This is a genomic window from Streptomyces sp. NBC_00989, from assembly GCF_045162655.1.
Taxonomy (GTDB): domain Bacteria; phylum Actinomycetota; class Actinomycetes; order Streptomycetales; family Streptomycetaceae; genus Streptomyces.
On record NZ_CP108728.1, the window covers coordinates 3,276,006 to 3,506,691 of the forward strand.

164 protein-coding genes and 1 riboswitch (2 of these 165 only partly in view) are annotated in these 230,686 nt (G+C 71.0%); of the genes, 59 read left to right on the top strand and 105 right to left on the bottom strand.

All coding sequences use genetic code 11. The features are described from left to right. Positions 1–2,252: the 5' portion of a GH92 family glycosyl hydrolase gene (locus OG714_RS14185; RefSeq protein ID WP_406121060.1), read on the bottom strand. The gene continues 1,009 nt to the left of window position 1, outside the view; only the first 2,252 of its 3,261 coding nucleotides appear in the window; its start codon is at positions 2,250–2,252; the stop codon falls past the left edge of the window. 501 nt (positions 2,253–2,753) lie between these two features. After that, positions 2,754–3,848 (bottom strand): lytic polysaccharide monooxygenase, encoded by a 1,095-nt coding sequence (locus OG714_RS14190; RefSeq protein ID WP_406121062.1) that lies wholly within the window; start codon positions 3,846–3,848, stop codon positions 2,754–2,756. A gap of 260 nt (positions 3,849–4,108) precedes the next feature. Between OG714_RS14190 and OG714_RS14195 the strand changes: the two genes are divergently transcribed. Together OG714_RS14195 and OG714_RS14200 are read left to right on the top strand one after the other, a co-directional pair. Further along, positions 4,109–4,681, top strand: a complete 573-nt coding sequence (locus OG714_RS14195; RefSeq protein ID WP_406121064.1) for a hypothetical protein — start codon at positions 4,109–4,111, stop codon at positions 4,679–4,681. Between the two features lie 41 nt (positions 4,682–4,722). Next, positions 4,723–5,391, top strand: a complete 669-nt coding sequence (locus tag OG714_RS14200) for a hypothetical protein (protein ID WP_406121065.1) — start codon at positions 4,723–4,725, stop codon at positions 5,389–5,391. Between the two features lie 55 nt (positions 5,392–5,446). Here the strand turns inward: OG714_RS14200 and OG714_RS14205 are convergent, their stop codons facing one another. After that, positions 5,447–6,982: a sensor histidine kinase gene (locus OG714_RS14205; RefSeq protein WP_406121066.1), complete on the bottom strand. Its 1,536-nt coding sequence runs from the start codon at positions 6,980–6,982 to the stop codon at positions 5,447–5,449. Then, positions 6,979–7,704, bottom strand: coding sequence for a response regulator transcription factor (locus tag OG714_RS14210; protein WP_406121068.1), 726 nt, complete (start codon positions 7,702–7,704; stop codon positions 6,979–6,981). The genes OG714_RS14205 and OG714_RS14210 overlap by 4 nt, the downstream gene beginning before the upstream one ends. A gap of 278 nt (positions 7,705–7,982) precedes the next feature. On the opposite strand from OG714_RS14210, the gene OG714_RS14215 reads away from it, so the two are divergent. Both OG714_RS14215 and OG714_RS14220 read left to right on the top strand, forming a co-directional pair. Next, positions 7,983–11,651, top strand: a complete 3,669-nt coding sequence (locus tag OG714_RS14215) for a S8 family serine peptidase (protein ID WP_406121070.1) — start codon at positions 7,983–7,985, stop codon at positions 11,649–11,651. Between the two features lie 79 nt (positions 11,652–11,730). Beyond that, on the top strand, positions 11,731–12,732 hold the full coding sequence (locus OG714_RS14220; protein WP_406121072.1) for a response regulator transcription factor: 1,002 nt from the start codon (positions 11,731–11,733) through the stop codon (positions 12,730–12,732). Between the two features lie 65 nt (positions 12,733–12,797). Here the strand turns inward: OG714_RS14220 and acnA are convergent, their stop codons facing one another. After that, positions 12,798–15,527: an aconitate hydratase AcnA gene (gene acnA, locus OG714_RS14225; RefSeq protein WP_406121074.1), complete on the bottom strand. Its 2,730-nt coding sequence runs from the start codon at positions 15,525–15,527 to the stop codon at positions 12,798–12,800. 269 nt (positions 15,528–15,796) lie between these two features. Between acnA and OG714_RS14230 the strand changes: the two genes are divergently transcribed. The 3 genes from OG714_RS14230 to OG714_RS14240 all read left to right on the top strand — a co-directional run bounded on the left by OG714_RS14230 (position 15,797) and on the right by OG714_RS14240 (position 18,583). Continuing rightward, a complete protein-coding gene (locus OG714_RS14230; RefSeq protein ID WP_406121076.1) occupies positions 15,797–16,705 on the top strand; it encodes a class I SAM-dependent methyltransferase in 909 nt (302 codons plus the stop codon). A 65-nt stretch (positions 16,706–16,770) separates the two neighbouring features. After that, a complete protein-coding gene (locus OG714_RS14235; RefSeq protein WP_266773474.1) occupies positions 16,771–16,968 on the top strand; it encodes a DUF4236 domain-containing protein in 198 nt (65 codons plus the stop codon). Positions 16,969–17,053: 85 nt separating this feature from the next. After that, positions 17,054–18,583: a helix-turn-helix domain-containing protein gene (locus OG714_RS14240; RefSeq protein ID WP_406121079.1), complete on the top strand. Its 1,530-nt coding sequence runs from the start codon at positions 17,054–17,056 to the stop codon at positions 18,581–18,583. Between the two features lie 94 nt (positions 18,584–18,677). Here the strand turns inward: OG714_RS14240 and OG714_RS14245 are convergent, their stop codons facing one another. The 10 genes from OG714_RS14245 to eccD all read right to left on the bottom strand — a co-directional run bounded on the left by OG714_RS14245 (position 18,678) and on the right by eccD (position 56,855). Then, a complete protein-coding gene (locus OG714_RS14245) occupies positions 18,678–19,934 on the bottom strand; it encodes a ricin-type beta-trefoil lectin domain protein (protein WP_406121081.1) in 1,257 nt (418 codons plus the stop codon). Between the two features lie 37 nt (positions 19,935–19,971). Further along, positions 19,972–48,141, bottom strand: a complete 28,170-nt coding sequence (locus OG714_RS14250) for a hypothetical protein (protein WP_406121083.1) — start codon at positions 48,139–48,141, stop codon at positions 19,972–19,974. Positions 48,142–48,159: 18 nt separating this feature from the next. Then, positions 48,160–48,522, bottom strand: coding sequence for a hypothetical protein (locus OG714_RS14255; RefSeq protein WP_406121084.1), 363 nt, complete (start codon positions 48,520–48,522; stop codon positions 48,160–48,162). 7 nt (positions 48,523–48,529) lie between these two features. Beyond that, positions 48,530–48,979: a YbaB/EbfC family nucleoid-associated protein gene (locus tag OG714_RS14260; protein WP_406121086.1), complete on the bottom strand. Its 450-nt coding sequence runs from the start codon at positions 48,977–48,979 to the stop codon at positions 48,530–48,532. Continuing rightward, positions 48,976–52,065, bottom strand: a complete 3,090-nt coding sequence (locus OG714_RS14265; RefSeq protein ID WP_406121088.1) for an AAWKG family protein — start codon at positions 52,063–52,065, stop codon at positions 48,976–48,978. The genes OG714_RS14260 and OG714_RS14265 overlap by 4 nt, the downstream gene beginning before the upstream one ends. A 97-nt stretch (positions 52,066–52,162) precedes the next feature. Continuing rightward, positions 52,163–52,609: a type VII secretion system-associated protein gene (locus tag OG714_RS14270; protein WP_406121089.1), complete on the bottom strand. Its 447-nt coding sequence runs from the start codon at positions 52,607–52,609 to the stop codon at positions 52,163–52,165. A 120-nt stretch (positions 52,610–52,729) separates the two neighbouring features. Continuing rightward, positions 52,730–53,053, bottom strand: coding sequence for a WXG100 family type VII secretion target (locus OG714_RS14275; RefSeq protein ID WP_043678268.1), 324 nt, complete (start codon positions 53,051–53,053; stop codon positions 52,730–52,732). Between the two features lie 67 nt (positions 53,054–53,120). Further along, positions 53,121–53,459: a hypothetical protein gene (locus OG714_RS14280; RefSeq protein WP_019065061.1), complete on the bottom strand. Its 339-nt coding sequence runs from the start codon at positions 53,457–53,459 to the stop codon at positions 53,121–53,123. Between the two features lie 221 nt (positions 53,460–53,680). Further along, positions 53,681–55,243, bottom strand: a complete 1,563-nt coding sequence (eccB, locus tag OG714_RS14285) for a type VII secretion protein EccB (RefSeq protein ID WP_406121092.1) — start codon at positions 55,241–55,243, stop codon at positions 53,681–53,683. A 211-nt stretch (positions 55,244–55,454) separates the two neighbouring features. Further along, positions 55,455–56,855, bottom strand: a complete 1,401-nt coding sequence (gene eccD / locus OG714_RS14290; RefSeq protein WP_406121094.1) for a type VII secretion integral membrane protein EccD — start codon at positions 56,853–56,855, stop codon at positions 55,455–55,457. Positions 56,856–57,173: 318 nt separating this feature from the next. On the opposite strand from eccD, the gene eccCa reads away from it, so the two are divergent. Beyond that, a complete protein-coding gene (gene eccCa / locus OG714_RS14295; protein ID WP_406131820.1) occupies positions 57,174–61,115 on the top strand; it encodes a type VII secretion protein EccCa in 3,942 nt (1,313 codons plus the stop codon). A 98-nt stretch (positions 61,116–61,213) separates the two neighbouring features. On the opposite strand, the gene OG714_RS14300 is transcribed toward eccCa, so the two are convergent. Next, a complete protein-coding gene (locus tag OG714_RS14300; protein WP_406121096.1) occupies positions 61,214–62,494 on the bottom strand; it encodes a S8 family serine peptidase in 1,281 nt (426 codons plus the stop codon). After that, on the bottom strand, positions 62,491–65,835 hold the full coding sequence (locus OG714_RS14305) for a right-handed parallel beta-helix repeat-containing protein (RefSeq protein WP_406121098.1): 3,345 nt from the start codon (positions 65,833–65,835) through the stop codon (positions 62,491–62,493). Before OG714_RS14305 ends, OG714_RS14300 begins: the two co-directional genes overlap by 4 nt. Positions 65,836–66,145: 310 nt before the next feature. Between OG714_RS14305 and OG714_RS14310 the strand changes: the two genes are divergently transcribed. After that, positions 66,146–67,399: a hypothetical protein gene (locus tag OG714_RS14310; RefSeq protein WP_406121100.1), complete on the top strand. Its 1,254-nt coding sequence runs from the start codon at positions 66,146–66,148 to the stop codon at positions 67,397–67,399. A gap of 85 nt (positions 67,400–67,484) precedes the next feature. On the opposite strand, the gene OG714_RS14315 is transcribed toward OG714_RS14310, so the two are convergent. After that, positions 67,485–67,916, bottom strand: a complete 432-nt coding sequence (locus OG714_RS14315) for a DUF6299 family protein (protein WP_406121101.1) — start codon at positions 67,914–67,916, stop codon at positions 67,485–67,487. 285 nt (positions 67,917–68,201) lie between these two features. On the opposite strand from OG714_RS14315, the gene OG714_RS14320 reads away from it, so the two are divergent. The 6 genes from OG714_RS14320 (at position 68,202) to OG714_RS14345 (ending at position 72,901) form a co-directional block, all read left to right on the top strand. Further along, positions 68,202–68,396, top strand: a complete 195-nt coding sequence (locus OG714_RS14320) for a DUF5999 family protein (RefSeq protein ID WP_406121103.1) — start codon at positions 68,202–68,204, stop codon at positions 68,394–68,396. Between the two features lie 110 nt (positions 68,397–68,506). After that, positions 68,507–69,334 carry a PaaX family transcriptional regulator C-terminal domain-containing protein gene (locus OG714_RS14325; protein WP_406121105.1) on the top strand — a complete coding sequence of 276 codons (828 nt, stop codon included), beginning with the start codon at positions 68,507–68,509 and terminating at the stop codon, positions 69,332–69,334. A 154-nt stretch (positions 69,335–69,488) separates the two neighbouring features. Further along, positions 69,489–70,040, top strand: coding sequence for an adenylyl-sulfate kinase (gene cysC / locus OG714_RS14330; RefSeq protein ID WP_406121107.1), 552 nt, complete (start codon positions 69,489–69,491; stop codon positions 70,038–70,040). After that, positions 70,037–70,957 carry a sulfate adenylyltransferase subunit CysD gene (gene cysD, locus OG714_RS14335; protein ID WP_406121109.1) on the top strand — a complete coding sequence of 307 codons (921 nt, stop codon included), beginning with the start codon at positions 70,037–70,039 and terminating at the stop codon, positions 70,955–70,957. Before cysC ends, cysD begins: the two co-directional genes overlap by 4 nt. Before the next feature lie 2 nt (positions 70,958–70,959). After that, entirely contained in the window at positions 70,960–72,171 is a 1,212-nt protein-coding gene (locus OG714_RS14340; protein ID WP_406121111.1) for a sulfate adenylyltransferase subunit 1, read from the top strand. Between the two features lie 274 nt (positions 72,172–72,445). After that, entirely contained in the window at positions 72,446–72,901 is a 456-nt protein-coding gene (locus tag OG714_RS14345) for an ATP-binding protein (protein WP_406121113.1), read from the top strand. 23 nt (positions 72,902–72,924) lie between these two features. Here the strand turns inward: OG714_RS14345 and argF are convergent, their stop codons facing one another. Next, on the bottom strand, positions 72,925–73,932 hold the full coding sequence (gene argF, locus OG714_RS14350; RefSeq protein WP_406121114.1) for an ornithine carbamoyltransferase: 1,008 nt from the start codon (positions 73,930–73,932) through the stop codon (positions 72,925–72,927). A gap of 114 nt (positions 73,933–74,046) precedes the next feature. Then, the gene (locus OG714_RS14355) at positions 74,047–75,270 is read right to left on the bottom strand and encodes an arginine deiminase (protein ID WP_365608607.1); all 1,224 of its coding nucleotides are present in this window, start codon (positions 75,268–75,270) and stop codon (positions 74,047–74,049) included. A gap of 186 nt (positions 75,271–75,456) precedes the next feature. Here OG714_RS14355 and OG714_RS14360 point away from each other — a divergent pair, with 186 nt between their 5' ends. Both OG714_RS14360 and OG714_RS14365 read left to right on the top strand, forming a co-directional pair. Further along, a complete protein-coding gene (locus OG714_RS14360) occupies positions 75,457–76,497 on the top strand; it encodes an SPFH domain-containing protein (protein ID WP_406121116.1) in 1,041 nt (346 codons plus the stop codon). After that, on the top strand, positions 76,494–77,393 hold the full coding sequence (locus OG714_RS14365; protein ID WP_406121118.1) for a hypothetical protein: 900 nt from the start codon (positions 76,494–76,496) through the stop codon (positions 77,391–77,393). The genes OG714_RS14360 and OG714_RS14365 overlap by 4 nt, the downstream gene beginning before the upstream one ends. A gap of 84 nt (positions 77,394–77,477) precedes the next feature. Here OG714_RS14365 and OG714_RS14370 read toward each other — a convergent pair whose 3' ends face one another. Together OG714_RS14370 and OG714_RS14375 are read right to left on the bottom strand one after the other, a co-directional pair. Further along, a complete protein-coding gene (locus tag OG714_RS14370; RefSeq protein WP_406121120.1) occupies positions 77,478–80,060 on the bottom strand; it encodes a polynucleotide kinase-phosphatase in 2,583 nt (860 codons plus the stop codon). Continuing rightward, positions 80,057–81,538 carry a 3' terminal RNA ribose 2'-O-methyltransferase Hen1 gene (locus tag OG714_RS14375; protein WP_406121122.1) on the bottom strand — a complete coding sequence of 494 codons (1,482 nt, stop codon included), beginning with the start codon at positions 81,536–81,538 and terminating at the stop codon, positions 80,057–80,059. The genes OG714_RS14370 and OG714_RS14375 overlap by 4 nt, the downstream gene beginning before the upstream one ends. Before the next feature lie 210 nt (positions 81,539–81,748). Between OG714_RS14375 and OG714_RS14380 the strand changes: the two genes are divergently transcribed. Both OG714_RS14380 and OG714_RS14385 read left to right on the top strand, forming a co-directional pair. Next, a complete protein-coding gene (locus OG714_RS14380; RefSeq protein ID WP_406121124.1) occupies positions 81,749–85,129 on the top strand; it encodes an FtsX-like permease family protein in 3,381 nt (1,126 codons plus the stop codon). A gap of 288 nt (positions 85,130–85,417) precedes the next feature. Continuing rightward, positions 85,418–88,363 carry a hypothetical protein gene (locus OG714_RS14385; protein ID WP_406121126.1) on the top strand — a complete coding sequence of 982 codons (2,946 nt, stop codon included), beginning with the start codon at positions 85,418–85,420 and terminating at the stop codon, positions 88,361–88,363. A 38-nt stretch (positions 88,364–88,401) separates the two neighbouring features. Here the strand turns inward: OG714_RS14385 and OG714_RS14390 are convergent, their stop codons facing one another. The 3 genes from OG714_RS14390 to OG714_RS14400 form a co-directional block, all read right to left on the bottom strand. Next, complete coding sequence (locus OG714_RS14390) at positions 88,402–89,406, bottom strand: ABC transporter ATP-binding protein (protein WP_406121128.1); 1,005 nt, start codon at positions 89,404–89,406, stop codon at positions 88,402–88,404. 110 nt (positions 89,407–89,516) lie between these two features. After that, positions 89,517–90,185 carry an ABC transporter ATP-binding protein gene (locus OG714_RS14395; RefSeq protein WP_406131821.1) on the bottom strand — a complete coding sequence of 223 codons (669 nt, stop codon included), beginning with the start codon at positions 90,183–90,185 and terminating at the stop codon, positions 89,517–89,519. Positions 90,186–90,351: 166 nt separating this feature from the next. Then, positions 90,352–91,014: a TetR/AcrR family transcriptional regulator gene (locus tag OG714_RS14400; protein ID WP_406121130.1), complete on the bottom strand. Its 663-nt coding sequence runs from the start codon at positions 91,012–91,014 to the stop codon at positions 90,352–90,354. 174 nt (positions 91,015–91,188) lie between these two features. On the opposite strand from OG714_RS14400, the gene OG714_RS14405 reads away from it, so the two are divergent. Further along, positions 91,189–92,667 carry an MFS transporter gene (locus OG714_RS14405; protein ID WP_406121132.1) on the top strand — a complete coding sequence of 493 codons (1,479 nt, stop codon included), beginning with the start codon at positions 91,189–91,191 and terminating at the stop codon, positions 92,665–92,667. A 54-nt stretch (positions 92,668–92,721) separates the two neighbouring features. On the opposite strand, the gene OG714_RS14410 is transcribed toward OG714_RS14405, so the two are convergent. After that, positions 92,722–93,645 carry an LLM class F420-dependent oxidoreductase gene (locus OG714_RS14410; RefSeq protein WP_406121134.1) on the bottom strand — a complete coding sequence of 308 codons (924 nt, stop codon included), beginning with the start codon at positions 93,643–93,645 and terminating at the stop codon, positions 92,722–92,724. Positions 93,646–93,856: 211 nt separating this feature from the next. Between OG714_RS14410 and OG714_RS14415 the strand changes: the two genes are divergently transcribed. After that, entirely contained in the window at positions 93,857–94,024 is a 168-nt protein-coding gene (locus OG714_RS14415; protein WP_019061113.1) for a hypothetical protein, read from the top strand. A gap of 120 nt (positions 94,025–94,144) precedes the next feature. Here OG714_RS14415 and OG714_RS14420 read toward each other — a convergent pair whose 3' ends face one another. The 4 genes from OG714_RS14420 to OG714_RS14435 all read right to left on the bottom strand — a co-directional run bounded on the left by OG714_RS14420 (position 94,145) and on the right by OG714_RS14435 (position 96,957). Beyond that, positions 94,145–94,615, bottom strand: coding sequence for a DUF6099 family protein (locus OG714_RS14420; RefSeq protein ID WP_406121136.1), 471 nt, complete (start codon positions 94,613–94,615; stop codon positions 94,145–94,147). Positions 94,616–94,817: 202 nt separating this feature from the next. Then, on the bottom strand, positions 94,818–95,144 hold the full coding sequence (locus OG714_RS14425; RefSeq protein ID WP_406121138.1) for a nucleotide pyrophosphohydrolase: 327 nt from the start codon (positions 95,142–95,144) through the stop codon (positions 94,818–94,820). Beyond that, positions 95,141–96,469 (bottom strand): ATP-binding protein, encoded by a 1,329-nt coding sequence (locus OG714_RS14430; RefSeq protein ID WP_406121139.1) that lies wholly within the window; start codon positions 96,467–96,469, stop codon positions 95,141–95,143. The genes OG714_RS14425 and OG714_RS14430 overlap by 4 nt, the downstream gene beginning before the upstream one ends. A gap of 98 nt (positions 96,470–96,567) precedes the next feature. Next, positions 96,568–96,957, bottom strand: a complete 390-nt coding sequence (locus tag OG714_RS14435; protein WP_406121140.1) for a cell division protein SepF — start codon at positions 96,955–96,957, stop codon at positions 96,568–96,570. A gap of 198 nt (positions 96,958–97,155) precedes the next feature. Between OG714_RS14435 and OG714_RS14440 the strand changes: the two genes are divergently transcribed. Next, entirely contained in the window at positions 97,156–101,226 is a 4,071-nt protein-coding gene (locus tag OG714_RS14440; protein ID WP_406121142.1) for a molybdopterin-dependent oxidoreductase, read from the top strand. A 198-nt stretch (positions 101,227–101,424) separates the two neighbouring features. Then, entirely contained in the window at positions 101,425–103,101 is a 1,677-nt protein-coding gene (locus OG714_RS14445) for a hypothetical protein (protein WP_406121144.1), read from the top strand. A 19-nt stretch (positions 103,102–103,120) separates the two neighbouring features. On the opposite strand, the gene OG714_RS14450 is transcribed toward OG714_RS14445, so the two are convergent. Continuing rightward, positions 103,121–103,636: a YceI family protein gene (locus tag OG714_RS14450; protein WP_406121146.1), complete on the bottom strand. Its 516-nt coding sequence runs from the start codon at positions 103,634–103,636 to the stop codon at positions 103,121–103,123. Positions 103,637–103,749: 113 nt separating this feature from the next. On the opposite strand from OG714_RS14450, the gene OG714_RS14455 reads away from it, so the two are divergent. Then, positions 103,750–104,241: a MarR family winged helix-turn-helix transcriptional regulator gene (locus OG714_RS14455; RefSeq protein ID WP_406121148.1), complete on the top strand. Its 492-nt coding sequence runs from the start codon at positions 103,750–103,752 to the stop codon at positions 104,239–104,241. Positions 104,242–104,330: 89 nt separating this feature from the next. Further along, on the top strand, positions 104,331–105,287 hold the full coding sequence (locus OG714_RS14460) for a DUF4232 domain-containing protein (RefSeq protein WP_406121150.1): 957 nt from the start codon (positions 104,331–104,333) through the stop codon (positions 105,285–105,287). Positions 105,288–105,342: 55 nt separating this feature from the next. Here the strand turns inward: OG714_RS14460 and OG714_RS14465 are convergent, their stop codons facing one another. The 9 genes from OG714_RS14465 to OG714_RS14505 all read right to left on the bottom strand — a co-directional run bounded on the left by OG714_RS14465 (position 105,343) and on the right by OG714_RS14505 (position 113,839). Then, on the bottom strand, positions 105,343–105,975 hold the full coding sequence (locus tag OG714_RS14465) for a sigma-70 family RNA polymerase sigma factor (RefSeq protein WP_406121152.1): 633 nt from the start codon (positions 105,973–105,975) through the stop codon (positions 105,343–105,345). Positions 105,976–106,104: 129 nt separating this feature from the next. After that, positions 106,105–106,752 carry a hypothetical protein gene (locus OG714_RS14470; protein ID WP_406121153.1) on the bottom strand — a complete coding sequence of 216 codons (648 nt, stop codon included), beginning with the start codon at positions 106,750–106,752 and terminating at the stop codon, positions 106,105–106,107. Between the two features lie 114 nt (positions 106,753–106,866). Beyond that, on the bottom strand, positions 106,867–107,541 hold the full coding sequence (locus OG714_RS14475; protein ID WP_406121155.1) for a 4-carboxy-4-hydroxy-2-oxoadipate aldolase/oxaloacetate decarboxylase: 675 nt from the start codon (positions 107,539–107,541) through the stop codon (positions 106,867–106,869). Between the two features lie 18 nt (positions 107,542–107,559). Then, on the bottom strand, positions 107,560–108,783 hold the full coding sequence (locus tag OG714_RS14480; RefSeq protein ID WP_406121156.1) for an aspartate transaminase: 1,224 nt from the start codon (positions 108,781–108,783) through the stop codon (positions 107,560–107,562). Between the two features lie 5 nt (positions 108,784–108,788). After that, positions 108,789–109,532, bottom strand: a complete 744-nt coding sequence (locus tag OG714_RS14485; RefSeq protein WP_033283926.1) for an SDR family oxidoreductase — start codon at positions 109,530–109,532, stop codon at positions 108,789–108,791. An 82-nt stretch (positions 109,533–109,614) separates the two neighbouring features. Continuing rightward, positions 109,615–110,925, bottom strand: coding sequence for an MFS transporter (locus OG714_RS14490; RefSeq protein ID WP_406121158.1), 1,311 nt, complete (start codon positions 110,923–110,925; stop codon positions 109,615–109,617). A 334-nt stretch (positions 110,926–111,259) separates the two neighbouring features. Next, entirely contained in the window at positions 111,260–112,246 is a 987-nt protein-coding gene (locus OG714_RS14495; protein ID WP_406121160.1) for a biotin-dependent carboxyltransferase family protein, read from the bottom strand. Next, positions 112,239–113,054 carry an allophanate hydrolase subunit 1 gene (locus OG714_RS14500; RefSeq protein WP_406121162.1) on the bottom strand — a complete coding sequence of 272 codons (816 nt, stop codon included), beginning with the start codon at positions 113,052–113,054 and terminating at the stop codon, positions 112,239–112,241. Before OG714_RS14500 ends, OG714_RS14495 begins: the two co-directional genes overlap by 8 nt. A 5-nt stretch (positions 113,055–113,059) precedes the next feature. After that, positions 113,060–113,839 carry a LamB/YcsF family protein gene (locus tag OG714_RS14505; RefSeq protein ID WP_406121164.1) on the bottom strand — a complete coding sequence of 260 codons (780 nt, stop codon included), beginning with the start codon at positions 113,837–113,839 and terminating at the stop codon, positions 113,060–113,062. A gap of 293 nt (positions 113,840–114,132) precedes the next feature. On the opposite strand from OG714_RS14505, the gene nac reads away from it, so the two are divergent. After that, positions 114,133–115,047, top strand: a complete 915-nt coding sequence (gene nac / locus OG714_RS14510; RefSeq protein ID WP_406121166.1) for a nitrogen assimilation transcriptional regulator NAC — start codon at positions 114,133–114,135, stop codon at positions 115,045–115,047. Between the two features lie 111 nt (positions 115,048–115,158). After that, positions 115,159–116,151, top strand: coding sequence for a 2-hydroxyacid dehydrogenase (locus OG714_RS14515; protein WP_406121168.1), 993 nt, complete (start codon positions 115,159–115,161; stop codon positions 116,149–116,151). A 4-nt stretch (positions 116,152–116,155) separates the two neighbouring features. Here the strand turns inward: OG714_RS14515 and OG714_RS14520 are convergent, their stop codons facing one another. Further along, complete coding sequence (locus OG714_RS14520) at positions 116,156–117,049, bottom strand: helix-turn-helix domain-containing protein (protein ID WP_406121170.1); 894 nt, start codon at positions 117,047–117,049, stop codon at positions 116,156–116,158. A gap of 151 nt (positions 117,050–117,200) precedes the next feature. Between OG714_RS14520 and OG714_RS14525 the strand changes: the two genes are divergently transcribed. The 4 genes from OG714_RS14525 to OG714_RS14540 all read left to right on the top strand — a co-directional run bounded on the left by OG714_RS14525 (position 117,201) and on the right by OG714_RS14540 (position 120,761). Next, positions 117,201–118,118, top strand: coding sequence for an alpha/beta hydrolase (locus OG714_RS14525; RefSeq protein WP_406121172.1), 918 nt, complete (start codon positions 117,201–117,203; stop codon positions 118,116–118,118). Between the two features lie 67 nt (positions 118,119–118,185). Then, a complete protein-coding gene (locus OG714_RS14530; protein ID WP_406121174.1) occupies positions 118,186–118,656 on the top strand; it encodes a MarR family winged helix-turn-helix transcriptional regulator in 471 nt (156 codons plus the stop codon). Positions 118,657–118,708: 52 nt separating this feature from the next. Further along, positions 118,709–120,130 carry an MFS transporter gene (locus tag OG714_RS14535; protein ID WP_406121176.1) on the top strand — a complete coding sequence of 474 codons (1,422 nt, stop codon included), beginning with the start codon at positions 118,709–118,711 and terminating at the stop codon, positions 120,128–120,130. Between the two features lie 34 nt (positions 120,131–120,164). Beyond that, on the top strand, positions 120,165–120,761 hold the full coding sequence (locus OG714_RS14540; RefSeq protein ID WP_406121177.1) for a cysteine hydrolase family protein: 597 nt from the start codon (positions 120,165–120,167) through the stop codon (positions 120,759–120,761). A gap of 8 nt (positions 120,762–120,769) precedes the next feature. Here the strand turns inward: OG714_RS14540 and OG714_RS14545 are convergent, their stop codons facing one another. The 4 genes from OG714_RS14545 to OG714_RS14560 all read right to left on the bottom strand — a co-directional run bounded on the left by OG714_RS14545 (position 120,770) and on the right by OG714_RS14560 (position 124,951). Continuing rightward, on the bottom strand, positions 120,770–121,708 hold the full coding sequence (locus OG714_RS14545) for an RNA polymerase sigma factor (protein ID WP_406121179.1): 939 nt from the start codon (positions 121,706–121,708) through the stop codon (positions 120,770–120,772). Between the two features lie 220 nt (positions 121,709–121,928). Next, positions 121,929–123,317, bottom strand: coding sequence for a carotenoid oxygenase family protein (locus OG714_RS14550; RefSeq protein WP_406121181.1), 1,389 nt, complete (start codon positions 123,315–123,317; stop codon positions 121,929–121,931). 242 nt (positions 123,318–123,559) lie between these two features. Then, on the bottom strand, positions 123,560–124,252 hold the full coding sequence (locus OG714_RS14555; protein ID WP_406121182.1) for an alpha/beta fold hydrolase: 693 nt from the start codon (positions 124,250–124,252) through the stop codon (positions 123,560–123,562). 99 nt (positions 124,253–124,351) lie between these two features. Continuing rightward, a complete protein-coding gene (locus tag OG714_RS14560; RefSeq protein ID WP_406121184.1) occupies positions 124,352–124,951 on the bottom strand; it encodes a hypothetical protein in 600 nt (199 codons plus the stop codon). Between the two features lie 176 nt (positions 124,952–125,127). On the opposite strand from OG714_RS14560, the gene OG714_RS14565 reads away from it, so the two are divergent. Then, positions 125,128–125,811: a DUF998 domain-containing protein gene (locus tag OG714_RS14565; RefSeq protein ID WP_406121185.1), complete on the top strand. Its 684-nt coding sequence runs from the start codon at positions 125,128–125,130 to the stop codon at positions 125,809–125,811. Beyond that, complete coding sequence (locus OG714_RS14570; RefSeq protein ID WP_406121186.1) at positions 125,808–126,461, top strand: TetR/AcrR family transcriptional regulator; 654 nt, start codon at positions 125,808–125,810, stop codon at positions 126,459–126,461. The genes OG714_RS14565 and OG714_RS14570 overlap by 4 nt, the downstream gene beginning before the upstream one ends. A gap of 74 nt (positions 126,462–126,535) precedes the next feature. On the opposite strand, the gene OG714_RS14575 is transcribed toward OG714_RS14570, so the two are convergent. After that, the gene (locus OG714_RS14575) at positions 126,536–130,318 is read right to left on the bottom strand and encodes a hypothetical protein (protein ID WP_406121188.1); all 3,783 of its coding nucleotides are present in this window, start codon (positions 130,316–130,318) and stop codon (positions 126,536–126,538) included. A 148-nt stretch (positions 130,319–130,466) separates the two neighbouring features. Here OG714_RS14575 and OG714_RS14580 point away from each other — a divergent pair, with 148 nt between their 5' ends. Beyond that, the gene (locus OG714_RS14580; protein ID WP_406121190.1) at positions 130,467–130,934 is read left to right on the top strand and encodes an RICIN domain-containing protein; all 468 of its coding nucleotides are present in this window, start codon (positions 130,467–130,469) and stop codon (positions 130,932–130,934) included. Positions 130,935–131,141: 207 nt separating this feature from the next. Here OG714_RS14580 and OG714_RS14585 read toward each other — a convergent pair whose 3' ends face one another. The 3 genes from OG714_RS14585 to OG714_RS14595 form a co-directional block, all read right to left on the bottom strand. After that, complete coding sequence (locus OG714_RS14585; protein WP_406121192.1) at positions 131,142–132,608, bottom strand: WGR domain-containing protein; 1,467 nt, start codon at positions 132,606–132,608, stop codon at positions 131,142–131,144. Positions 132,609–132,736: 128 nt separating this feature from the next. Continuing rightward, a complete protein-coding gene (locus OG714_RS14590) occupies positions 132,737–134,065 on the bottom strand; it encodes a class I SAM-dependent RNA methyltransferase (RefSeq protein ID WP_406121194.1) in 1,329 nt (442 codons plus the stop codon). Positions 134,066–134,164: 99 nt separating this feature from the next. Beyond that, positions 134,165–136,213: an APC family permease gene (locus OG714_RS14595; protein ID WP_406121196.1), complete on the bottom strand. Its 2,049-nt coding sequence runs from the start codon at positions 136,211–136,213 to the stop codon at positions 134,165–134,167. 370 nt (positions 136,214–136,583) lie between these two features. On the opposite strand from OG714_RS14595, the gene OG714_RS14600 reads away from it, so the two are divergent. Continuing rightward, positions 136,584–137,255 (top strand): potassium channel family protein, encoded by a 672-nt coding sequence (locus OG714_RS14600; protein ID WP_406121198.1) that lies wholly within the window; start codon positions 136,584–136,586, stop codon positions 137,253–137,255. After that, positions 137,255–137,932, top strand: a complete 678-nt coding sequence (locus OG714_RS14605; protein ID WP_019061074.1) for a TrkA family potassium uptake protein — start codon at positions 137,255–137,257, stop codon at positions 137,930–137,932. Before OG714_RS14600 ends, OG714_RS14605 begins: the two co-directional genes overlap by 1 nt. 71 nt (positions 137,933–138,003) lie before the next feature. Here the strand turns inward: OG714_RS14605 and OG714_RS14610 are convergent, their stop codons facing one another. From OG714_RS14610 to OG714_RS14645, 8 genes are all read right to left on the bottom strand, one after another. Then, positions 138,004–138,783, bottom strand: a complete 780-nt coding sequence (locus OG714_RS14610; RefSeq protein ID WP_406121200.1) for a DUF3159 domain-containing protein — start codon at positions 138,781–138,783, stop codon at positions 138,004–138,006. A gap of 3 nt (positions 138,784–138,786) precedes the next feature. Continuing rightward, a complete protein-coding gene (locus OG714_RS14615; protein WP_200678990.1) occupies positions 138,787–139,185 on the bottom strand; it encodes an OB-fold nucleic acid binding domain-containing protein in 399 nt (132 codons plus the stop codon). A 45-nt stretch (positions 139,186–139,230) separates the two neighbouring features. Then, positions 139,231–139,914, bottom strand: a complete 684-nt coding sequence (locus tag OG714_RS14620; RefSeq protein ID WP_019061071.1) for a response regulator — start codon at positions 139,912–139,914, stop codon at positions 139,231–139,233. Next, positions 139,911–142,463: an ATP-binding protein gene (locus OG714_RS14625; protein ID WP_406121203.1), complete on the bottom strand. Its 2,553-nt coding sequence runs from the start codon at positions 142,461–142,463 to the stop codon at positions 139,911–139,913. The genes OG714_RS14620 and OG714_RS14625 overlap by 4 nt, the downstream gene beginning before the upstream one ends. Positions 142,464–142,624: 161 nt before the next feature. After that, a complete protein-coding gene (locus tag OG714_RS14630; RefSeq protein WP_327400781.1) occupies positions 142,625–143,800 on the bottom strand; it encodes an alginate lyase family protein in 1,176 nt (391 codons plus the stop codon). Between the two features lie 168 nt (positions 143,801–143,968). Next, on the bottom strand, positions 143,969–144,724 hold the full coding sequence (locus OG714_RS14635) for a DUF3710 domain-containing protein (RefSeq protein WP_406121205.1): 756 nt from the start codon (positions 144,722–144,724) through the stop codon (positions 143,969–143,971). 1 nt (position 144,725) lies between these two features. Beyond that, positions 144,726–145,241, bottom strand: a complete 516-nt coding sequence (dut, locus tag OG714_RS14640) for a dUTP diphosphatase (protein WP_406121207.1) — start codon at positions 145,239–145,241, stop codon at positions 144,726–144,728. Continuing rightward, complete coding sequence (locus OG714_RS14645) at positions 145,238–145,822, bottom strand: PaaI family thioesterase (protein ID WP_406121208.1); 585 nt, start codon at positions 145,820–145,822, stop codon at positions 145,238–145,240. The genes dut and OG714_RS14645 overlap by 4 nt, the downstream gene beginning before the upstream one ends. 58 nt (positions 145,823–145,880) lie before the next feature. On the opposite strand from OG714_RS14645, the gene OG714_RS14650 reads away from it, so the two are divergent. Further along, the gene (locus OG714_RS14650; protein ID WP_406121210.1) at positions 145,881–146,342 is read left to right on the top strand and encodes a DUF3093 domain-containing protein; all 462 of its coding nucleotides are present in this window, start codon (positions 145,881–145,883) and stop codon (positions 146,340–146,342) included. Positions 146,343–146,353: 11 nt separating this feature from the next. Here the strand turns inward: OG714_RS14650 and OG714_RS14655 are convergent, their stop codons facing one another. The 4 genes from OG714_RS14655 to OG714_RS14670 all read right to left on the bottom strand — a co-directional run bounded on the left by OG714_RS14655 (position 146,354) and on the right by OG714_RS14670 (position 149,887). Further along, positions 146,354–147,271, bottom strand: coding sequence for a hypothetical protein (locus OG714_RS14655; RefSeq protein WP_406121213.1), 918 nt, complete (start codon positions 147,269–147,271; stop codon positions 146,354–146,356). A 13-nt stretch (positions 147,272–147,284) separates the two neighbouring features. Then, positions 147,285–147,581: a DUF4193 domain-containing protein gene (locus tag OG714_RS14660; RefSeq protein WP_005481602.1), complete on the bottom strand. Its 297-nt coding sequence runs from the start codon at positions 147,579–147,581 to the stop codon at positions 147,285–147,287. 395 nt (positions 147,582–147,976) lie between these two features. Next, positions 147,977–149,227 (bottom strand): sensor histidine kinase, encoded by a 1,251-nt coding sequence (locus OG714_RS14665; protein ID WP_406121214.1) that lies wholly within the window; start codon positions 149,225–149,227, stop codon positions 147,977–147,979. Between the two features lie 6 nt (positions 149,228–149,233). Next, on the bottom strand, positions 149,234–149,887 hold the full coding sequence (locus tag OG714_RS14670) for a response regulator transcription factor (RefSeq protein ID WP_019061062.1): 654 nt from the start codon (positions 149,885–149,887) through the stop codon (positions 149,234–149,236). A 415-nt stretch (positions 149,888–150,302) separates the two neighbouring features. Between OG714_RS14670 and OG714_RS14675 the strand changes: the two genes are divergently transcribed. Then, on the top strand, positions 150,303–150,476 hold the full coding sequence (locus OG714_RS14675) for a hypothetical protein (protein ID WP_019061061.1): 174 nt from the start codon (positions 150,303–150,305) through the stop codon (positions 150,474–150,476). A 376-nt stretch (positions 150,477–150,852) separates the two neighbouring features. On the opposite strand, the gene OG714_RS14680 is transcribed toward OG714_RS14675, so the two are convergent. Together OG714_RS14680 and OG714_RS14685 are read right to left on the bottom strand one after the other, a co-directional pair. After that, positions 150,853–151,668: an inositol monophosphatase family protein gene (locus OG714_RS14680; protein ID WP_406121216.1), complete on the bottom strand. Its 816-nt coding sequence runs from the start codon at positions 151,666–151,668 to the stop codon at positions 150,853–150,855. An 8-nt stretch (positions 151,669–151,676) separates the two neighbouring features. Next, positions 151,677–152,804, bottom strand: coding sequence for a ferrochelatase (locus OG714_RS14685; RefSeq protein ID WP_406121218.1), 1,128 nt, complete (start codon positions 152,802–152,804; stop codon positions 151,677–151,679). A 239-nt stretch (positions 152,805–153,043) separates the two neighbouring features. On the opposite strand from OG714_RS14685, the gene OG714_RS14690 reads away from it, so the two are divergent. Beyond that, complete coding sequence (locus tag OG714_RS14690) at positions 153,044–154,288, top strand: MFS transporter (RefSeq protein WP_406121220.1); 1,245 nt, start codon at positions 153,044–153,046, stop codon at positions 154,286–154,288. Then, positions 154,248–155,567 carry a D-arabinono-1,4-lactone oxidase gene (locus OG714_RS14695; protein ID WP_406121222.1) on the top strand — a complete coding sequence of 440 codons (1,320 nt, stop codon included), beginning with the start codon at positions 154,248–154,250 and terminating at the stop codon, positions 155,565–155,567. The genes OG714_RS14690 and OG714_RS14695 overlap by 41 nt, the downstream gene beginning before the upstream one ends. Here OG714_RS14695 and OG714_RS14700 read toward each other — a convergent pair. Further along, a complete protein-coding gene (locus tag OG714_RS14700; RefSeq protein WP_406121224.1) occupies positions 155,491–156,225 on the bottom strand; it encodes a hypothetical protein in 735 nt (244 codons plus the stop codon). The genes OG714_RS14695 and OG714_RS14700 overlap by 77 nt on opposite strands. A 481-nt stretch (positions 156,226–156,706) precedes the next feature. Between OG714_RS14700 and sepH the strand changes: the two genes are divergently transcribed. Next, a complete protein-coding gene (sepH, locus tag OG714_RS14705) occupies positions 156,707–157,732 on the top strand; it encodes a septation protein SepH (protein WP_406121225.1) in 1,026 nt (341 codons plus the stop codon). Positions 157,733–157,809: 77 nt separating this feature from the next. Here sepH and OG714_RS14710 read toward each other — a convergent pair whose 3' ends face one another. Then, on the bottom strand, positions 157,810–158,661 hold the full coding sequence (locus tag OG714_RS14710) for a sulfurtransferase (RefSeq protein ID WP_406121227.1): 852 nt from the start codon (positions 158,659–158,661) through the stop codon (positions 157,810–157,812). A 321-nt stretch (positions 158,662–158,982) separates the two neighbouring features. On the opposite strand from OG714_RS14710, the gene OG714_RS14715 reads away from it, so the two are divergent. Further along, positions 158,983–159,786 (top strand): VOC family protein, encoded by an 804-nt coding sequence (locus OG714_RS14715; protein ID WP_406121229.1) that lies wholly within the window; start codon positions 158,983–158,985, stop codon positions 159,784–159,786. Between the two features lie 74 nt (positions 159,787–159,860). After that, a complete protein-coding gene (locus tag OG714_RS14720; RefSeq protein ID WP_406121230.1) occupies positions 159,861–160,346 on the top strand; it encodes a DUF4352 domain-containing protein in 486 nt (161 codons plus the stop codon). Positions 160,347–160,356: 10 nt separating this feature from the next. Here the strand turns inward: OG714_RS14720 and OG714_RS14725 are convergent, their stop codons facing one another. From OG714_RS14725 to OG714_RS14740, 4 genes are all read right to left on the bottom strand, one after another. Continuing rightward, entirely contained in the window at positions 160,357–161,004 is a 648-nt protein-coding gene (locus tag OG714_RS14725) for a thymidine kinase (RefSeq protein ID WP_384166136.1), read from the bottom strand. 64 nt (positions 161,005–161,068) lie between these two features. Further along, entirely contained in the window at positions 161,069–162,259 is a 1,191-nt protein-coding gene (locus OG714_RS14730; RefSeq protein ID WP_406121232.1) for an alkaline phosphatase family protein, read from the bottom strand. Continuing rightward, a complete protein-coding gene (locus OG714_RS14735) occupies positions 162,259–162,855 on the bottom strand; it encodes a DUF5998 family protein (RefSeq protein ID WP_406131822.1) in 597 nt (198 codons plus the stop codon). Before OG714_RS14735 ends, OG714_RS14730 begins: the two co-directional genes overlap by 1 nt. A gap of 111 nt (positions 162,856–162,966) precedes the next feature. After that, a complete protein-coding gene (locus OG714_RS14740; protein ID WP_406121234.1) occupies positions 162,967–165,822 on the bottom strand; it encodes a GNAT family N-acetyltransferase in 2,856 nt (951 codons plus the stop codon). A 188-nt stretch (positions 165,823–166,010) separates the two neighbouring features. Between OG714_RS14740 and OG714_RS14745 the strand changes: the two genes are divergently transcribed. Next, positions 166,011–166,292 carry an HPr family phosphocarrier protein gene (locus tag OG714_RS14745; protein ID WP_019072943.1) on the top strand — a complete coding sequence of 94 codons (282 nt, stop codon included), beginning with the start codon at positions 166,011–166,013 and terminating at the stop codon, positions 166,290–166,292. Between the two features lie 162 nt (positions 166,293–166,454). Here the strand turns inward: OG714_RS14745 and OG714_RS14750 are convergent, their stop codons facing one another. From OG714_RS14750 to OG714_RS14765, 4 genes are all read right to left on the bottom strand, one after another. Continuing rightward, positions 166,455–167,159 (bottom strand): GntR family transcriptional regulator, encoded by a 705-nt coding sequence (locus OG714_RS14750; RefSeq protein ID WP_406121236.1) that lies wholly within the window; start codon positions 167,157–167,159, stop codon positions 166,455–166,457. Positions 167,160–167,347: 188 nt separating this feature from the next. After that, a complete protein-coding gene (locus tag OG714_RS14755; protein WP_406121238.1) occupies positions 167,348–168,103 on the bottom strand; it encodes a M23 family metallopeptidase in 756 nt (251 codons plus the stop codon). Between the two features lie 13 nt (positions 168,104–168,116). Further along, positions 168,117–168,276, bottom strand: a riboswitch (cyclic di-AMP (ydaO/yuaA leader). Positions 168,277–168,491: 215 nt separating this feature from the next. Then, on the bottom strand, positions 168,492–169,880 hold the full coding sequence (locus OG714_RS14760) for a M16 family metallopeptidase (protein ID WP_406121240.1): 1,389 nt from the start codon (positions 169,878–169,880) through the stop codon (positions 168,492–168,494). After that, entirely contained in the window at positions 169,877–171,232 is a 1,356-nt protein-coding gene (locus OG714_RS14765) for a M16 family metallopeptidase (protein WP_406121242.1), read from the bottom strand. The genes OG714_RS14760 and OG714_RS14765 overlap by 4 nt, the downstream gene beginning before the upstream one ends. A 327-nt stretch (positions 171,233–171,559) precedes the next feature. On the opposite strand from OG714_RS14765, the gene OG714_RS14770 reads away from it, so the two are divergent. Continuing rightward, positions 171,560–174,016 (top strand): DNA topoisomerase (ATP-hydrolyzing) subunit A, encoded by a 2,457-nt coding sequence (locus tag OG714_RS14770; RefSeq protein WP_406121244.1) that lies wholly within the window; start codon positions 171,560–171,562, stop codon positions 174,014–174,016. A 9-nt stretch (positions 174,017–174,025) separates the two neighbouring features. Here the strand turns inward: OG714_RS14770 and OG714_RS14775 are convergent, their stop codons facing one another. Continuing rightward, the gene (locus OG714_RS14775) at positions 174,026–175,150 is read right to left on the bottom strand and encodes a GTP-binding protein (RefSeq protein ID WP_406131823.1); all 1,125 of its coding nucleotides are present in this window, start codon (positions 175,148–175,150) and stop codon (positions 174,026–174,028) included. 668 nt (positions 175,151–175,818) lie between these two features. Here OG714_RS14775 and OG714_RS14780 point away from each other — a divergent pair. From OG714_RS14780 to OG714_RS14795, 4 genes are all read left to right on the top strand, one after another. Beyond that, positions 175,819–176,379 (top strand): DUF6082 family protein, encoded by a 561-nt coding sequence (locus tag OG714_RS14780; protein ID WP_406121245.1) that lies wholly within the window; start codon positions 175,819–175,821, stop codon positions 176,377–176,379. A gap of 239 nt (positions 176,380–176,618) precedes the next feature. Next, positions 176,619–176,858, top strand: a complete 240-nt coding sequence (locus tag OG714_RS14785) for a hypothetical protein (protein WP_406121247.1) — start codon at positions 176,619–176,621, stop codon at positions 176,856–176,858. A 61-nt stretch (positions 176,859–176,919) separates the two neighbouring features. Next, positions 176,920–177,207, top strand: coding sequence for a hypothetical protein (locus OG714_RS14790; protein WP_406121248.1), 288 nt, complete (start codon positions 176,920–176,922; stop codon positions 177,205–177,207). A 115-nt stretch (positions 177,208–177,322) separates the two neighbouring features. Further along, entirely contained in the window at positions 177,323–178,030 is a 708-nt protein-coding gene (locus OG714_RS14795; RefSeq protein WP_406121250.1) for a DUF6082 family protein, read from the top strand. 7 nt (positions 178,031–178,037) lie between these two features. On the opposite strand, the gene OG714_RS14800 is transcribed toward OG714_RS14795, so the two are convergent. Then, positions 178,038–179,204, bottom strand: coding sequence for a citrate synthase/methylcitrate synthase (locus tag OG714_RS14800; protein WP_406121251.1), 1,167 nt, complete (start codon positions 179,202–179,204; stop codon positions 178,038–178,040). A gap of 98 nt (positions 179,205–179,302) precedes the next feature. On the opposite strand from OG714_RS14800, the gene OG714_RS14805 reads away from it, so the two are divergent. The 4 genes from OG714_RS14805 (at position 179,303) to OG714_RS14820 (ending at position 184,038) form a co-directional block, all read left to right on the top strand. After that, complete coding sequence (locus OG714_RS14805) at positions 179,303–180,559, top strand: citrate synthase family protein (protein WP_406121253.1); 1,257 nt, start codon at positions 179,303–179,305, stop codon at positions 180,557–180,559. Between the two features lie 54 nt (positions 180,560–180,613). After that, positions 180,614–181,552, top strand: a complete 939-nt coding sequence (locus OG714_RS14810; protein WP_406121255.1) for a sucrase ferredoxin — start codon at positions 180,614–180,616, stop codon at positions 181,550–181,552. 138 nt (positions 181,553–181,690) lie between these two features. Then, positions 181,691–183,361, top strand: a complete 1,671-nt coding sequence (locus OG714_RS14815) for an ATP-binding protein (RefSeq protein ID WP_406121257.1) — start codon at positions 181,691–181,693, stop codon at positions 183,359–183,361. Further along, entirely contained in the window at positions 183,358–184,038 is a 681-nt protein-coding gene (locus tag OG714_RS14820; protein WP_406121259.1) for a response regulator, read from the top strand. Before OG714_RS14815 ends, OG714_RS14820 begins: the two co-directional genes overlap by 4 nt. A gap of 71 nt (positions 184,039–184,109) precedes the next feature. On the opposite strand, the gene OG714_RS14825 is transcribed toward OG714_RS14820, so the two are convergent. The 3 genes from OG714_RS14825 to OG714_RS14835 form a co-directional block, all read right to left on the bottom strand. Continuing rightward, a complete protein-coding gene (locus tag OG714_RS14825; protein WP_406121261.1) occupies positions 184,110–185,162 on the bottom strand; it encodes an ABC transporter substrate-binding protein in 1,053 nt (350 codons plus the stop codon). Positions 185,163–185,237: 75 nt separating this feature from the next. After that, entirely contained in the window at positions 185,238–186,116 is an 879-nt protein-coding gene (locus OG714_RS14830) for an ABC transporter permease (RefSeq protein WP_406121263.1), read from the bottom strand. Next, entirely contained in the window at positions 186,106–186,921 is an 816-nt protein-coding gene (locus tag OG714_RS14835) for an ABC transporter ATP-binding protein (protein ID WP_406121265.1), read from the bottom strand. The genes OG714_RS14830 and OG714_RS14835 overlap by 11 nt, the downstream gene beginning before the upstream one ends. A gap of 159 nt (positions 186,922–187,080) precedes the next feature. Here OG714_RS14835 and OG714_RS14840 point away from each other — a divergent pair, with 159 nt between their 5' ends. Continuing rightward, positions 187,081–187,773, top strand: coding sequence for a response regulator (locus OG714_RS14840; protein WP_406121267.1), 693 nt, complete (start codon positions 187,081–187,083; stop codon positions 187,771–187,773). 73 nt (positions 187,774–187,846) lie between these two features. On the opposite strand, the gene OG714_RS14845 is transcribed toward OG714_RS14840, so the two are convergent. The 6 genes from OG714_RS14845 to OG714_RS14870 all read right to left on the bottom strand — a co-directional run bounded on the left by OG714_RS14845 (position 187,847) and on the right by OG714_RS14870 (position 194,846). Further along, positions 187,847–189,439 carry a cation acetate symporter gene (locus tag OG714_RS14845; protein ID WP_406121269.1) on the bottom strand — a complete coding sequence of 531 codons (1,593 nt, stop codon included), beginning with the start codon at positions 189,437–189,439 and terminating at the stop codon, positions 187,847–187,849. Continuing rightward, positions 189,436–189,996 carry a DUF485 domain-containing protein gene (locus tag OG714_RS14850; RefSeq protein ID WP_406121271.1) on the bottom strand — a complete coding sequence of 187 codons (561 nt, stop codon included), beginning with the start codon at positions 189,994–189,996 and terminating at the stop codon, positions 189,436–189,438. Before OG714_RS14850 ends, OG714_RS14845 begins: the two co-directional genes overlap by 4 nt. Positions 189,997–190,065: 69 nt before the next feature. Further along, positions 190,066–190,752 (bottom strand): response regulator, encoded by a 687-nt coding sequence (locus tag OG714_RS14855; protein ID WP_406121272.1) that lies wholly within the window; start codon positions 190,750–190,752, stop codon positions 190,066–190,068. Next, positions 190,749–191,900, bottom strand: coding sequence for a sensor histidine kinase (locus OG714_RS14860; protein ID WP_406121274.1), 1,152 nt, complete (start codon positions 191,898–191,900; stop codon positions 190,749–190,751). The genes OG714_RS14855 and OG714_RS14860 overlap by 4 nt, the downstream gene beginning before the upstream one ends. Beyond that, a complete protein-coding gene (locus OG714_RS14865) occupies positions 191,897–192,421 on the bottom strand; it encodes a DUF1453 domain-containing protein (protein ID WP_406121276.1) in 525 nt (174 codons plus the stop codon). The genes OG714_RS14860 and OG714_RS14865 overlap by 4 nt, the downstream gene beginning before the upstream one ends. Positions 192,422–192,725: 304 nt before the next feature. Continuing rightward, on the bottom strand, positions 192,726–194,846 hold the full coding sequence (locus tag OG714_RS14870) for a type IIA DNA topoisomerase subunit B (RefSeq protein WP_406121278.1): 2,121 nt from the start codon (positions 194,844–194,846) through the stop codon (positions 192,726–192,728). A 441-nt stretch (positions 194,847–195,287) separates the two neighbouring features. Between OG714_RS14870 and OG714_RS14875 the strand changes: the two genes are divergently transcribed. Then, positions 195,288–195,521, top strand: coding sequence for a hypothetical protein (locus OG714_RS14875; protein ID WP_019061015.1), 234 nt, complete (start codon positions 195,288–195,290; stop codon positions 195,519–195,521). A 116-nt stretch (positions 195,522–195,637) separates the two neighbouring features. Here the strand turns inward: OG714_RS14875 and OG714_RS14880 are convergent, their stop codons facing one another. The 8 genes from OG714_RS14880 to OG714_RS14915 form a co-directional block, all read right to left on the bottom strand. After that, on the bottom strand, positions 195,638–196,495 hold the full coding sequence (locus OG714_RS14880) for a S1 family peptidase (RefSeq protein ID WP_406121280.1): 858 nt from the start codon (positions 196,493–196,495) through the stop codon (positions 195,638–195,640). A gap of 132 nt (positions 196,496–196,627) precedes the next feature. Continuing rightward, positions 196,628–198,172, bottom strand: a complete 1,545-nt coding sequence (locus tag OG714_RS14885) for an RNA polymerase sigma factor (protein WP_406121282.1) — start codon at positions 198,170–198,172, stop codon at positions 196,628–196,630. Between the two features lie 435 nt (positions 198,173–198,607). Next, positions 198,608–199,495, bottom strand: a complete 888-nt coding sequence (locus OG714_RS14890; protein ID WP_406121284.1) for a FadR/GntR family transcriptional regulator — start codon at positions 199,493–199,495, stop codon at positions 198,608–198,610. Between the two features lie 162 nt (positions 199,496–199,657). Then, a complete protein-coding gene (locus OG714_RS14895; protein ID WP_406121285.1) occupies positions 199,658–201,787 on the bottom strand; it encodes an ATP-binding cassette domain-containing protein in 2,130 nt (709 codons plus the stop codon). 91 nt (positions 201,788–201,878) lie between these two features. Then, complete coding sequence (locus OG714_RS14900) at positions 201,879–202,637, bottom strand: NUDIX domain-containing protein (RefSeq protein WP_406121287.1); 759 nt, start codon at positions 202,635–202,637, stop codon at positions 201,879–201,881. 130 nt (positions 202,638–202,767) lie between these two features. Next, on the bottom strand, positions 202,768–204,708 hold the full coding sequence (locus tag OG714_RS14905; protein WP_406131824.1) for a glycogen debranching N-terminal domain-containing protein: 1,941 nt from the start codon (positions 204,706–204,708) through the stop codon (positions 202,768–202,770). A gap of 818 nt (positions 204,709–205,526) precedes the next feature. Beyond that, entirely contained in the window at positions 205,527–207,341 is a 1,815-nt protein-coding gene (locus tag OG714_RS14910) for a DUF4192 domain-containing protein (RefSeq protein WP_406121289.1), read from the bottom strand. Positions 207,342–207,647: 306 nt separating this feature from the next. Then, positions 207,648–209,807: a RecQ family ATP-dependent DNA helicase gene (locus OG714_RS14915; protein ID WP_406121290.1), complete on the bottom strand. Its 2,160-nt coding sequence runs from the start codon at positions 209,805–209,807 to the stop codon at positions 207,648–207,650. A 368-nt stretch (positions 209,808–210,175) separates the two neighbouring features. Here OG714_RS14915 and OG714_RS14920 point away from each other — a divergent pair, with 368 nt between their 5' ends. Continuing rightward, on the top strand, positions 210,176–210,811 hold the full coding sequence (locus OG714_RS14920) for a hypothetical protein (protein WP_329349201.1): 636 nt from the start codon (positions 210,176–210,178) through the stop codon (positions 210,809–210,811). Positions 210,812–211,053: 242 nt separating this feature from the next. On the opposite strand, the gene OG714_RS14925 is transcribed toward OG714_RS14920, so the two are convergent. From OG714_RS14925 to OG714_RS14935, 3 genes are all read right to left on the bottom strand, one after another. Next, complete coding sequence (locus OG714_RS14925; protein WP_406121292.1) at positions 211,054–211,695, bottom strand: hypothetical protein; 642 nt, start codon at positions 211,693–211,695, stop codon at positions 211,054–211,056. A 68-nt stretch (positions 211,696–211,763) separates the two neighbouring features. Continuing rightward, positions 211,764–212,465: a ribonuclease HII gene (locus tag OG714_RS14930; protein WP_406121293.1), complete on the bottom strand. Its 702-nt coding sequence runs from the start codon at positions 212,463–212,465 to the stop codon at positions 211,764–211,766. 82 nt (positions 212,466–212,547) lie between these two features. Continuing rightward, positions 212,548–213,171: a TetR/AcrR family transcriptional regulator gene (locus OG714_RS14935; protein WP_406121295.1), complete on the bottom strand. Its 624-nt coding sequence runs from the start codon at positions 213,169–213,171 to the stop codon at positions 212,548–212,550. Between the two features lie 185 nt (positions 213,172–213,356). On the opposite strand from OG714_RS14935, the gene OG714_RS14940 reads away from it, so the two are divergent. Then, entirely contained in the window at positions 213,357–214,895 is a 1,539-nt protein-coding gene (locus OG714_RS14940; protein ID WP_406121296.1) for an MFS transporter, read from the top strand. Between the two features lie 202 nt (positions 214,896–215,097). Here OG714_RS14940 and OG714_RS14945 read toward each other — a convergent pair whose 3' ends face one another. From OG714_RS14945 to OG714_RS14955, 3 genes are all read right to left on the bottom strand, one after another. Then, positions 215,098–216,048, bottom strand: a complete 951-nt coding sequence (locus OG714_RS14945; RefSeq protein WP_406121298.1) for an ADP-ribosylglycohydrolase family protein — start codon at positions 216,046–216,048, stop codon at positions 215,098–215,100. A 12-nt stretch (positions 216,049–216,060) separates the two neighbouring features. Next, complete coding sequence (locus tag OG714_RS14950; protein WP_043677931.1) at positions 216,061–216,720, bottom strand: histidine phosphatase family protein; 660 nt, start codon at positions 216,718–216,720, stop codon at positions 216,061–216,063. 140 nt (positions 216,721–216,860) lie between these two features. After that, positions 216,861–217,466 carry a YdbC family protein gene (locus OG714_RS14955; RefSeq protein WP_366436424.1) on the bottom strand — a complete coding sequence of 202 codons (606 nt, stop codon included), beginning with the start codon at positions 217,464–217,466 and terminating at the stop codon, positions 216,861–216,863. 155 nt (positions 217,467–217,621) lie between these two features. Here OG714_RS14955 and OG714_RS14960 point away from each other — a divergent pair, with 155 nt between their 5' ends. Continuing rightward, entirely contained in the window at positions 217,622–218,155 is a 534-nt protein-coding gene (locus OG714_RS14960; protein WP_406121300.1) for a TerD family protein, read from the top strand. 19 nt (positions 218,156–218,174) lie between these two features. Here OG714_RS14960 and OG714_RS14965 read toward each other — a convergent pair whose 3' ends face one another. The 3 genes from OG714_RS14965 to nrdR form a co-directional block, all read right to left on the bottom strand. Then, on the bottom strand, positions 218,175–218,870 hold the full coding sequence (locus tag OG714_RS14965) for a DUF6215 domain-containing protein (protein WP_406121302.1): 696 nt from the start codon (positions 218,868–218,870) through the stop codon (positions 218,175–218,177). A 170-nt stretch (positions 218,871–219,040) separates the two neighbouring features. Next, positions 219,041–221,935 (bottom strand): vitamin B12-dependent ribonucleotide reductase, encoded by a 2,895-nt coding sequence (locus tag OG714_RS14970; protein WP_406121303.1) that lies wholly within the window; start codon positions 221,933–221,935, stop codon positions 219,041–219,043. A 164-nt stretch (positions 221,936–222,099) separates the two neighbouring features. Beyond that, positions 222,100–222,651 carry a transcriptional regulator NrdR gene (gene nrdR, locus OG714_RS14975; RefSeq protein ID WP_399396853.1) on the bottom strand — a complete coding sequence of 184 codons (552 nt, stop codon included), beginning with the start codon at positions 222,649–222,651 and terminating at the stop codon, positions 222,100–222,102. A 565-nt stretch (positions 222,652–223,216) separates the two neighbouring features. On the opposite strand from nrdR, the gene lexA reads away from it, so the two are divergent. Further along, a complete protein-coding gene (gene lexA, locus OG714_RS14980) occupies positions 223,217–223,996 on the top strand; it encodes a transcriptional repressor LexA (protein ID WP_026151025.1) in 780 nt (259 codons plus the stop codon). A gap of 174 nt (positions 223,997–224,170) precedes the next feature. Here lexA and OG714_RS14985 read toward each other — a convergent pair whose 3' ends face one another. From OG714_RS14985 to OG714_RS15000, 4 genes are all read right to left on the bottom strand, one after another. Continuing rightward, positions 224,171–226,153, bottom strand: a complete 1,983-nt coding sequence (locus tag OG714_RS14985) for an ATP-dependent DNA helicase (RefSeq protein ID WP_019060993.1) — start codon at positions 226,151–226,153, stop codon at positions 224,171–224,173. Positions 226,154–226,733: 580 nt separating this feature from the next. Then, positions 226,734–227,672: a GNAT family N-acetyltransferase gene (locus tag OG714_RS14990; protein WP_406121306.1), complete on the bottom strand. Its 939-nt coding sequence runs from the start codon at positions 227,670–227,672 to the stop codon at positions 226,734–226,736. 282 nt (positions 227,673–227,954) lie between these two features. Further along, positions 227,955–230,171, bottom strand: a complete 2,217-nt coding sequence (locus tag OG714_RS14995) for an IucA/IucC family protein (protein ID WP_406121308.1) — start codon at positions 230,169–230,171, stop codon at positions 227,955–227,957. Continuing rightward, positions 230,168–230,686: the final stretch of an aminotransferase class III-fold pyridoxal phosphate-dependent enzyme gene (locus tag OG714_RS15000; RefSeq protein ID WP_406121310.1), read on the bottom strand. 1,182 nt of this gene lie beyond the right edge of the window; only the last 519 of its 1,701 coding nucleotides appear in the window; its start codon lies off the right edge, out of view; its stop codon occupies positions 230,168–230,170. Before OG714_RS15000 ends, OG714_RS14995 begins: the two co-directional genes overlap by 4 nt.

The window sequence follows — 230,686 nt, forward strand, 5'->3', positions numbered from 1 at the left end:
TTCAGGGACTGGATGTACGGGGCGTCGGCCGCGGCGCCCTTCGCGCGGATGGAGATGTCGTTGCCGTGCGGGCGCTTGATCTCGATACGCTCGAACAGGGGTGAGGCGAGGGTGAGTTCGGCGCGGGAGGGGACCTGGGGGTACATGCCGAGGGCGGAGAAGACGTACCAGGACGACATCTCGCCGAGGTCGTCGTTGCCGGGGATGCCGGCCGGGTCGGTCGACCAGAGCTGCTTCATGGCCGCCCTGACCGTCTCCTGGGTCTTGTAGGGCGCGCCCGCGTAGTCGTAGAGGTAGGGGACGTTGACGGACGGCTCGTTGTCCAGCTCGGACTTGTCGCCGCCGCTGCCCGTGAAGGCCCAACTGCCGTCCGCCTCATGGAAGAAGGAGTCGAGGCGGGCGAGGGCCTTGTCGGTGCCGCCCATCGCCGCGAAGAGGCCGGCCGGGTTGTGCTGGACCATCCAGGTGTACTGGGCGGCGGTGCCCTCGACGAAGCCGTTGCCGGTGCCCGGGGTGAAGCCGGTGACCCAACTGCCGTCCGCCTTGCGGTTGGCGATGTAGCCGCCGGTGGGGTCGGCGGCGATGTTGAAGTTGTTCTGCCACCACTGGGCGCGCTTGGCGAAGTCGGCCGCCGTGCTCTTCTTCCCTGCCGCCGTGGCGAGTTGGGAGAGCGCGAAGTCCGCCGTGGACATCTCCAGCGTCTCGGCGGCGCCGCCCCAGGCGTTGGAGACGGACGGCATGTAGTGCAGGTTCAAGTACTTGTCGAGGGAAGGGCGTTGGCCGACCGAGAGCACCGGCTTGCCCGAGGAGGACAGGTCCTGGGCGGTGGGTACGGTCGCCGCCTTGACGAGGGAGGCGAGGGCCCCCTTCAGGTCGAAGTCCGTGCCGCCGAAGGCGCGGATGCCGGCCAGGGCGGTGGGTGAGGGGTCGCCGTTCATGACGTGGGTGCCGCTCGCGCCGTGCAGCCAGCGGTCCCAGATCCCGCCGTTCTGCTGGGCGAGTTCGTAGAGGGACTGCGCGATGTCCGAGCCGGTGCGCGGGCTGAGCAGGGTGAGCAGCTGGACCTGCGACCGGTAGATGTCCCAGCCGGAGAAGGTGCCGTACTGCGCTTGGTGCCCCCGGCTCACTTTGTGCACCTTGCCGTCGCTGCCGGTGTATCTGCGGTCGGCGTCGCTGATGACGTTGGGGTGCAGGAGGGAGTGGTAGAGCGCGGTGTAGAAGGTGGTGCGCTCGGGGTCGGTGCCGCCGCCGACCTTGATCGCGCCGAGCTGGTCGCGCCAGGCGCGGTGTGCCGCGTCCTCGACGGCGTCGAAGGAGCGCTTCGGCGGGTTCTCCGCCTTGAGGTTGGCCTGGGCGCCGGCCTGACTGACGTACGAGACACCGACCTTGACGCCGACCGGGCCGCTGCCGGGCTCGAACTCGACGTAGCCGCCCGCGCCCTTGCCCGCGACGGGACGGCCGCCGGTGGCGAAGCCGCCGGTGCCGCCGGTCGCACTCGTCGAACCCGGGGTCAGCTTGTCGTCCTGCCAGGTGCCGGTGGTCTTGAAGGCGCGGTCGAAGGTCGCGGTGAAGTACAGGGTGTAGTAGGCGCGTTGGCCCTCGGGGTCGAGGTAGCCGCAGAAGTTGCCGGAGGTGACCGAGCCGGAGACCGTGTTGGTCTTCGGGTCGATGGTGACCGACGAATCGGCGGACCCCACCTCGGAGTTGGCGGTGCGGATCAGGAGTGAGGCGGGCTTGTCGGCCGGGTAGGTGAAGCGGCCGGAGCCGGTGCGGGCCGTCGCGGTGAGGTCGGCGGTGACACCGGAGGCGAGGCCGACCTTGTAGTGGCCGGGTTCGGCGGTCTCGTCGGTGTGGCTGAAGTCGGAGGCGTAGACGGCGTCCTTGGTGTCGCTCGCCGGGGACGAGGTGACCTCACCGGCGTACGGGTAGAACGGGATGTCGCCGCTGCCGCCCGCGCAGCCCGTGCCCGACATGTGGGTCAGGCTGAAGCCGCGGATGCGGGTGGCGTCGTACTGGTAGCCGCCCGGCGCGGCCGTGCTCGTCGCGCTGCCTCTGGTGTTCTCCGGGCTCCAGGAGAGCATGCCGAAGGGCACGACGGCGCCCGGGAAGACGTTGCCGCCGTTCTTGGTGCCGATCAGCGGATCGACGTAGGCGCTCGGATCCTTGACGAGTTGCGGTGGGGCGGCGGTCGCCGCCAGGGCGGGGGTGGCGCCGCCGAGCGCGAGGGCGGCGGCCAGCGCCGCGGCAGGCAATGTTCGCCCACCAAGGAGCGGCGTCCGGTGCGTGCTCTCGGCGTGCCGGCCGGAAGCCCTCGTACTGGACGTACTTGGGCTTTCGGCCGGTGCGGCGAGAGGGCGTGCCGGGCGTCGCGACGGGGCGGACATTGCCTGTCGCGGTACTGGCAACAGGGACATGGGACGGAAACGCATGACGCGGCCCCTCCTCCTTCGGACGGGTCGCGCACCACAGGTCGCACAAGCCGCAGGGACAGTAACGTGCGCCACCCATACCACGGAAGAGCGCGTGCGCCGGCGAGGGCACGCGGGCCGGCCACTCGGACGGCGTCCGCAGGCCAACTCGCTTGACATCGTTGTCCGTTGGGGCGGTAGAGTCATATGCAGACCATTCGACAACGTTGTCGCACCACAGTGTCGCCCCAAGCCACGCACCACCCGGGCAGGTTCAACCCCCATTGCCTGTCCGGCTCGCGGATCCGGTGGCCCCCGACCACCGGATCCGCCCCGAGCTCAGCCTCAACCGACCTGGCAGGGCAAGGTAGTTGCCGTGTCCCCGCCGTTGCCGTTCACGACGTATCCGAAGGTGGCGCTCTGCCCCGGACTCAGTGAGCCGTTCCAGTCGGCGTTGTGCACCATCACGTCCTGGCCGCTGTAGGTCGCATTGCCGTTCCAGAGGCTGGCGACCGACTGACCGGTGGGGAGTGCCCAGTTGACCATCCAGCCGAGCATCGGGACGTCACCGGAGTTGGTGACGGTCACCTCGGACTGGTAGCCGCCGGGCCAGCTGCCGGTCGTGTGCCGGGTGGCCGAACAGACGCCGGGTACCGGGTCGGTGGGGTTGCCCGGGTCGTGAATGCCCGTCACTTCGCCGTTGCCGCCGTCGAAGACGACGTCCGAGCAGGAGTAGAAGGTCTCCGCGCTGTCCGAGCGCTGCCACACCATGTAGATGATGTTCCGCCCCGACTTGTTCGCCGGAAGCTGCCCGGTCCAGGAGTAGTTGGCCTCGACCGTGCCCGGCGTGCCGTTGAGCGGCGGGTGGTCGACCGTGAGGAACGGGGTGTCCTCCATGGCGTCCCACGTGAGCGTCTTCGTCGGGTCGAAGCCGTCCTTGGTGACGTAGACGTAGAACCAACCCGGGTGCGCCGCCCAGGCGTTGTACGAGAAGTCGACCGTCGCGCCGGAGGTGAGGTGCGTCAACGGCCAGTCGTCGCGCGGGAGGTTGAAGCCCGTGAAGTTCGGGTTCCCGCCGCTGCACAACTCGCCGTCCGGCACGAAGCCGCGGGTTCGGCCGGCGCCGTCGGAGCGCAGCACGGAGAACCAGTTGTAGAACGGCGTGGTGCCGCTGACCTGTTGGGCGGCCTTGCAGGCCGGGTTGATCGGTTTGATCTCGCCGGTGGTGGTGAGCGCGTCCTGCCAGCAGAGGAAGGTGCGGCTGGCGGGCTTCATGGGGGTGCCGTGGGCCTCCGCCCTGCCGCCGGTGGCGAGGATCAGGGCCAGGGCCGGGACGGTGGTGAGCAGGGCGAGGAGGACGAGGAAGAGGGCTCGGTGGGGGGTGGGGCGTGGTAATCGCGGTGTGGTGTGTGGAGTTGAGGTCGATGTTGTCACGGGCATGACAGTTCTACGTCCCTTCGGTCGGCGGGTGCGAGGAACGTGCGGTGGTGGGTGCGTGCGTGCGTGCGTGCGGTGTTGGATACGTGGGGTGGGGCGACCCGGCCACCCGGCGGGTTCCGGACCGCCGGACGGGTGGGAGCGCTCCCACCCCACTTGTCCGTGAAGTTAGCGCGGACTGGGGAGGCTGTAAACGGCGGGGGCACGTGAAGTGGCGTTCGGGGCGCGCTTGTTCCGGGACCGGGGCCTCGTACGATCCCGTCATGATCGCAGTCGTCGTCACGGTCGCACTGGCCTTCGCCGGGTATGTCGCCACGTACCTCAACAGCCTGCGGCTGGCGCAGCGACAGGAGCGGCTCGCCCGGGTCAATCGCCAACTCAGCGACTTCTACGGCCCGTTGTTCGCACTGACGGAGGCGAACGCGCGCACCTTCGCGGCCTTCGTGGAGCGGCACGGCCGGGCCGCGGGCACCTCCCCCTTCAGTGACGCGACTCCGCCGACCGACGAGGAACTCGCCGAGTGGCGGCTGTGGGTCACGACCGTTTTCCTGCCGGTCCTGCGAGAGATGCGCGAACTCGTCGTCGGGCGGGCGGATCTGTTGCGCGAGCCGGAGATGCCGCCGCTGCTGCTGGAGCTGTGCGCGCACGCGGCGGGATACGAGATCACCGTGGCGCGCTGGGCGCGGGGCGACCTCTCGGAGCATCTGTCGCTGGTCGCGTTCCCGAGCGCGGAGCTGGCCGCGTACGCGCGGCGGGGTTTCGGTCAACTGAAGCTGGAGCAGGCGCGGTTGCTGGGCGGACGTGCGGGCGGCGGTCGATCACCGATGCCGACCTGACCCTCACCGGGCCGGCCGGCACGAAGATCACCACGCGTGACGTGACCCGGGCCCGGACGATCCGCGGCGGACACGCGCTGAAGGCCACCTACTCCGTGTCCATCCCGCCCTCGGCGAAGCTCTTCACCTCCGACGGCTTCCGGGGGACGGCGAGTTACCGCTTCCGCTCAGCCGGGAAGACCCGGCTCACGGCCGGTGACACGATCACCGTCAACCACCAAGTCACCGCCCCGTACCGGACATTCGCGTCGACCACGGCGAGCTTCAGCGAGTCCGGCACCCAACTCGGCATCCGGGCGCAGGGTGCGGACCTGTACAACGGCACCAACGAGTACGGCTCGGTCTATCTGCCGGGTGCCGAGCACGACGGTTCGGTGACGACCGTGAAGCTCAACTCGCAGTCGGACACGGATGTCTGGGCCAAGGCCGGGATCATGGTCCGCAACGACATCACCCAGTCCAACACGTCACCCGGCTACGTGGCCCTGGTCGCCACTCCGGGCAACGGCTATCTCCTCGACTGGGACAGTGACGGCGACGGGCTGCTCGACTCGCAGGACTCCACCGGTACCGCCACCTACCCCTCGTGGCTGAAGCTCGTCCGCGACGGCACCTCGTACAGCGGCTACTACTCGACCGACAACGCCAGTTGGAACCTGGTCGGCACCACCGGCGAGGCCGACTTCGACGGGTTCACGAGCACTCCGTAGGTCTACGGCTACGACGGCGAGGGCGTCCGTCCGGCGCTCGGTGCTCGGTGCTCTTCTAGACCGGCGCCGCGCGGGCGCGCAACGCCGGTTCTGCGGGCGGGAGTTCGGCGGCCGCCGGGAGTTCGATGGTGAACTCCGTGCGGCCCGGGACGCTGGTGACGTCGATGCGGCCGCCGTGGGCTCCCGTGATCGCCGTCGCGATGGCCAGGCCGAGGCCGGAGCCGCCCTCCTTGCCGCCGGCGCGGGCGCGGGAGGCGTCGGCGCGGGTGAAGCGTTCGAAGACGGTGGGGAGGAGGGCCGGGGGGATGCCGGGGCCGTCGTCGCGTACCCGGATGACGACGGTGTGACCGGCGGTGGCCTCGACGCTCGCCGTGACCGTCGTGCCAACGGGTGTGTGCATACGGGCGTTGGCCAACAGGTTGGCCAGCACCTGGTGCAGGCGGGCCTCGTCGCCGACGACCAGGGCCGGGGCGTCCAGGGACAGTTGGAGCTGCCACTCGTGGCCGGTGCCCGCGGCGCGCGCGTCCCACACCGCCTCGGCGAGGAGCGCCGCGAGGTCCACCTCGGCGGACTGCAACGGCCGGCCCTCGTCGAGCCGGGCGAGGAGCAGGAGGTCCTCCACCAGGCCCGTCATGCGCGCCGACTCCGCGGTGACCCGGCGCCAGGCGAGGCCCGGTTCGATGCGGTCGGTGCCGCGGTTCATCAGCTCGGCGTAGCCCGCGATCGAGGCCAGCGGGGTACGGAGTTCATGGCTGGCGTCGGCGAGGAAGCGGCGCATGCGTTCCTCGCTGCGGCGCATCTGCTCCTCACTGCGCTGGCGTTCGGCGAGCGAGGACTCGACGTGGTCGATCATGCGGTTGAGCGCGGCGCCGACCTGGCCGGCCTCGCTGCCGGGGTCGGTGTCCCGCTCGGGCACCCGGGTGAGCGCGGTGACCTCGCCGTGGCCGAGCTGCGAGCGGGAGACCTCGACCGCGGTGGCGGCGACCCGGTCCAGCGGCCGTAGCTGCCGTCGTATGACGACCGCGCAGAGGAAGCCCGCGACGGTCAGTCCGGCGAGGGCGACGGCCGCCTCGACCGCCACCAGACCGCTGATCATGTCCTGTACGTCGTCCATCGGAAGGCCGGTGAGGACCCGGACCCCTTTGTGGTCGACGGCCGTGAGCCGGTAGGTGCCGAGGCCCGGCACGGTGCGGGTGTGCATCGCGCCGTCGACCGTGATGCCCGCGAGGGCGCCGCGCTGGGCCGAGGTGAGGTTCTGGGGCGGGGCGTCCTGGCTGACGACGGCCGCGGCGATGATCGCGCCCTTGTCGTCGAAGCGCGCGGCGAGCGTCCCGACGGCGTGGCCGTTCTCCATGAGGAATCCGAGGTCCCCGTCGAAGTCCGGGTGGTGTTCGGCCCCGCCCAGGCTGCGCTGGGCGGCGTTGTCGACCCGGTCGTCCAAGTTGCCCAGCAGGTAGGAGCGTTGGACGAACACGGTGATGAGGGCCATCGCGGCGCACACGACGACGAGGGTGGCGCTGATGAAGAGCAGGAGTCGGGTGCGCAGCGAACGGCCGCGCAGGCGGCCTCGGTTGCGGGTCAGGAGGTTCATCTGCCGTCCTCCACGGGCCGTAGGGCGTATCCCATCCCGCGTACGGTGTGGATCATAGGAGCGCGGCCCCGGTCTATCTTCCGGCGGAGACTGGAGATGTAGACCTCGACGAGGTTGCCGCCGCCGTCGAAGCAGCTGCTCCACACCTGGTCGAGGATCTGTGCCTTGCTCAGCACCTGGCGGGGATGGTCGAGGAACAGGGTGAGCAGGTCGAACTCCTTGGCGGTGAGCCGGACCGGCTCACCGGCGCGCCGTACCTCGCGGGTCCCGCCGGTCAGGACGAGGTCGCCGAGTACCCGTACGGAGTCGTCGGCCGGGGTCCGTTCGCCGCCCGCCCGGCGCAGCAGTCCGCGCAGCCGCAGCACGACCTCCTCCAGGGAGAAGGGCTTGGTGACGTAGTCGTCGGCGCCCGCTTCGAGGCCGTCGAGTCGGTGCTCGATGGCGTCGCGGGCGGTGAGCATGAGGACGGGCAGCCTGGGGTTCTCGTACCGGAGTCTGCGCAGCACCTGTACGCCGTCCAGGTCGGGCAGCATGCCGTCCAGGACGACGGCGTGCGGGGCGCAGCCGCGGGCGATGCGCAGCGCGCTGTGCCCGTCCGGCGCGGGGTAGGGCCGCCAGCCGGCCTCGGTGACCGCGACGGAGAGCAGCTCGGTGAGCGCGGGCTCGTCGTCGACGATGAGCACGCGTACTCGGCTGCCGCGGGATCCCGATGTGCCAGTCATGTCCCGATTCTGTCCCCGCCCGCTGAGGGAACCCTGTGTTCCACCTGAGCCGCAGCCGTGCGTACGGGCGGGAGTCCGGGGCGAGGGCACGGGCCGGTGACCGGCCAGGACTCCGCCCGGCGACCGATGTCTTCACCAACTACCTTGGCCGAAGCGGGCGTTGGCACTCTCCGGCCACCTGATTCCCTTGAGTCGCCGTCGACCCGGCACTCACTCTGATGGCTGGCTTCCGCTCACCGGGCGGAAGCGTTTCCGCGTTCAGGGGAGGACGTCCACCCATGCGAAGACTCCACGCCCTGTGGGCTGTGGCCTCAGTGGCCGGACTGCTCGCGGGGGCCATCGCGCCCGCGACAGCCGCTGCCGGTTCCACGGTCTCCACCCACCTCACGGGCCCGAGCACCGCCCCACCGCAGACCGTCACCCTCATCACCGGCGACACCGTGACCCTCACCGCCGGACCGGACGGCAGGAACGCCGTCGGCGTCCGGCGCGGCAAGGGCCGCGAGGCCGCCACTTTCCTGTCCAGCGAGAAGAACGGCGAGATCAGCGTCCTGCCGGCGGACGCCATCCCGCTCGTGAAGGCGGGCCGCCTCGACCCGGCCCTGTTCAACGTCACCCGACTGGTCAAGCAGGGGTACACGGACGCGAGGACCGGCTCCACCCCGGTCATCGCGACGTACAGCAGGGGCACCGAGACCCCCGAGGGCACGCGCCGGACGCTGGCGCTGCCCGGGATCGACGGCGCCGCGCTCAGCGCGCGGAAGTCCACGGCCTTCTGGTCGGACATCGCCCCGGCACTCGGCACCGAGCCCACCGCGAAGGCCGCGAGGCGGCTCGGTGACGGCATCGACAAGATCTGGCTGGACGCCAAGGTGAAGGCGTCCCTGGACGTGAGTGTGCCGCAGATCGGCGCGCCCGACGTGTGGAAGGCGGGCTACGACGGCACGGGCGTCGAGGTCGCGGTCCTGGACACGGGCGTGGACACCGGGCACCCGGACCTGGCCGGGAAGATCGCCGGCTCGGAGAGTTTCGTACCGGACGAGACGGTGCAGGACGGCTTCGGCCACGGCACCCATGTGGCGTCCACGATCGTCGGCTCGGGCGCGGCCTCGGGCGGCCGGTACAAGGGAGTGGCGCCGGGCGCGCGGCTGCTGGTCGGCAAGGTGCTGGACGACACGGGCAGCGGCCAGGCCTCCTGGATCATCGCGGGGATGGAGTGGGCGGCGCGGTCCGGCGCGAAGATCGTGTCGATGTCGTTGGGCGGTACGGCGTACGGTCCCTCGGACGTGCTCAGTGAGACCGTCGACCAACTGTCGGCGTCCACCGGCACGTTGTTCGTGATCGCGGCCGGCAACGCGGGCCCGGGCGAGCAGACCGTGGGCACCCCGGGCATCGCCGACTCGGCGCTGACGGTGGGCGCGGTCGACAAGTCGGACAAGCTGGCCTCGTTCTCCAGCCGGGGTCCGCGCCCCGGCGACTACGCGGTCAAGCCGGAGATCACCGCGCCGGGCGTGAACATCACCGCGGCCCGCGCCGCCGGCACCACCATGGGCACGCCGGTGGACGACAACTACACGACGGCGAGTGGCACTTCGATGGCCACCCCGCATGTCGCGGGCGCGGCGGCGCTGGTCGCGCAGGCGCATCCGGACTGGACCGGCGAGCAGATCAAAGAGGCGCTGGCCAGTACGGCGAAGACGAACGCCGACGACTCCGTGTTCGAGCAGGGCGACGGCCGGGTCGACGCCGTACGGGCGGTCGAGCAGGACGTCTTCGCGACCTCGACGCTGAGCTTCGGCAGGTTCGAGGACGGCGACAGCGGTGTCGTCGGCAAGGACATCACGTACACCAACACCACTGACAGTCCGGTGGAGTTGAGGATCTCGTCGTCGCTCCCGAGCCTCGCTCCGAGCGCGGACGCCCTGACGGTGCCCGCGCGGAGCACCGCCGGCGTCTCCGTCGGCGTCGACCCGGCGCAGGTGACCGAGGGCCGGTACACGGGCCATGTCACGGCGACCGCCGACGGTGGCGTCCGGGTCACCACGGGCGTCGGCTTCGAGAAGGCGCCGAAGACGTACGACCTCAAGGTCTCGATCGTGGACCGCGAGGGCAACCCGTCGACCGGGGCGTCGCTCTACACGCTCCAGGAGCTGAACGGCGCCTATCCCGACGGCTACGGCTTCCTCGGCACCGGCTGGACCTGGCAGGTGCCGGCCGGCACCTACTCCATCGCGACCTGGATCCCGGACCGGGACGCGGGCGGCCTGGCCGTGGGTACGTCGGTCGTCGGCAACCCCGAGATCAAGGTCGACGGCGACACCGCGGTCGTCCTCGACGCCCGCAAGGCGGTGGAGATCAGACCGAGGACGAAGGAGGACTCCGAGTTCCGCGGCTTCAGCACCAGTTGGCACCGGGCGGGGCCGGGCAGCGCCTGGGGGCTCACCTACAGCCAGGGCTTCTGGACCGATCACGTCTACGTGGCGCCGACCCGGCGGGTCACCGTGGGCACCCTGGACTTCTACGCCAAGTTCCGGCTGTACGCGAAGGAGTTGACGGCGGACGTCACCGGCCCGGAGAAGACCTCACTGTCGTCGCTCTACTACTCCCAGACGTACAACGACTTCCCGTTGAAGATCAGCGGTGACCACACGGTCCAGGCGGTGGACGCGGGCGGCGGTACCGCGGCCGACTTCGCGGGGCTCGACGTCAGGGGCAAGGTGGCGGTGGTCGGGCTCGGCGCCACCGAGCGGGCGCAGACCGCTCTGGACAACGCGACCGAGGCCGGGGCGGGTTACCTCATCACCTACCGCAAGACACCCGGTTTCTGGATCGAGGCCGTGGACCGGGCGACCACCGTCCCGCTGATGATCGCCACCGGCGAGCAGGGCGCCGGGCTGGCCGCCCTGCTGAGGACCGGCAGGAAGGTCACGCTGAAGCTGAGCGGCACACCGGTCAGTCCGTACGTCTACAACCTGCTCGCCGCACAGAGCGGCGCGATCACCGCGAACCAGACCTACCGCCTCGACAGGTCCAACACGGTGAAGCGAAAGGCCCGTTACTACGGTGCCACGGCCGGCGAGATGGGTGCGGACACCCTGTACACCTTCCGGCCCTGGCAGCTCTTCGGCGTCGAGAACAGCGTGTACACGCGACTGGGCACGGAACGCGACGAGTACTACTACGTCGACCCGGACACCCGTACCTGGCATGTCGTCTATCCCGACTGGAAGGCGTACAAGGGCGAGTGGAGCCCGTTGCACACCTTCACCAAGGCGGCCACCGAGCCCACCGAGAACTGGCTGCGCCAGGTCGTCCGGCCGGGCAGCAGCGAGGAGTACGGCCTCTCCGTGCGCGACGGCGACAGACTCACCTTCTCCGTACCGGAGTTGAGCGACTCCACACCGGGCCACTACGGATACGTGGACGGCGTCGACGCCACCGCGCAGGGCAGGCTCTACGCGGACGGGCAGTTCGTCGGCGACTCGACGCGCGGCGGGTACGGCGTCTTCGACGTCCCGGCGGCCAGGTCCTCGTACCGCTTCGATCTGGACGTGCGGCGCAAGGCGGCCTGGGCGAAGTACTCCACGAGCACGCACACCGAGTGGACCTTCGCCTCGGCGCACACCGACACCGCGACGGCCCTGCCGCTGCTCACCGTCGGCATCGCCCCGAAGGGCCTCGACCTCCTCAACCGGGCCGACGGCAAGCGGGAGTTGACGGTCGGACTGCCGGTCGCGAACCAGTCGGGGAGTGTCCGGGCGAGCAGTCTGAAGGCCTGGGTCTCCTACGACGACGGCACGTCCTGGAAAGAGGTGAGTGTCAAGAAGGGCGAGGCACGGTTCAGGCCCGCGAAGGGCGCCGGGTCGGTGTCGCTGCGCGTGCGGGCCGCCGACCGCGACGGCAACGGGATCGACCAGACCGTACTGCGGGCGTTCGGCCTGAAGTGAGCCTGGAATGACCTGAAGTGAGCGGATGGGCCGAGCCACTGTAAGGATTCTTAACAAAGAACGCCTACCGTGGCGAGGCATGGTGAACACCGCACAGGATTCTGCAGGACAGACCCCTGCCGCGAGCCCTTGGGCCGCGGTGGGGGTCGCCGACTTCGAGGAGCTGGTGTACCGGTCGATTCTCCATCAGCCCGACGCCGGCGCGGTCGGCTGGGCGCTGCTGAGCGGGGCGACCCCGGCCGAGCTGCGCGAGGCCTGCAACCGGCTGCTCACGCTGGGACTGCTCCAACCGCCGGACTCCATGGGCGGGTTACGGGCGGTCGACCCGCGGGTGGCGATCCGTGCGCTGATCCGGCGGCGCGAGACGGAGTCCGAACTGGTCGCCGCCACCGCCGAGGAGATGGCCACCGCGTACGAGGCGGGGCTGCTGCGCGAGGAGCCGTCCCGGCTGATCGAGGTCGCCTCCGGCGAGGGCGCCATCGCGGCCCGCCTGGAGGAGATGTACGCCCGCGCGGAGCACGAGGTGTGCCTTTTCGACACCCCGCCGTACCTCGCCCCGCCCGCCCCGCAGGTCGACCTCCAGGCCGATCTGCTCCAGCGCGGGGTCGTATCGCGCGGCATCTACGCGGCGACCGCCCTGGAGGATCCGAACGCCCTGTCACGCGCCTGGAGCATGGTCGAACTCGGCGAGCAGGCCCGGGTGTTGCCGTCGGTGCCGCTCAAACTGCTGGTGGTCGACGGACGTCGGGCCCTGCTCCCGCTGACCTCGTCAGCGGCGGGCGGCTACTGCGCCGTCGTCGTATGGCACTCGGCGGTGACCGAGGCCCTGCAGAAGCTCTTCGAGCTGGCGTGGCAGCAGGCGACTCCGCTCGGCCGGCCCGCGGGGAACGGCGAACTCTCCGAGGACGAGGAGACGTTGACGCGGCTGCTGGCGGCCGGGCTGAAGGACGAAGCGGTCGCCCGCCATCTGGGGGTCAGTCTGCGCACGCTGCGGCGGCGGGTGAGCGACCTCCAGGAACGGCTGGGAGCGGCGAGCCGTTTCCAGCTCGGGCTGCGGGCGGCGCAGCGGGGCTGGCTGTAGCACGACGACGGAGGGCCGCACCCCCGTCACCGGGGATGCGGCCCTCAACTGCCGTACCGGAGCCGCTAGTTGCGGATCAGGTTGCGCAGGACGTACTGGAGGATGCCGCCGTTGCGGTAGTAGTCGGCCTCGCCGGGGGTGTCGATGCGGACGACCGCGTCGAACTCCACGCCGGTGTCGGTGGTGACCTTGACCGTGCTCGGGGTGGTGCCGTCGTTCAGCTCGGTGATGCCGGCGACGGAGAAGGACTCCTCGCCGGTCAGGCCGAGGGACTCGGCGGTCTGGCCCGCCGGGTACTGGAGCGGGATGACGCCCATGCCGATGAGGTTCGAGCGGTGGATGCGCTCGTAGGACTCGGCGATGACGGCCTTGACGCCGAGGAGCGCGGTGCCCTTGGCGGCCCAGTCGCGGGACGAGCCGGAGCCGTACTCCTTGCCGGCCAGGATGACCAGCGGGATGCCCTGCTCGATGTAGTTGCGCGAGGCGTCGTAGATGAACGAGACGGGGGCCCCTCCTTCACCTTCGGCGGACCGCGTGAAGTCACGCGTGAAGCCGCCCTCGGTGCCCGGCGCGACCTGGTTGCGCAGGCGGATGTTGGCGAAGGTGCCGCGGATCATGACCTCGTGGTTGCCACGGCGCGAGCCGTAGGAGTTGAAGTCACGCCGCTCGATGCCGTGCTCGGTGAGGTACTTGCCGGCCGGGGTGTCGGCCTTGATGGCGCCGGCCGGGGAGATGTGGTCGGTGGTGACCGAGTCGCCGAGCTTGGCGAGGACGCGGGCGCCGTCGATGTCCGAGACCGGGGTGGTCTCCATCGTCATGCCCTCGAAGTACGGGGGCTTGCGGACGTAGGTCGACTGCGCGTCCCACTCGAAGGTGTTGCCCTCCGGGATGGGCAGCGCCTGCCACTGGGCGTCGCCCGCGAAGACGTCGGCGTAGGACTTGTTGAACATGTCCTCGCCGATGGAGTTCGCCACGACGTCGTTGACCTCGGCCTCGGTCGGCCAGATGTCTTCGAGGTAGACGGGCTTGCCGTCCTGGTCGACGCCGAGCGCGTCCTTGGTGATGTCCACCTTCATGGAGCCCGCGAGGGCGTACGCGACGACCAGCGGCGGGGACGCCAGGTAGTTCATCTTGACGTCGGGGTTGATCCGGCCCTCGAAGTTGCGGTTGCCGGAGAGCACCGAAGTCACGGCCAGGTCATGGTCGTTGACGGCCTTGGAGACCTCCTCCGGCAGCGGGCCGGAGTTGCCGATGCAGGTGGTGCAGCCGTAGCCGACGAGGTTGAAGCCGACCTTGTCGAGGTAGGGGGTGAGCCCCGCCTTGTCGAAGTAGTCGGTGACGACCTTGGAGCCCGGGGCGAGGGTGGTCTTGACCCACGGCTTGCGGGTCAGGCCCTTCTCCACGGCCTTCTTCGCGACGAGCGCGGCGGCGACCATGACGTACGGGTTCGAGGTGTTGGTGCACGAGGTGATGGCCGCGACCGTCACCGCGCCGTGGTCCAGCTCGTAGGTCGAGCCGTCGGGGGCGGTGACCGTGACCGGGTTCGACGGGACGCCGTTGCTGGCGGCCGGGGAGTCGGAGGCCGGGAAGGACTCCTTGCCCGCCTCGTCGTCGTCGGCGACGTAGTTGCGTACGTCGCTCTTGAACTGCTCGGAGGCGTTCGCGAGGACGATGCGGTCCTGCGGGCGCTTCGGGCCGGCGATCGAGGGGACGACCGTGGCGAGGTCGAGCTCCAGCTTCTCGGAGAAGTCGGGCTCGGCGGCCGGGTCGAGCCAGAGGCCCTGCTCCTTGGCGTACGCCTCGACGAGCGCGACCTGCTGCTCGTCGCGGCCGGTCAGGCGCAGGTACTTCAGGGTCTCGTCGTCGATCGGGAAGATCGCGGCGGTGGAACCGAACTCCGGCGACATGTTGCCGATGGTGGCGCGGTTCGCGAGGGAGGTGGCGGCGACGCCCTCGCCGTAGAACTCGACGAACTTGCCGACCACGCCGTGCTTGCGGAGCATCTCGGTGATCGTGAGCACGAGGTCCGTGGCGGTGGTGCCCGGGGTGAGCTCGCCGGTGAGCTTGAAGCCGACGACGCGCGGGATGAGCATCGAGACCGGCTGGCCGAGCATCGCGGCCTCGGCCTCGATGCCGCCGACGCCCCAGCCCAGCACACCGAGGCCGTTGACCATCGTGGTGTGCGAGTCGGTGCCGACCAGGGTGTCCGGGTACGCCTGGCCGCCTCGGACCATGACCGTGCGGGCCAGGTGCTCGATGTTGACCTGGTGGACGATGCCGGTGCCCGGCGGGACGACCTTGAACTCGTCGAACGCGGTCTGGCCCCAGCGCAGGAACTGGTAGCGCTCGCGGTTGCGGCCGTACTCCAGCTCGACGTTCTGCGCGAACGCCTCGTGGGTGCCGAACTTGTCCGCGATGACGGAGTGGTCGATGACCAGCTCGGCCGGCGCCAGGGGGTTGATCTTCGCCGGGTCGCCGCCCAGCTCCTTCACGGCCTCACGCATGGTCGCGAGGTCCACGACGCAGGGCACGCCGGTGAAGTCCTGCATGATCACACGGGCCGGCGTGAACTGGATCTCCTGCGACGGCTGGGCCTGCGAGTCCCAGGTGCCGAGGGCGCGGATGTGGTCGGCGGTGATGTTCGCGCCGTCCTCGGTGCGGAGCAGATTCTCCAGCAGGACCTTAAGGCTGTAGGGGAGCCGGGCCGAGCCCTCCACCTTGTCCAGGCGGAAGATCTCGTACGACTCGTCGCCCACCTGCAGCGTGCTGCGGGCGTCGAAGCTGTTCGCCGACACGACAGTCTCCTTCATTGATGTGCGCGTTCCCACCGCATCCTGCCGCTACGACGTCTTGGCCGATCTGCTAAGGTAAGGCTAAGTTAGGTAAGCCTTACTGCTGGGATCGGCGGAGTGTGCGGCTGCGGTGCACCTCGGCAGATATCTCGATGTCGAGATAACTCTAGTACATGGGGGCGGGCTGGTCATGCCCGGACCCGTCGGCGGGGTCCGCCGGCGCCGCGAAAACCGCTGGAACCGAGGCGCCGCGGGCCCGTACCGTCCCCGGAGTGACCTATCTGAGCCCCCTCGGCTACCTGCTGGGACTTGAGGGTGCCGCCCTGCTGCGCGGCTTCAGGGAAGGAAGCGCCGACCGGGCTTTCGTCGAGGACCGGATCGCCGAGATCCGCAGGCTGCTGGACACCCCGGACCTCGCCGACACCGAAGGCGTCACCGCGGAGCCCGGCACGATCAGCACGGCCGACGTCTATCAGGGCTGGGCACCGCACTACGACTCCCCCGGCAACACGATGATCGACGTCGAGCAGCCCGCCGTCCGGCGCATCCTGGACGGACTGCCGGTCGGCGCCGCGCTGGACGCGGCCTGCGGCACCGGCCGGCACACGGCCTATCTGCACCGGCTCGGTCATCGGGTGACCGGCTGCGACGCCTCACCGGAGATGCTCGCGCGGGCACGCGAGCGGCTGCCGGACGTCGATCTCCGCGAAGCGGATCTGCACCAACTGCCGCTTCCCGACGGTGCGGTCGACATCGTCGTCTGCGCGCTCGCGCTGACCCACGTCCCCGATCTGGCGGCCGTGCTGGCCGAGTTCGCGCGCGTGCTGCGCCCCGGCGGGCACCTCGTGATCTCGGACGCGCACTTCCTCGTGCCCTACCTCAGCCCCACCCTCCCCCGCCGCGCCGGCCCGGACGGCCGCCCGACCCTGCTCACCGAACACCACCGCCCGCTCAGCGCGTACCTCTCGGCCGCCCTCCCCCTCGGATTCCAGGTCCGGCACTGCGAGGAACCCCGCCGCCCGCGCCGCTCCCCCGATCCCGGCGCCGCGCCGGACCCGCTGCCCACCCATATGTCCTGGGATCTCCTGCACCGGTGTCCCGAAGCGTCCGCCGCCGCCCTGGACGAATCACCGGTCGCCGTGGTCTGGCACTTCCAACTCCAGGACAGCGGGGCGGAGTGAGCCACGACCCGCCGCCATATCCGCGCGACTTCGGGGTACCCGGTGCGGGACGAAAGGGGGCGGGTATGCCGCTCACGTTCCGCAAGAGCTTCCGGATCCTTCCTTGGCTTCGGCTGAACATCAACAAGGGGTCCCTGTCGTTCACGACAGGGGGCAAGCGCGGCCCGCGCTACACGCGCAGCACCTCGGGGCGCCGTACGACATCGATGAACCTGCCCGGGCCCTTCGGGTGGCGCAAGACGCGCACCAAGAAGGACGACTGACGGCGACCGACAGACCGCTGACCGGTCGTCACCCGAATGGACCCCTCAAGAGGCGCCATCTCATATCTGAGATAACCTCGGCCTCATGGCAGACGACTACCTCGTACGTATCGGCAAGCTCATCCGTGACGCCAGGCAACATAGGGGCTGGACACAGACGCAGCTCGCCGAGGCGCTCGGCACCAGCCAGAGCGCCGTCAACCGCATCGAGCGCGGCAACCAAAACATCAGCCTTGAGATGATCGCTCGAATCGGTGAAGCGCTGGACAGCGAGATCGTCTCTCTGGGCTACGCCGGTCCGATGCATCTGCGGGTGGTCGGCGGCCGTCGGCTGTCCGGTGCGATCGATGTGAAGACCAGCAAGAACGCGTGCGTGGCACTGCTGTGCGCCTCGCTCCTCAACAAGGGGCGCACAGTGCTGCGCCGGGTCGCGCGGATCGAGGAGGTGTACCGCCTTCTGGAGGTACTCGGCTCGATCGGCGTCCGCACCCGCTGGATCAACGACGGCGTCGACCTGGAGATCGTGCCGCCGGCCGAGCTGGAGATGGCGTCGATCGACGCGGAGGCGGCCCGCCGCACGCGCTCGATCATCATGTTCCTCGGCCCCCTGCTGCACCGCATGGACAGCTTCAAGCTGCCGTACGCGGGCGGTTGCGACCTCGGTACGCGCACGATCGAGCCGCACATGATCGCGCTGCGCCGCTTCGGCCTCGACATCGCCGCGACCGAGGGCCTCTACCACGCGCGGGTCGACCGGTCCGTCTCCCCCGACCGCCCGATCGTGCTGACCGAGCGCGGCGACACCGTCACCGAGAACGCGCTGCTGGCCGCCGCCCGCCACGACGGCGCCACGGTCATCCGCAACGCGTCCTCCAACTACATGGTCCAGGACCTCTGTTTCTTCCTGGAGGCGCTCGGCGTACGGGTCGAGGGCATCGGCACCACCACGCTCACCGTGCACGGCGTGCCGACCATCGACGTCGACGTGGACTACTCCCCCTCCGAGGACCCGGTCGAGGCGATGAGCCTGCTGGCCGCCGCCGTCGTCACCGAGTCGGAGCTGACGGTCCGCCGGGTGCCCATCGAGTTCCTGGAGATCGAGCTCGCGGTCCTGGAGGAGATGGGCCTCGACCACGACCGCACCCCCGAGTACGTCGCGGACAACGGCCGTACGCGCCTGGTGGACCTGACGGTCCGGCCCTCCAAGCTGGAGGCGCCGATCGACAAGATCCACCCGATGCCGTTCCCCGGCCTGAACATCGACAACGTGCCGTTCTTCGCCGCGATCGCGGCGGTCGCGCAGGGGCAGACCCTCATCCACGACTGGGTCTACGACAACCGCGCGATCTATCTGACCGACCTCAACCGCCTCGGCGGGCGCCTCCAACTCCTCGACCCGCACCGGGTGCTGGTCGAGGGTCCGACCCGCTGGCGGGCCGCCGAGATGATGTGCCCGCCGGCGCTGCGGCCCGCGGTCGTCGTCCTGCTCGCGATGATGGCGGCCGAGGGCACGTCCGTGCTGCGGAACGTGTATGTCATCAACCGCGGTTACGAGGATCTGGCGGAGCGGCTCAACTCGATCGGGGCGCAGATCGAGATCTTCCGGGACATCTAGCTCCGCTCCGGTACGGGGCATCCGGGCGGGACTTGGATGTCCAGGGTGTCCGGGGTGCCGCCGTGCCGTCACGGGTGCGGCGGCACCGCCGTGTTCAGCGGGTGCTCCACTTCTGGTTGTCCTGGCCGTTGCAGTCCCAGAGTTGGAGCCGGGTGCCGCCGGCGGTCTTCTGGTCCTTGACGTCCACGCACTTGTTGGACTGCGGATTGACCAGGTCGTTGCTGGAGTTGAGGCGGAACTGCTGGGCCGGGTTGCCGCTGCACACCGCGATCTGGATCACCGCGCCGTTCGCCGACGAGCCCCAGGCGACGTCCATGCACAGGCCCATCGAGCGGATCGTGCCGTCCGAACGGAAGTCCCACTTCTGCCAGTTCTTGCCGGTGCAGCTGTTGATCTGCAGCGGCGAACCGTCGGCGCCCTTGTGACCCACCATCTCGATGCACTTGTTGGAGGCGTGGCCGTAGATGGTGGTGCCGGGGGCGACGGTCACCGTCTTGGTGGCCGTGGCCTTGGTCGTGGTGGACTTCTTCTTCGAACTCCCGCCGGAGGACGCCTTCTTGGGAGCCTGGGCGGAACTGCCCGCGATCACTCCGGCACCGGAACCGGCACCGGCGGCCGCCGCTCCCGCGCCGTTCTTCACCGTGTTGTTCTTGCCGCCGGCCGTGTGCGAGGGGGTCGGCTTCGGCGAGGTCGGGTCCGGGCTGGCCGAACCGTAGGCACCGGCACCGCTGTCCGTCGTCGCCCCGTTCAACACCGTGCCGGCGTCGGCCACTTGGTCCGAAGGCTTCGAGTCCGAACTCGACTTCCCGAGCATTCCCGACACCAGGAACGGCACGCCGACCAGCAGCGCGCCGGCTATCGCGGCTCCGGCGAGGAGGCCACGGGAGGGGCGGCCGAAGGCGGGGGCCGCGGCGGCGGTGCCCTCGCCGGATTCGGAGCCGGACCCCGATCCGGACTCGGCCGTCGCCGCGCCGGCCAGGGCGTCGGCGCCCGGGTCGGGGTCGGCGTGGGTGTCAGGGGCTGCTTCGGGAGCCGCTTCCGAGGTGGCGCCTTCGTCAGCGCCTTCATCGGTACCTGCGTCAGTGCCTACGTCGGTGCCTACGACGGCTTCAGGGGTGGAGAGTTGGGCCGCCGCGGTGGGCTGCGAGGGGGGCGCGAGGGCCGCTTCCGCCTCCGCCGCGGTCTCCGGGGCGGTCTCCGGGGCGCCGGTGCGGGCCGCCGCCGTCTCCCCGCTGGTCGGCGGGAGTGCCGCTTCGGTCTCGGGGGCGCCGCCCGCGGTGGTGTCCGGGGCCGCGGCGGGCTCCGTCCCGCCCGTCGCTGCCTGGTGGTGCGGGCTGTTCTTGCCGGACATGCTGTTCCTTCCAGAAAGGTGATCGGGTGACGACCGGTCAGTCGTCGTCCGGGGCGGGCGGGTTGACCGAGAACCGGTTGCCGTCGAAGTACAAGGTCAGCGGGGTGCCGTCGGCCGGGCCGAACCGGTGGACGCGGTCCTCGGGACCGAGCACCCGGACCGGCCGCCCGGTGTTCCGGGCGACCAGCGCGGCCAGGGTGGACACGTAGGCGGGGGTGTCGGGGCGGGCCAGCACCAGGGCGAGGCGCGTGGAGTCGTCGAGCCCGGCCTCCGCGACGGTCACCGTGCCGTTCTGGAGGATCGACTGGGCCCGCAACTCCTCGGTGAGGGCGCCGATTTCCGCCAGCACGTCGGTCCTGACCGAGGCGTCCGGGGCGGGGAGCGCCGCGTCGTCGGGGGCTCCGTTGGCCGCTACGTCGGCCTGCGCCCAGGTGAGGAGGGCGGTGTGGGGGTCGCGGGTGCGGGTCCAAGCGGGGGCGCTGCCAGGCGAGTTGGTGCCGGAGGCGGCGAGCAGCCCGGCCAGTGAACGGGCGAACGTCTCGGGGCGCGGCGCCCGCGACACGGCGGGACGGTAACGGCCGCCGCCGGAGCCTTCACCGCGCCGGCCGTTCGCACCGCCGCCGTCCCCGTCGTCCCCGTCGTCGTCGCTCTCGTCGTCGCTCTCGTCGTCGCTTTCGTCACCCTCGTCACCCTCGTCGTCCTGGTCGTCCTCGGATTCACCGTCGGTCTCATTCCCCGCTCCGTCCGGCCGGAACTCCGGTTGCTGGGGCGCCACTTGGGGGTCGTCCTCGGGTTCTTCCCGGGGGTCCTCCTGCGGGTCCTCCACCGGTTCGGCCGCCGCTCCGGCGCCGATGCGGGCCGGTGTCGGGCGGTGGGTGCGGCGCGGCCAGGTGGCGGGGGTCGCGGCCAGGGAACCGGTCGGCAGCGGTGCCGTGCCGTCGCCCGCCGCCGCTCGCCGTGTCTCCAGGACGGTGACGACATCGGCGAGGTCCCGCTCCGCGTGGCGCTGCCGGGTCGCCTGCCTGGCCTGCTCGGCGAGGGTGTCGGCGATCTCGTGCCGGAGGGCGTCGAACGCCTCCTGGGCCTCGTCCCGCGCGGCGACCAACTGGTCGTGGTGCGCCGTGGCCGCGGTGAGCGCCGCCTGGGCCGTGCCGTGCGCCTCGGTCGCCGTCGCGACCCTGTTCCGGGCGCCGGTCAGGGCGTCGGCGGCGTGGCGTGCCACGTCCTCGGCCAGACCGAGCCGGCGCCTGGTGTCGTTGGCGGTGTGCTGGGCGGTTTCGACGGCGCGGTCGGCTGCCGCGGCCTCGATCTGCGCCTGGTCCAGCGTGGTACGTGCCCGGTTCCGGCGCGACTCACGCCGGGCGAGCGAACCGGTGGCGCCCGAAGCGGAGTTGCCCTCACCCCGACGCGAACTCCCGCCCTGTGTCGAAGAGTTGCCGGGCTGCTGCCGCGCGGCCTCCTCCGCCTCGCGTACGGCCCTCTGCGCCGCCGCCAGTTCGTCCTGTGCCGTGCGGACCGCGTCGTGGAACTCCCCCGCCGCACGGGTCGTGTCCGCCACCCGTCCGGTCTGGCCCTGGAGGTCCCTGGTCAACTCCGTGACACGGGCGCGCCGTTCCTGATCGGTGCGCTCGGCGACCGGGACGGCCCGCTCGGCGGCGGTGAGTTCGGCGGCCGCGGTGTGCGCGGCGGCGCGGGCGTCGTCCCGGTCCCCCTCCGCCTCCCGCACCGGCGGCTCGGCCTCGTCCACCACGCGCTGGGCATCCGGCACCCGCTCCTGGAGCTGGACCTCCCGCGTGCGCGCGTCGTCCTCCGCCTGCCCGGCCTCGTCCAGCGTGCGCATCTGATCCCGTACGGCCGTCCAGCCGGCGTCGTGGGCCGCGTCGTCCCGCTCCTCGTCCTGCGGCCCCGCGTCCGGCTCCGCCGCCCCCTGCGTCACCTCCGGGTCCCCGTCCGCGGCGAACCGCCGGAACAGCACGCCCTCACCGTTACGCAGCGCGAGTTCGACAGGCCGTCGTAGCAGCGCGGCCGTGCCCGAAGCGGCGTACAGGGCGCGGGCCGTCTGCTCGGCGCTGCCGTCCGTGGCCAGCCAGAGCTGGAGCATGGCGTCGGCGCCGTGTGCGTCGGGGTCCGCCTGGACGCCTTGGAACAGCAGGGTCGGGAGGTCGCGGAGCGGGACCGTGCGCCAGTCGCGCAGGACCTCGTCCGCGCGGCCGTCCGGTGCCTGCGCGTCGGCGGCCTCGCGGGTCAGGGAGGCGCCGTCGTACACGCCCGGGTCGGTGCGGGCGGTGGTGACGCCGTGGCCGAGGAGGTCGCGCTCCAGGGGGCGCAGCCGGACCGTGCCGGAGACGTACCGGGTGCCGTTCGGGCCGTGGACGGTGAGGAGGGCGTCGGCGAGGATCTCGTGGCTGCGGGTGCCGCGCGCGCCGTCCGGGGTGGTGGTGTTGCCGTGCTTGAGCCACTCGCGGCGGGTGCCGGTGACGGCGGCGCCCGAGCCGGGGTCCTGTGCCTGGCGGGCCAGTACCGGCACGGTGAAGCCGAGGAGTTGGCGGTTGGAGTCGTCGGCGCTGAAGTTGCCCTGCGCCGCGAGGCTGCCGGTGAGGCCCGCGTGCGAGGCGGAGCCCGCGCTGACCGTGCTGAGCCGTACCCGGTCGATCGTCACGTCCCCGGTGTCGGTCTCCCGGCGCGGCCGGAACAGTTCCACGGTGAGCCGGGGCGGGGTGCCGGGAGCGCTCTGGAAGGGGTAGGCGCCCGGCATCGTGGTGGTGATGCCGGCGGGGCCGCGCGGATGGTCCAGCGAGATGGTGCCGGCCTGGAGGAGTTCGCCGATCCGTACGGCGGTGGCGTCCGCGGAGTCGGAGGCGGCCAGCGCGCGCCAGGAGCGGGTGAGGGCCGGGGCCACCTCGCCGAGCGCGGTGGCGAGTTCGGTGCCCGCGTCGAAGGAGAAGACCGGTGCGGGGCCGCCCGGTGTGAAGCGTCGCCCGGTCGCCGTCGGCCGTCGTACCGACCGGCCCGCCGTCAACTGCGGCTCGGGCGTCGCGGGTTCGGCGGTCTCGCTGCCGGTGAAGCGCAGCGCGGCGGCGGTGTGCACCGTGACGCTCCGCGCCGGGCGGCCGAAGAAGAGGTGGGCGATGCGGTTGGCGAGCGGGATGTCCGCGTCGGTGAGGCTGAGCACGCCGTGCTGGAGCACGCTGCCCGGCAGGTCAACCAGCCAGTCGGCGGTCGGCGTGGACCGTACGGTGGCGACGATCCGGTACGGGACGCCGTCGAAGTCGGCGACGTTGTCGGTGCGCAGCCAGTGCCGGTCCTCGGCGGCCCGGGTCACCCGTGCCGAGTTGCCGCGCACGGTGTCCGCGCCGAGCAGCGCGCCCGCCCGGTCGGTGCGGGGGCCGCCGGTGGGCCTCGGGATCCGGGTCTGGAGCTGGACGAACCCGGAGTGCCGGGTGCTGTCGGCGGTCCGGTCGGTCACCGAGGACGGGGTGTGGCCGTGGTACTGCTCGATGCCGGAGCCCGCTGCCGCCGGGTGGCCGCGCAGCAGTCGTAGCGCGTGGTCGTCGGCGTCCGGCTGGGCGGCGAGGGTGACCTCGACGAGGCGGGCGCCGCCGTAGCCGACGTGGCGGAACCGGAAGCGTTGGACGTGGCCGGGGCCGCGCCCGGCCAGGGTGCGCAGGCCCGCCGTGGAGGCGAGGTCGGCGATGCGGGTGGCGACGCCGGAGAGGTACGAGGCGTGGCCCGGGCGTGTGGTGCCGGGGGCCTCGTCCTCGATGAGGGTGAGGAGTCGCTGGCGCAGTCGGTCGGGGCGTTGCACGGTGCGGGTGGCGTCGGTGTACTGGGTCATCGCCTGGACGCTGCCGAGTCCCACCTCGCGGGAGGCGACGAAGCGGCGCGGCAGCGGCACGGAGCCCGGTACCGGTGCGGGCACGGTGAGTCCGGGCACGGTCGTGAACCAGGCCGCGTGGCGCCGGAGTTGGGCCGGGGTGGCCAGGAACCGTACGGCGTCCGGCAGTTCGACCGCGACCGTGACGGCGCGGCCCTCGCCCTGCCCGAACGCGTTGCCCACGGCATTGCGGGTGCCGCGCCGGAACGTGACCAGCAGGAGCGCGTCGGCGGTGATGCGGTGCTGGGCGCCGCTCTCGGTGGCGGTGCGGTTCACGACCGTCGAGGAGGCGAGCGCCCGGGACCGGTCGGTGCGGGTGGTACGGGTGTAGCGGGCCGAGGGGTTGAGGCTCGCCGTGCGGGGCGCTGAACCGGTCGTGGAGCTGTCTTGTCGCTGTTCCGGGTCGTCGGCGCGGCGTCGCATCGTGGCGCCGTCGCCGAGGCCGCCGATGTCGCCGTCGTTGCCCGCGGCCTGGTCGGAGCCCGGGGTCTGCACGGAGGAGCTGTTGCGGACGGCGGTGAGACCGCCCGCCCACTGCGCGGCGCCGGACACCCCGCGCTGCTGCCCGGCGCCGTCGGCGGCGCTGAGCCCGGTCTCGAAGTACTGCGTGATCTCGCCCGACGCCCGCGGCCGGAGCAGCGCGCCCCGGATCTCCACCGACAGCACCTCGTCCGCGGCGAGCCCCGGCAGCGTGAGCCCCTCGATCACGTAGGCGCCCTTGAACACCTGGTGGCCGCGGGCCAGCAGGGCGGCGGGGCTGCGGGCTGCGCTGAGCATCTCCGCCGTCACCGTGGTCGGGTCGGTGGCCGCGGCGCCGGCCAGCGACTCGCCGACGGCACGTCCGACGCGCGCCACCGGGGCGGGAGTCCGGTCCGCGACCGCGTCCCGTACGCCGTCCAGCAGGCCGCGCGCCGGATGCCCCTGGTACGTGTTGCCGAGCACCGCGCGGAACGCCTCGTCCAGCGCGGCCGAGGCCCGGAACACCTCCACCATCGCGTCGTCCGGCAGCGGTACCGAGTCGGGCAGCGGGCCGCCGCCCGCGTCGGTCAGGTCGAGCGCCGTACGGTCGGCGGCGACGGCGGCCCGCACGGTGTGCGCGGCGGGCGCCGCCGGGGCGGGCTCGTCGGCGGGCAGCGTACGGTGCGTCGGCACCGACAGCCGGAGCAGGCCCGTCACCCGGTCCGGCGGCGGAGGCGGGGCCGGGTCGTCCGGGCCGGGGAGCGGGGCGCCGTGCGGGACGTACGGCTCGGGGACCGTCTCGTGCGCGAACCGCACCAGGGGCTCCTCCCCCGGTCCCTCGTACAGGTCGAGCGCCAGGTCGGCCGGCACCTCGAAGACCTCGCTGCGCTGGCCCGCCCCGCTGCCGATGAACTGCTGGTCGTGCCCGAGGGACAGCTGCACGCTGTTGTCGTGCTGCGCCTGGTGGGAGCGCACGTGGTCGCCGGTGCCGCCGAGGGTCCAGGCGCCGCCGCGCACCGGCACTCCGAACGAACCGCCGGCGCCGTACGACGCCCCGTACTGCGACCCGTTCTGGTCGGTGGCGACCGTCGACAGCGAGGCCAGGCCGATGCCCTGCACATCGGGCAGCACCCTGGTGTGGGTGCTCTCGCCGGGGCCGCGCACCGCGCTGAGCACCAGCCGTACCCGGCGGGTGCCGCTCACCGTCGGGATCTCCAGGAAGAGCGGGTGGCCGCCGTCGAGCATGGCGTCCGTCGCGGCCCGCTGACCGACCTGCGACCGGGTCTGCTCGAACCGTCGCAGGTTGTTCAACTGGGCCTGCACCAGCGCCTCGTCGGGCAGCACGCGGTTGCGCACGGTGGTGTCGCCGGGCAGGAACCCCTCGCGGCGCAGCCAGTTCTCGGCGTGCACGAAGAGGGGTTCTGCGCCCTCCACGGCCAACGGTGTCGCCGTGGTGCCGATCGCCCGCAGATGCTCCAACTCCGCGGGGAGCTGCCGCAGTTCGTCCGCCGTCGGGGGATGACCCTGGGCGTCCTCGGCGGTCAGCAGCCGCAGATGCATGCCGCGCGGCCAGTCGCCCGGCGCGAAGTCGACCCGCCCGCCGCCCGGCAGATGCAGGACCAGGGTGTGCCGCACCTGGGCCGGGGCCAGCAGATGACTGCGGTTGGTGCGCACCGCGTGCATCAGGGCAGCGCTGCCGCTCTGTGTCAGCGTGTCGTTCGTCGCGGCCTGGGCCGAGACCCGCCCCAGCACACCACCGCCGGGCCGCCGGGACGCGTCCGGGTGCCCCTCGCCGTGGTCGCCGGTGAGCGCCGGACCGGCACTCCCGGACAGGGACACGCCGCTGCTGAACCGCGACTGGGCGTCGATCTTCACCACCTGCATGAGGTGGCTCTCCAGGTTGATCTTCCCGGGGACGCTCCGCCGCAGCGGCGCCCCCACCTCCACCTCGGTCAGCAACTGGAACATGCCGACCGCACGCCCCGAACCGTCCAGCAGCACCGGCGAGAAGACACCCCGGTCCCGCTGCATCGGCAGGGTGCCCCGCAGCAGCGGCTCCGACAGGAACGTCTCCAGCTCCGCCAGGGAGTCCTTGCCCAACGACCGCAGCCGCGCGTCGAAGTGCTGCAACGCCTCCGCGAGCAGCCGCCCCGGCTCCGCCACGGTGTCCACGCCCCACACCGGAAGATCGTCCAGATCCGCCGCCCGCGGCAACTCCCCGTCCTCGTCCCGCGCCAGATGCTGCGGGAACCAGAAGGTCACCGGCCCGTGCGACAGCGGCGTCCCCCAGGTGACGGGCGCGGCCAGCGCCGGAGTGTCGATCCGTACGTCCCACTCGGCGGTGAAGTCGTACGGTTCCGAAGGCTCGTTGCTGCGCTGCGCCGTCGTCGCCTGCACCACCGTGGTCACCGACGCGGTCGAGGAGAGCTGGTTCAACGTCAGCGCGAGGGTCAGCGCGAGATCGACACCGCGCACCGGGATCGCCCGGCTCACCGGGAACAGCGCGGTCCAGGGCAGCATCAGCGTACGGATGTTGCCGGACGCCTCCGTCGACACCGACTCCTGCGCGCCGATGCCACGCCGCTCCACCCGTACGTCCCGCTCGGCCCCCTCGGCCTGCCCGTACCGGGCCGCCGCCACCGGGTCCACGAGCCGCATCCGCAGGTCCACGTCCCGGTCCCGGCCGTCCACGCGCACGGTGATCCGGAAACCCAGACTCCCGCGCAGATACGGCAGGTTGAGCACCAGCGCCTCGGCGCTCGCCACCGTCCGCAACTGCTCCCGCACCGGATGCGCGTCCGGCGCGTTCGCCAGCCCGAGCGCCGCCATCACCTGCTGGTGCAGCCCGTTCACAACGGCCGCCGGCAACGGTTCGAGGTACACCAGGCCTACGTTGCCGTCCCGTTGAGACCCGTAGGCGAGGACGTACGTCGAAGAAGGCGCCGCGACCGGGGCGTTGGAGGTGGGCCAGGTGAGGGGGGAGTCGGTGGGGATGGGTGTGGTGTCGGGGTCCAGGGCGGGGGTGGTCTCGTCCTGGCTTGTGTGGTCGTGAAGTTGGGGGCCCGCGGAGGTGACGTTCTCGATGGTGCGGAGGTAGCGGCGCGGAATGTGGACGGGAGCTTCGGTGGTGGCCATGAGGCCGGTGGTGTGGACGGTGGTGCTGTTCGGGTGATTGCGCAACAGGAAGTCGTTGTCGCGCTGCTGGTCCGGCAGACCGAGATAGTGCAGAACCTCGTGCAGCAGGTCCGCGTCGGAATGGCCTGCGTCCAGGTGGAGTTGGTCGGCGCGGGCCGGATTCTCGGTGTCGGTGAGAGTGATCGCCTCGGGGTGCGTCGGGTCGTCGATCAGGTTGAGGTTGACGTGCAGCTGGTCGCCCGAACTGGGTAGCTCCAGACCGGAGTTGACGTGCGTTTCCAGCAGACCGGTGATGCGGTCCTTGAGTTGCCGGGTGAGGTCCGGGTTCGTGGTGGTGACCGGGAGGTTGAGCGTGTAGTCGCGTATCCACTGGCCGTTGGGCGCCTGAATACGACGGACCTGCGTACGCACGAGCGTCGTCGCGCCGCTGAGGACCCCGGGCCGGGGCGGGTTGGACTGATCCGCGTGCGGATCGAACCGCTCCGTGCTGTGAACGGCGGCGCGGGCATGCGGACGCAGACCGTGCCAGGAATCCTTCGGCGCGGGGTCGGCGACACGGGACGCGGGCCGCTCGTCATCGGCGTCACGCGTGGGCGCGGGACGGTAACGGCCGTCCGGCAGAACGCTGTTGGCGTCCCCGGGACCCCGAGGCGCCTGCGACGTGGTGATGTTCGCCGGGGTGGCGGTCGCCGGAACGGTGCCGGCGTTCGCGTCGCTCGCGCTGTAGTGGTTGAGGCCCGTGTAGTGGACCTCCAGGGCGGGCGTGTTGGTGGTCGGGCCGTAGCGCAGCACGATGCCCTGGGGACCGGTGGTCGCGGGGGCGCCGGCGGTCGGGGCGGACGTCGGCTGGAAGACGTGGATCGGGGCGCCGAGGGTGTCGGCGAGCAGGGGCAGGAAGGTGTCGCCGATCGGGTGCGCCCACGCGGCGGACCAGTTGCCCACCGCGCCGGAGAGCATGTTCTGTTCGTCGGCGGTGAGTGGGGCGGTGCTCCGGTGGTAGCCGGCGATCAGCAGCGACCGCCGCTCGTCGGGTGTCATGGTGGCGAGCGTCGGGAGCGCGTTCACCGCACGCAGATAGGCGAACATCCGCCGGTTGCTCGGGGCGGCGCCGGTCGGTGCGGGGGGCGCGCCCGGCGCCGAGACCGCTTGCAGATAGCGGGTCTGGAGGTCGACCGGGTCCAGGTCCTCGGCGTGGGTCACGCCCTGGATGCCGTACTGGACCAGCGCGTTGTCGACCTCGGTGACGGTCATGCCCTGGACCGCCCTCGTGAAGGGGTCGACGAGGACGCCCCGGAGCTGGCCGAGCACCTGCGGCGGAAGCGGCCGGCTGCCGTTCTGCGCCGCCGCCAGCCGGGCCAGCACCAGGTTCTGCAACCCCTGCTGCGCGGCCTGGAGTTGACCGGATCCCGGGGTCGCGGTCTGCGGGTGCAGCGCCATCGTCCTGAGGGTCTGCCGTACGGCGTTGGGCCGGGCGAGCCAGGTGTCGGTGGCCGCGTCGAGGCCCGGGGTGGCTCCTCGCAGATGGGTGCGGACCAGGTCCGGCGCGCTGCCGATGACCGCGTAGAGAAGGCAGTTGCCGTCGCCGGGGGTCGGAACGGCGTGGCCGGTGGAGGTGCCGTAGGGCGACAACGGGGCGGCGGTCGTCGTGGTCGTTCCGGGCGGCTGTACGACCGAGGCCTTGCCCTTGTCCTTGCCCTTGTCGGGGCCCGTGTTCTTGCCGGTGTCCTTGCTCGTGCCGGTGGTCTTGCCGGTACCGGTGGTCTTGCTCGTGTTCTTGTCGGTGGCCGACTTCTTGTTCTTGTCGGTCTTGCCAGCGGTGTCCGTCTTGCCCGTCTTGCCGCTGCTCGTACCGGACTTGGGCGGTCCGCTCTTCTTCGGCTGCTGTTTCGCGGGCTTCTGCGTGGTCGTCGTGGGGTTCGTCCCCGTGGTCCCGGCGTTCGTGGTGGTACCGGTGGTGGTTCCGGTGGTGGCGGGCGTCGCCGGGGTGTGGGTCTGGCCGCCGGCCGGGAGGGGCGCGGCGTGGCCGTCGGGGGCGGGCCAGCGGGGCGGGGTGGTGGCGAAGGTCGTACGCAGGGACTGCTCGGGAGTCGGGGCGCTGTCCTGGACGTCGCTGGACAGGTCCGGCAGCGCGGCGGTGGCCGCCATCTGGTCGGCGGCGGCCTGTAGTTGGGCGGTGACGACGGCGGCGACCTGCCCGTCGCGCCGGGTGATCTCGGTCTCGGCCTCGGTCACCCGGCCCTGGGCGATGCTCTCGTTCCGCTGGGCGGCCTGGAGGTGGCCGGCCGCGACGACCTCGGCGCGCGTGTCCTTCTCCGCCTCCTTCTCGGCCTCTTCGAGGTTCTCTTCCTCCTGGCTGATGCGGGCCGGGCCGACGTTGACGATGTGTTCCGCGCGTGCCAGCTCCGGCCCTGCGGTGGCGAGTCCGGCGGTGGCCTGCTGGATCGCTTTCTCGGCGGCGGTGATCGCCGGGACCGTGGCCTGCACCCGGGGGTCGTCGGCGACATCGGGCGCGGGGTCGTGGGAGCGCGGGGCGCCGGGTGCGACGGGGGCGGGGGCCGTGCTCGACTGCCCGCTCGACTGCCCGCTCTGCTGTCCGCTCTTCTGCCCGTTCTTCGCGGCCTGTTCGGCGGCGGCCCGTGCTGCGGCGGCGCGTTCTTCGCGCACGGTGTTCTCGGCCTGCGTCAGTGCGGCCAGGGCCGTGCGGAGGTCACGGCGGCCCTTGGTCTCGTCCCGCTCGTGCTGCCTGATGACCGGCGGCAAGGTGGTGGCGGTGCGCTGGGCGTCCGCGAAATCCCGCTTCAGGCGGGCGACCAGCGCCTTCGCCTTGCGCTCGGCCTCGGCGGAGCCGGCGGCCGTCTTCGTCGCCCGCTGGTGCGCGGCGGTCGTGTTCTTGACCGCGAGCTGCGCCTTCCGGTGGGTTGCCACGGCGGTCGTGTGCGCCCGGTTGGCCTGCTGGAGGGAGGCGGTGAGCAGGTTCAGCCGCTGCGGGGTGTCGGCGAGGGTGTCGGTGGCGGTGTGCAGGAGTTCGGCCTGGGCGTGGAAGGCGGTCCACGCGGTGGTCAGGTCGGGGTCGGCGGTGACGAGGGCGCCCTCGGGGGTGAACTCCCAGCGGCGGATGCCCTGGGGGTCACGGGTCATCAGCTCCAGCGGGCGGTTGCCGAGTACGGCGGTGCGCGACGCGGCGTAGAGGGCCTGGCCGAGGTTTTCGCCCTGTGGGTCGGCGCCGAGGGCCACCCAGAACTGGACTCCGTGACTGCCCGGCGGGATCGCGGAGTGCAGGCGTTCGGGCAGGGTGTGCGGTTCTACGGTGGCCCAGTCGGGGACGAGCGCGGGCAGGTCGTGCAGGTTCGGCGGGGTCTCGGCCGGGGTGAGGAGACCGTGGCCGAGGAGGTCACGCTCTTCGATCCGGAGGGTGACGGTGCCGGTGACGTGACGCGTGCCCTCAGGTCCCTCGACGAGCAGGTGGGCGTCGGCGTCGACGACGTAACTGCGGGTCCCGCGTGCCCCGTTGGCGGGCGCGGAGGTGCTGCCGGACTTGAGCCAGTCGCGGCGGCTGCCGGTGGTCGTGCCGCCGAAGGCCGAGGGCTGGGTCTGGCGCTGGGCGAGGGGCACGCCGACGCCGGCGATCTCGTGGTTGTCGTCGTCGCCGCTGAGGAGGTGCGTGTACGAGGTGGCCAAGGAGTGGTCGGCGCCGGCGGCGGTGCTCACCGTGTCCGTGGTGTTGTGGAGCTGGTCGAGGGTGACGTCGTCGGCCTGGGTGGAACGGCGCGGGTTGTAGAGCGTCACCGCGATCGACGGGGGTTGCCCGGGTGCCCCTTCGAAGGGTGCGGTGCCGGGCATCCTGCGGGTGAGGTCGGCGGCCAGCCGGGGGCGGTCGAGGGAGACCTGCCCGGCCTGGATCAACTGGCCGAGCCTGACCGCCTGTCCCTCCACCGACACGGACGTGATCTGCGCGTGCCAGCCACGACCGCCGCGCGGCGCCACGTCGTTGAGGGCCGTCTCCAGGTGCGCCCAGCCGTCGAAGTGGAACGCCGGGGTGGGGCCCACGGGGTGGAACATCTGCGTGTCGGTGAGATACGGCCCGGCGGCGGGGCCGGGCGGCCGCACGGTGTTGCGCGGGTCGACGGCGGAGACGACGGACGGGGGGTTCACCGGAGCCGGGCCGGCCGCGCCGGGCAGGGTGGTCTCGGTGCCGGTGAACCGCAGCGCCAGGCTGACCGGGACCGTGCTGGTGCGCGGATTGCCCCGGGCCATCAGTTCGTTGATCCAGCGGCGTACGTCCCCGTCCGCGTCGGACCACGCGATGACGCCGTTCTGGACGAGGCCGCCGATGACGTTGGGCGGCCAGTCGACGACCAGCGCGGAGCGGACGGACAGCTCGTAGTCGTACTCGAGGCCGTCGAAGTCGGCGCCGTTGTCGGTGCGCAGCCAGAACCGGTTGTCCGCGGTGGTCGCCCGCCGGGCGGTGATGCTGGTGGCCGCCTGCGGGGTGAACACCGGTGCCGCGCGGTCCGTCTTGGAGGGGTCGGGACCCTGATTCGGGCGGAGATAGCGGGTCGTCAGGGTGACCGGTAGCTGCTTCTGCCGGACCGAGGCGCGGGTGGTGGTGCGGCCCGCCGAGGTGTGCGACTGCCACTGTTCGAGGCCCGAACCAGGCGTCGAGAAGCCCCGGAGGCCTGCCAGGTTCTGGGTCCGCCGGGGCCGTGCCGTCAGCGTGACCTCGACCAGCCGCTCACCGCCGAAGCCGTGATGGCGGAAGTGGAAGCGGGTGGCGGCCCGGCGCGGGGTGCCGTCCGGACCGCGTCCGGGCAGTGAGCGGAGTCCGGCGGGCGAGGTGAGCTGTGCGACGCGGCTGTGGACGCCCTGCTGGTAGCCGGCGTGCCCGGGGGTGACGGCTCCGGGTGCCTCGGCCTCCACCAGCGCCAGCAGCACGCGCCCGATCTGGCCGCGCCGCTCCCGCAGGTTGACCGACCCCAGCGGGACCTGGCCGGCGTTGGGCCCGCTCGTGGGGACGGGAGCGGCGATGGGCCTCTCGTACTCGATGACCGAGAGGACGCCGCCGAGGCCCAGCTCCTGGTTACGCATGTACGGCGCCGGGAGGGCCGCCGTCCGGTTCGGGGCGGGCGCGGGAGCGAGTCCCTGCACCGAGCCCATCCACCGTGCGTCGCGGGCGAGTTGCCCGTGTGTCATGAGGAACTGGAGGCCGTCGGGGACGTCCACCGCGAAGGTGACGGGCTCGATCGTGCCGGGGTCGCCGACGCCGTTGAGCAGGGCGCGGGAGCCGGCGCGGACCGTGACCACGTAGGTGACGTCGGCGACCACGCGGTGCAGGTCACCGCTCTCGGTGGGGGTGCGGTTGACGCCCGTACTCGCGGAGAGGGTGTCGGCGGTGTCGGTGCGGGAGACATAGCCGAGCCGCGCCGAGGGGTTGAGCAGGCCCTTGTACGACTTGCCGCTGGTCTGGCTGGTGGAGACCGAACCGTCCGACTCCGGACCGGTGTTGCCCTGCCCGGCCGCGTTCGCCGGTCCCTCGGGGCTCGCGGGCGGGTTCTGGGTGAGCACCCCGCTGCCACCGAACTGGTGCGACTTTCCCAGGGACTTGAGCTGCTGGGCGCTGTCGGTGGCCGAGACACCCGTCTCCAGGTACTGCCGGGTGGTGTCCAGCAGCCGGGGCCGGTGCGCGACGGCCTGGATCTCGATCGAGTACTGACCGTCCGCGAGCGTCCCCGGCAGGCTCAGGCCCTCGACTACATAGGAGTTCTTGAACAGTTCGTGGCCGTGCGCGACGAGACTGCCCGGAGTGATCGCGGCATGCCGCGTCTCGGCGGCACGCGTCCTGCTGTCCGCCAGCCCCTGCCCGGCGAGCGGCGAGACGCCGCCGCGCGCGGGCGCGGCGGTCGGGGCGGGGGCGGTACCTGTGGCCGCGCCGGTGGTCGCCGGGGCGGGCGCGGTGATCGGGAGGATCGGGCCCGTGCCCGTGGTGGTGGGGGGTGTCGGCTGTGCCTGGTTGCGGATGACCCCGGCGGCCCGCCGGAAGACCGACTCGATCGCCGCGGACCCGCGCACCGTGTCGATCAGCGCGTCGTCCGGTATCCGCACCAGCTCCGGGCGCGGGACGCCGTTGGCGTCCGTCCCGGCGAGCCGGGCCATGTCGACCGCGTTGGTCGGGCGCGGCGCCCCGTCGACCCGCCCGGCGCGCGATGCCAGGGTCGCCGATGTTGCCGGGGTCACCGCGGGGGCCGGGGTCACCGCAGGTGTCGGAGTCACCGCGGGGGCGCGGGTACGGCCGTGCGGCACCGCCAGCCGCAGCGAACCGGTGACCGTCGGCGCGGGGGCAGGGGGAGGCACGGGGGCAACGGGCGGCGCGCCGGGGACAGTTGGGGCCGGTGCCACCGCCGGGGCCGGGGCGAGGGCCTGGTTCAGGTTCCGCCCGAACCGCTCGGTCGGCACGTTCGTGTCGTTCGCGTACAGGTCCAGGGCCAGCTCCACCGGCACCCTGAACTCGTGGCTGTCCTGGTTGGTGCCGATGTAGAACTGGTCGTGCGAGGTCGCGCCGCCCACCGTGTCTCCGTGGGTGACCTGGTGGCCGTACTGATAGTCGGCCCCGAACCCGATGGACCCCCAACCGCCCAGCGGCCCGCTGACGCTGGCCATCGGCCCGATCGCGCCGCCGTAGGACTCACCGCGCTGCTCGGCGTCGCTGCCCGCCATCTGGGCCAGACCCATGACCTGGATGCCCGGCAGGACCAGGTGATGCGTGCTGGCCTGTGTGCCGTCACGCATGGCGGTGAGGAGCAGCCGGACGCGGCGGACGCCGGTGTCGGAGCTGTTCGGCACCTCGAAGTGCAGGGCGTGTCCGCCGTCGACCATGGCATCGGTGGCCGCGCGCAGCCCGGTGCGGGAGCGGGCCTCGCGCAGCCGGCGCAGGTTGTTGAGCTGGGCGTGCAACCGGATCTGGTGCTCGGGCTCGTGGTTGCGTATCGCCTGCTTCAGCCGTGCGCCAACCCCGGTGGGGGCCGGGGCCGTTGGGCTCGGCGGCAGGAAGCCCTCGCGGCGCAGCCACGTCTCGGCCTCGTCGAACAGGCCGTCCGTGCCGGTGACGTCGAGCGGGGCCGCGCTCAGCCCGATGCCGTCCAACCGCTCCAGGGAGTCCGGGAGTTCGCGTGTCTCGGCGGCGGTCGGGGTGTGTCCCGTGGCGTCCGCTCTGCTCAGGACCCGCAGGTCCATGCCGCGCGCCTGGGTGAGCGCCGGTGCCTGTGTCTCGGTGCCGTCCGGCCGGATCAGGGTGACCTGGTAGGTGACGCCGGAGGGGGTGAGGAGATGGCCGCGGTTGGTGCGGATGGCGTGCATCGTGCCGGCCGAACTGCTCGCGCTGTAGGTGTTGGTGACGGTCGCCTGCGTCTGCCCGCGCAGACCGAGGCTGCCGCCGATGGTGCTGGAGGCGTCCGGATGCCCCTGACCGTGGTCGCCGGTGAGAGCGGCGGCGCCACTCCCGCTGACCCCGATACCGCTGGTGTACTTCGACGAGAGGTCCACCTTCGCGGTGTTGACCAGGTGACTCTCCAGGTTGATCTGACCCGGGGTGCTCTGCCGCTGCGGGGTGCCGACGGCGGGCGTGGTGATGAGGTGCAGCATGCCGACCGCGTTGCCGTCGCTGTCGGTGATGACGGGCGAGTAGATCCCGCCGTCGATCTGCATGGGCAGCGTGCCGCGCAGCACCTGCTCGGACAGGAAGTCCGAGACCTGCCCGGCGGCGGTGGCGTCGAGATCGGCGTGGAACGTCTGGTGGACGTGCTCGTAGAGGGCCCGAGGGTCGACCACGGAGTCGACGCCGTAGAGCGGGAGGTCGGTCAGGGCCGCGGGGGCGGGCAGCGAACCCTGCGCCGGATCGGGGGTGGTGAGGTGCCGGGGGAACCAGATCGTGGTGGGCCCGTGCGACTCCGGGGTACCCCACCCGTCCGGCACGGGAGCAGCGGTGGCCGTCGTGGTCGCGGGGGCCGCCGTCGCCGGGGTGATGGCCGGGCCGTCGGTGCGCACCCGCCACTGGGTGGTGAACTCCACAGGATCCGAGGGCTCGTTGGACCGCTGGGAGGATGTCGTCTGGACGGCCTGCGTGACGGTGGTGGCGTCGCCGGCCTGGTTGTGGGTGATGGCCGCGGTCAGTGATCCGTCCACCGCCCGCACGGCGGTCGGCGCGGTGATCGGCCACGATCCGGTCCACGGCACCTGAAATGTCCGGTACGTGCCCGACGGCTGACTGGAGAAGTTCTCCCGCGTACCGAACCCACGCCGCTCGACGTGCTTGTCCGGATCACGCGTGTCGAACCGTCCCTGCCGCAACGACTCCCGAGCATCGGAAAGCGTCAGCTGTACGTCGACGGTACGGTCACGTCCGCCGACCCGCACGGTGATGCGATGACCGCCGTTCGAGCGCAGATACGGCAGTTGGAGCGCGAGGCTCTCCCGGCTCAACACATCCCGCACCTGCTCACGCACCGCCTCGGGCACGTTGTCGGCGTCCAGCCCCAGCGCCGCGTAGACCTGCCCGTGCAGCCCCGCGATCACCTCGTCCGAGAACGGCTCCGCGTACACCAACCCCACCGCGCCGTCCGGGGACGCGCCATAGGTGTTCACGTAGGTCGACGGGAAGCGGCGCGGGTCGGGCGGCGCCGCGGTCGGGGCGTTGGAGGTGGGCCAAGTGGGTGGGGTGTCGGTGGGGATGGGTGTGGTGTCGGGGTCGAGGGCAGGGGTCGTCTCGTCCTGGCCTGTGTGGTCGTGGAGTTGAGGGCCCGCGGAGGTGACGTTCTCGATCGTGCGGAGGTAGCGGCGCGGGATGTGGACGGGAGCTTCGGTGGTGGCCATGAGGCCGGTGGTGTGGACGGTGGTGCTGTTCGGGTGGTTGCGCAACAGGAAGTCGTTGTCGCGCTGCTGGTCCGGCAGACCGAGGTAGTGCAGAACCTCGTGCAGGAGGTCCGCGTCGGAATGGCCTGCGTCCAGGTGGAGTTGGTCGGCGCGGGCCGGATTCTCGGTGTCGGTGAGAGTGATCGCCTCGGGGTGCGCCGGGTCGTCGATCAGGTTGAGGTTGACGTGCAGCTGGTCGCCTGAACTGGGCAGCTCCAGGCCGGAGTTGAGGTGTGTGTCCAGCAGACCGGTGATGCGGTCCTTGAGTTGCCGGGTGAGGTCCGGGTTCGTGGTGGTGACCGGAAGGTTGAGCGTGTAGTCCCGTATCCACTGGCCGTTGGGCGCCTGGATACGACGGACCTGTGCACGCACGAGCGTCGTCGCGCCGCTGAGGACCCCGGGCCGGGGCGGGTTGGACTGATCCGCGTGCGGATCGAACCGCTCCGTCGAGTGAACGGCGGCGCGGGCGTGCGGACGCAGACCGTGCCAGGAATCCTTCGGCGCGGGGTCGGCGACACGGGACGCGGGCCGCTCGTCATCGGCGTCACGCGTGGGCGCGGGACGGTAACGCCCGTCCGGCAGAACGCTGTTGGCGTCCCCGGGACCCCGAGGCGCCTGCGACGTGGTGATGGTCGTCGTGTCGTCGGTGAGGGGCCCGGCGTCGGTGGCGCTGTAGTGGTTCAGGCCCGTGTAGTGGACCTCCAGGACCCGGGTGGCGGTGGGTGAGCCGACGCGGGTGACGGTGCCGAGGCCGGTCGACGGGTCCGGCCGCAGTACCTCCACGGCCACGTCCAGGGTGTCCGCCAGCAACGGGAGGAACAACTCGCCCTGGTTGCTCTCGTATGACCTGGACCAGTTCTGGACGGCGTCGAGCGCGTGGGCCAGTTCGGCGTCGGTGAACTGTGCGTCGCTGACGGAGTAGCCCTGCCCGAGGAGTCTGCGGAGCTGTTCGTCGGAGAGGTGGTCCAGCGTGGGCAGTTGGTCGGTGTCGCGCAGGTACGCGAACATGTCCCGGACGCTGGGCTGCGCCGCGCCGATCGCGTCGTTGCTGGTCAGCGCCTCGATGTAGAGCGTGGCGAGATCGTCCAGCGCCAACTGGTCCGGCTCGGTCACGCCTTCGATGCCGTACTCGTCGAGCGTTGCCAGGAGTTCGGCCCGGTTCATGGTCGCCGTGCGTCCGTCGAACCACCCCGCGAGCGTCTGCCGTACCTGGCCCACCACCTCGTGCGGCAACGGGCGCTCGCTGCGCGCGGTGAGGAGTCGGTCCTCGGCGAGGATGCGCAGCTGGTCCGCCGCGAGCATCAGGTGGTGGCCGGCCCGGGGCATCGGGGAGGTGCCCGGCCGCCACCGGGTGAACTGGGCCAGCCCGGCGCGGACTCGACCCGGGTCGCCCAGCCAGGCGTAGGTCTCCGGGGCCTGGGTTCGCAGCCCGGGCAGCCGGTCGCGGACCCGCGCCGGGTCGGTGCCGATGAACGTGTACAGCATGCACCGGCCGTCACCGCGGGTCGGCACCGAGTTGCCTCGTGGCGCCCGCACTTGGAAGGTGGCGGGCCGGGGTGCGGTGGGGTTGGAGGACGTGGGATCGGATGAAGTGGGGTCGGAGGACGTGCCGTTGGTGTCGTCCTGGGCGGGAGCCTTGCCCTTGCCCTTGGCTTCGGTCTTGGCCTTGGCCTCGTCCGGGGTGAGGGGCGGTGCGTCCGTGTCCGTGTCCGCCGGGGCGCCGTGCAGATCGGTGGACGTGGGGGTGTTGCCGACCAGGGCGTCGAACGCGCTGTCCTGGGCGGAGGTCGTGCCGGGGTCGCCGGACGTGCTGTCCTCGTCTCCGCCGGTGGTGTCCTTCGGCGGGATGACGGACGTCGGGTCGGGAGTGGTCAGTTCGGTGTCCGCGTCCGAACTCTCGTCGCTCCCTGAATCCTCGTCCCCTGTAGTGGAGTTGTCGTTCCCGGTGGTGGAGTCGTCGCTCTCGGAGGTGTCGCCGTCGCCGGGGAGCGGTGAGTTGCCGGTGGAGGGGCCAGCCGTGCGCGGGCGGTCCGAGCCCGGCCAGCGCGGGGCGACGGAGGCCAGCGTCGTGCGTGAGGTGGGCAGCGTCGAGGGGCCGGAGGCCAGCACCGGGCCGGTCACGCCGGGCAGCGCGGTCTCCGCCGCCGCCCGGCGGGCCGCGGCGTCGTCACGCCGGCCGAGGGCGTTGCCGATCTGCGCGTCGATCTCGCCGAGCGTCTGCTCCGCCCGCTCATGGTTCTCGCGGGTGTCCTCCTGGACCAGGGCCGCGTCCTCGGCATGCCCGCGAGCCGTGTCGGCGTCCGAACGCAGCGTGCCGGCCTTGGACTTGGCGCCCGGGAGTTGCGCCCGCGTCTCACGCAGGGCCGCCTCGTCGCGGTCCAGGCCGGCCTGGGTGTCCCGGAGCGCGGCACGGTCCCGCTCCAGACCCGCCCGCACCGCCCCCAGATCGGCGTCCAACTTGCCGACCTCGGCGGTGACTTCGTCGATCCGCTGAGTGAGACGGGGGTCTACGGCAGGGGCGGGGTCGAGGTCGGCTGGGGGGACGGGACCGGTGGTGTCGTCCCCAACTAGCGGTCCTACGACCGTTTCCGGCGCGGGTCCTACGACCGTGCCCGGGGCGTCCGAGTCCTGCGTGACCGTGCCCGGCGCCGCGCTCTCGACCGTCGTAGCAGCGTCCGTGTCGCCGGAACCGGAGCCGGAGGCCGTGCCCGGGGCCCTCGTCGTCGAGGCCGCTGCCGCGCGGGTCGTGAGGTCGGCCAGTTGACGGCGGGCGGTCTTGGCCTGGGCGCTGAGGCGTATCTCCTGGCGCTCGCCCTCGGAGACCGCGTCGGTGAGCGGGCCGATCGTGCGGCGGGCCTCGGAGATCCCGCCGGTCAGGGTCTTCTCGCGGGTGATGTGGCCGGCGAGGTCCTGTTCGGCCTGGTCCGCGTCCTGCTCGGCGGTGGTCGCGGCGGTGTCGGTGCGGCGGGCCTCGTTCGCCGCGTCCGTCAGCGCGGTGGCCGCCTCGTTCAGGGCGTCCTGCGCGCCGGGCCGCATCTCCCGTTGCTCGTGTTCGTGGTCGAGCGCCGCGGTGTGGTCTCCCTCGGCCCGGTCGAACGCGGCGGCCTCGCGCTCGAAGTCCGCCCATGCCTGGTCCAGGGACACGACACCGGTGGTGGAACCCGGCGCCGCGGGATCGGTGTCCGGCGTCACGTCCCCCGTGTCCGACCTCCCCGCCGGGGGTGCCGTCAGCGTGCCGTCCGGGTCGAAGGACCAGATGCGCAGGCCCTCGGGGCCCCGGGTGACCAGTTCCACCGGGCGCCCGTTGTCACGGGCCGCGCGCGACGCGGCGTAGAGGGCCAGGGTCAGGCGGGAGCCGTCCGGGTCGGGGCCGGTGGCCACCCAGAGCTGGAAGCCGTCGTCCGTCGGGTCGAAGCCCGCGTTCAGGTTGTCCCGTACGTCCCCCAGCCGGGTCGTCGCCCAGTCCTCGGGCCGGATGCCGGTGCCTTCGGTGAGCAGTGCGGGGAGGTCGTAGACCTGGGGCATCGGATGGGGCTCGGTGATGCCGTGGCCGAGTGCGTCGCGCTCCTCGACGCGGATCGTGGCCGTACCGGTGACATGGCGGACGCCCTCGGGGCCGGTGACCTCGATGTGGACGTCGGCCCGGACCTCGTAGCTGCGGGTGCCGCGGCCCTCGGCGGGCAGGCTGGTGCTGCCGGTCTTGAGCCAGTCGCGGCGGCCGCCGGAGACCCCGCTGCCGAAGTTGCTCGCGTCCACGGGCCGTTGGAGCACGGGCGGGGTCGCGCCGAGGAGGTTGCGGTCGGGGTCGTCGGCGCTCATGACGAACGGCAGCGAAAGGCCGGTGGTGGTGTCGGCGCCGGAGACCGTGCTGCTGCTCTGTGTGCTGATCCGCAGCCGGTCGACGGCGATGTCGCCGCCGTCGGTGACCACTCTCGGCCGGTACAACGAGACGGTGAGGGTGGGCCGTTGGTCCGGGGCGTCGCGCAGCGGGAACGCGCCCGGCATCGACGGCAGCATGCCGCCGGTCTGCCGGGGTGTGTCCAGCGAGATCGTGCCGGCCTGGATGAGTTCGCCGAGCCGTACGGACGCGTTCTCGTCGGAGGTGGAGGCCGGCACGGAACGCCAGCCGCTCCCGGTGTCCGGGGCCACCTGGTCGAGGGCGGTGTACAGCTGGCTCCAGCCGTCGAAGCCGTAGACCGGGACGGAGCCGGTCGGGTGGAACAGGTCCGCGTCGCGCAACGCGGGCTGCGCGCCGGGCAGTTGGCGGGGATCGACCCCGGACAGCGAGGGCGGCGGGGGCGCGGGCAGCGGGGGTCGGGTGCTGTCCGTCTCGCTGCCGGTGAAGCGCAGGCTGACCTGGGCCGGTACCCGGACCTGTCCGCCGAGTTCGCCGGAGAGGGTGCGGCTGAGCCAGGAGCGGGTCTGCGCGTCGGCGGCGTCCCAGGCGATGACCCCGCGCTGCACCAGCGCGCCCAGCACGTTGGGCGGCCAGTCGGTGACCAGGGTGGTGCGGACCGTGGCGACCAGCTCGTAGTCCAGGCCGTCGAAGTCGGCGGCGCTGTCGGTGCGCTGCCAGAACCGGTCCTCGGCGGTGCGCCCCTGCTTGTCGACCTTGCTGGACGAGGAGACGAAGTGGGCTGAGGGACCGAGCCGGTCCGTACGGTCGTCGGCGTCGGGTCGGCTGAAACGGGCCGTCGGGTTGCCGGTGAGACGGTGCGTCCGGCCCACCGAGGAGGAGAGCGAACGGCCCTCCGCCGTGTGCGAACCCCACTGCTCGATACCTGGCTTGTCGCCCGGCACCGCGGTGCCCCGCACGGCACCCCGGTCCGCGGCGGTGGTCGTGGGACGGGCCGAGAACGTCACCTCGACCAGGGCCGCCCCGCCGAACCGGTGGTGCCGGAAGCTGAACCTGACCTGTCCGCCGCCGCGCCCGATCAGCGCCCGCTTCCCGGCGACCCCGGTGTTGTCGGCGATCAGCGTGGCGACACCGGGCAGGTAGGAGGCGTGGCCGGGGGTGGTCGCGCCGGGGGCGTAGCGGTCCACCAACTGCCGTACGTCGTTGTGGAATCGGGAGCGCTGCTCGGTCTGCGGGGGCGCCGTCGGGCCCGTTCCCGGGTCGGAGAACTCGGTGACCGAGTTGACCGCGGCCAGGCCGAGGGTGCCGTCGTGGACGTAGCGGTTGGGCAGCGACGGGCTCGTCAGACCGGTCGTCGACGGGTCGGCCGGGCGGTCGGGCAGGGCGCCCATCCACCGTCCGTCGCGCCGGAGTTGGCTCTCCGTCATCAGGAACTGGAGCCCGCGCGGCACGTCCACGGCGAGCGTGACGGTCTCCCCGGGCCCGAACCCGAGGGAGTTGGCGACCACGTTGCGATGCCCGGACCGTACGGTGATCAGGTAGGTGACGTCGGCCGTGATCCGGTGCTGGAGGCCCGACTGGGTCGGTGTCCGGTTGGTGCCGGTGCCGCTGATGAGGGTGTCGGACTTGTCGCTCTTGCGGTCGTACTGGTAGCGCCCGGACGGGTTGAAGCGGGACGGCGTGGGCGCCGGGGAGTCGGCGGGCTGTGAACTCGTGGTGGAACTCGGCGGGTTGTTCTGGGTCGCCGAGCCGCCCATCCCGAACTGGTGTGTTTTTCCAAGGCCCTTGAGCTGCTGTGCCGAGTCGGCGGCGGAGATGCCGGTCTCCAGGTACTGGTTCACGCTCTGCGTCAGGTGGGGCGTGTGGGCGACGGCCTCGATCTCGATCGAGAGCTGGCCGTCGGCACCGAGCCCGGGCAGCGTCAGCCCCTCGACCACGTAGGTGCCGCTGAAGATCTGGTGTCCCCGGCCGACCAGCGAACCGGGCGAGAGCGCGGTGATACGGGACTCGGCGCTCACCGTGGTGGTGTCGCCGAACGGACTCCCGACCAGCGAACTGCTCAGGAACCCGGTGACGTTGTCCACCAGCCGGGAGACACGGCCGGGTCGGGCCGGGGCGGTGGCGGCGACGGGAGGGCCGGCCGGATCGTCGACGGCGTTGGTGTCAGCACCGGCGTTGTCGGCATCAGCATCGGAGTTGGCGTCGACACCGGCGCCCGTGACGATCCGCCGGAAGGCGTCCTGGAGTGCCGCCGAACCGCGCACCACGTCGATCAGGGCGTCGTCCGGGACGCGGACGACGTCCGGGTGGGGCGCGCCGGTGGCCGGGTCCGTCATGGCCAGGCGGTCCCGATCCTCCTGCCTGACCTGCCGTACGGTGTACGGCTCGCCGTCGGGCACGGGCTCCGCGTCGGCTCCGTCCAGCGTGCGCTCGTGCGGTACGGCCAGCCGGATCGTGCCCGCGACACCCCGCTCCTGGGGGGCGTTCAGGCCCGACTCCGGGTCGGGCTCGCCCTGTTGGGCGGGTGGTGCCACCTCGCCGAACCGGGTCACGGGTTCCTGGCCCGGACCCTCGTACAGGTCGAGCGTGAGGCGGGCCGGTACCCCGAACTCGTGGGTGTCCTGCCCGGTGCCGATGAAGAACTGGTCGTGGCCGAGCGTGGTGCCGGTGGTGTTGCCGAGCGTGGCCTGGCCGACGTACTGGTAGTCGCCGGTGGCGCTCAGGGTCCACGAACCGCCGTGCGGTGTGGGCACGGTGAGCCCGCCGCCGAGCCCGCCGCCCAGGCCGTAGGTGTTGCCGAGCCGGGCGGTGCCGCCGCCCGCCGCCTGCGCGAGCCCCATGACCTGGATGTTGGGCAGCACCGTGCGGTGCTCCACCGGCCGGTTGGGGTCGCGCTGCGCGCCCAGCTCCAGCCGCACCCGGCGCCGTCCCGTCACGGAGGGGATCTCCAGGAACAGCGAGTGGCCGCCGTCCACCATGGAGTCGGTCGCCGCGCGCAGCCCGAGCGGGGAACGCAGTTCCTGGAGCCGCCGCAGATTGTTCAACTGGGCCTGCACCAGCGTCTCGTCGGGCAGTCGGCCCCGGCGCGGGGCGTCCGCCGGCGGGGGCAGGAAGCCGTGGTCCCGCAGCCAGGTCTCCGCGTCGTCGAACAGCGGATCCGCGTCGCCCTCGTCCACCCCGAGCGGTGCGGTGGACTGGCCGATCGACTCCAGCGTCTCCAACTCGTGCGGCAGCACGCGCAGTTCGTCCGGGCTCGGCTGGTGCCCCGCCGCGTCCTCGGCGCTGAGCACCCGCAGATCGAGAGCGTGCGTCCAAGTACCGGGCGCATAGGTGGAGTTGGAGCCGTCGGGCCGGATCAGGGTGAGGGTGTACTCGACGTCCGCCTCGGTCAGCAGATGGCTGCGGTTCGTGCGTACCGCGTGCATGGTGCCCGCGAGGGCGCTGGTGCCGAAGACGTTCTGCGCCGCGAAACTGGCGGTGCCCTTGCCGTTGACGGTGCCGCCGATGCCGTGGGAGGCGTCCGGGTGTCCCGCGCTGTGGTCGATCGTGAGGGCCGGACCGACGCTGCCGCTGAAGGTCACCCCGCTGTTGAACGACGTGTTCTGGTCGTTCTTCACCGAGTTGACGACATGGCTTTCCAGGTTGATCTTCTTGTCGAGGCTCTTGGCCACGGGGGTGGTCCCGCGGACCGTCGCGTCCAGCCGCATCATGCCGACCGCGCGTCCGTGCGCGTCGGTGAGCACCGGCGAGTAGAGCCCGCCCTCGACCTGCATCGGCAGTGTGCCGCGCAGGATCGGTTCGCCCAGGAAGTCCGCGAGTTGGGCCGACGACGTGTCGTCCAGGTCGGCACGGAAGTGCTCCGCGGCCCCCTCGTACAGCCGCCGCGGATGCAGCACCGAGTCCACGCCGTAGATCGGCAGTGTCCTGATGTCGGCGGGGGTGGGCAGCCCCTGACCGGGATCGGTGTCGGCATCGGCGTCGGCGTCCACGAGGTGCTGCGGGAACCAGATGGTGACCGGCCCGTGCTGTGCGGCCGGACGCCAGTCGTGCGCGGGATCGGGGTTCGCGACGTCTGTATCGCCTACGTCCGTGATCGCGGCCGGCACATTCTCCTGGTCCGTGCCCGGGGCCGGCGCGTCCACGCGCACCTGCCAGTTGCCGGTGAAGTCGAAGGCACGGGAGGGCTCGTTGCTGCGCTGGGCGCTGGTGGTCTGCACGACCTGGGTGACGGTGGTCGAGCCGTCCGCCTGGTTGTGGGTGATGGTCGCGCCCAGCGCGATGTCCACCCCGCGGACCGGGCCCACCGCGCCGATCGGCACCGAGCCGGTCCACGGCACCGGGATCGTCGAGAACGTCCCGGACGGCTGCGCGGAGACGATCTCCCGGGTGCCCTGCCCGCGCCGCTCCACATGCTTGTCGGGATCACTCGTGTCGAGCGTGCCCTGCCGTACGGACGGCCGCCTGTCGTCGAGCGACAGCCGTACGTCCACCTCCCGGTCGACGCCGTCGACGTCCAGGACGATGCGGTGACCGCCGAGACTGCGCAGATACGGCATGTTCAGCGTCATCTGCTCCGACGACAGCACGTCCCGCAGCCGCGTGAGCACGGGGTCGTCCGGTCCCGGAGCGGGCCGGCCGAGCGCCGTGAGCACCTGGCGGTGCAGCCCGTCGACCACGTCCGGCGAGAACGGCTCCACGTGCACGAGGCCCACCTGGCCGTCGTGCCGCCGCCCGTAGCCACCGAGGTACGAGGTACGACGTCCACCGCCGGCCACCACCTCGGTCGGCACGGTGGTGTCGCCCTCCGGGGAGGTCAGGGTGATCTCCGGGACCGGCAGGACCGCCGGGGCGGTCTCCGTCTCCGTCTCCGTATGGGTGTCCGTCGGATCGATGTCCGGCGCCGGCGCGTCCGTGTCATGGAGCACCGGCACGGGCGTGGACGTGGTGACCACCGGGGTCGGTACGGTGTCGCCCTGATCGACGGTGGGGACGAGCGGGGCGGGCGGGTCCGCGCCGGGCGCGCCCGTGACCGGACCCCGGGAGCCGGCACCCCGCCGCACGACCGCCGGGGTGTCGACGATCCCGCCGATCAGATCGAGATGATGGGACCTCAACCCGCCCGGCTCGTACGGCAGATCGGTCGACGCGGTCGACTCGGTCGGGGGCGCGGACCGCGTGGGGTCGCCCATCAGGCTGGACGTGCCGCCGCGGTGCGGGGCGGCCGGGTCGAGGCCGCTCTCGTCGCGCAGTCCGAGCTGATGGCCGACCTCGTGGGCGAGGTCGGTGTCGGAGATGTCGGCGGGCCACGAGTGGTGGGTGGCCGGGGTCCCGTCCGCCGGGTCGGTGAGGGTGACGTCGAGGTGCGCGGTCTCGCCGGGGGCGGCCGGTACGACGGTGACGCGCAGCAGGCTCCCGTCCCGCAGCCGGTGGCCCGGCGTGTTGAAGACCCGCCGCACTCCGTCCGTCAGCCGCTGGTGCACACCGTCGGCCTGCGACCCGAGATGCGGGCTGCCGGTGAGCCGGTAGGTGACGGTGAGATCGGTGACGGGCCCACCGTCATGGCTGAACTGCCGTACGGCGAACCCGGCCCGCACCACGTACTGCGTGGGCCTGCCGTCCGCCCCGAGCGGCCGCGACACCGGGTCGACCCAGGTGGTACTCCGCTCCGAGGGCACCGCGGTGGCCCGCGTCTCCGCGTAACTCCCGGGCTCCGGCGCGGTGTTGGGCGTCACGGAAGGGGTGAGCACCACGGGCTCGGGGGTAGGGGCGGGCGTGTTGTCCGGCACCGGGGTGGACGACGAGAGGTCCGAGGAGGTGTGGACGGGTGCCGGCTTCGGTGCCGGTGCCGGGGTGGCAGTCCCGGAGTGGGACGGCTGCGTCGGCTCCGGCACGGGATCGGTGTCCCGTGCCGAACTGGTCGTAGGGGGCGCGCTGTTGCTGGTGGTGGTGACGGGGGTGGGCAGGTCGGTGCCGGTGCTGGTTCCGGTGTTCGTGTCGGTGTCGGTGTCGGTGTCGGTGTTGCTGTCGACGCCGGAATCGGAGTGGGAGGTGTCGGTGCTCTCCGTACTCGTGGTGCTCGTCGTGCTTGTGGTGTTCGAGCTGTCGGTGCCTGTGTTGTTCGTGGTGTCCGTGCTGTCGGACGTCGAGTTCTCCGGGCGCCCCGATGTGGCGGTGCGCGGGTTGCCGACACTGTTCGAGGGCGTACTGGAACCCGAACCGGAACCGGACGTCGGACTGCCCGTGTTCGTACCGCTCGAAGTGGGAACACCGGACCCGGTCGTACCCGTACCCGTACCGGTGGTCGTGGTCGGCAGAACGACGGTGGAGTTGGACCCGCTCGCGACCGGAACGTCCGGAGAGGACACAGGAGTTGAGGTGTCCGAGGTGTCGTTCTGCTGACCGGTACCGGTCCCCTGCGCCTCGTCGGTGCCGTTCGTGTCGGCCTGTTCCGGCGACCTCGTGGGCGTACTGCTCGTGGGCGTATTACTCGTCGGCGTATGGCTCGTAGGCGTGCTGGACGACGGGTTGCCCCCACCGGACGTGCTCGTCGTCCCGTGCGGGACGTTGCTCTGGAGGTCTCCCCCGTCGACCTTCACGTCGTCGAGGTCGGTGGACTCGGTCGGTGGGGTGTTCGTGGACGTGCGCTGGGGGTTGCCGCTCGTCGAGGAACTGCCGTTGTTCGACGTGGTGTTGACGGGGCCGGGGCCCGATGTGGTCGTCGAACTGTCGTCGGTGACGGACGAGTTGGACGACGAGTTGTTCGTCGAGTTGTTGGAGTTCGAGTTCGAGTCGGTGTCCGACTTGGTGTCGTCCGGGACGTCCGCCGTGCCCAGGGTGTTCACCGGTGCCGGGGTGTTGAAGTTGAACTTGCTGCCGACCGCGCTCGCGCCCTGGCCCAGATGGCGTTCGCTGACCGAGCTGAGGCCGCCGCCGAGGAAGGTGTTCAGGGGGTCGATGGGGAAGCCGAAGATGGACGCCGTGGCGACCTCGCCGAGCATCTCCGCGCCGCCCTCGGTGACGAAGTGCTCGAAGTCCTCGCCGAGTTCGTGCTTCACCTTGTCGCCGAAGGTCTTCGGCGTGGGTGTCGGAGTCGGGGTCGGCGTGAGGTGCGGGGTCGGCGTCGGGGTGGGCGTGTTCTTCGGGTTCGGGTTCGGGTTCGGGGTCGGCGTCGGCTTCGGGTTCGGCTTGGTGTTGACGTCGGGGTTGTCGAACTTGTGGTTGTTGAACTTCTTCCCGTTGCCGCTGATGTCCTTGAACGGGTTGTGCGTGTCGAAGATGTTCTTGAAGTTCTTCTTCAGGCCCTTGCCGAGGTCCGTGAGCAGACCGTGGAACAGGCCGGTGAACGCGCCGAAGACACCGTCCTGGATGATCTGCGACCAGTCGAACCCGTTGGGCCGGCGGCCCTTGGGCGCACCGAGCATCATGGCCAGCCGTACCGCGAAGGTCGTGAACGCCTCTTCGATCGCCTCGGTGAGGCTCGGCATCAGATGCGTCTTCTTCATCAGCCATTCCATCACCGTGAGAATGGCGACCCGGCTGCGGGCCTTCGCCACCGCGGCCTGGCTGGAGGCGGACCCCCCGGTGAAGGCGGACAGCACCGCGATGATCAGCAACTCGATGAGCAGCCGGACCAGTTCGGCGATGATCTGCCACTTGGACTCCATGATGTCCATGGAGGACTTGGTCCGGGACTGCCCGATGCCGTCGAGCTGGTCGGCGAACTCCTTCAGGTAGTTGACGCCGCCGCTGTCGAGGAACATGTGCATCGCCCGCACATAGTTGTTCCCGACCTGCGGCGGCAGCGCGCGCCCGACCCCGCCGGCGGTCTGCTCGATCAGGTCCGAGAGGTCACGCATACGCCGGCCCAGCCGCTCGTACGGCTTGCCGTTGGCGTAGGCCATGTCCTCGTCGGCCTGGAGGAACTTCTCGCCGATGAGCACGAACATGAGGTTGTTCAGCTGGGGCGACGCGTGGATGGTCATCAGGGGCGATCCGCTGCGTCAGTGCTTTCCGCCGTGCGAACCACCGTCGGTGTCGCCCGTGTTGATGTCGGAGTCGTGGATGGCGCTGAGGACGCCGTTCTGGGTGCCCAGGACGCTCTTCAGGTTGGTGAGGGTGCCGTCGCCGACGCTGACGATCGCCTCGGACAGGGACGTGCCGGTCGTGATGGAGCCCTCCCGCTGCTGCTTCTCCTGCGGAAGCATCTCCTTGGCGAAGCTGTCGTCGTGTCCGGGCCAGCCGGAGGTGGACGACACGTCCGTGATGAACTCGTTGATCATCTCATTGGCCAGCCGGCTGATCTGCTCGATCTGGCGGGTGCCGGCGATGAGGGCCGGCGGGCTCGCGGAGTAGGCGTTCGACATCTTCTTCTCAGTCCTCCGGGTCTTCGCTGATCTCGTCGCGGAGCCGGCCGGCCCCACGCCGTCGGCCGCCCTTGGGTCCCTCCAGGACACCCGGCCCGAAGATCTTGTTCCAGTCCACGTCGAAGCCGGTGATCTCGGGTGCCTCGGGGTTGGCCTTGGTGAAGGGTTCGAAGGTGGCCATGACGTGCCGGGCCATCCGCGCGCGTGCCTCCTGCACCGCCTCCAGGACGCTCGCGGCGAGCTGACCCGCGGGCATCGTGCGGTACTTGTCGTCCAGGAAGGTCAGCGCGCGCAGGTCGCCCTGCGCGGAGACGGTCACCTCGACCGCGCGGTCCACCGAGCGCACCGTGCTCTCGGCGTGGGCGAGTTCGCCCTCGGCGCGCGCCACCGCGGCCTCGGTGGCCTCGAGTTCGGCCACCGCCTTGGCCAGCCGCTGCTCGATCGACTCGCTGCTCATCGGCCGATCACCGCCGGCGAACCGCCCTCGTCCGTGCCCCAGACGTCCTCGTCCTCGGTGAGCCACGCGTCGCGGGCGCGGTCGCCGCTCTCCGTGGAACGGCCGTTCTGTCCGGCGCCGTTGCCGCCGGGGCCGCCCACCGGGTACGGGGCGCTGGACGTGGTGGGCCGGGTCAGCACGACGTCCTCGTCCTCGTCCACGGATGCGGCCCGGTTGGTCCGGCCGCGCCGGGTGGCGCTGTTGGACGGGTCGGTGAGGACGGCGCGGGTGCGCTCGCTGTTGCCGCCCTGTCCACCGCCGCCGCCACCGCCCATGCCTCCCATGCCGCCGCCCATGCCGCCCATCCCCATCGGGTTGAGCGGGGTGCCGGCCGACGCGCTCTGCTCTCCGGTGGAGGCGGCGAGGGCGGCGGTGTCGAGGGCGTCGGAGCGCAGCGCGCCGCCGGTGTAGGGGGTGCTGTCGTAGTCGTCGTAGCCGCTGTCGAGGCCCGAATCCAGGCCGCTGCCGGACGTGTTGAGTCCGCCGCCGCTCAGCCCGCCGCTGTTGAGCCCGCTCGTGTTCAGGCTGCTCGTGTCGATGCCGTTGCCGTTGAGGCCACTTGTGTCGATGCCGTTGCCGTTGAGCCCGCTGGTGTCGATCGAGGACGAGGGCAGGTCGGTGCCGTCGATGTCGGTGGTGGTCGTGTGGCCCGACGGGTCGGTGGTGGTGAGCTGACCGGTGTCCGGGTTGAGGGTCTGCGTGGAGCCGTCCGGGAACTTCGTGGTGAGCGTGCCGTTGTCGTTCAGCGTGGTGGTCGAGCCGTCGGGGTTGGTGAAGCTGTCACCCGGGTTGAGATGCGTGGTGGTGACGTTGCCCGAGGGGTCGGTGACGGAGACCTGACCGGTGTCCGGGTTGAGCGTCTCGGTGGAGCCGTCCGCGAAGTGGGTGGTGACCGAGCCGTCGGAGTTGAGCTGGGCCGTGGAGCCGTCCGGGGTGGTGAAGGAGCCGTCGGTCGGGTTGAGCGTCGACGTGCTCACGGTGCCGTCCGGGTTGACGGTGCTGACCTGCCCGGTGGTCGGGTCGATGGTCTGGCTCGTGCCGTCCGGGAACTTCGTGGTGAGGGTGCCGTCGTCGTTCAGGGTGGTGGTGGAGCCGTCCGGGTTGGTGATGGTGGTGCCCGGGTTGAGCTGCCCGACCGAGGTGGTGCCGTCCGGGTTGGTGGTGGTGACCAGGCCGGTCGTCGGATCGATGGTCTGGGTGGAGCCGTCCGGGAACGTCGTGGTGAGCGTGCCGTCGCCGTTGAGCTGAGTGGTGCCCCCGGTCGGGGAGTTGAGCGTGGTCGAGCCGTCTTTGGTGGAGTCGTTGCCGTTGTTCAGGAGCGACGGGCCGAGGGTGTTCAGCGCGGCGTTGGCGATGTCGCTCGGGTTGTTGCCGTTCGTGCCGTCGCCGTTCAGCAGGCTGTCGGTGTTGAGGTCGTCGATCCCGTTGCCGACGTTGTTCAGGCTGTTGCCGAGATCGTCGTTCAGGTTGTTGAGGCTCGAGTTCAGTCCGTCGCCGATGTTGTTGAGGCTGTCGTTCAGGTTGGTGTTGAGGTTCGTGCCGAGGTTGTTGAGGCCGTCGCCGAGGTTGTTGAGGTTGTCGTTCAGGCCGTCGTTCAGGTTGTTGAGGTTGTCCCCCAGGTTGTTGAGGTTGTCGTTCATGTTGTCGTTGAGGTTGTTCAGGTTGTCGCCGAGGTTGTTGACGTTGTTCCCGAGGTTGTTGAGGTTCTCGTTGAGCTTGTCGTTGTTCTCTTTGGCCTCCTCCTCGGCGATCTCGTTCTCCTCCTTCTGGAGGACCTCGGAGAGCGACTCGTTGTTCTTGTTCGTGACCTCTTCGGCGAAGGCGTCCTGAACGTCCGCCCAGGCGTTCTTCACGGCGCTGAGCGCGTCGATGGACGGCTGCTTGAGCTTGGAGTCCGCGTGGTCCGACCAGCTCTTGACGGCGGCGTCGGCGACCTTCTGCCAGGTGGTGTGCTGGGTGAGGTCGCCGTACTCGGGGACGGACTGCTTGAACCCGGCGTCGGTGGAGTAGCTGGTGGAGGTGGACGTTCCGTACTGGCTGGTGGTGGTGGTCGACTTCGTCAGCACGTGGTTGATGTTGTTGTTGATGACCCACTGACTGATCTCGTCGAGGATCTTCTTCGCGTGGTAGTGAGGGTCGTGCTGGCCGTCCGACGCCCAGTCGTTCCACGCGGTCTGGAGTGCGGTGACCGCGTCCTTCAGGGCCAGTTGGGCCGCGGCCAGCGCGTCGCTCAGCTTCGACTTCGGGACGGTGCCGCCGAGGGTGGTGTTGGTCGCCGTGTAGTCACGGCCGCCCAACTGGGAGACGTAGCCGTCGTAGTTGGTCTTCAGCTCGTCCAGCAGGTGCCAGAAGAGGCTGGCCGCCTTGCCCTTCCAGGCCGCCTGGTCCTCGCCGAGCGAGGTCATCCACTGGTTGACGATGTCCGAGTGGTCCTTGAAGAACTGCACCACCCGGTCGAAGGACTGCCCGGTGGTCTCGAAGGAGAGCATGTCGACGGCGTTGGCGTCGATGACCGACAGCCCGCTGTAGGAGAAGCCCTGCGTCGAGTACGGCGACGCCAGGATGTGGTCGAGGACCAGCTTGCTGCCCGAGATGTACTGCGCCATCGGCCCCGAGTCCCACTGGACGTGCGAGTACGAGCCCTCGAACGCGCCGCCGCCGGTGATCTCGCCGCCGCTCCAGAGCGTGGCGCGGCCGTTCCCGTCGACGGTGACGCCGATCATCACGATCCGGGCCTTCTTCATCGACACGCTGTTGTGCGCGCCGTCCCCGCCGGCGTCGTAGAAGGCCAGGTCGTAGTCCTCGCCCTTGTTGACCTGCCAGCCGCCGATCGCCGAGTAGTCGGACGCGGTCACCGACCGCATGCTCATGCCCTGGATGTCCATCCGGAACAGCTTGAGGTTGCCGAAGTCGTCGCTGGACGAGCTGCTCAGCTTGTCGAACAGCGTGGACCGGGCCGGGAGCGTGTAGCCGGTGAAGTCGGTGACGGCCTGGGCGAAGTAGTCGTCCGGGTCGTAGTTGGCGGTCCCGGTGGTGGTTTCGGCCATGGGGCGGACTCCGCTGCGGAGGAGGAGGGGGGACTGGGTGGGGGGCCAGGGTGCGGGGCCCGGAGCTCGGCGGGAGCCGGCGGGCCCCGCACCGGACTCAGGTGTTCGAGTCGGTGCCGCTCATGTCGCCGTCGACGGTGTCGAAGATGTCCAGCAGCTTCTCGCCGTCGATCGAGTCGAGGCTGTCGCCCTGTGTCTTCAGCAGGGTGGTGATCGTCTCGTCCAGCGCGTCGTCGATGTCGTCGAAGAGCGTCTTCTGACCTGTGAGGATCTTGTCCAGCCCGGTCGCCTGCGTCTTGAGCGCCTCCACCAGCGAGGCCCCGCCGACCGGGTCCGAGCTGTCGCCGCCGTTCATCAGGCCGATGCGCAGGATCTTGGCGAGGCCCTGGGCCGAGCCGGCACCGGTCTCGGCGATCAGGTTCTTCAGGGACCGGACGCCCGACTTGTCCTTGCGGATCTCCAGCAGATCGCTGATGAAGTCGGCGACATCGTTGTTCTTGAAGTTCTTCAGCGCGGTCGAGTCGAGATGGGTCAGGTCTGCCATGGATGCCTCCGCGGGCGGAACGCGCCGGCCCTGGCGTACGGCGCGACGACGGAACGGGAAGGAGCCTGGACGACCGCACCGACCGCGAGGAGACCGGCCGGTGCGGTGGAGCCGGCCGGCTCAGCGGCCGATGGTGACCTCGGACCACATCTGGCTGAGCGAGTTCTCGCTGTACTTGTAGCTGTTCGAGATCTCGTTGAGGAGCTGCGAGTGCGAGGTGAGCAGCGTCTCCATGTTCTGCACCGCGCCGTCCCAGGCCGCCTGCTTCTGGCGGTAGGTGTCGGCGTCGTTGCCGTACCAGGTCTTGGAGAGCTCGCCGAGTTCCTGCTCAAGGCTGGAGAGCGTCTGGGCGATCGCCTTGGTCTGCGCCACCATGTCGTCCGCGGCGTTCGACATGTGGTTGTAGCTGACGTAGATGACACCGTCGGACAGGTTGTCTGCCACAGCTTGCCTCTCTTACGCGATGTGGGGATCGGACGTGACCGCGAGGTCACGGGGAAGCGGGTGTCGGTCAGCCGGCGAGCTGGTCGAAGGCCGACTGCGACGCGTTGTACGCCTGGTTGATGGAGTCGTTCGAGGAACCCTGGGTCTTGTTGTGTTCCACGAGGCTCTGGTTCAGCCGGTCGATGACGTCCTCGAGGTTCTTGAGGATGACGTTGCACTGGCCGTCCCACTGCGCGAGGAGCTGGCCGTACTGGCCGCCGTCGCTGCCCTGGTAGCCGCTGCCCAGGGTGGAACGGGTGCTGTCGACGTCCTGACGGATCTTCACGATGCCGCTGAAAGCGCTCTCCAGGGCCTGGATTCCGTTCCGGGTCGAACCTTCGCTTGACTGCTGGCCATCTCCAGCCATCGTCCCACCTTTCGTAAGTCGATCTGAGGTACGAGTGCAACTGAGCCTAGATTGACGGAAGTTGCGCTGACAACGAACTGAGGAAGATCTGAGCTTGCCGACCGCTTCCACTCAAAGGCTTTTACCGGTATGCAACTTGACCGGAACACGTGCTTCCGTGGTCGGCGGTTCTGGAGTGAATCCAGTTTGGCGTGAACACGATCTCCATCGGCGTGAATCCGTCAGTTCCCGGCACCCGGGGCCGAGTCGAGGGATCCTCCCGCCGGGGCCTGCCCGGCGATCCCGGGCAGAGCGGCCTCGATCCCGGACCGTCCGCCCGTACCGGCCCCCGTGCCGCACTGCGCCGCCGCGCCGCCCGTGCCTCCGCCGACGGAGCCGGAGTCCGACGCCGCCGCCTGGGCGCTGAGTTCGGGCCCGGTCGGCAGCATCGAGAGCAGCGTGGAGGGCACCCGTACCGGCGTCGCGCCGCCGTAGCCGAGGGCGGCGAGCGCGTTGGAGTCCGGGATGCGGTACTTCACGCCGTCGTCGCCGACCAGGAACGTGGTGTCGCCGACGGTCTCACCGGCCGCGCCCAACGCCCGTACCAGCGTGCCGTGTCCGGGCCGTGCCACCACCCGGTCGACCGTCACGCAGGCCGCGGTGAGCGCCGTCGGGTCCGCCTGTGCCGCCGGGGACAGCGCGGCCTGAGCGACCCGCACCGACGTCACCCGCACCTGCCCGCCGGACGGGTCGACCTGGGCGCACACCGACTCGCCCACCGCCGGCGCCAGCGCGCTCGGCGGGCTGTCCGGCAGCCCGGCGACCGACGGGTCGGTGCCGGCCGACCCCGGTGCCTGATGCGCGCGCAGGTCGGAGACGTCGATCGTGACGACGTTGGGCGCCCCGCCGTCGTAGGCCTCCTTGCGGGTGTCCGGATCGCCCAGCAGCAGCGCCGACTGGGTGTCCGTGACCGGGTGCAGGCCGTCCTTCTGAAGGAGGTACTCCTGGTTGCCGGAGCCCGCGACCACGCGGAACACCTGCCCGATCCGGGTGGCCCGGCCGCCGAGTTCGGGGCCGGTCGTGCCGCGGCCGTCGACCTTCGGGGTGGCCAGGTCGGGGCCGGTCACCAGGGCGTCGAGGAAGGCCGCCGACACCGGGCGGGGGGTCACGGGCGCGTAGCCGAGCGACTCCGCAGCGCCCGAGTCCTCGTCCAGCTCGAGGCGGCTGCCCTGCCACACCAAGTAGGTGTGTTTGTCAGGGCCCTTGACCACCAGCGCCGACTTCGCGCCGACCGGGTCCGTCTCCACGGGGGCGCCCGGTACGAGGGTCGTCTGGCTGCCGGAGCCGGTCGAGCAGACCTCCCACGGCGAGGACTCCAGGTCGCCGGTGCCCGGTACGGAGTCGGGGGCGCCGGTGATCCCGACCGGCCTGCCGACCGGGGTGCCCGCGAGCGACTTCGAGCCGACCGACGTGGTCTTCAGGTCGGCGCCGCCGATCAGCACGGCCGACGCGTAGTTGCGCACCGGGCGCAGTCTGCCGTCGGCGTACAGGTAGCGGGCGCCGGTGTCCTTGTTGACGATCAGGGTGTCGCCGCTGCGCCAGGCGTCGTTGCCGCCCGGCTTGAGCAGCCCGAACACCAGAGCCCCGCCGCAGAACAGCACCCCGACGATCACACCGACCAGGGCGCCCCGGCTGGTGCGGCCCAGCGGACTCTCCGGTGCGTCCGGGTCGGCCAGCAGCATGCCCGAGGTCAGGCGGCCCATCATGAACGTGTGCGCTTGCACCTGGTCGCGCTTCGACCGCACGCTTTCCTCCCGGCTGGTCGTTCGGCTTCTTGTTCGCTCGGCTGTGCCCGGACCCTGCTCACGGATCGACGGGCCGGTCGGCCCGTGACACCGCGTCCGGTTCCCGCTCTCGTTCGACGTACCCGGCCCCTGCCCACGGACCGGCGGCCCTCGAACCGGCCCGGAACGGCGGCCGGTTCACCCGCTTTCCGTCCGCGGGGCCGGCACGCGGTCAGCCGAACATGCCGCGGAGGGTGCCGAAGACGCCCAGCAGCCACAGGGTCAGCGGCAGCAGGGCGATCGCCAGCAGGGAGTGCAGGATCTCCGCCGCGCGCCCCCAATACGGGACCAGGCGCCGTCCCGGTACGGTCCACACCGCGACCGTGAGTGCCGCCGCCACCGCGAGCAGGCCCGCGACCAGCAGCGTCCGCTCGGTGCCGGACAGCCGCAGCCCCCAGCCGAACGCCAGCAGCAGCAGACCCCACGCGCCCGGCAGCACCAGCACCAGACGCTGGGCGGTGTTCACCAGGCCCCGGCCGTGCAGGAGCAGCAGCAGCGACAGGACCAGCGCGCACAGCAGCGCAGGGAGGCTCGGGCGGCGGGCGAGCGCCACCAGGCAGGCCGACGAGAGCACGCCCGTCGCGCCGTACAGCGCGGTCATCCACTCGCCGGCCAGCTCGGTGCGTACGGCGACGTCGTTGCCCCGGTAGGGCTCGATGCCCTCCTGGAGCTGTTCCGCGTTGGTGGGCAGCGCGGGCATGCGCATCCCCGCGAACTTGAAGGACAGCGCGGGCACCAGACCGCCCAGCAGCACCGTCAGCGCGGCGATCACACCGGCCGCGGCCGCCACCCGCACGTCGAACACCGTCATCAGTACACCGCCCACCGCCGCAGCGAGCGCCACCAGCGCCGAGGCCAGGAACAGCGGGGTGCGCGCCGCGGAGGCCGCGAGGGCCAGCACCGCGCCGCCCGCCCAGGCCGCCGCCGCCCCCAACAGCCGAGCCCCCAGCACCTGGTGGGCCTGCGGACCGCTCAGCTCACCGCCCGGCACGAGCCAGCCCGCGAGCGCGAGTGCCGGGGAGGCGAGCAGGCCGAGGACCACGCCGGTCATCGGGTCGTCCACCGCCCGGCTCGCCGACGCCGCACCGGCCAGCAGCAGCAGGCCGGTTCCTACGGCGGTGGCCGCGCGCAGTGACGCCGGGGCGCCCGGCAGGGCCAGCAGGACCAGCCCGGCCAGCACCGACACGGCGACCAGGCCGCGCAGCAGCCGGCGTGCCGCCTCGGGGCTCCAGCCGTGCAGCCGGTCCCGGGTGACCGCGGCGATGCCGTCGACCAGATCGTCCAGCCGCACCTCGGGCAACGCCTCGGTGCGCGGCCGGAGATGGAGCGCCTCGCCGTCGGTCAGCCCGAGCGAGGCGAGCGTCGCCTCCTCGTCGAGCGGCCGTCCGCCGAGCCGCTGGAGCACCCAGCCGTCGTGTTCGAGACCGGTCTCCTCGGCCTCCTCCCCCGCGTACCGCAGCACGGTGGGCAGCAGGTCGGCGACCGGCACGTCGGACGGCACGGCGAGGTCGATGGTGCGGGCCGGGGCCCGCACGGTCAGATGGCACAGGCCGGTCACGGAAGTGTCGGTCATACCGGGGCTCACGTCTCCTGGACATCGAAACGGGGGCACGCGGCGCGGCGTGCGGGGTGGGGGGAACAGGGTGCCGGTGAAGCAGGGGGTGACATGGACGTACAGAGTTGACGGGGTGCACACTACTGACACTCCCTACGACGCGTGTCAACGGGAGCCCCCACCAACGGTGTTGACAGCGTCCTCCACCGTGCCAGTGCCGAGGCCTGATCCGGTGCACGCCCCCCACGTACCGCCGCGGTGCGCGAAGTCCGTTAGGAGCCCCAAGCGTTGAGCGTGGTCCTGTTCCGTCGTCCGGCCCGCCGTCGCGGACCCGACATGCCCGCCGGCGAGTTGGTCCTCCAGGAACCGCCGACCCTCATGGAGATCGTCCCGGACACGTCCGCGGTGTGGACGTATCTGCCGATGGCGATGATGTCGGTCTCGATGATGATGATGTTCATGCGGTCGGGCGGTCAGTCCAGCGGCATCTTCATGTACATCGCGCTCGGCATGATGGTGATGGCAGCCGGCGCGATGATGGTCGGTCAGGTCATGCGCAAGGCGGGCGACCGCAAGCAGCGGCTGCGTGGCGAACGCCGGGACTACCTGCGCTACTTGGCGCAGAGTCGACGTACCGTGCAGCGTGCCGTGATCGAGCAGCAGCTCGCCCTCGCCTGGCGGCATCCCGAGCCCCGGGTGCTGCGCACCATGGTCCGCACGACGCGGCTGTGGGAGCGCCGGGTCAAGGACGACGACTTCGGCGAGGTGCGGATAGCGGTCGGCGACCAGCAGCTCGCGATGCGGCTGACTCCCGTCTCCAGCAAGCCCGTCGAGGACCTGGAGCCGCTGTGCGCGCACGCCCTGCGCCGTTTCATCCGCGCCTACAGCACCGTTCCCGGCCAGCCCATCGCGCTGTATCTGCGGTCCTGGTCACGGGTGTTGGTGCACGGCGACCACGACGCCGCGCGCGGCATGCTGCGCGGCGCGCTGACCCAACTGGCCCTGTTCCACCCGCCGGAGGAGCTGTGGATCGCGGTCTGCGCCGGTGACGAGGTGCGGGCCGAGTGGGAGTGGGTGAAGTGGCTGCCGCACAACCAGCACCCCCAGGAGACGGACGGCGCCGGTCCGTTGCGCATGGTGGCCTCCGCCTTCACCGATCTGGAGGACCAGCTCGGCAGCGAGTTCTCCGAGCGGCCCGCGTTCGACCCCGACGCCGTGCCCGGCCGTGACGAGCCGCTGGTGGTGGTCGTGGTGGACGGCGCGAGCATCCCGGCGGGACACCGCTTCGACGGGCCCGGTTTCCGCAACGCCGTCGTCCTCGACCTCTCCGACAGCCTGACCTGGCGCCCCGGCCGCACCACCCTGCGTCTCGACGTCGCCCCGGACACGGTCGCCCTGGTCCGCACCGACCGCAGCCGCAAGGAACAGTCCACCGTCCTGGGCCGCCCCGACCGGGTCGGTCCGGTCGCCGCCGAGGCGCTGGCCCGGCTGATCGCGCCGTACCGGATGACTCTCAGCTCGGACGCGGTCGAACCGCTGTCGAACGACACGGAGTTGACCACGCTGCTCGGCATCGCCGACCTGCACCGGCTCGACCCCGACACGATCTGGCGGCGGCACAACGGCTCCGCCCGGCTGCGCGTCCCGGTCGCCGTCGGCGCGGACGGCCGGCCCGTGGAGCTGGACATCAAGGAGTCCGCGCAGGGCGGCATGGGCCCGCACGGCATGCTGATCGGGGCCACCGGTTCCGGCAAGTCCGAGCTGCTGCGCACCCTCGTCCTCGGTCTCGCGCTCACCAACTCCTCCGAGACCCTCAACTTCGTCCTCGTGGACTTCAAGGGCGGCGCGACCTTCCTCGGTCTGGACGAACTCCCGCACACCTCCGCCGTCATCACCAACCTCGCCGACGAGGCCGCCCTGGTGGAGCGCATGCAGGACGCGCTGCACGGTGAACTCATCCGCCGCCAGGAGCTGTTGAGGTCCGCGGGCAACTACACCTCGGCGCTGGAGTACGAGAAGGCGCGGGCCGGCGGCGCCGATCTCGCCCCGCTGCCCAGCCTGTTCGTCGTCGTCGACGAGTTCAGCGAACTCCTCGCCTCGCACCGGGAGTTCATGGAGCTGTTCGTGATGATCGGCCGCCTCGGCCGGTCCCTGGGTGTGCATCTGCTGCTCGCCTCGCAGCGCCTCGACGAGGGCCGTATGCACCAGCTGGAGTCGCACCTGTCGTACCGGATCGGTCTGCGCACCTTCTCCGCGATGGAGTCGCGGGGTGTCCTCGGTGTCCCCGACGCGTACGAACTGCCCTCCCAGCCCGGCAGCGGCTACCTCAAGAGCGGCATCGAGGCCCTCACCCGCTTCCGCGCCGCCTATGTCTCCGGCCCCTACCGCAGGCGCGGCGGTGCCGTCGCGCAGGCCCGGGTCGCCACGCAGGTGGTGCCCTGGTCGACCGGGTACATCGTGCCGCGCGCTCCGGCGCCTGCCGCGATCGCGGCGCCGGAGCCCGAGGCGGAGGAGAGCACCGAGAGCCTGCTGGCGGTGGCGCTGGACCGGCTGCGCGACTCCGGGCCGCCCGCGCACCGGGTGTGGCTGCCGCCGCTGGACACCGCGTCCCCGCTGGACGTCCTGCTCGGCGGTCTCGGCGAGGACCCGGACCGCGGTCTGACCGCGTCCCGCTGGGTAGGCGCCGGGAAGCTGCGGGTTCCGGTCGGCCTCGTGGACAAGCCCTTCGACCAGCGCCGTGACCCGCTCGTGGTGGACCTCGCCGGGGCCGGCGGCCATGTAGCCGTCGCGGGCGGTTCGCAGAGCGGCAAGTCGACGGTGCTGCGCAGCCTCATCATGGCGCTCGCGCTCACCCACACCCCGCGCGAAGTGCAGTTCTACTGCCTCGACTTCGGCGGCGGCACGCTCTCCCAGCTCACCGGTCTGCCGCACGTCGGCGGGGTCGCGGCCCGCCTCGACACCGAGCGGATCAGCCGTACGGTCGCCGAGGTCACCGCCGTCCTCACCCAGCGCGAGCAGTTCTTCCTGGACAACGGCATCGACTCGATGTCCACCTACCGGCGCCGCCGGGCCGCCGGGGAGTTCCCCGACGAACCGCACGGCGACGTCTTCCTGGTGATCGACGGCTGGTCGGCGGTCCGGCAGAACTTCGACCAGTTCATCCCCACGTTCAACCAGATCGCCACCAGCGGCCTCAACTACGGCATCCACCTGATCGTCGCGACCGCCCGCTGGCTGGAGCTCACCGCCCCGGTCCGCGACCAGTCCGCGACCCGGCTGGAGCTCCGGCTCGGCGACACGATGGACTCCGTCGTGGACATCCGCAAGGCGAGCGCGGTTCCCCAGATCCCCGGCCGGGGCCTGACCGTCGAGACGAAACTCCACTTCCTGTCCGCGCTGCCGCGCGGTGACGGTTCCACCGACCACGAGACCCTCAGCGAAGGCGTCGCGGACCTGGTCGACCGGATCGCCTCGGCGTGGCACGGCCCGCGCGCCCCGCAGGTCCGGATGCTCCCGCACCGGCTGCCCGCGACCGAACTCCCCGAGCCCGAACTCGGCGACGGCGTCAGCCTCAAGCTCGCGCTCGGCCAGGACGAGGAGACCCTCGGCACGGTCTGGCACGACTTCTCCCGCACCCCGCACCTGGTGGCCGTGGGCGACACGGAGAGCGGCAAGACGAACCTCCTCCGGCTGGTGGCGGACGCGGTCATCGCCCGCTACTCCCCCGCCGAGGCCCGCATCCTGGTCGTCGACTACCGCCGCGGCCTGGTCGACGCGGTCCCCGAGGAGTACCGCCTCGGCCACGCGGTGGCCCTGGAGGCCCTCAAGCAACTGGTGGGCGGCTCGGCGAAGGCCCTGCGCACCCGCGTGCCGGGCCAGGAGATCACCCCGGCCCGCATGCGGCAGGCCGACTGGTGGACGGGCCCGCGCCTGTTCGTCCTCGTCGACGACTACGACATGGTCGGCGGCGGCACGGTCATGGACCACCCCTTCGCCCCGCTCTTCGAACACCTGGCGCTGGGCCACGAGTTGGGCCTCCACGTGGTCGTCGCCCGCTCCGCCACGGGCGCCGGGCGCGGCCTGAACGACCAGCTCCTCCGCCGCCTCGACGAGGTCAACACCCCGGGCATCCTGATGTCCTGCTCCCCGTCCGAGGGCTACGTCTTCGGCAACGTCAAGCCCCGCGTCCTCCCTCCGGGCCGAGCCCTCCACATCGTCCGCCGCAAGCCGTCCCTCATCCAGACGGCCCTGGCGTCGGAGTCGGAGTCGGAGGAGTAGGCACCGACACCGAACGGAACGGCCCCGGGCGACTGTCCATCGCCCGGGGCCGTTCCGTTTCACGCTGTGCGTCGTGTCCGCGAGGACCGGTCCGGTCGTCAGTTCTCCGAGGTCCTCTGGGCACCGGTGCCCACCGGGACCGGGCTCTCCGCGCCCTCGGACTCGGGCTCGGGCCCGGCCGCACGCTCCGGCCGCGACGGGCGCCACCCCAAGCGGCGCCCCCGAGGCAGGATCAGCCCCAGCCAGACCACCCCGATGATCACGGCGAGTCCCGCCGACGCGGGCCACAGGGCGCGGCGGAGTGGTCCGGCCGCCTTGTCGGCCGGGAGGTGGACCGGGGTGCCTGGGTCGCCGGCGGCGGCCTGTGCGGAGGCGTCGTTCAGGACCGTGGTGACCGCCGCGTACGGGTCGAGGCGGGGCACGTCGGCCGGGTAGGCGGAGGCGCGGAGGAGGGCCGCGGTCTGCGCGGCCGTCAGATCCGGGTGGACGGAGCGCACCAGCGCCGCCGCCCCCGCCACGAAACCGGCGGCCAGCGAGGCACCCGAGCCGATGTAGTGGCCGGCCTTCTTCGGGCCGATGCCCACAACTCCGTCCCCGGGCGCGGCGATCGCCGCACTGGAGGTCGTGTACGCGCCGGTCGGCCGCTTGCCGTCGACGTCCACGTCGAGGACGGAGAGCACGCCGTCGTCGGCGGCCGGGTAGTAGTCGCGGGCGGGCGGACTGTCCGTCGCCGAGGTCGCCGTCGCCGGTGTGTCCGGTACGGCCGCCGCGACCACCAGGACGTCCTTCTTCGCGGCCAGCGCGACGGCCGCGCGCAGCGTGGGCGTGTTGCCCGCGAGCGCCGCCGACACCGTCACCACCTTCGCCCCACCGTTCACCGCGGCCCGGATGCCGTCCGCGACCCGCTCGGCGGTGACCGCCCCGCGCGCGTCACTGCCCCGCACCGCGAGAATCCGCGCCTGCTGCGCCACCCCCGCGAACCGCACACCGTCCGCTACGGCGGCCCCGATCAGCCCGGCCACGAAGGTGCCGTGTCCCACGCAGTCGGTCCCGGCGTCGCCGACCGCCGTCACCCGCCCCTTCAGCGCGGGGGCGGCGGAGGAGACCCCGGTGTCGACCACGCCGACGGTCACGCCGGTGCCCGACGCGAACGGCCAGGTGCGGCTGAGCTGGAGGGAGACCTGCTCCCAGGGCACGTCGGTGGCGCGCTGGTCCGAGCCCGCCGCACAGGCCGCGTCGGCGTCCAACCGTGCGGCCAGCACGGGGAGTTGGACCGTGGCGCCACCCGCCGCCGCGGATCCGGCGCCGGTCGCGCTCGCGGCGGCCGTCAGCAGCAGTGCCAGACCGGCGGCGCGGACCTTGCCGTGTGTCGCCGTCACGCCCGGGCCGCCCCGCTGGAGGTGGGAGACGTGGTCGTCGGGTCGGCGAGGTCCTCCGGGAGCAGCAGGCGCAGGTCGTCGAGGCTGGGGACGGCCAGTCTGCTGAGCCGGCCCGCCTGTCGGGTCATCATCCGCTCCAGGATCTGGCGGGCGGTGCGCGCGTTGCCGAACGACCGGTCGCGGGGCAGCCCGTCGAAGTACTGCCGCAGCACCGGCCCGAGCCCGGCCGCGCACTCGTACCCGAGCTGTACGGCGTGCTCGCGGACGATGGTGACCAGCTCGTCGGAGGAGTAGTCGGCGAACTCGACCCGGCGCGAGAACCGGGAGGACAGGCCCGGGTTGGAGGCCAGGAAGGTCTCCATCTCCTGGGTGTAGCCGGCGACGATGACGACCACCTTGTCGCGGTGGTCCTCCATCAGCTTCAGCAGGGTGTCCACGGCCTCCCGGCCGAAGTCGGAGCCGGACGCCTCACGCGGGGTGAGGGTGTACGCCTCGTCGACGAACAGCACACCGCCCAGGGCCCGTTCGAAGACCTCGCGGGTCAACTGCGCGGTGTGACCCACGTATCGGCCGACGAGGTCGGCGCGGGACACCTCGACGAGCTGGCCGCGCGGCAACACGCCCAGGGAGGCGAGGAGTTCGCCGTAGAGACGGGCCACGGTGGTCTTGCCGGTGCCGGGCGGGCCGGTGAAGACGAGGTGGTGGCTGAGCCGGGGCACGGGGAGTCCGGCGGCCTCGCGCTGCTTGGCGGTCGACACCAGGTTGACGAGGTCGGTGACGTCCCGCTTGACCGCGTGGAGTCCGACCAGCGCGTCCAGCCTGCTGAGCGCGTCGTCGCCGGGGTCGACGGCGTTCGGGCCGTCGGCGGCGGTGCGGGCCGCCTCCTCGCTGATGTCCTGCGGCAGCAGCAGGGAGAGGTCCTGCTCGGTGACGTCGGTGAGCGCGGACAGCCGTACGGCCTGCCGGTCGACCATCTCCTCGAACACCTGCCGTGCGGCACGGCCGTTGCCGAACCCGGCGTCCTTGGGTATCCGTTCGAAGTGCACCGCGAGGGCGTGCCGGGTCTCGTCGGCGAGCGCGTACTGGTGGCGTACGCACATGCTCTCCATGATCTCCACCAGCTCCGGCACCGAGTAGTTCTCGAACTCGACGGTGCGTGAGAAGCGGGACCCCAGACCGGGGTTGGAGCCGAGGAAGCTGCGCATCTCGTCGGAGTAGCCCGCCGCGACGACGACCACGTCCTCGCGGTGGTCCTCCATCAGCTTCAGCAGGGTGTCGACGGCCTCGCGCCCGAAGTCGGCCCCGGAACCACGGGAGTCGGCGGTGAGGGTGTACGCCTCGTCGACGAACAGCACACCGCCCAGGGCCCGTTCGAAGGCCTCGGTGGTCTTGATGGCCGTACCGCCGATGACCTGGGCGACGAGGTCGGCGCGGGAGACCTCGACGAGGTGCCCGGAGCGCAGGGCGCCCAGCTCGGCGAGGATCGTGCCGTAGAGGCGGGCCACGGTGGTCTTACCGGTGCCGGGGGGACCGGCGAAGACCAGGTGGCGGCTCATCGGCGGTGCGGACATGCCGAGTTGGGCGCGGCGCGCGGCCAGCTGGGTGAGGTTGACGAGGGTGCGGACCTGTTCCTTGACGTTGTCGAGGCCGATGAGGCTCTCCAGCGCGACCATCGGTCCGTCGGGCCGGCCGGGGCCCTCGGAGGCGGACACGGTGCCCGCCGGGTCGGTGCCCTCGGCCTCGCCGAAGCCCCAGGCGTCGCGGGACTCGTTGCCGGTGCTGGTGAGATTCTCCACCGCGAGCCGGCCGCCCGCCTTGGCCTGCACGAGGCCGCCGCCCTTGTTGTCGCGCACCGTGCAGCCCACGACCGACACCGGCGCCTCCGACTCGACGCGGATGCCGTCACGGTCGTTGCCGGCGGCCTCGCAGCCGTTCAGGGAGGCCCGGCCGCCGTCGCGGACCAGGAAACCGTGCTCGGCGGACGCGGCGGTCCGCACCCGGTTCGCCGTCAACTCGCCGCCGGCGTCCACGAGTACACCGCAGCCGCCGGCCGAGACCAGCTCGCCGTCGCGCAGCGCGGCCGTGCCCTCGCCGCCGATCTCCAGACCGGCACCGCCGGGGTTGTTGACCTTGAATCCCGCGAGATAGACGTTGCCGCCCGCCGCGACCTCCGCGCCCGCGCCGCCCGGCGCCTCCACCGTGCAGTCCTCCACCCGGCCGCGCCCGCCGTCGCGCACCGACACGCCACAGCCGCCCGCGCCGGTGATCCGGGCGCGCCGCACCAGCGGGTTGGCGTTGCCGCGGATCACCACACCGGCGCCCTTGACGTCGATGATCTCCACGCGCTCCAGCTCGGCCGCCGAGTCCTCTTCGAGGAGTACGCCGTCCGACTCGCCGTCCCGGACGGTCAGCGAGGTCAGCGTGGGCGAGGAGGCTCCGGCGACCCGCAGCGCCGCCATCTGGGCGCCGGTCAGCCAGCAGTCCTCGTAGGTGCCGCGCGAACGGTCCGTCACCAGCAGGCCGTTGCCCGTGGTGCGGGCGGTGCGGCAGCGGACCAGCACCGGGTCGCTGCCGTGCGAGACGATGATGCCGGGCCCGCTGCTGCCGGTGACCCGCACCTCCTCCAGCTCGCAGCGGGCGGTGCTGGTCACATGCACGCCGATCGAGGTGTCGCGGATCACCGTCCGCAGCACCCGTATGCCGCTGCGCTCCTCAAGTGCCAGTGAGGGCTTGTCCGTTGACGAAAGGTCGCAGTCCTCGACGGAGCCCTGGGCGTCGCCGTTGGCGAGCACGCCGTTGCCGCGCGCGTCGCGCACCGTGCAGCCGCGCAGGGTCGCCCGGCCGCGCTCGCTGATCACCACGCCGCTGGTGCCGAAGTGTTCGAAGGTGCAGGACTCCAGCGAGCTCTCCGTGGACGAGGTGACCACGACACCGGCGCCGGTGCGGTTGGACACCCGGCACTCGCGCATCGCCAACGAGCCCGAGTTGCGGGCCAGTACAGTCGTCCACGAGGCGCCGGACAGATCGCAGCCCTGCATCGCGACCTGCCCGTGCGAGGCGTCCACGGCGGGCTGTTCCTCGTCCTGGCCCTGGACCACCAGGTCGGTCAGCATCACCGCGTCCACGCGCAGCGAGATCACGATGCCCTTGCGCGGTGCCAACCGGACGGTGCCGCGCGCCTGTTCGGCGACGATGGTGACCCGGGTGGTGACGACGAGGTTCTCCTCGTACGTCCCCGGGCGCACACTCAGCACCGCGCCTCCGCGCGCCCTGGCCAGGGCCTCTCCGATCGTCCGGGCGTCCCCGGTGCCCTCCGGACAGACCGTCAGTACCTGGCGCACTCAGCTGACCTCCTCGTGTCGGCACCTGTCGGTTGCGGCAACCCCATCATGCCGTCCCCGCACGCCCGTTCCCACTCCGGTCCGGAAAGCGGAACGCTCGGAGCGGGTGCGCACGGTGCGGCACAACAGTGCCGTACGGCGAATTATGGGCTGTTGCGCAACGGCCGTACCAGCGCCGGGGCTTGTGCGTGACGATTGTTAACTCCGGTGAAAGGAACCGCTGTTGGCGCATGCGCGTGACAGGACGTGAATAGGATTGCGCGCACAGACGTACGACGAACTGCTGGGCGAATGAGAGCGGACAGGGCGGATGACAGACCGAACCGGACCGGCCGCGCGGAATACGGCGGCAGAGAACGCGGCAGAGATCTCTGTGACGGGCGCCCCGGCCGGGGAAGCGACGGCGGCGGACCCGACGACATCGACTTCGGCATCGGCGGCGTCCGCCGCGGAGACCGCCACGACGTCCACCCCGGCGAGCGGTTCGGGGAGTGCGACGGGCGAGGCGCCCAAGTCCCGCTCAGCGGCTGCCGGTTCCCCCGGGACCCTCTCCGCGGAGTCCGTCGCGGCTGAACTCTCGGCGGAGGCCGTCGCCGCACAGCTGAGTCGCCCCGCTACGTCGGCGGCGGAGACCGAGGCACTCGCCGGCAGCGGCCATACAGCGGAAGGTCCCTCGGGACCCTCAGGACCGGCCGGTCCGGAATCCGCTGCCGCCGCCCGGTCGGCGCGGCAGGAGGCCGAGGCCGAAGCCCTCGTCGGGGCGCTGGCCGCGAGTGCCCCCGAGGGGGACGGGCCCCATACCGGAGACACGGCGGCCGCGTCCGTCGGTCGCCCGGGCCGCCCGCTGCTGGCCGGTGCGGCGGTGCTCGGCGCGCTGCTGATCGCCGTACCGGGACTGCTGATGAGCCGGGACCGGACGCCGGAGACCCACGACCGTGTGGTCGCCGACCAGGCGGGCACGATCCTCGGCGACGGCGCGCCGCAGGGCGCCGGGGCGTACGCCTCGGGCAGCCCGTCCGCTCCCGCCGCGCACGCCTCACCGAAGATCGCCACACCGCACAAGACCTCCCCGGGCAAGGGCACCGCCGCACAGCCGGTGAGCGAGCCGACGACGGTGAAGACGAAGAAGCCGACCGCGGCGGCGAAGCCGACGAAGAAGTCCACGACGACCAAGTCCGGCACGACCAAGTCCGGGACGAAGTCGAGCTCCACCACCAAGTCCAGCTATCCGTCGGACATCCTCGTCACGGCCACCCGGGTGCTGAAGGCGGGCCAGTCCATCAACGCGAAGAACGCGCGGCTGCGCATGCAGACCGACGGCAACTTCGTCCTCTACGACGAGAACAACAAGGCCCGTTGGGCCACCATGACCTTCGGCTCGAACTACCACGCGGTCTTCCAGGCGGACGGCAACCTCGTCGTCTACACCTCGGGCAACAAGCCCGTCTGGGCCAGCAACACCGCCGGCCACGACGGCTCGATCCTCCGGCTCCAGGGCGACGGCAACATGGTGATCTACTCCGGCGGCTCGACCGCCATCTGGGCCAGCAACACCCAGCACTGACGGATCCAACTACCTCCGGCCCGGCCCCACTTGGGGTCGGGCCGGAGGCGTGTGGCGGGCTTCGGAGTGCGGGGACGCCGCGGGCTCAGCTCTCCGTGAGGGTGACGTCCTGGCGGTGCGTCGCGTGGAAGCGCGGCAGCGGCAGGCCGCCCCCGGAGGACAGTTCCATCACCGTGGCCTCGACCTGCGCCGCGCCGGGGGTGAGCGGGTCGGACGAGGGCTTGCCCGAGTTCTCCCAGGCGTGCTCCGTGCCGTCGCAGACCGCGCGCGTGCCGCCGATGCCGTGCCGGACCGGGGAGTCGCCCTGGACGACGGAGGAACTGACGAAGGCGGCACCCGAGTTGCCGAGACAGCGGTAGGTGCCGGAGAGGGTGACGGTGCCGTCCGGGGCGATCGTGCCCGTCGGGTCGACCGTCACCGTCTCGTACGGGGCAACGGACGCGGTCGCGGCGGGGGCCGCGGCCAGCAGGAGCAGCGCGGCACCGGCCGCCGTGCCGAGGACGGAACGCAGGGACATGGGAATACCTCCTGGAGTCGGGGGCTCCACTGGTACCGGGCCGCGGCCCCGACTCCCGTGACCCTCACTCCTTCGGTGGCGAGTCCGCACGGACTGTCGTGTCGTCACTCCTTCGGTGGCGAGTCCGCACCGAGCGTCGTGGAACCGTCCGAGTGTTGTCCGCGTGTTGTCACGCTTCACAGCGGGCGGTTCCGATGAGTTCGCGGCGGGAGGATGGTCTGTATATGCGATGCGGGGCGGTGACGGAGCCGCCGGAACGGATCGCATCCGACGTGGAGGTACGCCATGTGTTCCCACCAGCCCTCGTGCCCCGTGACCGACACCCGCACCCCGCACATCGTCTCCGCCCACCCCGAGCAGGGCTGGACGCTGCTGTGCGACGGCGCGATCGTCTTCGACGACACGGGCGCCCTGCTGGCCGACGGCCGGATCGTCGCCCCGCACCGGGTCCCGGCGGACCAACTCGCCGTCGCCGCCTGACCGTTCCGGTCTCCCGCAGTAACGGCACCAGCTCCCTCGGGGCGACCCGCGGACCGCGGAAGTTCAGCTTGCGCACCCGAGGTGACCAGCAGCGATGCCGTCGGCCTAAGATGATCAACGTGTCCGACCAGCATGCTCCACGGTCTCTCATCGTCACGCTCTACGGCGCGTACGGCCGCTTCGTGCCCGGCCCGGTTCCGGTCGCGGAACTGATCCGGCTCCTGGCCGCGGCCGGCGTCGACGCGCCCTCCGTGCGCTCGTCGGTGTCCCGTCTCAAACGGCGCGGGCTGCTCCTGCCCGCCCGTACGGCAGAGGGCGCCGCCGGGTACCAACTCTCGCCCGAGGCACGGCAGTTGCTCGACGACGGCGACCGACGCGTCTACGCGACCACTCCCCCGGACGACGCGGGCTGGGTGCTCGCGGTGTTCTCCGTACCCGAGTCGGAGCGCCAGAAGCGGCACGTCCTGCGCTCCCGGCTGGCCGCCCTCGGCTTCGGCACCGCCGCCCCAGGCGTGTGGATCGCGCCCGCCCGTCTGTACGAGGAGACCCGGCACATCCTCCAGCGGCTGCGGCTCGACCCGTACGTGGACTTCTTCCGCGGTGAGCACCTCGGCTTCGCGGCGACCGCCGAGGCCGTCGCCCGCTGGTGGGACCTGCCCGCGATCGCCGCACAGCACCAGGCGTTCCTCGACCGCCACGCGCGCGTGCTGCGCGACTGGGAGCGGCGCGCGGACACCCCGCCCGAGGACGCCTACCGCGACTACCTCCTCGCCCTCGACTCCTGGCGCCATCTCCCCTACGTCGACCCCGGACTGCCCGCGAGCCTGCTCCCCCGGGACTGGCCGGGCGCCCGCTCGGCGGAGGTGTTCCGGGCGCTGCACGAGCGGCTGCGGGACGCGGGGGCGACGTTCGCGGGGGTGCGGCCGCAGTCGTCGTAGCGGCCGATCATGAACAGTTCATGACGAAAGGGTGCGACCTCTTGCGCACCATCAGTCACTCAGCTAAACCTCAGCTTCTTTAGCAGGTCCTCTCAGAGTTCTTACCTAGCCTTCGACGACGTCGCTCGTCGGGTAAGAAAGAGGACTGTTGCGCATGACCACCACGGCAAGGGCTCAGGGAGCCACCGTCTGGCTCACCGGACTGCCGAGTGCGGGCAAGACGACGATCGCCCGGTATCTCGGGGAACGTCTGAAGGCCGAGGGACATCGCGTGGAGGTGCTCGACGGCGACGAGGTACGGCGCTTCCTCTCGGCCGGCCTCGGTTTCTCCCGCGAGGACCGCAACACCAATGTGCAGCGCATCGGCCTCGTCTCCGAGGTGCTCGCGCGCAACGGCGTCCTCTCCGTCGTCCCGGTCATCGCCCCGTACGCCGACAGCCGCGAGGCCGTCCGCAAGCGCCACGAGGCGAGCGGGACGCCGTACATCGAGGTGCATGTCGCGACCCCCGTCGAGGTGTGCAGCGAGCGCGACGTGAAGGGCCTCTACGCCCGCCAGGCCGCGGGTCAGCTCACCGGCCTGACCGGCGTCGACGACCCGTACGAGCCGCCCACGGACCCGGCGCTCACCCTGCCGACGCAGACGCAGAGCCCGCAGGAGTCGGCGGACGCGGTGTACGCGGTGCTGTCCGAGCGGGGGCTGGTGTGAGCGCGGTGCCGACCACAGAAGGCTTCACCCTTTCCCACCTGGACGCTCTCGAGTCCGAGGCGGTGCACATCTTCCGTGAGGTGGCGGGCGAGTTCGAGCGGCCGGTGATCCTCTTCTCCGGCGGCAAGGACTCGATCGTCATGCTGCACCTGGCGCTGAAGGCGTTCGCCCCCGCGCCGGTTCCCTTCTCGCTGCTCCATGTGGACACCGGACACAACTTCCCCGAAGTACTTGAGTACCGCGACCGTGTGGTCGCCGCACATGGACTGCGCCTCCATGTGGCCTCCGTACAGGACTACATCGACCGCGGTGTGCTGCGCGAACGCCCCGACGGGACACGGAACCCGCTCCAGACCGTGCCGTTGACCGAACGCATTCAGAGCGAGCACTTCGACGCCGTGTTCGGCGGTGGACGTAGGGACGAGGAGAAGGCCCGCGCCAAGGAGCGGGTGTTCTCGTTGAGGGACGAGTTCTCGCAGTGGGACCCGCGCCGGCAGCGGCCCGAGCTGTGGAACCTCTACAACGGGCGGCACGCCCCCGGCGAACACGTCCGCGTGTTCCCGCTCTCCAACTGGACCGAGCTGGACGTCTGGCAGTACATCGCCCGCGAAGGCATCGAACTCCCCCAGATCTACTTCGCCCACTACCGCGAGGTGTTCGCGCGCGGTGGCATGTGGCTGACCGCCGGCGAGTGGGGCGGCCCGAAGTCGGGCGAGACCGTCGAGAAGCGCCAGGTCCGGTACCGGACCGTCGGTGACATGTCGTGTACGGGTGCCGTGGATTCCGACGCGGTGACGCTGGAACAGGTCATCACCGAGATCGCCGCCTCCCGGGTCACCGAGCGGGGCGCGACGCGTGCCGACGACAAGATGTCCGAAGCCGCGATGGAAGACCGCAAGCGCGAGGGGTACTTCTAGACATGAGCACGACCACCATCGACACGCTGCGGTTCGCGACGGCCGGTTCGGTCGACGACGGCAAGTCCACGCTCGTAGGACGGCTGTTGCACGACTCCAAGTCGGTCCTCACCGACCAACTGGAGGCGGTGCAGCGGGTGTCGGCCGACCGCGGCCAGGACGCCCCCGACCTCGCACTGCTCACCGACGGTCTGCGGGCCGAGCGGGAGCAGGGCATCACCATCGACGTGGCGTACCGCTACTTCGCCACGCCCCGGCGCCGGTTCATCCTCGCCGACACGCCCGGTCACGTGCAGTACACCCGCAACATGGTGACCGGTGCCTCCACCGCCGAGCTGGCGATCATCCTGGTCGACGCGCGCAACGGTGTCGTGGAACAGACCCTGCGGCACGCCGCCGTAGCGGCGCTGCTGCGGGTGCCCAACGTCGTCCTGGCCGTCAACAAGATGGACCTGGTCGGGTACGAGCAGCCGGTGTTCGAGCGGATCGTCGAGGAATTCGCGGGCCACGCGGCCGAGTTGGGGCTGCCCTCCTTCACGCCGATCCCGGTGTCGGCGCTGGTCGGCGACAACGTGGTGGACCGTTCGGCGCACATGGACTGGTACGAGGGCCCGGCCCTGCTGGAGTTCCTGGAGGACGTCCCGGTCGGCGCGGACCCGTCCGACGCACCGGCCCGCTTTCCCGTGCAGTACGTCATCCGTGACGGTGAAGTCCGTTGGTACGCGGGCCAGTTGGTGTCCGGCTCGCTGCGTGTCGGTGACCGGGTGACGGTGCATCCCTCCGGGGAGACTTCCGAGATCACCGGGATCTCCGTGCTCGGCACCGAGGCCGACGCGGCGTACGCGCCCCAGTCGGTCGGTCTGCGGCTCGCCGGCCAACGGGACGTGTCGCGCGGCGACATGATCACGGCCGGAGCCGACGGGCCCACGCTCACGCAGGACGTCCGGGCCGCCGTATGCCATCTGGCCGACCGGCCGCTGCGGGTCGGCGACCGGGTGCTCCTGCGGCACACGACCCGCACGGTCAAGGCGATCGTCAGGGACCTCGGCGGCGCGGCCGAGCTGACCGCGAACGACCTGGGCCGGATCACCCTGCGCACCGCGGAGCCGCTCGCGCTGGACGACTACGCGGTCTCGCGCCGCACGGGCGCGTTCCTCGTGATCGACCCGGCGGACGGTGCGACGCTCACCGCGGGGATGGCCGACCTGGCCTGATCCTCGCCCGCAGAACGCCCTCGGGCCCCGTTGCGAACGGGGCCCGAGGGCGTTCTCGTGCCCTGCCCAAATAACCGTCGAAATGACCTGTCGCCGTCGCATCCGTCACGAGACGTCAATAGCGCGGTAACAACGGGAGCTGTCGCGCGAGGGGGACCGTTGAACGGGGTATGCCGCTCGGTACCGGGACGAAGGTCCCGTGCGGAGCCCGTCGACAGACTCTGACAAAGGGCGCCGTACCATTCATATAGTTGAAAGCAGGACAGCCTGCTCCATGAACGGACCCGCCTTGCAAGAACGCCCTTCCGCATCCGCCTCCTGGCGCATCGCACTGCCGCACACCGCCGCGGCCGTGCCGGTGGCCCGCGCACTGGTCCGTACGGCTCTGTCCGAGGTGAAGTACACGGCCGACAGCGACACCGCGGAGCTGCTGACGGCGGAGCTGGTCGCGAACGCGGTGGAGCACACCGCCGGTGACGCCCCCATAGAGCTCGTGGTCGAGCTGCTGCCCACCGGCTGCCAGGTCGAGGTGCACGACCCCGACCCCGAGCCGCCCGGAAGCCTGACGAAGCCCGTCACCGAGGAGCCCGACCCCTGGCAGGAGCACGGTCGCGGCCTGCTGCTGATCCGCGCCCTCAGCTCGTCGTGCGGCCACCGCATGACCGAGTCGGGCAAGGCGGTGTGGTTCCGGCTGCCCGTCGTACCGCCGCAGTGGCACCCGGCGGGATAGCCGCCGTAGGACATAAGACCTGGTCAGGCCAGCGTGGCCACCAGTACGGCCTTGATCGTGTGCAGTCGGTTCTCCGCCTGGTCGAAGACGACCGAGTGGGCGGACTCGAAGACCTCGTCCGTGACCTCCAGCGAGTCGAGGCCGTGGGTCTCGTATATCTCGCGGCCGACCTTGGTGCCGAGGTCGTGGAAGGCCGGCAGGCAGTGCAGGAACCTGACGTCCGGGTTGCCGGTGGCCCGTAGGACGTCCATGGTCACGGCGTACGGTGCGAGAGCCGTGATCCGCTCGTCCCAGACCTGTTTGGGCTCGCCCATGGAGACCCAGACGTCGGTGACGACGAAGTCGGCGCCCGCCACCCCCTCCTCGATCCCCTCGGTGAGCGTGACGCGCGCGCCGCTGCGCTCGGCGAGCGCGCGGGCGGCGGTGACGATCTCCTCGGCGGGCCAGTACGACTTCGGGGCGACGATCCGTACGTCCATGCCCAGCAGCGCGCCGGTGACCAGGTACGAGTTGCCCATGTTGAAGCGCGCGTCACCGAGGTAGGCGAAGGCGATCTCCTTGAGCGGCTTGTCGCTGTGCTCGGTCATCGTGAGCACGTCGGCGAGCATCTGGGTGGGGTGCCAGTCGTCGGTGAGGCCGTTGTACACCGGCACGCCCGCATACGCACCCAGCTCTTCTACGGCCGCCTGGCTGTCCCCGCGGTACTCGATGCCGTCGAACATACGACCGAGCACCCGCGCGGTGTCCTTCACGGACTCCTTGTGCCCGATCTGCGAGCCCGACGGGTCGAGGTAGGTCGTCGAGGCCCCCTGGTCGGCCGCGGCGACCTCGAACGCGCAGCGGGTGCGCGTCGAGGTCTTCTCGAAGATCAGCGCGATGTTCCTGCCCGACAGGTACCGCGTCTCGCCCCCGGCCTTCTTGGCGGCCTTCAGCTCGGCGGCCAGCTCGATCAGACCGCGGAACTCCTCCTCGGAGAAGTCCAGCTCCTTGAGGAAGTGGCGGCCGGCGAGGGCGGTCGGGACTGTCGCCATGGGGGCGCTCCATCGGTGCGGGTACAGGTACGGATACAGGTACGGGTACAAGGTCTTTTGGAATTCTATACGACTCCTAGCATTTCTATACGGGAGAGTCCGCCCCCTGGACGCCTACACGGCCTCCCGCTCGACCGGGCAGCTCATGCAGCGCGGCCCGCCCCGGCCCCGGCCCAGTTCGCTGCCGGGGATCTCGATCACCTCGATGCCCTGCTTGCGCAGATACGTGTTGGTGGTGGCGTTCCGCTCGTAGGCGACGACGACGCCGGGCTCGACGGCGAGGACGTTGCAGCCGTCGTCCCACTGCTCGCGCGCGGCCGCGTGCACGTCCTGGGTGGCGGTCAGGACACGGATCCCGTCCAGACCGAGGGCGGCGGCGATCGCGCGGTGCATGTGCTCCGGCGGATGGTCGGTGACCTTCAACTCCTTGTCGCCGACGCCCGGTTCGATGGTGTACGACCTGAGCATCCCGAGCCCCGCGTACTGGGTGAAGGTGTCGCCGTCGACCATCGTCATCACCGTGTCGAGGTGCATGAAGGCGCGCTGCTTGGGGATGTCGAGGGCCACGATCGTCCGCGCGGAGCCCTCGGCGAACAGCTTGTGCGCGAGCATCTCGACGGCCTGCGGGGTCGTCCGCTCGCTCATGCCGATGAGCACCGCGCCGTTCCCGATGACGAGCACGTCCCCGCCCTCGATGGTGGACGGGTAGTCGGCCTGCCCCTCGGACCAGACGTGGAACTTCTCGGCGCGGAAGAGCGGGTGGTGCCGGTAGATCGCCTCGAAGTGGACGGTCTCGCGCTGCCGGGCCGGCCAGCGCATGGCGTTGACGGAGACGCCGTCGTAGATCCAGGCGGAGGTGTCGCGGGTGAAGAGGTGGTTGGGGAGGGGGGCGAGGAGGAAGTCGTCGAGGTCCATGACATGGAAGCGGACGGAGGTCGGCTCCGCGTGGGCCTCCAGGAACTCCCGCTTGGTCATGCCGCCGACGAGCGCCTCGGCCAGTTCGGGTGCGGGCAGGGCCTCGAAGGCGGCGCGGAGGTGGTCGGTGGCGAGGGGGCCGTACTCCTTCTCGTCGAAGACGCGGTCCAGGACGAGCGCGCGGGCCGCCGGGATCGCCAGGGACTCGGCGAGCAGGTCGCCGAAGAGATGGACGGCGACACCTCGGTCGCGCAGCACGTCCGCGAAGCCGTCGTGCTCGGCGCGCGCCCGGCGCACCCAGAGCACGTCGTCGAAGAGGAGGGCGTCCTTGTTGCTGGGGGTGAGCCTTTTGAGCTCCAGATCCGGCCGGTGCAGGATGACGCGGCGAAGCCGCCCGGTCTCGGAGTCGACATGGAGTGCCATGTCTCCATCCTGACCAACCCGGGCCGGGTTCACCCCCTTACTTCACATACCGCCACCCCTCCACATACCGCCACTTGTTTTCGTCCCCTTGACGACAAGTGGGCCGGGCGATTATCGTCTTACTGACGAGATCGATGAGGGGTCTGACCGGATCCCACGGGAACCGACGGGATCTGAGGGACTCTGATGGCCGACATCACCCGGCGCCTGGGCTGGCGCCACCTGCGTGGGGCTCCTACGGCGCACATCCGGCACCACCGCTCGGGCACGTTGCTGCACGACGGGCCCGGACTCAGCTTCTGGTACCGCGCGTTGACCGCCGCGCTGTCCGAAGTGCCGGTCGACGACCGGGAGTTGGCCATGACCTTCCATGCCCGTACGTCCGACTTCCAGGACGTGGCGGTCCAGGCGACCGTCACCTACCGGATCAGCGACCCGGCCCTGGCCTCCGCACGCCTCGACTTCTCGGTCGACCCGGACACGGGCGTGTGGCGCGGATCGCCCCTTGAGCAGCTCGGCACCCTGCTCACCGAGACGGCCCAGCAGCACGCGCTGGCCGTGCTCGCCCGGACACCACTGGCGTCCGCGCTGGTCGACGGGGTGACGGCGGTAAGGGAGCGGATCGCGGCGGGACTAGGCGCCGAACCGCGACTGCCGGCCACCGGCATCGAGGTCGTCGCCGTCCGCGTGATGGCCATCCGCCCCGAGCCCGAGGTGGAGCGGGCGCTGCGCACCCCGGCCCGCGAACAGATCCAGCAGGAGGCGGACAAGGCCACCTACGAACGCCGGGCGGTGGCCGTCGAGCGGGAGCGCGCGATCGCCGAGAACGAACTGGACAGCCAGATCGAACTCGCCCGCCGCGAGGAGCAGTTGGTCGACCAGCGCGGCACCAACGCCCGCCGCGAGGCCGAGGAGCACGCGGCCGCGGACGGCGTACGGGCCGAGGCGGAGGCGACACGTACGGTACGGCTGGCCGACGCCGAGGCGGCGCGTTCCGTACGGCTGGCCCGTGCCGAGGCCGAGGGTGCGCGCGAGGTGGGTGACGCGCGGGCGCATGCCCAGGCGGCGTGGCTGCGGGTGCACGCCGACGTCGACGTGGCGACCCTGCACGCGCTCACCGGGACGCGGCTCGCGGAGAACCTGCCGAACATCGACAGCGTGACGATCTCGCCGGACGTGCTGACGGGGTTGTTGAGCAAGCTCGGTGGCGGCGAGGCGGGCGCGTGAGTCTCGCCCCGCGGGCCGTCCTCGTCCACCGGACCACGGAGTACGAGGAGTTGGTCGCCCGGCACGGGACGCACGGGCAGGCCGCGTACTTCCTTCGGTCGCGGGGGCGTGACATCGAGGAGGTCGCCGAGCGGCACCGCCGGAACCGGCGGGCGCTGGCCGAGGTGTCGGCGGCGATTCCCCTGACCTGGCGTCAGACCCAGGTCGAGCGGGCCGACTTGGACCGGTTCCTGTTCGCTCCGGAGGACGTGGTGCTGGTCGTCGGGCAGGACGGGCTGGTCGCGAACGTCGCCAAGTACCTCGCCGGGCAACCGGTGTTGGGCTTCGACACGGACCCCGGACGCAACCCGGGCGTCCTGGTACGGCACCGCCCGTCGGCCGCGGCCGCGCTGCTGCCCTCGGCGCGCGCGGCCGGTACCGGGGTGGACGAACTGACCATGGTCGAGGCCGTCGCCGACGACACACAGCGGTTGGTCGCGCTGAACGAGATCTATCTGGGACCCGTCGGTCATCAGACGGCCAGATACCGCCTGGGTCTGGAGGGCGACGGGGGTGTCGTCGAGGCCCAGGCGTCTTCCGGGGTGCTCGTGGGAACGGGCACCGGGGCCACGGGGTGGCTCCGGTCGGTGTGGCAGGAGCGGGGAAGTGCCCTCGCCCTGCCACACCCCTCGGAGAACCGACTGGTGTGGTTCGTACGGGAGGCGTGGCCTTCACCGGTCACCGGGACGTCGCTGGTGGCGGGTGAGTTGACCGGGTCGGCGGGGCTGCAACTCACCGTGGAGTCCGAGCAGTTGATCGTGTTCGGGGACGGGATGGAGGGGGATGCGGTGGAGTTGACTTGGGGGCAGGGGGTGCGGGTGGGGGTGTGTGAGGAGAGGTTGCGGTTGGTCGGGTGACCGTGAACGCCCGAGACGCGAGGGTGGGAAACGGGGGTCTAGGGGCGAAGCCCCAGGGACGCCCGCCCCCACCCACCCGCACCGTCACAACCGCGGATCCACCGGCTCCGACTCCAACGCCAGCACCCCGAACACCGCCTCGTGCACCCGCCACAGCGGCTCCCCCTCGGCCAGCCGGTCAAGCGATTCGAGACCGAGCGCGTACTCCCGGATCGCCAGCGACCGCTTGTGGTTCAGGAACCGCCCCCGCAGCCGGGCGAGGTTGTCGGGACGCGTGTACTCCGGACCGTAGATGATCCGCAGGTACTCACGGCCACGGCACTTGATACCGGGCTGGACCAGTCGACCCGCCTCGCTGCGCACGACCGCGCCGACAGGCTTGACGACCATGCCCTCGCCGCCACGACCCGTCATCTCCAGCCACCAGTCGACGCCGGCCTGTACCGACTCGGGGTCACCGGTGTCGACGTACAGCCGGCGTGTGGTCTGGAGCAGGCCGGTGCTGTCGTGCTCCACCAGCCGGTCCAGCAGGCCGAGTTGTTCGTCGTGCGGGAGTCCGGCGAGGCTGCGCCCCTGGACCGCGAGGACCTGGAACGGGGCGAGGCGGACACCGTCGAGGCCGGACGTGGTCCAGCAGTAGCGCCGGTACGCGTCGGTGAACGCCGAGGCGTCAGCGGCGCGTTCACGCTGCCGGGACAGCAGCGCGTCCACGTCGACACCCCGACCGGCGGCACCCTCCAGCGCGGCCAGCGCACCCGGGAACACCGCCCCCGCGGCCGCGCCGACCGCCGCGTACTGACCGCGCAGCAGCCCGGACGCCTTCAGCGACCACGGCATCAACTCCGCGTCCAGCAGCACCCAGTCGGTGTCCAGCTCCGTCCACAGGCCCGACTCGTCGAGCGCTATCCGCAGTCGGCCGAGGATCTCCTCGGTCACCGTCGCGTCGTCGAAGAACGGGCGACCGGTACGCGTGTACAGCGACCCCGTCACCCCGTGCCCGGCGTCCACACCGAACCGCTTCGCCGCCGCCTCCGCGTCCCGGCACACCAGCACCACCGCCCGCGAACCCATGTGCTTCTCCTCGCACACGACCCGCGCGACCCCGTCGTCGGCGTACTGCGCGAACGCCTCCGCCGGGTGCTCCAAGTAGCCGTCGACATGCGAGGTCGCCGTCGGGGCCATCGTCGGCGGCAGGTACGGCAGCAGGCGCGGGTCGACCGCGAAGCGGCTCATGACCTCCAGGGCCGCCGCCGCGTTCTCCTCGCGGACCGACACCCGGCCCGCGTGCCGGGTCTCCACCACGCGGCGGCCGTGCACGTCCGCCAGGTCGAGCGGGCGGCCGTCGTGGCCGCCGGGTGCCTCGGTCCGCAGCGGGCGGGTCGGCTCGTACCAGACCTGCTCGGCCGGTACGTCGACCAGCTCCCGCTCCGGCCACCGCAGGGCGGTCAGCTTGCCGCCGAACACGGCACCCGTGTCGAGGCAGATGGTGTTGTTGAGCCAGCTGGCCTCCGGGACCGGGGTGTGCCCGTAGACGACGGCCGCGCGGCCCCGGTAGTCCTCGGCCCACGGGTAGCGCACCGGCAGGCCGAACTCGTCGGTCTCGCCGGTGGTGTCGCCGTAGAGCGCGTGCGAGCGGACCCGGCCGGAGGTGCGGCCGTGGTACTTCTCGGGCAGGCCGGCGTGGCAGACCACGAGCTTGCCGCCGTCGAGGACGTAGTGGCTGACGAGTCCGTCGATGAACTCCCTTACCCGGGCGTGGAATTCCTCGGTCTCCTCCTCCATCTGCTCGATCGTCTCGGCCAGGCCGTGCGTATGCTGGACCTTGCGGCCCTTGAGGTAACGGCCGTACTTGTTCTCGTGGTTGCCCGGTACGCACAGCGCGTCGCCCGAGCCGACCATGGACATCACGCGGCGCAGCACACCGGGCGAGTCGGGGCCGCGGTCGACGAGGTCGCCGACGAAGACGGCCGTACGGCCCGCCGGGTGGACACCGTCGTCGTAGCCCAACTTGCCGAGCAGGGTCTCCAGTTCGGCGGCGCAGCCGTGGATGTCGCCGATGATGTCGAAGGGGCCGGCGAGGTGGGTCAGGTCGTTGTAGCGCTTCTCGGTGACGACCGTGGCGTGGTCGATCTCCTCGACGCCCCGCAGGACGTGCACCTTGCGGAAGCCCTCGCGCTCCAGGCCCCGCAGGGAGCGCCGGAGTTCGCGGGTGTGGCGGGTGATGACGCGGCGCGGCATGTCGGCCCGGTCGACGCGGGAGGCGTTGCGCTGGGCGCACACCTCCTCCGGTACGTCGAGCACGATGGCGATGGGCAGCACGTCGTACTGCTTGGCCAGGTCGATCAGTTGACGTCGGCCGTCCTGCTGGACGTTGGTCGCGTCGACGACCGTGCGGCGGCCGGCGGCCAGGCGCTTTCCTGCGATGTAGTGCAGGACGTCGAAGGCGTCCCGGCTGGCGCTCTGGTCGTTCTCGTCGTCCGCGACCAGGCCCCGGCAGAAGTCGGAGGAGATGATCTCGGTCGGCTTGAAGTGGCGGTGCGCGAAGGTGGACTTGCCGGAGCCGGAGGCGCCGATCAGCACCACGAGGGAGAGGTCGGTGACGGGCAGGGTGCGTGCCTTCACGCGGGTCTCGTTCGTCTCGTTCATCTCGTTCGTCTCGTTCGTCATGCGGCCTTCTCCTCCTTCGCGGTCTTCTGCTCGGCTGTGCTGCTCATGGTGAAAACGGCCATCTGGGTGGGCGGTCCCACCTCGGGGTCGTCGGGCCCGACCGGTACGAACTCGACGTCGTAGCCGTGCCGTTGGGCGACCTTCCCGGCCCACTCACCGAACTCGGCGCGCGTCCACTCGAAGCGGTGGTCGCCGTGCCGGACGTGTCCGGCGGGGAGGGTCTCCCAGCGGACGTTGTACTCGACGTTCGGGGTCGTGACGACGACCGTCCTGGGGCGGGCGGCGCCGAACACCGCGTACTCCAGGGCCGGCAGCCGGGGCAGGTCGAGGTGCTCGACGACCTCGCTGAGCACGGCGGCGTCGTAACCCTTGAGGCGGTTGTCGGTGTAGGCGAGCGAGCTCTGGAAGAGCTGGACGCGCGAGGCCTGCCGCTCGCCCATGCGGTCGAGCTTGAGGCGGCGGCTCGCGATGGTGAGCGCCCGCATCGACACGTCGGTGCCGACGATCTCCGTGAACCGGGTGTCCTTGAGCAGCGCCTGCACCAACTGGCCCTGCCCGCACCCGAGATCGAGCACGCGGGCGGCACCGGACGAGGTGAGCGCGGCGAGGATCGCGTCCCGGCGCTGCACGGCGAGGGGCGTGGGCTTCGCCTCGGTCTCGGTCTCCGGCTCGACGGCGTTGTCGATCTCCTCGACCTCGCTGTCGTCGGCCTCGGCGAGCCGCACCAGTTCCAGTCGCTCCATCGCCTCGCGGGTCAGGGACCAACGGCGTGACAGATAGCGGCTGGTGATGAGCTTCTGCTCCGGGTGGGCGGGCAGCCAGCCCTCACCGGCGCGCAGCAGCTTGTCGACCTCGTCGGACGCCACCCAGTAGTGCTTGGCGTCGTCGAGCACGGGCAGCAGGACGTACAGGTGCCGCAGCGCCTCGGCGAGGGTCAGCGTCTCCGACTCCAGTACGAGGCTCACGTAGCGCGAGTCGCCCCACTCGGGGAACTCGGCGTCCAGCGCGACCGGTTCGACGGTGACCGTCCAGCCGAGCGGCGCGAAGAGGTTCCGTACGAGATCGGGACCGCCGCGCGCGGGCAGCGCGGGCACCTCGATGCGCAGCGGCAGCGGCTGTCCGGCGCGCTCGGGGCGGGCGTTGCACACGCCCCGCATGGCGCTGGAGAAGACCGCGCTCAGTGCCACGGCGAGCAGGGAAGAGGCCGCGTACGGACGGTCGTTGACGTACTGCGCGAGCGCCGCGTCGGGCGCGCCGCCGCGCCCCTTGCCCTTGCCGCGCCGGACCAGCGCCACCGCGTCGACCTCCAGCAGCAGCGCCGCCGTGCAGCGCCCGGGATCCGCCTCGGGGTAGAGGACGTACGCCTTGCCGTAGGACGTGGAGAACGCCTGCGCCTTGTCGGGATGCTTGTGCAGCAGGAAACCGAGGTCGGTGGCGGGGCGTTCGGGGGTGCCGGTGGTGCTGATGGTCAGGAACACGGTGGGTATGCCTCGAAACGTCTACTGGGCCTCTGAGCTGGGGAAGCGCACCACCGAGGAACTCGGGGCGCCCGCCCAACGTACAGCGAACATCCCTGACGTACTCAGGCATTTTCCCTCCCCGCTCCCCCGCCGGGCGGCCGTGACGATCAGCGATTCTTGCGACGCAGGGAGACGCCTGGTAGGACTGTGACGCGCCGTCACCGTCACATGTTCGATTCTGCGGGGGTTCATGTGGTCGCCACGGCCCACCCGTCCTCGTCGCGGCGGCGTCCCGCTGCTCGGCGCTCAACTCGGCGGCGGATTCCCGCGGTTGCCCGGCGGGCCACGCAGCACGGGCTGGTGCTGGCCGCCGTCTCGGTGACCGTGCTGCTGTGTGCGACGGCGCTGGCCGCGCTCGCGGCGCTGACGGGGAGTTCGGTGCAGGCCGGTGCCGTACGGCGGCTGGCGGCCGATCCGAACGCGCAGGTGAACGTCAACGCGTCCTACCGGGCCGGCGGGATGGCCGTCGCCGACCGGGATGTGCGGGCCGCCGCGGACCGGGTGTTCGCCGGGGTGCCGCAGCGGACGTATGTGGGCCTGCTCGGCACGTCGCCGGTCTCGGTGACGGGGATTGACGGGGTTGCCGGGCCGCCGCGTGGTCCTGGGGGCAGTGGGTTGCACCCGGTCGCGGTTCAAGACGGGGGCAGGTTCGGGGAGTTGACGGCCGGGCGGTGGCCCGCCGGTACGGCCGACGCCCCGGCGGGCGCGTTCACCTCGTTGCCCGAGGTGCCGGTCGCCACCGGGTCCACCGCGCCGGTCGACGCGGCGGTGCCCGACGCGCTGGCCAAACGCCTTGGTATCAAGGCCGGTTCGAGTCTTCGGGTGCGGGACGCCTTCAACCGCCCCATGACCCTGCGGGTCACCGGCGTCTTCCGGGCGACCGGTGCCGTCGGGTTCTGGCCCGCGATGGCCGGTGATCTGGCCGAGGGCGGGACCACCGACCAGGACCTGCTGGTGGTCTCGGCGTCGGCGCTCAACGGCAGCGCCGTCCTGAACGGCCATCTGACGGCCCACTGGAGCGTGCAGCCCGACCTCTCCCGGCTCGACGCGGCCAGCCTCGCAGGACTGCACGACCGGCTGCGCGCCTTCTCCGGCAGCCAGAGCGGGGTATCGGTGTTCGGCGGGCGGCAGCCGTCCCTCGCCGACCTGACGGTGGCCTCCGGTCTGCCGGGCGCGATCGACGACCTGACGGTCCCGACGGTCGCGGCCCGCTCCTCGCTGTACCTGCCGAGCTTGCTGCTGGCGGTGCTCGCGCTGGCCACCCTGGTGCTGGCCGCCCGCCAGCTGACCGAGCGCCGACGTGACGAGCTGGCCCTCCAACAGGCCCGGGGCGCGGGCACGTTGAGGCTGTTGCGCGGTGCGGCGGCCGAGTGGGCGCTGACCGGTGTACCGGCCGCCGCGGCCGCCCCCTTCCTGGCCGGGCTGCTGCACCCCGGCAGCCGGGGCGCCGACGCGTGGGCGGCCGTAGGGCTGACCCTGCTGGTGCACGCGGCGGCGGTCCTGCTGCCCGTGCTGCCGTCGGCGCGCTCGCGGCCGGCCCGCGGCGCACGGGCCGCCGCCGCACAGCGGCTGGGCGCCGACCTGGCGCTGCTGGCCGTGGCGACCCTGGGGTATCTGGAGCTACGCCGGCACCACTCGCTGATCGCCGACGTCGGCACCGGCAGCGCGTCAGCGGACCCCGTGCTCGTCCTGGTACCGACCCTGGTGGCAGGCGCCGCCGCACTGCTGCTGCTACGGCTGCTGCCGCTGACCTCGCTGCTGCTGGACGCGTTCGGGCGGCGTAGCCGAGGGCTCGTACTCGCCCTGGCCGGTTGGCAGTTGAGCCGGCGGGCGGCGCGCAACGCGGGGCCGGTGGTGTTGATGTGCCTGGCCGTGTCGGTGAGCGCCTTCGCCACCACCGCGCTGGCCTGTCTGGGCGGACTGGCGTCCGAGCAGGCCGCGTTCACCGTCGGCGCGGACGTACGGATCGATCCGTCGGCGGACGACGGCTACCCCTCCGCCGTACTGGCCGCCGCCTATCGGGCGCTGCCGGGGGTGACCGGCGTGACACCGGTGACGCGGTCGACGGTGAACCTGCCCGGCGGCGCCACCGAGGACCTCGTCGGCACGATCGGCGGGCCCGCGCCCCGCACCCCGTCACCGGTCGTCCCCGGGATACCGCTGCCCGGACGTCCGACCGCGCTGCTGCTGGACGAGCGGCTGCGCAGCGACGGCAACCGTGTGGCGCCGAGCCTGGAACTGACCGTGCAGGACGCGTCCGGCCTGGTCAGCGTCGTGTCGGCGCGGCTGCCCACCGCTGACGGGGCCAGACATACGGTCGTGGTCCCGCTCGATGTGGCGCTGAGCGGTGGCCACCCGCGGACGTATCCGCTGACGGTGACCGCGGTCGACGTCCTGCCGCAGCCGAACGTGCGTCCCGCGCGGCTGGACCTGGACCTGATCCGGGTCGGCGCGCGCGGCACAGCGGGCCATGCGGACACCTGGGTCTCCCAACTGCCCGGCGGGCAGGCCTGGTCCGACGGCACGGACCACGCCGCCGACTCCACCGAGGGTGCCTGCAAAGGGAAGTTGGCCGACAGCTACAACCCCGGTATGCCCGGGGTGTGTTCGATCGCGGCGGGCGGCTCGGCCGTGCTCCGGACGACCGTCAGCACCGGCATCCGTCCCTCCCAGGCGATCTCGGACTCCTTCGGCGGTCTGTCCGACAGCGACTACTACACGCTGCCCGGCAGCCAAGTGCGGCTCGTGGCGGGCCCGGTGGGCGGTCCGGCGCCGCTTCCGGTGCGCGCCGACGCCTCGACGTTGCGCGCCGCGCGCCTGCACGTGGGCAGTACCACGACGCTCGACCTGGGCGGCGGCCGGATCACCGCCAAGATCGTGGGCCACGTCGACGCACCGCCCGGACTGGGCCGCGGACAGGGGCACTTGATCGCCGACCAGCGCCAACTCGCCGCCGCGCTCACCCTGTCCGGTGCCGATCAGCACGATCCCGCGTTCTGGTGGCTGCGCAGCACCGACAGCGCGGGTACGGCCACTGCCGCCGAGGCGCAGCCCGCGCTGGGCGGTGTCACCACCACGGCACGCACCGCCGCGGCCCTCCAGGCCGACCCGTTCCGCGCCGGACTGCGCCGGGTGCTTGAACTGGTCCGCTATCTGGCCCCCGGTTTCGCGGTCATCGCTTTCACCGTGCACGCGGTGGTCTCCACCCGACAGCGCCGCAAGGAGTTCGCTCTGCTCCGGGCGATCGGCGTCCGCGCCGCCGGCTTGTCCGCGCTGCTGGGCGCCGAACAGGTGGGGCTGGCGCTGTTCGCGGTCGTCCCCGGGGCGTTGATGGGCATGGCGCTGGCGTCGGCGGTGCTGCCGCTGGTCACCGTGGACGACACCGGAGAGGCCCCCTATCCGCCGCTGCCGCAGGTCGTTCCCTGGGGGACTGTGACACTGACGGCGGTGGCAACTGCCCTGGCGATCAGCGCGGTTGTGCTGGGGCTGGCGCGACTGCTGGCCCGGGTGGATCTGGTGCGGGTGCTGCGGGCGGGGGAGGACCGTTGAGCCGCGGGGCCGGGCGCGCTCGGAGAGGGCGGGCGGTGGTGCGATTCGTTTGCGCGGGCGCGGTGGTGAGGCGGCTGGTGGGGCCGGGCGCGACGGGGAAGGGCAGGCACTGACCCAACTCGCCTACACGGAAACGGTGTTGAAGCGACCCATGAGGCCGGAGCACGACCGGAGAGGCCGGACGGTGACCCAACCCTCAGGCGCCGGCGCGGTGTTGAGACGACCCACGGGATCAGGCGCGACCGGAGAGGGCGGACCGTGGACACGAGCACGGCGGTGACACGACCCGTGAGGCCCGGCGCAGCGGTCACGCGGCGGCTGATCCGCAAGGAGACCCGCGGTGACCTGCCGTTGCTGGCCTGCCTCGCGGTGCTGGTCATGGTGCTGACGGCGCTGTGCGCGTGGGTCCCCGCGTTCGCGGGCCGCCAGGAGGACCGGGCGCTGCGGCAACGCGTCGACGCGGCGCAGGCCCAGGCTCCCCTCATCAGCCTGAGCACCACGCCGGAGGTCTTCAACACCTCGCCGCCCTCAGTGGACATGGCCACCCTGCTCACCGCCGGCCGCACCCTCACCGGGCACCTCGGCGGCTCCGCCGCACGGCACCTGTCCTTCACCGGCGGCGGCAGCTACGACTACGACCCGGCGTCCCTGCTCACCCCCCGGCCGCCGGGCCCGGCGAACGCCGGCACCCAGCTGACGGTCAGTCATCTGCCGTCCGCACAGACCCATCTCCGCTACGTCAGCGGTCACGCGCCCGCCGATCACACCCCGCTGGACACCGCGCCCCAGATCGGCCTGTCGCAGGCCACCGCGCAGGCGCTGGGCGTCCGGGCCGGCAGCCGGCTGAGCCTCGCGTTCGCCAAGACACCGGGGGCACAAACCGCGGCGCCCCAGGCGGAGTTGGTGGTGAGCGGCGTCTACCGCGTCACGGCCACGACCGACGACTTCTGGACCGGCCGCGAGACCTTGGACCAGCCCTCGCGCTACCCGGCGGAACGCTCCACCGGCACCGTGCTCGCCGTCCGCGGTCTCGTCGGCCGCGACGCCGCCGACCTGCTGGCCGGCGCCGGGGTGGGCGGGCCCCGGGTGACGTGGCAGTTGCGCGCCGATCTGTCGGGGGCGGCGCTCGACCGGGCCCGTGCGCTGACCGGCCCGCTGTCCCACTACAGCGCGGATCTGAGCGCCGCCCTGTGCCAGGGCAGCGACTGGGTCACCGGCGACATCAGCTGCCAGGTCGGCGGCCAGTCCACCCAGTCCCTGCTGGTGACCGACGCCCTGACCCCGCTGCTCACCACGTTCACGGCCCAGGACCAACAGGCCAGAGCCCTCGCGACCTACGCCGTAGACGCGCTCGCCGCGGTGGCGCTGGCCACCGTCGCCGTAGCGGTACGACTGCTGCTGCGCCGGAGGCAGCCGCACCTGCGGTTGCAGCGCGCGCGGGGCGCGTCCACCGCGCGGCTGGTGCTGCTGCGCTGTGCCGTGGCCTGGCCGGTGGTGCTGGTCGCCGCGCTGCTCGGCTGGGCGACCGGCGGGGCCCTCGCGCCCACCGGCACATCCGGTTCGCCGCAACCGTTGCCCGCCGCCCTCGTCACCGCGGTGGTGCTCCTGACGGTGCCCCTGATGACCTGGCTGACGGTCCGCGAGCCACGCCGCCCCGGCCGACTGCGCCGCACCCGCCGGAAGACCGCCGTAGGCAGGCGCGTGGTCCTGGAACTGACGGTGCTGCTCGCGACGGCGGCGGGCGTGGCCGCGCTGCGCTCGCAGGGCCCCGACGGCATCCTGGGCGCGGTACCGGTCCTGGTGGCACTGACCGTCGTACTCATCCTGCTGCGCGTCTACCCGCTGGTGCTCCGCCTGGTGCTACGGCGGGCCCGGCGCGGCCGGGGTGTGGTCGGCTTCGTCGGGGCGGCCCGGGCCGCGCATGACGCACCGGCGACCGGACTGGCCCTGTTCGTCCTGGTGTTGACCCTGGGCACGGCGGTGTTCGGGGGCCTCGTGCAGCGCACGGTCGACGACGGGCTGGCCACGGGCGCGGCCTGGACCACGGGCGCGGACGCGAGCGCGACGGTGGCGGGGACCGTAACTCCCGTCGGCGCCAAGGCCGTTGGGGGGACCGTAACTCCCGCCGGAACCAGGAGCGTTGGGGGAACCGTAACTCCCTCCGGGACCACGAGCGTTGCGGGGAACGCGCTCCCCGCCGGTTCCACCACCGCCGCCGGTACCCCCACCCGAATACGGACCGCCGTCCAGCATCTCCGCACCCTCGACCTCGCGGGACAGATCGACGGCGCGGTGGTCTCCCAGGTCGCCGTCATCACCGTCGATCCCCGCCAACTCGCCGCCATCGCCCCGAAGTCACCGCTGGCCGCCGCCCTGCTGTCCGGACTGACCGTCCCGTCGGGAACCCGGACCGGCGCGAACGTCCCGCTGCCGTCCTTCCTCTCCCCCGACCTGCGGGCGAGAGAGCGGACGGGCGGTTTCACCACCACCGTGGTGCCCCAGGGAGAGCCCCCGGTCAACCTCACTCTCGAACCGGTCGGCACCCTCACCACCGAGGAACTGCGCGACCCCCTCCTCGGCCCGATCACGGCACAGATCCCCGCCGGAACACCGATGCTGATCACCACCGCCACCGCCGATCACCTACTGCTCCCACAGGCTTCGGGCAGCACCGTCCTGCTCCTCAAGGGCGACGGTCCCGCCACCCCCGGTCCCACGGCACTGCGGTCGGCGGCGGCCAAGGCGCTCGGGCCGCTGGCCATGATCCGCGTCCGCTCCGAGACGCTGAACACCCTGCGCGCGGACGGCCTGACGCAGGGCCTCGGCACGGTCTACACGACCGGTTCGATCCTGGCCGCACTGTCCGGCCTGCTCGCGCTCGCCCTGGAACTGACCCTCACCTCCCACGAGCGCAGCCGCACCACCTCGTTCCTGCGCACTCTGGGACTCGGCGCGAAGGAGGCCGGGGCGATCCACTTCCTGCAACTGCTGCCGCTGGCGGTGGCCTCGGCGGTGGGCGGCACCCTGCTCGGCCTGCTCGAACCCCGGCTCCTGGCAGGGACGTTGGACCTACGACAGTTCACCGGCGGCCCGGCCCAACCGGCCCTGCACACCGACTACTCCCTGACCCTCGCCCTCGTCGCCGGCGTCACCACGCTGATCCTGACGGCCGCGGCGACCGAGACGGTCCTCGCCCGCAGGCGCCGCCTGGGAGCCGTACTTCGCCTGACCTGAACACCCTCTGGCCTGAACACCCCCTGAGAGCACGCCAGTTACCGCGCACTCTCCGCGCTGTCGGTCCCGTCCGCCTCGGACTTCGCGCGCCGTGCCGCCTCGTCGGGCCATACGCCGATGTGGTCGGTCTCCAGGGCCAGCCGTACCCGCTTGCGCAGGTGCAGGCGCTCGGTGAACTCGGCCGGCAGTTGCAGCCGTCCGCTGGCGTCCAGTACCGCGTACTCCTCGGCGGTGAGCACCTCGACGCCGTCCTCGTCGGTGGCGACCCGGCGCAACACCTCGGTGGACGTACGACCGTTGCGGATCCGTACGGTGCGCTGGACCTGCTCGGACACCAGCGCGTCGTGGGTCACCACGATCACGGTGACGCCCAGTTCCTCGTTGGCCCGGCGCAGCGCGGCGAAGACCTCGTCGCTGGTGGCGGTGTCGAGTTCGCCGGTGGGTTCGTCGGCGAACAGCACCCGGGGCTCGTTGGCGTTGGCCACGGCGACGGCGACCCGCTGCTGCTCACCGCCGGAGAGCGTGTCGGGCGTACGGTCCCGGCAGTGGCCGACGGACAGCAGGTCGAGCAACTCCTCAGCCCGCGCCCGGCGTTGGGAGCGCTTGATCCCGGTGTACGTCATCGGGAGCATCACGTTCTCGGCCGCGGAGAGGTAGGGCAGCAGGTTGCGGGAGGTCTGCTGCCAGACGAACCCCACGGTGCTACGGCGGTAGTCGAGCCGGGCGCGGCGCTTCATGGCCAGCAGGTCGTGTCCGGCGACCTCGGCCGCGCCCGCGGTGGGCACGTCCTGGCCGGAGAGTATGCCCAGCAGGGTGGACTTGCCGGAGCCGGAGGCGCCGATCACCGCGATCATCTCGCCCTCGGCCACGGCCAGGTCGAGCCCCTGGAGGGCCTGCACCTCGACGCCCTCGGTCTGGTAGATCCGCACCAGGTTCTCGCAGACGACCAGCCCCTCCTCGCGGCGCGGGGCGGCGGCCTCGGTGGCCCGGCGCCGCAGCTCGGCCAAGTCCGGTGCCCCGGTGGCCTGTTGGTGAACTGCCACACGGTCCCCCGAGGAGATGGAAATGGAGATGGAGTCTGCGGATAACGATGTCGGACAGCGGCCAGGGTAGTGCGGAGGACCGACGACGCGGTCAGTCGTCGACGATGCGGTCAGCCGTCGACGATCCGGCCGTCGCGGAGTTCGAGCACCCGGTCGGCCAGCGCGAGGAGTTGGGTGTCGTGGGTGGCGACGAGGGCGGTGACGGACTCGCTGCGGACGACGGCGCGCAGCAGGTCCATCACGGTGAGACCGGTGTCGGCGTCGAGCTGGCCGGTGGGTTCGTCGGCGATGATCAGGGCCGGGTTGTTGGCGAGCGCGCGGGCGATCGCGACCCGCTGCTGCTGACCGCCGGACAACTCGCCGGGACGCTGGTCGGCATGGTCGGAGAGACCGACCAGAGACAGCAACAGGCCCACGCGGGCCTCGCGTTCGCGGACCGGGACCTTCCGCAGCCGCAACGGCACCCCGATGTTCTCGGCGGCGGTCAGGATCGGGATGAGCCCGAAGGACTGGAAGACGAAGCCGATACGGTCGCGGCGCAGCGCCAGCAACGCGTCGTCGCCGAGCCCGGCCAAGTCGGTACCGTCCAGGGTGATCCGGCCCCCGTCCGGAGTGTCGAGCCCGCCGACCAGGTTGAGCACGGTGGTCTTCCCGGACCCGGATCGCCCCCGGAGCGCGACGAGTTCACCGCGCGGCACGCTGAAGGAGACCCCGCGCAGGGCATGGACGGCGGTGTCGCCGCTGCCGTAGGTACGGCGCAGATCCTCGACCACCACCATCGCGCCGCCCGGTGCCCCGGCCTCCGTGACAGCCCCGCGCCCACTGGCCTGTTCGCTCACGCGTCCTCCCCCGCCCCGCCCTGGTCCTGCAACCGCACCGTACGGTACGCCCCGCCCGCTGCCCGGCCAACTACCGCGCGGAGCAGGCGAATCGCACCCTCGGCCATCACGCGGGTCCGCCCGCCAGCCGCTCCACGGTCGTGACCGTCTGGTCGAGGATCGTGTCGTGGAGGCGGGCGTGGGCGGCGGGAATCCCGGCGAGGAGGGGACGCAGGGCGTCCGCCGTGGGGTCGGGGCGGGGGAGGTCGTCGAGCAGGGCCGTCATCTCCTCGTCGGGCCTGCGGTAGCCCTCGTAGACGGCGTGGCCGAGCATCGTCGAGGAGATGAGCGCCACGGCGAGGGCCAGGTCCTCGTCGGAGAGGCCGGCCGGGGTGAGGATCTCGCGCAGCCGGGTCAGGCCGGGGAGCCAGGCGGGGTGCCGGGTCGTCGTCATGTACGGCATGAGCTGCGGGTAGGGGCGGAGGTTGGCCTGGCCCGCGCGCATCCAGGCGCGGAGCCGGTCCGGCCAGGGGCCGTCGGCGATGGGGGCGCGCTCCATGGCTTCCAGCACGTGGTCGGCGGTCGCCTGGAGGAGGGCGTCGCGGTCCGGGAAGTAGCGGTAGAGGGCCATGGGGGCGGCGCCGACGACGTCGGCCACGCGCTTGATGGTGAGGGAGACGGCCGGTTCGGCGAGGAGCACCTCGACCGCGCCCTCGACGATCCGCTCCCGCGACAGCCGGGGCGGGCGTCCCCTGCCCCTGCGGCCCGGACCCGTCGCCACCTGCGTCATCGACTGCGCCTCTCCGTCCGTGACAACCGTGCCCGGACAGGGGAAGGCTACCGCTCCGGCACTTCCCGATCCTGCCTCCACCTATTTTGCGTACGTCATACGAAAAACATGCCAGACTCGTTTCGTCCAGCCCCGTGTCGCACGCACCAGCACGCATCAGCCGGAGGCTTCGCCATGTCCGCGTCCAGCACCCCCTCCCCACCCGTTCCCGTCGAGGGGGTTGGGCCGTCGCGCTCCGGCGCCGTCGTCTGGGTCCTGGCCCTCGGCGGGATCACCGTCTCGCTGATGCAGACGCTGATCATCCCGATCGTGCCCGAACTCCCCAAGCTGCTGAACTCCTCGCCGTCCGACGCCACTTGGGCGATCACCGCGACCCTGCTCGCCGGCGCTGTCGCCAACCCGGTGGTGGGACGGCTCGGGGACATGTACGGCAAGCGGCGGATGCTGCTGCTCAGCCTGGTGCTGCTGATCGTCGGGTCCGTGATCGGCGCGCTCAGCGACACGCTCGTGCCGATGATCGTCGGGCGGACGTTCCAGGGCGTCTCGATGGCCGTCATTCCGCTCGGCATCAGCATCATGCGGGACGAACTGCCTCCCGAGCGGCTGGGATCGGCGACCGCGCTGATGAGTGCGTCGCTGGGGGTGGGCGGTGCGCTCGGGCTGCCGACGGCCGCGTTCATCGCCGAGAAGGCGGACTGGCACGTGCTGTTCTGGACGGCGGCGGTGCTCGGAGCCGTCGTGACCGCGCTCGTCGTGACGTTCGTACCGGAGTCGGCCGTGCGCAGCGGCGGCCGGTTCGACGTGGTGGGCGGCGTCGGGATGGCGATCGGTCTGGTGTGTCTGCTGCTGGCCATCTCCAAGGGAGCGGACTGGGGTTGGGGCAGCGGCACGACAACGGGCCTGTTCGCCATGGCGGTCGCGGTGCTGCTGGTGTGGGGCTGGTGGGAACTGCGTACCGTACGGCCGCTGGTCGACCTGCGCACCAGCGCGCGCCGCCAGGTCCTGCTCACCAACCTCGCGTCCGTGGTGTTCGGCTTCGCCATGTTCGCGATGTCGCTCGCCGTGCCGCAACTGCTCCAGCTTCCCACCCTCACCGGCTACGGCCTCGGCCAGACCGTGCTCGCGGCCGGCCTCGCGCTCGGCCCCTCCGGCCTGGTGATGATGGCGACCGCACCGCTCTCCGCCCGGATCTCCGCGGCGGCCGGACCCAAGGTCACCCTGATGCTGGGCGCGCTCATCGTGGCCGTCGGCTACGGGCTGGGGGTCGTCATGATGGCCGCGGTCTGGCAGGTCGTGGTGGTGTGCTGCGTGATCGCCGCCGGGGTCGGTTTCGCCTACGGCGCGATGCCCGCGCTCATCATGGGGGCCGTGCCGCTGTCCGAGACGGCCGCCGCGAACAGCCTCAACAGCCTGATGCGGTCCATCGGTACGTCCGCCTCCAGCGCCGTCGCCGGAGTCGTCCTGGCCCATATGACGACGAGCTTCGGCTCCCTCACCGTCCCCTCCCACAACGGCTTCCGCGTGATCATGGGCATCGGTTCGGCGGCGTCCCTGGCGGCCCTGCTGCTGGCCGCGTTCCTGCCGGGACGGCGGGCACCGGTGGACCCGGGGGTGCCCGCGGCGGCCAACGAGGCCGCGGGGGCGCGGAGTTAGGCGTCAGGCACTGCGGGCGGGGTCTCGACACCCCGCCCGCGTCCTATACGTCGGCTACGACAACTGCGTCCGCACCTGGGCCGAGATCAGCTCCAGGTGGTCCAGGTCGGCGAGGTCGAGGACCTGGAGGTAGATGCGCTGGGCGCCGATCTCGGCATAGCGGCCGATCTTGTCGACGACCTCGGACGGGGTGCCCGCGAGGCCGTTCTCCTTGAGTTCGCCGACCTCGCGGCCGATCACGGCGGCGCGGCGGGCGACCTCCTGGTCGTCCTTGCCGACGCAGACCACGAGGGCGTTGGAGTACGTGAGGTCGTCGGCCTTGCGGCCGACCGCCTCGGCGGCGGCGCGGACCCGGCCGAACTGCCGCTCGCTGTCCTCGATCGAGGCGAACGGCATGTTGAACTCGTCGGCGAACCGCGCCGTCAGCTTCGGGGTACGGCTCGCGCCGTGGCCGCCGATCAGCACCGGGATCTTCGCCTGCGCGGGCTTGGGCAGCGCGGGCGAGCCGGTCAGGTCGTAGTGCGTGCCGTGGAAGTCGAAGGTGTCGCCGGGCTTGGTCTCCCACAGCCCGGTGACGATCGCGAGCTGCTCCTCCAGGCGCGCGAACTTCTCCTTCGGGAAGGGGATGCCGTACGCCGTGTGCTCCTGCTCGAACCAGCCCGCGCCCAGGCCGAGTTCGACCCGGCCGCCCGACATCTGGTCGACCTGTGCGACCTGGATGGCGAGGACGCCGGGGAGGCGGAAGGTGGCGGCCGTCATCAGGGTGCCCAGGCGGATGCGCTTGGTCTCACGGGCGAGGCCGGCCAGGGTGATCCAGGCGTCGGTGGGACCGGGAAGTCCGTCGCCCGAGCCCATGCTCAGATAGTGGTCGGAGCGGAAGAAGGCGTCGAAGCCGAGGTCCTCGGTGGCCTTGGCCACGGCGAGCAAGGTGTCGTAGGTCGCCCCCTGTTGGGGCTCGGTGAAGATGCGCAGATCCATGGTTCCATCCTGCACGCTCGGATCCCGGTCAACCTCATCGGTCCCTACGGCCCATCTGGTGCCCGGTCGGGTGAAATTGCGTCAACCGTGCGCACGGGGGGCGCCCGCGCCAGTGACCGGCCCCGTTGATGATCGTTGGCTCGGGCGGAGCCGGACCGCCCGGATTCCCGCCTCCTCCTCGCCGGGGAGGCCACGGGCCGAGGAGGCCGTCATGTCCGAAGAAGCCGTGCCGCAGCAGGGTGGACCTGCGCAACCGAAGGGGCTGTTGCAGCAGATGGAGGAGCTGATGGCGTCCCTGAACGCGGACCTGTCCGCCCTGGACGCGGACCTGCAGTCGGCCGGAACCACGGAGCCGACACCATCAGCACAGGCCACGTGAAGCACCCCTAAAGGGACGCGGGTCTGTGTCGATATGCGGCTCCGCCGCGGGGCGCGACCATCCACGACGGAGTCGCGCAGACCCTACGAACCGAAACCACCACGGCACTCCCCCGCGCCGTCACCCCGCCTCCCGCTCCGGTATCACCTGTTCCCGGTCCGCGAGTCTTCGGAGCATCTCCAGCACCCGGTCCCGCGATTCGTCCGCCGCGTCGATCGCCTCCATGCACTGCCAGTACGTGCCCTCGTCGTCCGCCGCGCAGGCGATCCCGACGAGGGCGATGCCGACCTCGCCGAGCAGCCCGCCCAGGCACAGCAGGGCGAGGCGGGCGTCGCCCAACTCCGTGAGCTGGGCCGCGCGTAAGTCCTCGATGGCCAGCACCGGGGTGTCCAGCACTCCGCAGCCCCGGCCCGCCAGCTCGGTCAACCCCATTGCCTCGCCCCGCAGTTCGGGCGGGCCGAAGACCGCGAGGCGGCTGCCTATCGCCTGGGCGAGGGCCTGCGCCTGCCACACCTCCGTCATGGTCTGAGGCACGTCGCCGCTTCCGGCCAGGGCGCGCCTGCTCGTCACGATGAGCCGCATCGCGTCCATGCGCTGCCCCCGTCATATCCCGACGTGCTGTTCGCACGTCCGCCCGAACTCCCTTGTCCACTACCCAGAGTGAGAGTCACTGAGACGAAAAGCCAGAGGAAGGCGGAAATCTGTGGACAACAAATCGGTTGCGGACAGATGAATGACTCCGGAGAGTGAAAATGGACGCGCCCACTCCCCCAATCGATCGACTGCCGATCAGCTACGGCGCCGGAAACCTGCCCTCGTTCCGGTCGATCTTCGCGTCCAGCGCGGCGAGCGGGTCGATGCCGAGCACCTCGCACAGTTGCAGCAAGTACGCGAGGACGTCGGCGACTTCGTCCCGCACCCGGTGCGCGCTGTCCGGGTCGTCCATGACCCGCGTCGACTCCTCGGGGGTCAGCCACTGGAAGATCTCGACGAGTTCGGAGGCCTCCACACTGAGCGCGGAGACGAGGTTCTTGGGGGTGTGGTAGGGCTGCCAGTTCCGCGCGGCCGCGAACTCGGCCAGTCTGCGCTGCAGTTTCGCCACGTCGAGATGTTCTGTCACGGGTCCAGGTCTACCACTGTGACGCCGTCGATCCCCGTGGCCCAGGACGCGTCGCTCACCGCGCCCACCAGCCGGATGTGCCCGCGCTCGCACATCCGCGCCGCGAGCCGCAGCAGTTCGGCCCGTTGCCGTACGTCGACTCCCCGGTCGAGGCCGTCGGCGAGGACGGTCAGGGTCTGCATCGCGGCCGGGACCTCGCCCGGCGGGTCGACCTCCAGGACGCCGGGGCCGGTGAGGAGCACCAACGCGAGTGCCGCGTACCGGAGTTCGCCGTCGCCGAGCCGTTCGAAGCCGGTGCGTAAGCCGTCGCCCCGGTCGAGCACCGCGCGGAGCATCCCGTCGCGCAGCGGTTCCGCGAGCACGTCCAGCACGGGTCCGGTACACCCGGTGCGCACCGCCGTGACGAGTTGCCCGTGCCGCCGCACGCACTCGGACCGGGTGCGCCACAGCACGTCGGCGAGGTTGCCGCAGTCCCGCAGCAGCCGTCCGTCGCCGATCGGCACAGCGGCACGCATCCGCCCGGGTGCCGGATCGCAGGCGAAGACGGAGCGCAGGGCGACCACCATCTGTTCGGCGGCGGCGAGGACTTGGCGCTGCCCGTCGGTCTTCCCGGCGACGCGCAACGGCAGCAGAGCGGTGCCGAGCCGGTCGTCCGGCAGCGGTGCGCGGGTGACCGGCGACGAACCCGCCGTATGCCAGGCGGCCTGCACCGAACGGCGGGTGGGGTCGCGCAGCGCGGTCTCCAGGAGAACCAGCCCGCCCGAGGTCAACCGCTCGCCCACGATGCGCAGTTCGGGCTCGGCCTGGACGGCGACGTCGAGTCGTACCGGACCCTCGGGGCCGTCCGCCGTACAGCCGATCCGGAACCCGCGGCGGCGCTGGGCGTCGGGCCGGGCCCGCTCCGGAACGCAGGCGACCGGGTCCGGGAAGACCTCGCCCACCTCGCCCCCGGCGCCGAGCCGCGCGAGCGCCTCGTACGCGCGCAGCGCACTTGTCTTGCCGCACCCGCTGGGCCCGGTGAAGAGGGTGAGCGACCCGAGCGGGAATCCGGCGCCCCGGTGCGTGGCGAACGCCGACAGCCTCAACTCGGTGAGGTGCGGCCGGTCGGGGTGCGCCTCGACGCGCGCGGGGTTCGTCGGCCCGGGTGTCCTCGACGACGGCGGGGCGACGCCGGCCGGCGGCTCCGGCGCGGGCCGGGTCCGGGGCGGGGCGGCTTCGGGCGATCGCCCCTGCGGCGGCACGGACTCGGACGACCGCGAGGACGCGGGCGGCCTGGAGAACCGGGAGGATTCGGGTGACTGGGGCGACTGTGCTGACACGGTCATATCCGGACCGTAGGCCTCCGCCGGCAGGCGAACCGTTCCGCCCCGGAGACCTTCCTACGATCGGGGGACCGGCCCCGCCTCTCACGTCGCCCGGGGTCTCACACGCCCGGAGCCCCCGCCCCCTCCATCAGCCCCCGCACCTCGGTCCCCGGCGGCGTGAGCAGGAAGACGTTCCGGTCGACGCGGGTCATCCCGCTCGACAGGCCGAAGACGACGCCCGTGCTGAAATCCAGCACCCGCTTGGCGACGTCCGTCTCCGCGCCCGTGAGGTCGAGCAGCACCGGGATGCCCGCCATCAGGGTCTCCGCGACCTCGCGGGCGTCCCCGAACACGTTCACGCGGAGGACGACGAAACGGCGGCGTGGCTCGGTCTCGGGTATCGAACGGTGGCTCACGGCGGACGGCCAGGCGTCGCGCCCCCGCAGCGGCACTACCTGGGCGAGCCCTTCCCACTGTTCGTCGGTGACATCGTGGCTGTTCACCGGCATGCTCCGTCCTGGGTCGCGCTGGCAGTCTGCATCCGCCAATTGTTGCGCACTGTCACCCGTTCGGCCCAACTGCGACACACTCCGCGACAAGATCGGGCTCATCTCACAGTGGCCCCGATCCGGTTGTGCAGCGGGCGTAACCCCTCATGATCCGGCCGCGTGACCTCGGCGTAACGGGCAATTCGTACGGTCGACGGCATGACGACGACCCCGGCACGGCAGGTACGGACGGTCTGCTCGTACTGCGGTGTGGGCTGCGGCATGCTCCTCGACGTCGGCGCGGGTCCCGACGGCGGGCCTGCGGTCCTCAAGGCGTCCGGCGACAAGGCGCACCCGGCGAACGGCGGGCGGCTCTGCACCAAGGGCGCCACCACGGCCGAGATGCTCGCCGCACGGGGCCGGCTCACCTCGGCGCTGGTCCGCGACGAGCGGGGCGAGGAGCCGGTGCCCACGCCCGTGGCCGACGCGATCGCCGAGACCGCGCGGCGGCTGCGGGGGATCGTCGACGAGCACGGGCCGGACGCGATCGCCCTCTACGTCTCCGGGCAGATGAGCCTGGAGGCGCAGTACTTGGCGAACAAGCTGGCCAAGGGCTTCGTCCGGACGAACCAGATCGAGTCCAACTCCCGGCTGTGCATGGCGAGTGCGGGCGCCGGTTACAAGTCGTCGCTGGGCGCGGACGGGCCGCCGGGGTCGTACGAGGACTTCGAGCGGGCGGACGTGTTCCTGGTCATCGGCTCGAACATGGCCGACTGCCATCCGATTCTCTTCCTGCGGATGATGGAACGGGTCAAGGCGGGCGCCAAGTTGATCGTCGTCGACCCGCGCCGGACGGCCACGGCGGCGAAGGCGGACCTCTTCCTCCAGATCGCGCCGGGCACCGATCTCGCCCTGCTCAACGGCCTGTTGGGGCTGCTGCACGAGAACGGGCACACCGACCCGGAGTTCATCGCCGCGCACACCGAGGGCTGGGAGGCGCTGCCCGCGTTCCTCGCCGACTACGCGCCGGACGCCGTCGCCGCCCTCACCGGTCTCGCCGAGGACGACATCCGTACGGCGGCCCGGGTGATCGGCGAGGCGGGCGAGTGGATGAGCTGCTGGACGATGGGGCTCAACCAGTCCACGCACGGAACATGGAACACCAACGCCCTGGTCAACCTGCATCTCGCGACCGGCGCGATCTGCCGTCCGGGCAGCGGCCCGTTCTCCCTCACCGGCCAGCCGAACGCGATGGGCGGCCGTGAAATGGGCTACATGGGACCGGGGTTGCCCGGTCAGCGGTCCGTACTCGTCGACGCGGAGCGGGAGTTCACCGAGCAGGTGTGGGGTCTGCCGCCCGACACGATCCGCGCGGACGGTGTCGGCCGGGGGACCGTGGAGATGTTCCGGAAGATGGCCGACGGCGAGATCAAGGCCTGCTGGATCATCTGCACCAACCCGGTCGCCTCGGTCGCCAACCGGCGGACCGTCATCGAGGGCCTGGAAGCAGCCGAGTTCGTCGTCACCCAGGACGTCTTCACCGACACCGAGACCAACGCCTACGCCGATGTCGTCCTCCCCGGCGCACTGTGGACCGAGTCCGAGGGCGTCCTCGTGAACAGCGAACGCACCCTCACCCTCGCCCGCCCCGTCGTCGCCCCACCCGGCGAGGCGATGGCCGACTGGCGGATCATCGCGGCCGTGGCGTGCGCGATGGGCTACGAGAAGGGCTTCTCCTACGACAGCGCGGAGCAGGTCTTCGACGAGATACGGCAGTTCTGGAACCCGGTGACCGGCTGGGACCTGCGCGGGGTGACGTACGAGCGGCTGCGGTCCACGCCGGTGCAGTGGCCGGCGGCGGCGGAGGACGGGCCGGACCGCAATCCCATCCGGTATGTGGGGGGCGGTGAGCTGCGGTTCCCGACTGCCAGCGGGCGGGCGGTCTTTCACGCTCGTCCGCACCTGCCCGCCGCCGAACTGCCCGACGACGACTACCCGTTCGTGCTGAACACCGGGCGGTTGCAGCACCAGTGGCACACGCTGACGAAGACGGGCAAGGTCGCCAAGCTCAACAAGCTGAACCCCGGGCCCTTCGTGGAGCTGCATCCGCTGGACGCGCGGGAGTTGGGGATCGCGGAGGGCGACTCGGTGGAGGTCGCGTCGCGGCGGGGACGGGCGGTGCTGCCGGCCGTGGTGACCGACCGGGTGCGGCCGGGGAACTGTTTCGCGCCGTTCCACTGGAACGACCTCTTCGGCGAGTACCTGAGCGTGAACGCGGTGACGAGCGACGCGGTGGATCCGGTGTCGTTCCAGCCGGAGTTCAAGGTGTGCGCGGTGTCGTTGGCGAGGGTGGCATCGGCGCCCACACCAACACGGGCTCCGGCTCCGGCTCCAACAGCCGTCTCCCAAAAGGCGGTTGTCCCGACCGCCGTGACCCCGGGCACGAGTCCCTTCGGGCTCGACCCCACCCCACCGCCTGTCCTCACCGCGCAGGAACGCCTCTACCTCACCGGCTTCCTCGCGGGTATCGAATCCGGCGCCCCGGGTGTGCCCACGCTCCCGCCGGACGCGCCCTTCAGCGCCGAGCACGCGGTGTGGGTCAACGGCGTGCTCGCCGGGATGTATTCGAGGTCGGCACCCGCTCCGCCACGACAACAGCCGCACCCCGCCCGGCAGATCGTCGTCCTGTGGGCCTCACAGACCGGCAACGCCGAGGAGTTGGCGGTGGCCACCGCCGAACGGCTGGGCTCGGCCGGGCACCGGGCCTCCCTGGTCGGCATGGACCAGGCCGACGTCGGCACGCTCCCGGCCGACGCCGATCTCCTCTTCATCACCAGCACGTTCGGCGACGGCGACGCCCCCGACAACGGCTCCGGTTTCTGGGACACGCTCGCCGGTGAGCAGGCGCCCCGGCTGGACGGAGTGCGGTTCGCGGTGCTCGCCCTGGGCGACTCGTCGTACGGCGACTTCTGCGGGCACGGGCGCCGACTGGACGCGCGGCTCGACGAGTTGGGCGGGGTGCGGCTGGCTCCGCGCGCGGACTGCGAGCCGGACTTCGAGCCGTCGGCGGACGCGTGGCTGGGCCAGGTGATCACCGCGCTCGGCGGCGGAGCGACCGCCAGGGCGGTCACCGGAACGGCGTCCCCCAAGCCGCCCGCCCGGTCCCCCAAGCCCGCCCCCACCCTCGCCCGGCTCGTCGGCAACCGCCTGCTCAGCCGCCCCGGCGCGGGCAAGGAGGTCCGCCGGTTCACCTTCGACACCAGCGGTACCGACCTCACGTACGAGACCGGTGACGCACTCGGCGTCCGGCCGGTCAACTCCCCCTCCCTGGTGGACGAATGGCTCACCGCTACCGGGGCCGATGCCGCAACGGTCGTAGAACTGGAGGGTGTTGGAGAGGTCCCGTTCGCCGAGGCGCTTCACCGGCAGTTGGACATCACGCGTATCACCCCGGACCTGCTGCGCTTCGTGGCCGAACGGGCCCGGGACGACCGGGAGTTGCGCAGGCTGTTGCGGCCCGACAACAAGGACCGGCTGGCGCAGTGGAGTTGGGGGCGGCAGGCGGTGGACGTGCTCGCCGAGTATCCGGTGAAGGCCGGGGCCGAGGAGTGGGCCGGGGTCCTCAAGAAGCTTCAGCCGCGCCTGTATTCGATCTCCTCCAGCCCGCTGGTCGACCCGCACAGCGTCTCGCTGACGGTGTCGGTGGTGCGGTACGAGAGTCTCGACGGCCGTCCGCGCGGCGGGGTCTGTTCGCCGTTCCTGGCGGACGCCGATGTGGAGGCGGAGACGGAGGTGCCGGTGTTCGTGCAGCGGGCGCCGCATTTCCGGCCGCCCGCCGATCCCGCGACCCCGATGGTGATGGTCGGACCCGGCACCGGGGTCGCGCCGTTCGTCGGTTTCCTCCAGGAGCGACGCGCGCTCGGGCATCCCGCGCCGAACTGGCTGTTCTTCGGGGAGCAGCATCGTGCGACGGACTTCTACTACGAGGAGGAGTTGACGGGGTTGTCGGCCGAGGGCACCCTCGCGCGGCTCGACACGGCGTTCTCCCGGGACCAGCGGGCGAAGGTGTACGTGCAGGACCGGATGCGGGAGCACGGGCCGGAGTTGTGGCACTGGTTGCGGGAGGGTGCGCACTTCTATGTGTGCGGGGACGCCTCTCGGATGGCGAAGGACGTGGATCGCGCCCTGCGTGACATCGCGGTCGCGCACGGCGGGCTGGACGAGGCCGAGGCGGCCGCGTACGTGAAGCAACTGGCGGCGGCGAAGCGGTATGTGCGCGATGTTTACTGAATGAACCGGCGGCCACGGCCGGTTGAACAAAGCCGTTCGAGTTTGTCCCATTTAGCCCACGACGAGGCCTTCTTACCGGTCTCATACTCGAATCTTCACGACTCCGGACACCCGGCTCACCGGGCGCGATTAGCGTCCCGTGTCGTGCACTTGGCAGAAACACAACAGGTGGCACCCGGTCGGCGGACACAGTCGGCGGTGTCCGCCCCGGAACCTCCCGCGCAGTGGCACCGCATCCTCACCCTGCTCGCCGACATCAGTCTGTTCATCGGCGTCCGCCCGGTGTGGACGGAGGCGGCCAGCCACCGGCTCGTCGTGGCCGCGGTCGTCTGCCTCTGTTACGCCTCGATCCTGGTGTGCGGGGTGCTGGCCCTGGTCGTCCGCCGGGCGCGGTCGCTGGCCCGGATCGATCTCGCCGTACTGGTGACGGCGGTCCTGTTGGCACTGTCCGCGTGGGCGGTGTTCCACGGCGGCGGCGACGAGGCGGCCCTCACCACCCAGGCCGCCAGGGAACTGGTCGCCGGACACCCGGTCTACGGCCAGCCCTGGCCATGGCTCTTCCACCCCGGCCAGGGCGTCGCGCTCACCCCGACGGTGACCGGCGGCTACGACTACACCTACGGCTATCCCCCGCTGGAGACGCTCCTGACAGCGCCCCTGCTGTGGATCGGCCACGGCGGCGCCCCCGCGACGGCCGTCGCGACCGGCGCGCTGATCGCGGCCGCGGTCCTGATGTGGCGGCTGCTGCCGACGCAGTGGCGGTCGGCGGCCACCATGGCCTGCCTCGGCCTCGGTCTTCTTCCCACCTACGGCCGTCAGGGCTATCCGGCCGTGCTCGCCCTGGCGTTGCTGGTGCCGGTGGTGATCCGCTGGCCCCGGATCGGCAGGGGCGGCCGGCTCGGCCCCGCCGGGATCGCGCAGGCCGCGTGCCTGGGGGCGGCCTGTGCGGCGCAGCAACTCCCGTGGTTCCTCACGCCGTTCCTGCTCGCCGGGATCTACGCGGTGCGGCGCGGTGAACTGGGCGCCCGGCAGGCGGGGTTGGTGCTGCTGCGGATCATCGGGGTCGCCGTCACCGTATGGCTGCTGATCAACACGTACTTCATCGTGCACGAGCCGAGCACCTGGCTGCGGGGCATCGCGCTGCCGTTGACGCAGGGCGCGGTGGTGCACGGTCAGGGCCTGGTGGACATCTCCCTGTACTTCACGAACGGCAGCGACCGGCTCGACTGGTACTCCCACGCGAGCATGCTGCTGGCGGCGGGACTGCTCGCCGTGTTCGCGCTGTTCGTACGGCGGTTGGGGCCGGCGGCGACCGTCCTGCCGTGGTGCGCGTTCTATCTGGCGACCCGTTCGCAGGACGGCTACTACCTGCTGATGACGCCGCTGTGGCTGGCCTCGGCGGTCACCGCGCCGATCGCCGAGTTCCGGGACGCGTGGCAGCCGCGCCCCCGGCTGCTGTCCGGCCCGCACCGTCGCCGGGCCCGGGTCGCGGCGGCCGTGCTGCTGGTCACGCCCGCGCTGGCGAGCGCCGCCGTGGCGGCGACGGGGACACCGCCGATGGAGCTGCGACTCGCCGGTGTGCGGCGCGCGCTGCCCACCGTCGTGACCCGGCTGACCCTCAAGGTGACCAACTCGTCCGGCGCCGCCCTCACCCCGCACTACACGCTCACCACCGGCCAGGGCATGAGCCGGTACTGGTCCCAGGTGGGCGGCCCGGCGACGCTGCCCGCGCACAGCACGGAGACCGTCGAACTCCGGCCGCCCGGTGGGACGTTCACGCTGCCGCACAAGAAGGTCCGCATCCGGGTGCGCGCCTTCACCGCCACCCCGCAGACGCTGTCCAGCTCGGACATCCGGCTGCGGCCCGCGGACTGACGTTCTGCCTGCCGGACTGTCAGGCGGCCGTACGCACGAAGCGGAGCGTGGTGGTGACGGTGGTCAGGCCGCGCAGCATGCCCAGTTGGTTCCAGCCGAGGCCGAACTGGTCGCGGTCCACGGTGAATTCGGCGTCCAGGGTGAGCGCTTCGCCGGTCGCGTCCTTGAGGCGGGCCGTGAAGGACTGCGGGCGGCTGATGCCGTGGACGGTCAGCTGACCTACGACGTGCACGGTGTCGCCGTCGCGCAGTTCCGCGCTGCGCACCGCGAAGGTGATCTCCGGGAACTTGTCGGTGTCGAACAGGTCGGCGGACCGCAGATGCTTGTCGCGCTTGGCGTTCTTGGTGTCCAGGGAGGCGGCGTCCAGGGTCAGCGTGCCGATCGCGGAGCCGTCGCCCCGGACCTCACCCTGACCGCTGAAGGTGCCGAAGGTGCCCTTCACGTTGACCAGGCCCCACATCGTCTTGTGGCTGATGCCCACGGTGGAGGCGGCCTGGTCGAGCTGCCACACCCCGGTCTCGACGGCGACGGTCATGATCTCTCCCACTGGTTGCAGTAGTCCAAATTTGAATGAGCCACACGCTAGCCCATTATCCAAATCTGAACAACCATCTCCTCCAAATTTGGACAACAGGTAGACTCGACACCATGGCCGACCCCGTTGAGCACCCCGCCGACCAGCCCCCATGTCCCTCGATGCGGGGCGACGGGCTGCTCCCGCCCGAGCTGCGCGCCTGGATGCTGCTGCTGGCGGCGACAGGGGCGGTGGAGCAGGAGCTGCGCTCGGTCGTGAAGGGGAACCTCGACGTCTCGCACGACGAGTTCCTGGTGCTGTGCCTGCTGGCCGAGCAGCCCAAGGAGGGGCTGCGGATGACCCGGATCGCTGAGCTGCTGGGCCGGCCCAAGACCCGGCTGACGTATCAGATCGCCTGTCTCCAGCACGCGGGCCTGGTCACCCGCAAGTCCGTCTGCGGCGACAAGCGCGGCATCGAGGTCGCCCTCACCGACAAGGCGACCCAACTCCTGCGCGAGGCCTCCGAGTCACTCGCCGAGACGGTCAAGCGGGCGCTCACCAAGGTCATGGGGGCGGAGCAGCGGGACGCGCTGTACGGGCTGGTGCCCGGCCTCGCGGGGGAATGAGGACCGGCCCGCGAACTTGTGACACCCCTGTGGCCGGAATTATGGCCTCCATCACATGCGCGGGGTTCGCGCGCTGATCGGATGGCCGGATGCCCAGACCCGCCGCCGTCCGTCCGGCTCTCGCCCGCACCGCCCCCTTCCTGTCGGCTCTCGCCGCGACCGCCCTGCTGCTCACGGCCTGCGGGACGGAGCGTGCCGACGCCGGGAACACCGGTGCCGGCACGGCCGAACCGTCGTCCCCGACACAGGTCGCCGACCCGGGCAAGGACGGCGTACGGGTCACCTCGCTGACCTTCCCGTCGGCTTCCCCCTCGCCCACCCGCAGCTCCTCCGTCACCGCCGACGGCCTCGCCGGGGACTCGGGGGTCGTCGCCGCCTACGAAGTCGTCAACAAGAGCGCCGAGACGCTGACCTACTCGGTCGTCTTCACCTTCATGAGCGCCGACGGCAGGACCATGGCCAACCAGACCGCGACCGTGCGCGGCGTCGGCCCCGGGAAGACCGTACGGGGCACGGTCCGGGCCGGGAAACCGCCGGGCGACGCGCCGCGGGTGACGCGGGCCAAGGTGCTCGAAGTGGCCAAGGTCCCCTCGATCGAGGCACCGGCCGCACCCGGCACGTGCCCCGCCTCCGGGATCCGGGTCAGCGCCGACCAGGGCGACGCGGCCATGGGGCTGCGCGTCGTGGGCCTGCATCTCGAGAACTGCGGCACGCGCGACTACGGCGTCGACGGCCACCCGCTGCTGGAACTCCTGGACGACGACCTCAAGCACGTCGACGGCGTCAGGATCCAGGACGGCGGCGGCGAGATCACCCCCGGCAGCGGGGACGACAAGCAGCCCGGTCCCGTCACGCTCGGGCCCGGCGAGTCGGCGACCGCCAGCCTGGTGTGGCACAACACCACCGGGTTCGGCACACCGGTGAACGTGCCCTATGTGCGGGTCCGGGCGAAGGCCGGTGCCGACCCGGTGATCGTGACCCCGAACCTCGACCTCGGAACCACCGGAAAGCTCGGGGTCACGGCGTGGCAGAAGGACGAGCGCTGAGCGGCCCCGGCCCCGTCCCCGTCCCCCGCCGATCCCGGGCGGAGCCGGATCTCCCCTATTGCTGACGGGAGTTGGGGGCGCCCCCGTCCGCCAGCAGGTCCACGAGGGTGGCCCGGGCCCGGGCCACCCGTGAACGGACCGTCCCCACCGGGCAGTCGGCGAACTCCGCCGCCTCCTCGTAGGGCAGACCGAGGAGTTGGGTGAGGAGGAACGCCTCACGACGTTCGTCCGGCAGCACGGCCAGCAGGTCGAGCAGCGCCACGCCGTCGTCGAAGCCGGGCAGCCCCCGGGGCTGGGCGAGTTCGACGGCGAGTTGCCAGTCCTGCACGTCGGACAGACGCGGGCGGGTGGCGGCGCGGCGGTAGCTGTCGATCACCGCGCGGCGGGCTATGGACAGCAGCCAGGTGCGGGCCGAGGAGCGGCCCTCGAAGCGGTGCAGGCTGCCGAGCGCCCGCAGGAAGGTGTCCTGCGCGAGGTCGTCGACCGCCTGCGGGTCGGCGCAGAGGTGGGAGACGTAGCGCAGGACGTCACGGTGCAGGGCGCGCACGAGATGGTCGACGGCGACGGAGTCGCCGTGGCGGGCGGCGAGCGCCCAGTTGGTCAGCGACTCGTCGCTCGACTCGGTCGTGTCGCGGTCTCTCGCCGCGCGCTCCGTCGTGTCGGGCGCGGGCAGGGCAGGAGTGATCACCTGGAGTCCTTCTCGGTCATCCGTGAATCCGTGAAAGGGGACCGGCCGCCCTGCGGCGCCTGGAGACGGCGCGGGGGTACGGCCGGAGGCCCGAAGCACGCAGGAGCGGCCCCGGGGTACCGGCTGTCGTCAGACGACAGCGGTCCCCGGCGGCGGACCCCGAGAGGTGATCGCGTGAACGAGAAGGAGCAGCCGCGGCGCCCGCTCGGAACGGGGGCGGCACGGCCGGAGCCGCGGACGGTGCGGCGGAACGGGGAGCGCGAGCAGCAGTCGTAGCGGAGCGACCAGTCGTCCGGCTACGGCCCGCAGGACGCGGAACGCGGCCCGCTCGCCGTGCGCCAGCCACAGGCCGCAGAGCAGGGCGGCGAGGAGGTGGGCGGTGAGCATCCCGGGCGAGGAGGTGCCGGTGGTGGTGACCGACATATGGCCCATATCCATGGAGTCGGTGGCGCTCATATGCATGGAGCCCATGTCGGCCGACCCCATGTTCATGGCTGCCGACTCCCCCGCCATCGCCCCTGTCGCGGGCTTCCCGAAGGCGAACGCCGAGTGGAGGGCGACCTGGGCGGCGACCACGAGGGTCACGACCGTCGGGAGGCCGCGTTCACGGCCCGCCAGGGACCAGCCGGCGATACCGGTCGCGGCCAGTCCGGCGGCCAGTGCCCACGCCGCCACGTGGTGGCCGGACATCAGGACGTGTGCCAGGGCGGCGAGCACCACGCAGACGGCCGCGAACATCGCGGCCCTCACCGTGCGCGCACACCATCCTGCCCTCATGGCGCCTCATCCTGGCATCCGTACCTGGGTCTCAGCCGTGGGTACGGTATTTTCCGGCGCGGGACTCAGCGGAACGCGGTGGGACGTGACGGTGCTGGGCGCGGCGGAGCGGTCTCACTCCTCGATGACCAGGCCCTTCGCCGCGAGCACCGGGGCGAGGTCGCACATCTCGATCACCGTCCTGCCCGCCCGGTATGCGGCGATGTACCCCGCCTCGGCGTCGACCCGTTCCTGTGAGAGGGCGGCCGCCTCGACCGCGTCCTCGCGGCGGACGACGACCACGCCGTCGGCGTCGGCGCGCATCACGTCACCGGGGCGGACGAGCACCCCTCCGACGGTGATCGGCTCGCACATCGGGCCGACGGTCTCCTTGACCGTGCCCTTGATGCAGACGCTGCGGGAGAACACCGGGAAGCCCAGGGCGCGCAGGTCCTCGGTGTCGCGGACGCCCGTGTCGGTGATCAGACCGGCGAGGCCCTTGGACTGGCAGGCGTTGGCGAGGACGTCGCCGAAGGAGCCCGCCTCCTCGTAGTTGCCGGCGGACACGACCACGACATCGCCGGGCCGGGCGTAGGCGATGGCGGTCTGGAGCATGAGGTTGTCGCGCGGGGCGCACTGCACGGTGAACGCGGGACCGCACAGGGACATCGTGCGGTCGACCGGCTTGATGGCCGAGTCCAGCGCCCCGAGGCGGCCCTGCGCCTCGTGGATGGTGGCCGAGGAGAAGGCACTCAGCTGCTTGACCACGGCGGGTTCCGGGCGGTCGAACTTCGTGCTGACGCGGATCATGATGACCTTTCGGATGGATCAGGCGGAGGGCTCGGCGGGCGCGGCCGTCAGTTCGGCGCACGCCGCCGCGATGCGCTCGCAGGCCTCGGTGAGGACGTCCGTCGACGTCGCGAACGAGATGCGGAAGTAGCCGGGGGCGCCGTACGCGGCTCCGTGGATCACCGCCACCTGCCGGCTGTCGAGGAGGTGCAGGGCGAAGTCCTCGTCGCTCTCGATCCGGGTGCCGGCCGGGGTGAACCGCCCAATCGCCGCCTGGCAGTTGACGAGGAGGTAGAAGCCGCCGTCCGGGACGGTGCAGCTCAGCTGCGGGACGTCGTTGACGAGCTTCACGGTCTCGTCGCGGCGGGCGCGGTAGACGCGCACGGTGTCCCGGACGAAGTCCTGCGGTCCGGTGAGCGCGGCGGCAGCGGCGGCCTGGCTCACGGACGAGGGGCACGAAGAGGTCTGGGACTGGAGGGTGTTGATCGCCGTCACCAGGTCGGCCGGGCCCACCCCGTATCCGATACGCCAACCCGTCATCGCGTACGTCTTGGAGACACCGTTGGTGAGGAACACCCGGTCGGCCAGGCGGGGTTCGACGGCCGCGAGGGACGGGGCCGCCGCGTCGCCGTACCAGATCTCGTCGTAGATCTCGTCGGTGAGGACGCCGACGTGCGGGTGCGCGAGCAACACCTGGGCGAGGGCCTGGAGTTCGGCGGTGGTGTAGGCCGATCCGGTGGGGTTTCCCGGGGTGTTGAGGACGACCCAGCGGGTGTTCTCGGTGATCGCCGCCGTGAGCCGTTCCGGTGTGAGCTTGAAGTCCTCCGCCTCCGGGCAGTCGACGACGACCGGGGTGCCGTCGTTGGCGCGGACCATGTCCGGGTACGACACCCAGTACGGGGCGGGGACGATGACCTCGTCGCCCTCGTCCAAAGTCGCCATCAGGGCGAGGAAGATGACCTGCTTCGCGCCGCCGCCGACGGTGATCCGCGCGTCGGTGACCTCCAGGCCGTGGCGCTCGCGGAGTTTGCCGGTGATCGCGGCGCGCAGGGCCGAAGTGCCGTTCACCGGCGTGTACTTGGTCTCGCCCGCCTCGATGGCCTTGATCGCGGCGGCCTTGACGTGGTCGGGGGTGTCGAAGTCGGGCTCGCCCACGGTCAGGTCGAGGATGGTGAGGCCCTGGCTCTTCAGCTCGCGCACGCGCTGCGCCGCGGCCGTGCTCGGCGAGGGCTTGATACGGCGCAGGCGCTCTGCCGTCTTCACGGTGATCAGCCCTCCCTGCGCTCGAAGTTGAGGCCGCCGGGCACCTGGAAGGTGGGCAGGATCTCGATGTGGCCGATGTTGACGTGCCGGGGCGAGTCGACGGCGAACTCGATGGCGTCGGCGATGTCCTCGGGCTTCAGGGACTCGTAGCCGTCGTAGAACTCGCGCTGGGCGGCCTCCATGTCGCCGAGGAGGCGGCCGAAGATCTCGGTCTCCACGCGGCCGGGGCAGATCTCGCTGACGCGGACGCGGCGGCCGTAGCCGTCGACGCGGAGCTGGCGGGAGAGGGTGTGCACGGCGGCCTTGGTGGCGTGGTAGATCGTGTTGCCGCCGAAGTTGTAGACACCGGCGATGGAGCTGATGTTGACGATGTGGCCGCGGTCGCGCTCGACCATGCCGGGCATCAGCAGCCGGACCAGGTGCAGGACGGCCTGGATGTTGACGGCGATCTGCTCGTCGATGGCGAACTCGTCGGCGGTGAGGATGTTGCCGGTGCGGGAGACGCCCGCGTTGTTGACGAGGACGTCGATCTCCAGTCCGTCGAGGACGGCGGTGAGCGCCTCGGTGTCGGTGATGTCGACGGCGTGCGGGATGCAACCGGTCTCGTCGGCAAGGGTGTTGAGCCGGTCGGCGTTGCGGGCGACGGCGTGGACTTCCAGGCCGCGCTTGGCGAGCCGTTCGACGACCACGGCTCCGATGCCGGTCGACGCTCCGGTGACGAGGGCCGTCCTGTAGTCGGAGATGGGCATGCTGAGGGCTCCTTGCTGTGCGGGGTGGGGGGCTTGTGCGGACGTGCGGGTGCGAGTGCGGGTGCGGGAGTTACGTGGGCGGTCAGGCGTCGCGCAGGGGCAGGTGGGCGCGGTCCGTCACGCGGGACACGGCGAGGAGCGTGCCCAGGGCCGTGATCACGGCGTAGAAGGCGGGCATGTTGACGTTGCCCGTGCGGTCGATGAGGTAGGTCATCAGCAGGGGGGCCGTGCCGCCGAAGAGCGCGGAGGAGACGTTGTAGCCGAGGCCGTAGGCGGAGTAGCGCACCCGGGTCGGGAAGAGTTCGACGAGGAGTATGTGGATGACGCCTGTGTGGCCGGCGAACACAACGGCCATGATGCAGGCGCCGATCACGGCGAGGGCCACGTTGCCGGTGCCGATCAGCAGGTAGCAGGGGATGCCGACGACGGCCATCGCGACGGCGGATCCGGCGAGGACCTTCTTGCGGCCGATGCGGTCGGAGAGGCGGCCCATGTAAGGGATGGCGATACAGATCGCGACCAGGCTGGAGGCGGTGACGAGCAGTCCCTGGACCTTGCCGAAGTGCAGCTCGGTGCTCATGAAGGTGGGCATGTAGCTGAACAGGACGTAGTAACCGGAGCCGTTCATCAGGGGGATGAACAGGGCCAGCAGCATGGCGCGCCGGTGCTCGGCGGAGGCGAACGCCTCCTTGAGCGGGTTCTTGGAGAGGCCGTCCTCTTCTTTCAGGCGGGTGAAGTTGGGGGTGTCGCTGATGCGCTTGCGGATGTAGATGCCGGCGATGCCGAGCGGTACGGCGAGCAGGAACGGGATGCGCCAGCCCCAGGACTCCATGCGCGCGGAGCCGAGTCCGCTGGTCATCGCGGCGGCGACCAGCGTGCCGGTCAGCAGCGCGAGGAACGAGGCGATCTGCGCGTAGCTGGTGTACAGGCCGCGCTTGCCCTCCGGGGCGTGCTCGGCGAGGAAGCTCATCGCGCCGGAGGCCTCGCCGCCGACGGAGAAGCCCTGGGCGACGCGGAGCAGGATCAGCAGGGCGGGTGCGGCGATGCCGATGCTGGCGTAGCTGGGGAGCACGCCGATAGCCGCGGTGGCGGCGCTGATCAGCAGGATGACGAAGACCAGCATCCGCTGCCGGCCGATGCGGTCGCCGAGGTGGCCGCAGATGACGGCGCCGAGGGGGCGGAAGAAGAAGGAGACCGCGTAGCCGAGGAAGACGAGCTGGACGGCGTTGTCGGAGCCGGGGAAGAAGACGGCGGCGAGTGATCCGGCCATGAAGCCGAAGATGCCGTTGTCGTAGAGCTCGGCGAAGATTCCGACGCAGCCCGCGAGGGTGACCTTGCGGGCGGTTCTGGGATCGACCGTGTTGGGGACTGGCTGAGCGGCCACGGTACTCATGGCGTCTCCTGTCTGGGCAGCGGGGTTGGGGAAGGGCGTTGCGGCTCCGTGCGGGTGCTTCCAGCGGGGTGGCGGGGAGCGGGTGGGTGTGTGGGTGGGTGGGTTTTGTGTGCGGGTGGGCTGTGTGCGGGTGGGCTGTGTGCGGGTGGGGAGCGGTTGTGGGTTTTGTGCGGGTCGGTGGGGGCTTGTCGCGCCCGCGCTGCGGAGCCGCAAATGTCACAGCCCCGCGCCCCTTCGTAAGCGGGCCTGTGTTGGAGAGGTGCGGGGGGTCAAGCGCCGACCGGAACTGAAACCGGCGTCGGCGTCGGCAGCCGGGCGTAGTCGGTACCGGACGTCAGACCTCCGCAGGCGCCCGGATGCGTAGGGCCTCGAAAGCCGTGTGGACCCTGGTTCTCAGGGCGTCTATCGCTTGGCGTTGGGCGCGGTGGGCGGTGGTCGCCTGGGTGAGGGTGCGGTGGCGGAAGTGGATGGGCTGGCCGGGGCGGACCTGGCCCAGGGCGGACAGGCCGGTGGCGGTGACCACGGCGAGGACGGGGTAGCCGGCCGTGACGCCTCGGCCGCGGTGCAGGACGAGGAGTTCGTCGCCCGCGGGTACTTCTACGGCGCCGATGGGGACGCCGCGGGAGAGGACCTCGCCCTGGGTGACGCGGCGGGGTACTGCGCCCTGGAGGCGCAGGCCTATGTGGTTGCTTCGCGGGGTGACCGTGAAGGGGGCGTCGAACAGGCGCCGGCCCGTGTCGCCGAACTCGGCCCGGTCGGGGCCGTCGGTGACGTCGATGGTCCAGCTGGTGGGGAACGGGGGGACCGGCGCCTTCAGGCGGAACAGGGGGATGCGGGAGAAGGGGTGGTCGATGGGCGGGCAGGCCGTGCGCAGGGTGAGTTCGTCGCCGGCGCGGAGCGTGGGGCCGAAGCCCAGGATCGTGTCGGGGGCGCAGCTGCCCTGGAGGTAGTCGGCCTCGAACGAGCCGAGTACCGCCAGGTAGACGCGGAGGCCGCGGTGGATGCCGGTGATCCTGACGGTTTCGCCGGCGCGTACCGGGACCGGTTCCCACTGTGGGCGTACGACCCCTTCGACGGTGACCTCGGCGGGGGCGCCTGTCACCGCGATGAGGATGTCGCCGGAGGGGACGCACGCGAAGTCCAGGGCGGTGATCTCCAGCAGCGGAGCGCGGTCGTGGTTGCCGCACAGGACGTTGGCGACGCGTGCCGAGTGCTGGTCGGCGGCTCCGTTGACGGGCAGGCCGTAGCGGGAGCGGCCGACGCGGCCGAGGTCCTGGACGGTGACGATGCCGGCGGTACGGATGGTGAGGGTGTCAGCCATGGCGGACCTCCCGACCCATCAGGTCTGCCGGGTCCGTACAGTCCGCGAGGCTCAAGTCGGCGTACTCGTCCCACTGTTGGGGTTCGATGGGGCGGAAGCGGAAGGTGTCGCCGGGGCGGTACGCGGTGATCGGGTCGCTGTGCAGGTCGAGGACGCGTACCGGGGTGCGGCCGAGCAGTGGCCAGCCGCCTGGTGAGGGCATCGGGCAGATGACCGCCTGTCGTCCGGCTACCGCGACCGAGCCCGCGTCGACCCGGGTGCGGGGGGAGGCGAGGCGCGGTACCGGTTTCGGGAAGGGCGGGCCGTCCGTCATCGGCGCTCCGGCGGGTGCGCCGAGGCAGCGCACGGTGAGGTCGGAACCGGAGTGCAGGGCGATGATCTCGCCCTCGGTCAGGCCGAGTTGGGCGGCGACCTCGGGGAGGTCGGGGCCGTGCTCGCCGCCGTAGACGACGGGGACGACGAAGCGGCGCGGGGGTGTGCTGGGCGCGGGGTGCGGGCCGAGGCGGGCCGCTTCGTGGGCCAGGACGCGGCGGACGGTGTCGTGGTCGGTGGCGGCGCAGTCGAACTCGACGAGCAGGGCGTCGTAGGTGGGCACCACGTCGTGGACGCCGGTGAGTTGGACTTCGTTCAGGGCGTCGGCGAGGGCGTGGACGAGTCGCCAGGCGGGTTCGGCGTCCAGCCCTACGGCCTTGGCGACCAGGGCCGAGTCACCGCAGTCCGCGATGGTCACGTTGGCGTTGGCCTTGCCGTAACTGCCTTGTGCAGTGGGCCCGTTCATGATCGGGCCGTCCGCGAGAGCGCTGTTCATGTCGGTCACCCCTTGCCGCTCAGGACTTTGTCGAGGGAGGTGATCTCGACGCCGGCGGCGAGGAGTTGCTCGCGGATGCGGCCGGCCAGCGCGATGGCGCCGGGGCTGTCCCCGTGCAACAGGACGGTGTCGCAGGCGACTTGGACGTCCGTGCCGTCGACGCTGCGGATGACGCCCTCGGTGACCATGCGCAGGGTGCGCCGGGCGACCTCGTCGGGGTCGTGGATCACGGCGCCGGGCTCGGAGCGGGGCACGAGCGTCCCGTCGGCGCGGTACGCGCGGTCCGCGATGCCGACGATGCCCACGCGCAGGCCACGGGCGCGGGCCGCGTCGGCCAGTTCGCCGTCCTGCGCGAGGACGATCAGCGACTCGTCCAGGGCGGCCACGGCGTCCACGACGGCTCGGGCGTAGTCGGCGCGGACGGCGACGAGGTTGCCGAGGCGGCCGTGCGGGGCGACGTGGTGCACGCGGGTGCCGTGGGCGACGGCGAAGGCCTGGAGGGCGCCGATCTGGTAGAGCACGTCCGTGCGGACCTCGTCCGGCGTGAGGTCCATCGCGCGGCGGCCGAAGCCGACCAGGTCGGGAAAGCTGGGGTGGGCGCCCACGGCGACCTGCTTCTCCACGCACGTCCGCACGGTCGCGTCCATGATGCGGGGATCGCCGGCGTGGAATCCGCAGGCCACGTTGGCGGACGTCAGCAACTCCAGAAGGGCCGCGTCGTCGCCCATCGTGTAGGCGCCGAATCCCTCGCCGAGATCGGCGACGAGATCAACCATGGGAGTCATGACGTCCTCCGGGAGGGAATGCCGGAAAGGGGGAATTCCGGGGCGGGGAATTCTGGATGACAGTTGCCAGCACGTCTTCGTGACACCGGGAACGGAGAATGTTCCGGGGCGGGTGTTCCTGTCTGGATGTTCCGCTCAACTTATTCCGCCGGTCGCGTGATCGCCAATATCCGTTCGGTCTGGCGTTATCGCGAACCGTTATGACTCCCCTCACACCCTCCACTCACCGGGGCTGTGATTCGGGGTGATCCCTCCCTACGATGAGGCTTCGCTCCATCTGGAAGGCCCCGCGCATGGACACCAGGCGTCTCTACTCGTTCATCAAGATCATCGACGCGGGGAGCATCACGCGCGCGGCCGACATCCTGCACATCGCCCAGCCGGCCCTGAGCCAGCAACTGTCCGCCCTGGAGGCACAGTTCGGACAGCAGCTGCTGATCCGCAGCAAGCGCGGGGTCGCCCCGACCGAGGCGGGCCGGGCCCTGTACCTGCACGCCCAGCTCATCCTCCGCCAGGTGGACCTCGCGCAGGCCGCCGTCGACGTCTCCGGCCGGGCGCCGGCCGGCAGCGTCTCGGTGGGCCTCGCTCCATACAGCCTGGGCGCGGCCCTCGCGCTGCCCCTCCTGAAGAGCGTCCGCGAGCGCTACCCGGACATCCTGCTGCACATCAACGAGAACTTCGGCGGTGTGATCAGCGAGGCGATCATGACGGGCCGCATGGACATGGCCTTCATCTACGGCGCCGGGCCGCTGCGGGGTGTCCAGTTCGAGCCCGTCCGTACGGAGGACCTGTATCTGATCGGCGCGCCCGGTGACACGGCGCCGTCGGGGAAGGGCGAGGTGAAGCTGGGGGAGCTCGCGAACCTGCCCCTGCTGCTCCCCAGCCGTATCCACACGATCCGGCAGGTCGTGGACGCCGCCTTCCAGCAGGCCTCGCTCCGGCTGAACGTGGTGGGCGAGGTCGAGTCCGCGCTGACCCTCGTCAACGCCGTGGACGCGGGCATCGGCGCGACGGTCCTGCCGTGGTCGGCGGCCCGGGCCATCCTCGACGTCCGCGAGCTGTCCGTGCGGCGGATCGTGGAGCCCGTCATCACGGTCAAACTGTCCGTGGTGACCTCGGACAACCAGCCGCTCTCGGAGCCCGCGCTGGCCGTGCACGATCTGTTCCTTGAACTGATCGACACCGACAAGAATAAGGACGACCAATAGCGTCACACAAAACCGCTATTTGTTTCCGGTGACCGCCGAGGCTAGCGTTTTCCGAATAATCCGCCCGGCCGGTAATGCATGGCTGCACATGGCTCGTCACTGGAGAAGAACATGAAGAACCGTGTCCTCGTCACCCGTGAAAACCTGCCCGGCGAAGGCCTGGAACGCCTGTCCGAGAGCGTGGAGTTGGTGGCCTGGCCCGGTGCCGGCAAGCCCGATCCCGCCGACCTCGCCGCCATCGCCCGCGGCGTGAGCGGTGTGCTGGCCCTCGGCAACGACCCGGTGGACGCCGCCCTGATGGACGCGGCTGGCCCCTCGCTGCGTGTCGTCGCGCTGGCCAGCATGGGCTTCGACAACGTCGACCGCGCCGCCGCAGCCGAGCGCGGCATCGTCGTCACGCACACGCCCCGCGTGCTCGCGGAGACCACCGCCGACCTCACCTTCGCGCTGATCCTCGCCGCCCGCCGCCGTATCGGCGCGGCGTCCGCGAGCCTGGCGGACGGCTCCTGGGGACTGTTCCGGATGCACGACTATCTCGGCCTGGACGTCCACGGAGCCACCCTCGGCCTGGTCGGCTACGGCCAGATCGGCCGCGCGGTGGCCCGCCGCGCCCACGGTTTCGGGATGCGCGTGATCCACCACGACCCGTACGCGCCCGACGACGACCTGTCGACCTCGGTGGGCCTGCCCGCGCTGCTGGCCGACGCCGACGTGGTGTCCCTGCACGTGCCGCTCACCGACGAGACCCGCCATCTGATCTCGGCCCGCGAACTGGCCGCGATGAAGCCCACGGCCACACTGGTCAGCACCTCGCGCGGCGGAGTCGTGGATGAAGAGGCCTTGTTGGACGCCGTCCGTGAAGGGCGGCTGCACTCCGCCGGGCTCGACGTCTTCGAACGGGAACCGATGGGAACGGAGTTGTCCCCGCTGGTGGCCGAGCCGAACATCGTCACGCTGCCGCACATCGGGTCGGCGACCGAGGCGACCCGGGCCGCGATGGTCGACCTGGCGGTGGACAACATCCTGGACGTGCTGGCCGAACGGCCCGCCCGTACGCCCCTGCCCGGCAGTTCGGCGGTCGCGGGCACGCCCGTCGGCAACTGACCGCTCACCCCGCCTGGGTGCTGGTGAGACCGGCCCACTGCAACAGGAACCGCAGCGCCTCCTGCGAGGGCGAGTCCGGTGGCGCCGTGTACGCGACGAGGAACTGCTCCGGGTGCGTGTCGACGGTGAACTGCTGGACGTCCAGGGTGAGTTCACCGGCGACCGGATGGACGTACGTCTTGGTGAGTTGCCGCGGTCCCCGTACCTGATGTTCGGCCCACCACATGCGGAAGTCCGGGTCGCGCGCGCCGAGTTCACCGATCAGGGCGTCCAGCGCGGGCTCGTGCGGAGTGCGGCCCGCCTCCATGCGCAGGACGGCGACGCACTCACGGGCGGCCCGGGGCCAGTCCGCGTACAGCGCGCGGAAGTCGGCGTCGAGGAAGGTGAGCCGGATCAGGTTGCGCTCGGCCGGGGGCAGGGCGCCGAAGTCGGCGAGCAGGGCGGTGGCCGCGCGGTTCCACGCGAGGACGTCCATGCCGCGGTGCAGCACCATCGCGGGGACGTCGTGCATGGTGTCCAGCAACTGCCGTAGCCGCGGGGCGACTTCGGAACGTACGGGCGGCCGGCCGGAGCCTCCCGGCGCGACCTCGGCCAGCGTGAAGAGGTAGGCGCGCTCGTCCGCGGCGAGGTGCAGCGCGTCGGCCAGTGCGTCCAGGACGGCGCGGGAGCCCCTGCGGGTGCGGCCCTGTTCCAGGCGGACGATGTAGTCGACGCTCACGTGCGCGAGATACGCCAGTTCCTCCCTGCGCAGCCCGGGGACGCGCCGCAGCCGGCCGTCGTCGGGGAAGCCCGCCCGCTGCGGGTCGCGGTCCGCGCGGCGGGCGCGCAGGAAGTCGCCCAGTTCGTTGCCGGAGGGGCCGGCGGGGCCAGAGGGGGGCGCCGCTTCACGGTCTGCCATGTCTCCAGTGTCCTCGGGTCGGCGGGGGCGTGCCTGGTACAGAACCGCATAGGCAGAGCCGTCCCTGGTGGCGCGGGGCGGGGTGGCGTGACGGTGGGGGCATGGCCGTACACCGGCCTCCCTCTCCTCACCTCCGACTGGAGTGCACCCCATGCGTACCGATGTCACCTTCCTCAGCGCCGGCCTGAAGCTCGCCGGTCATCTCTACACCCCGGACTGGGAGACGCCGGGGGTGCCGCGTCCCGCGATCGTGGTCGGGCATCCCGGCACCGGGGTGAAGGAACAGGCCTCCGGTCTGTACGCCCGCCGGCTGGCCGAGCGCGGGTTCGTCACGCTCGCCTTCGACGCCGCCCACCAGGGTGAGAGCGAGGGCGAGCCGCGCGCTCTGGAGGATCCGGGGCAGCGGGTCGAGGACCTCAAGGCCGCTGTCTCCTTCCTCGGCACCCTCGACGGGGTCGACCCCGGCCGCATCGGGGCGCTCGGCATCTGTGCCTCCGGCGGGTACGCCCTGGCGGCGACCGCGACCGACCCGCGCATCCGGGCCGTGGGCGCGGTCAGCGCCGTAGACATGTCACGGCAGTTCCGGCTCGGTGCGGACGGCGCGCAGGACCCGGCCGTCGTGGCAGGCATGCTGGCCGCCGCCTCCGCGGCCCGTACCGCCGAGGCCGGTGGCGCGGACGTCCAGCGTTTCCCGGTCTTCCCCGCCACCGAGGAGGAGGCGCGCGCGGGCGGCCCACATGTCTACGAGGGCTGGGAGTACTACCGCACTCCGCGCGCCCAGCACCCCCGCTCGGCCAAGGCGCTGACCTGGACGAGCGTGGACCGCATCGCCGCCTTCGACACGTTCGCGTCCGTCGCGCTGATCGCGCCGCGGCCGCTGCTGCTGATCGTCGGGCGTGCCGCGGTGACGTCCTGGATGAGCGTGGAGGCGTTCCAAAAGGTGTACGGGCCAAAGGAGTTGGCGTGGATCGAGGGCGCTTCGCACGTCGATCTCTATGACAAGGACGCGTACGTCACGCCCGCCGTGGAGAAGCTGGACGGCTTCTTCGCCGCTCACCTGGCGGCGTGATCCAACAGACAGGAAAAACTGCACAAGTAACTTGGCAAAGTTACTTGTGCAGTTTTACGTTGGGGGCATGACCACGAACCCCGGGCCGCAGCAGTACGTCGCGGCCGCGCAGCGGCTGAACGACGCGATCACCCGGCTGCGCGCACGGCTGCGGGCGGAATCGGGGCAGCATGCGACCGGTCTGACCCTCACGCAGCTCGGCGTGCTGGCGAGCGTCGTGCGGGAGGGGCCCGTCACCGCGGCGCGGCTGGCCGCGCTGGAGCGGGTCAGCGCGCAGTCCATCGCGCAGAGCCTGGCGGTGCTCAAGGCCGCCGGACTGGTCCGCGGCGAGCCCGACGCGCGGGACGGCCGCAAGAAGCTGATGAGCGCCGACCCGTCCGCGACCGAACTGGTCGAGAAGCTGCTCGCGGGGCGCGCCACCTTCCTGGCGCGGGCCATCGACCAGTTGATCGCCCCGGACGAGCGCGAGGACGTAGAGAAGGCCATCGAGTTGCTGGAACGCCTCGCCACGACCGAGCTGCACGACGGCGGCATATGAGGACCGGCACCGCCCCTGTGAGGACCGGCACCGCCCTTATGGGGACCGGCATATGAGGACCGGCACCGGTAAGGCCGCCGGCCCGGCGCGTGGTCTCTCGCGCAGGCCCTTCGCCTGGACCTTCACGACCCCGCTCTATGTGGGCGCCGGGCTCAACCCGGTCAACAGTTCCATCATCGCGACCGCGCTGGTGCCGATCGCCACCGAGCTGCATGTCGCGGTCGGCAGCACCGCCGTACTCGTCTCCTCGCTCTATCTGGCCAGCGCCGTGGCGCAGCCCACCGCGGGCAAGCTCGCGGAGGTGCTCGGCGCGCGCCGGGTCTTCCTCTCCGGCATCGTGCTGGTGCTGCTCGGCGGTGTCGTCGGCGGCCTCGGCCAGAACCTGGCGATGCTGACCGTGGCCCGGGTCCTGGTCGGCATCGGCACCTCGGCCGCGTTCCCCTGCGCGATGGTGCTGATCCGGCGCCGCGCCCAGGACGCCGGGCTGGACGCCCCGCCGGGCGGAGTGCTCGGTGGGATCGCGATCGCGGGCATGGCCACCGCCGCCGTGGGCCCGCCGATCGGCGGACTGCTGGTGGGCGCCGCGGGCTGGCGCTGGGCGTTCCTGATCAACATCCCGGTGACCCTGGTCGCGATGGTGATGGCCGTGCGCTGGCTGCCCGAGGACCTGGCGCTGGAGCGCGGGGACAACGGTTTCCGCAGGGTCGCCGACCGGATCGACCTGCCCGGCATCCTCGGTTTCGCCGTGTCGATGAGCGCGCTGGTCATCTTCCTGACGGGACTCCCCCGCCTCGGGTGGACCGCGCTCGCCGTCTTCGTCCTGGCCGCCGTGCCCACGGTCCGGTGGGAGCTGCGCAGGCCGGGACCGTTCTTCGACTTCCGCGGGCTCGCCGCCAACGGCGCCCTCACCCGGACCTATCTGCGCCAGGCGCTCTCCCTGCTCGGCACGTACACCCTGATGTACGGCGTGACGCAGTGGATGGAGGCCGCGCACGGCTTCTCCACCGTGACGGCGGGACTCCTGCTGCTGCCGATGGGCGCCGTCTCCGCGCTCCTCTCGCACCCGCTCGCCCGCCGCAACCTGATCCGCGGCCCGCTGGTCGTCTCGGCGGTGTCCATGCTGATCGGCTCGGCCGGGATCATGCTGCTCACCTCGCACAGCCCGGCGATCGCGATCGTGCTGGTGTCCCTGGTCTTCGGCGTCGCCTCGGCGACCACGACCGTCGGCAACCAGACTGCCCTCTACCTGGAGGCGCCGCCGGACCGGATAGGCACCGCCTCCGGGCTGTTCCGGACCTTCGGCTACCTCGGCACGATCACCTCCGCCGTGATCGGCGGCATCGTCTTCCGCGCCGGCGTGAGCGACCACGGCCTGCACATCCTCGGCCTCGTCCTGGTCGGCGCGGGCCTCACGGTCCTCCTCCTGACCGTCCTGGACCGCCGCCTGATGGGCCGCGGCACCAAGACCACCTGACCCCCGGCAAGAACCCCACCAAGGAGAACCCCGCGTGAGCACCCCCTCCCTCCCCACGATCACCCCCGAGCGCACCGCCCTGCTGGTCATGGACTTCCAGAACGGGATCGTCCCCATCGCCCCCGACTCCGACGCCCTCGTCGAGCGGGTCAAGGACACCATCGCGTACGTCCGTGCCGCCGGCGGCGCCATCGGCTACGTCCGCGTCGCCTTCACCGAGGACGACTGGGCGGCGGTCCCCGAGACCAACAAGTCCTTCAGCGCGGTCGCCGCGGCGAAGATGCTGCACCACGAGGACGACGCCACCCGGATCGACGCGCGGATCACGCCGGAGGACGGCGACATCGTCGTCCGCAAGATCCGCTACGGCTCGGGCTCGACCACCGATCTCCACGAGCAGTTGAGCGACCGCGGCATCGACACCCTGGTGCTCGCCGGCATCAGCACCAGCGGGGTCGTCCTGTCCACCGTCATCGACGCCGCCGACCGCGACTACCGTGTCTTCGTCCTGTCCGACGGCGTCGCCGACCCCGACGCCGACACCCACCGGGTGCTGGTCGAGAAGGTGTTCCCGTCCCGGGCCCACGTCATCGACACCACCGGTCTACGGCAGCTGCTGCGCTCCGCCTGACAACGCGCTCACGCCGGTGCCCCGGGGAAGACCACCCGCAGCTTCTGCACCCGTCCGCCGCGCCGGAACATCAGCCAGGCCAGGGTGGGCGGGCAGGGGTTCAGGACGCCGGCCGGGGTGACGGCGTCCATCTCCCAGATGGCGATGTCGCGGCTGGCCACGACATGGCGCAGGCGCTGGGTCACTCCTTTGTCCCGGGTGCTCCGCATCGCCGGGAAGGGGTGGCGGCGTCCGCCGTCCTTGTTGAGGACACCGACCAGTTCGGTCTCCGCCGGCCACAACTCCAGGATCTCCGAGGGCAGTTGGCCGCGCATGGCGCCGTCCAGCGTGACCTCGGCCTCCTGCCGGCTGTCCTCGATGAGCGCGGAGGCGTCGTCGTGGCCGCCGGCCGCGGTCGAGAGCAGCACCTTGGCCATCTTCGCCCGGGCCTGGTTGAGCCGGCTGCGCACGGTGCCGACCGGTACCTCGCAGGCCTCGGCGATCTCCTGGTACGAGGTGATCCCGCTGAAGTGCCGCAGCATCAGCACCAGCCGCTGCTGCTGCGGCAGTTCCTCCACCGCGTCCCAGATCCAGTCCCGCATCGCGTGCTGCTCAATGAACCGCTCCGGGTGCGAGGGCTCGTCGTCCCGCACCCGCAACTGCTCCAGCCCGTCGAGTCCGGGCAGCTCCCGGACGGACCGCAACCGCATCCGGGCGGCGTTGCGCACGATCGCCCGCAACCACGCCCCGACGGCCGCGGGTTCCCGTACGTCACCGATGCGCCGCAGCGCGGTCAGCGCGGCGTCCTGCACCGCGTCCTCGGCATCGGGGCCGTAGCCGAGCAGGCTCAACGCGACCGCGCGCATGGGTGCCTGATGGCGCGTCAGCAGCATCCCCAGGGCGCCGGACTCGCCGGCCTGGGCCCTGAGGGTGAGTTCCTCATCCGTGGGGTGGTCGAGGGACACCATGAAGCCTCCATGCGCACACATCACAAGCCCCGGGCCGCTACGGAGAGTTGGGCTCGCGCTCCGCGGACCCCACTTCTCCCACCCGCCGATGAACAGGAGATGGACCCCACGTGTCGGACCGAGGGGCCCCTTGTCGAGGAAGATACGCCGCTACGGCTCCTCGTCGGGCCCCCTCGACCGGATCGGTCAACTCGCCCCTGCATCAGGCCTGTTCGGCGGGTCAGGCCTGTTCGGCGGGCTCGGGCAGCCAGCTGCCGTGGAACCCGGACGGGACCGGGTACGGCAGTTCCACGATCGCCTGCACGGAGAGGTCACCGGCGTCGAGGACGAGCAGCTCGCCCGCCGCGCCGTCGTCGTCCGAGACGAGCGACAGGAGCCAGCCCGCGTCCTCGTCGGTGCCGTCGGACGCCGGTACGAAGACGGCCTCGCCGGAGTAGCGGCTGCCGGGCGTCTTGTGGACGTCACCGGTCTGGCGCTCCAGGTCGTGCTTGGCGATGCCGTCGCCGTTGACCGTGTAGAGGTAGCGGTTCCGCCGTCCGGTGAGGGTCTCGTTGTGGGTGGGGAACTCGGCCTCGCGGTCGTCCAGTTGGGACTCGAAGACCCGGCCGGCCACCGGGTCCAGGATCCACCGGTACAGGACGGAGGGGGCCTGGGTGTGCCCCGGTTCGCGCACCCCGACCTGGCCGTTCGGCACACTCGGCGCGCTCGGACCGGTGGGTCCGCCGATGTCGCCCCAGACCTTCCGGAAACCGGCGTCGTCGTAGCGCACCGCGTCCAGCACCACACGCCCCTGCGCGTCCTCATAGGCGTTGCCCACATGGAAGACGTAGCAGGGATCGACGTCGAACCACTGCACATCGGTGGACCCGTGCTCACGGGACATGATCCCGATCCGCGCGCCGTACGCGTCGGCCCACCGGTACGGCATTCCGCCGCGGCCGGCCAGGGTGTGGTCGAAGACGACGGGCAGGTCCATCCACACGATGTGGTTCTCGGTGATGGCGAAGTCGTGCATCATCGTCGGCCCCGGCACGTCGATCGGCCGGCTGTCGAGCAACTCGCCCTCCGGGGTGACCCGGTGGTAGGTGAGGTAGGGCGGCGCGAACCCGGTCCCGAACAGGTGCAGTTCACCGGTGACCGGGTCCTCCTTGGGGTGCGCGGTCATCGCGGTGGTCAGCTTCCCGCCGAAGTCGTACGGGCCGACGGTTTCCAGTTCCGGGGTGACCCAGTAGGGCAGGCCCACCTCGCACAGGGCGAGGACGGTGTCGGCGTGCCGGATCACATGGGTGTTGGCGGGCACCGCGGCGAGGTCGACGCTGAAGTCCTCGCGGACGAAGGGGTGCCCCTCCAACTCCCTCGTCCTGACCCACCTGTTGCGGTACCACTCGGCACGGCCGCCGCGCAGCCGGACGCCGTGCAGCATGCCGGGACCGGTGAACCAGTGGCCCCGGTCCTCGCCGGGCAGCGGGTTGGGGCCGTTGCGCAGATAGCGGCCGTCCAGGTCGGGCGGCAGGGTGCCCCGCACGGTGAGTTCGGCGGCGGTGTACTCCTCGGGGACCGGCGCGAAGCGGCCCTGGAGGTAGAGGGGAACGGGTGTCTCGTTCGTCATGCTGTTTTCCTTCAAGAGGTCATAGGGGTAGGGCGAGTTGGACGCGCCGGAGGTCGGACGGGCCGGGCAGGTCGGACGGGCCGGGCAGGTCGGACGGGCCGGCGAGGCCGTCGTACGCGCGAACTGCCGTTGTCCCGGCCGGAGTCGGGCGCGGCGGCGGACACCGATGGCGCGTGTCCGCCGCCGCGCTGGTGGCGGCCGTGCTGAGCGCCGCGGCCGTCACGGCTGTCGGCGGAGAAGGCTCACGCGGTGGTGCCGGACGCCGCCCTCTTGATGAACGCGGCGACCTCGGCGGGCTTGGACACGTACACGGCGTGGCTGCCGCCGGTCTCGGCCACGGTCGCTCCGGCCCGCTCGGCCATGAGGCGCTGGGCGGGCGGCGGGATCATGCGGTCGTCGGTGGCGACGAGGTAGAAGCTCGGCCTGGTCTGCCAGGCGGGCTCGGTGACCGCGCCCGCCAACGCCTCCACGCCCCACGGCACTTGGGAGTCCGCGAGGAACTGGGCGTCGGCGGCGGGCAGATCACCGGCGAAGGACGCGGCGAACTTCTCCCGGTCGAGGAAGAGGAACCCGTCGACGGGCGGCAGGATCGGCGGGACGGGTGCGCCGGGCGGCGGGTCGGCGATGAGGGTGTTCACCGACTCACCCTTGTCGGGCGCGAACGCCGCGATGTACACGAGCGCCGACACGTTCTCGTGGGTGCCGGCCTCGGAGATCACCGCGCCGCCGTAGGAGTGTCCGACGAGTACGGTCGGGCCGTCCTGGGCGTCGAGGACCCGTTTGGTCGTGGCGACGTCGCCCTCGAGCGACAGTGTGGGGTTCTGGACGACGCTCACGTGGTGGCCGTCGGCGCGGAGCGCGTCGTAGACGCCCCGCCAGCCCGATCCGTCGACGAATCCGCCGTGCACGAGAACGATGTTCTTTGCGATGCTCACGATGCGCCAACTCCTTTGTGGGGTGAGTGCTTTGGTGCCGATGTGGGGTGCGTGCTCCGGTGCCGGGAGGTCAGGGAAGTCGCGGGACGGGTACGGCCGTCACTGGACGGCCCGCACCGACGGCTGGGTCTCCCCGGGTGCCTGCGCCAGGGCCATGAGGCGCGCCTGGACACGGGCGGGATAGACCTTCGTGTAGACGGCGGGGGCGACCAGTCCGACGACGTGGGCGGTGATGCCCACCCAGGCCGGGGCGTCCACCGCGCCCGCGACGGCCAGGCTGACGGCGATGAAGGTGAAGCCGGCTCCCCAGGCGCTGGTGATGTAGTTGTTGACCTGGAGGAACCCCGGCGTGTCCCAGTACTCGCGGGGGGTCTGCCGCTTGGCGATCCCCAGCGTGAAGGGGCTCCAGACCACCAGGCTCCCCCACGCGGTGGCGGCCAGCCAGACGAACGAGATGACGTCGGTGTGGCCGGCCAGCGAGGAGTCCGGCCGGGCGACGGAGACGGCGCCGATCACGACGAAGTACGCGAGGGTGCTGATCTCCAGGACCAGCGCGTCGAAGCCGATCCCGCGCCGACGGTCGTTCAGCATCATCAGCAGCCCCGTGACGAGACCGCCGAGCGCGCCCCAGCGCCAGTCGAAGGACGAGAGGACGCCGGCGACGATCCAGGGGGCGAATCCGGGCAGATAAGCCAACATTGGTTGTTTCCTCGGTGGAGGGTAGTGGACGCCGACTAGATGCACGGCGGCCCACGGAGTTCGAACCTTGCAATGTGACGCTCGTCACGCGGCCGGTGCACGCTCGCCACCATTAAGCGGATGAATCTATCCGCTTAATGTAGGGTGGTGAGCATGACCTGTCGAGAGGAGGTCCGATGTCACGCAAGATCTGGCTGCCGCTGGGAGCCGCCGTCCTGGTGCTGAACGCGGTGCAGTGGGTGGTGTCCGAGGCGGTCGCCGCGGGCGCCTGGACCACCCCGGCCTACAGCTACGCCACGAACTACATCAGCGACCTGGGCGTCACGGGCTGCGGCACGAAGTTCCAGGGCCGCACCATCTGTTCGCCGGATCACACGCTGATGAACACGTCGTTCGTCGTCCAGGGCATCCTGTTCGCCGCCGGGGTGATCCTGCTGGCGGTCCCCCTGCTCACGGGCCGCGCGCGCCGCGTCGTGATCGCCCTCGCGGGCGCGCACACGGTGGGCTTCCTGCTGATCGGCGTGTTCCACGGCTCCGCGAACGGCCCGGGCTACGGCCTGGCGCTGCACGTCGGGGGCGCGTCGGTCGCCATCCTGTGCGCGAACACGATCGTGATCATGGCGGGCTCGCTGCGGAGCCTCCAACTGCCGTACGCGTACCGCGTGTTCAGCGTCGCGGTCGGCACGCTGGGCCTGCTGAGCGAGGCGGGCGTGGGCGTCTCGACGAGCACCGCCGGCATCTTCGAGCGGGGCGGTGTCTATTCGTGGCTGCTGTGGAGCGTCGTGACGGGCGTGTCCCTCCTGGTCAGCCAGGTGCGCCGGCCCGCCGGGGCGAAGATGCCGGAGAATGTCCCGGCGTGACCTCCGATACGCACCGCCCGCTGCGAGCGGACGCGGAACGAAACCGCCGCCTGATCATGACGACGGCCGACCGCCTGTTCGCCCGGCGGGGGGCCACGGTCCCCCTCAACGAGATCGCCCGCGAGGCGGGTATCGGCGTAGGCACGGTCTACCGCCGCTTCCCGGACCTCCAGTCCCTGGTGGACGCCCTGTTCACGGAGCGCTTCGCGGTGTTCCTGGACCTGGCGGCCACAGCCGCGGAACTGCCGGACCCGGCCCAGGCGCTACGGCACTACCTGCTGGCGGCGGCACGGTGGCGGTCCGAGGACCGCGCCCTGGAGGTCATCCTGGCCAACGCGAGCGTCGACACGGGCCCCGTCGCCCGCACCCGCGACCAACTGGGCCGCCTCGTGGACGGCCTCGCGGAACGAGCGGTGCGTGCGGGCGCGGTCCGCGAGGACTTCGCCAGCGCCGACGTGTATGCCTTCCTCTACATGATCGGCGCGGTCGCCGACCGCACGCACGACGTCGCCCCGGACGCCTGGCGCCGGTACGCGGAGGTGCTGATGGTGGGGTTCGGCCTGGCGGGGGCGACCGTGGACCGTACGTCGGCGTTGACGGACGAGCAGTTGCTGGACAGCTGGCCGAAGCCGTTGGGCGGGCAGGGGTAGCGCACCGGGGAAGCCTCCGTCGAGCGTCCGTGGCAGCCGGTGCGGGGACGCCCACGTGCGCGGGACGGACGACATCACGTGGCGGGGCAGGGCGGGGCGAAGTCCGCCGTAGGGAAGTACCGTGCCCATTCGGGCCTGGTGATGCGTGGGTACGCGCTGGCGCAGACCCGGGCGGCGACGCTGTCCAGGCGGGTGTCCCACAGCCGGACGGTGAAGTCGTTGCCCCCGGTGGCCAGGGTGTCGCCGTGCGGGCCGAACGCCACGGCCGGTACCTGACTCGCGTGGCCGGTGAGGACGGTGGGCGCGGCCGTACCCCGCACGTCCCACAGCAGGATCTTGCCGTCCGCTGCGCCGACCGCCAGTCGACGGCCGTCCGCGGAGAAGGCCAGCGCGTAGAGCCAGGAGCCGGACGCCCGCAGCCGCCGTACCGCCTTGCGCGGGCGGCCGTTGTCGCCGACGTCGATCAGCCAGACCGTCCGGTCCGGCCGGTGGACCGCGGCCAGGCTCCGGTCGTCGGGGCTGAACATGCCGTCGGTCAGCGGGGCGGAACGGTACGGGGACGGAAGTTCGCGGGGGCTGCGCGGCTCGCCGATGTCCCAGAACCGCAGCGACCCGGACTCCCCCGTGCTCGTCACCAGCGTGCGGCCGTCGGGCCGGAACGACATCATCGTGACGCCCGGCCCGCCCCGGACGATCCGGCTCAGGGGCCGGGGATCGCGCGGATCGGTCAAGTCCCATAGCCCGGCGCCTTGTTGTGCCCACACGGCCAGCACATGGCCGTCGGGCCCGAACCCGGCGCCGGCGACCTCACCGGCGTGGCACGGGAGGATCGACGTGAGCCGCGGTCTTCGCGGTTCGGTCACGTCCCAGACGCGTACGGTCGTGTCCTCGGCGGCGGTGACGAGGGTGCGCCCGTCCGGACTGAAGGCCACGGAGCGGACGAACCCGGTGTGCCCGCGCAGGACCGCCAGCGGCCACAGGGCCCGGCCGCCGGTGACCTGCCACAGCCGTGCGGTGCCGTCCCAGCTGCCGCTGGCGAGTACGCGGCCGCCAGGTGCGAACGCGACGGACGTGACCACGTCGTCGTGGGTCCCCAGCGACAGGTCCCGCCGGTCCAGCAGCCGGTCGGAGTCGGCGAGCACGCGGCCGTCCGGGCTGAACGCGGCCTGGTAGGCCCCGCCGGGAACCGTGCTGACGTGCCTGGGGTGTGCCGGGTCGGTGATGTCCCAGAAGAGGGTGGAGCCGCCGATCGAGGCGAGTGTCCGGCCGTCGGGGTCGAACGCCACCGACCAGACGATCGCGGGATGGCCGAGCAGGACGGCCGGTGGTGGTGTCCGCCGGCCGCTGCCCAGGCGCCAGACCCGTGCGGTGTGATCCCAGCTGCCGGTCGCCACGGTCCGGCCGTCCGGAGCGAACGCCACCGAGGTCACCGTGTCGGTGTGTCCGCGCAGCACGTCGAGCCGGCGGGGACGCGCGGGCTCGGTGACGTCCCACAGCCGGGCGGTGGTGTCGCCGGTGGTCGCCAGGGTGTGGCCGTCCGGGCTGAACGCCGCCGAAGTGACCGCGGCGGTATGGCCGTTGAGAGTGGCCAGCCGCCGCGGATGCCGGGGATCCGTCACGTTCCACAGCCGCGTCGTGCCGTCGGTGTGACCAGTGGCGACGACGTCCCCGTCGGGCCGGAACGCCACCCATGTCGGCGCGGCCCGCTGTTCCGGCAGGGTGCTCAGCTCGACGGGCGCCCGCCGGTCCACCACGTCCCACAGCCGCACCGCCCCCTCGCTCGCCGCCGCCAGGACGCGACCGCCCTGCCCGAACGCGACCGACCACAGCCTCAAGGGCTCGTGCAGGACCGCCAGTTGGACGGGACGGTGGGCGTTGCCGACGTCCCACAGGCGGACCGTGCGGTCCCAACTCGCCGTCGCCAGAACCGTGCCGCGCGGAGCGAAGGAGATCGAGACCACGTCGGAGGTGTGCCCGGTGAGCCGGCTCGTGTACGGCGTCGCGCCGCTGCTCATGAGCTGATCGCGGACATCGGCCGTGGGCGCCAGCCGGTACGCGGCGAGGTTCAGCTGCGCGGCGAGCGCGGGGTCGTGCCGCCGTACCTCGGCCGCGTCCGTGGCGGCCTTCCGTGCGACGGCCACATTGCGCTGCTGGACGGCCGAGTTGCGCGAGCCGACGGCCAGTACGCCCGCGCCGACCGCGGTGACCATCAGGACGGTGAGCAGCGTCACGAGCTGCCGCAGGCGGACGGTCCGTCGTCTGACCGCCGCCGTCTCGCCGGCCTGCGCGTCCCTGCTCGCGGCGAGGAAGCTCCGTTCCCTGGACGTCAGCCGGTCGCCGTCCGCGGCGGCCAGGTCCAGTGCCGCGGCGAGGCGGGCCCCTCGCCACACGGCGTGCGGGTCGCGGCCCTGCGCCTCCCAGCCGGCGGTCGCGTCGGTCAGCTGCCGGTGCAGGAGCAGCCGCTCCCGGTCCTCGGTCAGCCAGCCGCGCAGCCTCGGCCAGCACCGGATGATCGCCTCGTGGGTGATCTCCACACAGCTCTCGTCCAGCGTCACCAGCCGTTGCCTGGCGAGGGATTCGAGGACGAAGGCGGTGTCGGGGCCCGGGTCCAGCTCGTCCGGGGTGATGCGGCGTCGGGTGTCCTCGGTGCCGTCGCCGAGGGCCGTCAGCCGCAGGAACAGCGATCTGGCGATGGTCTGCTGCACCGGGGACAAGGCCCGGTAGGCGGTCTCGGCGGTCCGCGCGAGCGCGTGCTGGATGCCACCGGCCGCCAGGTACCCGTCCAGGGTCAGACGGTTGCCGCTGCGGCGGCGCCAGGTCTCCACCATCGCGTGCGAGACCAGCGGCAACGCGCCTGGCTGGCCGGTGGCGTCCGCGACCACCGCCGCCAGCAGCGGGCCGGTCACCGTGCAGCCGGCGAGCCCGGCCGGCCGGGTGATCGCCTCGCGCAGTTCCTGGCTGCTCATCGGGCCGACGGCGAGCTGCGCGTCGCGCATCGCCTCGACCAGCCGGGGATCCTGGACGCAGTGGCCGTAGAAATCGGCGCGCACGCCGAGCACCACCCGGGTCCGGCTGGTCCTCGCGGTGGTGGCGGCGGTCAACAGGCCGATGAACGCGTCCCGTTCGGCCCGGTCCCGGCAGAGGGTGAAGACCTCCTCGAACTGGTCGGCCACGATCAGGGTGTCGACGTCCGGCGCACGGTCGGGCGTGGCCTGCCGGATCCGCAGGTGCAGCGCCTCGGGGTCGGCGCGCAGCTCGGTCAGCAGCGCGCCGGGGGCCTCTCCCGTCAGCGCGGCCAGTCGGACCGCGAGCTCTTCCACCGGATGGGGGCCCGGCGTGAGGAGCATCGCCTGCCACCCCGCTGCCCGCGCCCGGGCGACGAGCCCCGCCCGCAGCAGCGAGGACTTCCCCGATCCGGACGGCCCGAAGACCGCCAGGAACCGGCGGTCGCGCACGCGCGCGAGCACCTCGTCGGTCAGCCGCTCCCGCCCGAAGAACCGGTCGGCGTCCTCCGGCTGGAACGCCGACAGCCCCGCGTACGGCGTGCTCTTCCCGCTGGATTCCCCGGGCCCCTCACCCTGCGCGTCGGCGGCGAGCTCGGCGGCGACCGCGTGCCAGCGGGACTCCCATACGCGGCGGTCGCCCTGGCGTGCCTCGACATAGGCGAGCGTGACGCTGAGGCTCGGAAACGCGCGTCCGCCCGCGGCGTCGGACAGTGTCGTGGACGAGTAGTGCGCCCTCTTGGCCATCGTCCGGTAGGGCGGCCGTCCCGCCGCCTCGCGCAGCTTCCGCAGGTCGGCCGCGAAGCGCGTCAGCGGACCGGTGTCCAGGTCAAGCGGCCGTTCGGCGCGTGGCATGCCCTTCCTCCCCCGTGCCTCTCGGCAGCCGTACCGCCCGGTGGTTGTCCGGCGGTTGATGTCCGGCGGCGCCGGCCCGGCGCCGGACAACGCCCGGCCGGTAGCCATGGGGCAGCGCAACCGCGCACCGGCTCTGTGGTGGGACGACATGAAGGCTGCGAAACGACTGGTGCCGCTGCTGGCGGCGATCGGGCTCGCGCTCGGCGGTGCCGTGACGGCACCGCCGGCACACGCCGCGGCACCGCTGCTCAAGTCCGACCTGAACGGGAGGTGCGCCGACATCTTCATGTTCCACAACGAGAACGGCGCCTCCACCGTGACGTGGGACTGCACCGGCAACACCAACCAGCAGTGGAGCTGGGACGGCGAGCAGATCCGTTCGGGCATGAACGGGAAGTGTCTGGAGATCTACGCGTTCAATCCCGGTGACCAGGGATCGGTGAGCACGTGGGACTGCACCGGCGGCACCAACCAGAAGTGGTACCGCGACGGCGGCGCGATCCGCAGCCGGATGAACGGCAAGTGCCTCGACATCCTGGCCGGCCGGCCTGAGAACGGCCAGCTCCTGGTGAGCTGGAGCTGCAACGGAGCGAGGAGTCAGAGCTGGGACTTCTGAACCGCGGCCCGGCCCGGCACACGATGTGCCGGGCCGGGCCGCGGTCACGCACGCGCGTGGATCGCGCACCACGGCCCGACGAGCCAACCCCCACCTCCACGACTGCCCCCGGACGGAAGGACGTCCGACTGGGACGAGACTCGCGCACCGCGGCCGACGGCCGGGACGGAACGGCCCGCCGTCACCCGGACGGGGCACCGGGCCCTGTCACACCAGACGCCGGATCTCCCCGCGCACCCGGTAGAAGCCACCCGAGGTGGAATGCAACGCGTCCACGACATAACGCGCGCCGGGCTCACGTATCGCACGCGGGAACTGGACGTTCCACCCCCGCTCATAACCCTCGGAGACCACGTGCACCCGCACCCGGCCTCCCTGCTCGAAGCACTCCACGACGACTCCGCTTCCCGCCGCCGGCACAACACTGACCGTGGCGACGGAGGCGGCGGTGGTCAGCGGCGCGTACGTCGGCAGAGCGGCCGCCAGCTTGACATCCGCGGCGACCGGCACGGTGCCGGACTGAGCGGCGGTGATCGCGGCCTCGCTCGCGTCGATGCAGGCGAGCGAGCCGTCCGTGGAGACGATGTACAGCCGCTCGTCGTGGTACTGCATCGACAGCGCCGAACCGCCCCCCGTGCCGAGCTTCCACAACCGGGTGCCCTCGGCGGTGAAGCAGTAGACGGACGAGGCCGAGTCACCCGCGAAGACGTACCGACCGCCGGGAGACGTGGCGCACGAGTACACCGCGGCGTCGCACTGGTAGGAGGCCTCGATCGCCCCGGAGGACTTCGCGAGCCGCTGGACGACCCGCCGTCCCGTCCCCGCGTAGACCGCGTCCTGCTCCTGCCAGCCGAAGAGCACATTGCCGTTGGTCGCGGTGTGCCACAACTGCCTGGCGCCGTCCGCCGCGTACGCCGTCACGCCCTGGCTGTGCCCGTGGTAGACGGTGTGGTCGTCGGCCCGCACCATCCAGGCGTTGTCCCCCGCCGAGTTGCGCGACCACTGGAGCTCGTCCTCGTGGTCGATGACCGTCAGACCACCGTTGCGGTCGGAGACGTCCAGCACTCCCGCGTGGATGTCCAGCCAGAAGATGTCCACCTCGGCCGCGATGTCGTAGGCCGCGAACGGCACCTTCGACGACAGGTCGTACACCCGGCCGTCGTCACAGCCCGCGTAGATCCAGAAGTCGTCCGCCACCAGGCACTTCACACCGTCCGGCAGCGAGTAGTGCGCCAGCACCTCACCGTCGTGGCTCAGGTTGTAGACGTTGCCGTGCTGGTTGCCCACCCAGCAGCGGTCCTCGTCCACATGGATGCCGAACGCCGAGGCACCCGTACGGAACCGCCACAGCACCGGAGCCGTCGACCGCGCCGTCGACGGAGCGGACGTCACCTGACGACGCGTCACCGCGCGGGCCGCCCGCTGCCCCTGAACAGCGGGCGCGTACCCCTTGCGCACCTTCTCGGCTATCTTCTTCGCCGCCGCGGTCTTCGCCTTCTCGTCGGTCGGGAAGGTCGTGATCTGGCGCTGCCCGTCCACCCCGATCCGCCCGTACCGCACGGAGACGGTGGTCCCCTCGACAGTCACCTCGTAGAACTTGTGCGCACCGCCGCTCTCCTGAGACAGCTCCAGATACGTCGTGTTCCCCGACTGTCGTGTCTGCGCAGCGGACACAGCACACCCCTCCCCAAGACCCCATCGGCCGGCCCGGCCGATCTCCAGTGATTCCAAAGTAGTGGTCACCACTGACATCGAGGTCTCCGGGCACCGCGCGCAGCCCGCGCGCAGCACCAAGCGGCAGATCAGGCGGTCTTGGCGACCGGCTCAAGGATCGCGACGCACTCAACGTGGTGCGTCATCGGGAACAGATCGAACGCCCGCAACGTCCGCACCTTGTACCCACCGTCCCGGAAGTACGCCAGGTCCCGGGCCAACGCCGCCGGGTCGCAAGCCACATACGCGATCTTCCGCGCCCCGAGGGACGACAGGTGCTCGACGGTCTTCTTGCCGGCCCCGGCCCGCGGCGGGTCGAGGACGATCAGGTCGACCTCGCTGATCCCCGTACGCGGAAGCACGCTCTCGACCTTGCCCTGCTCGATCCGCACCCGCTCGAACCCGGCGAGGTTGTGCCGCGCGTCCTCGACCGCGCGCTTGCCGGACTCGATGCCGAGGACCGCGCCCTTGTCGCCGAGGCGGTCGGCCAGCGCGCCGGCGAAGAGGCCGACGCCGCAGTACAGGTCGAGGGCCATGTCGCCCTTGCGCGGCAGCAGGCCCTGCATGACCGCCTTGACGAGGGTGTCCGCGGCCATCGGGTGGACCTGCCAGAAGCCGCCGCTGCCGACGCGGTACGTACGGCCGTCGGCCCGCTCGCGCACGAACGCGCGGCCGTGGACGCGGTGGATGCCGCCATCGTGCTCCTCGACGCGCATGACGGAGACGGGGCGTTCCAGTTCGACCAGGGGGAGGCGGGCGCCGGGGCGGGGCTCCAGGATGACCATGCGGTCCTGGGAACCCGTCGCCGCGATCGCGTCGACCGAGGCCATGCCCGACCAGTCGCGCTCCTCGATGCCCAGCTCGCTGACGCCCGGCGCCGCGATCAGGCAGTGCTCGACCGGCTCGACCTCGTGCGAACGGTGCTTGCGCAGACCGGCGTTGCCGTCGACGTCCACCGCGTACTGCACGCGCGTGCGCCACCGCGGCACCTGGCCCGCGGGCAGCTTGTCGCCCTCGGCCGGCATCACCGTGCCGTCCCAGCCGGCCTCCTCGGGCGTGAGCCCCGCGAGCCGCTGCAACTGCTCGGTGATGACCTCGCCCTTGAGGCGACGCTGGGCGCCCGGCTTGGCGTGCTGCCAGTCGCAGCCGCCGCAGCGGCCGGGACCGGCGTACGGACAGGGCGCCTCGACCCGGTCCTTGGACTCGTCCAGGATCGTCACCGCGTCGGCCCGCAGGAACCGCGCGCCCTCCTCGCCGTCGGTGACCCGTGCGACGACGCGCTCACCGGGCAGCGCGTGCCGGACGAACAGCACCTGCCCCTCGGACGTACGGGCGATGCAGTGCCCGCCATGGGCGACGGGGCCCACCTCGACCTCGTACTCCTCCCCCACCAGCGATTTCTTCGGTTCTGCCTGCATGGCGGGGTGACTCCACAACGTCAAAGGGGGGTACGGCCGGACAACAGCCCACCAGTCTACGTGGACCCCGCCCAGCCGCTCACCACGAAGCGGCCGGCCCTAGAGCTTGGTCGAGGACTCCCGGTGCCGCTCCTCCGCCGGACCTCGCCGCACCGCACCCGGCGCGCTCCACTCCTGCCGCTTCCGCGCCCGGTTCTTGGCCGCCTCGGAGGACTCCAGCTGGTACGGCACCGACGTCACCATCACGCCCGGCGTGAACAGCAGCCGGCCCTTCAGCCTCAACGCGCTCTGGTTGTGCAGCAGATGCTCGTACCAGTGACCGACGACGTACTCGGGGATGATCACGGACACCACGTCCCGCGGCGACTCCTTCCGCCGCCCCTTCACGTACTCGATGATCGGCCGCGTGATCTCCCGGTACGGCGAGTCCAGCACCTTCAGCGGTACGTCGATCCCGCGCCGCTCCCACTCCTCGCGCAGCGCCTTGGTCTCCGCCGGGTCGACGTTGACGCTGAGCGCCTCCAGGGTGTCCGAGCGCATCAACTTGGCGTAGGCCAGGGCCCGTAGCGCCGGGCGGTGGATCTTGGAGATGAGGACGACCGAGTGGACGCGGGACGGCCGGAGGCTGTCGTCGCTCGGGCCCTCGGGGGCCGCGATCTCCTCGGCGACCCGGTCGTAGTGCTTACGGATCGCGGTCATCGTCGCGTAGAAGATGCACATGCCGAGCAGTGCCACCCAGGCGCCGTGCGTGAACTTCGTGACCAGGACGACGACCAGCACCAGGCCGGTGAAGAACGCGCCGAACGTGTTGATCGCGCGCGAGCGGACCATGTGGCGGCGCTTGGCCTGGTCCTTCTCGGTGGCCAGGTGGCGGTTCCAGTGCCGGACCATGCCGGTCTGGCTGAGGGTGAAGGAGACGAACACACCCACGATGTACAGCTGGATCAGCCGGGTCGAGTCGGCGCCATAGATCGCCAGCAGCAGTGCGGCCGTGCCGGCGAGCAGCACGATGCCGTTGGAGAAGGCCAGGCGGTCGCCGCGGGTGTGCAGCTGGCGCGGGAGGTAGCGGTCCTGGGCGAGGATCGAGCCGAGCAGCGGGAAGCCGTTGTACGCCGTGTTGGCGGCCAGGAACAGGACCAGCGCGGTGGCCGCGGCCAGCACGACGAACAGGAAGCTGCCCTTGCCGAACACGGCCTCGGCGACCTGCGAGATCACCGGGTTCTGGACATAGCCGGAGCCGATCGCGACGCCGTTGTGCAGCAGGTCGCTGCCCGGGTTCTCGGCCATGCGGACCTTGGTCGTCATGGCGAGGGCGATGATCCCGCAGAACATCGTCACGGCCAGGATGCCCATCGCGGCGAGGGTGGTCGCCGCGTTCTTCGACTTGGGCTTGCGGAAGGCCGGGACGCCGTTGGAGATCGCCTCGACACCGGTGAGCGCGGCGCAGCCGGAGGAGAAGGCGCGCAGCATCAGGAAGACCAGGGCGAAGCCCGCCAGGCCCTGGTGTTCGGCCTTGATGTGGTACTGGGCGGTCGGCGCGCGCATGGTGTCACCGAGGACCAGTCCGCGGAAGGCGCCCCACGCGATCATGACGAAGACGCCCGCGACGAAGACGTACGTCGGGATCGCGAACAGCGAGCCGGACTCCTTCACCCCGCGCAGGTTCATCAGCGTGAGCAGCACCACGACGGCGATCGCGCAGAGCACCTTGTGCTCGACCACGAAGGGGACCGCGGAGCCGAGGTTCTCGATGCCGGAGGCGATCGACACGGCGACGGTGAGGACGTAGTCGACGAGCAGCGCGCTGGCGACGGTGAGGCCAGCCTTGGGGCCGAGGTTGGTGGTGGCCACCTCGTAGTCGCCGCCGCCGCTGGGGTAGGCGTGCACGTTCTGCCGGTAGGAGGCGACCACGGTGAACATCAGCACCACGACCGCGACCGCGATCCAGGGGCTGAAGTGGTACGCCGACACGCCCGCGATGGAGAGGACCAGCAGCACCTCGCCGGGCGCGTACGCCACGGAGGACAGCGGGTCGGAGGCGAAGACGGGAAGTGCGATGCGCTTCGGCAGGAGCGTTTCGCCCAACCGGTCGCTGCGCAGTGCGCGCCCGATGAGGATGCGCTTGGGCACGTCGGTCAGTTTGGACACAACAGAGGATCGTAGGCCTTCGAACAGGCGATCCTCTACTTTCCGCCGCGTTCCCCCCTGTCATCTGCCTCACGAGTGAAATAAGGGACGAGCGGAGCCGCGGATTCCGTCGGGACCGCCGACTCCGTGTCTATATGACAAAACCCCGCTCCCGCCGCCTCCTGGAGGTTCCATGCCCGCGACCGCAGAGCTGATCGGCGCCCTGGCCGCCCTCGTCGGCCTCGGAATCCTCACCCTGGCCAGCGTGCGCAGCATCGGCCGCCGCTGATGCACAGGGGTGCCGTGGATGGACCGGGCGTGTGTAGCTTGGGCCTCGGTCTGAGACCCTGATGGGGCTGAGCATTGATTTCAGGACACCGGAAGGACGGTCGTGCACATCGTCATCATGGGCTGCGGCAGAGTGGGTTCCGCTCTCGCCCAGACCCTGGAGCAACAGGGGCACACGGTCGCCGTGATCGACCAGGACCCCACCGCCTTCCGTCGGCTGGGCCCCGGATTCGGCGGCCGCCGGGTCACCGGGGTCGGCTTCGACCAGGACACGCTGCGCGAAGCGGGCATCGAGGAGGCGGGCGCGTTCGCGGCCGTCTCCAGCGGTGACAACTCGAACATCATCTCCGCGCGCGTGGCCCGCGAGATGTTCGGCGTGGAGAACGTCGCGGCCCGTATCTACGATCCCCGCCGCGCCGAGGTCTACCAGCGCCTGGGCATCCCCACCGTGGCCACGGTCCGCTGGACCGCCGACCAGATGCTGCGCCGGCTGCTGCCCTCGGGCGCGGAGCCGCTGTGGCGGGACCCCACCGGCGGCGTCCAGCTCGCCGAGGTGCATGCCTCGTCCGCCTGGGTCGGCCAGCGGATCAGCAAGCTGCAGGAGGAGACGGGCGTCCGCGTGGCGTTCCTCACCCGTCTCGGCGAGGCGATGCTGCCCTCTTCGCAGACCGTGTTGCAGGAGGGCGACCTCGTGCACGTGATGATGCGTACGGACGAGGTCGACAAGGTCGAGGCGGCGTTCGCCAAGGGTCCCGAAGAGGAGGGCGGTCACTGATGAGGGTCGCCATTGCCGGAGCCGGCGCGGTCGGACGTTCGATCGCCGGAGAGCTGCTGGAGAACGGTCACGAGATCCTTCTCATCGACAAGGCCCCGACCGCGATCTCGGTCGAGCGGGTCCCCCAGGCGGAGTGGCTGCTGGCCGACGCCTGCGAGATCACGTCCCTGGACGAGGCGGCGTTGCAGCGCTGCAACGTCGTGATCGCCGCGACGGGCGACGACAAGGTAAACCTCGTCGTCTCCCTCCTGGCCAAGACGGAGTACGGCGTCCCGCGCGTCGTCGCCCGCGTCAACAACCCGAAGAACGAGTGGCTCTTCAACGAGTCCTGGGGCGTCGACGTGGCCGTCTCCACCCCGCGTCTGATGTCGGCCCTGGTCGAAGAGGCGGTGTCGGTCGGCGACCTCGTCCGCCTCCTCCGCTTCAGCCACGGCGACGCCAACCTCGTCGAGTTGACCCTCCCCGAGGAGTCCGCCCTGGCGGGCACCCAGGTCGGTGACGTGGAGTGGCCCGAGGACACGTCCCTGGTCACAATCATCCGCGGCACTCGCGTGCTGACCCCGTCCCGGGAGGACTCCCTGGAGGCGGGCGACGAGCTGCTGTTCGTGGCGGCTCAGGCGCGCGAGGAGCAGCTGGAGGACCTGCTGTCGGTACGCCGGGAGGACGCGGCGAGCTGATTCGCCAGTCGGCTACGACGAGGAGGGGCGCCCTGAGATCTCAGGGCGCCCCTCCTCGTCGTAGCCGAGAACTACGCGTCGCGCCGGTGCCGTCCCGACGTGGCGTCCTGTCCCTCGCCGGCGGCCTCGGCGGCAGCCTTGCGTTCCTTCTCGGCCTGCTCCTCCGCCTCCATCTCGGCGAACACGTCGATCGGTGCGGGCGCCTTCGCGAGGAAGACCCAGGTCAGCCAGACGGCGAGCAGGAAGGGTGGGATCTTCAACGCGACCAGGACCCAGCCGAGTTGGGCGGTGTTGGCCCACCAGTAGAGCGGGAAGAGGATCGCGCACTTGGCGAGCAGGATCAGGCCCCAGGCCCAACTGGCCTTCGCGTAGGCCTTCTTGCGGCCGGGGTTGCGGGTCCGCCAGGAGAGGTTCTCCTTGAAGACCGGGCCGAGGATCAGGCCGATCAGCGGGACGCCCGCGAGCGTCGTGATGATGTACGCGAGCGCGAGCCCCAACGTGTAGAGCATGCCCGGGAGATAGAAGTTCTTGGCGTTGCCCGTCATCATCGCGAAGATGACACCGAAGGCGACACCGAAGACGCCGCTGAAGGCGTGCTTCACGGTGTCCCGGCTCACCAGCCGGACCACGACCAGGGCCAGCGCAAGCGCCAGAGCGGCGATCGCCGACCAGTGCAGGTTCTTGTTGATGGTGAAGATGCTGACGAAGAGCAGGCCGGGCAGGACCGTTTCGATCATGCCGCGCAGTCCGCCGAACGCCTCGAAGAGGGCTGCCTCGGTCACCGCCCGGACATCCTGCTCGCTGTCTTCGGCGTCCACGGTGTCCGCGGTCGGCTTGTCGAGCGACGTCACCGGCTACTCCCGTCCGAGGGGTCTCAGTTCGTATTTCGGGTTGAAGAGCACCCGGCGGCCTCTGCTCATCGAGATCCGGCCGGACGCGATCAGCTTGCGCCCCGGTTCTATCCCCACGATGGAGCGCCTGCCGAGCCACACCACGTCAAGGGCGGCCGAACCGTCGAACAGCTCGGCCTCCAGGGCCGGAACTCCCGCCCGGGGGCGCAGCGTGACCGTGCGCAACGTACCAGTAACCGTCACGATCTGTCGGTCGTGGCAGTCGCCGATCCGGACACAGCCCTCGGTCTCGGCGTCCTCACGCAGCTCCTCCGACTCCAGGTCCTCCTGCGAGGTGGAGAGCCGGTCGAGCATCCGCCGGAACCTTCCGGCCGGCTTTTCGGAACGAGGGACAGCGCTCATATCTGAAGCGTACCGGGGTCCACCGACAGCGACGTACCCGCGGCCCTAGCGCTCGAACCGGTAGCCCATACCGGGCTCCGTGATGAAGTGCTTGGGGTGCGCGGGGTCCGTCTCCAGCTTGCGCCGCAGCTGGGCCATGTACACGCGGAGGTAGTTCGTCTCAGTCCCGTACGACGGTCCCCACACCTCCTGGAGCAGCTGCTTCTGACTGACCAGCCGCCCGGTGTTGCGCACCAGCACCTCCAGCAGATGCCACTCCGTGGGGGTCAGCCGTACGTCCCGCCCGTCCCGCTGGACCTTCTTCGCGGCCAGGTCGACGGTGAACTCCTCGGTCTCGACCAGGACGTCGTCCTCGCCGCCCCCGGTGGGCTCGGCCCGGCGCACGGCGGCCCGCAGCCGGGCCAGCAGCTCGTCCATGCCGAAGGGCTTGGTGACGTAGTCGTCGGCGCCCGCGTCCAGCGCCTCGACCTTCTCGTCGGAGGAGTGCCGCGCGGACAGCACGAGGATCGGCACCCGGGTCCAGCCGCGCAGCCCCCGGATCACCTCGACGCCGTCCATGTCGGGCAGCCCCAGGTCGAGGACGACGACATCGGGATGGCGGGAGGCGGCGAGGTCGAGGGCGGTCTTGCCGTCGGCGGCCGCGTCGACCTCGTACTTCCGCGCCTTGAGGTTGATCACGAGGGCCCGCACGATCTGCGGCTCATCCTCGACCACGAGGACCCTGGTCATGAGGCCTGCCTTTCCGGTTGTACGTCAAACACGTCATGCGCGTCTTCTACGACGCCGTCCGCCGCGCGGAGCGTGAGCACCATGGTGAGGCCGCCGCCGGGTGTGTCCTCGGCGTTGAGGGTGCCGTTCATCGCCTCGGTGAAACCGCGCGCCACGGCGAGACCGAGTCCCACTCCGGCGCCGCGCGGGGCGTCGCCGTAGCGCTGGAAGGGCTCGAATATGCGGTCCTTGGCCTCGTCCGGGACTCCCGGGCCCCGGTCGACCACCCGTACCTCGACGCGGTCGGCGATGGCGCTGGCGGACACCAGGACGGTTTCGCCGGGCGGGCTGTACTTGACCGCGTTCTCGACCAGGTTGGCCACCGCCCGCTCCAGGAGCCCGGGGTCGACGGCGACCATGGGCAGCGTCTCCGGGATGTCCAGTTCGGCGCTGCCCTCGGGGACCCCGCCCAGCGCCATCGGCACCACCTCGTCGAGGTCGATCTCGCGGATGATCGGCGTGACCGTACCGGTCTGGAGGCGGGACATGTCGAGCAGGTTGCCCACGAGGTGGTCGAGCCGGTCGGCGCCGGCCTCGATGCCTTCCAGCAGCTCGGCCCGGTCCTCCTCGGACCACGCCACGTCGTCGGACCGCAGACTCGACACGGCCGCCTTGATGCCGGCCAGCGGGGTCCGCAGATCGTGGCTCACGGCCGCCAGGAGGGCCGTACGGATGCGATTGCCCTCGGCGAGCGCACGGGCCTGGTCGGCCTCCTCACGCAGGCGCCTGCGGTCCAGTACGACGGCTGCCTGCGCGGCGAAGGCGGCCAGCACCCGGCGGTCGGAGGCGGGCAGTACCCGGCCGGTCAGCGCGAGGGCCATGTGGTCGCCGACCGGAATGTCCACATCGCCGTCCTCGGGCCGCTCCAGCGGCGCCCCCACGCCCACGCGTCCGGCGCAGGTCCAGGGGTCGACGTCGCTCTTGCGCTCCAGGAGGGCGACCGACTCCATGGCGAAGGTCTCCCGGACCCGCTCCAGGAGCGCCTCCAGGCTGGTCTCGCCGCGCAGCACGCTGCCCGCGAGGAAGGACAGGATCTCCGACTCGGCGCGCAGTCTGGCGGCCTGCTGGGTGCGTCTCGCGGCGAGGTCCACCACGGAGGCCACGGACACGGCGACGCCGACGAAGATCGCGATGGCGACGATGTTCTTGGGGTCGGCGATCGTCAGCCGGTGCAGCGGGGGCGTGTAGAAGTAGTTCAGCAGGAACGAGCCGACGGCCGCCGATACCAGCGCCGGCAGCAGCCCGCCGAGCAGCGCCGCCGCCACCGTCAGCGACAGGAACAGCAGCATGTCGTTGGCGAGCCCGAGATGGACGCTGTTCAGCAGCAGCGCGAGCCCCATCGGTCCGACGACACCGACCAGCCACCCCGAGACGATCCGCGCCCGCCCGAGCCGCGCACCCCGGGACACGGGCAGCCCGCGCCCCTTGGCGACCTCCTCGTGGGTGACGATGTGGACGTCCAGGTCGGGCCCCGACTCGCGGGCGACCGTGGCCCCCACCCCCGGCCCGAAGACGTACTGCCAGGTCTTGCGGCGCGAGGAGCCGAGGACGATCTGCGTGGCGTTCACCCCGCGCGCGAAGTCCAGCAGCGCGGCCGGGATGTCGTCGCCGACGACGTGGTGGAAGGTGCCGCCGAGGTCCTCGGCGAGCGTGCGCTGGAGGGCCAGTTCCTTCGGGGAGGCCGCGGTCAGGCCGTCGCTGCGGGAGATGTAGACGGCCAGCACCTCACCGCCGGCCCCCTTCTCTGCGAGCCGCGCGGCCCGCCGTATCAGCGTCCGCCCTTCGGGGCCGCCGGTCAGTCCTACGACGATGCGCTCGCGCGAACCCCAGATCGCCGAGACCTGGTGCTCGCTGCGGTACTCCTGGAGGTACTCGTCGACCCGGTCGGCCACCCACAGCAGCGCCAACTCCCGCAGGGCGGTGAGGTTTCCGGGCCGGAAGTAGTTCGAGAGGGCCGCGTCGACCTTGTCGGGCTTGTAGATGTTGCCGTGCGCCATGCGGCGGCGGAGCGCCTGGGGCGACATGTCGACGAGTTCGATCTGGTCGGCCCGGCGGACGACCTCGTCCGGCACGGTCTCCTGCTGCCGTACGCCGGTGATCGACTCGACCACGTCGCCGAGGGACTCGAGGTGCTGGATGTTGACGGTGGACACCACATCGATGCCGGCGGCGAGCAGCTCCTCGATGTCCTGCCAGCGCTTGGTGTTGCGGGAGCCCGGGATGTTGGTGTGGGCGAGTTCGTCCACCAGGGCGACGGCGGGGGCGCGGCGCAGCACCGCGTCGACGTCCATCTCGGTGAAAACGGTCCCCCGGTAGGCCAGCTCCGCGCGCGGGACCTGCTCCAGGCCGTGCAGCATCACCTCGGTGCGGGCCCTGCCGTGGTGCTCCACGAAGGCGACCACGCAGTCCGTGCCCCGCTCCACCCTGCGGTGGGCCTCGGACAGCATGGCGTACGTCTTGCCGACGCCCGGTGCCGCACCGAGGTAGATCCGAAGCTTGCCGCGTCCCATGGCCCCATTGTCTTCCCGTCACACCCGTGTACGCAGCGTCGACTTTACGGCCAATAAGTCCGACAAAAGGGGTGGGGAGCCTGGTCCGGGACGTCTTTGACGCATCCCTGATGCCCGTACGGCACCGTACGGGCATCAGGGTCCGGCGCTGTTCAGGATGTTCAGTTGGGGTTGTCGCCGTGGGTGAGGGTCTCCCAGGCCACGAAGAGGTTGTTGCTGCCGGCCGGGCGGTTGTTCAGGGTGAGCGTCTGGGTGTTGGTCATCGCGATGCCCAGCCGGTTGTGCAGGGCGTTGTAGCCGACCTCGGTGACCGGTCCGAGCCCGAGGGTCAGCGACCCGCCGCACAGCCAGCTCGGGACGGCCGTGCCGAGCTGGTACTTGGCCTGGAACCCGAGCGCCTGCCGCAGCCGCTCCCCCACGTCGGTGCCGTAGAGGTCGGTGCCCTGGATCCGGCTGGTCTCGGCGACGTGCGAGATCGAGGAGAGGCCGTACCCGGTGTGCGTGAAGTCGCGGCACGTCTCCTGGGTGAGCCCGGTGACGAAGGTCGACTGGCCCTGCCAGTAGCTGACGATCTTCGCCGTGGTGTTGAGGTTCTGGCTCGGCACGGTCTTCGGTACGGAACCGTCCGAGGCGAGGTAGATGTACGCGGCCGTCCGCGTCCGGAAGAGCGCCATGGCCTTGTCGTACGACGTCTTGTCCTCCAGGAAGACGGAGATGCCGACGGCGGCGTCCATCATCGTCAGCTCCCAGTTCCCGTTGGAATTGGAGCCGTTGATGATCTCGGGCAGGTACACGTTGCGGAGCATGGTCGAGAAGCGGGCCGAGTTGGTCCACGTCCCGGTGTACGTGTACTTGATGATCTCGGCGGCCTTGGGCCAGGAGGAACCGGCCCAGCCGGTCTGGAGGGGCGCGTTGCTGTTGGTGTGGCTGGTGATCGTGGCCGACCAGGCGTCCATGATCTCGATGGCCTTCTGGGCGTAGCGCGCGTCCTTGGTGATGTACCAGGCGAGCGCGTCGGTGTAGGCCGCGATCGCGTCCTCGCGCTCGTCGGTGCAGCCGTAGTTGGGGTTGGAGTACGAGCCGCACTCGACGACGGCTCTGGGCTTCGGGGTGCGGCTCAGGCTGGCGTAGGAGCTGGCCATCATCTGGTCGTAGGCGCCCTTCCAGGGCTGGGCGCCGGCGAGGACCTCGGTGCGGGCGAAGTCCAGCTGGCTCCGGGAGACGTCGACTCCGGGATGGACGAAGGTGGCGGGGGCCGCCTGGGCGGCGGTGCCGGGCTGGGCGAAGAAGCCCAGGACCAGCGCGGTGACGACGGAGAGCAGGGCAGCGCGGCGCACGGTGACTCCGTTCTCGTATATGAACAAAGAGCACCCTGATGAACGTGGGCGTTGAGCCGAGACCATAGGTACAGACCAATACGCCGTCAAGAGTGCGCGCACGACGAAGGGCCGTACCCCGCAAGGGATACGGCCCTTTTCTCGTCTGTTCCGGTGTTCTTGTTCCGGCTAGCGGACCTCGGTGATCTCCGGTCCGCGCTGCAACTGGCCCATGCCACCGGAGAAGCGGGAACCCGCCTCCTCCTGCTGGACACCCTCGGGAACCATCTGGGCGTCGTTCGGCAGCTTCAGGACGATCGGGTCGCGGGGCGCCATCGGGCCCTCGCCGCGCACGACGACCGTGTCCCGGAAGATCTGCTCCAGCAGACCGGCCGCCTGCGGCTGCACCGCGCCCTGCCCGGAGATCACCCCGCGCAGGAACCAGCGCGAACCGTCCACGCCGACGAACCGCACGACCTGGAAACCGCCCGTGCCGTCCGGCAGTTGCACCGGAACCTGCGCGCGCAGCTCCCAGCCCAGCGGCCCCTCGACCTCGTCGACGATGCCGCCCTGCTGGGTGATGCCGCTGGCGATCTCCTCGCGGACCTCACCCCAGATGCCCTCGCGCTTGGGAGCGGCGAAGGCCTGCAACTGGATGGCACTGTCCTTGAGGACCACGGTGGCGGCGACGATCGCGTCGCCCGCGACCTCGACCCGCAGCTCCATGCCGTCGACTCCCGGCACGAACAGACCGCCCAGGTCCACCCGGCCCTCGGCGGGGTCGCCGACCTCCGAGTCGTCCCAGGGTCCGTCGGGGCGGGGCTCCGGCTCGAGCTTCACGCGCTCGACCGACTCGTCCGCCTCAGTGTCGACGTCGTCGACGACCTGCTCGGCCTCGCTCGCCGCGTCCTCGGCGGCAGTGCCCTTCTTGCGACGTCCGAACACGTCACTGTCCTTCCCGGTCGGATACGACCGAAGCGTATCGATTCCCACCCGTGGTGCCGCCCACGGCGGCGTGACCGCCGGTGGACCCGAAGCCCCCCTCGGCCCGCGCCGATTCGGGAAGCTCCGCGACCTCCTGGAAGCGGACCCTCTCGACCTGCTGGACGACCAGCTGGGCGATCCGGTCGAAGCGCTCGAACCGAACCGACTCGTACGGGTCGAGATTCACCACGATCACCTTGATCTCCCCACGGTACCCGGCATCAACCGTCCCCGGGGCATTCACCAGGGCAACACCGCAGCGGGCGGCGAGCCCCGAACGGGGGTGCACGAAGGCCGCGTACCCCTCGGGGAGCGCGATAGACACCCCCGTGGGCAGTACGGCCCGTTCACCCGGCTTCAGTTCCCGGCTCTCGGTGGTCCGCAGATCGGCTCCCGCGTCGCCGGGATGCTCGTACGACGGAAGCGGTACGTCGGGGTCGACGCGGCGGATCGACACGTCCAGAGGGTTACGGCTCACGGGTTCACCTCGAAGGCACGGGTACGCCGGACCTGGTCCGGGTCGTCCATGGCGGCCCGGATCTCCTGCGGGCGGCCGTTGTCGATGAAGTGGTCGACCTTCACCTCGACGAACAGGGCGTCGGCGCGCACCGCGACGGGCCCGTCGGGGCCGCCGATGCGTCCGGTGGCGGTCGAGTAGATCTTGCGGCCGGCCACGGCCGTCACCTCGGCCTCCAGGTGCAGCACGGTGTCCACGGGCACCGGCCGGACGAAGTCGGTCTCCAGGCGGCCGGTCACCGCGATCGTCCGCAGCAGCCAGTTCAGCGAGCCGAGGGTCTCGTCCAGCGCGCTGGCGAGCACACCGCCGTGCGCGAGGCCCGGGGCGCCCTGGTGGGCGGCCCGCACGGTGAACTCGGCGGTGATGGTGACGCCTTCACCGGCCCGCGCCTCCAGGTGCAGCCCGTGCGGCTGGTCGCCGCCACATCCGAAACACTGTTCGTAGTGCGCACCGAGCAGCTCGCCCGGCGCGGGCGCGTCAGGGTGCCGCACCGGTTTCACGGCGTCGGACGGAGGCTTAAGAGCTGGAGAAGTACCACTCACAGCCGCAGACCTTACCCGCGCGTCGGCACCTTCCGGACACCGTGCCAAGCTTGGCTTCATGCAGCTTTCCGCCTCCCCCTACGACGAGCGCCTCACCGCCCCCCGTTCGTGGTGGTTCATCTCGTTCCTGGTCGGCGTCTCCTTCGCCCTGATCCTGCTGCCCTTCGGCACCCTGCCGCTGCTCGGCGGCCTGGTCGGCGGCACCGCGGTCGCATCCGTCATGGCCAGCTCCTACGGCTCGCTGCGCATCCGGATCGTGGGCGACCAGTTGATCGCCGGCGAGGCGAAGATCCCGGTGACGGCCCTGGGCGAGGCGGAGATCCTGGACCCGGAGGAGGCCCGCGCCTGGCGCACCTACAAGGCCGACACCCGCGCCTTCCTGCTGCTGCGCTCGTACATCCCGAGGGCGCTGCGCGTCGAGGTCACCGACCCGGACGACCCGACGCCGTACCTGTATCTGTCGACCCGTGAGCCGGAGCGGCTGGCGGAGGCCCTGAAGGCGGCGCGGGCCGCGGTCTAGGAACCGGTCCCCTAGCGACCGAGTTCCTTCGGGATCTCACCCATCCGGAGCGGGTCCGGCGGGGTCTCCAGGGGTGGCAGTTCGGGCAGCGCGTCCCACGGGACCTGGGCCTTGCGCAGGTCCTTGCGGATGCGCTCGGCGAGTTTCTTGGTGTCCCGGCGGTTCATGACCGCTCCGACGGCGGCGCCGACCATGAAGGGCATCAGGTTCGGCAGGTCGCGGACCATGCGTTTCATGATCTGCTGGCGCAGCTCGCGCTTCATGTGGCCGTTCAGCGCGGCGCTCATGGTCGACGGTTTGGTCACGTCGATACCGCGCTCCCCGGACCAGGAGTTCAGATACGTGGTGCTGCGCTGCCGGAGGTCGCCGGGCGGACGGGCGCCGTAGACCTCGTAGAGCTCGGCGATCAGCTTCAGCTCGATCGCGGCGACTCCGGTGATCTCGGCGGCGAGTTCGGTGGGCATCGCGGGGGGTACCGGCAGCATCGCCGCGGCACCGATTCCCGCGCCGACCGTCGACGTCGCGTTCGCCGCGCCCGCCACCAGTTTGTCGGCGAGCTGCTCGGGGCCGAGGCCCGGGAACTGTCGCCGAAGTGCCTCGAGGTCCCGTACGGGGATCCGCGGGGCGATGTCGATGATCCGGTCGGCGAGGTACGCCAGACCGGCCCTGGCCCGGCTGCCGCCCTTACGGACGCCTTCCCTGGCCTTGTCCCGGATGACCGCCACCCGTCGTTTGGCGACGGGGGCGGCTGCGGGAACGTCCGCCGGCACCGGGAGGTCAGCCCGGTCGGCCGCCGGTTCGAGCGAGGCTGATCCCTGGTCGGATGAGCCCCGCTCGTCGTCACGCGCGCCATGAGGGCCGTCTGTCGGCCCTTCGTCCGCTCCCGGCTTGAGGGAGCGGCGCTTCCAGGGTGGGGTCGAGCCAGTCACGGCCGACCCCTCCTCAGTCGCAGTCGCGGCAGATCGGCTGGCCGTTCTTCTCGCGGGCCAGCTGGCTGCGGTGGTGCACCAGGAAGCAGCTCATGCAGGTGAACTCGTCCTGCTGCTTGGGCAGCACCCGGACGGCCAGCTCTTCGTTCGAGAGGTCCGCTCCGGGCAGCTCGAGGCCCTCGGCCGCCTCGAATTCGTCGACGTCCACTGCGGAAGTCGACTTGTCGTTCCTACGCGCCTTGAGCTCTTCAAGGCTGTCCGAGTCGACGTCGTCGTCGGTCTTGCGTGGGGTGTCGTAATCCGTTGCCATGTCGCGCTCTCCCCCTCTGGGTGTCTGCGGTGTCTCCAGCGCACGTAACGCGTGAGAGGCCGGACTTGTGCCCGACCTGAGGCGGAGATTTTGCCTCACATCAAGGTCTGTTACTCAATCGACACCCAACCGGACCCCTCAAGAGTGATCGGCTTGGATGGCGAAGGGGACCGTACACGGTCCTCATGCCGCTCTTCAAAGGCACCTCATCGTGTACTTCCCGTGATCAAGACCCCCGAAAACCCGGATTATCCCGGCTTTCCGACAGGGTGCATGATCACGGAGAGTAGATGGCCTGAAAATCGCGCTTGTGATCGATCACACACGAGGGTGCCGGAGAAGCGGCCAGAAAATTCCGCGCAAAGCGAACATCCTCGTGTGTCGGCGACATGATCTCAGATGGGCAGGGTGACTCGCATCACGAGTCCACCCCCCTCACGCGGCTGGGCCGAGATATGGCCGCCGTGTGCGCGCGCCACGGACCGCGCGATCGACAGACCGAGGCCCACACCCTTGTCGCTGCCCGTTCGCTCCGTACGCAGCCGCCTGAAGGGCTCGAAGAGGTTGTCGACCTCGTACGCCGGGACCACCGGCCCCGTGTTCGAGACGACCAGCACCGCGTGGCCGTGCTGCACCTCGGTGGTGACCTCGACCCAGCCGTCCTCCGGCACGTTGTAGCGCACCGCGTTCTGCACCAGGTTCAGGGCGATCCGCTCCAGCAGGACGCCGTTGCCCTGGACGACCGCGGGTTTCTGCTCGCCGCGGATCACCACGCCCTTGGCGGCCGCCTCGCCGTTCACCTGGTCGACGGCCTGCTCGGCGACCTCGGCGAGGTCCACGGGCTTGCGCTCGACGATCTGGTTGTCGCTGCGGGCGAGCAGCAGCAGGCCCTCCACGAGCTGCTCGCTGCGCTCGTTGGTGGCGAGCAGCGTCTTGCCGAGCTGTTGCAGCTCCATGGGGGCGCCGGGATCGGACAGATGCACTTCCAGGAGCGTGCGGTTGATCGCGAGCGGTGTTCTCAGCTCGTGCGACGCGTTCCCGACGAAGCGCTGTTGCGCGGTGAAGGCCCTCTGCAGCCGCTCCAGCATCTCGTCGAAGGTGTCCGCGAGTTCCTTCAGTTCGTCGTCCGGGCCGTCCAGCTCGATCCGGCGGGACAGGTCCGAGCCGGCGACCGCGCGGGCGGTGCGGGTGATCCGGCCGAGCGGGGACAGCACCCGGCCCGCCATCGCGTAGCCGAACGCGAAGGCGATGATCGCGAGGCCGAGCAGGGCCAGGAGCGAGCGGCTGAGGAGGTTGTCCAAGGCGCCCTGGCGCTGGTGGTCGATGCACTCGCTGATCGCGGCGTTGAACGCGGTCAGCGAGATGTTGCTCGCGTTGTTCACCGCGGGGCAGTTGTCGCTGGTGACCTTGATCGAGTCGCCGTCCACGATCTTGAACAGAGGTGCGTTACCCGTGTTCACAGCCTGCGCGGCGAGGAGGTAGATGATCGACAGCAGCAGGATGCCGGCGATCAGGAACATGCCGCCGTACAGCAGCGTGAGCCTTATGCGGATGGTGGGGCGCAGCCAGGGGAACGGCGGTTCGGGCCTTCTGGGGTCCCACGTGGGCTTCGGGGGCGCCTGGGGAGGCGCGGGAGTCGTCGCCACAGTGGATCAGATCCGGTAGCCGGAGCCGGGGACGGTGACGATGACCGGGGGCTCACCGAGCTTGCGGCGCAGGGTCATCACGGTGACGCGCACGACGTTGGTGAACGGGTCCGTGTTCTCGTCCCAGGCCTTCTCCAGGAGCTGTTCCGCGGAGACGACGGCACCCTCGCTGCGCAGCAGCACCTCCAGGACGGCGAACTCCTTGGGCGCGAGCTGGACTTCCTTGCCGTCACGGAACACCTCGCGGCGGTTCGGGTCGAGCTTGATGCCGGCGCGCTCCAGGACGGGCGGCAGCGGCACGCTCGTGCGGCGTCCGAGGGCACGCACGCGTGCCGTCAGCTCGCTGAACGCGAAGGGCTTGGGCAGATAGTCGTCGGCGCCGATCTCCAGGCCCTCGACACGGTCGCTGACGTCTCCGGACGCGGTGAGCATCAGCACACGGGTGGCCATGCCGAGCTCGACGATCTTGCGGCAGACGTCGTCGCCGTGCACGAGCGGGAGGTCCCGGTCGAGGACGACCACGTCGTAGTCGTTGACGCCGATGCGCTCCAGGGCGGCCGCACCGTCGTACACGACGTCGACGGCCATGGCCTCCCGGCGCAGTCCGGTGGCCACCGCATCGGCGAGCAGCTGCTCGTCCTCGACGACGAGTACGCGCACGTCGCTTGTCCTTCCTCTGTCCACCCGCGTAGCGCGCCTCGGCGCACGCGGGCAGGGTCTTCGTGGCTGTGTGACCTCCATCCTGCCCTTTTCGGCCATAAGTCGGCTGTAAGGCGGCCGGGCGCAAGATGAAGGTCCGGTGTGAGGCCCGGGAATGCGGGATTTTCTCGGTGGGTTGAGGTTTCCACGGAAGGGAGCGGGGGGAGGACGGCTTTACACCCCGCGATCACGCTCTGCACGTGGCAAGCCACCTTGTGGTACGTCCAACCGCTTCCGCAGAGCGGGCGTGGGTGTCCGGCACCGTCGCCGCCCAGCCAGGGCAGCGCTGGGCACCCCATCCGCAGACGTGATCGCCCCTTCCGAATGGCACACCCCCGTGCCAAACGACCCACGACCCAGGACGAGGGGGCGCAGCATGGACGCATTCACCGCAGGACTTCTGCAGCGCATAAGGGCGACCGAGACCGACCTGACGCGGGCTCGTGACGAGGGCGACGACTTCCTCGTCGAGGTGGAACAGGCCGAGCTCGACGACCTGCGCCGCCTCGCCGCCGACCACGGTGTGGAGGTCGGCGCGACGAGCGTCTGATCAGCGCAAACAGCAGAAAAGCAGGCCCCTGGCGAATCCAGCGCCGGGGGCCCGCCGCTTTCCATCATCGGCCACCCACCGCCCTTCGCCCACTGCAACCGACGGCGAGGGCCCACCAAGCCCCACTGTCCCCACGCCGACGGCCGAGAGGGAGCCGTAAGGGCGCGCCGGTGTCGAGAGACCCAGCGCGCGGAGGCCCGAAGGGTCGAGCACGGTGGGGCTCTCGACACCGGCGCCCAGCGCCCCGTAGGCGACCGAACCAAAAGAGGTGCGCGCACGGTGCCTTCTCAACACGGGCCACCCACGCGGCACCTGCCTCACACCGGCCCAGGCACTCACCTTTCCCCCACCACCCCAGACCCCCCGACCACCCAAGTCAGTCGTGCCAGGCCCCGAAGTCCTCCAACAGCCGCTGGAGGGGCTCGAAGACGCCCGGGGTGCCCGCGATCGCCAGATCGCGTGCGGGGCGCTCTCCCGGGCGTCCACCGGTCAGGGCGCCCGCCTCACGGGCGATCAGGTCACCCGCCGCGAGGTCCCACGGGTTCAACCCCCGCTCGTAGTAGCCGTCCAGGCGCCCCGCGGCCACATCGCACAGGTCGACCGCCGCCGAACCGCCCCGCCGGATGTCGCGCAGCAACGGGATCAACTTCTGCGCCACGTCGGCCTGGTGGACACGGACCTCGGTGACGTAGTTGAACCCGGTCGAGACCAGCGCCTGCTCCAGCGGCGCCGCCGGGCGGCAGGCGAGCCTGCGTTCGCCCTCCCACGCGCCCGTGGCCCACGCCCCGCCGCCGAGCACCGCGTGGAACGTCTCGCCGCGCATCGGGACCGCGACGACCCCGGCGACGGTCTCACCGTGCAGCTCGGCAGCGATGGAGACGGACCAAGTGGGCAGTCCGTAGAGGTAGTTGACCGTGCCGTCGAGCGGGTCGATGACCCAGCGGACCCCGCTGGTGCCCGTGACGGAGGCGCCCTCCTCACCCAGGAAGCCGTCGTCCGGGCGCTGTTCGGAGATCAGGTCGGTGATCAGCTTCTCGGCCGCGATGTCCATCTCGGTGACGACGTCGATCGGGCTGGACTTGGTGGCGGCGACCGCGAGGTCGGCCGGGCGGCCGTCCCGCAGCAGGGCGCCGGCCTTGTAGGCCGCTTCCTGGGCGAGTGCGAGCAGTTCCTGGTGCAGGGGGTCGGTCACGGCGCTCCTCAGGCGTAGGGGCTGTCGGCGCCCGCGGCGGCGGGGCGGGGGGCGCGGGCCGGGCAGCAGCCCACCGGGCAGAGGTTGTGACCGGCGCCGAGCGCGCCCAGGGCGCAGGGCGTGACCTGTTGCCCGCTCTCGACGGCGGCGCGCTCCAGGACCAGCTCGCGGATCGCGGCGGCGAAGCGCGGGTCGGCGCCCACGGTGGCCGACCGGCGTACGGGCAGGCCCAGTTCGGCTGCCTTGGCCGTGGCCTCCGTGTCGAGGTCGTAGAGGACCTCCATGTGGTCGGAGACGAAGCCGATGGGTGCCATGACGACCGCGGGGACGCCGGCCGCGTGGCGCTCCTCCAGGTGGTCGCAGATGTCGGGCTCCAGCCACGGGATGTGCGGGGCGCCGGAGCGGGACTGGTAGACGAGCTGCCAGGGGTGGTCGACGCCGGTGCGCTCGCGGACGGCGTCGGCGATCAGCCGGGCCACGTCCAGGTGCTCCTCGACGTACGCCCCGCCGTCTCCGTGGTCCTCGACCGGGCCGGAGCCGTCCGCGGCGGCGGTCGGGATGGAGTGGGTCGAGAAGGCGAGATGCGCGCCGTCCCGGACGTCCTCGGGGAGGTCGGCAAGGGATTCGAGGACCCCGTCGATCATCGGCTCCAGGAAGCCGGGGTGGTTGAAGTAGTGGCGCAGCTTGTCGACCTTCGGGAGGTCGAGGCCCTCGGCATCGAGGGCGGCCAGGGAGTCGGCGAGGTTCTCCCGGTACTGGCGGCAGCCCGAGTACGAGGCATAGGCGCTGGTGGCGAGGACCAGGATGCGGCGGCGGCCGTCGGCGACCATCTCGCGCAGGGTGTCCGTGAGGTACGGGGCCCAGTTGCGGTTGCCCCAGTAGACCGGCAGGTCCAGGCCGTGGTCCGCGAAGTCCTTGCGGAGGGCGTCCAGGAGGGCGCGGTTCTGGTCGTTGATGGGGCTGACCCCGCCGAACAGGAAGTAGTGCTGGCCCACTTCCTTGAGGCGTTCCTTGGGGATGCCTCGCCCACGCGTCACGTTCTCCAGGAACGGAACCACGTCGTCCGGACCTTCGGGGCCGCCGAACGAGAGCAGGAGGAGGGCGTCGTAGGGGGTGGCATCGAGCACGTCTGGCATGCCTCCGATCCTGCCACCCGCCACTGACAGCCGGGACACGGGCGGGGTGCCCGACGGAGATCTGGACGGACGTCCGAACGGAAGATCCGGGCGGAGATCGGGCGGAGATCCGCGCACGTCACGGGCGGGTGCATCGGGGTCGACCTGCTCGTAAGCTGTATCAGCCGCGTTCGCACCTTACCGAGCCGACACCGCATCATCCCCGAGCCGCCCCTGCTCCTTCCCGACCGGAGACCCCCGTGCCCAGCCCCTATCGCGCCCTCTTCGCCGCACCCGGCTCCAAGGGCTTCTCCGCCGCGGGGTTCCTCGGCCGTATGCCCCTGTCGATGATGGGCATCGGCGTGGTCACGATGATCTCCCAGATCAACGGGCGCTACGGGCTCGCGGGGGCCCTGTCGGCCACCATCGCGCTGGCCGCCGCCGCGATCGGGCCGCGGATCTCGCGCTGGGTCGACCAGTACGGGCAGCGGCGGGTGCTGCGCCCGGCGACGCTCGTCGCGCTGGCCTCGGCGGCCGGGCTGCTGCTGGCCGCCCGCTTCGAGTGGCCGGACTGGGTGCTGTTCGTGTGCGCCGCCGGCATCGGATCGGTGCCGAGCCTGGGCGCGATGGTCCGCGCGCGCTGGGCGGCCGTGTACCGGGGCACCCCGCAACTGCACACCGCGTACTCCCTGGAGTCGGTCGTGGACGAGGTGTGCTTCATCTTCGGGCCGATCATCTCCATCGGACTCTCCACGGCGTGGTTCCCGGAGGCAGGTCCCCTGCTGGCCGCCTGCTTCCTCGCGGTCGGTGTCTTCTGGCTGACCGCCCAGCGCGCCACCGAGCCCGCGGCGCACCCACGCGCGCGTGGGGACAAGGGCGGTGGTTCGGCGCTGCGGACGGCAGGTCTCCAGGTGCTGGTGGCCACCTTCGTGGCGACCGGGGCGATCTTCGGGGCGGTCGACGTGGTCACCGTCGCGTTCGCCGACGAGCAGGGCCACAAGGGCGGCGCCAGCGTGGTCCTCGCGCTGTACGCGGCGGGCTCCTGCGCGGCGGGAGTCGTGTTCGGGCTGATGCGCTTCCGGGGAGCCCCCGAACGTCGGTGGCTGCTGGGCATATGCGCGATGGCCGTGAGTATGATCCCCCTCCTACTGGTCGGAAACTTGCCGCTTCTGGCCGTGGCGCTGTTCCTTGCGGGCCTGTCCATCGCACCCACGATGATCACGACGATGTCCCTCATAGAAGAGCACGTACCTCGCGCGAAGCTCACCGAGGGCATGACCTGGGTGAGCACCGGCCTGGCGGTCGGGGTCGCGCTCGGCTCCTCCGTCGCCGGCTGGGTGATCGACGCAGCCGGCGCGCGTGCGGGGTACGGGGTTCCGGTCGTCTCCGGTGCCGTCGCGGTCGCGGTGGGTTTCCTCGGGTACCGCCGGCTCAGCAGACCGGCGCCGGGTCGGGGAGGCACCGTTGAGCACCACAGCGAGCGCGAAGAACGGCACGTGGCGTAACTGGGGCGGTACGGTCGCGTCGCGGCCCGCGCGGGAGGTCACGCCCGCCTCCGTCGAGGAACTGGCCGCGGCCGTACGGAGGGCCGGTGAGGACGGTCTGACGGTGAAGGCCGTCGGCAGTGGGCACTCCTTCACGTCGATCGCCGCCACGGACGGTGTGTTGATCCGCCCTCAACTGTTGACCGGCATCCGCAACATTGATCGCGATGCCTTGACGGTCACGGTCGAGGCGGGCACCCCGCTCAAGAGACTCAACCTGGCTCTCGCGCGCGAGGGTCTGTCGCTCACGAACATGGGCGACATCATGGAGCAGACGGTCTCGGGTGCGACCAGCACCGGCACGCACGGCACGGGCCGTGAGTCGGCCTCGATAGCCGCCCAGATCAAGGGACTTGAGCTGGTCACGGCGGACGGCTCCGTGCTGACCTGCTCCGAGAAGGAGAACCCGGAGGTCTTCGCGGCGGCCCGCATCGGCCTCGGCGCCCTGGGCGTCGTCACCGCGATCACCTTCGCCGTGGAGCCCGTCTTCCTGCTCACCGCCCGCGAGGAGCCGATGACCTTCGACGAGGTCACCGGACGCTTCGACGAACTCTGGGCCGAGAACGAGCACTTCGAGTTCTACTGGTTCCCGCACACCGCCAGCACCAACACCAAGCGCAACAACCGCAGCGCGGGCCCGGAGCAGCCGGTGGGCAAGGTGGCCGGCTGGTTCGAGGACGAGTTCGTCTCCAACGGCCTCTGGCAGGTGGCCAACATGGTCGGCCGCGCGGCACCCGCGGCCATCCCGACCATCGCCCAGATCTCCACCCGGGCCTGGTCCACGCGGACCTACACGGACATCCCCTACAAGGTCTACACCTCGCCCCGCCGGGTGCGGTTCGTCGAGATGGAGTACGCCGTCCCGCGCGAGGCCCTGGTGGACACGCTGCGGGAACTCAAGGCCATGGTCGACCGTTCGGACTTCAGGATCAGCTATCCGGTGGAGGTCCGCACCGCCCCGGCGGACGACATCGCCCTGTCCACCGCCTCCGGCCGGGACAGTGCCTACATCGCCGTGCACATGTTCAAGGGCACGCCCTACCAGGCGTACTTCACCGCCGCCGAGCGCATCCTCACCGCGCACGAGGGCCGGCCGCACTGGGGCAAGGTGCACACCCGGGACGCCGAGTACTTCGCCGGGGTCTATCCGCGCTTCGGCGAGTTCACGGCGCTGCGGGATCGGCTGGATCCTGATCGTCGGTTCCAGAACGACTACTTGCGGCGGGTGCTGGGTCAGTAGCCGTCGCGCTCGGCGTGGGGGTCGGCGTGCCGCCGCCGTCCGAAGCGCTGGGCGTCGGTGTCGGACTCGGCGTCGTACCACCGCCGTTGGACGGTGAACCGCCGTCGGTCGAGCCGGACGGCGTCTCCGGGTCGGCCGACGAACCGTTCGGGGAGCCGGACGGGGAATCGGCCGGACTCGGCTCGTCGTCACCGGACTTCGAGGACGACGACGTGTCGTGTCCGGTGACGGCGGCGCTGACCGTGGTCCCCTTGCCGCCGCTGAAGCTGTCGCCGGACACCAGCTCGTACACGGTGATCCCGGTCATGGTGACCCCGAAGACGAGGGCCGCGGCGAGCAGCGGGCGCTTCCAACTGCCCACCCGCGCGCGGTAGATCGTGCCCTCCGTGAACTCCCCCGGACGAGCGGGGGGTTGCTCCTCCCCCTTGGACGTGACCGTCGCCTCCCGGAGCTGTGCGCCGGTCCGGCTGAAGAAGTGCTGGAAGACGGACCCGCCGGAGGTGGCTATCGCGCTCACGACGCCGGCGCCGAGGATCGTGCCGTAGACCCCGAAGTAGGAGGCGAGCTTGGCGGCCACCACCGCCGCCACCGCACTGCCGGCGACTTGAGGGACGCTCAGATCGATCCGCTTCTTGCTGACATCGGGCCTTGCACGCATTCCGGGACCTAGCCTCGCTTTCTCGCACTTTCTCGTACCTGATCAACTATCTGTACGACAAAGGGACGTACGGTCGAAACCAATAGTTCCGTTTCCGGCTATTGCGTGAAGTACGCCACTTTCAAGATCGCCCGAACCCCGTTCCGGGCCGCCAAGTCCCGCCCCCCACAAGAAGTTGGGCGGCGTGCCAATCCACGCACGTGGTCCAAATGGAGTACTGTTGCGAGCCCTGGGTGCGGTCTCCTGCCAGGGCGTCCGCGGCCTCAATGGACCGCCCAGAGGGGGCCAGTTGCACAGGGTGATGTAGTTGGTCACTTAGCGTTGCGAATAGGTAACCGTGCCATAACGGCGAGTCAGGGCCCGTGCCCGACACGCCGGGCAACTCGGCAAGGTTGTGGCAGGCTGCACCCGGGCAGGCCACACTCGACTAGCGGAAGCAGCGACGCACGTGACGTCGGCAGGCACCACCCGGGAGGTCCCCATGCCCGAACTGCGTGTCGTGGCCGTCTCTAACGACGGCACACGGCTGGTGCTGAAGGCTGCGGACAGCACGGAGTACACGCTTCCGATTGACGAGCGTCTGCGTGCCGCGGTTCGCGGCGACCGTCCCCGCCTCGGCCAGATCGAGATCGAGGTGGAGAGCCATCTCCGCCCCCGAGACATTCAGGCACGTATACGCGCCGGCGCCTCCGCCGAGGAGGTCGCTCAGCTCGCAGGCATCCCCGTCGACCGGGTGCGCCGCTTCGAGGGCCCCGTCCTCGCGGAGCGCGCCTTCATGGCCGAGCGGGCCCGGAAGACTCCGGTCCGCCGCCCCGGCGAGAACGCCGGACCCCAGCTCGGCGAGGCCGTCCAGGAGCGACTGACGCTGCGCGGTGCCGAGAAGGACACCGTCCAGTGGGACTCCTGGCGCCGCGACGACGGCACCTGGGAGGTCCTGCTGGTCTACCGGGTCGCGAGCGAACCGCACTCGGCGAGCTGGACGTACGACCCGCCCCGGCGGCTCGTCCAGGCCGTCGACGACGAGGCGCGCTCGCTGATCGGTGAGTCGGACGACCTCTCCGTCACACCCGAGCCCAGCTTCCCGTTCGTACCGCGGATCGCCCGGCTGCCCCGTGACCGGCCGCTGGACCGCGCCCTGGAGCGCCCGGAGCGTCCCGCGCTGCCGTCGCCCGAGCCGGTCGAGGAGAGCGAGCGCGACTCGCTGACCAGCCTCCTGGAGGCGGTACCGAGCTTCCGCGGCGACATGGTGGTCCCCGAGCGCCCCTCGGACCCCCCGGAGGAGCCCGCCGTGGAACCGGAGGCAGAGGAGCCCCCGGCACCCGCGGCCTCGGCCGGTTCGGCGTACGCGGACGTCCTGATGCCCCGCTCCGTAGGCGCCCACCGCGACCGGCTCATCGGCTCCACCGACCGCCAGGCCGAGGCGGACGGCGTCCGTCCGGGTCGTAGAGCGGCCGTTCCGAGCTGGGACGAGATCGTGTTCGGGACGCGCAGGAAGAAGCAGGAGTAGTACGGCAGTTGCTCGTACGACGAGGGGGTCCGCGCCGGTTCGGCAGCGGGCCCCCTAGTTGTATAGCTACGCGAGCGCTACTGGGGATCGGGGCCCACGGCGACCGGGCGCTCCGGGTCCGAGGACCACTCCGACCAGGAACCGACGTAGAGCGCGGCCGGAATCCCGGCCACCGCAAGCGCAAGCACCTCGTGGGCGCCCGAGACGCCGGAGCCGCAGTACACGCCGACGCCCGAACCCTCCGTAGCGCCAAGGGACTTGAAGCGGGTGGCCAGTTGCTCGGCCGGGAGGAAGCGGCCGTCCGGGCCCACGTTCTCGGTGGTCGGTGCGGACAGGGCGCCCGGGATGTGGCCGCCGACCCGGTCGATGGGCTCGACCTCGCCCCGGTAACGCTCCCCCGCGCGGGCGTCGAACAGGGCTCCGGTGCGGGCGAGGGCGGCGGCTCCGCCGGCGTCCAGGAGTTCTACGGCACCCGGTTCCGGGGTGAAGTCGCCCTCGGCCGGCGTCGGTGCGGTCGTCTCCAGAGACCCCTCCCAGGAGGGAAGGCCGCCGTCGAGCACGCGCACGTCCGGGTGACCCGTCCAGCGCAGCAGCCACCACGCGCGTGCCGCCGCCCAGCCCCGGCCGCCGTCGTACACGACGACCGGACGGTCGGCCGACACGCCCGCGTGGCGCATCACTGCGCCGAAGCGCGCGACGTCGGGCAGCGGGTGGCGGCCGTGGGCGCCGGGGGCCGAGGCGAGTTCCTGGTCGAGGTCTACGTAGACGGCACTTGGGATGTGCCCGGCCGCGTACTCGGCGCGGCCGTCGAAGGGCGGCTCACCTGCGGCCTTCGCGACGCTGAGCTGCCAGCGGACGTCGAGCACGACCGGCGGGTTCGTCCCGGCGAGACCGCTCGCCAGTTCGGGTGCGGAGATGATGGCGTTCATGGTCACCATCCTTGCGCAAGGGGTGGCCGACGCGTCCAGGTCCGACTACTCTGCTCGGCCGGACAGCCTCGATCACGAGGCGTACGGGAACGAGCACATGCTGTACAGCTGATGGACACCCCTCGGCAACCGCCCGGAAACGGACGAGTGGCCGCAGATCGGTCATCCTCTCCACCTGGGCCGTCCGTCGACGGCGCGGCCGGGGCGCGGTGCGTCACAGGGGGTGCGAGCATCGGCACGGGGCGTGCACGCGGATGCGGCACGCGGATCCGCACTGCGGAAGCGACACGGCCACCGCGAGGGGCCTAGGAGAAGGTGACGATGACCGAGGCACGGGGGTCGGCCGACCTGAACGACGACACGCACACTCGGCGTACGCAGGGCACACCCTGCTGGGTGAGTCTGATGGTGCACGGGATGGCCACGACTCAGGAGTTCTACGGAGAGCTGTTCGGCTGGGAGTTCCAACCCGGTCCTCAGCAGCTCGGCCCCTACGCGCGGGCCCTGCTCGACGGGCAGGAGGTGGCCGGCATCGGGCAGCTGCCGCCGGACCGGCATCTGCCCATCGCCTGGACGCCGTATCTCGCCTCGGACGACGTCGACCAGACGGCCGAGACGGTACGGATGTGCGGCGGCACGGTCGGGGTGGGCCCCCTGGACGCGGCCGAGGCCGGCCGGCTGGCGATCGGCTCCGACCCGTCGGGGGCGGTGTTCGGCATCTGGCAGGCCCCGGCACACCTCGGCACGACCATCACGGGAGTCCCCGGCACACCCGCCTGGAACGAGCTGCTGACCTCCGAGACCGCGAGCGTCGCCAAGTTCTACGAGGCGGTGTTCGGCTACGAGGAGGTGCCAGTGGTCTCCGCCGACTTCGACTACGTCACCCTGCACCTGGACGGCCACCCGGTCGCCGGCATCCACGGCGTCGGCACCGCCCTGCCCCGCGACCGGGGCCCGCACTGGATGACGTACTTCGAGGTCGCCGACACGGATGAGGCCCTGCGCCGCGTCACGGACCTCGGCGGCCACACCCTCAGCCCACCCCACGACAGCCCCCACGGCCGCGTGGCCACGGTCGCGGACCCCGAGGGCGCGATGTTCTCGGTGATCGAGGGGCCGCGGTAGCTCTTCGGGTCGCTTCCGGTGCGGGGCGGGCGGATCATGGGGGTCATCAGCCGCTCCGCACACCTGGAGGAGCGATGCGTCGTCGTACGGCACCGCTGTTGACTTGTCTGCTGGCAGTTCCGGCGCTGGCTCTGGCGCCGATGTCCGACAGCAAGGTGGGAGACACGCTGAGCCTCACCGGTATCAACTCCGGTGAGAAGCTCGACGTGACCGTCGTGAAGGTCGTCGACCCGGCCCATGGCGGGCAGTTCGATCGCCCGTCCCAGGGGAACCGTTTCGTGTCCGTGCAGTTCAAGCTCAAGAACACGGGTACCGCCGTCTACAAGGACTCGCCGTCCAACGGGGCGACCGTGATCGACAAGGACGGGCAGCGGTTCTCCGCATCGTTGAACAATTCCACGGCCGGTCCGTCGTTCCCGGGGAGTGTCACGATCAGCGCCGGGAAAGCAGCCCTCGGCTTCATGACGTTCGAGGTGCCGACCGCGTCCCGTGTCGTCACGGTCCAGTTCGCCATGAACAGCGGCTTCTCCGACGACGTCGGCGAGTGGCAGGTGCCCTGAGCCCCGTGTCCTACGCCGACGTCATCGGCAGGACGTCCGGTGACAGGGCCGCCGCGCGTGCCGTGGCGGCCGTCATGCGGCGGCGGTGGTGGCGGCGGCACAGGACCTCGTAGCCGACCGCTTCCGCCTGGTTGACGTCGCCGACGACGACCTGGGCGCCCTCGACGACCATCTCGCCGCCTATCGTGCGGGCGTTGTGGGTGGCGCGGGCGCCGCACCAGCACAGGGCCTCCACCTGGAGGACCTCCACGCGGTCGGCGAGTTCCACCAGGCGCTGGGAGCCGGGGAAGAGCTTGGAGCGGAAGTCGGTCGTGATGCCGAAGGCGTAGACGTCGAGACCCAGGTCGTCGACCACGCGCGCGAGTTGGTCGATCTGCACCGGCGCCAGGAACTGTGCCTCGTCGGCGATGACGTAGTCCGCGCGGCCACCCTGGGAGAGGTGGTCGACGACGTACCCGTACAGGTCCTGCTCGTCCTCGACCTCCACCGCGTCGGTGACCAGGCCGAGGCGCGAGGAAAGCTTTCCCTCGCCCGCGCGGTCGTCCCGCGTGAAGATCATCCCCGCCAGGCCGCGCGCCGATCGGTTGTGCTCGATCTGGAGCGCCAGGGTCGACTTCCCGCAGTCCATCGTTCCGGAGAAGAACACCAGCTCGGGCATGGGGAGTTGAGCACCTTTCGGCGGAGAGGGGGAACGGGAGGAGAGCCAGGGGGACGGAGGGACCTCAGGAGCGTACTTCGAGCAGGGGGACCAACTGCTCGGCAGGGGTCATCGAACCGTGGTTGCCGACCATCGCCGACTCCTTCGGCTCCCGCTCGGACGCGATGACCAGGACGTCGTCGCGGGCCGCCACGATCACGTCGCCGAGACGGTCGTGGACGCGCTCGTCGACCGTCGGGCCGAACCAGCCCGCCGCGATCGCCTCGTCCCGCGAGGCGACCCAGAACTGCTCGCCGAGCACCTCGCGCCAGCAGGTCAGTACGTCGTTCTCGGCGCCCCGCACCGCGTAGACGTGGCGGGCGCGGCCCTCGCCGCCGAGGAGGGCGACGCCGGCGCGCAGCTCCCAGTCCGCGTCGAAGTCGATGCGGTGCTCCTCGTCGAAGGGCACGTCGATCATGCCGTGGTCGGCGGTGACGTACAGCGCGCTGCGCGGCGGCAGTTGCTCCGCGAGGCGCTGGACGAGCCGGTCGACGTACATGAGTTGACCGCGCCAGGTGTCGGAGGCGACGCCGTAGCGATGCCCGGCGCCGTCGAGTTCGGCATAGTACGTGTACACCAACGAGCGGTCCCCGGCGGCCAGTTGCTCGGCCGCGAGGTCCATGCGCTCCTCGCCGGTCAGCCGCCCGTGGAACGTCCCGCCACTGAGCGCGACCTTCGTCAGCGGGGTGTTCTGGAAGGTGGGCGAGGACACCTGCGCGGCGTGCACGCCCGCGTCGTGGGCCAGTTGGAAGATCGTGGGGTACGGCTGCCAGACCCCCGGCTTCGTCCACGGCTGCCAGCGCAGCTGGTTCATCAGCGCGCCGGTGTCCGGGTTGCGCACGGTGTAGCCGGGCAGGCCGTGCGCGCCGGGCGGCAGGCCGGTGCCGACGGAGGCGAGGGAGGTCGCGGTGGTCGCCGGGTAGCCGGCCGTGAGCGGACGTCCGGTGCCGCCGCGCGAGCTGGCGAGGAGCGCGTGCAGGTAGGGCGCCTCGTCGGCGTGGTCCTTGATCTGCTCCCAGCCGAGACCGTCGATCAGGAAGACGCAGTTGCGGTCGGCCGGGGTCAGCTCCGGGATCGCCGCGGTCGTGCCGGGTACGCCCATGCCCGCGGCCAGCGTGGGCAGCAGGTCGGCGAGGGAGCCGGAGCCGTACTCGGGGACGGGCGCGGATGCGACGGCGAGGGGCTCGGGGTGTTCCCAGGTTGTGGGGTGGGACATCAGCGGGTGACGTCCGCGGTCGCCTCGGAGAGGGACTGCGCGAAGGCGAGGGTCTGCTGCACCGTCTCCGGGCCGTCGCCGGCCTCGCTGACGCGCAGGCTCAGGTCGTCCGCCGTGGAGTTGCCCGTGTAGCCGTGGTCGGCCTCGCAGTTGGGGTCGCCGCAGGCGGCCGGCTCCAGGTCGATCCGGGCGACGGCGCCCCAGCCGATGGTCAGCACGACCTCGCGGGGCAGCGTGCCCGGCGTGTACGACTCCGGGTTGGCGACCACGCGGCTGAGCACCACGGACGAGATCCGGCCGAGCTTCACGGACTCTGTGGACGTCGTGGCGTACGGCGTCGGGGAGGTGCTGTCGGCGGACTGCTCGTCGGTGTGGCTGACGATGAAGCGGTTGCCGGTGAGGACGAGCACGGTCACGTGCCGGCGCACCTCGTTCTGGTCGAACGTGGTCTCCTGGTGGACCAGGAACGACCGGATCGGCTCGCCGCCCACGGCGGCCTCCACCGCCTCGGCCACGAGGGCCGGGTAGTAGCCGCTGCGCTCGATCGCCGCACGCAGCCCCTGGGTCGTCGTACTGGTCTTGGCCATGACGTCCATCCTACGGTGGCGCACTGACTGCGAGGCACCGTCGAGCACCGTCTCGTCACAGCCGTCTCAGTACACGGGACCGGTACGAGGGACACGGGATCAGTGCGGAGGAAGCGGCCGTCAGTACACGGGAAGCGTCCTCGGGCCGAGGTCGTCGCGGACGGGCGGCGGGGCCAGGCGGACGGAGGCGCCGAGCACGCTCAGGCCGTGCGCGGCCACGACGACGGGCTCCAGGGTCACGGCGACGACCTCGGGGTGATCGTCGACCAGCCGCGACACCCGCAGGAGCAGCTCCTCCAGGGCAGGCGTGTCGACCGGCGTGGAGCCACGCCAGCCGAACAGGAGCGGCGCCGTCCGGATCGACCGGATCAGCGAGCCGGCCTCCCGGTCCGTGACCGGAATCAGCCGGTGCGCGGTGTCCCCGAGCAGCTGCGAGGCGGCTCCGGCGAGCCCGAACGACAGCACGGCCCCCGCCGCCGGGTCGATGACGGCCCGTACGACGGTGTCGACCCCGCGCGGCGCCATCCGCTGCACCACCGGCCGCAGTTCCTCCGGCTTCCCGAACAACTCGCCCAACTCTGCGTACGCCCGCCGCAGTTGGTCCTCGTCCGCGAGATCCAGTCGTACGCCGCCCAGGTCCGCGCGGTGGCGCAGGTGCGGGGCGGTGGCCTTGAGGGCGACCGGGTAGCCGAGGGTGCGGGCGGCCTCGGCGGCGGCGTCGGGGGTGGGTGCGGGCAGCGCGCGGTGGACGTCGATGCCGTATTTGCCGAGCAGTTCGCACGTCTCGTCGACGCCTAGGGTGAGGCCCTGCCCGCGCGCGAGGAGCCCGCCGATGAGTGCGGCGGACCCCTTCTCGTCGATGTCCTCGAACTCGGGCACCCGGCCGGGGTCGGTGGCCTCGCGTCGCCACTGCGCGTACTTCACGGCTTCGGCGAGGGCGCGGACGGCGCGCTCGGCGGCGGGGAAGGCGGGGATGAGGCCGCCGCCTTCGGGGGCGGGCATCGCGGTGGCGGCCTGCTCCGGTTCCGTGGCGCTCCGTCGGGGTGGTCCCTCCGCGGGGCGGGACCGGTCGGCGGTCCCCTCGGCACCGGGCGCCTTGGAGGCGACCTGTGGCGCTGTGCTCATCGCGGCGGACAACGCTTCGGCCAGCCCGCCGAGTTCGACGTGCACCACCAGCACCGGCTTCCCGGGAACAGCCGCCGCGGCGGACCGCAACGCCTCCGCCAACGCCGCGTCCTCGGCCGGCCCCTCCCCCACCGCGGGTATCGCGGTCACGACCACCGCGTCGCACGAGTCGTCGGCCAACGCCCCCGACAGCGCCCGATGGAAGTCCACCGCCGTCGCCGCCGTGGTCAGGTCCAGCGGAGCGAGCGGCCGCAACCCCTCGGAGAGGCAGGCGTCGTAGGTCAGCAGCCCGAGCGACTCGGAGTTCCCGACGATCGCCACGCGCGGACCGCCGGGCAGCGGCTGGCGCGCGAGCAGCAGTCCCGTGTCGACGAGTTCGGTGATCGTCTCGACGCGGATGACTCCGGCCTGGCACAGCAGCGCGGACACGGTCGCGTGCGGCAGGCGCGTCGCCCGTACCGCGTGTCCCTGGGGGGCGGATCCGGCGCCCTGGACCACGACCAGGGGTTTCGCCGCCGCGGTGCGCCGGGCGAGGCGGGTGAACTTGCGGGGGTTGCCGATGGACTCCAGGTACATGAGGGCCACGTCGGTGTCGGGATCGTCGTACCAGTACTGAAGGACGTCGTTTCCGGACACGTCCGCGCGGTTGCCGGACGACACGAACGTGGAGACGCCGGTGACTCCGGTGACCCCGCCGCCGCGCCGGTGCAGCCGGGAGAGCAGGGCGATGCCGATGGCGCCGGACTGCGCGAACAGTCCGATGCGTCCGGGGCGCGGCATCTCGGGCGCGAGGGACGCGTTGAGCCGTACGTCGGCGGCGGTGTTGATGATCCCGAAGGCGTTCGGCCCGATGATGCGCATGCCGTACGTGCGCGCGTGGCGCACGAGTTCGCGCTGGCGCTCGCGTCCCTCGGGGCCGCTCTCGGCGTACCCGGCGGTGACGACGACGAGCCCCTGCACCCCGTGTTCGCCGCACTCGGTGACGACTTCGGGGACGTGCTCGACGGGGACGGCGACGACCGCGAGGTCCACGGGGCCTTCAATGTCGCGCACCGAGCGGTACGCCGGCACCCCGTCGAGGTCCTTCTGCTCCTCGGGGAATGCCTTGTTCACGGCGTACAGGCCGCCGGTGAACCCGGCGTCCCTGATGTTGTCGAGAACGCTGCGGCCCACCCCTCCGGGCGTGCGGCCGACACCGACGACGGCGACCGAGCCGGGCACCAACAGCCGTCGTACGGACCGCGCTTCGGCCCGCTGCTCCCGCGCGCGCTGCACGGCGAGGGACCGGTCGGTGGGTTCGAGGTCAAACTCCAGGCGTACGACGCCGTCCTCGAAGCTGCGCTTCTGGGTGTAGCCGGCGTCTGTGAACACCTTGATCATCTTGTTGTTGGCGGGCAGCACCTCGGCGGCGAAGCGGCGGATGCCGCGCTCGCGGGCGACGGCGGCGATGTGCTCCAGGAGGGCGGAGGCGACGCCCCTCCCCTGGTGCGCGTCCTGCACCAGGAAGGCGACCTCGGCCTCGTCGGCCGGGGCGGAGGCGGCACGCCCGTCGGCACTAATGCGGTCATAGCGTACGGTGGCGATGAACTCGCCGCCTACGGTGGCCGCGAGTCCCACCCGGTCCACAAAGTCGTGGTGCGTGAAGCGGTGGACATCCTTGGCGGACAGGCGAGGATACGGCGCGAAGAAGCGGTAGTACTTCGACTCGTCGGAGACCTGCTCGTAGAAGCTGACCAGGCGCTCGGCGTCGTCGACGGTGATGGGCCTGACGCGCGCGGTACCCCCGTCGCGCAGCACCACGTCGGCTTCCCAGTGGGCGGGGTACTCGTGCCGGTCCGACGAGGTCTGCATGGGCCCCAGCGTACGGCTCGCGTCCGACAACGGCGCGAGGCAGTCTGTGGGAGAAAGCAGCAAGGAGAGGTCGGGCCGAGGCCGCGGTCCGACGACTCGCTCCGGACGGTTCACCGGACCGGTCCGGGGTCGCTTCACGTGTGGGAAACTGGTCTAGACAACCCTGAGACTCTGAAGGGCAGCATCACATGGCTGAGCGCCGCGTCAACGTCGGCTGGGCGGAGGGCCTTCACGCCCGCCCCGCCTCCATCTTCGTCCGGGCCACCACGGCCGCGGGTATCCCCGTGACGATCGCCAAGGCCGACGGCAACCCCGTCAACGCGGCCTCCATGCTCGCGGTCCTGGGCCTGGGCGCCCAGGGCGGCGAGGAGATCGTCCTCGCGTCCGACGCCGAGGGCGCGGACGCGGCCCTCGACCGACTGGCGAAGCTGGTCGCGGAGGGTCTCGAAGAACTCCCCGAGACCGTCTGAGGCACCCCGCAATTGATGGTTGCGGTGCTTTTCGTCCAAAAACGATGCACCACAACCTCGAAGGGCTCGTCCGAATTACCGGGCGAGCCCTTCGCAATTTCCACTCACGGGCAGCATGAATAATCCCCCGCGAATTACTTCTCTTTGTATACGGCGCCCGTGTTAATGCCGCAGGCCCGACATGTTTACGGGAGGTTGCGAAGTCCTCACACGGTCCGCGCCGTTCGTGCCGTTCGCCCCGCCGGGAAAGCGCAGCCGGTGCGCGGTGCCCGCGCGCTCGGTGTGCAGGGCGGTGATCGCTCGCGCACGCTCGCCGTCACCGCGCGCCACGGCGTCCACGATGGCCCCGTGCTCGGCCCAGGACTCCACGGGGTTGGCCGGGGCGTCCACCGCGTACATCCAGGCGATCTTGTGCCGCAGCTGGGTCAGCATCGAGGTCAGCGCTGGGCTCCCGGAGGCCTGTGCCAGCGTCTCGTGGAACCAGCTGCCCAGGGAGCGCAGATCCTCGCTGTTGCCCCTCCTGGCGCGCTCCTGGCCCAGCCTGACGAGGCCGCGCAGCACCTTGAGGTGGGCCTCGGTGCGCCGCTGGGCGGCCCGCGAGGCGCCGAGCGGCTCCAGCAGCATCCGCATCTCCAGCAGGTCGGCCGCCTCCTGCTCGGTCGGTTCCGCGACGCACGCGCCCGCGTGCCGCCGGGTCACCACGAACCCCTCGGCCTCCAGCGTGCGCAGGGCCTCCCGGACGGGGACGCGCGAGACCCCGTACCGGCGCGCGAGGAGTTCCTCCGTGAGCCGGCTGCCGCGCTCGTAGACACCGGCGACGATGTCGTCCCGGATCGCCGTGCATACCGAGTGCGCCGGAATACGCATGTCCGACCTCCGCCTTAATCCCCGTGAAACGTCGACGATTGACGTGTGTTCCGTGACTCTATTGCAATGAGCGGGAATTTCCGATGGCGGGCCGGAATCCATGGATATTTTTTGGACAGGAGGGCTCCGGAAACGCCGAAAGCCCCGGCCGGGCGGGCCAGGGCTTCGGGAAGTGCGGCGCTGTGTCGTCAGACGTTCACGCCGTGCTTGCGGAGGTAGGCGACGGGGTCTACGTCGGAGCCGTACTCGGCGGTCGTGCGGGCCTCGAAGTGGAGGTGCGGTCCGGTGACGTTGCCGGTCGCCCCGGAGAGGCCGATCTGCTCGCCCGGGGTGACCGTCTGGCCGACGGAGACACCGATGGACGACAGGTGGCCGTACATGGTGTACATGCCGTCGGCCATCTTGATCACGACCTGATTGCCGTACGAGCCTCCCCAGCCGGCCTCGACGACGGTGCCGGAGCCGACCGCGTGCACGGAGGTGCCGGTCGAGGCGTGGAAGTCGATGCCGGTGTGGGCACCGGAGGACCAGAGGGAACCGCCGGTCTTGTAGCCGGTGGAGACGTACGAGCCGGTGACCGGTGCGACGAAGGTGTTGAGCCTCTTGCGCTCGGCGGCGCGGGCGGCGCGTACCTCGGCCTCGCGCTCCGCCTTGGCCTGCGCGGCGGCCTTGGCCCGGGCGGTCTCCTTGGCCAGCGTTTCAGCGGCGGCCTGCTGCTGGGCGACGGCCTGGGCGTCGATCTTCTCGGCCACGGAGTCGCCCATGGCGACGACGGGGGTGAGACCGGTCTGTTCGGGGGCGGGCTCCGCGGCGAACGCCGGGGCGCTCGCGAGGGTGCCGACGACGCCGGTGGTGGTGAGGGCCGCGACACTCGCGACACGAACGGTGGTGCGGTGGGTCCGGCTCGGGCGACGGTGCTTCCCGGTGGCGCGGGTGAACGCCATGGAGTGGCTGGTCCTTTCCTTCCTTCTCGCCTACCGGGTTAGCTGACGGGTTCGGAGCAGGAAGGTCTCCTACGGACCCCCTCGCTGTGCGCGCGGGCGTCCGATTCACCCCAGGGACATGGGTCCCCGGCTCCCCTGGCTCGCGCCGTACGGGGACTCGGCGATGACTGTCCGGTGCCACGAGTGCGGCGCGGTGCCTGACGGACAGCCGGACCGACGCTAAGGGGGGCCACTTTCAATCCCCAAACGGATCACGGGTTTTGTTGCACATGCCACAGGGCAGACAGGCAACCTCTCCCCCAATTCGGACATTAGGGGGGCCCTGATGACTCTTCAGTCACCAGGGCCCCCACACGCGCGTGCCGCCGATCGGCTCCCTGCTTGTCGTCTACTCGGCCGGGACGACGGTCACTTCGCCGATACCGAGAGCCTCGACGGGCTCCTTGATCTGCTCCGCGTCGCCGACCAGGATCGTCACCAGACGGTCCACCGGGAAGGCGTTCACGACCGCCGCGGTGGCCTCCACGGTGCCGGTCGCGGCGAGCTGCTGGTACAGCGTCGCCTGGTAGTCGTCGGGCAGGTGCTGCTCGACCTGGTCGGCCAGCGTGCTGGCCACGGCCGCGGCGGTCTCGTACTTGAGCGGCGCCACCCCGACGAGGTTCTGCACGGCGATGTCCCGCTCGGCGTCGGTGAGTCCGCCCTCGGCGAGCTTGCGCAGCACCGTCCACAGGTCGTCCAGCGCGGGACCGGTGTTCGGGGTGTCCACGGAGCCGCTGATGGCGAGCATCGAGGCACCCGTGCCGTCGGGTGCCGAACGCAGCACCTGGCCGAACGCCCGCACACCGTAGGTGTAGCCCTTCTCCTCGCGCAGGACGCGGTCCAGGCGGGAGGTGAGGGTGCCGCCGAGGCAGTACGTGCCGAGCACCTGGGCGGGCCACACGCGGTCGTGCCGGTCGGCGCCGACGCGGCCGATGAGCAGCTGCGTCTGGACTGCGCCGGGACGGTGCACGATCACGACCCGCCCGGTGTCGTCGGCGGTCACCGGCGGCACGGGACGCGACTGCGCGGTGGAGCCCGTCCACGAACCCAGGGTGTCGGCGAGGAGCGCGTCCAGGTCGATGCCGGTGAGGTCGCCGACGACCACGGCGGTGGCCGTCGCGGGACGGACGTGCCGCTCGTAGAAGGCGCGTACGGCCCCGGAGTCGATCTTCTGGACCGTCTCCTCGGTGCCCTGGCGCGGGCGCGACATGCGCGAGGTCGCCGGGAACAGCTCCTTGGAGAGCTCCTTGGCCGCGCGGCGGGACGGGTTGGCCGTCTCGTGCGGGATCTCGTCGAGGCGGTTGCGGACCAGCCGCTCGACCTCGCTGTCCGCGAAGGCGGGCGCCCTCAGCGCGTCCGACAGCAGACCGAGGCCCTTGGCCAGGCGCGAGGCCGGGACCTCCAGGCTCAGGCGCAGCCCGGGGTGGTCGGCGTGCGCGTCGAGGGTGGCGCCGGAGCGCTCCAGCTCGGCGGCGAACTCCTCGGCGGAGTGCTTGTCGGTGCCCTCGGAGAAGGCCCGCGCGGTGATCGTGGCGACACCGTCCAGGCCGGCCGGTTCGGCCTCCAGGGGCGCGTCAAGGAGCACCTCGACGGCGACGACCTGCTGGCCGGGGCGGTGACAGCGCAGCACGGTCAGGCCGTTGCCGAGCGTCCCGCGCTCCGGGGCGGGGAAGGCCCACGGCCTGGCCTCGCCGGCCTGGGGCTGCGGGTGGAATTCCATCGTGGCGAGCTCGGTCACTTGGCCGCCTCCTCGTTCTCGTCGCCGGCCTCTGCTTCGTCATCCTCGGCCGCGATGGGCTCGTACACGAGCACCGCGCGGTTGTCGGGGCGCAGGCGGGCCTTCGCGACCTCCTGCACCTCCTCCGCCGTCACGTCCAGGACGCGCTGTACGGCGGTCAGGGCGAGCTGCGGGTCACCGAACAGGACGGCGTACCGGCACAGTTCGTCGGCGCGGCCCGCGACCGTGCCGAGCCGGTCCAGCCACTCGCGCTCCAACTGGGCCTGGGCGCGCTCCATTTCCTCGGCCGTGGGGCCCTCCTCGGCGAACCGGGCGAGCTCCTCGTCGATGGCGGCCTCGATGACCGGCACCTCGACGTCCCCGGACGTCTTGACGTCCAGCCACCCCAGGGAGGGCGCACCGGCCAGCCGCAGCAGACCGAAGCCGGCCGCGACCGCCGTACGGTCGCGCCGTACGAGGCGGTTGTAGAGGAGCGAGGACTCGCCGCCGCCGAGGATGGTGAGGGCGAGGTCGGCCGCGTCGGACGCGCGCGTGCCGTCGTTCGGCAGGCGGTAGGCGCACATCAGGGCGCGGGCCGGGACCTCTTCCTCGACGACCTCGCGCAGTTGCCCGCCGATCACCTCGGGCAGCGTGCCGTCGCGGGGCTCGGGCTTGCCGTCGTGCGACGCGATGGACCCGAAGTACTTCTCGATCCAGGCGAGCGTCTGCTCGGGGTCGATGTCGCCGACCACGGACAGGACCGCGTTGTTGGGCGCGTAGTAGGTGCGGAAGAACGCGCGCGCGTCCTCCAGGGTGGCCGCGTCCAGGTCCGCCATCGAGCCGATGGGCGTGTGGTGGTAGGGGTGGCCCTCCGGGTAGGCGAGGGCGGTCAGCTTCTCGAACGCCGTCCCGTAGGGCACGTTGTCGTAGCGCTGGCGGCGCTCGTTCTTGACGACGTCCCGCTGGTTCTCCATGGACTCCTCGTCCAGGGCGGCCAGGAGCGAGCCCATGCGGTCCGCCTCCAGCCAGAGCGCGAGCTCCAACTGGTGGGTGGGCATGGTCTCGAAGTAGTTCGTGCGCTCGAAACTGGTGGTGCCGTTGAGCGAACCGCCCGCGCCCTGCACCAGTTCGAAGTGGCCGTTGCCCTTGACCTGTCCCGAGCCCTGGAACATCAGGTGCTCGAAGAGGTGAGCCAGGCCGGTGCGCCCCTTGACCTCGTGGCGGGAACCGACGTCGTACCAGAGGCACACCGCCGCGACCGGGGTCAGGTGGTCCTCGGAGAGGACCACGCGCAGACCGTTGGCCAAGCGGTGTTCGGTCGCTGTCAGACCGCCGGACCCTGCCTCGGCGGTGGCCGTGTGACCCATGGGCATGTACGTCCCTTCGATCGCGGATTATCTGGCTGGAACCGCAGAAATCCTGCTCGTCCCGCCACTGTATGCAAGCGTGCGGACCGTCGGCGAAGTTCCCGGCGGACGTACGCCGAGAGCGAGATCGCGTAGCCTGCGGGCAGTCGCACACGTGGACTCACGCGGCAGCCGCCGGCGACGGACCCGAGCGGGCAACGCCGGGTCCTGGTCCGTGTTGTCAGTGCCGCGGTCCACAATGGTTCACGTCAAGACCCCGTTCACGCTTCAGCAAGAGTGAGCCGAAGGGGAGCGACCCCCAGGCGAGCGACCAGAAAAGAGGAGCCGGCAGCGATGGCCCGCCGCAGCACGAAGACCCCGCCGCCCGACGACTCGTTCGAGGAGCGGATCCTCGACATCGACGTCGTCGACGAGATGCAGGGCTCCTACCTTGAGTACGCGTACTCGGTCATCTACTCCCGAGCCCTGCCGGACGCCCGGGACGGCCTGAAGCCGGTCCACCGACGGATCGTCTACCAGATGGACGAGATGGGCCTGCGCCCCGACCGCGGCTATGTGAAGTGCGCGCGTGTCGTCGGCGAGGTCATGGGCAAGCTGCACCCGCACGGCGACGCGTCGATCTACGACGCCCTGGTGCGCATGGCCCAGCCCTTCTCCATGCGCGTGCCGCTGGCCGACGGCCACGGCAACTTCGGCTCGCTGGGCAACGACGACCCGCCGGCCGCCATGCGGTACACCGAGTGCCGGCCGTCCGAAGCGGCCAACCTGATGACCGAGTCGATCGACGAGGACACGGTCGACTTCACCCCGAACTACGACGGCCAGGAGCAGGAGCCGGTGGCCCTGCCCGCCGCCTTCCCAAACCTCCTGGTGAACGGCTCGTCGGGCATCGCCGTCGGCATGGCCACCAACATGCCGCCGCACAACCTGGGCGAAGTCATCGCGGCCGCCCGGCACTTGATCCGCTATCCGAACGCGGACCTGGACAGCCTGATGCGGCACGTCCCCGGCCCCGACCTGCCGACGGGCGGCCGGATCGTCGGCCTCACCGGCATCCGGGACGCGTACGAGACCGGCCGCGGCACGTTCAAGATCCGCGCCACGGTCGCCGTGGACAACGTGACGGCACGCCGCAAGGGCATCATCGTCACCGAACTGCCCTTCTCCGTAGGCCCCGAGAAGGTGATCGCCAAGATCAAGGACCTGGTCGGCGCGAAGAAGCTGCAGGGCATCGCCGACGTCAAGGACCTCACCGACCGCGCGCACGGCCTGCGTCTGGTCATCGAGATCAAGAACGGCTTCGTACCGGAAGCGGTCCTGGAGCAGCTCTACAAGCTGACGCCGATGGAGGAGTCCTTCGGCATCAACAACGTGGCGCTGGTCGACGGCCAGCCCCTCACGCTCGGCCTCAAGGAACTCCTGGAGGTCTATCTCGACCACCGCTTCAACGTCGTACGGCGACGCAGCGAGTTCCGCCGCACCAAGCGGCGCGACCGCCTCCACCTGGTGGAGGGTCTGCTCACCGCGCTCATCGACATCGATGAGGTCATCCGGATCATCCGCTCCAGCGACAACTCGGCGCAGGCGAAGCAGAGCCTGATGGAGCGCTTCTCGCTGTCGGACATCCAGACGCAGTACATCCTGGACACGCCGCTGCGCCGGCTCACCCGGTTCGACCGGATCGAGCTGGAGTCGGAGATGGAGCGACTCCGGGCGGAGATCGCGGAGTTGACCCGCATCCTGGAGTCGGACACCGAGCTGCGCAAGCTGGTCTCGACCGAACTGGCCGCGGTGGCGAAGAAGTTCGGCACCGACCGGCGCACGGTCCTGCTGGAGTCGGCGGGCGCCCCCACCGCCACGGTGCCGCTCCAGGTGGCCGACGACCCGTGCCGGGTGCTGCTCTCGTCGACAGGTCTGCTGGCCCGTACGGCGAACGGCGAGCCCTTCCCGGAGGACGCCGAGGCCCGGCGCACCAAGCACGACGTGATCGTCTCGGCGGTCCCGGCGACGGCCCGCGGCGAGCTCGGCGCGGTCACCTCGGCCGGCCGCCTCCTCCGGATCAACGTCGTCGACCTCCCGCAGCTCCCGGAGACGGCCGCAGCGCCGAACCTCTCCGGCGGCGCGCCGATCTCGGAGTTCGTCTCCCTGGACGAGGGCGAGACGGTCATCTGCCTCACCACCCTCGACGAATCCTCCCCGGGCCTGGCCATCGGCACGGAGCAGGGCGTCGTCAAGCGCGTGGTCCCCGACTACCCCACGAACAAGGAGGAGTTGGAGGTCATCACGCTCAAGGACGGCGACCGGATCGTCGGCGCGATCGAGCTGCGCACCGGCGAGGAGGACCTGGTCTTCATCACGGACGACGCCCAACTCCTGCGCTACCAGGCCTCCCAGGTCCGCCCCCAGGGCCGCCCGGCCGGCGGCATGGCGGGCATCAAGCTCACCGACGGCGCGAAGGTCATCTCCTTCACCGCCGTCGACCCCGCCGTGGACGCCGCGGTGTTCACGATCGCGGGCTCACGCGGCACCTTGGACGACTCGGTCCAGACGACGGCGAAGCTGACCCCGTTCGACCAGTACCCCCGCAAGGGCCGCGCCACCGGCGGCGTCCGCTGCCAGCGCTTCCTGAGGGGCGAGGACTGCCTCTCCCTGGCCTGGGCGGGCGCCGTACCGGCGAAGGCGGCACAACGGGACGGCACCCCTGCGGAACTCCCCGAAATGGACCCGCGACGGGACGGCTCGGGCGTGTCGCTGGCGAAGACGGTGTCGGTGGTGGCGGGGCCGGTGTAGCGCCGGCCGTCAGTAGTCCAGTTCAGGACCGGGGTCTACGTCCGGTTCCGGTTCCGGATCCGGGTCCAACTCCGGCTCGGATTCGGGTACTTGACGGTACGCAGTCTCCTGATCCGCCTCTTGTACGTAACGGAGGACGCCCCACATGCCGCGCTCGTCGGCGTGCGGGGCGTCGCCGTCTCTGCACGCCTCCAACTCCTTGCCGAGGGCGGGCATGTCGAGTCCGGCACCGATGAGCACGAGCTGGGTCAGCCGGGTGTCGCCACTGCCCCAGGCCTCTGGATAGAACCGCAGGAATCGCCCAACGGCGTGCACGGCGTACCGATTACGCGAATCGTGGGCGCCGAAGTCGACGTACCCCTTGATGCGGTAGAGCCCCTCGGGCCGGCTGTCCAGGAACGCCATCAACCCGCGCGGATCCATGGGCGTGTCGGAGACGAAGGAGAGGCTGTCGTAGGCGGTGTGCAGGTGGTCGGCGTGTGCGTCGCCGCCCTGGTCGTCACCGGGGTGCTCGTGCAGGTCGTCGAAGGTCAACTGCCCGACGCGCTCCTCGTTCGGCCGGCAGTCGAAGAGGAACTCGGGGTCGATACGGCCGTACGTCGCGGGTACGACGGCGGCACGGTCAGTGAGGGAACGGACGAGCCCGAGCACGCGCGGGGCGTCGACCGCCCGGTCGAGCTTGTTGACGACGACGAGATCGGCGAGGGAGAGATGCCGGTCGATCTCGGGGTGCTTCGCGCGCGTGTCGTCGAACTCGACGGCGTCGACGACCTCGACGAGCCCGCCGTAGACGATCCCCGGGTGCTCGCTGGCGAGCAACATGCGCACCAGTTCCTCCGGTTCGGCGAGCCCGCTGGCCTCGATGACGATGACGTCGATACCGGCTGAGGGCCGGGCGAGCCGCTCCAGATAGACGTCGAGCTCACTGGCGTCCACGGCACAGCACAGGCACCCGTTGCCGAGCGACACGGTCGCGTCACCGAGCGCCCCGGCCACGGCCAGCGCGTCGATCTCGATCGCCCCGAAGTCATTGACGATGGCACCGATACGGCTGCCTCCGCTGCGGTGCAGGAGGTGGTTGAGGAGGGTCGTCTTGCCGGAGCCGAGGAATCCGGCGAGGACGAGGACGGGGATCTGGTGGGGGGTTGGCGTCGGGGGTGGATCCGTTGCCGGGGGTGCGGCCGGTGTTGGTACCGGGGCGGGGGCCGAGGCCGGTGCCGGGGCGGGGGCCGAGGCCGGTGCCGAGGCGGGGGCCGAGGCCGGTGCCGAGGCGGGGGCGGGGGCGGATGCGGGAACCGAGGTTGGGGTGGGAACCGAGGTTGGGTGTGAGCTCGGAACCGACGCCGGATCCGTGCGCGGGTTCAGATCCGGGCTCTGGCTCTGGCTCGCGCTCGGGCCTGGGCTCGGGGTCCGACTCGGGCCTGGGCTCGGGCTTGCGCTCAGGCTCTGCCTCGGGCTCGCGCTCGAGTTCTGCTGGCTCAACGTGCGACCTCTTTCACGCCGACGCGTGCACCGGCTCGCGGTCCGGCGCACGTACGGAGGTTGAATGCCGCCCCAGGATACGAGCCGGAAGAATCGCCGCGAAGTGAACGATTGTTAGCAGCACTTGCGGGGCAGACGTTGGGGAAGGCGCCGGTTCGTGCGACCCTCGCTTCCCTCCGTGCGCCTCCTCTCCGCCTCCCTGCCGATCAGAGCCGCTCGGCACTCTGGGAGACGGCAAGCGCCGCCCATCGCTCGCCGGTCCCCATCAGTCGACCCGCACCCCGACGACCGGCGGACGGCCGCCTGACTCGGGGGTTGACATGGCCACACGGAAGCGCGGTACACGGGGGTTCGCCACGCCCCTGGCAGCCGGACTCGGCCTGGCGACGGGAGCTCTCGCCGTCATGGCCGCGCAACACCGCACGCTCCGCGCGCTGCGCATCCGCCTCGACCACCTGGAAAAACGGGTCGCCAACAGCCACCACCACGCCAATCTGGCCACCCAGCAGCGGCTGCACTGGGAACTGCTGAGCAAGGCGATCGACAGCCCGGAGCTGGCCGAGGTGCTGGACATCTTCGAAGTGCCGGCGTCCCAGCAGAAACGACGCCAATACCTCTTCGCCAACGCGCTGTACACAAATCTGCTGTTCTACTACCGCATCGGCAACATCAGCCGCGACGAGTTCTTCGGGTTCGTTCGCGGTCTTGTGCAGAATCCCGTGGTCAGGGAGTACTGGAACGCGACTCAAGGGCAGCGGGCGACGCTCGCCGAGGGCTCGGACGAGGCCGAACTCGGACGGATGGTCGACGAACTGCTACGACAGTTGGAAGAGGCCGACGGCGACGAGTGGTGGGTCGTAGGAGATCCGCCCAGCGACTGAGCAACAACTCGCCCTCAGGGGCGCCCTCCCTCGAATCACACCCTCGGGCCATAACGAACGGATCAAGTCCCCAGTTGTCCCTGACGTCGCTGGGGTTGACTCACGCTCGATCGCGTAGAACGACTCCACAAGACGTCGCTCACGCCGCCGGATGACGAGCGCACCCCACAGGGCACCGCCTTCACCCCGCAGTCGTTGTGCGCAGACTTTTCAGACGTGAGAACCAGAGGGAATCAACAGTGAGTCAGATCATCCGTCGGATCGGTGTACCTCCCAGCGCCCGGGGGAGCGCGGGCGGGGGCAACTGCCCTGACATCTTCGAATTGGCCGACGGAAACTTCGCGGTGATCGGCACGGACGTCACGGACAAGTTCGACAGTCAGCTCCCCGCCGACGCGTCGCGCGCCCCTTATGAACGGATCGTCGTCATCACTCGGGACACACTCATCAAGGCCAAGGGCGACATCCCGGAGGCATGAGCGCCTGCGATTCCCTTCCTATCGTTCCCTTTCACCTCGACACCATCCGAAGGGAAACAGGATGACCATCCATCTGGGACGCAAGGCCGCCTGCCGGTGGTCCGACCGGCACCTCCACATAAACCAGCGCCTCGGCGTGCCTCCCCAGTCTCGGGGCAGCACGAGCGGAGCGAACTGTCCGGACATCTTCGAACTGTGTGACGACCACTACGCATTGATCGGGACAGAGCGGACGGAGGAGGTCCGAAGGGCCCATCCGGAGATGCGGGAACTGGCCCCGTCAGAGATCGTCGTGGTCGTCGACCGCCAGACTCTGATCCACGCCAAGCCGCAGATTCCCGGCAACTGATGGACCGATGCCCCCACCGGCAACCCGGTGGGGGCATTGCCATGCCTGGTCTTCCGCAGCGCCGTTTCCTCCGGCGGGCCCCGGGAAGGATTCCGCAGACTCGGGGGAGGCGCGGATGGCAACTCACCGCCGGACATGGCGCACGGCAGTCACGTTCTGCGCATGGGGCGCCCTCGCGCTCGGCGGAACCGCTCTCGTCGGCGCCGCCTCCGTCGTGGTGAGCGGTTGGCTCGCCAGCGGCGTGGAACGGGCCAACGGAGACCGGCGAACGGCGATGGAGCGCAGTTCCCTGGGCGACTACTTCGGCGGGGTCAGCGCGGTCTTCTCGGGCCTGGCGCTGCTCCTGCTCGTGGCCACCCTCCTCCTGCAACAGCGCGAACTGCGGCTGCAACGCCTTGAACTCGCCGTACAGCGCGAGGAACTCGTCGCCTCCCGGGAGCAGTTGCGCCGGAGCGCCGAGGCAGATCTGCGTGGCCTGCATGTGCAGCTCACCCAGATGGCGATGGACGATCCCGCCCTGGCGGAGGTCTGGAACGACTTTCCAGGCGAGTCCCCGCAGCGACTCCGGCAGAACCTCTTCGCCAATCTGACCTTCAGCCACTATCTGCTGGTCTTCAAGTGGGGCGGCATCAGTGAGGCGGAGTTGATCGCGCGGATGGGTCCCCTGGCACGGAGCCCCGCCTTCGCGCGTTACTGGGACGCATCGCGCGACGCGAAAGAGGTACTGCCACCCGACAGTGACGAGGGGCGGCTGTACAGGATCTTCGAGACGACGATCCGGGCGGCACGACAGCCCGGCACGCCTCCGCCCCCTCCCCCGTGATGCTCCGTCACCCCAGCGGAGGCACCGCCACCGGCGCCCCCACCCCCACATACCGGGCCACCGGCCGGATGATCTTCGAGTCCTCCGCCTGCTCGACCACGTTCGCGCTCCACCCCACCACCCGCGCAGCCGCGAACGTAGGAGTGAACATCTCCCGCGGAAGCCCGCAGAGTTCCATGACCAACCCGGCGTAGAACTCGACGTTCGTGTGGAGTTCGCGGCCCGGCTTCAGTTCCGCGAGGATCGTCTCGACCTGGCGCTCGACCTCGACTGCGAACTCGACCCGTGGGCCGCCGAACTGCTGGGCGACCTCGCGCAGCATCCGCGAGCGGGGGTCCTCCGTGCGGTAGATCGCGTGGCCGAAGCCCATGATGCGGTCGCCGGCGAGGACGCGTTCGCGGATCCAGGGATCGATGCGGTCCGGGGTGCCGATCGCGTCCAGGGTGTCCAGGGCCCGGCTGGGCGCACCCCCGTGCAGCGGACCCGAGAGCGCCCCTACGGCCCCGACCAGGCAGGCCGCCACGTCCGCCCCCGTCGACGCGATGACCCGCGCGGTGAAGGTTGACGCGTTGAATCCGTGGTCAATGGTTGAGATCAAGTATTGCTCGATCGCCCTGGCCTGCTGCTTGTCCGGCTCCGAACCCGTGAGCATGTAGAGGTAGTTGGCCGCGTAGGAGAGGTCCTCGCGCGGCTCCACGGGATCAAGTCCCTGCCCCAGCCGGTACAGCGCGGTCAACAGCGTCGGTACGGCCGCGGACGCCACGAGGGTGTCCCGGCGGCGCGCGTCCGCGTCGATGTCGTACACCGGCCGGAAGCCCTTCGCGGCGCCGAGCAGCGACAGCGCCGTACGCATGCCGGACAGCGGTCCGGACATGCCGCTCGCCGCCGCCACGGCGGGCAGTGCGGCCCGCACCTCGTCGGGCAGTCGGCGCAGTGCGGCCGTCTCCGCGGCGAAGGCGGCGCCCTGTTCGGCGTCCGGCAGTTCGCCGTGGGCCAGGAGATGCCATACGTCCTCGAAGCCGCGGGTCTGCGCGAGTTCGACGGCGGAGTACTGGCGGTAGTGGTAGAAGCCCTCGATCCCTCGGACGTCACCGATTCGGGTGTCGGTGACGACGACGCCCGCGAGTCCCCGCGGGACCTCGATACGAGTGGCTGCGGCCCTGTTGACGGACATGTTTCCTCCCTGGACTTGATTCAAATGTCCATGGTTGACTCAACCTCTGTCAATATTGATTGAATCAATGTACGCAAGGAGTGGATACCGTGACGTCCATGCACGATCAAGAAACCGCTCCCGGCCACCCCGAGCGACGTCTGAGCACCAAGGAGACCGCCGAGTTGCTCGGCGTGAAGCCCGAGACCGTGTACGCGTACGTGAGTCGCGGGCAGCTGGGCAGCAGGCGCGAGCCCGGCGGCCGGGGCAGCACCTTCGACGCCAAGGAGGTGGAGGCGCTCGCCCGGCGCAACAGGCGGGAGAGTGGCGGGAGTTCGGGTTCCGGGGGCGAGCTGTCCGTGCGGACCCGCATCACGCTCATCGAGAAGGACCGGTACTACTTCCGGGGCGTCGACGCGACCGAGCTGGCCGCGCGCCACTCCTACGAGGAGATCGCCGAGTGGCTGTGGACCGGGGAGCTGCGCCCCGGGATCACGTTCACCGCCCCCAAGGCGGCCGTCGCCGTCGCCCGTCGCGCCGTCGACGCGCTGCCCGAACACACCGGGCCCACCGACCGGTTGCGGGTCGCGGCCATCGCCGCGGCGACCGCGGACCCGCTCCGCTTCGACCTGTCCGAGGACGCCGTGCTCGGCACCGCGCGCATCCTCATCCCGACCCTCGTCGCGGCCCTGCCGCCGGTGCGGCGCGCCCATCGCGACGAGGGTCCGCTGGCCCACCGCCTGTGGGCACGGCTGAGCGGACGGCCGGCTGACGAGGCGTCACTGCGGGCCCTGGACACGGCACTTGGGCTTCTCGTGGACCACGACCTGGCCGCCTCGACGCTCGCGGTACGCGTCGCGGCCTCGGCCCGCGCTCACCCCTACGCGGCCGTCTCCTCCGGCCTGGGGGTCCTCGAAGGCCCCTTGCACGGCGCCGCCAGCGGTCTGGCGCACCGGCTGCTGCTCGACGTGCTCGACCAGGGCACCGCGGCCCCGGTGGTCGCGGACGAACTGCGCGCGGGCCGCCGTGTCCCCGGACTCGGCCACCGGCTCTACCCGGGCGAAGACCCACGCGCGCGTGCCCTGTTCGCCCTCCTGAAGGAGATCCCGGGTGCCGCGCCCGCGCTCGCCGCGGCCCGCGACATCGTCGCCACCACCGCCCGCCACACCCCGCTGCACGCCAACGTCGACCTGGCGCTCGCCGTGTTCACCGTCTCCTCCGGGATGCCGCCCACGGCGGGCGAGACGGTGTTCGCCGTCGCCCGGACGGCGGGCTGGATCGCGCACGCCCTGGAGGAGTACGGGGAGCGTCCGCTGCGCATGCGGCCGAGCGGTCACTACGTAGGTCCCAGACCGCCTCAACCACTACCGGAGTAGGACACGAGCGCGGCCGGAAGTCGCCCCGGGTGAAGTCAGGTTAGGCTCACCTCTGTGAGTACGTGCGCGACCGTCTCTCGGGACCTCGACGAGCCCATTTCCGGAACCGCGGCCACGGCGACGACGTGGCTGCTGCTGGAACAGCCCGGTCCTTGGGGTGCCAAAGCGCTCACTTCGAGCCACCTGGACCCCGTGCTGGGGCGTGCCCTGGAAACGGCCGCCGCGAACACGGGCGTACGGATCGCGCTCATCCGCCGCCCCGGGCGGCACGCCGACCCCGCGGCGTCGCCCGTGCGCCACGTGTACGCGGCCCACACCGTTCCCGGAAACGTATGGCTGCACGGCGCCACGACCGAGGACCCGCGGGAGCTGCTCGCCCTCGACTTCGCCGCCCTCGGCGCGGGTGACCCGCGCTCGTTCGGCTCGGCGCTCGGCGGGCGGGCCCACACCGGCGAGCCGCTCGCGCTCGTCTGCACCAACGGCAAGCGCGACCGCTGCTGCGCGCTCCTCGGCCGTCCTCTCGCCGCCGAACTGGCCGCCTCCGGGGTCGAGGGCGCCTGGGAGGTCACCCATCTGGGCGGTCACCGCTTCTCGCCGACGGTGCTCGTCCTGCCGTACGGCTACGCGTACGGGCGCGTCGAGGCCCACGGTGTCAAGGAGATCCTCCAGGGTGTCCAGGAGGGCCGTGTGGTCGTCGAGGGCTGCCGGGGCGGCTCGGCCTGGGAGCGGCCCGGACAGGCGGCGGAGCTGGCCGTGCGGACGGCGACGCGCGAGTACGCGATGGACGCCCTGAGCGTCGTACGGACGGACGGGGGCGCACCGCGCTGGGAGGTGACCGTCGCGCACACCGACGGACGCCACTGGCGTGTGATCGTCGCCCAGGGTGCGTCGCTTCCGCCCCGCCCGGAGAGCTGCGGGGCGTCGGTCCTCGGCGCACCGGCGCGGATGGACGTGGTGGCGGTGCGCGAGCTGACGACGGCGCTGGCGGGCTGACCCGCCCGACACCGGGCCACCTGACCGGCTTCCGCCGGAAACCGCCCTCTACTGGAGGTCTGTTTCCCCAAGGATTGGTCAAAAGATCCACGCCACACCCCTGGGGCAGCCCCCGCCCCGCCACGTACCGTCAGGGGTATGAGCCCCACTCCCCCCACACGCCGCCGTCGCCTCGGGCTGCCGCGGCGGGTGTTCTCGCAGGTGCTGCTGATGCAGCTGGCGATCGCCGCGGGAGTCGCGGTCCTGGCGACCGGGCTGTTCCTCGCGCCGCTGAGCAAGCAGCTGGACCAGGAGGCGATGAACCGCGCCCTGGCCATCGCCCAGACCACCGCGCAGCAGCCGCAGATCATCAAGGACATCCAGGACACCCCGCCGAGCGTGGACGGACCCGTGCAGAAGGAGGCGGAGCGGATCCGGAAGGCCACCAAGGCCGAGTACGTGGTGGTGATGGACTGGCGGGGCATGCGGTGGTCGCACACGACTCCGAGCGAGATCGGCCGTTTCGTCTCGACCTCTCCCGGCCAGCCCCTGGCCGGTCAGGAGGTCAAGGAGATCGACAAGGGCACCCTGGGCCGCTCCGCGCGCGGCAAGGTGCCCCTGCGCGCCGCGGACGGCACGGTCGTCGGGGCCGTCTCGGTGGGCATCAAGTACGACAGCGTCCGCGCTCAGCTGATCAGCGCGATCCCGGGGCTGCTGGCGTACGCCGGGGGCGCTCTCGCCGTCGGTGCGCTGGCGGCCTGGGTGATCTCCCGGAGGGTCCAGCGGCAGACCCGGGACCTGGCCTTCTCGGACATCTCGGCGCTGCTCTCGGAGCGCGAGGCGATGCTGCACGGCATCCGGGAGGGCGTCGTCGCCCTGGACCGCACGGGCCGCATACGGCTCCTGAACGACGAGGCGCGACGCCTGCTGGGCATCGGCGACGAGGCGGTCGGCCGGTCCCTGGACGAGGCGCTCGGTGAGGGCCGTACGACTGATGTCCTGGCGGGCCGGGTGACCGGCACCGACCTGCTCGCCGTCCGCGGCCAGCGTGTCCTGGTCACCAACCGCATGCCCACCGACGACGGCGGCGCCGTGGCCACCCTGCGCGACCGCACCGAACTGGAGCAGCTCGGCCGGGAGTTGGACTCGACGCACGGCCTGATCGACGCCCTGCGCGCCCAGGACCACGAGCACGCCAACCGCATGCACACGCTGTTGGGGCTGCTCGAACTGGAGATGTACGACGACGCCGTGGACTTCGTCGGGGAGGTGGTGGGCGATCACCGGGCCACCGCCGAGCAGGTCACCGAGAAGATCCAGGACCCGCTGCTCGCCGCCCTGTTGGTCGGCAAGGCGACCGTCGCGGCCGAGCGGGGCGTCGCCCTGTGGATCTCCGACCGGACGTGGCTGCCCGACCGGCTGATCGACCCGCGCGGGCTGGTCACGGTCGTCGGCAACCTGGTGGACAACGCACTCGACGCCGTCGCGGGCACACCGCACGCACGCGTGGAGGCCGAATTGCGGACTGAGGGACGTACGGCGGTGCTCCGGGTGCGCGACACGGGCCCCGGAATCCCGGAGGAACAACGGGAGTTGGTCTTCACCGAGGGCTGGTCCACGAAGAAGCCCCCGGCGCACGGCAAGCGCGGTATCGGCCTCTCCCTGGTGCGTCGGCTCGCCGAACGGCAGGGCGGCAGCGCGGTGGTGACGGAGGCGTTCGGCGGGGGCGCGGAGTTCGTGGTCGTCCTGCCCGAGGCGCTGACCGAACCGGACCTGGAACCCGCTCTCACCGCCCCCGGGGAGACCGCCGCCGAGGAGGAGTCGCGATGATCGAGGTCCTGGTCGTGGACGACGACACCCGGGTCGCACAGGTCAACGCCGCCTACGTGGAGAAGGTGCCCGGCTTCCATGTCGCGGCCGAGGCGCACAGCGCCGCCGAGGCGCTCGACCGACTGGAGGCGCTGCCGCATCTGGACCTGGTCCTGCTCGACCACTATCTGCCCGACGAGACGGGTCTGACGGTCGTCCAGGAGATGCGCCGGCGCGGCCTCCAGACGGACGTGATCATGGTGACGGCGGCCCGGGACGTGACGACCGTCCAGGCGGCGATGCGGCAGGGCGCGCTGCAGTACCTGGTCAAGCCGTTCGCGTTCGCGGGCCTGCGGGCCAAGCTGGAGGCGTACGCGGAACTGCGCCGCACCCTCGACGGCGGCGGCGAGGCCGAACAGGCCGAGGTGGACCGCATCTTCGGCGCCCTGTCCGCGCCTTCGGAGCCCGGGCTGCCCAAAGGGCACTCCCCCACCACCGCGGAACTCGTGCGCCGGTCCCTGATGAACGCCGAAGGCCCCCTGTCCGCCCAGGAGATCGCCGACCGCACGGGCGTGAGCCGGCAGACCGCCCAGCGCTATCTGAAGCTCCTGGAGCGCACCGGACGGGCCAGACTGACGCTCAAATACGGCGACGCGGGCCGCCCGGAACACCGTTACGTGTGGGCGACCCGCGCCTGAGGGCACGGCCGGTGGGGGCGGGGGAAGGGGCCGTACCCCTTCCTCCTATACGGATGGCGACCGTACGTCCGTCAGCCTGTCGCGTTCTTCACGAACTCGGTCGTGTACGTCTTGTCGAGGTCCACATCGGCGTTCTTGATGGTGGGATTGAACGCCTTGAGCACCTTCTCGACGGTCTCCGGACCGTTCGCCGGCATCACGCCGTCCTTGGTGAACATCGGCAGCGTGCTCTTGATCGCGGTGGCGTAGAGGAACTTGTTGCCCTGGGAGTAGTCGGCGGGCATCTTGTCGGCGATCGCGGTCGCGCTGTGGGTGGACATCCACTTGAGCGTCTTGACGAATGCATTGGCCATCTTCTGCACAGTTGACTTGTGGCTGTTCACCCAGTCCGTCTGCATGTACAGACTTGACGAGGGGTACGGCCCACCGAGCGCCGCCTGCGAGCCCGCGGGCGTCCGCATGTCGACGAGGATCTTGCCGGCCTTCTTGTCGAGGATCGTGGCGACGGTCGGGTCGGTCGTCATACCGGCGTCTATGGAGCCCTGTTGGAGCGCCGCGACGAAGGTCGGTCCCGCGCCCACGGCGACCGGGGTGAACTCGCTGACGCTGACGCCGTTCTTGACGGCGAGGTACTTGGTGAGGAAGTCGGTGGAGGAGCCGAGGCCGGTCACGCCGAGCTTCTTGCCCTTGAAGTCCTTGGCCGACTTGACCTTCCCCGCCGCCTTGGTGGAGACGACCTCCACCTCGCCGGGCGCCTGGGAGAACTGCACCACGGACTCGACCGACTTGCCCTTCACCTGGAGGTCGAGCGTGTGGTCGTAGAAGCCGACGGCTCCCTGGACCTGCCCGGAGACGAGCGCGGTCTCGGCCTGGACGCCGGCCGGTTCGCTCAGCAGCTCGACGTCGAGGCCCTCGGCGTCGAAGTAGCCGAGCCGCTGGGTGAGCATCGCGGGCAGGTAGATGACCTTGTCCAGGCCGCCGACCATGATCTTGACCTTCACGCCCTTGCCGTCGCCCTTGCTGGTGGAGGCGGTGGAGGCCGCGTCGTTGGCACAGGCGGTGAGCGTGGAGAGGGCGAGCAGGCCCGAGGCGGCCAGGGCGGTGTATCTGGCGGTCTTGCGCATGGCGGTTCACGTCCTTGTGAGGGTGCGGTGCGGGGAGGAAGGGGGCTCTTCAACGCGGGTGCGGAGAGCGGCCGTTCAGCTGTCGGAGCCCGACGGCTTCCAGCGGAAGATGCGGTTCTCGGCGAAGGTGAGCAGCCCTTCGGCGACCAAGGCGACGACCGCGAGGATCACCATCGCGGCGTACACACCGGCCGCGTTGAAGGTGCCCTGGGACTGCGCGACGAGCAGGCCGATGCCCTTGGTGGCGCCGATGTACTCGCCGACGATCGCGCCGATGAGGGCGAAGCCGAAGCTGACGTGGAGGCTGGTGAAGATCCAGGAGGTGGCCGACGGGATGACCACCTGGAGGGTCACTCTGCGGTCGCTGGCGCCGAGGATGCGGGCGTTGGCGACCAGGTTGCGGTCGACCTCGCGGGCGCCCTGGAAGGCGTTGAAGAACACCGGGAAGAAGACGAGCACCACGGCCGAGGCGACCTTGGAGGACGGTCCGAGTCCGAACCAGATCACGAAGATGGGTGCGAGGACGATCCTCGGTATGGAGTTGAGCACCTTGATGTATGGACCAAGGATGTCGGCGAGCAAGGTGATCCGCCCCAGCGCGATACCGAACACGACACCGGCGATCACGCCGATCACCCAGCCGAGCAGCGCTTCCTGGAGCGTGGCCCAGATCTGCTCGCCCAGGGATCCGAGCGCGGTCCCGTGCATCACCCAGGTGTAGATCTGGTCCCAGATCTTCGAGGGCATCGAGAAGTTGAACGGATCGATGACCTTGGCCCGGGAGAGCCATTCCCACAGCCCCAGAACGACGACCAGGAGCAACACCCGGGCCGCCCCGACGCCGGCTCTGCGCTTACGGGCGGCACGCGCGCGTGAATGCGCGCGGTCGGACTTGGTGGCGGGCTCGGTCATGGTCGGTACGACCTTGTCCTCGGGCATGACGTCAGGCGACATTGGCCGCACCCCTCTCGCGCGTGATGCGGACTTCTTCGCCGAGGGACTCCCAGATCTCGCGGTAGATCTCGATGAACCGCGGCTCCAGGCGCACGGTTTCGACCTTGCGGGGCCGCGGCAGGTCGATGTCGTAGACCTGCTTCACGGTGGCGGGCCCGGCGGTCATCACGACGACCCTGTCGGCCAGCGCGATGGACTCCTCCAGGTCGTGGGTGACGAAGACGACCGAGGTACCGGTGCCCTCCCACAGCTCCAGGAGTTCGTCCGACATCAGGGCCCTGGTCTGCACGTCGAGCGCCGAGAACGGCTCGTCCATCAGCAGGATCTCGGGGTCGTTGACGAAGGTCGCGGCGAGCGCGACGCGCTTGCGCATCCCGCCGGAGAGCTGGTGCGGATAGCGGTCCTCGAAGGCGGACAGCCCGACCCGGGCCAGCCACTCACGCGCCTTCGCCTTGGCCTCCGCCTTCGGTACGCCACGGAAGCGGGGGCCCGCCATGACGTTGGACAGGACCGTGCGCCAGGGGAAGGTGGCGTCCTGCTGGAAGACGAAGCCGACCTTGTCTCCGACGCCGGAGACCGGTTCTCCGGCGACCAGGACATCGCCCTCGGAGGGCTCTTCCAGCCCGCTGACGAGGGTCAGCGTGGTCGACTTGCCGCAGCCCGTGGGGCCGACGACCGCCACGAACTCGCCACGTCCGACGGTGAGATCAAGCCCCTGTACGGCCGTGTGCAGACCCCCCGACGGGGTCCTGAAGGTCTTGCTCGCGCCCCGCAGCTCGATGGCGGGGCTGGTGTCTGCGCTCATGGCCGGGACCGTAGATGTGGCGCGGACCACAGCAGCAGTCTTCTGGGCGCAAGCCGTTCTTTTGCTCGCAAGAGCCTGTTGTGCTCGTTTTGCTCGCGCTACAACTGCGGAGCCGAAACACGGGCTTAACGCTCGCCTGGCCTTGAGGAAAGAGGCCCAATGATTGACGTCATGGTCGTGGACGACGACTTCCGCGTCGCCGAGATCAACGCCAAGTACGTGGGAAAGGTTCCCGGCTTCCGGGTCGCCGCCCGCGCGCACAGCGCCGCCCAGGCGCTGGCCACCGTGGAACGCGGGACCATCGACCTGGTGCTGCTCGACCACTATCTGCCCGACCAGACGGGTCTCGAACTCGTCCACCGCATGCGGCAACAGGGCCACACGACCGACGTCATCATGATCACGGCGGCCAGCGACGTGACGACCGTGCAGCGGGCGATGCGCCTGGGCGCCCTGCACTACCTGGTCAAGCCGTTCACCTTCGCCGCACTGCGCACCCGCCTCGACTCGTACGCCGCGCTGCGCCGCACCGTCGACCGCGTCGGCGGCCGCGGCATCGCCGGCCAGGAGCAGGTCGACCGCATCTTCGGCGCCCTGCGCACGACGACCGCACCGGCCTCCCCCGGCCTGCCCAGCGGTCACTCGGAACCGACCACCGACCTGATCTGCGCCGTCCTGCACAGCGCCCGCCACCCGCTCTCGGCCCACGAGGTGGCCGCCGAGACCGGCCTGAGCCGCTCCACGGCCCAGCGCTACCTCCGCCACCTGGAACAGGCCGGCCGCCTCCGCCTCTCCCTCAAGTACGGCGACACGGGCCGCCCGGAACACCGCTACGCCTGGGTGGCGCCGTAGCCGCACGACAGCCACGCGCGGCACGGCACACGGGCCCGCCCCCGCCGTCGTACGACGACGGCGGGTGCCCCCGCTACACGGCCCCCGCCCCCGTCAGCGCCCGTACCTCGGTCTCCGCGTGCTTGGCCTCGTCCGGGACCTCCGTCGAGGTGACCGTGCCGAGCCAGCCGGCCAGGAAGCCGAGCGGGATCGAGACGAGGCCGGGGTTCTGGAGCGGGAAGAACTGGAAGTCGACGCCCGGGAACAGCGATTCGGGACTGCCCGACACGACGGGCGACAGCAGCACGAGCACGAGCGCGGGGATCAGTCCGCCGTATACGGCCCACACGGCGCCGCGGGTCGTGAAGCCGCGCCAGAACAGCGAGTAGAGCAGCACCGGGAGGTTCGCGGAGGCGGCGACGGCGAAGGCGAGACCCACCAGGAAGGCGACGTTGAGGTTCCTGGCGATGAGGCCGAGTCCGATCGCCGCGACACCGATACCGACCGCGGCGACCCGCGCCACGGCCACCTCACTGCGTGGCTTGGCGTTCGGGCGCCGCAGCGACGCGTACAGGTCGTGCGCCACGGATGCCGAGGAGGCCAGGGTGATCCCGGCGACCACAGCGAGGATCGTGGCGAAGGCCACGGCCGCGACGATCGCGAACAGGACGGTGCCTCCGGTGGAATCGGCGCCTCCGCCGAGGTCGAGGGCGAGCAGCGGGACCGCCGTGTTCCCGGCCTCGTTCGACTTCCGAAGGGTGTCCGGTCCCACGACCGCCGCGGCGGCGAAGCCGAGGATGATCGTCATCAGGTAGAAGGCGCCGATGAGCCCGATCGACCACACCACCGAACGGCGCGCGGCCCGTGCGGTCGGCACGGTGTAGAAGCGGGACAGGATGTGCGGCAGCCCGGCCGTGCCCAGCACCAGCGCGAGGCCCAGGCTGATGAAGTCGAACCGCGCGGTCCAGTCCCCGCCGTACTTGAGCCCCGGCGCCAGGAAGGCGGCACCGTGACCGCTGCGCGCGGCGGCCGTGAGCAGCAGGTGGTTCAGGTTCCCGTGGAAGCGCACCAGGGTCAGCACCGTCAGCGCGATGGTGCCGCTCATCATCAGGACCGCCTTGACGATCTGGATCCAGGTGGTGGCCCGCATCCCTCCCATCGACACATAGATCACCATGAGCGCCCCGACGCCGATGACGGTCCAGGCCCGCGCGGCCGGACTCGTCCCGCCCAGCAGCAGCGAGACCAGGCTGCCCGCGCCCACCATCTGCGCCACCAGGTAGAGAACGGACACGGTGACCGAGGAAGTTCCCGCCGCGATCCGCACCGGCCGCTCGCTCATCCGGGCCGCGACCACGTCGGCGAGCGTGAACCGCCCGCAGTTGCGCACCAGTTCGGCGACGAGGAACAGCACCATGAGCCAGGCGACGAAGAAGCCCACGACGTACAGCAGGCCGTCGTAGCCGAACAGCGCGATGAGCCCGGTGACCCCGAGGAACGAGGCCGCGGACAGATAATCACCCGAGATGGCAAAACCATTCTCCATCGGGGAGAAGAGCCGCCCGCCCGCGTAGAACTCCTCCTCCGAACCATGCCGGTTGCGGCTCACCCAGGTGGTGATCCCGAGGGTGACCGCGATGAACGCGCTGAACAGCAGCAGCGCCAGCGTCTGATGGTTCCCGGTCACGACGTACCGCCTCGAATGCCTCGTGTCAGTTCCTGTGTGTCCCAGCGCAGTTCGAGCGCGGCCCGGTCCCTGCGCAGCCGCGCGTGCCGGGCGTAGGCCCAGGTGAGCAGGAAGGTGGTGAGGAACTGCCCCAGTCCCGCGAGCATCCCCACGTTCACCGCGCCGGTCACCGGACGGGCCATGAATCCCGGTGCCGTCGTCGCCGTCACCACATAGGCCACGTACCAGGCGAAGAAGACGACGGTGGCCGGCACCACGAACCGCAGATACCGGCCGCGCACCTCCTGGAAGGCCGCGCTGCCCTGCACCTCCAGATACACATCGCCCGCGCGGACGGCGTGGTCCGCGTCCCCCCGGCGCGCGGCGGGCACTTCGGGCGCGGGCCCGCCCGTACCGTCCGTCTCACCCCAGCCGGACGCGAGTGCGTCGTACCAAGGGTCGTGGTACCTCACCTTTCCGGTTGCCTCGGCGGGGGTCAGGTCATGACCTTCGTGGTTCTCGGCCGGACTCTCGTGACCACTCCCGCCACCGCGGGGACGACCGTTGCTTGACTGCATGCCCAAGGATGGACAGAACGGGAAGATCCCCGACTCTTCTTCTCCGCTGTCTTCACCCCATCAGGTGACTCAACCCGCTGGTGGCCGCACCAGTCCCTTGCCGTAGGCGTAACGCACCGCCTGCGCACGGTCCTTGAGCCCCGTCTTGGCGAACAGGTTGTTGATGTGGGTCTTCACGGTCGCCGTGGAGACATGCAGTGTGCGGGCGATCTCCTGGTTGGTCAGGCCCTCGGCGATCAGCAGCAGCACCTCGGTCTCCCGCGCGGTGAGCCCGTCCGGCGGCTCGGCGGGCTCCGACGACGGCTGCGGCTCGGGCTCCGACAGGCGCTCCAGCAACCGCCGTTGGATGCTCGGCGACAGCCCCGCGTCCCCCGACAGCACGCTCTCCACGGCCCGTACGATCTCGTCGCCGCCCGCGTCCTTGGTGAGATAGCCACGCGCCCCCGCGCGCAGCGCCGGGAACAGCGACGCGTCGTCCGCGAACGTCGTGAGCACCACGACCTGCGTCCCCGGATGCTCCGCACGGATGCGCCGGGTCGCCTCGACACCGTCGCAGCGCGGCATCCGCAGGTCCATCAGGACGACGTCCGGGGCGAGTTCGGCGACGAGCCGCACCGCCTCGTCCCCGTCGACGGCGGCGCCGACGACCTCGATCCCGGGGAGCAGGCCCAGCAGCATCACGATGCCTTCCCGTACGACGGTCTGGTCGTCCGCGACCACGACCCGCGCGGGCTTCTTCACGGCCTCATCCGTCATGCGGGCACCTTCAGCGTCACCACGAATCCCTCCTCGTCCGGCCCGGCCCGCAGCGAACCGCCCAGCAGCTCGGCGCGTTCCCGCATGCCCAGCAGACCGTATCCACCTCCCGCCCCGGTGAGTTCGCCGGGCGAGCCGCCCGAGTCCCGTACGTCCAGCGTCACTTCGTGCTCGCCGTAGTCCAGCGTGAGCAGCACCTTGGCGCCCGGGGCGTGCTTGCGGACGTTCGTCAGAGCCTCCTGGGCGACCCGGCGCACGGCCTGCGAGGCCTCGGCGGGCAGCTGTCTCCGGTCACCCGTAACGGTGACCTCGGCACGGCCGGTCGTACCGACGATCTCGGTCAGGAAGTCCTCCAGCGGGCTCATCTCGCCCCGCAGCGCGGACAGTGCCTGCCGGGTCTCGACAAGGCCGTCGCGGGCCATCCCCCGTGCCGCCACGACCCGTTCGAGGATCGTCTCCCGGTCGGCGCCCCGCTCGATCAGCAGCCGGGCCGCCTCCAGGTGCACGAGTTGCGCCGAGAGGCTGTGGGCCAGCACGTCGTGGATCTCCCGGGCGATACGGGCCCGTTCCGCCAGCGCGGCGGACTCCGCCTCGGCGGCGCGCGCCATGCGTTCCTGGGTGAGCAGCCGCTGGGCGCCGCCCCGGGCCTCGGCGTCGAGGCGGAGCGTGTATCCGGCGAGGGCCAGCCCGGCCGTCGTGACCGCGGTGGTCAGCCATACGTCGTCGTTGACCGCGGCGAAGATCGCGAGGGACACCGATGTCACCGGCACGGCGACCGCGATGGGCAGCCGCTCCAGCGAACTGACCGCACAGCCGCACCAGATGACAAGGGCCGGGACCGTGAAGCCGACGGCCTGTCCCCCGATCGCGATCCCGAGGAGCACGGCGATGAGCCCCACCGACGGCCAGAGCCTGTGGGCGAGCGTGGTGCGCCAGAAGGCCCAGCCGAGGACCGCTGCCGCCAGGATCCCGGCCACGCCGCCGGCCAGGGCCCAGCCGTGGACGTGGCTGCCGGTGAAGGCGCCTCCCAGCAGTATGCCGATCACCAGCAGCCGGACGGCCCAGGCGAGCACCCGCCGGGGCCGTGAGACTCCCGCTCGGCCCAACGCCTCCCGCGAGGGCCAGCGCGTCCAGGCGTTCTCCGTCACACGCGCTCCTTCCGGGCAGGCCGCGCCATGCCGAAACCGTACGCCGGGGCCGATCCTGTCGTCCCGGTGACGGTCTGGGCCCGCCAGGTCAGGACCCCGGAGCGGACCAGCAGCGTCGCCGCGAGGCCGAGCATCAGGACCGAGCTGTTCTGGTGCACGCCGATCAGCGCGCCCAGGCCTACGAGGCCGACGCGCAGGGCTATGCCGACGATCCAGACGCCCCCGCTCGCCTTGGTGCTCTTGCTCCACACGGAACCGTCCGTCTCGACCCACAGGCGCGTGGTCCAGGCCCAGCCGGCTCCGGTGGCCAGTCCGACGAGCAGCTCGACGCCGAGCAGGAGGGCCGACTCGGTGTGGTGGTGGGCGTCGAGGATGCCGGGCTCGCGCAGCGCCACGACGGCGAGGATGACGGGGAGGAGCCACCAGCGCCGGTCGGTGTCGATCCGACGGGCGCGGAACTGCCGCACGATCACCACCGCGACGACGGCCACGATCACCAATGCGTTGACCAGCCCGGACATCAGAGCCTCCGTGAGCGGAAGAGGATGCCGGCGGCGAGCGCTGCCGACGCCTTCGACGCTACGGACATTCGCAGGTCGGCAGATCGGCGCCAGGGTGGATCGTGGGTGGATTCCCGAGCCGCCCCGCTCTCCACCCACGGGTGGAGCCGGCCGGCGGCGCCGTTCCGAGGCCGAGCCGGGCGACAGGGGCCCGGGGCAGGAACGGAACGATCGCGCCGGGCCGGACCCTGGCCTCCGAGCCGCGGCCCGGGCCCAGGTCGGACCCGAGTCCGGGCCCAGGTCACGCCCGGGCCCGGCGCGGCGGTCAGGCGTCGATCCGCGACCGGTCCAGCGTCGCGGCCGAGCTGGAGATGAACTCCTTGCGCGGTGCCACGTCGTTGCCCATGAGCAGATCGAAGACCTGCTCGGCCGCGTCCAGATCGGAGAGGTTGATCCGGCGCAGGGTGCGGTGACGGGGGTCCATCGTCGTCTCGGCCAGCTGGTCGGCGTCCATCTCGCCGAGACCCTTGTAGCGCTGGATGGAGTCCTTGTACCGGACACCCTTCCTCTGGAACTCCAGGAGCTTCTCGCGCAGCTCACGGTCCGAGTACGTGTAGACGTACTTGTCCTGGCCCTTCTTGGGCTGGACGAGCTCGATGCGGTGCAGCGGCGGCACCGCGGCGAACACCCGGCCGGCCTCGACCATGGGCCGCATGTAGCGCTGGAACAGGGTCAGGAGAAGACACCGGATGTGGGAGCCGTCCACATCGGCGTCGGTCATCATGATGATCTTGCCGTAGCGGGCCGCGTCGATGTCGAAGGTACGGCCCGATCCCGCCCCTATGACCTGGATGATCGCCCCGCACTCGACGTTCTTCAGCATGTCGGTGACGGACGACTTCTGGACGTTGAGGATCTTGCCGCGGATCGGCAGCAGCGCCTGGAACTCGGAGTTCCGGGCGAGCTTGGCCGTACCGAGCGCGGAGTCTCCCTCGACGATGAACAGCTCGCTGCGCTCGACGTCGTCGCTGCGGCAGTCGGCGAGCTTGGCGGGCAGCGACGAGGACTCCAGGGCCGTCTTGCGGCGCTGCGCGTCCTTGTGCTGCCGGGCCGCGATACGCGTGCGTGCGGCGGCGACGGCCTTCTCCATGACCACGCGTGCCTGGGCTGCGGCGTCACGCTTCGTCGAGGTCAGGAAGTCCTTGAGCTCCTTGGCGACCACGTTGGCGACGATGCGGCGGGCCGCCGACGTACCGAGCACCTCCTTGGTCTGGCCCTCGAACTGCGGTTCGGCGAGCCGGACGGTGACGACCGCGGTGAGGCCCTCCAGGGCGTCGTCCTTGACGACGTCGTCCTCGGCGACGCGCAGCAGCTTCTTGGCGCGCGCCACCTCGTTCATCGTCTTGACGACGGCCTGCTCGAAGCCGGCGACGTGGGTACCGCCCTTGGGGGTGGCGATGATGTTCACGTACGACCTGAGCGTCGTGTCGTAGCCCGTCCCCCAGCGCATCGCGATGTCGACGCCGAGTTCACGGGTGACCTCGGTGGGCGTCATCTGGCCGTGGTCGTCCAGGACGGGCACCGTCTCCTTGAAAATGCCCTGGCCGGACAGGCGCAGTACGTCGCAGACCGGCTTGTCGTTCGCCAGGTACTCGCAGAACTCGCTGATGCCGCCGTCGAAGCGGAACGACTCCTCTCCCTTGCTGCCGCCCTCGCCGAGGCCGTACTCGTCGCGGACCACGATGGTCAGTCCGGGCACCAGGAACGCGGTCTGCCGGGCCCGCTGGTGCAGGCCCTCCAGGGAGAGCTTGGCGTCCTTGAGGAAGATCTGGCGGTCGGCCCAGTAGCGCACGCGCGTGCCGGTGCGGGTCTTGGGGATCCGCTTGGTCTTGCGCAGGCCACCGGGCTCGAACGTGGCGTCCGGACCGGCCGTCGTGAAGGAGCCCGGCACACCGCGCCGGAAGCTGATGGCGTGGGTGTTGCCGCTGCGGTCCACCTCGACGTCCAGCCGCGCGGACAGGGCGTTCACCACGGAGGCGCCCACGCCGTGCAGACCGCCGGAGGCGGCGTACGAGCCGCCGCCGAACTTGCCGCCGGCGTGCAGCTTGGTCATGACGACCTCGACACCGGAGAGGCCGGTCTTGGGCTCGACGTCGACCGGGATGCCCCGGCCGTTGTCCCGGACCTCCACCGAGGCGTCGTCGTGCAGGATCACCTCGATGTGGTCGCAGTAGCCCCCGAGGGCCTCGTCCACGGAGTTGTCGATGATCTCCCACAGACAGTGCATCAGGCCACGGCTGTCGGTAGACCCGATGTACATACCCGGGCGCTTGCGTACGGCCTCGAGCCCCTCGAGGACGAGCAGGTGCCGCGCGGTGTAGTTGGAACCGTCCCGGTCTGCTCCTGCCAGCAGCGCTGTCGACGGCACGGACGTTTCGGCGGTCACGCGGTTCGCTCCTCGCTGAATTTCAGATGAGGCCCTTTTGGGTAAGGGCCCGGCTTCGGTTGCCGCTCAGAGGGTACCGAGGCCTGGTAGAGCCGTTGTAACGCCACCCTCGTCTCCTCCTCACACTAGTCCAGGGTCGTATACCTGTTCGATCCCTCGATGGAGTGAAGTACATATCACGTTCCCTTCGGGGCATGAACCATTTAGGCTCCGGGCACGTCCTCAAGAACAACCGGCAATCCAGCCGGGAGGACCGACCCCGACCCACAGCGCGAACCCGTACAGACACATAGACACGCAATACGGCACATTCGCCGCCAACCGGCAGCACACAGCCGCCCCGGAAGAATTTTTCGAGGAAAAGCCACGAGCGGGAACGTTTTCGGGCTGGTTGGATGTTGACCCTGGTACGACAGCTCGTCGAGCTAGAGAAGAGGCGACGTGACTACTGTTCTGACCCCCGCGAGCCCACTGACGGCCGCCGATCGCTGCGACCGCTGCGGCGCCCAGGCATACCTGCGCGTCGTCCTGCTGAGCGGCGGAGAACTGCTCTTCTGCGCCCACCACGGCCGCAAGTTCGAGCCGGAACTCAAGAAGATCGCCGCTGAGATACAGGACGAGTCGGAGCGGCTGACCTCCGCTCCTGCTGCAAGCGTTCCTGAAGAAGACCGCTGACACATCGCGTCCACGACGAGCCAGCACCGGCCTAGGCCGGCGACGGGCGGCCCCGCTCCTGAACCACAGGAGCGGGGCCGCCCGTCTTCGTACCCGCAGATGCCTCCCAGACGCCGTCAGGCGCCCTTGTGCGGCCCTGGCGAGCCGCGGTGGCGGCCCAGTGTCCGCAGGACGTCCGACACCCTGGTGTAGACGCCTGGGCTCCCGGCCCGTCCGCACCCGCTGCCCCACGACACGAGCCCGATCAGCCGCCCCTGGGCGACCAGCGGTCCCCCGCTGTCGCCCTGACAGGCGTCACGGCCGCCCTGAGACTCTCCGGCGCACAGCATGGACTCGGGGAGGTAGGTGCCGTCGGCACCGGCCGGATACGCCTCCTCGCAGCGCGCGTCGGGCAGCACGTGCAGGCGTGCCGCGTGCAGGCTGCCCGCGTAGTCGCCACTGCCGGTGAGATCGCCCCAGCCGTAGACCGTGGCGGCCGTGCCCGCCCGGTAGGCGGTGTCGCCCGCGGCCGCCGCCCGGATGACCGAGCTCTGGGGCAGCGGATCGGCGAGTGTGAGCACGGCGAAGTCGCCGGCGTTGCTGACGGGGTCGTAGCCCGGATTGACCCACACGTCGCGTACGGCGATCTCCTGACCCCGGCCCGACAGCAGGTCCGTACGGTCCGCGATGGCCTTGAGGTCGGCCGCCCGGTGCGGCGGCGTCCCCAGGACCTCGGCGCCCATGCAGTGGGCCGCGGTCAGCACGGTGGTCCGGCCCACGGCGACGCCGCCGCAGAACTGCCCCGCCCGGGTACCCCCGAACCGGTCACGGCTGGACAGCGCCACCGTCCAAGGGCTCACGGAGACATCGACCGGGAATCCGCCGACGACGATGCTGTCGGCGGCCGCGGGGGCCGCTGAGACCAGTGGTATGGCGGCCGCGGCGGCCGCCAGAACCAGCGGCCGGGTCAGCGCCCGGGCAAGGGGACGACGCATGCACGTTCCTCACTCTGGGATGGTCATGGGAGACCCAGAGTGATCCAGCGCGCCGCGCCGCGCACCCGCGGCCAGCACGAAGGCCCGGCCCCCTGAGGGGAAACCGGGCCTTCCGTGTCGTACGACTACGGCCTAGTCGAGGTAGTCGCGCAGCACCTGCGAACGCGACGGGTGGCGCAGCTTCGACATGGTCTTGGACTCGATCTGGCGGATGCGCTCACGGGTGACCCCGTACACCTTGCCGATCTCGTCGAGGGTCTTCGGCTGACCGTCGGTGAGACCGAAGCGCATCGAGACCACACCGGCCTCGCGCTCGGACAGGGTGTCCAGGACGGAGTGCAGCTGCTCCTGGAGGAGGGTGAAGCTGACCGCGTCGGCCGGTACGACGGCCTCGGAGTCCTCGATGAGGTCACCGAACTCGCTGTCGCCGTCCTCGCCCAGGGGGGTGTGCAGGGAGATGGGCTCGCGGCCGTATTTCTGGACCTCGATGACCTTCTCCGGGGTCATGTCGAGTTCCTTGGCCAGCTCCTCCGGGGTGGGCTCGCGGCCCAGGTCCTGGAGCATCTGGCGCTGCACGCGCGCGAGCTTGTTGATGACCTCGACCATGTGCACCGGGATACGGATGGTGCGGGCCTGGTCGGCCATCGCGCGCGTGATGGCCTGACGGATCCACCAGGTGGCGTACGTGGAGAACTTGTAGCCCTTGGTGTAGTCGAACTTCTCGACCGCGCGGATCAGACCGAGGTTGCCCTCCTGGATGAGGTCCAGGAAGAGCATGCCGCGGCCGGTGTAGCGCTTGGCCAGGGAGACCACCAGACGGAGGTTGGCCTCCAGGAGGTGGTTCTTGGCGCGGCGGCCGTCCTCGGCGATGATCTCCAGTTCGCGCTTGAGCTTGGGGGCGAGCTTGTCGGCGTTGGCCAGTTTGTCCTCGGCGAACAGACCGGCCTCGATGCGCTTGGCGAGCTCGACCTCCTGCTCGGCGTTGAGGAGGGGGACCTTGCCGATCTGCTTGAGGTAGTCCTTGACCGGGTCGGCGGTGGCACCGGCGGCGGCGACCTGCTGCGCGGGCGCGTCGTCCTCGTCCTCGTCGGAGAGCACGAACCCGGCGCTCTCGGCGCCCTCGGGCTCGTCCCCGGTCTTGCCCGGGGTCTCCTCGGTCGCCTCTTCGTCGACCAGCTCGGCGTCGTCCTTCTTGGCGCTGGTCTTCTTGGCTGCCGCCGCAGTCGTCTTCTTGGCGGCGACCTTCTTGGCGACCGCCTTCTTGGCGGGCGCGGTCTTCTTGGCAGCGACCTTCTGCGCGGCGTCGTCCTCGACGGAGGCGTCGGCGACGGGGGCCGCCGGAGTGGCGGTGGCGGTGGCCTTCTTGGCGGTCACCGTCTTCGCGGCGACCGTCTTGGTGGCGGTGCGCTTGGCCGGACTCTTCGCTGCGACGCTCTTTCGGGTGCGCTTGGGCTCCGCGGCACTGACCATCAGCGTCACACCCTCTTCCTCGAGGATCTGGTTGAGGCTGCGCAGTACGTTCTTCCACTGAGTGGCCGGAATCTGGTCAGCTTCGAAGGCCCGACGCACGTCATCGCCGGCGATCTGCCCCTCAGCCTTTCCCCGCTCGATGAGCGCCATGACAGAGACGGACTCGGCGATCTCCGGCGGGAGCGTACGGGATGTGCTGGCCGACACGAACAACCTCTCGGAACGATGGAAAACGGCTTCCGGCCCCGTCCGGTACGGACAGGAACCGACGACCGCCGACTTGGGGATGGGCCGACGGCGCGGGCTGGGGCCGGGAAGAAACACAGCGCCTTGAACGGCGTCCGTATTCCCTTCCGCGGCTGTCACCTCTTAGGTCATCGCGCAGTGCCCGCGAGCGTTACGCCCAATCTGCGTGGCCCGAGTCACACCCCGTAAGCGTTCAAAAACGGTCAGACACGGGCAGAGGAGGTCACCTGCGGCCGTGACAGGCGCTCCCCAGGGGAATCCGACACCCCGTCGCACCGCCGGACCCCGCCGGATTCCCTGGAGGATCCTGCGGGGTCCGGCGGAAGACGGGCGCCCCGGCCGGGCGCCGCCACGAGAACGCGGCACACCTCGACCGCGCGGGCCATCCCGCGCGCGTCAGTGTTCGCGCGGGGCGGGTACCACGCGCTCCACCTCGGGGTGCACGATCAGCAGCTGCCGCATGGCCGCCTCGGCCGCCGCACCGTCGCCGGCGGCGAGGGCGTCGACGATCCGGGCGTGGTGCCCCAGGGAGGCCTCGGTCGGGCGGTCACAGCCCGTGACGGGGCCGCCGGAGACCTGGAGGGCCGAGGAGACGATCCCGGAAAGGTGCTCCAGCATCCGGTTGCCCGCGACCTGGATGAGCAGCGAGTGGAACTCGGCGTCCGCGCGGGAGAAGGTCAGCGCGTCACCCTGCCCCATGGCGTGACCCATGATCTCGACCATGTCTGAGAGGCGCTGCTGGACATCCTCGCGCCCGTGTCCGGCGGCGAGACGCGCGGCGAGCGGCTCGATCGTCCAGCGCAGCTCGCTCAGTTCACGGCGCTGGTTGTCGCGCTGCGGGCCGAAGGCGCGCCACTCGATGATGTCCGGGTCGAGGAGGTTCCAGTCACTGACGGGACGCACGCGCGTGCCGACGTTCGGGCGAGCACTGACCAGGCCCTTGGCCTCAAGGACGCGGAGCGATTCGCGGACGACTGTGCGGGAGACCTCGAAACGCTGGCCGATCTCCTCGGGCACCAGCGGGCGATCGGCGCCCAGGTCCCCGGAGACGATCATCTGACCCAGCTGCTGGACGAGTTGGCCGTGCAGCCCGCGTCCGCGGCTGCCCGTGGTACGCCGGCCCACGCGGCCCAGCTCGGGGTCGGAACCGTCCCAGGAAGGGGCTCCGAGGCGCTCGGTGACGGGCGCCTCGGCATAGGGGTAGCGGTCGAGTTCGCCCGGGCCGGCGAGACCGGAGTCTGCGGAGCGGGCGGCGGTCATCATGGTGTGCGCAAGGGTACTCACGGATCCTTTGTCGGCGCTGTCCCCAACTCCCTTGAGGTCTTTGGTGAAAAGCACACGAAAGGGTGATCGCTCACCCCGTCGCAATTGACGCCTTATCGGAAAGAAATGGGCTTTCTGCGGGGAGTTGTGCGCAGAGCGGTACCCGAAGGGTGCGGACGGTCGTCATCGGACCCTGCTACGCAGGGTCGTGAGCAGATACGCGCAGAGCAGTGCGGTCAGCGACAACGTCAGTGCCCCGCCCACGGGTTGGGCGATCACCCGCGCTGCCGCGGACAGGTAACGCTCTCCCCCGAAGGGCCACTGCAGCAGGAACACCTTCCGCATCCGCAGCGGAAAGCCTTCCGCGGTCCGCACGGCGGACCCTTCCAACGCCTTGTGTACGAGGGGCACGACGAGAATCGGTACGGCGACCACCGCGGCGAGCCCGGCCGTGGTGGACCGGAAGACACCGGCGGCCAGAACGCCGGCCCAGGCGCAGCCGACGACCAGGCCGATCCAACTCGCGCTCATCGAAAGCCAGTCGGCGGGAACTTGCGCGAGCTCCCGTCCGTAGACGAGATAGAGCACTTCGGCGTCGCAGCCCACCGTGAGGAACGCCAGCAGCAGCGCGGTGGCCGCGGAGACGAGGAGCTTCGCGACGAGCAGCCCCATGCGGCGGGGCACGGTGCCGCGGTCCGCCGCCAGGGCAGGGTGGCGGAACTCGTCGCCGAACGCGAACGCCCCGAGCAGCCCCGCACCGAGCGCCGCGGGCGGCAGGGGCAACTCCCGTGGCCACGCGGCCAGGAGACGCTGCTGCGGGGTGTGCCCGATGCGGGCCAACAGCAGTGCGGTGAGGGCGGACACGACGAGTACGGCGGCCCCGGTCAGAAACCCGGTACTGATACCGGCGGCCCGACGCAGCTCGTAGCGGAGCGGGCGCAGCGGGCTGGGGGCGGAGCGGACGGAGATGGGGGGCGGGAGCGGGGACAGGGCGTCAAGAGTGAGGGCTTGGGCGGGGCGTGGGGCACGCGCGCGGGGACGGGTGTCGGCCGACGCCTCGGGGTCGATGAGGGGAACCAGCCGGGAGTTTGTGGCGGGGGCACTCGCAGCGGCTGCGTGGGCTTCGTAGGGCGGGTCGGGCTCGGCCGCAGGTTCCGGTTCTTCGACCGTGGGCGGCTCGGCGGTGGGCAGCGTGGTGGTGGGCCGCTGTGGACTGTCGGCGAGCGGCTCGGCGGCGCGGGGCTGTGGGGTCCCGGCAGGCAGCGTGTCGGTGGACGGCCTCGGCGTCTCAGCGGGCGGAGTATCTGTGAGTCGCGTCGGCAGCTCGGCGAGTGGCACGTCAGTGCGGGCCGATGGCACCTCGACTCCCGACGGAGTGTCAGGCGCTCGCGGCTCGTCGACGGAATCCACCTCGCCTCGGAGGGTCGTTCCGGCACCCGGCCCCATGTCCCCGATCTCGTCCGCGAGTTGGTGGACGAGGATGTCGTGCCGGAACGCCGTCTCGCCGACGTCGGCGCATGTACTGCCGTACACGGAAAGGCGGTTGCCGTCCTCCCGTACGACTTCGACGGAGCGGTGCGCGGTGCGGGCCTCCTTGGCGAGGAGGGCGGCGAGGCGGTTGGCGTGCGGGCTGCGGACGGCGACGCGGGGGCGCAGCCGGGTGCGGGCGAAGTCTCCGGCCTCCTGGTCGGCTACGAGTCTGCCCTGCTCCAGGGTGACGACCCGGTCGGCACAGCGGGCGGCCTCCTTGGGTTCCGCGGTGGTGAACAGGACCGTGCCGCCCTGGGCCGCGTGCGCGCGCAGCATGCCGTACAGCCAACTGCTTTCGCGGGCGGAGAGGGCGTCCGCGGGTTCGTCCAGCACGAGTGTGTGCGGGTCGGACAGCAGGGCGCAGGCGAGGCCGAGGCGACGGTCCATGCCGCGCGCGAGGCTGCCGAGGCGTTCGTCGCGCAGGCTGACGATGCCGACCACCTCGAGGACTTCGTCGGCGCGCCGGGCCGGAACTCCCCCCGCGGCGCACAGCATTCGAAGGTGGCCGCGGACCGATCGGGCCGGATGTCCCGGCACATCGCCCAGGAGCACTCCGACCTCGCGCGACGGGTGGGCGATGCGGTGCAGGGGGCGGCCCCTGAAGTAGGTGATTCCACGTCCCTGTTGGAGTTCGAGCATGAGCCTGAGCGCGGCCGTCTTGCCCGCGCCCGGTGCTCCGAGGAGTGCGGTGACGCGCCCCGCACGTGCCTCGAACGAGACGTCGTCGACGGCGGGCGGATGCTCCTTGCGGGCGTTGCTGGTCAGTCCGAAGGCCTGGATCACCCACAGCAAGATAGCGCGCTATGTCCGTTTTTCCGGGCACCGAACGGCCCGCTGCGCAAGGGTTGATCGCCTCGTTCGAGGTGCTACGGCGTCACACCTCGGGGCGCAGCATCGGCGGGTTGAGCAGCGTGGCCCCGCCGGCCCGGAACAACTGTGCGGGGCGGCCGCCCTGACGGGTCGTCGTACCGCCCGTCGGAACGAGGAACCCGGGCGTGCCGGTCACCTTGCGGTGGAAGTTGCGCGGGTCGAGCGCCACGCCCCATACCGCCTCGTAGACGCGGCGCAGCTCACCGACGGTGAACTCGGTGGGGCAGAACGCCGTGGCCAGGGACGAGTACTCGATCTTCGAACGGGCGCGCTCCACCCCGTCGGACAGGATCTGCGTGTGGTCGAAGGCGAGCGGTGCCACCGGATCGCCGTCGCGTCCGAACCCGGCTTGCTGCAGCAGCTCTTCGACGGGCGCCCAGCGCGCGTTGCTGGCGTCGCCACCTGCGCGGGGTGCCGGCAGGTCGGGAGCGAGCGCGAGGTGGGCGACACTGACGACGCGCATCCGCGGGTCGCGCTTGGGGTCGCCGTAGGTCGCGAGCTGCTCCAGATGTGCGCCGTTGTCCTGGACGGGGGCGCCCGGGTCGTGAGCGCGCAGTCCCGTCTCCTCGGCCAGTTCGCGCGCGGCGGCCTGCGACAGATCCTCGTCGGCCCGCACGAAGCCGCCGGGCAGCGCCCAGCGCCCCTGGAACGGCGGCTCGCCCCTGCGTACCGCCAGCCCGCACAGAGCATGGCGGCGCACGGTCAGCACGACCAGATCCACGGTGACGGCGAAGGGCGGATAGGCTGACGGGTCGTAGGACATGCGGCGATCATAGTCGTCTGCCTGACGATAAACACTCCCTTCGCCGGTACCGCCATGACTGATCCACATCGGTGCGATGCGTGGCCCGCCCACCGCTTCCGGCCGTCTCCCGATACGGCCTCCTCCGAGGTCACGCTCCCAATTGCAGGCCGTCGGCCGCCTCCTCGACCATGGCGACACCGAGCCGGCCGACCCGTACGGAGAAGGGGGCGCCCGCGATCCGCAGCCCGGTCAGGCCGATCTCGCCGAGGGGTGCGCTGCGCACCGGGCGGAGGGTGACCGTGCGGGCGGGGGCGTCGGGGCGGATGCCCGCGAGGGTGGTCAGCAGCAGCACTCCGGCGGCCGCCGCCGTGGCCGCCGGGCGGCAGGCCGCCGGGTGCGGAAGGGGAGCGCTCCCGTCGGTGCGCTGCTCACCCGCGTACATCTCGGGGAGCCGGTGTCCGAACGCCTCGGCCGCGGCGAGGACGCCCCGCAGCAGGGAGGTCGCCTCCTTCTCGTACGCGGCGGCGGCCAGGCCCGCGATGGCGATCGCCGTCTCCGCGACTCGCACGGCTCCGCCCCGGTGGCTGAACGGGCTGTATCCCGGCTCCTTCACGCCCAGGCCGCGCAGTCCCCAGCCCGAGTCCATGGCCGGGGCGCCGAGCAGCCGGGCGAGTTGTTCGGCCCGCACCTTGTCCAGCAGGCCGGGTGCGTACTCGCCTCCGCCCAGGAGGCCGGTGTCGAGGAGGTGGGCCGCGGTCGCGCCGAGGTGCGGTACGAGGCGCCCGTCGGGAGACCGGGCCGCCGCCGGGCGGCCGCCGCCCAGGTCCCCGATCCAGAAGTCCGCGCGGAAGGCGGTGCGCAACTCCTGGGCCCACTGCCGTAATTCCGCACCGCCGGACCTGCCGAACGCGTCGAGCAGATCGGCGCCGAGCAGCGCCGCCCGGTGGGCGTGGGCCTGTGTCTCGCAGCGGACGGGGCCGCCCGGGTGCGGGTCGCGCAGATAGGTGCCGTCGCCCACGGTGGTCCGCAGCCAGGTCAGACAGCGCTCGGCGGCCGGAAGTAACTCCTGCGTCTCCTGCTCCGGGAGCCCCCAGCGGCGGGCCTCCGCGAGCAGCACCGGGAAGAGCAGGGTTGCCTCGGTGCCCGTGCAGCTCGGCGGCAGATGGCCGCCGGCATCGCGGCGCGGTCCGGGAATCATGCCCAACTGTGTTCCTGCGCGGTGGAGTTGGGTGCGGGCGAGGGTCCTCAGTGTGCCCGCGGCGAGCCGCGTACCGAGAGGCAGCGTCATCCGCGCCGCGGTGAGCGACTCCGTCGGCGCAAGACCGCAGCGCCAGGGTGCGCCAGCCGCAAGATGGGTGTTGGAGGGGTGCGCGGGGTCGCGCAGCAGCAGTGCCTGGAGGTCCTCGATGCTGGTCCGCATGAGCACGTGGACTCGGGGGTCGTCGCCGGTCGCCCGTGCGGAGGCCAGGGGGCCGGTCGCCCCGTGGCCCACGGCCCGGACCAGTCCCGCGCCGTCCGGCCGTACCCGGAGTTCGACGCTCACCGTGCCGCCCGGGGGCAGTTCGAACTCCCAGCGCAGGAGCCCCGCGGAGGCCAGCGCGTCGGCGGGCGGTGGGTCGGCCGTGACCGCCGAGTTCCCGGTGGGGCCGGACCAGCGCAGGCCGGAGTCGTGCACGCTGGCGGGCAGTTCGGGTCCTGTGTTGCCTGCGGCGATCGCGCCCAGGTCGGCCATGTCGGTGCCGAGCGCCACCTCGACCGGCAGACGCAGCGTGCGCCGGGAGACGCTGCGCAGGGTGATGCGCTCGGTGCCGTCGGCGTGCCGGGACCGTTCGACGAGAAGGTCCGGATCCGGGCCGCAGTCCGGGGAGACCCGCACGGTCCCCACGAAACGGGCGCGGTCGGCCGCCGTCATCCTGGCCTGCACCGCCAGCGGTTCCCGTCCGGCCACCCGCACCTGACAGCGGGAGAGCACGCGCCGACCCGCGCGGTAGAACCCCTCCAACCCCCGTCCGTTCAGCTGCCCTTGCTCGGTGGAGACGGCGAGACCCGGGAGGGCTACGCAGATCAGGGTGGTGTGGGTGGGGGGCAGTTCGAGGGAGCGACGGGGCGTCGGGCGAGACGGGGCCGGCGGGTGCGGCGGAGGGCTCTGCGGCGAGGGGACGGGGGAGGACCTGCGTGGGGAGACGGGAGAAGGCTGCCGTGGGGATGCGGGCGGGGGTGGGCGGCGGATCTGGCCGGGCGCCCACCCGTCTGCCGGCTGATGGGACGGTTGCGGTCGGTGGGGCGGTTGTGGTGGATGCTCGGGATCGGCGGTGCCCGTGTACGGCGGCGCGGAGTTGGTCTCTCGGGATGGCGGCGCGGAGCTGGTCCCACGGGATGGTGGCGGTGAGCTGGTGCCCCGGCTCGGACGCGGCTCGGGGTCACCGGAGTCAGGGCGGTCGTCGGCGGCGGAGGGCGGAGTCGGCTGGTGCATGGGCGGCTTCTTCTGCGCTCTGTGCGCCTCAGACGTGTTCGGCGCCGGTTGGACTGTTCCGGGAGGACAAGGGCTGTCCGGCGACACGACCCGTTCAGGCGTTCCGCCACTCAGGTGAACGGAACCGGGCTCCTCCTGGTCACGCCCGCGTCCTGGGAAGCCGACCGAATGGCGGCGCGGCGGAGGAGACGGACAACCGGCGCCGGTCCCCCGGTCCGGATGGCTGCCGACCCGGCGCACGGTCCGTCGGCCGCACGCGCCTGTTTCTCGCGCCGGGTGCCCATCCACGAGTCCAGCGTTGGCCCGCGCGCTGGGGACACTGACCGCTTGCGGAGTCATCGCCGACAGCCGGACGACCCGGTGGAGCCAAGCGCCGAACGCACCGGGCCGACGACTAGACCGGCGGGGTTGCCATCCACTCCCCCAACCCTTGATCACCCGTCCCCCTCAACGCCGTTACTCCCCGACTGCGGTGCCTCCGAGCAGGTGTCGTAACGCCGCGAATCGGCCTTTCCAGCGGTGCGCGAACGCGTGCTGCCGGGGCGTGCGGTGCCCTGCGCCGGTGTGCGCGGGCGGGATCCATCCGCCCCGGATCGGCGGCTGGCCGCGCCCGAAGGACGGGGGCTGCCCTCGGCTCCGTCGGCGGTACGCGGGCGTCGCCGACGACGGGAGGCCGCGGGCGAGCCGGCCGCCGGTGCCGGGGCATCGCCGGGAGCGCCCACGCCCTGCCGTACGGAGGCGGAGGCGTCGGCGGCCTCCGCGCCGCCGACCGCCCCGCCAGCGCGCGTCGCCTCTCCAACTCCCGCCGCGCTACCGGCTCCCGCCATCTCGACGGCGCCCGCCGCCCTTCCAACTCCCGTCACTTCTCCGACGCCCGCTGCCTCTTCACCTCCTGTCACTTCTCCGACGCCCGTTGCGCCTCCAGCGCCCTCCGTCTCTCCGCCGTCCGCCACTCCGCCAGCTCCCGTCACCTCTCCGGCTTCCGTCGCCCTTCCCACTCCCGTTCCTCCTCCAACTCCCGCCGCACTTACCGCTTCCGCGCCCGCCGTCTCCCCAACTCCCGCCGCCCCCGCCCGTTCCACCCGCTCCGCGCGCAGGCAGCGCCGGATCGACTCCGGGTCCAGGCCCTCGTTGCAGGCCTGGTGCAGGAGTCGGGCGAACAGGTAGTCGGGGTCCGCGCCCAGTGCCATGGCCAAGGCCTCCCTGGCCTCCAGGTCGTCGCCGGTCGACCAGGCGACCCAGCCGGCGAGCGTGAGAGGAGCCGCGGCGTGTTCGCCGTAGGGTCCGACGCAGCGGCGGGCCAGTGCGCGCCAGAGGCGCAGGGCCGGTACCGCGCCGTCGCCCTCCATCCATTCGGCGGCGCGGTCGCGGGTCGTGCGGTCCTGGAGGCCGAGGATCAGCGTGGCGGCTTCGTCGTGGGCGAGCAGTGCGTCGTCGCGGAAGTCCGCGTGAAGTGCGCCGGACACGTGTGGTGCCGCGGCGAATCGCCTCATGATCCGCTGGGCCAGATCCAGGGTCTCCTGCGCCACGTCCGCTCGGCTGACGTCGTCGAGAATCCTCGGAACCAGGGTCATACCGGCGGCGTCCAGGGCAACTTCCTGCTGAAGCGCGAGGGCCGTCTCCCAAGGCTGCAGCCTGGCCCGCAACTCGCGCAGCGTGCCGCGCACTTGGAGTCCCGCGTAGGTCGCCGCCGCGGCCAGTACGGACGTGCCCGGAAGACCCATCGGAGATCCGTCCACCGGGCAACATCCCACGGTGGCGCAGCAGTACGACCAGAAACGGCCGTCCGAGATGCAGAGCGCCTCGATCACGGTCACGTCGAGCCGGCCGCACTCGGTGCGCAGCTTCTGCACGAGCGGGCGCAGGCGCTCCATGACCTGACGCCCCGACTCCCCTGGCGCCGGTTCCTGACAGACGTAGGCGATCATCTGTTCGGGTCGGGGGCCCCTACGCTCGCTGCCTGTCACCAGGCCGTGGGCCAACTGCCGTGCCACGGAAGCCCAGTCGTCCGCGCCGGCGGGAATGCCGAGCCGGGCCCTGCCGCCGAACCGGCCCCGGCCGCCCCGATCGTGCAGGGCGACGAGGACGATGCTGTCCTCGGGGCGGTACCCGAGCAGATAGGGCAGGGCGTCGGCGAGTTCGGCGGGGCTGCGCAGGGTGACCTGGTGCTCGGCACCGTGTCGGTCGTACGCGCTGGGGTCGATGTCGCCGTTTTCGGAGGATCCGGTCGTTTCGCTGTGGTTCGTCATGCGTCGACGATCTCGCGGATTGCAAAGTTCCGCTTGGGCCTGTGGATAAGTCCGGTCAGGGACACGCCACATGGGGTTCGACACGGCCAAGTCGGTCCATGTGACCGGGATATCCGGACCGCCCACCGCGCTCACGCGATCACCCGGCGGGGGCGACCGAGACGATTCCGCCGCTACCGAAGCTTGCCCAGACCAAGGCGATCCCATTGCTACGGAAGCTTGCCCCCGCCCAACCCCAATCACCGCACCCGCAGGCCGACATCACACCGACCGCACGTCAACGGCAAGGGTCCCTCAGACGAAACCTCAGCCCGCCGCAGCGAGAACCAGCGGAAGCACCTGCTCGCTGCCTGCCCGGCGGAGCAGCCGGGCGGCGACCGCGAGGGTCCAGCCGGAGTCGGTGTAGTCGTCCACGAGCAGGACGGGGCCGGGAGAGGCCGCCAGGGCGTCGGCCAGCTCTCCCGAGACGGCGAAGGCGTCGGACAGGGCCCTGAGGCGCTGGGCGGAGTTGCTGCGGCGTGCCGCGTGCGTGCCGTCGGGTCCGGTGTACGTCAGGGTGCCCAGGAGGGGAAGGCGGCCGATGCTCGCGATGCCCTGGGCAAGGGAACCGACCAGTTGCGGGCGGCCCAGGGACGGTACGGCCACGACCCCCACCGGCCGCGCGGAGGCATCCTCGACATTCGGTGCCCAACCGCCCGGAGAGCGCGCCCAGTCGGCGAGGACCGCCACCGCGGCCTTCAGGACGTCGTCGGGGACCGGGCCGTCAGGTGCGTTCTCGGCCAGCAGCGGGCGCAGCCGGTTGCCCCAGCCGATGTCGGAGAGCCGCCCCAGGGCGCGCCCCGTGGAGCATTGATCCTTCGCCGGGATACGGCCCTTGAGGTCCACGCCCAGCGCGGCCATCCCGGTCGGCCACATCCGGCGCGGCTCCACCTCCATGCCTGGGCGGTCCAGTTCCTTCGTCGCCCCCGTCAACGCCTCCGTCGAGACCGAGGAATCGATCCACGCGCCCGCGCAGTTGTCGCAACGACCGCAGGGCACCGCGCCTTCGTCGTCCAGTTGCCGACGCAGGAACTCCATCCGGCACTGGGACGTACTCACGTAGTCGCGCATGGCCTGCTGCTCGGCCGCACGCTGCTTGGCCACCCAGGTGTACCGCTCGGCGTCGTACACCCACTCCGCGCCCGTGGCCGCCCAGCCGCCCTTCACGCGCTTGACCGCCCCGTCGACGTCCAGGACCTTCAGCATCGTCTCCAGGCGGCTGCGTCGCAGCTCGACCGCTGTCTCCAGGGCGGGCACGGACAGGGGCCGTCCCGCGTCGGCCAGGGCCGAGAGGGTCTGCCGGACCTGTGTCTCGGGCGGGAAGGCCGTATCGGCGAAGTAGCGCCAGATGGCCTCGTCCTCCCTGCCGGGCAGGAGCAGCACATCGGCGTGGGCCACACCGCGCCCCGCACGACCCACCTGCTGGTAGTAGGCGATCGGCGAGGAGGGTGAACCGAGGTGGACCACGAAGCCCAGGTCCGGCTTGTCGTAGCCCATGCCCAGCGCCGAGGTGGCGACCAGGGCCTTGACCCGGTTCTCCTGGAGGTCGATCTCGGCCTGGAGGCGGTCGGCGTTCTCCGTCTTCCCGGTGTACGAGGCCACTTTGAAGCCACGTTGGCGCAGGAACGCGGTGGCTTCCTCGGCGGCGGCCACGGTGAGGGTGTAGATGATGCCCGAGCCGGTCAGCTCGTCCAGGTGCTCGGCGAGCCATGCCAACCGGTGAGCGGCGTCCGGCAGTTGGACCACTCCCAGCCGCAGGCTCTCCCGCTCCAACGTGCCCCGGAGCACCAGGGCCTCCCCGGCACCCGTGCCCAACTGCTCGGCCACATCGGCGGTCACGCGCGCGTTGGCGGTCGCGGTGGTGGCCAGCACCGGTACGCCGGCGGGCAGTTCGGCCAGCATCGCCCGGAGCCTGCGGTAGTCGGGGCGGAAGTCGTGTCCCCAGTCGGAGATGCAGTGCGCCTCGTCGACCACCAGGAGGCCGGTCGTGGCCGCGAGCTTGGGCAGCACCTGGTCGCGGAAGTCCACGGAGTTGAGCCGCTCCGGGCTGACGAGGAGCACGTCGGTCTCGCCCCGTTCGACCTCTCCGTAGATGTTGTCCCACTCCTCCGGGTTGGCCGAGTTGATGGTGTGCGCCCGGATACCGGCCCGCGCCGCCGACTCGACCTGGTTGCGCATCAGCGCCAGCAGCGGCGAGATGATCACCGTGGGCCCGGAGCCGCGCCGGCGCAGCAGAGCGGTGGCGACGAAGTACACCGCCGACTTGCCCCAGCCGGTGCGCTGCACCACCAGCGCGCGCCTGCGCTCCTCCACCAGAGCCGCCACCGCCTGCCACTGGTCCTCGCGCAGCCGCGCCGTACCGGTCGGGTCACCGAGCAGCTCGGCGAGGATGGCGTCGGCTTCGGCACGCAGCTCCTGGTTGCTCATGCCCCCATGCAACCGCACGCCACTGACAACGGCCCAATCCCCCGCCGTGGCGAGGGGCGCGGAACCCCGTCCCGCACCCGGGCCGACCTGCTCCCTCTGGACCTCCCGCACATCAGTGGCGTACGAAAGTGTCGTGCTCGAACGTCCCAGGCGTCGTCGGGTGGCGCATTGGGTAGGGATATAAGCCACAGACCGTCAGATAAGGGGCCGTGGCCCCATTTGCTCGTTGCCGCATCCAAGTTCGACAGGAAGAATTGGAGTCCGCTCCCCGCACGGCTCGTCCGTGATCCGGTAGGGCTCTGCTGCGGTGTGCGCTCCCCCGAATCCGACCCCGCCCGTAGTGTGGGCGCGTAGCCGAAGGGAGGACCGTGACCTTCGGATTCGCTCCGTCCTCCGCGGCATCCACGTCGACGTCTGCCGACCTGTCCGCCGCTTCCGCCAACCCCCTTGCCCGTCTGCTCGAACCCTCCGAATGGGCCGCCGCCGGAATCCCGTTGCTGCGCAATCCCCGCGAGGTCGTCAGCGGGCTGCACTCCCGGCATCGGCCGAGACCGGCGACCGCGATCGTGGCTGTCCTCGATCCGGACGAGCGGTTGCTCGCGAGCGCCTCGTTCGTCCGGCGGTCCGCCCCGGCCGACGGCTGGATGTTCCGCAACGCGCTGCTCGCGCAGCTGCGCCGCGTCATCCCGCACGATCTGCGCCGCCGTACCCCGGTGCGTACGGCCGTGCTGCTCTACTGCCGTGAGGGCGACGCGCGTTGGACGGAGGAGGACGGCGCGTGGATGTGGGGGCTGCGTGACGCCTGCACGCTGCACGGGCTGCGCTGCGGGGCCTACATCACGCTGACCCGTGACGGCTGGCAGGTGCTCGGTGAGGGGCGCGGCGGCCGACGGCCCAGCGCGGACTCCGCGCCGGAACCTTTCGCCATGTCCGAGGTACCGCCCCTGCTGCCCCGCACGGGCGGCGCCGCCTCGGAGGTACTGCGCCGCGCCGCAGCTCGCTGAAACCCGGTCCGGGCTCCGCGCCCGGACCGTACGGCCCCATCACTGCGGAGTCCTTACGACGCCGAGAGGCGCCCGTACTCCGGTCGCGGCGCACGGGTGCATCGCACAGCCACTGAAGGCACGTTTCGGCGAACGCACCGGAAATCCGCGCACGCCGAACGCGTCACCGTGCACAGACCGCCGCGACGGCGTTACCTGCCCGCCGTCGCCCTCCTTGAGCCTTCCGGGAAGTCCCGGAAGGCTCAAACGCCCGCGCCCAGCACCGAGTTGATCTGCTGCGGCTCGCCGCAGACGATCAGCAGGGTGTCGGCCCGGCCGAGGGCCAGGGGCAGGGCGGTGGTGGCAACGGCGGCCGCGCCTCCGTTGACGGCGACCACGACGACGGGACGGGACGCCGCCCGGCCCGCGACGGCGGCGTCCGCGTAGAAGACGTCGTCGCGCGCGTCGTGCTGCGCCCAGTAGGACGCTTCACCGAAGGACAGTTCGTGGGCGGCCCACGGGTGCGGTTCGCCGGTGGTGATCACCAGCACGTCACCGGGGGCACGACCCGACTCCAGAAGCAGGTCGACGGCTTCCTCGGCAGCGTCCAGCGCACCCTCGACCGAGGCCGGGATCAGCTGGACCTGCGGGGTCGCCACAGCGGTGTCGGAGGAGGCGGGGACAGCCGGACCGGAGGGTCCGGGCTGGGCCACGGCCACGTCGTGCGGCGTGCGTTGCGCCGGCGCCGTGGGCCGCAGGGGGCCGGGACGACCGGGACGCGACGGAGCCGCGGGGCGGGGTCCGGGTACAGGGCGGGGGGTCGGCGCGACGCGGCCGCTGGCCGGAGTGGCGCGGGGACCCTGGGCACTCTCGTGAATCTGAGGCTCCTCGGGAATGAGAGGCATGAGCTGATTTTTATCAAACACTGGTGCGACTTGCGGCAGCGGGTGGCACATGAGTGCAAGCGGAACGGTCAGAAGTCGAAGCCGAGCTGGCCCTCGATCTGCGGAACGTTTCCCTCCGCCCAACTGCGGGCTTTCTTAAGGTGCCGCCACTGGGGCAGCGCATCAAGATACGCCCACGACAACCGGTGGTACGGGGTGGGGCCCCGCTCCTCCAGTGCGGCCTTGTGCACGGGTGAGGGATACCCGGCGTTGGCCGCGAAAGCGAAGTCTGCATGGTCGATGCCCAGTTCGGCCATCATTTTGTCGCGCTGAACCTTGGCGATCACCGAAGCGGCCGCGACGGCCACGCACGACTGGTCGCCCTTGATCACCGTACGAACCCGCCAGGGGTCCCCGAGGTAATCGTGCTTCCCGTCGAGGATGACCGCGTCGGGGCGAACGGGCAAGGCCTCAAGAGCACGCACCGCAGCGAGCCGCAGCGCGGCCGTCATCCCCAGGTCGTCGATCTCGTCGTGGGAGGCGTGCCCCAAGGCGTACGCCGTGACCCACTTGCGGAGTTCTTCGGCGAGTTCGGTGCGTCGTCTGACGGCGATGAGCTTGGAGTCGGTGAGGCCTTCGGGGGGTCGGCGCAGTCCGGTGACCGCCGCGCAGACGGTGACGGGGCCGGCCCAAGCACCGCGCCCCACCTCGTCGACGCCGGCAATGACCTTGGCCCCGGTCGTGGCGCGGAGTGAGCGCTCGACGGCATGAGTGGGTGGTTCGTACGGCATGGCGTCCTCAGACTACGCCGCCCGGAACCCCCTGCGACACCCGGGTTTCCCCGAACCCCCCGAAGACCGTTCCGATCCGGCTTCACGCACCGCCGGGCCGGAGCAGCGGAACCATCAACTGGTCGATCATTTCCTCGATGTCGTGGTCACCCCATTCACTGCCGCACATCTTCGAGCGGTACATCATCATCGCCGGGATGGCGTCCAGGACATAGCTGTTGGAGGCGTCGGAGCGGACCTCGCCTCGCTCTATTCCACGGTTGATCACCTCACCGAGCAGGCGGATCGTCGGTTCCACGACCCCTTCGAAGATCACGCCGTGGAAGCGCTCCGCCTGGGCGGTGTCGCATTCGTGAATCACCGAGCGCAAGGCGTATCCGGGGCGCGAGTACATCGCGTCGCGCGCCTGCGCGCACAACGCCAGCAGGTCCTCACGCACACTCCCGAGGTCGGGCGCCTCGTTCAGACGCGGCAGCCCTGCCTGCAGCGCGTCCGCGACGAGGTCCTCCTTGGACGACCAGCGCCGGTAGACCGCGGCCTTGCCGGTCTGGGCGCCGGCGGCGACGCCTTCCATCGTGAGCGCGTTCCATCCGACCGTGCCGAGTTGTTCCAACGCGGCATCCAGGATCGCGCGTTCGAGCACGGCGCCGCGGCGTCGGAGGGAGGCCGTCTGAGCGGGGACGGCCGTCCAGCCCGAAGTAACCATCTGAGTGTCTCCAGCGAGCAGTGGAATGGGGATTCCGGGGATCGGGGATGCGTCACGCGGCAGCGACGGGGAGGAGCCGCACGAAGGCGAGTTAAGTGAACGCTTGCGTTCACTGTTGGGGACTCACTACCGTTGACGCGGCAGTGAACGCGAGCGTTCACTAACACACTTGTGGGGGACCCATAGTGACAACCTCTCAGTTGACTCAGCAGCCAAAGCCAGGAGCGGCCCGCCGGGAGGGGCATCCCGGCATCGCACTCGCGGTCATCGCGGCCTGCCAACTCATGGTGGTACTCGACGCGACGATTGTGAACATCGCTCTCCCGCACATTCAAGCCGCACTCAGTTTCAGCACCACCGACCTCACCTGGGTCGTCAGCGCCTACACGCTCACCTTCGGCGGCCTGCTGCTTCTCGGCGGTCGGGCCGGTGACATCCTCGGCCGGCGGCGCGTGTTCACCACCGGCATCCTGCTCTTCACCTTCGCTTCGCTGCTCGGCGGTCTCGCCCAGGAACCCTGGCAGTTGCTGGCCGCGCGCGTCCTGCAGGGCGTGGGTGGCGCGATCGCGTCGCCCACCTCGCTCGCGCTCATCACCACCACGTTCCCCGAAGGCCCGGAGCGGAACAGGGCGTTCGGAGTCTTCGCCGCGGTCTCGGCGGGCGGCGGCGCGATCGGTCTGCTCGCGGGCGGCATGCTCACCGAGTGGCTCGACTGGCGCTGGGTGTTCTTCGTCAACCTGCCGATCGGCGTACTGATGGCCGTGCTCACACCGCTGTACATCAACGAGTCCGAACGGCACACCGGCCGCTTCGACATCACGGGCGCGCTGACCTCGACGGCGGGCATGGCGTCCCTCGTCTACGGCTTCATCCGCGCGGCCGACAAGGGGTGGCGCGACAGCCTGACCATCGGTTCCTTCGCCGCGGCGATCGTCCTGCTGGTGGCCTTCGTGATCACGGAGTCCCGGGCGAAGGAACCGATCACTCCGCTCAGGATGTTCGCCGACCGCAATCGCTCGGGCACGTACGTGATCATGCTGAGCCTGGCCGCCGCGATGTTCGGCATGTTCTTCTACATCGTGCTCTTCGTGCAGAACGTGCTGGGGTACACGCCGATCCAGGCGGGTCTCGCCTTCCTGCCGGTGACGGTCGTGATCGCGGCAGGCGCGGGGCTGTCCCAGCGGTTCCTGCCGGTGCTCGGGCCACGGCCCTTCATGCTCATCGGCTCGGCGCTCGCGGTGATCGGGCTGGCCTGGCAGACCCTCATCAGCTCGGACAGTTCGTACGTCGGCGGAGTGCTCGGCCCGATGCTCGTGTTCGGCTTCGGGATGGGCCTGAACTTCGTGACGCTGACGGTGACCGCCGTCTCCGGTGTCGCCCAGCACGAGGCCGGCGCGGCCTCCGCGCTGCTCAACGCCATGCAGCAAGTGGGCGGTTCGCTCGGCCTGTCCATCCTGACCACGGTGTTCGGCTCGGCGGGCAAGGACGAGGCGAAGAAGCAGTTGCCGAAGTTCCTGGCCGACGGATCGGCGGAGCAGAAGGCGGCGTTCTCCAAGACACACCAACTGCCCGCGCCCTGGGGGCACGAGGTGCTCGCGCACGGCATCTCGACGGCCTTCGTCCCGGCCGCCGCGATGGCCGTACTCGCCCTGCTTACCGCCTGGTTGGTGATTCGGGTCCGCAAGAGTGACCTCGACGCACTCGCGGGCGCGGGGGTCGGCTGACCGGCCGGGCCCGGTCGGGGCCCGGCCCATCAACACCAGTGAAAACCTCATGACCGCGCCCCCCAACTGTCGTGTCCGTGCGGACTCATGTGTCGCACAGCGACTGCCACGACAACGGGCGGGCGGTCACGGAGAGTTCCCGACAGGCACAGAGAGTTTCATCCGGATGCGGGCGGCGTGGCCCGGTGGAGCGACGACGACGTCAGACGGACGTCGGAACCCAGCCCGGCAGCGACTCCGTCCGCTCCAGCCATTCGGCGGGCGGCGTCCCCGCCTTCCCGCCGGCGATCACGCCGCCCACGATCGCGCAGGTGGTGTCCACGTCCCCGCCGACCTGGGACGTGGCCCAGAAGGCCCCCTCGTAGTCACTGAGGCCGCGCGCGGCCGACCAGAGCGCGAAGGGGACCGTGTCATGAGCGGACGTCCGACGTCCGCAGCCCAGTACGGCCGCGACGGTGCCCGGATCGGCGTAGTCGAGCATGTCCCGGGCGCGCCGCAGGCCCGCGCCGACGGCGCTCTTCGGCACGAGTGCGATGACGCCGTCGAGGAGTGCCTCGGCACTGGGCGGGCCGCCAGGGGCCGCGGCCAGCGCGGCGGCCGCGGCGACGGCCATGGCGCCGACCACGGCCTCACGGTGCTGGTGCGTGGGGTAGGCGGAGATCTCCGCCTGGTGGGTGGCCTGCTCGGGGTCGTCCGCGTACCAGGCGCCCAGGGGCGCGATCCGCATCGCAGCGCCATTGCCCCACGATCCCTGGCCGTTGAAGAGCGCGGCGGACAGTTCGCGCCAGTCGCCGCCTTCGCGGACGAGGCGCAACAGCCGGTTGACCGCGGGGCCGTAGCCGCGGTCGAAGTCGTGGTGTTCGGCGAAGGACTGCGCCAGGGCGTCCTGGTCGACGCGGTGGTGGGCGGCCAGGACGGCGACCACGGAGCAGGCCATCTCCGTGTCGTCCGTCCACTGCCAGGGAGACGGGGGCAGTTCGCGGCGCTTGAGCCGCGGGTGGTTCACGGGGACGAAGAACTGTGAGCCCAGCGCGTCGCCCACGGCGAGTCCACGCAAGCTGGCCAGGGCGCGATCCAGTCGCGCATCTTGCGAGTAGGGAGAGGCGAGAGAAACAGAAGGGTCGGGAGTGCCGGAAGAGGAGTCAGCGATCATCGGTCCGCCACTCTATCCGCTGATCCCGTACGGCTCCGGGTCTCGCCAGCTGTCGAACGGCCGGTCCAGCGCGTACCTGCCGTCGTCTCCCAGAACGAGCATCCGCATCTCGGCGTTCCCCGGATTCGACAGTGACTCGAACTCCGCGACCGTCCAGTGGAACCAGCGCATGCAGAACAGCCGCATCGCCAGGCCGTGTGTCACCAGGAGCACGTTCGGCGGGTGGTCGGGGGCCTCGAAGCTGCGGTACAGGCTCTCCAGGAAGCCGCCCACCCGGTCGTAGACGTCTGCACCGGACTCGCCCTGGGCGAAGCGGTAGAAGAAGTGCCCGTACGCGTCCCGGTACGCCTTCTGGAGGCGTACGTCGTCACGGTCCTGCCAGTTCCCCCAGTCCTGTTCGCGCAGCCGTGGCTCCTCGCGTACGCGGACGAGGTCGGGATCGAGGTGGAACGCGCGGAAGGTCTCGTGCGTACGGCGGTACGGGGAGACGTACACGCTGATGCGCTCGCGGCCGAACACCTCCCGCAACCGCTTTCCGGTCTCCTCTGCCTGTCGCCAGCCCTGGTCGGTCAGCGCCAGGGAATGGTCGGGTTCACGCTCGTACACAGTGTCATCAACATTGCCCGTTGACTCACCGTGCCGGACAAGGACGATGCGCCGTGGTCGTGCCATGCCAAAACCCTAGATCGAGTGACGGCATATCGAGCACTCACACGGGCTCCATACGGCGTAGGTCACACGAATTCTGCCCGATCGGCCACATAGGGGCGCACGATTCACACACTGGGACGCCGACGGCGTCAGTTCGGATTTCAAACCGTCCAGGACGGCTCCAGTTGCACGATGTCGCCCGTGAGGGAGGCGACGTCCGCCTCGATCTGGGCGCGCAGGGCGAGCCGTTCGACCCGCTCGGTGCGGTACTTGCCGTGCTCGGCGGCCGAGTGCCACATCGACAGCACCATGAACTCGTGTCCCGGAGCCTCGCCGAACAGCCCGCGGAGCATGCCTGGGGAGCCGGCCATCGCCGGATTCCAGACCTTCTCCTGCATCAGCGTGAAGTGCTCGGCACGCTCCTCGTGGACACGGCACAGGGCCACCCGGACCAGGTCGGCGTCGGTGAAGCGCGGCTCGAAGCCGGTCTTCACGTCGAAGCGGTGGTCGAACAGCTTGACCTGCGCGTCCTTGAAGGTGCCCGCCTGGGCCGACGCCAGCCGGTCGTGGGATCGGGCCATGAAGGAGTCGTAGAAGGCACGGCTTTCCCAGAACGCGAAAATGTGTGCCACCCCTGGCCGCGCTCTGCTCCAGCCTCCCCCCTGTCCCCGAAATCCCGGCTCCCCCAGAAGCCCCGCCCACTTTCGCTGCCCGCGCTCGAAGCCGCGGCGGTCCACCACGGTGCAGCGAATCCACTTGACCAGCACCGCGCCATCGTAAGGCCCTGGAGCGTGGCGTCGGTCACGCTCCGGCTGAGATCGTCGGCGCATGCGCCCCCGCGCGCGTGGCACGATGGACAACGAACGCTGATCGCCCAGTAGTTGGGGCACGCGATCGAGGCGAACGGGGAAGGGGAACTGTGGTGAACGGCCTCAACAAGGGGATCCGCAAGGCCGAAGTCGGGCTCCAGTGGGATCCGAGTCCCACCGGGCAGCCGCCCGTCGATCTGGACATCGTCGCCACCACGTATGTGGCGGGCGATCTGTACGGCGCTCCCGCGTACGCGGTGCACTTCGACAGCCGCTCCCCCGACGGCACCATCTATCTCAACCGGGACAGCAAGGACGGCAAGGGCTTCGGCTGGGACGAGGTCATGACGCTGGAGCTCGACCGGCTCGCCGACCGGTACGCGCGCGTGGTGGTCGGTGTCGTCATCCAACAGCGCGTCGCCCACCGCACGTTCGTCAACGTCCTCAACCCGAAGCTGCGTATCCGCGAGGGGTACACCGTCCTCACCGAGGACGACTTCGGTGACGTCCTCGGTGCGACGGCGGCGACGGTCGGGGAGTTCGTCCGGGACGAGTCCGGCGGCTGGGACTTCCATCCCGGCATCCGGGGCTTCGAGGACGACCCCGCGACCTTCACCAGGACGATGGGCAGGGCGCAGCAGCCCTGAGCCCATCGCAGACGGCGCGTCAGCCGGCGGTCCAGCCCGGGACCGTCGGCAGCACCTCCTCGGCGATGCGGAACAGTGCCTCGTCATCGGGCGGCACGTCGTCCTGACGCCAGATGGATATCTCGAAGGAGTCGCCGCCGTCCTTCGCGCTGGTGGAGACCAGCAGGCTGCGGGCGATGCCCCCAGGGCCCGTACTGGCCTTGCCTCCGCCGAGGTTGAAGCTGATGGCGATGGTCCGGTCCGAGTAGAGAACTGCCGGATGGCCCAGGACCGACTTCAGCTGTGAGGTCGAATCCACGTAGCGGGCCGCCTCGGCGATGGGAACGTCGTCGTAGGACGCCGACAGCCGTACGGAATAGGTCCTCAGGTCTACGTCGGCCTCGGGGCTGGCGATCTTGGTGCCACCGGCGAGCGTCATCCAGCCCGCGCTGCCCCCGGCGGTCTCCGCGTGCTCATCCGGAGTCCCCAGGAGCACCGGAAGGTCCGAGCGGTTCAGCGCCGTGCAGAGTTGCGCCGGCGAGACGTACTTCGCCGGCAGGGTCTTGTCAGCGCTCGCCGAGCAGGTCGCCGGCTTGCTGTCCTGCTGCGACGTGTTCGGCAGGACTTCCCCGAGTCCCCACATGCCGCCTACGACACCCCCGACCACCACCACGGCCGCGACTGCCTGGGCCCCCGCCCTCATACCTCTTTCGGGCTCGACGGAATTGTCGACCATACCCCCACCCTCCCCTGTGCGCGCGCTATGCGCGTCGAGGGAGATTAACCGCTGATCGTTCCGCTGGGAAACCGGATTCGCCCCAGGCCGGGACATGCTGAGGGCGGTGGCGCCGGGTTACCGGATCCACCGCCCTGACCAGCTAGTTCATTTCAAGCAGGTGTTCTTGATCAGCTGCAGCCGCTGGTCGAGCCACACCCCTCGCAGATGTAGCAGGAACCGGCCCGCTGCATCTTCGTACCGCAGGAGAAGCAGAGCGGGGCGTCGGCCTGGATGCCCAGCTGCATCTCCACCAGCTCGGCGCTGGTGTGCGCCTGCTGCGGGGCGGGCTTGACCGCCTCGACCACGGCCTTCGGCGCGGCCACGGCCTTCAACTCCTGGGCGCGCGGCGCCGACTGGGCCAGGCCCTCTACGTCGACCTCGTCCTCCGTCGGCTCGTACGAACCGGTCTCCAGGTGACGCTGGCGCTCCTCGGCGGAGTGGATGCCGAGCGCGGAGCGCGTCTCGAAGGGCAGGAAGTCGAGCGCCAGGCGACGGAAGATGTAGTCGACGATCGACTGTGCCATCCGCACGTCCGGGTCGTCCGTCATGCCGGCCGGCTCGAAGCGCATGTTCGTGAACTTGGAGACGTACGTCTCCAGGGGCACGCCGTACTGCAGACCCACGGAGACGGCGATCGAGAAGGCGTCCATCATGCCCGCGAGGGTCGAGCCCTGCTTCGACATCTTCAGGAAGACCTCACCGAGACCGTCGTCCGGGTAGGAGTTGGCGGTCATGTAGCCCTCGGCGCCGCCGACCGTGAAGGAGGTCGTGATACCCGGGCGGCCCTTGGGGAGACGCTTGCGGACGGGGCGGTACTCGACGACCTTCTCGACCGCGGTGCGGATGGTCTCCTCGGCCTTGGCGGTGACCTCGACCTTCTCCTTCTCCTTGGTCTTCGCGGAGAGGGGCTGGCCGACCTTGCAGTTGTCGCGGTAGATCGCGAGCGCCTTGACGCCCAGCTTCCACGCCTCGAAGTAGACCTCTTCGACGTCCTCGACGGTCGCCGTCTCCGGCAGGTTGACCGTCTTGGAGAGCGCACCGGAGATCCAGGGCTGGATGGCCGCCATCATGCGGACGTGGCCCATCGCGGAGATGGAACGCTCGCCCATGGCGCAGTCGAACACCTCGTAATGCTCGTGCTTGAGGCTCGGGGCGTCGATCACGTTGCCGTTGTCGGCGATGTGGGCGACGATCGCCTCGATCTGCTCCTCCTGGTAGCCCATGCGACGCAGGGCCTGCGGGACGGTGCCGTTGACGATCTGCATCGAGCCGCCGCCGACCAGCTTCTTGAACTTGACCAGGGCGAGGTCGGGCTCAAGTCCGGTGGTGTCGCAGGACATCGCGAGACCGATGGTGCCGGTCGGGGCGATGACGGAGGCCTGCGAGTTACGGAAACCGTTCTTCTCGCCGAGGCGCAGCACGTCCTGCCAGGACTCCGTGGCCGCGGCCCAGATGGGCGTGTCCAGGTCGTCCGTGCGCGGGGCCACGGCGTTGGCGTCGGCGTGCTGCTTCATGACGCGCAGGTGCGGCTGCTCGTTGCGGGCGTAGCCGTCGTACGGGCCCACGACCGCGGCGAGTTCGGCGGAGCGCTTGTACGAGGTGCCGGTCATCAGGGAGGTGATGGCACCGGCGAGGGCACGGCCGCCGTCGGAGTCGTACGCGTGGCCGGTCGCCATCAGCAGGGCGCCGAGGTTGGCGTAGCCGATGCCGAGCTGGCGGAACGCGCGCGTGTTCTCGCCGATCTTCTGCGTCGGGAAGTCCGCGAAGCAGATGGAGATGTCCATCGCGGTGATGACGAGCTCGACGACCTTGGCGAAGCGCTCGACCTCGAAGGACTGGTGGCCCTTGCCGTCGTCCTTCAGGAACTTCATCAGGTTCAGCGAGGCGAGGTTGCAGGACGTGTTGTCCAGGTGCATGTACTCGCTGCACGGGTTCGAGCCGTTGATACGGCCGGACTCCGGGCACGTGTGCCACTGGTTGATGGTGTCGTCGTACTGGATGCCCGGGTCGGCGCAGGCCCAGGCGGCCTCGGCCATCTTGCGGAAGAGCTGCTTGGCGTCGACCTCCTCGATGACCTCGCCGGTCATACGGGACGTCAGGCCGAACTTGTCACCGTTCTCCACGGCCTTCATGAACGTGTTGTTCACGCGGACCGAGTTGTTGGCGTTCTGGTACTGCACCGACGTGATGTCGTCGCCGCCCAGGTCCATGTCGAAGCCCGCGTCACGGAGGGCGCGGATCTTCTCTTCTTCCTTGACCTTGGTCTGGATGAAGTCCTCGATGTCGGGGTGGTCGACGTCCAGGATGACCATCTTGGCCGCGCGGCGGGTGGCGCCACCGGACTTGATGGTTCCGGCGGAGGCGTCGGCGCCGCGCATGAAGGACACGGGACCGGAGGCGTTGCCACCGGAGGAGAGCAGCTCCTTGGAGGAGCGGATGCGGGACAGGTTCAGGCCGGCGCCGGAACCGCCCTTGAAGATCATGCCCTCTTCCTTGTACCAGTCGAGGATCGACTCCATGGAGTCGTCGACGGCCAGGATGAAGCAGGCCGAGACCTGCTGGGGCTGCGGGGTCCCGACGTTGAACCAGACGGGGCTGTTGAAGCTGAAGACCTGGTGCAGGAGGGCGTACGCCAGCTCGTGCTCGAAGATCTCGGCGTCGGCGGGCGAGGCGAAGTACTTGTAGTCCTCGCCGGCCTTCCGATACGTCTTCACGATGCGGTCGATGAGCTGCTTGAGGCTCACCTCGCGCTGCGGGGTGCCCACGGCACCGCGGAAGTACTTGCTGGTGACGATGTTGACCGCGTTCACCGCCCACTCGGCGGGGAACTCGACGCCACGCTGCTCGAAATTGACCGAGCCGTCGCGCCAGTTGGTCATGACGACGTCACGACGCTCCCACTCCACCTCGTCGTACGGGTGCACGCCGGGGGTGGTGTGAATACGCTCGATGCGCAGTCCCTTGGTGGTCTTGGTTCCCTTCGCGCGGGAACCTCGCGCCGGACCGCTCGCCGTCTCTGTCATGCCGCCTCCCTCTACAGGCAAAAACGCCCGAAAATGCCACGATGTTCCCGTGGCAGAGTGTTTGTCTGATGCCGCGGGCGCCCACAGCTCATGGCCCCGCAACAAGTCCTGATTCGCCGCCGCCCGGCCGGATCCGGGGTCTCCGCCCGGTTCCGGCCCGTCGGTCAGTCGGCGGAGTGGGCGGGCACGGGGACCTGAACAGTCCCCCCGGTCCCGCCGTCGTCTTCCTGGCTCCCCGATACCGCGTCTTCGTCGTCCGCGGCGGGGCCGGGAGTCACTTCGCGCAGCTCCACGATCGCGGCCTCGAAGTCCTCGAGCGAGTTGAACGCCCTGTAGACGGAGGCGAATCGCAGATAGGCGACGAGGTCGAGCTCCTGCAACGGGCCGAGTATGGCCAGCCCGACGTCATGGGTGGTCAGTTCGGCGCTTCCGGTGGCCCGCACCGCTTCTTCGACCCGCTGGCCGAGCTGGGCGAGTGCGTCCTCGGTGACAGGCCGTCCCTGGCATGCCTTGCGCACACCGTTGATGACCTTGGTACGGCTGAAAGGCTCGGTGACTCCGGACCGCTTGACCACCATGAGCGAGCACGTCTCCACGGTCGTGAAACGACGGGAGCAGTCAGGGCACTGGCGGCGCCGGCGGATCGACGTGCCGTCGTCGGTCGTACGGCTGTCGACGACACGGCTGTCGGGGTGCCTGCAGAAGGGGCAGTGCATGGTCTCCAACCCTCCCTCACAGCAGACTCAATAGCCTCGTAAGACCCCTTGGGCCTCTCGAAGCAGCCCCCAGCATAGGCGATGACCGAGACTCTGGAGACCCGGGGGACCACAACTTCTGGGCTGCTGCCGCAATCCAACCACTAGATGTGGTGATTGGCTCACACAAACACGCCACGCGCGCGTGTCGCGTGCGTATTGGCATGTGCCATACGACCGTCCCGCCACCCCGAACACGCGGCCGCACAGCCGTACCGCCAGGCCACATACGGAGATACCGTGAGCGCGGCACGGAGGAGACGTGGGGCTCCCGCACAGAACGGGACCGGCCCCCGACCGCCGGGACACCGGGTGGCAGACTGAGGCGACAACCCACGAGGTCACCATCCCGGCGGCGAAGAGTACAACAATGAACTCTTTTGTCCGCCAGGTGCCGCGCTAGCCATACACCCAGACGCGTGATCACGACAGGCTATCTGCACTTTTTCACTCGAACGTGTGTTTGGCGCAACCTTTCGAAAGCAACTACCGTTGTCCAGCAGGGAGACCATCGAGAGGGGCCGACGTGACCACCACCGCAGACAGTGCCACCATCACTGCCCAGGATCGCTCCCAGGGCCGACTCGAGCCGGTGCATGCAATGAACGAAGCCGCGAATCCCGAGGGACACAAGCGCTCCCTACCGGGCCGACCTCCCGGTATCCGGGCGGACAGCTCAGGGCTCACGGACCGGCAGCGCCGGGTGATCGAGGTCATCAGGGACTCCGTGCAGCGGCGGGGCTACCCGCCGTCGATGCGCGAGATCGGCCAGGCCGTGGGCCTGTCCAGCACGTCCTCGGTCGCACACCAGCTGATGGCACTGGAGCGCAAGGGCTTCCTGCGCCGCGACCCGCACCGCCCGCGCGCGTACGAGGTCCGCGGCTCCGACCAGTCGTCGTCGGTGCAGCCCACGGACACCGCGGGCAAGCCAGCCGCGTCGTACGTCCCGCTGGTGGGCCGGATCGCCGCCGGTGGTCCGATCCTCGCCGAGGAGTCGGTGGAGGACGTCTTCCCCCTCCCCCGCCAACTGGTCGGTGACGGCGAGCTGTTCGTCCTCAAGGTCGTCGGTGACTCGATGATCGAGGCCGCGATCTGCGACGGCGACTGGGTGACCGTGCGCCGCCAGCCGGTCGCCGAGAACGGCGACATCGTGGCCGCCATGCTCGAGGGCGAAGCCACCGTCAAGCGCTTCAAGCGCGAGGACGGCCACGTCTGGCTCCTCCCGCACAACTCGGCCTACGAGCCGATCCCCGGCGACGACGCGACGATCCTCGGCAAGGTGGTGGCGGTGCTGCGGCGCGTGTGACGGCGGCTGCGGCGGGCGGGCCACATCGGCCCGGCCCCCTGACCGGACCCCGGGACCCCTGCGCCGGTTCCGGGGTCCTGTGCTGTCCGGACCCCGGTGGCGGCCCGGTCGTCGATCCAGTGCCGGTCGTCGATCCGGTGTTGACCCGGCGTACCGGGCCAACACCGTCCCGGATCACTCCGCTTCCGCTTCCTCCTGCTTCGCCTTCGCGTCGATCGCTGCCAGTGACCTCCGGGCCTGATTACGGTCCGTGGTGTACCAGAAGTCGGGCAGCGACGCCTTGAGATAGCTTCCGTAGCGGGCGGTGGCGAGCCGCTGATCGAGGACGGCGACCACGCCCCGGTCCCCCGACGCGCGGACGAGACGGCCCGCTCCCTGGGCCATGAGAAGCGCCGCGTGCGTGGCGGCCACCGCCATGAAGCCGTTGCCTCCAGCGTCCTCCACCGCCTTCTGACGGGCGCTCATCAGCGGGTCGTCCGGACGCGGGAACGGGATCTTGTCCATGACGACCAACTGGCAGCTGGCTCCGGGAACGTCGACGCCCTGCCAGAGCGACAGCGTGCCGAAGAGACAGGTCTTCGGGTCGGCCGCGAAGTTCTTGATCAGCTCGCCGAGCGTCTCCTCGCCCTGGAGGAGGATCGGGTACTCGGGGATACGGGAACGCAGCTCCTCGGCGGCGAGTTGGGCGCCTCGCATCGAGGAGAAGAGGCCCAGGGTGCGACCGCCGGCCGCCTGGATCAGCTCCGTCAGCTCGTCCAACATGTCGGCGCGATCGCCGTCCCGCGCGGGGCGCGCGAGGTGCTTGGCGACGTACAGGATGCCCTGCTTCGGGTAGTCGAAGGGCGAGCCTACGTCGACGCCCTTCCATTGCGGCAGGTCGTCACCCGCGGTGCCCTCAGGGGCGAGGCCCAGGGAGGCGCCTACGCCGTTGAAGTCGCCGCCGAGCTTCAGCGTCGCGGAGGTCAGGGTCACCGAGCGGTCCGTGAAGAGCTTCTCCCTCAGCAGGCCGGACACGGACATGGGGGCGACGCGCAAGGAGGCGCCGAAGCGGTCGTGGCGTTCGTACCAGACGACGTCCCACTCGGAGCCGTTGGTGATGCGCTCCGCCACGTCGTGCACGCTCTCCACGGAGGCCAGCGCCTGCTTACGGACCGCGTCCTCGTCCTGCACGGACTTGTCGCGGGTGGCGCCGATCGCGGAGATCACCGTACGGCAGGCGTCGCGCAGCGCCATGAGGGCGTAACCGAGGTCCTCCGGGATCTCCTCCAGGCGCCCCGGCAGGGCGAGCTCCATCAGCCGCTCGAAGCCCTCGGCGGCGGTCTGGAGCTGGTCGGCGGCCTTCTCGTTGGCCAGCTTCGCGGCGCGGCGCACCGCGCGGTTGACCTGGCCCGGGGTGAGCTCGCCGGTGGCAACTCCGGTGACACGGGAGACCAGTTCATGCGCCTCGTCGACGATCAGCACCTCGTGCTGCGGGAGGACGGGGGCACCTTCGATGGCGTCGATCGCGAGCAGTGCGTGGTTCGTGACGACGACGTCGGCGAGCTTGGCGCGCTCGCGGGCCGCCTCTGCGAAACACTCCGCTCCGTAGGCGCACTTCTGGGCGCCCAGGCACTCACGGGAGGACACGGAGATCTGCGCCCACGCGCGGTCGGAGACTCCGGGTGTGAGGTCGTCCCGATCACCGGTCTCGGTCTCGTCCGTCCAGTCGCGGAGTCGCAGCAGGTCCTGACCCAGCTTGCTGGTGGGGGCGGCCGCCTCGAACTGGTCGAAGAGGCCTTCCTCCTCGTCCTGTGGCATGCCCTCGTGTAGTCGGTGCAGACACAGGTAGTTCGACCTGCCCTTGAGCATCGCGTACTGGGGGCGGCGGCGCAGCAGGGGATGCAGCGCGTCGACCGTGCGCGGCAGGTCGCGCTCCACCAGCTGGCGCTGGAGCGCGAGCGTGGCGGTCGCTACGACCACACGCTCCCCGTGCGCGAGCGCGGGCACGAGGTAGCCGAGCGACTTTCCGGTGCCGGTGCCGGCCTGGACCAGCAGATGGGAGCCGTCGTCGATCGCCTCCGCGACGGCTTCGGCCATGGTCACCTGGCCGGGGCGCTCCGAACCGCCGACGGCAGTGACGGCAGCATGCAGGAGTTCGGGGAGTGAGGGCTTCGTCATAGCGCGACCAGCCTACGGGGCGGGACTGACAGCCGGGCGATCAAGGCGGAGGGGAGGGGGTGGATCAAGCCCCAGGGGGTTTGGGATGGCGGTGGATTTTGTTCGGGTGGGGATCGGGTCGGTGCGGGTGGAGATTGGTTCGGGGCGGATGGGGGTTGGTTCGGGGCGGACCGGGACTGGTTGGGAGCGGGATGGGATTGGTTGAGGGCGGGCTCGGTTTGGTCGAGGTTGATTTGCTTCGGTCGGGGGCTGGGTTAGTTCGAGGTGGGCTCGGGCTGTTCGGAGTGGGATCGGACCGGTTCCGGGTGGGATCGGTTCCGGGTGAGATCGGATCGGTTCGCGGACCCGGCCAGCTGGGGGCGGGTCCGGTTTGGTTCGGGGATCGGTTCGGGGTGGGGCCCGATCGGGTTCGGTCGGCAGGGTGGTCGATCGGAGCACGGAGGTCGGAGCACGGAGGTCGGGGCGCGGAGGTCGGGGCGCGGAGGTCGGGGCGACGGCGGCCGCCGGAATCCGATTCGAGGGAGTGGGAACCGGACCGCGCCGAGCGGTGTACCAAAAGTGATGGCGCTGCCACGTGGCGCTACAGCAGATCGCGCAGGGAGCGGTCTCGGACCATGAGGGCGGCCCGCTTGGCGGGCCGGTCGACCTCGGCGGAGAACCGGAAACCTGCGCCCAGGAAAGCGGCTACGGAAGGGGTGTTGCGAATGTCGGGTTCCGCGACGATGCGGGCGCAGGTGGAGCGGTTGTCGAGCACAAGGTCGGCGACGGCCCGGAGGAGGGTGCCACCCAGTCCTCGCCCTCGGTTGGCGACGTTACCGATGAGGAGGTGGATGCCGGTGTCGTGCGGTCGGGCGGGGTAGTGGCGGGCCAGGGGGTCGAGGTCAGCCCGGTAGATCTCCCAGTAGCTCATCGGGGTGCCGTCCAGCACGCCGAGACAGGGAACGCTGCGTCCGTCGCCGGAGAGTTGGGCGTGCAGGTGGTCCTCGGTCAGCGCCTGAGGGCCGGCCAGTTCCCAGAACTCCGCGACAGCAGGGTCGTTCATCCAGCGGTTGATCAGCGGAAGGTCGCGCTCGATGTGGACAGGGAGGAGGTGGAAGGCGCCTGCAGGGGTGTGGGTCTGCCCCCAGTCGGCGATGTGGTCGAGGAGGTCGTCGCCGGGTGGGGTGTAGGAGTTACGCGAGATGTCGTAGGTGGGCCGAGCGTCCGAGTCGGCCGGGACGGCGGAGTTCGGCTGGGCCGTGCCTTCCGGGCCCTCTGTTGAGTTCCGTCGCCCGATGGTGTCGGGCTCGTCAGAGGCAGCGGAATCGGGGGCGGATGCGTCGTGGGCTAGCGCGCCATGGGCTGCTGCGTCCCCTGCGTCCACGTCGGCGCAGAGCGCGATGAATTCCTCGGGCAGGCGGAGCTCGAGGGTGTCCTCGTTATCCGTGTCTGGGCTCTGACTCTGGCTCGCACTCGCGCTGGTGCCTAGGTCGGAGACGGGGACAGTCGCGGTGTCGGTGCTCGCGTCGGTCGGAGGCACGGTGACGCTCCTCTCGGGGGATGGGGCGGGTCATGTTCCTCAGGGGCGAAGGGAGTTGGCGGTGGCCGGGGTTGAAGGGAGTTGGTCGGGGTCGGGGTCTAAGGGAGTCAGCGGCGGTCGAAGTCGGAAGAAGCGGTTGGTGTTCGGAGCCGGAGACGGTTCCTGAGGGTCGGAGCCGAAGGCCATCGGCGGTGACCGGATCGGGGGGCGGTTGGCGGTGGCCATCGGTGACGGTGACGGTGACGGTGACGGTGACGGTGACGGTGACGGTGACGGTGACGGTCAGGAACGAAGGGGATTCGCGATGGTGACGTAGACGGACTGGGTGTCGACCGGGCCGATGAGTTCGTCGAGGCCGTGCAGCCGAGTCAGCAGGTTGGCCTTGCAGCGCAGGACAGGTGAGTCGAGCAGACGGGCCGGAAGTGAGGTACGCAGTCGGGCGGGACCGGAGGCCACGTCGCCGAGGAAGCGGCGGAAGGCGGAGAGCAACAGCCGCTCGTCGGCGAGACGTTGCGAACCGAACGCTCCGATGAGACCGAGCACGTTGTTGATCGCGAGGTAGTACGCGAAGCGTTCGTCGGTGACCTCGTCGGAGACGAAGGTGTCGCTGTGTTCGCCGATGCCGGGCAGCCGGGCGTCGAGTTCCGCGCGCCGGGACGCGCGGAAGTAGTAGCCCTGGTTGTCGCGGTATCGGCCGCCCACGGGCCATCCTTCGCCATCCAGCAGAAGCAGCGTGTTCTGCTGGTGCGCCTCCAGGGCGATCCCCGCCTCACTGTCCAGCCACAGCACAGGCCGGACGACCTGCTCCAGGTAACGCAGGAACCACTCGGCGGCGACTGCTCCACGTGACCGACCGGTCCGCGCGGCGAGGTCGGTGACGACCTCGGCCAGACGGGACCGCAACAGCGGTGCACCGGATGTGAAGTGGCTGGTGTCGCCGATGTGGCTGGCGTGGCTGATCTGCGAGGTTGTCACCGGTCCGTCGACGGTGGCGCTCCACCCGGTGTACGGCCGAAGTGAGACGAGCCCGGCGACGCAGGACACGTCGTCGGACGCGCTGAACGGGTTGTGCCGGATCACCACGTCGATTCCGGCCAAGGGCGTACGGGCATCCCGCTCCCCCGAGTCGGCGCCGTACTCGTCCAACGCGTCGACGGCCAGCCACGCCGGGTCGCGGACGATGTCGAAGCCGGGGTGGGCGGCGTGCCAGTGCTGGGCCAGGCCGGTGCGGAGCAGGCGGTGGACCTCGACGCCTCGGTGGAGTTCCTTGCGGAGGTTCTCACGGCGGGAGTTGGTGATGCGGAGGCCCAGGGACAGCTTGAGCATGGCGGGGGCGCCGGTTTGGTGGACGGTTCGTACGGAGGAGGTGGGGTGCCACGGGGCGCCGTGGGTGCCGAGGTCCTGGATCAGACCGGCGTCGAGCAAGGCAGCGATATCGGCTCGGTGTTGGATCTCGCGCCACTGCCAGGGATGCAGGGGAAGAGCCGCATGCCTCTCGGGCAACGGGAGTTCGGGGCCGGCGAGTCGGGCCGTCAACTGGACGGCGGGGACAGTCCGACCGCGTTCGGTCCAAGCCGAGTCGGTGGCGAGTACGGAAGGGGCGACAGCCAGCCAGTGCAGGGGGAAGGAGCCGCGCAACTCCGGTGAGTACAGGCGGGCTTCGGCCTCGGAGAGACCCTCGCGACTCTTCGGGGTCGGGTGCAACGGGTGTCCGAGCAGGAGTGCCTGTTCGGCGGAGAGGAAGAGATCGGGACCGTCGGCCGGGCGTGCGCGGCGGTCGGTGATGAAGGTGACGGTACGACGGACGGAGTCGGCTACGCGGGCCACCAGGTCAGTCACGGTTTCGGTTGCCGTTGCGGATGCCGTTGCCGTCGCAGGCACCCTTGTCGCTGCCGCTGTCACCGCCTCGCCAACAACCTGGGCGCCCATGGGAAGTGCCGAACCCAAGCCCGAGGGTGCTCCGGGAGGTGCGCCTACCTCGCCAACCTCGTCGGCACGGCCGACCCCCTGCGACACCACTCCCGCAGTGGCGACGGTCGCCGTATCGGTACCCGTTACGGAGTCACCGTCACGCGCAACCGTCTCCCTGGCGAGCAGCGCCGCGACCGTCACCGCGTCGGCAGGTGGTGCGCCGTGGGGAGTGTTGGACAGGTACGGAAGGCCGAAGCGGTGCCAGCCCGTCGGGGACCAGTAGTGGACCTGGGCGAGCAGGGCCGTACCGCTGGCGGGGAGGGGGATGTGGAGGGTGCCGTTGGTGGGAGCGGGGAGGTTCGTTTCGCGTGCCCAGCAGCGCAGGAGGTTCTCGACGGCTGCGGTCTGGGCGGCGGTGTGGGGGTCGGGGTGCTCCAGGAGGTCGGCGGTAGCGCCGCGCGGCTGGCCTACCTCCGGGCTGCGGGGCTTTTGCCGGGGAACGGACTCGCCCGACGCCGCCGCCAGGGTTTGCGTGTGTCGAGGGCTCGCCTCGTGGGAGGGGCCGTCAAAGGTGGGCGTGGGATTCAAGACTGTTCCTCGGGAGGTGTATCGGAGTGGGAATCGTGTGGGGCCGAGTCCAGGTGTTCTGGCAAGCGTTGGGCTTGGCTGCTCTGCAACTGGTGCTCCCGGTGAGCCGAGTTGGGGTCCGGTGGTGCTCCGTTCTCCGCAGCCGTCACCTCGCCGCAGCGGTGGTGACCGGTCGGCGTACCGGCGCAAGCTGTCCCGGTACAGGCCAGTCGATGTACACGCGCAGATGCACACACCGCCGCGTCGACCGCACCTCCTGCGGCGCACGACCCAGCCCACTCGGAGCGACGGCCGGTACACCCGCCTCCGCCTCTGACGTCGGTCTGGCCGCGGGCCACGGCCTCCACCACACCGGACAGGCAGTCCAGTACGGCTATCGCCTGCTCGTCGCTGATCGTGAGGGGTGGGAGGAGTCGTACGACGTTTGCGGGCCAGCCACCAAGTTCGACGATGAGGCCACGGCGCAGGCACTCCATATGGACGGCGGTGGCGAGTTCGGGAGCACCAGGGCGGGG

Excerpts from the sequence above, each read along its gene's own strand:
- OG714_RS14190 (WP_406121062.1), bottom strand. The coding sequence starts at position 3,848 with ATGCCCGTGACAACATCGACCTCAACTCCACACACCACACCGCGATTA.
- OG714_RS14195 (WP_406121064.1), top strand. The coding sequence starts at position 4,109 with ATGATCGCAGTCGTCGTCACGGTCGCACTGGCCTTCGCCGGGTATGTC.
- OG714_RS14205 (WP_406121066.1), bottom strand. The coding sequence starts at position 6,982 with ATGAACCTCCTGACCCGCAACCGAGGCCGCCTGCGCGGCCGTTCGCTG.
- OG714_RS14210 (WP_406121068.1), bottom strand. The coding sequence starts at position 7,704 with ATGACTGGCACATCGGGATCCCGCGGCAGCCGAGTACGCGTGCTCATC.
- OG714_RS14215 (WP_406121070.1), top strand. The coding sequence starts at position 7,983 with ATGCGAAGACTCCACGCCCTGTGGGCTGTGGCCTCAGTGGCCGGACTG.
- OG714_RS14220 (WP_406121072.1), top strand. The coding sequence starts at position 11,731 with ATGGTGAACACCGCACAGGATTCTGCAGGACAGACCCCTGCCGCGAGC.
- OG714_RS14235 (WP_266773474.1), top strand. The coding sequence starts at position 16,771 with ATGCCGCTCACGTTCCGCAAGAGCTTCCGGATCCTTCCTTGGCTTCGG.
- OG714_RS14240 (WP_406121079.1), top strand. The coding sequence starts at position 17,054 with ATGGCAGACGACTACCTCGTACGTATCGGCAAGCTCATCCGTGACGCC.
- OG714_RS14245 (WP_406121081.1), bottom strand. The coding sequence starts at position 19,934 with ATGTCCGGCAAGAACAGCCCGCACCACCAGGCAGCGACGGGCGGGACG.
- OG714_RS14250 (WP_406121083.1), bottom strand. The coding sequence starts at position 48,141 with ATGACCATCCACGCGTCGCCCCAGCTGAACAACCTCATGTTCGTGCTC.
- OG714_RS14255 (WP_406121084.1), bottom strand. The coding sequence starts at position 48,522 with ATGTCGAACGCCTACTCCGCGAGCCCGCCGGCCCTCATCGCCGGCACC.
- OG714_RS14260 (WP_406121086.1), bottom strand. The coding sequence starts at position 48,979 with ATGAGCAGCGAGTCGATCGAGCAGCGGCTGGCCAAGGCGGTGGCCGAA.
- OG714_RS14265 (WP_406121088.1), bottom strand. The coding sequence starts at position 52,065 with ATGGCCGAAACCACCACCGGGACCGCCAACTACGACCCGGACGACTAC.
- OG714_RS14270 (WP_406121089.1), bottom strand. The coding sequence starts at position 52,609 with ATGGCAGACCTGACCCATCTCGACTCGACCGCGCTGAAGAACTTCAAG.
- OG714_RS14280 (WP_019065061.1), bottom strand. The coding sequence starts at position 53,459 with ATGGCTGGAGATGGCCAGCAGTCAAGCGAAGGTTCGACCCGGAACGGA.
- eccD (WP_406121094.1), bottom strand. The coding sequence starts at position 56,855 with ATGACCGACACTTCCGTGACCGGCCTGTGCCATCTGACCGTGCGGGCC.
- eccCa (WP_406131820.1), top strand. The coding sequence starts at position 57,174 with ATGCCCGCCGGCGAGTTGGTCCTCCAGGAACCGCCGACCCTCATGGAG.
- OG714_RS14310 (WP_406121100.1), top strand. The coding sequence starts at position 66,146 with ATGACAGACCGAACCGGACCGGCCGCGCGGAATACGGCGGCAGAGAAC.
- OG714_RS14315 (WP_406121101.1), bottom strand. The coding sequence starts at position 67,916 with ATGTCCCTGCGTTCCGTCCTCGGCACGGCGGCCGGTGCCGCGCTGCTC.
- OG714_RS14320 (WP_406121103.1), top strand. The coding sequence starts at position 68,202 with ATGTGTTCCCACCAGCCCTCGTGCCCCGTGACCGACACCCGCACCCCG.
- OG714_RS14325 (WP_406121105.1), top strand. The coding sequence starts at position 68,507 with ATGATCAACGTGTCCGACCAGCATGCTCCACGGTCTCTCATCGTCACG.
- cysC (WP_406121107.1), top strand. The coding sequence starts at position 69,489 with ATGACCACCACGGCAAGGGCTCAGGGAGCCACCGTCTGGCTCACCGGA.
- OG714_RS14340 (WP_406121111.1), top strand. The coding sequence starts at position 70,960 with ATGAGCACGACCACCATCGACACGCTGCGGTTCGCGACGGCCGGTTCG.
- OG714_RS14345 (WP_406121113.1), top strand. The coding sequence starts at position 72,446 with ATGAACGGACCCGCCTTGCAAGAACGCCCTTCCGCATCCGCCTCCTGG.
- argF (WP_406121114.1), bottom strand. The coding sequence starts at position 73,932 with ATGGCGACAGTCCCGACCGCCCTCGCCGGCCGCCACTTCCTCAAGGAG.
- OG714_RS14355 (WP_365608607.1), bottom strand. The coding sequence starts at position 75,270 with ATGGCACTCCATGTCGACTCCGAGACCGGGCGGCTTCGCCGCGTCATC.
- OG714_RS14360 (WP_406121116.1), top strand. The coding sequence starts at position 75,457 with ATGGCCGACATCACCCGGCGCCTGGGCTGGCGCCACCTGCGTGGGGCT.
- OG714_RS14370 (WP_406121120.1), bottom strand. The coding sequence starts at position 80,060 with ATGACGAACGAGACGAACGAGATGAACGAGACGAACGAGACCCGCGTG.
- OG714_RS14380 (WP_406121124.1), top strand. The coding sequence starts at position 81,749 with ATGTTCGATTCTGCGGGGGTTCATGTGGTCGCCACGGCCCACCCGTCC.
- OG714_RS14395 (WP_406131821.1), bottom strand. The coding sequence starts at position 90,185 with ATGGTGGTGGTCGAGGATCTGCGCCGTACCTACGGCAGCGGCGACACC.
- OG714_RS14400 (WP_406121130.1), bottom strand. The coding sequence starts at position 91,014 with ATGACGCAGGTGGCGACGGGTCCGGGCCGCAGGGGCAGGGGACGCCCG.
- OG714_RS14405 (WP_406121132.1), top strand. The coding sequence starts at position 91,189 with ATGTCCGCGTCCAGCACCCCCTCCCCACCCGTTCCCGTCGAGGGGGTT.
- OG714_RS14410 (WP_406121134.1), bottom strand. The coding sequence starts at position 93,645 with ATGGATCTGCGCATCTTCACCGAGCCCCAACAGGGGGCGACCTACGAC.
- OG714_RS14415 (WP_019061113.1), top strand. The coding sequence starts at position 93,857 with ATGTCCGAAGAAGCCGTGCCGCAGCAGGGTGGACCTGCGCAACCGAAG.
- OG714_RS14420 (WP_406121136.1), bottom strand. The coding sequence starts at position 94,615 with ATGGACGCGATGCGGCTCATCGTGACGAGCAGGCGCGCCCTGGCCGGA.
- OG714_RS14430 (WP_406121139.1), bottom strand. The coding sequence starts at position 96,469 with ATGACCGTGTCAGCACAGTCGCCCCAGTCACCCGAATCCTCCCGGTTC.
- OG714_RS14435 (WP_406121140.1), bottom strand. The coding sequence starts at position 96,957 with ATGCCGGTGAACAGCCACGATGTCACCGACGAACAGTGGGAAGGGCTC.
- OG714_RS14440 (WP_406121142.1), top strand. The coding sequence starts at position 97,156 with ATGACGACGACCCCGGCACGGCAGGTACGGACGGTCTGCTCGTACTGC.
- OG714_RS14450 (WP_406121146.1), bottom strand. The coding sequence starts at position 103,636 with ATGACCGTCGCCGTCGAGACCGGGGTGTGGCAGCTCGACCAGGCCGCC.
- OG714_RS14455 (WP_406121148.1), top strand. The coding sequence starts at position 103,750 with ATGGCCGACCCCGTTGAGCACCCCGCCGACCAGCCCCCATGTCCCTCG.
- OG714_RS14460 (WP_406121150.1), top strand. The coding sequence starts at position 104,331 with ATGCCCAGACCCGCCGCCGTCCGTCCGGCTCTCGCCCGCACCGCCCCC.
- OG714_RS14470 (WP_406121153.1), bottom strand. The coding sequence starts at position 106,752 with ATGAGGGCAGGATGGTGTGCGCGCACGGTGAGGGCCGCGATGTTCGCG.
- OG714_RS14475 (WP_406121155.1), bottom strand. The coding sequence starts at position 107,541 with ATGATCCGCGTCAGCACGAAGTTCGACCGCCCGGAACCCGCCGTGGTC.
- OG714_RS14485 (WP_033283926.1), bottom strand. The coding sequence starts at position 109,532 with ATGCCCATCTCCGACTACAGGACGGCCCTCGTCACCGGAGCGTCGACC.
- OG714_RS14490 (WP_406121158.1), bottom strand. The coding sequence starts at position 110,925 with ATGAGTACCGTGGCCGCTCAGCCAGTCCCCAACACGGTCGATCCCAGA.
- OG714_RS14495 (WP_406121160.1), bottom strand. The coding sequence starts at position 112,246 with ATGGCTGACACCCTCACCATCCGTACCGCCGGCATCGTCACCGTCCAG.
- OG714_RS14500 (WP_406121162.1), bottom strand. The coding sequence starts at position 113,054 with ATGAACAGCGCTCTCGCGGACGGCCCGATCATGAACGGGCCCACTGCA.
- OG714_RS14505 (WP_406121164.1), bottom strand. The coding sequence starts at position 113,839 with ATGACTCCCATGGTTGATCTCGTCGCCGATCTCGGCGAGGGATTCGGC.
- nac (WP_406121166.1), top strand. The coding sequence starts at position 114,133 with ATGGACACCAGGCGTCTCTACTCGTTCATCAAGATCATCGACGCGGGG.
- OG714_RS14515 (WP_406121168.1), top strand. The coding sequence starts at position 115,159 with ATGAAGAACCGTGTCCTCGTCACCCGTGAAAACCTGCCCGGCGAAGGC.
- OG714_RS14520 (WP_406121170.1), bottom strand. The coding sequence starts at position 117,049 with ATGGCAGACCGTGAAGCGGCGCCCCCCTCTGGCCCCGCCGGCCCCTCC.
- OG714_RS14525 (WP_406121172.1), top strand. The coding sequence starts at position 117,201 with ATGCGTACCGATGTCACCTTCCTCAGCGCCGGCCTGAAGCTCGCCGGT.
- OG714_RS14530 (WP_406121174.1), top strand. The coding sequence starts at position 118,186 with ATGACCACGAACCCCGGGCCGCAGCAGTACGTCGCGGCCGCGCAGCGG.
- OG714_RS14535 (WP_406121176.1), top strand. The coding sequence starts at position 118,709 with ATGAGGACCGGCACCGGTAAGGCCGCCGGCCCGGCGCGTGGTCTCTCG.
- OG714_RS14545 (WP_406121179.1), bottom strand. The coding sequence starts at position 121,708 with ATGGTGTCCCTCGACCACCCCACGGATGAGGAACTCACCCTCAGGGCC.
- OG714_RS14550 (WP_406121181.1), bottom strand. The coding sequence starts at position 123,317 with ATGACGAACGAGACACCCGTTCCCCTCTACCTCCAGGGCCGCTTCGCG.
- OG714_RS14560 (WP_406121184.1), bottom strand. The coding sequence starts at position 124,951 with ATGTTGGCTTATCTGCCCGGATTCGCCCCCTGGATCGTCGCCGGCGTC.
- OG714_RS14565 (WP_406121185.1), top strand. The coding sequence starts at position 125,128 with ATGTCACGCAAGATCTGGCTGCCGCTGGGAGCCGCCGTCCTGGTGCTG.
- OG714_RS14575 (WP_406121188.1), bottom strand. The coding sequence starts at position 130,318 with ATGCCACGCGCCGAACGGCCGCTTGACCTGGACACCGGTCCGCTGACG.
- OG714_RS14580 (WP_406121190.1), top strand. The coding sequence starts at position 130,467 with ATGAAGGCTGCGAAACGACTGGTGCCGCTGCTGGCGGCGATCGGGCTC.
- OG714_RS14590 (WP_406121194.1), bottom strand. The coding sequence starts at position 134,065 with ATGCAGGCAGAACCGAAGAAATCGCTGGTGGGGGAGGAGTACGAGGTC.
- OG714_RS14605 (WP_019061074.1), top strand. The coding sequence starts at position 137,255 with ATGAGGGTCGCCATTGCCGGAGCCGGCGCGGTCGGACGTTCGATCGCC.
- OG714_RS14615 (WP_200678990.1), bottom strand. The coding sequence starts at position 139,185 with ATGAGCGCTGTCCCTCGTTCCGAAAAGCCGGCCGGAAGGTTCCGGCGG.
- OG714_RS14620 (WP_019061071.1), bottom strand. The coding sequence starts at position 139,914 with ATGACCAGGGTCCTCGTGGTCGAGGATGAGCCGCAGATCGTGCGGGCC.
- OG714_RS14625 (WP_406121203.1), bottom strand. The coding sequence starts at position 142,463 with ATGGGACGCGGCAAGCTTCGGATCTACCTCGGTGCGGCACCGGGCGTC.
- OG714_RS14650 (WP_406121210.1), top strand. The coding sequence starts at position 145,881 with ATGCAGCTTTCCGCCTCCCCCTACGACGAGCGCCTCACCGCCCCCCGT.
- OG714_RS14660 (WP_005481602.1), bottom strand. The coding sequence starts at position 147,581 with ATGGCAACGGATTACGACACCCCACGCAAGACCGACGACGACGTCGAC.
- OG714_RS14675 (WP_019061061.1), top strand. The coding sequence starts at position 150,303 with ATGGACGCATTCACCGCAGGACTTCTGCAGCGCATAAGGGCGACCGAG.
- OG714_RS14685 (WP_406121218.1), bottom strand. The coding sequence starts at position 152,804 with ATGCCAGACGTGCTCGATGCCACCCCCTACGACGCCCTCCTCCTGCTC.
- OG714_RS14700 (WP_406121224.1), bottom strand. The coding sequence starts at position 156,225 with ATGCGTGCAAGGCCCGATGTCAGCAAGAAGCGGATCGATCTGAGCGTC.
- sepH (WP_406121225.1), top strand. The coding sequence starts at position 156,707 with ATGCCCGAACTGCGTGTCGTGGCCGTCTCTAACGACGGCACACGGCTG.
- OG714_RS14710 (WP_406121227.1), bottom strand. The coding sequence starts at position 158,661 with ATGAACGCCATCATCTCCGCACCCGAACTGGCGAGCGGTCTCGCCGGG.
- OG714_RS14715 (WP_406121229.1), top strand. The coding sequence starts at position 158,983 with ATGACCGAGGCACGGGGGTCGGCCGACCTGAACGACGACACGCACACT.
- OG714_RS14720 (WP_406121230.1), top strand. The coding sequence starts at position 159,861 with ATGCGTCGTCGTACGGCACCGCTGTTGACTTGTCTGCTGGCAGTTCCG.
- OG714_RS14725 (WP_384166136.1), bottom strand. The coding sequence starts at position 161,004 with ATGCCCGAGCTGGTGTTCTTCTCCGGAACGATGGACTGCGGGAAGTCG.
- OG714_RS14730 (WP_406121232.1), bottom strand. The coding sequence starts at position 162,259 with ATGTCCCACCCCACAACCTGGGAACACCCCGAGCCCCTCGCCGTCGCA.
- OG714_RS14735 (WP_406131822.1), bottom strand. The coding sequence starts at position 162,855 with ATGGACGTCATGGCCAAGACCAGTACGACGACCCAGGGGCTGCGTGCG.
- OG714_RS14740 (WP_406121234.1), bottom strand. The coding sequence starts at position 165,822 with ATGCAGACCTCGTCGGACCGGCACGAGTACCCCGCCCACTGGGAAGCC.
- OG714_RS14745 (WP_019072943.1), top strand. The coding sequence starts at position 166,011 with ATGGCTGAGCGCCGCGTCAACGTCGGCTGGGCGGAGGGCCTTCACGCC.
- OG714_RS14750 (WP_406121236.1), bottom strand. The coding sequence starts at position 167,159 with ATGCGTATTCCGGCGCACTCGGTATGCACGGCGATCCGGGACGACATC.
- OG714_RS14755 (WP_406121238.1), bottom strand. The coding sequence starts at position 168,103 with ATGGCGTTCACCCGCGCCACCGGGAAGCACCGTCGCCCGAGCCGGACC.
- OG714_RS14765 (WP_406121242.1), bottom strand. The coding sequence starts at position 171,232 with ATGCCCATGGGTCACACGGCCACCGCCGAGGCAGGGTCCGGCGGTCTG.
- OG714_RS14770 (WP_406121244.1), top strand. The coding sequence starts at position 171,560 with ATGGCCCGCCGCAGCACGAAGACCCCGCCGCCCGACGACTCGTTCGAG.
- OG714_RS14780 (WP_406121245.1), top strand. The coding sequence starts at position 175,819 with ATGGCCACACGGAAGCGCGGTACACGGGGGTTCGCCACGCCCCTGGCA.
- OG714_RS14790 (WP_406121248.1), top strand. The coding sequence starts at position 176,920 with ATGACCATCCATCTGGGACGCAAGGCCGCCTGCCGGTGGTCCGACCGG.
- OG714_RS14795 (WP_406121250.1), top strand. The coding sequence starts at position 177,323 with ATGGCAACTCACCGCCGGACATGGCGCACGGCAGTCACGTTCTGCGCA.
- OG714_RS14800 (WP_406121251.1), bottom strand. The coding sequence starts at position 179,204 with ATGTCCGTCAACAGGGCCGCAGCCACTCGTATCGAGGTCCCGCGGGGA.
- OG714_RS14805 (WP_406121253.1), top strand. The coding sequence starts at position 179,303 with ATGCACGATCAAGAAACCGCTCCCGGCCACCCCGAGCGACGTCTGAGC.
- OG714_RS14815 (WP_406121257.1), top strand. The coding sequence starts at position 181,691 with ATGAGCCCCACTCCCCCCACACGCCGCCGTCGCCTCGGGCTGCCGCGG.
- OG714_RS14820 (WP_406121259.1), top strand. The coding sequence starts at position 183,358 with ATGATCGAGGTCCTGGTCGTGGACGACGACACCCGGGTCGCACAGGTC.
- OG714_RS14825 (WP_406121261.1), bottom strand. The coding sequence starts at position 185,162 with ATGCGCAAGACCGCCAGATACACCGCCCTGGCCGCCTCGGGCCTGCTC.
- OG714_RS14830 (WP_406121263.1), bottom strand. The coding sequence starts at position 186,116 with ATGTCGCCTGACGTCATGCCCGAGGACAAGGTCGTACCGACCATGACC.
- OG714_RS14835 (WP_406121265.1), bottom strand. The coding sequence starts at position 186,921 with ATGAGCGCAGACACCAGCCCCGCCATCGAGCTGCGGGGCGCGAGCAAG.
- OG714_RS14840 (WP_406121267.1), top strand. The coding sequence starts at position 187,081 with ATGATTGACGTCATGGTCGTGGACGACGACTTCCGCGTCGCCGAGATC.
- OG714_RS14850 (WP_406121271.1), bottom strand. The coding sequence starts at position 189,996 with ATGCAGTCAAGCAACGGTCGTCCCCGCGGTGGCGGGAGTGGTCACGAG.
- OG714_RS14855 (WP_406121272.1), bottom strand. The coding sequence starts at position 190,752 with ATGACGGATGAGGCCGTGAAGAAGCCCGCGCGGGTCGTGGTCGCGGAC.
- OG714_RS14865 (WP_406121276.1), bottom strand. The coding sequence starts at position 192,421 with ATGTCCGGGCTGGTCAACGCATTGGTGATCGTGGCCGTCGTCGCGGTG.
- OG714_RS14880 (WP_406121280.1), bottom strand. The coding sequence starts at position 196,495 with ATGCGTCGTCCCCTTGCCCGGGCGCTGACCCGGCCGCTGGTTCTGGCG.
- OG714_RS14900 (WP_406121287.1), bottom strand. The coding sequence starts at position 202,637 with ATGTCCTACGACCCGTCAGCCTATCCGCCCTTCGCCGTCACCGTGGAT.
- OG714_RS14910 (WP_406121289.1), bottom strand. The coding sequence starts at position 207,341 with ATGACGAACCACAGCGAAACGACCGGATCCTCCGAAAACGGCGACATC.
- OG714_RS14915 (WP_406121290.1), bottom strand. The coding sequence starts at position 209,807 with ATGAGCAACCAGGAGCTGCGTGCCGAAGCCGACGCCATCCTCGCCGAG.
- OG714_RS14925 (WP_406121292.1), bottom strand. The coding sequence starts at position 211,695 with ATGCCTCTCATTCCCGAGGAGCCTCAGATTCACGAGAGTGCCCAGGGT.
- OG714_RS14930 (WP_406121293.1), bottom strand. The coding sequence starts at position 212,465 with ATGCCGTACGAACCACCCACTCATGCCGTCGAGCGCTCACTCCGCGCC.
- OG714_RS14935 (WP_406121295.1), bottom strand. The coding sequence starts at position 213,171 with ATGGTTACTTCGGGCTGGACGGCCGTCCCCGCTCAGACGGCCTCCCTC.
- OG714_RS14945 (WP_406121298.1), bottom strand. The coding sequence starts at position 216,048 with ATGATCGCTGACTCCTCTTCCGGCACTCCCGACCCTTCTGTTTCTCTC.
- OG714_RS14950 (WP_043677931.1), bottom strand. The coding sequence starts at position 216,720 with ATGGCACGACCACGGCGCATCGTCCTTGTCCGGCACGGTGAGTCAACG.
- OG714_RS14965 (WP_406121302.1), bottom strand. The coding sequence starts at position 218,870 with ATGGTCGACAATTCCGTCGAGCCCGAAAGAGGTATGAGGGCGGGGGCC.
- OG714_RS14970 (WP_406121303.1), bottom strand. The coding sequence starts at position 221,935 with ATGACAGAGACGGCGAGCGGTCCGGCGCGAGGTTCCCGCGCGAAGGGA.
- nrdR (WP_399396853.1), bottom strand. The coding sequence starts at position 222,651 with ATGCACTGCCCCTTCTGCAGGCACCCCGACAGCCGTGTCGTCGACAGC.
- OG714_RS14985 (WP_019060993.1), bottom strand. The coding sequence starts at position 226,153 with ATGACGAAGCCCTCACTCCCCGAACTCCTGCATGCTGCCGTCACTGCC.